This window comes from Streptomyces sp. NPDC031474 (genome assembly GCF_055581185.1).
On sequence record NZ_JBVIJX010000003.1, the window covers coordinates 1 to 230,686 of the forward strand.

The window sequence follows — 230,686 nt, forward strand, 5'->3', positions numbered from 1 at the left end:
TAACTTCGCCCGAGCACGGTTCACTTCATGTGCGTCCACACCTTCAACATGCCCCCAGACAGGACTCACAGGCAGACGTAACGGAGTCCTACTAGTCACCCGCCTCACCGACGCGGGCCTGCTGGAACGGCACCAGGACGACACCGACAAGCGCGTCGCGCACCTGCGTGTCACCGCCAAGGCGCGTCAACGCATCCGCCAGGCCGAGGACGTCGCGGCGCGACAGCTCGTGGCCGCGCTGCGGACCCTCACGGACGGCGACCGCGACGCCCTCGGCTCGGCGCTCGGCGCCCTCGAGGCTCTCACCCGGCGCCTGCGCGACCACTCCGCCGCCTGACCGTCCGGTCCGGCCGCCGTACACATCCTGCCCCTGCCGCTGCCCGGCAGGAGCGGGTGTGTCGGCCTCTGCGCAGCCCCCACTCACAGCTCGCCCCCCATGTCCACGCGCCCCAGCAGCGCGCCGCACGTCCCGAGGACGGCTCACACATGTCTGTCACCGCTGTTTCCACAGCGCCCACACCCGTGTCCGACCCCCACCCCCGCGGTCTTCGCGCCAATCCCTGGCTGACGCTGATCGCCGTCGCGTTCGGCCTGTTCATGGTCGGCCTCGACGGTTCCGTCGTCTCGATCGCCAACGCCGAGATCGCCCGCGACCTCCATGCCACCACCGCCGAACTGCAGTGGGTCACCAACTCCTACCTGCTCGCCCTCGCCGCCGCCCTCATCCTCGGCGGCAAGCTCGGCGACCGCTTCGGGCGCCGCACGGTCTACCTCGTCGGCGTCGTCGGATTCACCCTCGCGTCCGTCGCGATCGGCCTCGCCGGCTCGGTCGAGGGTGTCATCTCCTTCCGGGCCCTGCAGGGCCTCTTCGGCGCGATGCTCATGCCCAACACCCTGGCGTTGCTGCGTGCTGTGTTCCCGCCGAAGAAGTTCGGCATGGCGGTCGGCATCTGGGCGATGATCTCGTCCGTCGCCACCGCGCTCGGCCCGATCGTCGGCGGACTGCTCGTCCAGCACGTCAACTGGGAATCCGTCTTCTACATCAACGCCCCCATCGGGGTGATCGCCCTCGTCTTCGGCCTCGTGGTGCTGCCGCAGTCCAGGAACGAGGCGGCGGCGAGCGAGAAGTTCGACGTGCCCGGCGTCGTGCTGCTCGCGCTCGGACTGATCGCCGTCGTCTTCGGCGTCGTCAAGGGCGAGACGTGGGGCTGGACTTCGGCCGGCACGCTCGGCGCGATCGTCGGCGGTGTCGTCGTCCTGGTCCTCTTCGGCTGGTACGAGACCCGCGTCGCGCACCCCCTCCTGCCGATGCGGCTGTTCCGCAACCCGGCCCTGACCATCGGTGTGTTGGTCACCGCGCTGAACTTCTTCGTCCTGCTCGGCGCGATCTTCTTCGTGATGCTGTACCTGCAGAACGTGCACGGCTTCACGCCCGTCGAGTCCGGTGTGCGCACCCTGCCGCTGAGTCTCGCCTCCATGGTGGCCTCGCCGCTCGGCGCGAAGCTCACCGAGAAGTTCGGCCCGCGCCTGACCATGCCGCTCGGGATGGTGCTCCAGGCCGGCGCCGCGTTCACGATGCTCGCGTGGAGCGCCGACTCCTCGTACGCCGCCATGTGGCCGCCGTTCGTCGCGCTCGGTCTCGGCGTCGGCATCGTGATGGCCGCGTCCTCGGACGCGATCGTCGGCAACGCCCCCGTCAAGGACGGCGGCATCGCGGGGGGCCTGCAGGCCACCTCGCTCCAGGTCGGCGGCGCGCTCGGCACCTCGGTACTCGTCTCCCTCATCAGCAGCCGCGTCGGCTCCACGCTCACCGACTCGCTGACCGGCGCCGGCGTGCCCCACTCGACGGCCGCTCGCTTCGAGGAGGCGAAAGATGCGGTCGCCATGGGCGTCGCCCCGGTCTCCGACGCGATGCCCGCACAGCTCAGGGCGGCCGTCGTGGAGGGCAGCCACACCGCCTTCATGAACGGCGTCCACGCCGCCGTCCTGGTCACCGGCGTCCTCGCCCTGATGGGCGCCGCCCTCGCGGCGTTCGGCCTCCGCGGCCGGAAGGACGGGACCCAGGAGAACACCGAGCACACCGAGCACGAGGCGAAGGTGGCCAGCCCGGCCGCGGCCGCCGTCCGGTCCTCCGCCGGTGTCCCGGTCAGCGGACACGTCGTCGGCGCGGAGTCGGCACCCGTGCGGCGGGCGGTCATCACCCTGATCTCGCTCGACGGGCAGCAGGTGGGCCGCATGGTGGCCCACTCGGACGGTGCCTACACGGTGGACGCGCCGGGCGCGGGAAGCTACGTGCTGATCGCCTCCGCCGAGGGCTACCAGCCGCAGGCGTCCACGGTCGTGGTCGGCGGCGAGCCGGTCTCGTACGACATCCTGCTCTCCGGCACCAGCGGCCTGGTCGGCACGGTCAGGTCGGCCGGCCTCGGGAAGCCGGTCGCCGGCGCCATGGTGGTCGCGGCCGACGTGCGCGGCGATGTGCTCGCCGCCGAGCTCTCCGACACGGACGGCACCTTCGGCTTCACCGAGCTGGTGCCCGGCCGGTTGACCCTCGCGGTGACCGCGACCGGCTACCGGCCGATCGCCCTGCCCGTCGAGATCGCCGCGCAGGGCGTCACCAGGACCGAGCTCGAACTCTCCCCCGGCCTGCACGTGCGGGGCACGGTCCAAGCCGCGGGCGGACCGCTGCACGACGCGCGGGTCACGCTCATCGACACGGCCGGCAATGTGGTGGCCACCGCGACCACCGGCGAGGACGGTGGCTATGCCTTCACCGATCTGGACGGCGGCGCGTACACGGTCACGGCGGCCGGTTACCCGCCGAAGGCCACCCAGGTGACCGTGCACGGCTCGGGTGCGGAAAACCACGACATCGAGCTCGCCCACCCGGGCGAGTGACACTCGCCGGGCCGGACTCGCCCTTCGGTTCGGGCGTGTCCGGCCCGGCGGCAAGCTCGCAAGCGCGGTGCCAAAGGTGGCCCGCACCTGGACGCCGCCGCCTACGTCGCCCCTCCCCCCTCTCAGTCCTCGGCGACCCGAATGATCGTGCGGCCGGGGACACGCTGGCCCGAGGTGAAGGCGGCCGGCGCGTCGGCGAGCGACCGCACCGCACCGCACCGACGCACACCCGCATCCGGCCGTCCCTCAGACGCCGGGCGAGGTCGGCGAGGCGTACGCGGTCTGGTTCCACGACGAAGAACACGGCCTGCCCGCCGTCGGGGCGCACGGGGGGGCTGCTGGACGATGCTGACGAGCGTGCCGCCGGGGCGCACGAGGGCGGCCGAGCGGTCGAGGATGTCGCCACCGATCACGTCGAACACGACATCGACCTGGCCGGTGCCTTCCCACCGGTCGGCCTCCAGGTCGAGGAACGCGTGCGCGCCCAGGTCGAGGACGGTGTCCCGGTCGGCGGAGCGGCCCGTGCCGACCACGCGGGCTCCGGCTTCGTGAGCGAGCTGGACGGCGACCGAGCCGACGCCGCCGGCGGCTCCATGGACCAGGACGGTCTGGCCGGTGGTGAGACGGGCGTGGTCGAACAGGCCCTGCCAGGCGGTCAGTTCGGAGATCGGCAGTGCGGCGGCCGCCGTGTGGTCGACGTCGGCGGGGAGCGGGGCGAGGTTGCGGGCTTCCACTGCGACGAACTCGGCGAGCGAACCGTTGCGGGTCCAGTCGGCCAGTCCGAAGACTCGCTGGCCGACGGTGAGGCCGGTGGTTCCGTACCCGAGTTCCGTCACCACTCCCGAGACCTCGTGGCCGGGCACGCTCGGCGTACGGTCGCGGCCGGCACGGTCGGTCCAGGTGGCGGGCCAGTCGAGCTCGCCCCGGGTGAAGCCGGCGGCGTGCACCCGGACGATGACATCGTTCTCGTCGGCATGGGGGTGGGGAAGATCCTCCAGGGTCAGCCCCTGGATCCCGGCCTCGCGATCCCGGACAGTGATGGCGGCAGTGGACGGCCGCTCACTGGTGATGAGTGCCGCCTTCGCGCCCCTGAGTGACTCCGGCCGGGCGGACATGGTGGTCCGCCGCATCGCCGAAGCGGTCACCATCGGGCTGATGACGGACGGGGAGCAGCTCCCCGGCGAAAGCGACCTCGCCTGTCAGCTGGGGGTCGCCAACGGCACGGTTCGAGAGGCTCTCGCCATCCTGCGCGAGCAGGGGCTGGCGGAGACCCGGCGCGGACGCAACGGCGGCAGCTTCATCCGCGACCCGGAGGAGGGCCTGACCAGGATCCACCAGGCCCGCCTGAGGGAACTGGGCATCTCGGAGCTGCGCGATCTCGGCGACGAGCAGTTCGCCGTCTCCGGCAGTGCGGCCCGCTTCGCCGCCGAACGCGCCCCCTCGGATCTGGCGAGGAGTCTCGACCGCCTGGTCATGGCCCTGCGCAAGGCGGAATCCCCGGCCGAACGACGCAAGGCCGACGCCCGCTTCCACATCGAGGTGGCAGTCGCCGCGCAGTCCGTCCGTCTGACGCGACTGGAGGTCCGGTTGCAGGCGGAGCTCGGTCCGCTCTTGTGGCTGCCGGGGGGCGACGGGCCCGACGCGTCGGCCTTCGCCGACCAGCATCACGAGATCCTGGTGGCGATCATGGCCGGAGACGCCGCGGAGGCGCGCCGCCTCGCCGAGGCACACACGATCGCCGGGGCTCGCCATCTGGTACGTACACATCTACGGTTGACCGATGCCTGACCCGGTGGCGTACTCCCGCGCCGCCCTCCTTGACGGAGCACAGTGATGACCAGCACCCCAGCCACCGGCATCGTCCAGTGCAGTGAGTCCATCCGGGAAGCGGTGGAATCCGTCTTCTCGGCGCTGGCCGTCCTGGAGAGCGAAGCGAGCGAACGCCTGAACGCGATCGGCCGGAAGGGCAGGCGTCCCGGGACGAGTGACCTCGCCGCCCTGCAGCCGACGATCCAGGCCCTGCTGAGCGAGCAGGGCGACAGATTCAACGGCACGGGTGTCGTCATGGCACCCGACGTACTCGCCGACGCCGCCTGCCACCTCGAGTGGTGGCAGCGAACCGGAGGTCAGAGACCTCGTCCCCTGCGGCTGAACCTGGATCCGCAGAGCGAGAGTTTCTACGACTACACCCTCAAGCCCTGGTTCGTGACTCCCCGCGACGAGGGTCACGGCACGGTCATGGGGCCGTACGTCGATCTGCACTGCGCCGGCCTGTACATCCTGACGTTCACCCGGCCGTTGACGGCGAACGGTGAATTCGTCGGCGTCGTCGGGGCCGATGTCCCGGTGGCCGCCTTCGAGCAGCTCGTCGCCCCCTCGCTCAAGCATCTGGGTGGCGAAGCCGTGGTGATCACCAGTGAGGCACAGGTCCTGGCCGCGAACACACCCACGTGGGCCGTCGGGGAAAGGGCTCGCGAACTGCTGGACGCCGAGGCCGGAGTGGAGAGGGAAGCGGTGCGGGCACCCGAGGTCCACTGGAGCGTGATCCGCGTGGAGTCCTCCGCTGTCGGCTGAGAGTGAGTGGATCGAGCGGCGGGCGGTGCTCATACGTCTCCGGGCGGCCCACGGCGTCGATGACCACGCCCGCGCCGAAGGCGCCGGTCAGCTCGGGTATCGCCTCCACCGGGCGCGTCTCCCGTGAGTTGACGGTGTGCGTGGGGCCGAGCGGCACGGCGGTCACGAGTTCACGGTCGTCGGTGTCCCCCGCGATGATCTTCGCCGCGCCGACCAGCCGGGCGCCGCCGCGTCACCCACGCCACCGCAGCCGATGACGCCCAGGCAGTCACCGCGGCCGACGCTGTCGGTGTTAATCACCGCTCCGAGGCCCGCCATCACGTCACAACCCAGCAGGCCCACGGCGGCCCGTGACAGCTCGGCGCCGTCGGTGAGGGTCATCTTCTGGTGACCCGAACCCGTGTCCGGTGACCCGCCTTGCAGACGACGCCGGTCGACCACAGGTCAACGACGGGCTCGGCCGCCTGGCCCGGTGTCACCGCGCGCACCCTCACGATGCCGTCGGCCACATCAGGCGCGTCAGCGCACGCCTGCCGTACCGAGGAGGGTCGTCACCGTGGGTGCGATGAGCCCAGTCAGGTTGTCGGCCTGGATTCCCGCGGGGGGCGCTGTCACCTTGTCGGGTGCCCTTGTGGGAGCGGAGCTGGACGGAAGGCACGACCTCGCCGTGAGCGGCGCCGTAGGAGCGCAGCTTGTCCGTGACGATCACCCGCGGCACCGCGTCAGCCGTCTTGGGGAGTCGGCGGAAGAATCGCTTCGCCGCGGCATTGTCCCGTCGGTTCTGCACCAGGATGTCCAGCACCATGCCGTCCTGGTCGACAGCCCGCCAGCGGCACTTCTGCTCACCGTTGATCTTGATGAATACCTCGTCCGGGTGCCACTTGTCACCAGGCCGGGGCTGGCGGCGGCGCGGCGAATTGGCGTAGGTCTGCCCGAACTTCATGCACCAGCGGCGCACGGTCTCGTAGGAGACGATCACGCCGCGCTCAAGCATCAGCTCCTCGACCTCACGCAAGCTGAGCGGGAACCGGAAGTGCAGCTTCCTGTTCTGACGCCGACCGCTGGCAGCCGGTGCGTGAGCCGAGCGCTCTGTCCGTTGGCGGTCGTGGCCAAGAATCCCCGCCCGCGCCGTCGGCGCCTGCCGCGCACGACGGCCGACCGAACCCGTGCCCTCGCCTCGGACCGCGGTCGACCCGACCAGGTCGGCGTCGAGGTCACGCCCGGGTGCGGTCTCCGACCTCGCGCGAGCCGCGTCATGCGTCTGATGCATCGCAGACCCGAACTTCTGGTGAAGTCCCTGGTCTTTACGCCGCTCGAAGCGGATCCGCATGCTGGCTGTCATCACCCCGTTACGTCGGTCATGACATTCATCGACCCACGTCGCTCTCTGGGAAAGGCACCATGACAATGACGTCCAGCGCCGCAGTGTCGGATCTCGAAGCCTCTGACGCCGAGCTGGTGGGCCGCGCCACCGGCCTGGTCCCGCTGATCCGTGAATACGCCATGCAAGGTTCCGAGGCGCGTCGAGTGGCCCCCGAGGTGGTCAAGGCGCTGGAGGACGCGGACATCTTCCGTCTGCTCGTGCCCAAGCGGTACGGCGGCCACGGGGCGACGTTGCGCACCGCCGTCGACGCCGTGGCGGAAGTGGCCCGCGGCGATGGCTCGACCGGGTGGATCGCCGCCCTGATGACCGTAGGTACGGGGTTCGCCTCGACTTCCTCCGCCCAGGCACAGGAGGACGTCTTCGGTGCGAACGCGAAGGCCAAGGTATGTGGCGTCTTCTCCCCGGGCAGCAAGTCGGAGCGGGTCGACGGCGGTTACCTCGTCAGTGGGCGCTGGCCGTACGCCTCGGGCTCCTTCGCCGCTGACTGGGGGTCTCTGGGCATCCCCGTCGAGGGCGGCGAGCTGGCGCTGGCGCTGATCCCGGCGGAGGCCTGGACGATCGAACCGACCTGGTTCGTCGCCGGAATGCAGGGCACGGGCAGCGACACCATCGTGGTCGAAGACCACTTCGTGCCCGATCACCGGGTCCAGCCGGTCAAGGACATGTTCGAGGGACGCTATCTCACGCCGTACACCGACGAACGGATGGCGTCGATGGCCTTCAACGCGGTCGCCGCCGCCATTCTCGTCGCACCGCAGATCGGTCTGGGCCGGCACGCGCTGGAGATCACCCGGGCCAAGCTGCCCCTCAAGCCGGTGGCCTACACCAGCTACCAGGAGGCGCGCCTCTCCCCCACCCACCAGCTCGGCGTCGCCGGTGCGGCCACCAAGCTGCACCTGGCCGAGCTGACGGTGGAACGGATGTGCCTCGACATCGACCGGGCCGCCGCCGATCACCGACAGCTCGACCTGGAGACCCGTGCCCGGATCCGCAATGACACCGGCGTGGTCGCCGAACTGGTCACGGGCGCGATCGACGCGCTGCTGACCGCCAACGGCGCCGGTTCCTTCGCCGAGGTCAACGTGCTGAACCGCATCTGGCGGGACTCCGAGACCGCCGCCCGGCATGCCCTCGTCACCCCCGAGATCGGCAAGGAAGCCTACGGCCGACTGCTGCTGGGCAACGAAGAACCGACGATCGCGCTGTGAGGACAACGACCATGCAGACCCCACCTGCCCACACCGCGCAGCAGGGCGGCCCTGCCACCACCGACGACCCCGTCGACTACCGGCGCGCCCTCGGGCACGTCCCCACCAGTGTGGCGGTGGTCACCGCGAGCGTCAGGTCCGGGCCCGTCGGGATGACTGTCGGCTCCTTCACCTCCGTGTCCCTGGACCCGCCCCTCATCACGTTCTTCGTCGACCGGTCCTCCAAGACCTGGCCGCGCCTCTACGAGGCGAGCCGCTTCGGCGTCAACATCCTCGGCCACGGTCACAGCGAGCTGTGCAAGGCGTTCTCCCGGCGCAGCGAGGACCGCTTCCTCGACGTGGACTGGCACATGTCGGCACGCGGCCTGCCCCTCCTGGACGAGGCGATCGTCACCCTGGAATGCACGAGGTTCAAGGTCGACCTGATCGGCGATCACTACCAGGTGGTCGGCCGCGTCGAGTCACTGGAACTGCGCGCCACCGATCCCCCGCTGATCTTCCTGCGCGGCGGCTTTCTGGACCTGAGTGCCCCGGGCACGGCGTCCGGACGCGACGAAGGTGACCAATGATCTACGAGCACGCCGAACTGCGTGTCCACCCGGGGGCGGGCGTCCGGCTCGAAGCGGACTTCGCAACGGCCCGGCATCTGCTGCTGGAGACTCCCGGGTGCCGATCCGCCGAACTGCTACGCAGCGTCGACCACCCCGACACCTTCCTGCTGCTCGTCGGTTGGGAACGACTCGAGGACCACACCGAGGTCTTCCCCGGAACACCGCGGGCGAAAGCCTTCGCCGAGGCAGTCGCACCACACTGTGTCGCCAGGCCCCGGGTCGTCCACTACGCGGCCCACGAGGACAGCACGACCGCTGGTGACAGCCCGCGGACCGAAGGCATCCAGGGGCCGTAGGCCTGCCTTGCCTTCCCAGGAGCGGTGCGCGCCACGGGCGGCCGAACGCGCCGCTCGGCCGCTGCATCCCATGGCCGGCGTCTCTTCCAGGGCCCCTGGGCATGAATGAAGGCCCTCGCACCACAAGACCAGCTCCGTCAGCGCGCTGACGTGCCCTGCAGACGTTTCAAGAAAGACGAACAGGAGACACACCATGGGTCGCATTGTCATCAGCGGAGCCTCGGGAGACTTGGGGCACCGTGTCACTGACCTGCTTCTGGCCGCGGATCCAGATGCCGAACTGACGCTTGTGACGCGCACCCCGGAAAAGCTGCGCCAGGGTGAGACACAGCGGCACCGCGTCTGCAGAGGGGACTACCGGGACGCCGCCTCCCTGGACGCCGCTTACAGCGGCGGGGAGATACTCTTCCTCATCAGCGGACTGAACCTCGGACGAAGGGTTTCCGAGCACCGGAATGCGATCTCCGCGGCACAACGGGCCGGTATCCGGCATATCGTGTATACCTCGGTGGGAGGCGTACAGCCGAACAATCCGGCACTGTCGTCCAGGGACCACTGTCAGACCGAGCTTGATCTGCGTGCATCTGGTCTGACGTACACGATCCTCAGGAACTCCCTCTACTCCGAAATCGTCAGCAACGTTCTAGTGGCGCCCGGGGTGGAAAGCGGACTGCTCACCCAGGCGACGGGCGATGGCTTCATCGCTCCGGTCGCGAAGAGCGATGTCGCCGGCAGCGCTGCCACGTGCCTGCTGCAGAACGAGCGGCACGCCGGCGCTGTCTACGAGATCACCGGCAGCGAGTTGCTGAATTTCCACGACATCGCGGCGATCGGTACCGAAGTCCACGGCGTCCCCGTCAAGTACGCGCCGGTCTCGGTCGAAGAGCGCCTCGCATTCTTCGATTCCGTGGGGATTCCCCGGACGTATGACCCTGACATGCCGCCGAGCGCCGACGGGCACATGTGGGCAAGCGACGAGTTGATATCCGCAGAAATGGCGATCTCTGAAGGCTACCAAGCCATCATGTCGCACCATGTGAAGCACATCACGGGCCAAGAACCTGCTTCACTGCGATCTGTGATGGAGCGTTGCAAGTCATTGCGCTACGACGAGATAGGCGCGCATGTTTCATAAGCGCGCTCCTCGCCTCGGTGGGCTCGCTCACCGAGGCGGAACGGACTGCTCTGCCCCGGATCGCGCCCCGAACCGACCAGTCCCATACATTTTATGTATGGATGAGGCAATTTTTTGATATTTGCCAGATGGCATTGCCTGGCTCAGTGTTGAGGAACAGCTGGAGCCCGCCCTCGTGGCGCGACACCCCACCACTGGGAGGGCTTCGCGAGAAAGGAGTTCCGCGAGATGGTCGAGGTCAAAGTGGATTTCGTCCGGTGCGACGCCAACGGCACCTGTGCGGCACTGATGCCGGACGTGTTCCATATCGGTGAGAACGGCCTGCTGGAGCAGTTGACGACCGAAGTCGAGGACGGTCGCGCGGACGAGCTGGAGGAAGTCATCCTCTGCTGCCCGCTGGGGGCGATCTCACGCTCATGAACACGACCCTTCCGCACTTCGAACCGTTCTCCCCGGATGCCCTCGCGCACCCGGGCGGCGCCCTGGCCGAGGGCCCTCTCGCGCTCGGCTCGGCCGGCTACACCGTCCTGGGCTACGAACTCGCGACCACCGTGCTGCGGGACAAGCGATTCCAGAACGCCGCACTCAAGCTGATGGAGGACTTCGGGATCACCGACGGTCCCGTGCACGACTTCCGCGCGCACAGCCTGCTCATGGCTGACGGCCCGCGTCACCTCCGGCTGCGCACGCCGCTGGCCCGTTTCATGGGACCGGCGACCGTCGAGAACATCCGCGGCGCCCTACGGCAGATCATCCAGGACCTCGCCGCCGGCCTCGACCCGTCCGCGCCGGTCGACTTCCACGGTGCCGTCGACCGGCGTCTGCCCGCGCGGGTGTACTGCCACCTCGCCGGCGCACCGGTCGAGGACGCCCCCAAGGTCGCGAGCCTCTCGGAGCGGACGCTGTCGCTGCTGAACCGCGACCCGAGCCTCACACCGGTGATCGTCGGTGCGTACGACGAGTTGTTCGCCTACCTGGAGGAACTCGTCGCACGCAAGCGCACGCAGGGCCTGGGCGAGGACATGCTGTCGTTCCTGATCGCACAGCACGACGTCGGCAAGCTCTCCGAGAAGGAGCTCTTCAACGAAGCGGCCGCCATGCTCGAGGCTAGCTCCGTCAACACCACCCACCAGACAGGTCTGGTGGTGTGGACGCTGTTGCGCGACCGGGAGGTCTGGCAGCGGCTGGTCGAGGATCCGGCGCTGATCCCGGCGGCGGTCGTCGAGGTGCTGCGGCTGTACCCGCGCCCCGGGGTCATCAGCAGGATCGCGACCGAGGACGTCGAGCTGAACGGGACCGTCGTCCCCGCCGGTTCGGACGTGCACGTGGCGGTGTGGTCGGCCAACCGCGACCCGGCGCGCTTCGAGAATCCGGCGGACTTCGTGCTCGGACGTGAGCGCAACCAGCCGCTGACCTTCAGCACGGGCAGCCACAACTGCCTCGGACAGGGGCTCGCGAAGGTCGAGATGGAGGAGGTCGTCAGCTACCTGGTCGAGCACTGTCCGAACGCCGTCGTGGTCGAGGAGGACACCGAGATCGGTCAGGCCGGCGGCCGGTGGCTCGTGAAGTCGCTCACCGTTGACCTCAAGTCGTAGGCGGGGCGTGATGGCGGACACCGAAGGGTCGCTGACCGAACGTCTGGCCGCGCACTGGGCCGGCCTGTCGTTCGACGAGATCCCGGCCGAGGTCGTCGGCCGGGTCAAGGACAACATCCTGGACACGCTGGCGGTGGCGCTCGCCGGGGTGAACACCGACGAGGCGCAGCGGGTCAGGGACGCCCTGACGAGCACCCAGCAGTCCGAGTCGGGCAGCCTCGTCTGGGGGACACCGCTCATGCTCCCCCCGTCGCACACCGCGCTCGCGAACGGGACGTCGGCTCACGCACGCGACTTCGACGACGGAGGCGGACCGGGGCACGCGGGTTCCACCGTGCTGCCGGCGGCCCTCGCCGTCGCCGAGGCGACCGGGGCCGACGGGCGGGCGCTGATCGCCGCGACGATCGCCGGGTACGACATCGGCTACCGGACCCTGCAGGCGCTCGGCGGCTTCGCCGCGCACACCGACCGGGGCTGGCACTCCAGCGGCACCATGGGGAGCCTCGCCGCTGCCGCCGCCGGCGCGAAGGCCCTGAACCTGGACGCGGAGCGCTTCGCCGACGCGCTGGGCATCGCCGGTTCCTTCACGGGCGGCGTCTGGGCGTTCATCGACGACGGGGCGTGGACCAAGCGGATCCATCCCGGCAAAGCCGGGGAGACCGGTGTCGACGCGGCGCTGCTCGCGCGCGCCGGCATCACCGGCCCGCGGCGGATCTTCGAGGCCGATTGGGGCGGCCTGTTCTCCCTCTACAACGGCGGACAGGGGCACGCGGCCAAGGCGCTGCATGACCTCGGCGTCGACTTCAACGTCGCGACCGCGTACATCAAGCCCTACGCCTGCTGCCGCGGAAGCCACTCCACGATCGACACGGTGCTCGCTCTCATCCAGGAGCGGGACCTCAAGCCCGAGGATGTGCGGCACATCTCGATCACGGCCGGTGAGACAGCGGTGAACATGCTGTCGGTCGACCCCATCGAGACGGTGTTCGACGCACAGTTCAGCCTCCCGTACGCCGTGACGATCGCCCTGCACCACAGGAGCGTCGGACTTGACCAGTTCGACCCGCCCCGCATCGACGAGCCCGGCATCCGGGCGACGTTCCAGAAGATCTCGATGCACGTCGACAGCGGCATCCAGCTGGAGGACGGACCGCGACTGGCGGTGGAGTTCGTGGACGGCGAGACGGTGACGCTCCCCGCCGGCAACCCCACCACCGCCAAGGGGTCGGCGCAGAACCCGCTTTCGCACGCGGAGGTCGTGAGCAAGGCAGAGGCGGTGCTCGCGCCCTACGGGTACGAGGTCGCGCGCGACCTGGTGCGTGCTGTCGAGACCCTGGACGACGCTCCGGACCTGTCGGAGCTGCTGCGCGCTCTACGCGCGGGAAGACAAGGAGAGTGACATGGTCACGAGCGAGGTGACGCGAACGGTCGAGCGGACCGAGGTCATCGCGTCCGAGCCGACTCAGTCCCTGGCGGCCGCGCTGGACATCGAGATCCCGCACGCGGCGGGAGACCCGGTGCCCCCACTGTGGCACTGGACCTACCTGCTGGAGCGCGGCCCGGAACACGAGCTGGGCGAGGACGGCCACCCGGTCACGGGAATCCCCGCACCTCCCGGCCCGGGACTCCGCCGGATGTTCGGCGGTGGCCGGGTGACGACGCTGGGCCGCCTCGTGATCGGGGAGTCCGCGACCAAGGTGACCTCGATCAAGAGTTCCGTCGACAAGGTGGGCCGGAGCGGTCCGCTGACGCTGACGACCGTCCTGCAGGAAATCTTCCAGGGCGGCGAACTGGTGATCCGGGAGGAGCAGGACATCGTCTACCGCGCTCCCGGTTCCGGGGCGCTGCCGCCCCCGCCCGCGGCGACAACGGCCCCGGCCGGGCCGACGCTGGACCTCGCGGTCGACGAGCGGCTGCTGTTCCGGTTCTCGGCGCTGACGTACAACGCGCACCGCATCCACTACGACCTGGACTGGTGCCGGCGGGAGGGGTACGACGGTCTCGTCGTCCACGGGCCCCTGCTGGCGCTCGTGACGGGCGAGCACCTGCGCCGCCAGGGCATCGATCTGCGGGGCAGGACCTTCGGTTACCGCTTCGTCTCCCCGCTGACCAAGCCGCAGACCATCACGGTCGTCCCCGGCTCGGACGGGCTGCAGCACGGTGCCGAGGCACGCGGCGCCGACGGAACCGTCGCCGCCGTGAGCACCGTCACGGAGGCCTGAGACCGTGACCGCATCCACCACCGATGTCGCCGTCGTCGGCGGGTCGACCGCCGGCCTGCGGGCCGCGGAAGCCGTCGCACGCCACGCCCCGGAGCTGAAGGTCACGGTCATCAGCGACGAGCCGCACCTGCCGTACGAGCTGCCTCCGCTGTCCAAGGTCGCCCTGCACGAACGGCTCGACGTGGACACGCTCGTCTATCCCTTCGCCACGGGCCTGCGCGACCAAGGGGTCGACTTCAGACTCAACACCCGTGCTCAGGCGCTCGACACGAAGGCGAACACCGTCCTTCTGCCCGACGGAGCACTGACATATCGTGCGCTCGTCGTCGCGACCGGGTGCGAGCCGGTGATCCCGCCGCTGTTCGCCGGCCTGGCCGGTGTTCACGCGCTGCGCCGCTTCGAGGACGCGACCGCCCTACGGGCGGCGGTCGCCGATCCGGCGGTCTCCGTCGCGATCGTCGGAGCCGGCTTCATCGGGGGCGAGTTCGCCTCGACGCTCGTGAAGGCGGGGCGGACCGTTTCCGTCATCGACCTGGCGGCGAAGCCGCTGGGGCGGTTCGGCGAGCCGGTCGCCGACGCCTACGTGGCACTTCACCGGGAGGCGGGCGTCGGCCTGTTCCTGGGCAGTGGCGTCGTCGACGTCGCCGAGAAGGAAGGGCACCGCTCGCTGGTGCTCGACGACGGCACGCGGGTTCCCGCCGACGTGATCGTCGTCGGCGTCGGCGTGCGCCCGTCGACCGACTGGCTCCAGGACTCCGGGCTGACCTTCGACAACGGGATCCTGGCCGATGCCACTCTCCGGGCGGCTGACAACGTGTTCGTCGCCGGCGACATCGTCCGCTGGCCCAACGCGCGGTTCGACACCGTGATGCGGATCGAGCACTGGACCAGCGCTGCCGAGCAAGGACGCGCCGCGGGGATCAACGCCGTGAGGCTCCTCCGCGGCAGCGAGGGCGAAGGCTTCACGAACGTGCCGTACTTCTGGTCGGACCAGCACGGCGTCCGCATCCAGTTCGCGGGCCATCTGACCGGCGACGAGGAGATCGTGGAGAACCGCGCCGCGGACGGCTCGCTCTTCCTCTACCGCCGCGGCGAGGCGGTGACGGGCGTGCTGGCCTTCGAGCGGCGCGCCGAGTTCGTCACGCTGCGGGCGCGCCTGCGACGGGAACTGAGCTGGCAGGCCGTCGGCGAGTTCGTGCTCTGAACAAACATCAACGAGGAGTAACAGTGACGGGTGACGTGGCGAACCGGCGGAAAGCGGTCATCACAGGGGCGGCCCAGGGACTGGGCGCGGAGATAGCGTTCCGCCTTGCCGGTGAGGGATTCGCGATCGCCCTTCTGGACCTGTGGAAAGAGGGACTGGAACAGACGAGGGAGAAAATAGAGAGCCGGTTCGCGGACACCACGGTCAAGACGATCCCGGTGGATCTTTCCAGCGAGGAACTCGTCGCCGACGCGTTCGCGGAGATCGACGCCGTTCTCGGGCGCGTCGACGCGCTCGTGAACACCGCGGGCGGCAGCGGGACCGAGCAGGTGCGCGACATCGCCGACCTGTCGTCGCGGACCTGGCACACCGTGCTGGACAACAACGTCACGAGCGCGTTCCTGTGCTGCAGGTACGCCGTCCCGATCATGCGCCGGAACGGCTACGGCCGCATCGTCAACTTCTCGTCCGCGGTGTCACGTGGCCTCTCCGGCCCGTCCGGGACCGTCAGCGCGCGGCTCGCTTACGCCACGTCCAAGGCGGCGGTCAACGGCTTCACCAGGCAGCTCGCCAAAGACCTCGCCCGCAGCGGGATCACCGTGAACGCGGTCTCCCCCGGGCTCATCCTGCCCGAGGAGGGCCGGGTGAGGAGAGTGTTCGAGGCGCTCCCCGACACGGACCAGGCCGCCATCCGGGCGGCGATCCCGGCCGGCCGAACCGGTACGGCCCAGGAGATCGCCTCTGCCGTCGCCTATCTGGTCTCGGAGGACGCCGGCTTCACCTCCGGCACCGTCCTGAGCGTGGACGGCGCGGCCTCCTGACGCCTTTCGGGGCGCCTGCTCCCCGCCCTCGGTCCACAACCGCCACGTATCAGAGCGACAAGAAAGGGGCCGACCGTGCTCCAGTTTCCGTTGGTCCTCGTGCCCGCGCTGGGCTGCGACGCCCGGCTGTGGCAGCCGGTCGTCGACCGGGTCCGCGACCGCGTGGAATGCGTGGTCGTCCAAGGCAGCGGGGACTCGATCGAGTCCATGGCGGACGATGTGCTCGCCCAGGCACCGGCCCGGTTCTACCTGGCCGGGATCTCGATGGGGGGCTACGTCTCCTTGGACCTGGTACTCAGAGCGACCGGGCGCGTCGCGGGCCTGGCGCTGCTGAACACGTCCGCGATCGCGGCACCGCCCGACCGCAGGCAGAACTCGATCAGCGTCATCGAACTGGCCGAGTCCGGCCTGTTCGACGAGGCGGTGGACCGGGTCAGTGGGGCCGTCGCACGGGGGCGCCCGGATGTGACCGCCCTCGCGGCCGAGATGGCGCGTGACCTCGGTGCCGACGTCTTCACGGCTCAGCAACTGGCGGTGCTGGACCGGCGCGATCGCACACCGGAGATCGCGAAGATCGCGGTGCCGACATTGATCGTCGCAGGTGACGCCGATGCGATCACCCCACCGCGGCTGAGCGAGGAGATGGCGAGCTCGATCCCGGGTGCGGAGCTGCAGGTGCTCGAAGGGATCGGCCACCTCTCGCCCCTCGAAGACCCGGCCGCCGTCGCCGCACGCCTCGGCGACTGGCTCGTGCGCATCGACGGCCGAGCACAGAGGACAACGCCGTGACGCTCTCACCGCGGAGCGGGCGGCATCCTTCCAGCAAGACGAGGACGAGCAGGAGCGTGCGCCTTCACCAAACAACTCCACTGGGAACAAAGGACTTTGACGCCATCCTGAGCCGGGGTCCCGTGCGTTACATTAAACTTCAAGCGTTTGGTGATCAACAGACGAAAGGGCGTCGCATCCACATGACCACTGCCCCAGGAATCGCCAAGAAGCGTCTCGCCGTGCGGGTCACCGCCGCACTGGCCACAGCCGCCGCGACCTTCGGGATCATCGCGTTCGGCTTCACCGGCGGCTCCGCCAACACGCAGGCCGCCGATCCGGGATCGTTGGACTGCAGCCACTACAAATGCCACAACTACTGATCCGGCTCACGGTTTCGGGGCGGCTTTGACCGTCGACCTGGCCGGCAGCTGACGGGTGTGGGGAGCGCGGTCTCCCCGCACCCTTCGCTTTGACGGCCGGGACTGCGGGGAACTCCGGGGTGCGGTGGGCGTCCACCTCCACAGGGAGACGCGCGGAACGCGTGTGGACGTACGCCGCTGACGCCGCCGAGCGCATCGCCGTGGCCCTCGGCCACTGCCGCACTGGCGGGAGCCCGGCTTCAAGGAGGAGTCCGTCCCCGAGGCGGGCGGCATCATCCTCCGGGCCATCCCGCCATCGAACCCCCGCCCGGTGACCCGAGCCGCCCTCGATGCGCTGCTGCGCTCGGCCTGGGCGGGTGCCCCTGTCCGCCGAGCAGACTGCGCACTAGCGGTGGACGGCGGAGAGACCGCGGTGCCTCCTACTGCACCCGCTCAGTTCCAGGTCACGGGAAGCGCGGTGAGTCCGCGGAAGAACCAGCCGCGCCATGCCTCTTGGCGACCCGGGTCGGTGCGTAGTCCGGGAAGTTCCGTGTACAGCAGTGGTACCGCGATCTCTCCGATGCCGATGCGCGCGGCCCAGTGACCGGCGCACAGGTGCACGCCGCTGCCGAAAGCGAGGTGCGGCTGTCGGGGGCGGGTGATGTCGAACTCATCGGCGCGTGCGAACTCGGCGGGGTCACGATTGGCCGCGCCGACGACAACGCCGATCGGTGCGTGCGCCGGAAGCGTCACATCCCCTAGCACAACCTCACGCGTCGTCACCCGGCGGTACATGCCGATCGGGGACAGCCATCGTACGGTCTCGTCGAACACCGCCGGCCACAGGGCCGGATCGGCGAGCGCCCGCTCGCGTTGGCCTGGATGGCGGCTCAAAGCCCACACCGAGCTCGTGATCGCGTGCTGCGGTTCGTTCATGCCTCCGGAAATGATCAGGTCGATGTTCGCGATGACCTGCGTCAGCGGGAGCTCTGCGTTGGCGAACGCGGACACGATCGTGTCGTCCGGGTGGGACCGGTAGTAAGGGATGAGTTCGTCGAGCAGGGCATCGACCTCCTCGCGGGCCTCGTCGTTGCGCCGCCAGATCTCCGGATCGTCGAAGAGGTTGCCGATGCCCGCGACGAAGGCGTTCGACCAACGCCGCATGTCCTCGATGCCGACGTCTTTGAATCCCAGCAGGTCGATCAGGTTCTGCGAGGCGACGGGGGCGGCGTAGTCGCGGTTGAGCTCGGCCCTATCGGGACCCTGCTCGCGCAGGACGGCGAGGTGAGTGCGAGCGTTGTGTTCGAACACCGGGGCCCAGCGGGCGCGCAGGTTCTTGGGCCGCAGGGTGGGGTTGATCACTCGCCGCTCGGTCGCGTGGTCGGGGTCGTCCTTGCTGAGCATCGGCCGGGCGCCCACCGCCCTGGCCATGGTGCCGCCGTCCCCAGTGGGCTTCGCGCTGTAGGTCTGCTGGTCCCCTTCGATGGCCCGGCACGCCCGGGACGAGGTCACCAGATACAGGTTCAGCGCGGGGACCCACGCCACCGGAGATTCGTCGAGCAAACGGCGGTAGGTGGGGTAGGGATCGGCGGACATCACCACGGGGTCCACCCAGTTCGCGCTGGGCACAGGAGAAGGCGACGTCATTGTCATGGGAGCTCCTCGGAGGAGGTGCGGATACTCAGCGGGCCGCCACTGTCTCCCGGGCGAACTCCTTGAGGCTGAACCCCGGATCGCGCAGTTGTCCGGGTTCTGGTGAGCGGCCGGCCGTCAGCACGCGCCGCGCCGCCACATGGTCAGCGGGACGATTGAGCGATTCGACAGCGACGAGGCGGCCCCGCCGGTAGCAGCAGACCGAGAAACGGCCGGCGTCGGGATCACCGGTCACGACACTCTCGTCATCGGGTCGGCGCACGCCGGCGATCTGCAGCTTCAGCTCACCCTGGTGGCTCCAGAACCAGGGCAGGTCCGCATAGGCATCAGTGCCACCGAGGATCGTCGAGGCGACGTGGAGAGCCTGGTCGGTGGCGTTCTGTACCGACTCCACCCGCATGCGGACACCGGCGTGCACGTTGGGGTGGTTGGCGCAGTCGCCGACGGCGTAGACCGCGGAATCGGCGGTGCGCAGATACTCGTCGACGACGATCCCGTCCGCGACCGGAAGGCCGGCCTGGACGGCGAGTTCGACCCGCGGCACGACGCCGATACCGACGACTACGAGATCAGCCTGGTACCGCACACCCGTGGTGCTGATGGCACCGTTCACGCGACCGCCGTCTCCGGTGAACCGTGCGACCGCCTCACCGAGCCGTAGATCGGTGCCGGCCATCCGGTGTGCGGCCGTGAGGTGGGCCGCCATTTCCGCGGACAGCGCTCGGCCCAGGGGGCGGTCCGCTGCCTCCAGGACGGTGGTCCGAAGCCCCTGCTTGCGGGCCGCCGCGGCGAACTCCAGGCCGATGAACCCGGCGCCGACGACGAGCACTGCCCGGCTCTGGGACAGCGCCGAACGCAGGGTGTCGGCGTCGCCGAGGGTACGCAGCGTGTGGATGCCCGCCAGGTCGGATCCTGGGACGGCGAGCGTGCGGTTGGCCGCCCCAGTGGCCAGCACCAGGACGTCGTAGGGCAACTCGCGGCCGTCGGAAAGCCGGACCGTGCGTGATGGCCGCCCCAGACCGGTGGCGGTGACACCGGTGTGCAGGTCGATCCGGTGGTCGGCGAAGTACTGTCGCGCCCGCAAGTGGGGCGTGGCCGGTGTCCGGGTGGGTGACAGGTACTCCTTGGACAGCGGTGGACGCTGGTAGGGCAGGACGGGCTCGTCGCCGACGAGGGCCACGGGACCGACATGGCCGCCCGCGCGCAACCCATCCGCCACCTGGACGCCGGCATGTCCGGCACCGATGACGACCACGCGGTGGACGGCGGGGTCAGACCTGGGATTCGGGCACATCGACCTCGACCTCCTGTAGATCTGCGCCCAGCGTCAGCTGACACCCCAGGCGGCTGCGTAGCCCGTCGCGCGGGGTGGCCGTGCACTCGAGCATCTCTTCCTCGTCATCACCGATGGGCGGCAACTCGCTCAAGTAGGAGTCGCGAACGAGGACATGGCAGGTCGCACACATCGCCTGCCCCCCGCACTCACCGACGATGCCGGCCACGCCGTTCTCCACTGCCGCGCGCATCAGGCTGACACCAGCGTCCACCTCGACGATGTCCGTCCCGCCTCCGGCATGGTGGAATATGATCTTGGGCAACAGGACCTCTCTCGTGGTGCGTCATGAGCGACGGACGGCACGGCGCCGTCCGTCAGCCGAGCGGTCCCCAGAAGGTCTCGCCGCCGTAGGTGTCGGAGAGCGGTGTCAGCGTCTGTGGCCATACGCCGGCCTGGACCTTCCGGCGCTCGTCCTGCGGTCGCACGCGGCCGTCCCAGCCGACCTGCTCCATGTAGTAGTACAGCTGCATCACGTGCCCGTCCGGGGCGACCGCGTGGATCACGTAGTCGATCCCCGCGTGGATCTCCTGCGGGAGGTCGATGAGCTTGACGCCCTTCTCCTCCAGGAACTCCTTCGCCGCCCGGAGTTGCTCGTAGGAACCGACCTGTACGCCGAAGGCGAGCAAGGTGTTGTCCTCCCGCGCGCCGAGCACGCTGCGCAGTTCCAGTGGGAGGAGCGTCAGGCTGTGATGCTCGGTGTTCGCCCGCAGGAAGAGGACGCGGTGGCCGGCGATCGAGGACTCCTCGCTCTTTTCCAGGCCGAGGCTCTCGGTGTAGAAACGCTCCGCCGCGTCGAGGTCCTCGACGAAGATGCTCACCGGTCCGATCCGCACCGGCTTGAACGGCCGCGCGAGCAGGACGCCACCGACGTCGTACGTCTTGGGCAGCTCATCCACCCAGCGGTGGCCCGACGTCAGATCGATGCCCTCGGTGCGGGCTTCGGTGAGTTCCGTCGACTCCGCTTTGTACGGCAGTTCGGGGTGCTCGTTGAGCCACGGCCACATCACCTCGGGCTTGCTCAGACCGTCCCAGCCGACCTGCTCGATGCCGTACTCGAGCTCGTTGGTGTGGCCCGTCGGGTCCGGGAAGTACGTGTGCCAGTTGGACCCGGGGTCGCGGCCGTAGCGCCCGATCTTCTGCCCGAGCTCGGCGAGCCAGAGCCGCGCCTCGACCACCTCGCGGAGGCTGCCGACCTGCCAGGTGATCTGGTTGACCGTGATGTCGGAACGGGCCGGCGGCTCCCGGTGCTCGACCCACGGGCGCGGCATGAGCACGAAGGTGTGGTGGTCGCTGTTGTGCCGCAGGAAGTAGACGTGCTTGTCGGGGACCGAGTCGAGCCAGGGGCCCGGGTCGTACTTCTGGAGATCGAGCTTGTCGGACTCCGCGAACCCGAGCACGTCCCGGTAGAACCTCGCCGACTCGCCGGTGTCGTCGACGCTGATGCCGAAGTGGTTGAGCCGGCGGATCCTGAAGGGGCGGTCGTACAGGACGCCGCCGACCTCGAACTTCTCCGTGGTCATGGTCGTCTCCTCAGTCCGTCGGCTTGACGACTTCGTTGCGGATGGCCCCGATCAGGGCGGAGGAGACTTCCACGACGTCACCGGACTTGAGGAACAGCGTGTCCGGGAACGACCCGTCGGGCCCCTGCCGGCTGGAGTCGACGGCGGTGCCCTTGGGCGTGCCACTGGCGATCAGGTCGCCGGGCAACAGGGTCGTGTCCCTGGACAGATGCTCGGCGAGCGCGGCGAAGGAGTGGACCATGGAACGCGTGTTGCCGCTCTGGCGCACCTCGCCGTTGACCCGGCATTCGATGGGAATGTCCTGCGGATCGATACCCTCGTCGACGACGATCCAGGGTCCGATCGTCGCGGAGCCGTCGAAGTTCTTCGAGTACATGAAATCGGGGCCGAAGGAGACGTTGTCCCGCACCGACCAGTCGTTGAACAGGGTGTAGCCCCACACATGGGAAGCGAGGTCCTCGCCCTTGACGTCGCGGCCGCCCCTGCCGATCACCACGGCCACCTCCGCCTCGTAGTCCAGCCGCTGGGTGCGTGCCGGATAGCGCAGGGGATCGCCGCTCGCGGAGACGGCGCGGTGGTCCTTCACGAAGAACTTGGGTCCTCCGGCCAGGAGACGGCTGATGGTTTCCTCGGTGTCCGCACCGTGGGAGTTCTCGGCCGCGCTCTGCATGTGGTCGGCGAAGTTGGCAAGAGCGCACAGGACGCGGGACTGTCCCTCTATCGGGGCGTGCAGCCGCACCTCGTCGAGTGCGAACCAGAGCTGCTCGCCTGTCACCCCAGCCACGTCCTGCGCCTGGTCCAGCAGGTACTCCAGTGCGGTCCGCGCACCGTCGAGGGCCCGCGCCCCCTCCTCGATGAACGCGTTGAGCCGAGCGGGGACGGCTACGGCTGCCTCAGCGAGCGGCCGGGCGGCGGGCGAGGTCTCGGCCAGGTACTTCGCGTACGCGGCGTTGATGTCGACGACGGAACCTTCGTGCACCACACCGACCCGCCGGGCGGGGCCGAATACTGCGACCTTCATGGTTCTCCTTGCGAACTGGTGGGGAAAAACGCCCAGTACGGCGGGGCGTCAGGTCACGCCGCGTCGGGGTCGACGCCGACCTTGTCGAAGAGACGTCCGTCGGCGGGGGTGAGGCTGTAAATGGCGAGGCGCTCGATCTTCCCGTCGCGGATGGTGAAGAAGTCGGCGAGTGCCACGGCACTCCCGTTCGCGGTCAGGTCGATCTCCACGGCGACGGTCTCGCCATCGACGACGAACCGTCTGGGGTTCGGCTTCATCGCACCGGGCGCGAGGCCGTTCTCGTACATCCGCCTGATCGCATCGGCACCGGTGAGTGTGCCGGCGGCGTTCTGAAGGACGGCATCCGCGGCGAAGAGTTCGGCGACGGCCTGTGGATCGGCTGCGGTGACTGAGGCGAAGTAGGCGTTGACGACCTCGACAGGGTCCGTCATGACGGCGCGTCCTCTCTCGTGGTTACTGGTGTCCGGCTCATGCCGGGAGGTACTTCGCCGAGGCGTAGACGGACTTGTACTCGAGGTAGGCGTTGATCCCCTCGGGACCGAGTTCGCGGCCGATGCCCGAGTCCTTGTATCCGCCGAACGGCGCGCCGAGGTCGAGGGTGTAGTAGTTGAGCCCGATCGTGCCGGTACGGACGCGGCGTGCCACGGCCAGCGCGCGGTCCTCGTCGGCGCTCCACACGGAGCCGCCCAGACCGTAGTTGCTGTCGTTGGCGATCCGGACCGCGTCATCGTCGTCGTCGAACGGGATGAGCGCCATGACGGGGCCGAACACCTCCTCGCGTGCGAGCCGGTCGCCGTTGTCCACGTCAGCGAAGACAGTGGGTTGCACGAACCATCCCCGGTCCAGGTGATCGGGCCTGCCACCGCCGGTGACGAGTCGGGCGTCCGAGTTCTTGGCGATCTCTATGTGGCCGAGGACTCGCTGCAGGTGTGCGCGGGTGGCCATCGGGCCCATCGTCACCGAGGGGTCGAGGGGGTCTCCGAGCTGGTACGCGTCCGCGAAAGCCGCGACGGCGTCGACGACTTCGTCGTAGCGGGAACGTGCGACGAGGATCCGCGACTGTGTCGTGCAGGTCTGGCTGTTGTTGAGGAAGGACGCGTTGTCGAGGCCCGCGAGCAGTGTCTCGACGTTCCCGTCCTCGAGGAAGATCGCGGCCGACTTGCCGCCCAGTTCGAGGGTGACCCGGCGGATCAGGCGTCCGCACTCCTGGCCGATGGCCCGGCCGGCCGCGGTGGACCCGGTGAAGGCGATCTTGTCGACCAGCGGGTGGGACACGAGCGCGGCGCCGGCGTCACGGTCACCGAGAACGATGTTCAGCACGCCCGCGGGCAGGCCGGCCTCCTGGGCGGCGTCGGCGAAGACGTAGGAGTCGAGCGCAGTCTCCGGCGAGGGCTTCAGGATTACCGTGCAGCCGGCGGCGAGCGCCGGTGCGATCTTGAACATGGCGAGCGCCTGCGGGAAGTTCCACGGTGTGATCGCACCGACCACGCCGACCGGTTCGCGGCGGACGATCGTCGAGCCTGCCAGGCTCGGGCGCGTCTCCTCCAACGGAAGGTTCTCGACGACGTCGGCGTAGATCCGCAGGAGCGCGGCGGGTGCCCCGCCGTTCAGCATCTGCGACGTCCCGATCGGCATTCCGTTCTCGCGGCTCACCAGGGTCGAGGTGTCCCCGGCGCGCTTTTCGAGCGCGTCCGCGAACCCGCGAAGCACCTCGGCTCGTTCGGCCGCGCTGGTGCGTCCCCAGGGGCCCTCGTCCAGTGCGCGCCGGGCGGCGCGGACGGCGGCGTCGATGTCCGCCTCCGCGCCCAGCGCGGCCACGCCGATGCGCTCACCCGTGGCGGCCTCGATCTGCTCCTGCAGGCGGTCGCCGCTCGGGTCGACCCATGCTCCGTCGATGAAGAAGCGCTTGCGGTCGAGGTCGCTGGGGCGCTGGGTGGTGAGGGACATGGCTTCTCCTGCCTGACACAAGACGGACATCGCTTGTAAACAAAGGATGTTGGCCGTAGCCGGAGTTGACGAGGCCGGGAATGTTCGACCGGCGATTCATCTGATGCATGAAGGTGCCCGCGCCGACCCGCGGGCACGGGAAACGGCTCGCGCCGGTACGCGGGTGCGGGTGTCAGCCGGCTCGCTGCAGGATGGCCCTCGCCCGCGCGAGGACCGGGGCGTCCACCATGTGTCCGTCCACACGGGCGACACTGCTCCCGGTGGTGGCTGCGACGACCCTGCGGGCCCACCGGACCGCCTCCTCGTCCGGCCGGAAAGCGGCGTGGGTGACCGCGACCTGCTTGGGGTGTACGAGAAGCTTCGCCGTGAAGCCGATCTCCTTGGCCCGTCTGAGGTCCCCGTCGAGGACGTCGGCGTCGTCCAGCATCGTGGTGACACCGTCGACGGGGCCCGGCAGCGCAGCCGCCCTCGATGCGAGCACCAGTGACGAGCGGGCGTGCAGCATCGCGCTCCACCCGGCGTCGGCGCCCAGGTCGAGTGCGTAGTCGAGGTTCCCGAAGGCCAGACGGGCGACTGCAGGGGTGCGGGCGATGTCATGGACCCGGACCATGCCGACCGCCGACTCGATCAGAGCGATCAGCGGTACGCCGGCCCTCTCGGCGGCAGCCGTCGACGACTTGGGCGAGTCGGCTTTCGGAAGCATGACGGCGATCAGACCGGGGACGCCGGCAAGGGCGTCCAGGTCAGTGCCGTACAGCGAGCTCGACGTGTCGTTGATCCGCACGCATGCACGCCCACCGCGCGAGAGCCACTCGACCGCTGATGCGCGTGCGCTGTCCTTACGGTCTCCCGCGACCGCGTCCTCGAGGTCGATCACCACCAGGTCGGCGCCGGAGTCGACCGCCTTGTCGAAGCGCGCCGGTTGATCGCCGGGCACGAAGAGAAACGACCTCGCCGCCTGTACGGCGTTGTCCCGATGCGTGTGCGGCATGCTGATCACCCGCGCCTAACGGCGGCTGTCCGTGAGCTGCGCCGACGGCAGGGCTCCGAACTCGGCCAGCACGGCATCGGTGTGTTCGCCGACTTCGGGAACCCGGCCCATGACCGGCTTGGCGCCCACGAAAGTCGCCGGCGGAATGAGCGCCCGTAGCGTCCCGGCCGGTGAGTCGTACTCCAGCCAGCGTCCTCGGGCCTTGAGCTGCGGATGATTCGCCAGGCCCGCCATGTCCCTCAGCAGGGCGTTCGCGATGCCCGCGGCCTCGAGCCGCTGCGCGACCTCCTCGGCAGTGCTGTCCCGGAAGGCCCGCTCGATCTCGACCCGCAGCTGTGTGATGTGCTCCACTCGCGAGGAGTTCCGGATGAATCTCGGGTCGGCTGCGAGTGCCGGCTCGCCGAGGATCCGCTCGCAGAAGGTGGCCCATTCGCGCTCGTTCTGGAGTCCCAGGAAGACCTGCTCGCCGTCCCCGCAACAAAACGGCCCGTACGGGGCGATCGCCGCGTGTCGCGCCCCGGTCCGCTCGGGTGGCGTGCCGCCGTACATGGCGTAGTTGAGCGGGTATCCCATCCACTCGGCGAGGGCCTCCAGCATCGAGATCTCGATCGTGACGCCCTCATCGGTCCGCCCCCGCTGGATGAGTGCGGAGAGGATGCCGGTGTACGCGTACATGCCCGAGGCGATGTCCGCGATGGAGATGCCGACCTTGGACGGCTCGTCCTGGGTGCCGGTGACGGAGACCAGGCCCGCCTCGCACTGGACGAGCAGGTCGTACGCCTTCTTGTCGGCATAGGGTCCGTCGCCGCCGTAGCCGGAGATCGAGACGTGGATGAGGCGGGGGTTGACGGCTCGGAGTGCTTCGGCGCCGAGGCCGAGCCGCTCGGCCGCGCCGGGGGCGAGATTCTGGACGAAGACGTCCGCCCGGCTCACCAGGGCGGCAACGGCCGACCTGCCGTGGCCGCTCTTCAGATCGAGCGCCACGGACTCCTTCGACCGGTTGAGCCAGACGAAGTGGCTCGCCAGTCCGCGGACGGTTTCGTCGTAGCCGCGGGCGAAGTCGCCGGCACCGGGTCGCTCGATCTTGATCACTCGGGCTCCGAGATCGGCCAGCTGACGCGTCGCGAACGGCGCGGCGACGGCCTGCTCCAGGGAGACGACGAGGAGTCCGTCGAGGGGGTTCATACGGAATTCCTTCGTTTGTCGTCGGACACGTCAGACTCGGGACTGGGCGGCGAGCAGTGACGGAGTCTCCAACGTCTTCGTGAAATACAGGCGTTCCGCGGCGAACTCGGGGTCGCGGGACATCCGCCGGAACACTTCGAGGTCGTGGTCGAGCTTGACCGGATCGGAGGAGTGGAAAAGCAGTCGCTTGTTCGCGGCGGCCCGCGGGCTCGCCTTCTCCAGGAAGGCGCGGCGACGCAGGTCGGCGTAGACGTCGAGGACTCCCTCGACGGTGCGTTGCTGGAGCACGGCGCCGAGTGCCTCGTTCAAGACGTAGGAGTCGAACAGGCCCATCGTCAGTCCGAGGCCGCCCGTCGGATTGGTGGCGTGCGCCGCGTCGCCGGCCAGCAGTACCCGGCCGGCTCGGTAGGAGGACGCGCTGCGCTGATGCATCCGGTAGGGCGAGAGCGCGACGAGTTCCGTGGCTTGTGCGATGTCGTCCCCGAACACGCCGGCGAGATATGTCGGGAGACGCTCGGCCGCGGACTCCGCGGGCAGTTCGTCGTCCTCCATGTACGTGTAACGCCAGAGTCCGTGGTCACCCGACTCGTCGATCTTGGCGATGATCGCGCCGTAGACGTCGTCGACGTAGAACGTCGACTGCGCCCAGCCCGGCCGGTCGTCGGGGAAGCGCACGTTCGTCGCGACGAACCGCTCGGCCCATGTCATGCCGTCGAAACCGAGCCCGGCCTCGCCGCGGACCCGGGAGCCGGCGCCGTCGGCTCCGACGAGCCACGGGGCGCGCAGAGTCCTGTCGCCGCTCCTGGTGCGAACGGTGACGTCGACGCCGTCGCGGTCCTGGGTGACCGCGGTGACCTCATGGTCCCAGAGCACGCGGGCGTTCTCGAATGTCTCCAGGTGCCGCAGGATCACTTGGGCCAGCGCCCCCTGTCCCAAGTGCAGGTTGTAGGGATGCTGCACCCTGCCCTCGAGCGCGTGCAGCCCGTACCCGATGATCTCGCCGGTCCGGCGCACCCGGTAGGCGTAGTCCTGCTTCAGGAAACCGGCCCGGAGGGCGTCGTCGAGGACACCAAGACGGGCCAGCCCGTCAAGGGTCGCCCAGTGGTAGACCATCGCCCGTGGCGCGTCCTGCAGGGCCGACGCTCGTTCGACCACGGTGACGACGACGCCCCGCTGCGCCAGGCCCAGTGCGGTCAGGAGCCCGGTCGGCCCGGCCCCTGCCACGATCACCTGTTGTTCTTCTCCCACCTGTCCTCCAGCTCTGGAAGCCATCGGCCGATGCGGACCGTGACGGCGTCGGCCGACGCGGACGGCGACGGCCATCGGCCGATGCGAACCGCGACCCTCACGTCACCTTGCTGGAGCGGACGTCATAGGTCCAATGTTGGTGATTCGGTGCCTCGATACACTCCGCGCATGGATCTCCGGAGCATCAGGTACTTCCTCGCCGTGGCCGACGCCGGATCCATCACCGAGGCGGCGAGGGCACTGCACCTCTCACAGCCGCCGCTCAGCACCGCCATGGCGAAGCTCGAGTCGGAACTCGGCGTGACCTTGCTGGACCGGTTGCCGCGCGGCGTCACCCTGACACCGGCCGGTCGTTACCTGCAGGCCGCGGGCCGGCGACTCATCGCCGAGGAGCAGCGGCTGTCCGCGACATTGCGAGCGATGGGTGAAGGGCTCGAAGGGGAACTGAGGGTCGGAGCCGAGCCCATGGGGCTGTGGCGGATCGTGAGCACCCGCGTCGCATCGTTCCTCTCGGCGCACCCTCGGGTGTCGCTCGAACTGATGGACGCACCACCGCGGGTTCAGCTCGAGAATCTCGCCAACGGCTACCTGGACCTCGCCGTGTTTCCCGTACTGCCCCAGGAACCACTGCAGCCCGTCGGCGACGTCACTTTCACTGTCGACGTCGTCGCGACACTTCCCCTGACGCTGATCACGCCGCAGAGTTGGAATCTCGGCGTCTCGGAGCCCCTCCCCCTCGCTTCCTTGAGGGACAAGACGTGGGTTCTGCCGAGAAGGCTGCCGGGTGCCCGAAGCCTCTCGCGGCTCATCGACGACCGCTTCACCTCCGTGGGCGGGAGTCCCACGAAGGTCATCCCCGTCCCGACGGTGCAGACCGCGGTGGCACTGGTCGCGGCCGGTCTCGGCGTCTCGGTGATGAGCGACGAGATGGCCGAGCACCACCCCGGCGTGGACCGGGTCCCCGTCGCCGGGGGCTGGCCCGAGCTGCCACTGGGCCTTGTGCGACGGCAGGACGGGATCGTGACACCCGTCGCCGAGAGGTTCGCCGGGCTGTTCGGAACGGACGAGACCGGCGAGTGGGCCGGCTGAGCCGCCCGTGCGCCTCGACGACGCCGCGCCGGGCAGGCGGGCCAAGGGGCGCACAGAGACCGCAGGCGAGCGGTCGGCTCACGGTGAGAGATCCACTCTGATCGCCGAGGATCTGCTGGTGAGTGATCCTCCCTGCGCCGATGGAAAACGGGCTCCGCGGGTCAGGAGAACCGGCTCTGCGGCTCCTCGCTCGACGCCTCGGCCTACCGCGTTGCCGCCGCCGACTCCGTACCAGGCTCAGCATCCCTCTCCGAGGCGGAAGCACCCGAGGCGTCACCCCTCGCCCCCGAGCGCCTGAGCGCCTGAGCCGCCCATACGCCTGCTTCGGTGCGCGAGCGGAAGCCGAGTTTGCGCAGGATGTGTTCGACGTGGACCTCGACGGTTCTCGGGGAGAGCACGAGCCTTGTGGCAATGGCACGATTGCTGAGGCCCTCCGCGAGCAGTGACGCGACCTCCCTCTCCCTTCGGGTGAGCAGCTCGGACTCCGCCCCCGCGCCCGCCTGGTCCTCGGGTGCCGTGTCCGCGCTGCCCAGTGCCAGGCTCATGCGTCGGCTCGGTTCCAGGCGACGCCCGCTCTCGTGGATGCGCTGGAACACTCCGTCGCCGAGCCGGTCTCGTACGGCGCGCTCGATGGCTTCGTAACGCGAGGCCAGCACGGGCCCGAATGCCTTGAGCCCGGTGTCGAGCAGGGTCCACAACGCCGCGACGACGCCCAGCAGTTCTGCCGCCCGCTTGGGGTCGCGGTTGTCCAGGGCTATGCCGGCCATCAGGTTGATGACGAGCGCTGTGCCGAGGTCGTCCCGGAAGCCGCGTTTGAGCTCCAGACTCTGCTTGGCCAACTCACTCGCCGCTTCCAAGGACTGACGCGTCCAGGCGTCGAACGCCAGCACCCACAGAGCGTAGGAGCGCACCCACGTCTCGCCCAGGCTCTCACTGAGAGTGACGACTTCACGGCAGGCGTCCGACGCCCCCTGATGGTCTCCCCGCGCACTCTTGACCATACCGAGCAGGAACAGGGATATCAGCTGCCCCTCCGCGTCCGACAGGTCGGCGTGACCTCTGCATGCCGTCTCCAGGGCTTCCTGGGCCGCCTCGAGATCCCCTGCGGTCAGCGCTGTCTGTCCTCTCCATGTGGCCGTGTGCGCGGCCAGTCGCGGGTCCTTGGTCGAGCGCGCGATCTCGTCGGCCTCTCTCAGGAACCCTTGGGCCCTGGGCAGTTCCCCGTGCATCGCCATGACCGCCGCCGCTATCCAGAGCGCGTTGCCGCGTTCGACGGACGCGGCCGTGTCCACGGCAAGTGCCCTCTCCAGCCAACGCCGCCCTTCCCGGAGATGGCCGGTGATCCAGTAGAAGCGAAGGCTTGACGCGAGCTCCAACACCTCACGGGAGCGGCCGGGGTCTTGGAAGAGACCGTTGAAAGCCAGCTCGAGGTTACTGAAATCGGATTCCAACCGCTGTCCGGAATCGGCCTGGCCGGGGCCGAAGAAGCCTGTAGCGGTGTGCGTAGCCCACGCCCGGTAGTACTCCACGTGCGCACGTCGAGCGTGGCCGAAGTCCTCACTCCCCCGGGCGCGCTCCAGGGCGAAATCTCGCAGCGTCTCAAGGAGCCGGTAGCGCATGTCGCCCCGTGTCAGCTCCGGGAGGAGGATCGACTTGGAGACCAGGCCGTCGAGCACGTCGAGGAGCCTGGCGCCTTCCAGGGGCGCAAACCCGCCCACAGCTCGGATGGCCGCGATGTCGGGGCTGCCGCTGAAAGCGGCCAGCCTTGCCCAGAGCAGCTGCTCGTCCCGGGAGCAGAGGTCGTAGCTCCACCGCACCAGCGCGTCCAGCGAGTGGTGGTGCGGTGTCGCGGTGGGGTCGCCCCGGTTGAGGAGCGCGAACCGGTCGTTGATGTGGTCCAGCAGCTCCTTGACCGGCAGGGACCGCAGTCGCGCGGCGGCGAGCTCGATGGCCAGCGGCATCCCGTCCAGGCGAGCGACCAGTTTCGCGACCGCCGACGTCTCGTGCTCGGTGATCTCGAACTGATCGTTGACAGCCTTGGCGCGTGCTTCGAGCATGGCCACGGCCGGATAGTCGCGCAGCTCGCCCACGGTGACGTCCCGCTCCTGCGGGGGAACCGGCAGCGGGCGTACGACGATCACACGCTCACCCGTGAGCCTCAGCGGCTCTCTGCTGGTGGTCAACACCCGCAGCTCACCACAGGCGCCGAGGAGTGCGGACACCAGTCGTCGGCATCCGGGGAGGACGTGCTCACAGTTGTCCAGGACCAGGAGCATGGAGCGGCCCGCCACATGACGGCGGAGTTGTTCCTCGGCGTCCATGGTCGGTGCGGCACTCAGCCCGAGGTTCACGGCCACCGTTTCGGCGATGGTGTCCGGGTTCCGTTGAGCACCCAGCTCGACGAACCACGTCCCCTCCGTGAAAGCCCGTTCGAGGGTGGTCGCCATCGCGGCGGCCAAGGACGTCTTGCCCACCCCGCCGGGCCCGGTGAGCGTCACGAGGCGGTGCGAGGAAACCAGCTCACGGGCAGCCGCGAGCTCGCGCTCACGTCCGAACAGATCGGCCGAAGAGGATGCCGACGGTCGATAGGTGGCTGCGTGCCTGCTCATGAGGGTCATTCTGTGCCGCCGTCGCGCACGGGCCAACCCGTCTGCACGCACCGACGGCTGTCTGCCCCTCTGCCGGGCGGGCGGGACGCGAGTGTGGCGGCGGCCACTCACGCCTGCGGCAGTGTCCGCCCGGCCGGTCCGGTCAGGAGGCCCTGGCTGCCGTAAGGGCTCGCCCCACGGTTTCCTCGACTGCCGATCGTCCTGACTGCGACGGAGGCGTCGAACCCCTGGCAACGAACTTCAGAAAGCGCCTCGCGGCCAAGCCGCTCGGCCCGCACCGCCGGGTGACCACGCCGTAGTGCCGGAAGGCCGTCGGGTCACTGAACGGGATGCAGCGGATCACGGGCCCCGTGGCCTGACCCAGCCTTGGTACGGGCACGACAGCCACGCCCATTCCCGCGGCCACCAGAGCGTGGAGGGTGGAGAGCTCGGTCACCTCGATCTCGACACGAGGACTGAACCCCGCTTCACGGCACAGGCGGTCCGTGACGTGACGCAGACCGAACCCGGCCCTGAGTGCGAGCATCGGCTCGTGTGCCAGGTCGGCGATCGCCACATGCTCGCGGCCCTCGAACACGTGGCCCGGCGGAACGGCGAGGCACAGCGGCTCGCGCCCCAGCGGGATCCACTCCAGATCTTCCGCGACCGGTTCTGGGGCCACGAAGCCGATGTCGACGCTCCCCCGGCGTACGTCGTCGATCACGGCGTCACAGGCACCACCGCGCAGCTCGAACGATGTGCTGGGGGCGAGCTTGCGATAGCGGTTCAAGAGGTCGGGCACCAGCCATCCACCGAGCGAATGCAGGAATCCGAGGGAGACCGAGCCTCGCTCCGGATCGACCAGGGTGACGATCCGCTCCTCGCCCTTGTCGATCTCGCTCATGGCCCGCAGGGCGTGGTCCAGGAAGATCTCCCCGTACTTGTTGAGCCGCAGCCCGCTGTGATGACGGTCGAAGAGCTTCACGCCCAGCTTGCGCTCAAGCCGGGCCAGGGCTCTGGAGAGAGTGGGCTGGCTGACGTTCAGACGCAGCGAGGCCTCCGTCATGTGCTCGGTCTCGGCCAGGGTCGTGAACCACTCGAGCTCGCGCAGTTCCATGGTCACCCTCCGCCACCGGCACGTCGGGCTGCCCGCGGCAGTCCCGCGGGTGACGTCCGGCGAAGGACACGTCGATGGCGAAGCGCACCCGGTTTCCCACGGCGTTCGGAGTCCCAACCGATCACTCGGGTCACCTCTTTTCCGCATGAGGGCTGGTAGATGGTGGGTCCACCCTCCGCCTTCCGTCCGCATCCCCACATTCGGAGGAACACGTATCCGCTACGTAGTTCGGAGTGCTACGTGGTCCGCGGCGGTGCCTACGTGTACTGCGGCGGTGCGGCCCGTCGGCCGGGCAGGATGCGAGGCATCCGCCGGACCGTGCCTTCCAGTCCCCTGCAGCTTGTTGCGCCCAGCGATGCATCGCTGGTATCGACCGACCGACGACGGCGTCTCGTCAGGGACGACGCCCACGCAGCTTCCAGGGCGGACGGCGCCGCGATCATCCAGTGGCTCTGCCACGGCGATACGATCACCGCGTCGTAAGGGGCGCCGCTCGTCCGGGACCGGCGGGCCGCGCCTCGGCCGTCATCCCTTCCTCGGCCGGATCGCCGGCCATGGTCCGGCGATCTGCGCGGTCGATCCGTTCGTCGTTCCGTACACGACCAGCACCCGGGTGGGCACCGCCGTGCGGCACTTGTCGCACGGGCTGCGCATGGGAGTCGTCCCATCGGTGGGTGAGCTGGTCCACGACGGCTACGACGCCGTCGATCCGGCGGGTCATCGAGACGGCGACCTCGTGTCGCTCTTGCGCTCCAGCCGGCCGGCCAGGGTGACGACGCTCTCTGTCACACCGACGTCGACGCCGCGCGGGGTCAGCCACAGCGTGCGTTCCAGCACCTCCTCGACCACCTCGTCGCGCCTGCCCCTCACCCCGATACCGGCTCGGCTCCGCGGCTCCGCCGGGGGGTGTTCGGCAGCGACAACCACCGCACGAGTATCGGGACGGGGACCGTCGTCCAGCAGGGACGACATGCCGTGCAGCCGACAGGTGTGCCGGGTGTACGCATCCGCTGCCTCGAACTCGTCGCCAGGCGACCGCCCGCGGTCACCAGCGGTTCTCCCGCCGCTGAGGCGACGGCACCGCCGGAGCTCCCGCCCGCGCCTCGCGTCAGGCCGTGGAAGCGGGACCGGGCGGCAGGTGGACCGTCATGATCAGGCTGCAGGTTTCGGTGCCGGCACCTCGGTAGGTGTGGGGAGCGGCGCCATCGAATGTGGCGGTCTGGCCGGCTCCGACGGGATGCTCCGCGCCGTCGACGATCAGCGTCATCCGGCCCGCGGTGACGCTGACGGTTTCCACGACTCCGGCCTGGTGGGGTGGCTGGGGTATTCCTCGTCCGGTTGCAGTTGCCAGCGCCAGACCTCGACAGGCGGGGCCTGGGGTCGTCAGCATGAGCCGGGCCTCGCTCCCCCGTTCTCCGGTCCACAGGGGGGCCACGGTGTCGGCGGCAACGACGCGGACGCGGTCTTCGAGCGGCCCCTGCATCAGGGCGGACACGGAGATACAGAAGGTGTCGGCGAGTCTCACCAGGGTGGCCAGGTTGGGGTTGCCCTGGGCTTTCTCCAGTGCCACCAGGGCTCCCTTGCTGACCTGGGAGCGTCTGCTGAGCTCCTCCAGGGACAGACCCGCCCGGGTATGGGCCGCACGGACGTTGTGTGCGACCGTCCGCAGGGCCGCGGCTGGCTCGGCCATCTGATCTCCATCCTCAGTTCACCTGCCGCGCCCATGTCGTCGACGACCCCGAGGCCAAGGCAGAGCTGCTGCGCCGCCAGCTCGCCCACTTCCAGCCCGACGGCGACCACCCCCCCACCGCCGTCGACCAGCCGCCCTACGGCCGGATGCTGCCCGGCATCCGCGGCCTGCGCCTGGAGGTCACCGACGTCCAGGCCAAGTTCAAGTACGACGACCACAAGCCCGTCGAGTACCGCACCGCCGTCGCCGATCGCCTCACCGAGCGCCGCCAGGGCCTGGACGTTCCCACCGCGCGCCAGCAGCTCCGCCGCCTGGACCGCATCGGCCCATGGAAGCCCTGACGTCCGCCCCCACCGCCCCCGTACGCACGCAGGAAACGGAAAACCCGCCCATGCCCGCCTTCCGCATCGCCCCCGCCGTCGCAGCGGCCTTCCCCGACACCCTCATCGCCCTGGTCACCGCCACCGGCCTGCGCGGCCGTGGGCCCTGGCCGGCCACCACCACCGCCCTGGAGAACCTGGAGCGGCAGCTCGCCAATGGCACCTGGCAGCCCGCCGACGAGACCGACCCCCGCATCGAGGCCTGGCACACCGCCTACCGTTCCTTCGGCACCAACCCCCGCCGCATCCGACCCAGCGTCGACGCGCTCGGCCGCCGCCTTGCCAAGAAGGGAACGCTGCCGCGCATCAACCCGACCGTCGACTCCTACAACGCCGTCTCCGTCCGGCACGGCCTTCCCTCCGGCGCCTTCGACCTGGACCACGTCACCGGCGACGTCGACATCCGGCGGCGTCCTGACCCGCCACTGGAACCACCGCCCACCGCACCCGCGTCACCGAGAACTCCACCCGCGACGGCGACCTCCTCAAGGTCGCGGCGGAGGAACTGCAGGGCCTGCTTGCCCCGCACACCGCACAGATGGCCGTGTACTACCTCAGCCCGGCGCAACCCCAGGCCACCACCTGAGCCGCCCCCTTGCCCTCATCACCGACGCCACGAGCGGAGCCCACAGCACGGCGGGGGAAACAGGCTGACCGCTCCTGCTCCCCGTGGTCACGGGTCCGGTCGAGCACGACCGGCGCGGTGCGTGAGCGGCACTTCGCGGGCCGGCCTGATCGGCGGAACACCGCCGGCCCGCGCCTTCGGCGGGTACTCGGGCACCTTGCCGTGTGTCGGGCCCTCGCCGCTTACCCGGTCGGCCGCCGCGGGTGGCACGACGACCGTGACGCCGGGCCCCGGCCGATCGGCGACAAGCCTTCCGCCTGCCGTCACCGACCCCACGAAGCACTGGCGGATGTCATTGCGGTGGGGCGAGCAATAATGGAGACACGGGGGTGGACGGCACAGGCGCGGTGCGGTGCCGGCCAAGCGGGAGTGCCCGAGCCCCCGGCAGAAACGAGACAGCGATGGAACAGCGACGGACCCCCATCGCCGAGCGCACGGGCCTGCCCGGCGACGTTGTCGACGACGGTGGCTCGGCGTGGGCTGTCGTGGATCGGTGGGGCACCGTGACGGGATGGAGCGAGGGCGCCCGGAAGTTGCTGGGCTACCTGCCGGACGAGATCGTCGGCACGCCCGCCGCCCGCCTGCTCGATGAACAACTCCCCTCTGAGGCGCTGCGCAGGATCCAGGCCCCGTGGAGATGGAGCGGCCGGCTGCGGCTGCGGCACCGGGACGGGCACCGGGTGGAGGCCGGTGTGCTCACCCACCGTCGGACGGTGACGGATACGAGCCCGGACTGGCTTGTGATCTGTTCCCTCGCCGGGGCCGCGACCCCGCAGGACAAGCCACTCATGGGGTGGATGCTCGAGCAGTCGCCCAGCTGGGGGACGCTTGTGTTCGACAGGCGTCTGCGGCTGCGCCGGGCCAACAGCTACGCGGAGAACGCGCTGGGTCTCACCGAGGCCGAGATGCGCGGGCTGCGGTTCTCGGAGTTCGACCAGCACCCGGTAGCCGCACAGTTGGAGCGAGCCGTGCGCCGGGCGCTGCAAAGCGATGAGCCGCAGCACCTGGAGACCTACGCGAAGACGCCCGGCGAAACCCGGGAGCATGCCTGGTCGCACGTCGCGTACCCGGTGCTGGACGACGGCGGCGCCGTGTGCGGCGTGGCGCTGGCGACCGACGACATCACCGAGGAGTACTGGGCGCGCAAGCGGTTGCAACTGCTCAACGACGCCACCGCCCGGATCAGCAGCAGCCTCGACGTGGCGCGCACCGCCCATGAGCTGGCTGGAGTGGCCGTGCCGGAGTTCGCCGACTTCGCCATCGTCGATCTGCTCCCCGATTCCGCCCCCGGCCCGGTGCCCGGATCCGAACGACCGGGCGCTGTCCGCCTGCGCCGTGTGGCCCACCAGTCCGTATTCCCGGGCACTCCTGAGGCGGTCGTCCCCCTAGGCGAGGTGGACGTCTACGCCGCCGATTCCCCGACTGCCCAGTGCCTAGCCACCGGCCGGGCCGTGCTCCACAAGAAGTACGACCCGTCGAACGCCGACTGGTCGGTGGGGCACCCGGGACGGGAAGCCGCGATCCGCGCGTTCGGAATGCACTCCGTCATGGCCGTCCCTCTGCGTGCTCGCGGCACCTACTTCGGCATCGCCGTCTTCATCCGCCACCAACGGCAGGAGGCCTTCAGCGAGGGCGATCTGCTGCTGGCCGAAGAGATCACCGGCCGGGCCGCCGTGTTCATCGACAACGCCCGCCGGTACACCCACGAGCGCGACACCGCGACAGCGCTGCAGAAGACCCTGCTGCCGCAGCAGCTGCCGCGGCAGCAAGCCGTGGAGGTCGCCTCCCGGTACCTGCCGGCCAGCGCGCTCGCCGGAGTGGGCGGCGACTGGTTCGACGTCATCCCGCTGTCCAGCGCACGGGTCGCCTTGGTCGTCGGCGACGTGGTCGGGCACGGCATCCAGGCGGCGGCCGCCATGGGGCGGCTGCGCACCGCGGTGCGCACCCTGGCCGACGTCGACCTGTCACCTGACGAACTGCTCACCCACCTCGACGATCTGGTCGTCCGGCTGGCGGCGGACGCAGCCACCGGCGGCACGTCGCCGGCCGACCAGGCCGCCGAGACCGCCGGGGGGTTCGGCGCCACCTGCCTGTACGCCGTCTACGACCCGGTCTCCCAGACATGCACACTGGCCAGCGCCGGTCACCCCATGCCCGCCCTGGTCACCCCCGAGGGCACCGTGCGTTTCCTCGACGCGCCCGTCGGCCCTCCGCTGGGCCTCGGCGGCCTGCCGTTCGAGGCCACGAAGGCCGCACTGCCCGAGGGGAGCATCCTCGCCCTCTACACCGACGGCCTGATCGAGTCCCGCCACCTGGACATCGACCAGGGGCTGGAACGGCTTCGCACAGCACTCGCCCATCCCGCCGCCGACCTGGACGTCCTCTGCGACACAGTGATCGGCACGTTGCCACCCGAGGAGCGCACCGACGACATCGCCCTGCTCGTCGCCCGCACCCACACGCTCGACGCCCGGCACGTCGCCTCCTGGGACCTGCCCGCCGATCCGGCCGTCGTGGCCCGGGCCCGCAAGCTCGTCACAGCCCAGCTCGAGGCCTGGGACCTGGCGGAGGCATCTTTCGTCACCGAACTGGTGATCAGCGAACTGGTCACCAACGCCATCCGCCACGCCGCGCCACCCATCCAGCTACGGCTGATTCACGACCGTCACCTCATCTGCGAGGTCTCCGACGCCAGCAACACCGCCCCCCATCTGCGCCGGGCCCACACCTACGATGAGGGCGGCCGCGGCCTGCTGCTGGTGGCCCAGCTGACCCTCGGCTGGGGCACCCGCCACTCCGACACCGGCAAAACCATCTGGGCGGAACAGGCCCTCGACGGACTCGAGCCCGGCATCTGAGGCTTTGCCCCACGCATCGCCCAGGGAGATTCGGCCCGCACGTTCCATGCCAGGGTCGCCGCGCCCGGGTGCGCTGCACACGGTGAGGCGCCGTCACGCGCCGAGGCCGGCAGGGGCCTCGGCGCCGGACCCGGCATTCGCGCATGCGGTCCCGTCGTCCGCGGCACACGTTGTGCCGGGGCCGGCGGCCATACGGCGGTTCGCCTCGCCGAGGCCGTCGGCGAGCGCCGTACCTGGTCGGGCGTGAGCACGTCGATGAACAGTTCCCTGACGGTCTCCACATGGCCGGGCGCCGCCCGCTCCAGCAGAGCCATGCCCTCCTCGGTGAGTACGGCGAAGACCGCACGATCGTCAGAGGGACAGGAGCGCCGGCGCACCAGCCCGGCCTTCTCCATCTGCTCGATCTGATAGGTCAGCCCGCTCTTGGAGTTGACCAGGACGCCGGCCAGTTCAGCCATCCGCATCTCCCGGCCGGCGGCCCCACTGAGCCGGGCGAGGATCTCGTACTGCAGGCCGGACAGGCCGAAATCACGCTTGAGCTGCTGCTCCAGCCGTCGGTACAGCAACGCGTGAGCGGTGGTGAAGGCCGTCCAGGCACGCTTCTCCTCGTCATTCAGCCAACGCGTATGGCCCATGCCACACCCCTCCAGGTTGTTCAAATTAGAACTCCATCCTATCGTGAGTGCTGCGTTCAAATTTGAACCATGTGACGTCAAGGGAGAGGCCATGACCACCAGCACCGCCGCAGCCACCGTCCGCGGTGAGGCATTCGGAGTGCAGACGCACCAGCGAGGTGGCAGCGGTGGCGGGGTCGCCCAGGACCAGGGCGACATGCTCGGCGCCGTCGGCCAGGCCGTGGAACGTGATCACCTCGGCGGTCACCTGGTAGCCGTCCGGGAAACTCAGCGGGACGCTGACCCGGCTGGGCCCCCAGCTGCGCGAAGCCACCGAACGCATCGCCGCCACCGGCGGCGTCCTGCTCTACCTCCGCCAGGAAGGCCGCGGCATCGGGCTCTACAACAAGCTCGACGCCTACGCCCTGCAGGACCGCGGGCCTGGACACCTACGAGGCCAACAGCGCCCTCGGCCTCCCCGAGGACGCGCGCGACTACACGGCCGCCGCCCAGATACTCACGGCCCTGGGCGTCACCGAGCTGAACCTGCTCACCAACAACCCCGACAAGGCGCGCCAGTTGCGCGACCTCGGCGTCTCGGTCACCCGAGCGGTCCCCACCGGCGTGCACACCACGCCCAGCAACCTGCGTTACCTGCAAGCCAAGGTCCAGCACACCCACCACACCATCGCCCTCGCCCCGATGGCGATGGCGAGCCTGGTCGGCTGATGTCCGCAACGGTTCACCCAGCAGCCAGAAAGGCATGGACATGAAAGCCGTCGTCGTCACCGATTTCGCAGCCCTGCCCGAGATCGTCGACCTGCCCACCCCCGAGCCCGGCGCCGGTGAAGTGCTGGTGCGCATCCACGCCGCCGGAGTGAACCCCTTCGACTGGAAGGTGACGGACGGCGCCCTCAAGGGCTCTGTGGTACACGAATTTCCGCTGGTCATGGGCTCGGACGGCGCGGGCGTCGTCGAAAGGACGGGCCCGGGCGTCACTCGCTTCCGCCCCGGTGACCGCGTCTACGGACAGTTCATGCGCGTGTCCCAGGGCCAAGGCTCCTACGCCGAGTACACCCTCGCCGAGCAGGACGCCAAGATCGCGTTCATGCCGGAGGCCCTCTCCTTCAGACTCGCGGCCGCCCTTCCCACCGCGACTGTGACCGCCTACCAGGCCGTCCAGGCCGCACGCATCGCCGACGGGCACACCCTTCTGATCAACGGCGGCGGCGGCGGCGTGGGCCAGTCGGCCATCCAGTTCGCGGCCCGCGCCGGAGCCCGCGTCCTGGCGACCGGAACCGCCGGCCTGGCCGACCACCTGCGCGATCTCGGCGCCCACACCGTCATCGACTACACCCGGGCCCCCACCCATGAGCAGGTGGCCGCCACGTACCCCGAGGGCATCGACGCCGTCCTCGACCTCGTCACCCCGGCCGGCGGCGACATCAGCCCCATGACCGGTCTGCTCCGCCCCGGCTCCATCCTGGTCAGCACCAACTACGCCACGGATCCCGACGCCCTGGCCGCCCGCGGCATCCTCGGCGTCAACCTCGGCAGCCGTCCCTCCGCCGAGACGCTGACGATACTCGCCGAACTCGCCGCCACCGGGGAACTGCGCATCCGTATCGACGCGGAAGTCCAGCTCGCCGACGCCCCGGCCGTCATCGCCAGGGTTCGCGCTGGCCACGTCACCGGAAAGACCGTCATCGTTCCTTGATCACACCCCGCCCCACACGCTGCGGAGAAGTCATGAACCGAACAACGCAAGCAGTACGTTTCGAGCAGTACGGCGATCGCGACGTCCTGCGCGTCACCGACGTCCCGACGCCCGAGCCAGGGCCCGGGGAAGTCGTCGTCGCTGTGCGTGCCGCCGCCATCAACCCCTTCGACGCGATGATCCGCTCCGGGGTCATCCGGGACCTGTTCCCGGTGGACTTCCCCTCCGGCCAGGGCAGCGATCTCGCCGGGATCGTCACGGCCGTCGGCGCCGAGGTCGACGGCATCGCCGTCGGCGACGAGGTACTGGGCTGGACGCCGACGCCGGGCGCGCACGCGACGCACCTGGCCGTACCGGCAGACGGGCTGGTGTCCAAGCCGCCCCAGCTGAGCTGGGAGGTGGCGGGCTCCCTGCACATGGTCGGCGCCACCGCCTACGCGGCAGCCCGCGCCGTCGGCGCCCAGCCCGGGGAGACGGTCGTCGTGTCCGCCGCCGTCGGCGGGGTCGGCTCGTTCCTCGTGCAACTGCTCACCGGACGGGGTGTGCGCGTGCTCGGCATCGCCTCGCCGGCCAGGGCCGAGTGGCTGGAGAAGCACGGCGTGGTCCCGGTTCCGTACGGGGACGGCCTGCGCGAGCGGCTCGAGCAGGCGGCGGGCGCGGACGGCATCGACGCGTTCATCGACCTCTACGGGCCCGAGTACCTCGACCTCGCGGTCGCTCTCGGCATCCCACCGGAGCGCATCCAGACGACCGTCGCCATGGGACGCGCCGCGGAGATCGGCGCCAGGGCCGACGGCCGCCACAACGCCACCGCACGCGAGATCCTGGTGGAGTTGGCCGATCTGGTCGCCTCGGGTGCCGTCGACATCCCGATCGCCGCCACGTACCCGCTCGACCGCGTCGCCGACGCCTCCGCGGAGCTGGAGCAACAGCACACCCACGGCAAGATCGTCCTGATCCCCTGACCGGGGCCGGGGGCGGACCCGCCACCGCAGTCGCCCCCGTCACACCCACTCTTCCCTCCGCCTGTGATGCCCGGCGCCCTGGAGGCGGACGCGGTTGGTCGCATCGCGCGGGGTGGAGTCCCTCCGGCAGCCGTCCCTGCCGTTCCCGCCGGCTCGGCAGGTCGCGCACCCGCGCCCCCGGGCGGCTCACTCACAGCCGAACAGGTACCGCACCGCTGTCTGGGTGAGGTGCCGCAGGAAGGCGTCGGTGCCGGCGGCGGGAGCGGCGAAGTCCGGGCCGTAGCCGACCCGCATCATGAGAGCGGCGAAGACCGTGCTGAAGCAGAGGCGTACGGCCCTTTCGGGATCGGGGTGTGTGATCTCGTGCGCGGCGCCGAGGACCACAGCGGTGAACCGGTCCGCCATCTGCGCGGTGTAGGCACGGGCCCGGCGGTAGACCTCCGAGTGCGCGCCGCTGAGCAGCACCATCAGTTTGAGGAATGCCGCGTGGCGCTCGAAGAGCCCGGCGAATTCGGCGGCGGCCTCGACCACCAGCGTGCGCGCGTCGAGGCCGGTCCAGCGCTCCTCGCGGTCGAAGGCCTCCTCGTCGGCACGGATGCGGCTGAATCCGTGCTCGTAGACGGCGAGGAAGAGGGCCTCCTTGCTGGCCGTACGGTCGTAGATGGCCCGTGGGGCGACCTTGGCGCGCTCGCAGACGGAACGCTCCTCCTGACGCGTCCGCCTGCGCCGGATCACCACCAACGTGTTCCTGATCCGTGAAAGAAGCTGATCACGGCTCCAGCCCCTCGTCTCCATTCGTCGAAGTCCAGCGCCGTCGCCGCCCAGGTGGTGATCCGTAGCTCGACGGCGCGAACACTCGTCCTGCAGGCGACCGGGTTTCGGTCGAAGTCCGGCTTTCAGACCTCCTCGTCGGCGAAGTGGATCACTTGAGGGGCCTCGGCGAAGCAGGTCGCGATGAGGTCCGCGAGCCGGGTGGCCTGTGGGGTGGCGGGGAAGACCTCGAGGTGGTCCTCGATCCTGTCCCACGAGACGCGCAGGAGGTAGGAGCCCAGCCGGTCGACGCTGCGGAGCGCGGAGACGGCTCGGCACCCGGGCGCCTCGAGGAGCGTGGCGCGTGCCTCCGCGACGGCCTTCTCGAACTTCTCGACGTCGTCCGGCGCGATGGTGAGCAGTGCGTGTTCGTGGATCATCGTGTTCCTGACTGTGGGACGGCGCTCATGCCGCGCCGAACGGGAGGAAGTCACCGCGGTAGAAGACCAGGGGCGGTCCCGCGTCGCGCAGCCGCATCGCGTCGACCCTGCCGACGACCTGGATGTGGTCGCCCAGGACGTCGACCTTGTAGCGGCTGCAGTCCAGGGCGACCATGGCGTCCTCCAGCATCGGGTTGCCGACGTCCGACGGCCCCCAGCCGACGCCCTCGAAGCGGTCCACGCCGCGCCGGGAAAAAGCCCGGCACAGATGGGCGTGGTCCGCCCCGAGAACGTTGACGGTGAAGGTGCTCGACTCGTTCAGCCGGGGCCACGTCCGGGAGGAGCGGTCGATGAAGAACGTGACGAGCGGCGGGTCGAGCGAGACCGAGCTGAAGGAGCCGACGGTGACACCGACCGGCCGTCCGCGGGACATGGCGGTCACGATGGCGACACTGGTCGGCACGTGGCCGAGGACATGGCGGAACTGCGCGACGTCGTACGGGCTGTGGATCATCTGGGAGGTCATCAAAGGTCCATCGTCAGGTCGTGGTCGCCGAGCAGGACCTTGCCGTAGACCTCCTTGCCGACCTCCGGGCTCACATAGGCATGGCGTCCGGCGATCCCGGCGTCCTGCCAGATCCGGCTGAGGACGTTGGCGTCGGCGAAGGAGCCGGCGCCGTTCGCGGTCATGAGCAGGTCGATGCCGTCCTTGACGAGTTCGGCGATCACGCCGGTGTCGTTGCGGACCCGTGCCCGGACCTCCATGGACGGCAGGGCGTGAGCGGCTGCGCATGCGTCGATGTCGAAGCACGCCTGCCGCATCATGAGTTCTGCCTGGTGGAACTTGGTGGCGGCCGAGGCGACACCGTACTGGTGCGTCGGCGACGTACGCGCCTGGTGGTAGGCCGTGTAGGCGACCGGCTTCTCCGGCAGCCGCTGCCGGGTCCGCTCCAGAGCGTGTCGGGCCAGGCCGAGCTGTGGTGCGACCAGGATCAGCGCGGCGACCGGTATGAACGCCAGGTGGGAGTTCTGCTCGTCGGTGTGGGGTGTGAGGTATCGCGCCTCACGCATGTCGAGGAAGCGCTGGATGCGGTGGTCCGGCACGAAATGGTTCTCCACCACGATCGTGTCGCTGCCGGACCCCTTCATACCCGCGACGAACCAGGTCGGGTCGATCGTCCACGCCTCGGCCGGGATGAGCGCGAGAGCCCGCGGGTCATCGCCCTCGGGCACATCGAGGGCGATGCCGAGAGTGGCCCAGTCGGCAGCGAAGGAACCCGAGGAGTAGGGCCAGCGGCCACTGACCAGGTAGCCGCCGTCCACACGTTCGGCCTTGCTGCCCGGTGTGAAGATGCCGCACACCTTCGCGTCCGGGTGGGCGCCGAACACATCGTCCTGGGCCTGCTGGCAGAAGGTGGTGGCGAACCACGTGCACACGTTCAGCAGGGCCACGGCCCAGGCCGTCGAACCGTCCCCCCTGGCCAGTTCGGCGATCGTCTGGGTCGCCGTGGCCATGTTCGACGCGTGTCCGCCGTAGCGCTTCGGCACGAACAGCTTGAACAGTTCGGCGTCCTCGAGTGCCTTGACGGCCTCCGGGACGACCCGGCGCGCCTGGGAGGTCCGCTCGGCGTGCTCCCGGACGAGCGGGACCAGCTGAGCGGCACGGCGCACCAGGTCCTCGTCAACCGCGACCGACAGGTCGGTGGTGGGGCGGGTGGCTGCGCGCGAGTCGAGTACTTGGGTCACGACAAGCTCCTTTGCTTCAGGCGCGGCGGGAAGGTGACAGAACCGTAGGAGCGTTGCGGCGCCAGGCAGAGACACTTCGCGCAGCGTCGAGGACGATCGGTGCAGAGTGAGCGGCCCGGCGGACCTCGACGATCCCGCCCGCGGTCCGACCCGATGCCGACGGACATGTTCTGCATGCCGCCCACCGGAAGGCCGTCTGCGGCCTCACCAGCTCAGGCGCCTGCTCGCTGTGCCCACTGCGTCGCCGATCCGCCTCAGGCCCCCCACCCGCCGGCCGAGCCCGCGTACGGCTACTACCGCCACGTGTATGCGCGTCTACGCTTTGGCGAACCCCGACCGCCGGGTCGCCCACGCGGCCTGGCCCCGGCACCCGCGGAGTCGGGTCCCCGATCCGCGGCGCAAGCCCGTCCCGCCGCGGCGACCAGCACCTCGAACGGGTCCTCTTCCTCACCGCGTTCGCGGCCGTGGCCTGACACGTGGGGTCTCTGCCATGCGTCCAGAGGGGCGGGCTCCGCGCCCCGTCCCCCCGTCCGACAACGTCTCGGACGGGAACACGCCGAAACGGCCGCGGTAGGCGCGCGCGAGACGACCGAGGTTCGTGAAACCCCAGTTGTATGCGATGTCGGATACGCTCCCGTTCCCGTCGAGCAGATCCTCGTGTATCCGGTCGAGACGCACCTGCTGCACGTACTGACTGGGAGTGGTCCCCAGGTGGCCCCGGAAGGCGTACTGCAGTCCGCGCGCGCTGAGGCCGGCCAGGTCGGCCAGTTCCGTCAGGGTGTGGGGACGCTCGGGGGCGGCCTCGATCGCCGCCACCACCCTGCGGAGCGAGCGCGGCAGCGCGCTGCCTGGCGTGTCCTGCATCAGCGCGTCGCTGTAGGAATGGGCGTGGGCAAGCAGCAGGCCGGAGATCAGGCTGCGCTGAAGCAACTCCTGGTGCATGGCCGCCGCCGCGCTCCCGTTGCCGCCCTCCTCCAGGTAACCGATCAGGATGGACAACTGGGAGAGCCAGCGCCGGCCGGGCGCGGTGTCGAGAGGCATAGCGAGCCGGAAGTCGATGGGGCGACTGACCGGGCGCCCCGTCATGGCCGCCAGCTCACGTTCCACCTGAAGACGGTCGAACTTGACGCACAGCTGTGCCGCGTCCTGCCCCCAGTACGGCAGAAACGTGTGCCGGTGCGGCGAGAAGACGGCGGCGGTCCTCGGCGTGGCCAGAACTTCCTCGTCGCCGCATTGCGAGATCACCTCGCCGCGCAGGGGAACATTGACGTGGTACCCGTTGATGTCACCCGGATCGACGCTGGCGGGGGTCCCGAAGCGGACGTAGCCGATGGTCATGTGCTTGAGGCGGACGGCTGACAGCCGCGGTCGGCGCATGAACGGCGAGCGGTCCAACGGCTCGACCCGGGCCGGATAGTAATGCCGGTTGAGAACATCACGGAACAGGTCGAAGTCCGGCGCGGCGATCTCGTTCGGGAGAGCGCCAAGAGCGTCGGAGGCGAAAGACTGTGCCAGTGGGCCGGGCCGCTGCGGCGACGAGTAGTGGGTGTACTCCGAGTCCCAGTCCATCCGCTGTCTCCTTCGTCACCGCGGTCCGGCTCCCGTGCGCACACAAGGAAACCGGACTCGTCGCGTCGCTCCATCCTCCCCACCGACGTGACGAGGGGCAATCCTGGGGACGCGGTCAGTGTTGTCTCGCCTCCGGGAGTCAGCCGTACGCCGCCGGAAACGGTCGAGGCGACCGTCAGGCAAGGCTCATGCTCACGCAGGGGTGTGGCGCTCACTCCCGGCACCGGAGGGTGCGTCCGCCGCAGACAGCTCACGGCGGGAGGCACGGCAGCTTCGGACGGCTCAGGCCGGGTTGCGGCCGATGAAGAACTCGCGGAACGGGTCCATGCTCGGTTCGAGACCGGCGTCGACGAGGCCCTTGCGCAGGGCGTTCATCTGGGCGTCGTGGATGCGCTGGGTGGGCATGCGCAGGGGGCCGCCGTTGTAGCCCTGGAGCCAGCCCTGGAACTTCCACGCCTGGCGGTTGATGAACGCGCCGCCGTGCAGGGCCGGGGCGAGACCCCCCTTGATCTTGCGGGCCGGGTGGAGCTGCCAGTAGATGTCGGCGGCGTCGTCGTACTTGCCCTCCCGCAGGAGCTGGAAGACGCGTGGGATCATCGGGCCGTAGTACTCGTGGTCGCTGGTGGCGGAGAACTGGAGCGGCATGATCTGCGAAAGCGGGATCAGCTCCCCCTCGATGGGCATCGAGATGACGACCTCGTCACCGAAGTGACGGTGGCACTCGATGACGCTCTGGATGCTGGGGAAGCCGCCCTCGGCCTTGATGGCGACGATGTTGGGGCAGTCGTCGAGCAGGCGCCGGATCAGGCGTACGGGGATGTCGGAGGGGTGGATGCGCGGGCTGAAGCCCCACAGGTACATGGGGAAGAGCATGACGCCGAGGTTCGTCGCGTCGCAGACGGCCTTGGTGTAGTCGTAGATCTCCTGCTCGGACTCGGGGTAGAAGTTCGGCGGGTACGACAGCAGCACCAGTTCGGCGCCCGCCTCCTCCGCGCCCTTCACGGCCTCGATGTTCTGTTCCAGGTTGTTCCAGCTGGCGTGGTGGGTGAGCAGCAGCCGGTCGCCGGCCTCGTCCTTGATGACGCGCAGGAAGTCCAGGTACTCGGGGAGCTGGATGGAGACTTCCGAGACGCCGAGGGTGCCCATGAAGCCGTGCTCGATGGCGAGGCGGGTGTCGTGGCGGATCGCCTTCTCGTTGATCGCCGTCAGGTCGGCCGTGAAGGACGGGATCGTGCAGTTGACGACGCCGACGAGGTTCTCGCGCGCCCAGTCGCGGGCTTCGGCGCGGGTGTAGCGGGCCATGGCGGTGTGCTCCTTCGGGTGTGATCAGTTGGGTTCGTGGGCGGGGGCGGGGGTCTTCGCGCCTTCCCAGGCGAGGTACTTGAGCTCCAGGAACTCGTCGAGGCCGTAGACCGAGCCCTCACGGCCGATGCCGGACTGCTTGACCCCGCCGAAGGGGGCGGTCTCGTTGGAGATCAGGCCGGTGTTGATGCCGACCATGCCCGCCTCCAGGGCGGCGGCGACGCGCCAGACGCGCTCGGCGTCCATGGCGAACAGGTAGGCGGCGAGGCCGAATTCGGTGTCGTTGGCCATGCGGACCGCGTCGCTCTCGTCGGTGAACCGCAGCAACGGCGTCACCGGGCCGAAGGTCTCCTCGCGGGTGACGGCCATCTCGGCGGTGACGCCGGTCAGCACGGTCGGCTCGTAGAAGAGGCCGCCCCGTGCGTGGCGCTTGCCGCCGTGCAGGACCACGGCCCCGTGGGCGACGGCGTCGGCGACGTGGGACTCCACCTTCGCCACCGCGTCCTCGTCGATGAGCGGGCCCTGCTGGACGCCGTCGTCGAAGCCGTCGCCGACGGCGAGGGCGCCGACCCGTTCGGCGAGTCTCTTGGCGAACGCGTCGTGGATCCCGTCCTGTACGTAGACGCGGTTGGCGCTGATGCACGCCTGGCCGGTGTTGCGGTACTTGGTGGCGATCAGGCCCTCGACCGCCTCGTCGAGGTCGGCGTCGTCGAAGACGAGGACGGGCGCGTTGCCGCCCAGCTCCATCGACGTCTTCTTCACGGTCTGCGCCGCCTGGGCCAGCAGCAGCCGGCCGACCTCGGTGGAGCCCGTGAAGGTGATCTTGCGGACCAGTGGGTTTCCCGTCAGCTCGGGGCCGATCTCGCGCGGGTCACCGGTGACCACGTTGAACACGCCCGCCGGGATGCCCGCCCGGTCGGCGAGCTCGGCGAGCGCCAGGGCGGTCAGCGGGGTCTGCTCGGCGGGCTTGAGGACCATCGTGCAGCCCGCGGCCAGCGCGGGCCCCGCCTTGCGGGTGATCATCGCGGCGGGGAAGTTCCACGGGGTGATCGCCGCGCACACACCGACCGGCTCCTTCAGGACGACGATCCTGCGCGAGGCTTCCGGCGCCTCCATGACGTCACCGCGGATGCGCTTGGCCTCCTCGGCGAACCACTCCAGGAACGACGCCGCGTACGCGACCTCGCCGACGGCCTCCGGGTACGGCTTGCCCTCCTCGAGCACGATCAGCCGGGCGAGATCTTCCGCGTGCTCGGTGACCAGGTCGAACCAGCGCCGCAGGAGCCGGGACCGCTCCTTGGCCGGACGTGCTCGCCAGGCCGGCAGCGCGCGGTGCGCCGCGTCGATCGCCGCGGTGGTCCACGCCCGGTCGAGGAGCGGCACTTCGGCCAGCAGGTCGCCGGTGGACGGGTTGTGTACGGCGAGGGTGGCGTCTGTGGTGATCCAGGTGCCGTCGACGTACGCGGCGCTCTTCAGCAGCGACGGGTCGTCGAGTTCTCTGCGCACGGCGTTGCTCACAGGGTTGCTCATGGGGTCGCTCACTTCGAGACCGGGGAGATGGTGACGGGCAGTTCGGTGCCCAGGGACAGTTGGGCGGCCCGCCGGACGCACATCGCGGCGACGGCGAGGTCCTGCGCCGCCGAGCCGACGGACTTGTAGATCACGACCGCGCCAGGGTCGTCCGCCGGTCGGCCGGACGCCCGACCGGAGACGACGTCGGCGAGCGGGACCACCTTCCCGGCGAGGTCGACGCCCGCCTTCCTCGCTGCGATCAGGTCTCCTGTGTCCTCGGTGACCTCGTCGACCATGTCGGCGACGATCACCTCGGCGCGGGCGATCACCTCGGTCGCCAGTTCGCGCTGCTCGGGAAGGGTGGACCCGATCGACACGACGGTGATGCCGGCCGGAGCCTCCCGCAGGGTCGGCTGCTCGTCCCGGGAACGGGCCGCGCAGATCACCAGGTCGGCACCGGCGACGGCCGCCTCGGGGCTCTCCGCGGTGGCGAGCGGCAGCCCGAGGTCGGCGAGTTCCCCGGTGAAACGGGTGCGGCTGGCCGGGTTGGGGCTGAACACCGTGACGGACGACAGCGTCCGGGTCGCCGCCAGGGCACGGACGTGGTTCTGCGCCTCGAAGCCGGACCCGATCACAGCTACCCGCAGGGGGCCGGTGGGGGCGAGCAGGTCGGCGGCGAGCGCCGAGGTGGCGGCGGTACGGAAACCGGTGATGGAGTGGCCGTCCAGGAGCGCCGTCAACTCCATGCTCTCCTGGTCGAACAACGGGATCAGATACGAGGCGCGCCGGTGCCGGGGTGAGGCGGCGATCAGCTTGGCCCCCATGGGGCCGCCGTCGCCGGGCACGCCGCTGAGTGTGCGCAGCCACAGGCCGTCTCCGCGAGCCATCGTGCGCGACGGAAAGCGGGACTCGTCGGGCGGTGCGGCGTAGGTGCTGCGCAGTGCCGCGATGGCGTCGGCCCAGTCGAAGGCGGCTCTGACGTCGGCGTCGGTGAGAAAGACGGTCATCTCGGGGCTCCGTGCGGGATGAGGGGACGGGGGATCAGCAGGCGGCCGTGACGGCGTCGGTGTGCAGCGGCGCGCCGGGGGCGGGCGCGGATGTCCTCGACGGTGACCCCGGGTGCCGTCTCGACGAGCGCGGGGCCGGCCGGCACGACAGGTGCGGAGGTCCTTTCAAGTGACGGCAGGGCCGAAGGAGAGAAGGTGGCGGGCGATGTGCCGCATGGGGTGGTCGTTGCGAGTACATCGCCGTGGGAGCCCTCGGTATCGGTCATGGCGTCTCCGGTCGCAGGGCGTCCGAGACGGACTTGACTCCGCCGTGCGCGGTGAGGCCGCCGTCGACAGGGATCTCCGCGCCGGTGATGAACGACGACTCGTCCGACAGCAGGAAGACGATCAGCGGGGCGACCTCGCCGACGGTGCCGGTGCGGCCGAGCGGGGTCTCGCGGATGTTGGCCTCGCGGAAGACGGGGGCGGCGGAGGCGGTCATCTCGGTCTCGATGTAGCCGGGGTGGATCGTGTTGACGCGGATTCCGCGCGGTCCGAGTTCCAGCGCGGCCGTCCTGGACAGCCCGCGCAGGCCCCACTTGCTGGCGGTGTACGCCACTGGGTAGTGGCCGGTGAGCGCGGCGGAGGAGCCGACGTTGACGATCGAGGCGCCGGGCGGCATCAGGGGGGCAAGGTGCTGGATGCCGAGCAGCGGGCCGGTGACGTTGACGGCGTGGACGCGGTCGAAGTCCTCGGGGCGTACGTCGCCGAGACGGGACCGCCAGGTGATGCCCGCGTTGTTGACCAGGCCGTGGACCCGTCCGTACGCCTCCTTCAGCTCGGCGGCGAGATCGGCCCAGTCCTGCTCGCTGGTGACGTCGAGACGGCGGCAGCCGGGTGCCTCGGTCACATCGGTGGCGATCACCCGGGCGCCCTCGCGGGTCAGTGCCTCGGCTTCAGCGGCACCCTGACCGCGAGCCGCGCCGGTGATCACGACCACCTTGCCCAGCAGCCTCTTGGGGTACAGGTCCGTCATGGCCGCTCCCGGCTGCGGCGCCGGCCGGCCGGCAGGGATACGGGATCGACGCCGGGAACGACGGTGTTGGTGAGCGTGCCGATGCCCTCGACGGTGAGCGTGACGGTGTCGCCGGGACCCAGCGGCGGCGGAGTCCGCTCGCCCCGCAGCCCCCACAGCTCGGCGAGGCAGCCGCCGTTCCCGCACGTGCCCGAGCCCAGGACGTCACCCGGCACGACCCGGGTGCCGCGCGAGGCGTAGGCGACCATCTCCTCGAAGGTCCAGCTCATGTTGGACAGCAGGTCCTTGCCGACCACCTGCCCGTTGACCTCGGCGGTCAGGGCCAGCCGCAGAAAGCCCTCGGCGTCCCGGTACGGCGCCAGTTCGTCGGCCGTGACCAGGTACGGACCGAGGGTGGTGGCGGTGTCCTTGCCCTTGCAGGGGCCGAGGCCGACCTTCATCTCGGCGGACTGGAGGTCGCGCGCGGACCAGTCGTTGAAGACCGTGTAGCCGACGATGTGCTCACGTGCCTGCTCGGGAGTGAGGTCACGGCCCTCGCGGCCGATGACGGCGGCGACTTCGAGTTCGAAGTCCAGTACCTGGGACCCCGGGGGCATGGGAATGTCGTCGTACGGCCCGAACACGGCGTGAGGGTTGGTGAAGTAGAAGGTCGGCGCGGTGTACCAGGCGTCCGGCACGCCACTCGCACCGTCGACCGAGCGTCGTACGCCCTCGACATGCTCCTCGAAGGTGACGAAGTCCCGTATGGAGGCCGGTCGCAGCGGCGGCAGTAGTCGCACCTGGGAGACGTGCGGTCCGGCCGGGGCGTCGAGGGCCGCGGCCCCCGCTTCGGAGAGGGCGCCCTCTGTGATCAGTTCGGTGAGTGTGCGCTCGCCGGGGACCGGATGGAGGCGGCCGTTCTCACCGACGACGGCGACCTGGCGCTGGTGTCGGTGCTCGTACGCGGCGAAACGCATGTGCGGCTCCAGGCTCTGTTGCTACGGGGTTCTCGGGGACGGGAAGTTCCGGGGGCGCGGCGGGCAGTCAGGGCAGGACAGGCCGTGCCGCGCCCCCGGACCCGAAGGGGGTCAGACCGGCGGGGCGACGAACACGCCGCGGTCGACGTCGTTGAACGACTCCTTGGCGACGAGTTCGTTCATCGGGTTGGCCGTGCCCCACTGGTCGGCGACCTCGGGCTGGGAGAAGTCGTAGACGTGGGGGTGCCAGGTGTCCTCGTCGACGACCTCCAGCTCGGTCGTGTACTCGACGGTGTTGCCGTGCGGGTCGAGGAAGTAGGTGAAGGTGTTGTCTCCCGCCGTGTGCCGGCCGGGACCCCAGACCTTGTGGACTCCGGCCCGCAGCAGGCGTCCGGTGCCGCGCAGGTACTCGTCGACGCCGCGCATCTCGAAGGAGACGTGGTGCACGGAGGTGTGCGGGCCCTGCGCGACGGCCATCGAGTGGTGCTGGTTGGAGATCCGCATGAAGTGCATGACCTCGCCCATGTGCGGCGAGCTGAGGGTGTCGGTCAGGCGGAAGCCGAGGTGGCGCTCGTACCACTCCCGGGTCCTGTTCAGATCAGGGGAGTTGAGGACGACGTGGGACAGCCTGACCGGGATCGACTCCTTCGCCTCGATCCTGCGGTGCTGCCGGGCCTCGACATCCGCGGAGACCTCGATGGTGCGGCCGTCGACGTCGAAGAAGCGGAAGCCGTAGCCGCCTCCGGGGGTGTCGACCTTGCCCGGCTGGGAGATCAACTGCACACCGCCCGCGAGGAGTTGCTCGGCGATGGTGTCCACGTCGGCCGGGTTCGCGGCGCCGTAGGAGACGAGGTCGAGGCGCTTCTCCTCGGCCTTGCGCAGCCGGACGACGTACTGCTCCGGGCTGCCCTCGGCGGCGAGGAAGGAAATGCCGGAGTCCTCGGCGACCTTGGTCAGGCCCCAGACGCCGGCATAGAAGTCGAGCTGTTTGTCGTAGTCGGGTACGGCGAGGTCGACGTGGCGGAGGTGGGTCAGCAGACGTGCACTCATGATGGGTTTCCTCCTGTGTGGGGGTCAGGCGAGCCGCAGCAGCGCTGCCGCGTTGCCGCCGCGTACGGCGTGGAAGTCGGCTTCGGGCAGGTGGGCGGCGCGCAGTGCCCCGACGGGGTCCTCGGTGCCCATGTCGAAGGGGAAGTCGGAGCCGAGCAGGACCCGGTCCGCGCCCGCGGCGGCGATGAGCGCGCGCAGGACCTGGGGGTCGTGGACGAGGGAGTCGAAGTGGAGCCGCTTGAGGTAGCTGCTGGGCAGGTGGACGCAGTCCGCGCCCGCGTCCGAGCGGACGGACCAGGCGTGGTCGGCGCGGCCGATGTGGGTGGGGAGGTAGCCGCCGCCGTGCGCCGCGATCAGTTTCAGTCCCGGATGGCGGTCCAGGACCCCGGAGAAGATGAGGTGGGACAGCGCGACCGCGTTCTCGGTGGGCTGGCCGACGCTGTTGGACAGGTACCACTGGTCGAGCCGCTCGTCGAGGGTGCAGCCGAACGGGTGCAGGAAGAGCACCGCGCCGGTTTCCTCGGCCCGCCGCCAGAAGGGCTCGTAGGCCGGGTCGGACAGCTCGCGGCCCGGCGCGTGGCTGGAGATCTCCACGCCCAACAGACCAAGGCCCAGGGCGTGTTCGAGTGCCGGGACGGTCAGTTCGGGGTGATGCAACGGGACCAGGCCGAGCCCTTTCAACCGGTCCGGCGCGGCCGAGCAGTGCGCAGCCGTGCCCTCGTTGGCCAGTCGGCACACCTTGTCGGCGGTCGTCTCGTCCGTCCAGTGGTGGTAGTGCGACGGGGACGGGCTCACCAGCTGCACATCGACGCCCTGGGCGTCCATCGCGGCCAGCCGCACACCGGCGTCGGTGAGCCGGGGGATCCGCTCGCGCACCATGGGCCCGTTGACGGCGAGCGCGGCGGGTCCGTTGCGGCGGGCGTCGAGCGCTCTCGCCTCGGCGAGGCCCGGCAAGCCGTCCACCAGCGCCTCGATCGCGGGCAGCAGGACGTGGGCGTGCACATCGACCGTTGCCCACGGGGACGGGTCAGTGCTCGCCGGGGGCTGGTGGCCGGGTGGCGGGTGGGAGGTCACGGCAGGTCCCTGAGCATGGTCGACATACGGTTGACCAGGCCGGGCACATCGGCGTCGTGGACCCTGTCGAGCTGCCACTGCCCGATCTGCACGGAGGCGTCCACCACCGGGCGCACCCGCGAGATACGGCGCTCGTAGTACGTCTGGAACAGCTGGTCGTCCCAGTCGTCGGTGCCGGTGAGCAGCTCGGCGAGGACCAGCGCGTCCTCCAGGGACATCGCGGCGCCCTGAGCCAGGGTGGGCGGGCAACTGTGGGCCGCGTCACCGATCAGCACGACCCGTCCGCGGTGCCAGGAGCCCTCCACCAGCAGCCGGTGGTACCAGGTGTAGTTGACCTTCGCCGGATCGTCGATGTGCTTGACGATCTCGGTCCAGTGGCCGCCGTAGGCCTGCACGAGGCTGCGCATCTCGTCGGCGTAGCTCTCGGGAGGTATGGACGCGCGATCGCGGTTGTCCTCGACCGCGTAGGCGTAGATGGTGTCCCGGCTGGTGGGGCAGTAGCCGGCGATGTAGGCGGAGCCACCGTAGGCGAGGTCGGTGCGTTCCAGGCCCTCGGGACGGGGAGCGGCGATGCGCCAGATGGCCATGCCGGTCGGCACGGGACGGTCGGCGATGCCGATCGCGGCGCGTGTGCTCGATCCCATGCCGTCCGCGGCGATCACCAGGTCGTAGCGGCCCTCGCTGCCGTCGCTGAAACGCACCCGCACGCCGTCGGCGTCCTGGTCGAAGCTCTCGGCGCGGGTGCCGAGGCGCACCGAGGCGCCGCTCGCCCGGACGGCGTCGATGAGGATGCACTGCAACTGCGGGCGCTGCATGCCGACGGTGGCGGGCAGGTCGTCACCGCCGGTGCGGATGTCCTCGACGACGTGCAGGACGGTGCCGTCCGGGCCGGTGATGCCGAGCGATCCGAAGCCGAACCCTGAGGCCCGCACCTGCTCCCACACGCCCAGTTCGCGCAGGACCCGCAGGGCGTTGCCCTGGACGGTGATGCCGGAACCCGCGGTGGCGTTCCAGTCCTCGCTGGCCTCGATGAGGTCGACGGTCAGTCCGGCCCGGCGGAGCAGGATGGTGACGGCGTTGCCGGCCGATCCGCCGCCGACGACCAGGACGGTGCGGGGTGTTCTCATGGGGGAAGTCCTTTGTTCCTCAGGTTGCTCTGGGAGAGGGCTACTTGACGGCGATCGGGTTGACGGGAGAGCCGACGGCGCCGGTGATCGGGAGGGGGGCGGCGGTGAGCCAGAACTCGTACACGCCGTCGGCCGCGCAGTCCGCGGCGAGCGTGTCGAGGTCCCACATCTCGCCGATCAGCAGGCCCATGTTGGGGATGACGACCTGGTGCAGGGGCTGGAAGGCGTGCTCGAACTCGTTGGGCCGGACCTCGAAACCCCAGGTGTCGGTGGCGATCGCGGCGATCTCCGTGCGGTGCAGCCAGCCGGCCGTGGTGAACGACAGGCCGGGCGCCGCGCCGCCCGCGTAGTCGCCCCAGCCGTCGCGGCGGACCCGGCTGAGCTGTCCGGTGCGTACGACGACGATGTCCCCGCGGCCGACCCGCACCCCGTGGGCGGCGGCGGTCCGGGTGAGGTGCTCCTCGGTGACGGCGAACCCGTCGGGCAGCTCCCCGTCGTCGCCGATCACGCGGCCGACGTCCAGCAGCACACCGCGCCCGGCGACGTGCGGCGCCATGTGCTCGATGCCGGTGACCAGGTCGCCGTCGGAGGTGACGACCTTCTCGGCCGCCCGGCCGTTCCACGCCTTGCCGTGGTCGAAGATGTGCCCCAGGCCGTCCCACTGGGTGGAGCACTGGAGCGGCATCGCGATCACGTCGTCGGCGCCGCCGATACCGTGCGGGAAGCCCTGGTTGCCGAGGGCGGCGTCGGTGCCGGTGTCGAGCATGGTGTGCACCGGGTTGGTGCGGCGCCGCCAGCCCTTCTGCGGGCCGTCCATGTCGAACCGCTGCGACAGCGAGAAACTCATGCCCCGCCGGACGAGCGCGGCGCCCTCGCGGCGCTTGCCCTCGGCGAGGAAGTTGAGGGTGCCGAGCACGTCGTCCTCGCCCCAGCGGCCCCAGTTGGAGTACTTCCTGGCGGCCTCGGCGATCGCGCGCTCGGGGTCGTTCCGGTTCATGAACCCGTCTCCTCGGACACGCATCGGGTGCGCTGCACGCCGAGACCGGTGATGGACCCCTCCATGACGTCGCCGTGGCGCAGCAGCCGCCCCCAGTGGATGCCGTTGCCCGCCGGGCTGCCGGTCAGCACGAGGTCGCCGGGCAGGAGTCGGGAAGTTTGCGAGATGTACGACACCACCCTGGCGACTGAGAAGAGCATGTCCTTGGTGGACTCGTCCTGCATGGTGTCGCCGTTGAGTTTGAGCGTGACCCGCAGGTCGCCGGGGTCGGCGATCGACTCGGCGGGCACGATCCACGGGCCGAGCGGGGTGAAACCGGGGGCGTTCTTGCTGCGCAGCCAGTCGGTGCCGATGGCGGGCATGTCCCGGCGGAAGACGGTGGCCCGGTCGGTGAGGTCGTTGGCGATGGTGTAGCCGGCGACGTACTCCAGCGCCTCGTCCGTGGACAGCCGGTAGCCGGGCTTACCGATGACGGCCGCCAACTCCAGTTCCCAGTCCGGCTTTTCGGCCCAGTCAGGAAGGTGTACATCGTCGTACGGCCCGGTGATCGCGCCGGGCAGGCCGATGAACACGTACGGCAGGTCCTCGGCCGCCCGCCGGTCCATGAGAGCGGCGATCTCCTCCCGGGCCTCCTCGACGGTGCGGGGGTCGTCGGGGGCGCGGTGGGCGACCTCCAGGTCGATCACGTGCTGCCGGTAGTTCGCACCCGACTGGAAGACCTGCCGGGGCTCCACCGGAGCGTGCGCCCGCAGGTCCCCGAGAGGCTGCCAGGCAGCCTTGTCGTCCCTGGCGAGGGCATGCAGGCGGGGTGTGGCCTCGGCCCAGCTCTCCAGGAGCGTGCGGGTGGTCAGCTCCCGCTCACCGAGGGCGGCGCGCAGGTCGAGGGCACGGCCGTCCGGCGTGACGAGAGCGGGGAACGGCATCCCGTCAGGGGCGGAGAGAGTACCGAGGGCGAAGGGTCCGGCGAAAGGGACGGACGTGGCTGCGGGTTTCACGAACGTGTCCTCCTGATTGCGATGGGACTAATCTGGCCGCAGCCTTTGGGATAAGGGAAATCGATTATCCGGATGACAGCCATCCGTCGGACTTATCCTTCCGACGCCATCGCACGCTGGAGTGCCGCCGTGAACCTGGCAAGCCTTGATCTCAATCTGGTCGTCGCCCTGCGCGCCCTGCTGGAGGAGCGCAACGTCACCCAGGCCGGCCGGCGCGTCGGTCTGAGCCAGCCCGCGATGAGCGGCGCGCTCGCCCGGCTGCGCCGGCACTTCGACGACGACCTGCTCGCCCGCGTGGGAGGCCACTACGAACTGACGGCCCTCGGCCAAGTGCTGCTCGACCGCACCTCCAACGTCTGCGACCAGCTGGAACGCCTCTTCACCAGCCAGGCCGACTTCGATCCGGCGACGGAGTCCCGCGAATTCACCCTCGGCGTCAGCGACTACTCGGTGGCTGTCTTCGGCTCCGAGCTCACCCGGATCCTCGACCGTGAGGCGCCCGGCATCCGGGTGCGCTTCGTCCAGATCCCGCCCCGCATCACCGAGGTGGCCTCTGCCGTGCTGAGCACCCTGGACGGCATGGTCATGCCGCACGGCATCATCAGCGACTTCCCCGTGACCGACCTGTACGAGGACGACTGGGTGTTCCTCGTCGCCGAGGACAACCCCGAGGTGGGCGACCGACTCTCCCGCGACGACCTGGCGCGCCTGCCCTGGGTGACATACCTGCGCGCCTACGACACCCCGGCGGTCCAACAGCTCGGCATGCTCGGCATCGAACCGCGGGTGAGCGTCTCCGTCGACAGCTTCACGGTGCTGCCCTTCCTGGTCGCCGGCACCCACCGGATCGCCCTCGTCCCGGCGCTCCTCGCCGAACGCCTGCGCGGCACAGCACCGGTACGGATCATGACGCCGCCGTACGAGGCCGTCCCGCTGCGGGAGGCGCTGTGGTGGCACCCCGTCCACACCCACGACGCCGCGCACATCTGGCTGCGGGAGACCGCCGCCCGCGTGGCGTCGGCGGTGCGGGCAGGCCCCATCCACGGCACGGATGACGAGGATCCGGCAGTGCGATCACGTGAGGGGTAGTCGCCGGGAACGGCCTGGCTCATAGTCGGGGCAGTCCCCGACGCCCGCTGTCCCGGGCGCGTCCCCTCTGGTGCGCCGGTGCCCCGCTGTGTGTCCCAGCCGCAGCGGTTCTGCGCCGCACCCCTGCCACCACCCGTGGAGTTCGGCATGTCCAGACCCCTTTCCCCGCCCGCGCCCGCCCCCGCCGACAGCCTCCGCCCGGATACCGAGAGCGCGGGGCCGCTGCGCGCCGTGTTCCTGATGGCGGGCAGCTGTCTGCCGGTGCTGGGCGCCGTCCTCCTCGCGCCGGTCCTGCCGAAGATGCAGGAACACTTCGCGACCGTGCCCGGAGTGAAGACCCTCGTCCCGGTCGTCCTGACCATCCCCGCGCTCGCGCTCGCCCTGCTCGCCCCCTTCGCGGGCGTCATCGTGGACCGCCTCGGCCGGGTACGGCTGCTGGTCGCGGCGACGCTTGTGTACGCGCTGCTCGGTACCGCCCCGCTGTGGCTGGACTCGCTCGGCGCCATCGTGATCAGCCGGGTGCTGGTCGGCATCGCCGAGGCGGCCATCATGACCTGCTGCACCACGTTGATCGGCGACTACTACAGCGGTCGGACGCGGGAACGCTACCTGGCTCTGCAGACCATGTGCGCCTCCATCTCCGCCACCGCGTTCTTCGTCATCGGCGGCGCCCTCGGCTCGGCGGGCTGGCGCGCTCCCTTCTGGATCTACGCCGTGGGCCTGCTGCTGGCCCCCGCGATGGCGCTCACCCTGTCCAGGCCCAGGCCGGCCGGCGCCGCGGAAGCCGAAGAACCCGCGGGCGAGAAGAGGCCGTTCCCCGTGCGCCTGCTGGCGGGCATCTGCGCACTCACCGTGTTCGGCGCCATGGTCTTCTACACCGTGCCCGTCGAGATGTCCTACCTGCTCGACGACCTGGGCGTGAAGTCCACCGGCGTCATCGGCCTGGCCACCGCGGTCGCCAGCGCCGCCACCGTGGTCGGTTCCATCGCCTTCACCAGACTGTCCGGCAGCCCGGACCGTAGGCTGCCCCTGGTGTTCGCCCTGTGCGCGGCCGGTTTCGTGGTGATCGCTCTGGCGAACAGCCCGGTGATCGTGATCGTCGGTGCGGTGCTCAACTGCCTCGGCACCGGCATGCTGTTGCCCTCGCTGCTGACCATCGCGATGTCCAGGCTCAGCTACGCCGACCGGGGCCGCGGCACCGGTCTGTGGACGGCCGCCTTCTTCGCGGGCGAGTTCATCTGCCCGCTCGTCCTGATCGGCCTGGAATCGGCCACCGGCAGCATGGCCCACGCCGTCGGCGTCCTCGGTCTCGCCTCGGCCCTGACGGCCGGCGGGCTGCTGCTCGGCCGTCGCCGGTAACCGTTGTTCGGTCTCCGAGGGGGAGCCGACGGGCCCACGCTGCCCGGCCGTCGCCGATCCGCGGAAGGATCATGGCAGCCGAGCACAGCAGCGAGGTACGCGCGGCACTGCTCAGGGCAGGGGGACGCCCTGGCCTGAGCTGTGGCCGCCGCGCAGGAACAGCACGCTGATCGCGGCGGCCACCGGGCAGGCGAGGGCGGTGACCAGGAACCCGAGGTCGTAGCCATGTGTCAACGCCTCCGTCACCAGCGCGCCTACCCGCGGCCCCACGGGCGCCGGGGCCACGGCGAGCGGGCCTCCCTCGGCGGCAACGGCCTGCACCGCGTGCTGCTGCGCGGCCGCCGGACCGGCGTGGGGCAAGGCCTGGGCCGGCGCGTTCCCGGCCGAGGTCAGCGCCACGGTGCCGATGACGGCCGGTCCCAGAGCCTGGCCGAAGCCCCGCAGCAACGTCGTGACGGCGCTTGCCGTCCCGCTGAGCTCGATCGGCACGGGGTTCACCGCTACGGCGGGCAGCGCCCCGATCAGCAGGCCGAAGCCCATGCCGCTGAGGACGAGCGGAGCGTTCCACGGCGCGATGCCGACGACCACACCCACGGGCCGGCGCACCGCCGTGGCCCGCAGCCCCGGGACGCCGGAAAGCAGCACCTCGCCGACCAGGCGGTAGGCCTGCACGGCTGCCTCACCCATGATGCCGACGGCGACGTGGACGTCGAAGCGGGCCCAGGACGCCGCGGCGCCGTTCTCCTCGGTCATGGTGACGGCAATCGAGGGAGCACGATGCTCCAGCAGGTCTGCCGCGCGGGACAAGATCGCTCGCCGTTCGACGGAAGATGTGTGCGACCGGTGTCGAACGCCGCGCGGCCCGCCTCCACCGCTGCGGCGGCATCGGCCCGCGACGCCGCCGCGATGGGTGGCAAGGGCTCCTCGGTGGCAAGGGCTCCTCAGCAACCGTGGGTGCCGTCATCCGGCTCCGACGGGATCACGGCCGGGGTGACGGCTTGGGGTTGAGAGGAGTCGATGGTATCCATCGGCAGGTGCGGGATGCCTTATCGCCGAGAACGCGTGCCCGCCGTCCTCCCGGGTGGGAACGCGGCCCCGCAGGTCGCGCTCGAAGCGTCCTGGTCCGGGGACCGCGTAGAGACAGTCGTCGCCGTTCTGCGAATCAGCCGGCCTGGACGAGGTGCTCGGGTACCCAGGCCCCGTGGATGCCACTGCGCAGGCGAAGGGGGAGATGCAGGGTGGCCACAGGACCGGCGGCCAGATCGGCGGTGTCGAGGATGTACAGGTCGTTCAGCATCGTGGTCCAGTTGTTGGCCAGGGCCAGGAGATAACCGTCGCCTTCGGGCGCGTCGTCGCCGCGGGGCACGAAGACCGGCTCCTGGAAGGTGAAGTGTTCGGGCAGGACGTACTGGCCGGTCGCCTGCTGCTTGTCAAAGTCGTAGCGGATGATCGAGTTGAGGAACTCTATGCCGTTGGCGCTCTTGTGCTCGTCACCGATGACACGCGCCCCCGTGAACCCGATGCGGTGCCGACCCGTCTCCACCCGGTCGTCGATGAGCGGGAATTCGGCGAACTCCGGCTGAAGTACCTGCTCTTCGAAGCCCTTGCCGTCGTCGGCCGCGTAGTCGGCCGTCCAGCGGGTGATCCTGGACACGGCCTTGGTGACGTCATATTCGATCGTGTCGGGGTACAGGAACGGGGCCGGCTGAGCCTCTGCGACACAGCCGTCGATGTGGATCGTGGTGCCTTCGTTGTAGGCGTTGAAGAAGTGGTAGGTGAACCGGGCCGGGCCGCGGTACCAGCGGATCTGGTCGGCGGTGCCGTAGCGGGGCATCACTCCGAGGCAGGTTTCCTTGGACGGGTCCCACTGCCAGTGCGGTCCGCCCGCCTTGAGCCGGTCGAGGTCGGTGGTGGTGGGCATCACCGGGAAGATCACATAGTCCTGGGTGACGACGAAGTCATGGATCATGCTGGTGTACGGGGCCTCCAACCACACCTCGTGCACGACCTTGCCGTGGGCGTCGAGGACGTAGTACGCGATGTCCCGGCTGGCCAGGCCCTTCGCCTCGTATCCGAAGGCGAACATCTCACCTGTCACGGGGTCGACGCGGGGATGGGCGGTGAAGGTCGGGCTGCTGACCCCACCGTCGAAGTCCCATTCCCCGTAGGTCTCCAGGGAGTCGGTGTCGATCCGCGTGGCGCGGGCGTCCTCCTTCAGGACCAGGAGCTTCCCGGCGTGGAAGACGACGCTGGTGTTCGCGGCCCCCCGGCTCTTGCCCGCCACGGTGACATGGTCGGTGTAGGGGTTGCGGTAGGCGCCGAACAGCGAGCGGCGGGCGGCGCGTTCCAGCTTCAGCTTCTCGGTCTGCACATAGCGGCTGCGGTAGTCGACGTGACCGTCGGCGAAGGTGAACATGCGCAGCATGCCGTCGCCGTTGAAGGGGAGGTCGTCGCCGGTGCGGTTGGGAAAGGCCGGATCGGGAGCGATCTGGTAGTAGCGGCCGCGCAGGTCGCGGGGGATCTCCCCGTCTGCCTCGATCTCGAAGATGTCGGCCTCGATGCGCGAGGGGGTCGACCAGCCCGCGTACACCGGATGGTCGGGGAACCGCATGCCCGTGCGGCTGAGGGAGGGCGTGGACGGCGCTGTCATGGATGACCTCCGAGAGATTGCTAGACTTCTAGCGACTTGAGGTGCAGTAGAAGGCGCATGAAACCGATATGTCAAGACACTGGAGGGCAGAAGATGAATCCTGAGTCTCTTGTGAGGGCGCTGGTGACGAAGGCAGAGTGGTGCCTGTGACACAAGATCCGGCCGCTCGGCGCCACGGCGAACGCCTGGCCGCCGCCTCCGGCTTCGACCTGCCCGACATCGACCCGCACCTGGCGTCCACGTCGGTGGGCTTCAACCTGGTCCGGGTCGCCAAGAAGATCGAACGCGACATCGAGACCAACTTCGCCCGCCCCGCCGGGCTGACCTTCGCCGGCTTCCGGCTGATGACCACGCTCAAGTACGAGGGTCCGCTGTCCCCGCGCAGACTCGCCGACCTGCTGAGCATCTCCACCGCGAGCGTCACATCGGCACTGCACACCCTGGAACGGGCCGGCCTCCTCACCCGGACGCCCCAACCCGACGACGGACGCATGCTCGTCGTCACCCTCACCGAGCAGGGCGAGACCGTCATCGACGAGTTCTTGCACTGGTGGACCGCGCATCGCCAGAAGAACTGGCTGGAGCACCTGACTCCCGACGAGGAACTCACCCTCGCGCGTCTGCTCGCCAAGGTCTCCCGGCATCAGCCCCAACCGCTCCCCGAACCCCAGCGACGGCTGATTCCGCCGCACTGACACCCGCGGCGGGGGGCGCCAGGTCCGCGGGGGAGGTGCCTCGCTCGGCGGCGGAGCCGGACACCGCACGTCAGCGGGCCACCGCACCACTCCCCCGCTCCCGGTCCGCCTGCCGATCTCGGCCGCGAACTCGTCGATGCTCCACGCCTCCGTCGCCGCCCAGCTCGTACGTCATCTGTGGGCTACGCCCACGCCGTGGCCCCCTTCGGCGGCCGGTCGGCCACGCCGCAGTCCCCTTCAGCACCGGCCCGCTGCCATTACCGGACGACGGCGGCTCCACGCCGACGCGGCCGGCCACCGTTTTCAATCAACGAAAGGGACTGTTCCTCTGTGCGCCGCGGTCACGCAGCATTACGCCCGGATCGGCCTGCCGCAGCCGCTCCGCGTGCCGCCGCACGGACAGGGAGGACGCCATGTCCAAGACAAGACGCCCGGGACGAGGTCTGAGGGGTCCTTGCACCATGCCGCACAGGTCGCGTGGTCTGGCCCCTCGCCGCATTGCCCAAAAGCCCTTGGGAGAGACGCCCACCTGACCCGTTCGGCTGTCCTTGGTCACCTCCGCCGGTGCGCCCCGGATGCCTGTGCGTCGGCTGGACCGGGCGCCGCCGGCGGGTCTGCCTCCGGCAATGGACATCGCATCACCGGACGGCCTATCGTCATTTCAAAAGCTACTTTCGCTGTACGAAAGTTAAGGAGTGTGCCGTGACATGGTTGGGCTTGGAGGGCAGCCGGGCGCTCGTCATAGGGGCCGGCGGCCTGGGTGCCGCCTGCGCCCGGGGACTCGCGGACGCCGACGCGCACCTGGCCGTCGTGGACGTGGACGAGGCGAAGCTCAAGGCTCTGCGGGACGATCCAGCACTCGCGGACGTCGATGTGCACGTGATTCCGGCCGATGTCACGACTTCGACCGCCTGCGACGAAGCCGTCCGGGCGGCGGCCGACGCGCTCGGTGGGCTGGACGTGCTGGTGCACGCGGTGGGAACCAACGACCGCCGGGCCGTGGTCGACACACCGGACGAGACCTGGGAACGGATCCTTGCGCTGAACCTGTCGAGCGCCTTCTATACCGGGCGGGCGGCGGGACGCCTGATGCGCCGGGCCGGGCGCGGGAGCATGGTGTTCTTCTCCTCCGTCTCCTCCCGGCTCGCCCACCCGCACCATGCCCCCTACGCCGCGACCAAGGGCGGACTGGACCAGCTGGCGAAGGTGATGGCCCGGGAGTGGGCCGCCGACGGCGTGACCGTCAACGCGGTCGCCCCCGGCTACACGGAGACCGAACTGACTCGCGAGTACCTGGCCAGGCCGGGGATGCGCGAGGAGATGCTCGGCCTGGTCCCGGCCGGGCGTCTGGGCACCCCGCAGGACGTGGTCGGCGCCGTGCTGTTCCTCGCCTCGGCGCGGGCGTCATTCATCACGGGGCAGGTGCTTTATGTGGACGGTGGCCGCACACTCGTCTGAGCCAGGAGCCGACCGGGCAGGACGGCACCGCAGACCGCCTCGTCCCTCACCTTCCGCCGAGCAGCCGCGTGATCTCCTGACAGGTGGTCAGCAGGCGCGGGCGCAGCTCGTCGAGCAGTCGGGTGACGGGAAATCCCATCGCGGGTACCGCAACATTGGCCGCGGCCACCACCGAACCGGAGGCGTCACACAGGGGTGCGGCCACCGAGCGCAGGCCGTAGGCGAGTTCCTCGTCCTGTACCGCCCAACCCCGCTCGCGAACATCGGCCAGCACCGGGCCCAGCTCCGCCAGGGACCGGATCGCGTTGGGGCCGGTCGCGCCGGTGAAGGACTCCTCGGTGAGGCGCTTGTGCAGCTCGGCGTCGCCCAGACCGCTCAACAGGACCTTTCCGATGGAGGTGTTGACGGCAGGAAGCCGCGAGCCCACCTGGATGTTCGCGGTCACCAGATCGTTGTTGCGCAGCCGGATCAGGTACAGCACCCGGTCACCGGACAGGGTGCCCAGGTTGACCGTCTGCCCCGTCGTGGCGGCGAGCCGGCGCAGCGGCCCGTCGGCGAGTTCCACCACGTCCATGCCGCGCAACGCCGCGAAGCCCAGCGTGAGGACTTTGGGGGCCGGACGATAGGCGCCGTCCGGCAACTGCTCCAGGAAGCCCTCGGTCACCAGGGTGGCGGCCATCCGGAAGGCGGTCGGCAACGGCACTCCGGCCTCGGCGGCCATGTCTGTCAGCTTCATCGACGACCGCTGTTCGGAGAACTGCCCGAGCAGCCGCAGTCCCTTGGCCAGTGCCTCGACGTGGTAGCTGCGTCTGGACGCCGCGGAGCCGTTGGCGGGCAGGGAGTCGGTCGGCTTTTCACGCGGCGGCACGAAAGGTCTCGCTTTCTGTCTGCTGGGCACAGTGGGCGCCAGGAGGAGCCCGGTCCACTTTCATTGTATGGAAGTCAGCATCAGATTCACCCGCCATGGGGCAACCAGGAGGACGGACATGGAAGTGCGACTGGGCGGGCTGTCGACCGGTGAACTGGACGAGGAGCAGGCCGAGGTCTACCGGGCCATCCACTGGACGAATCGGAGATGGCCGCACTGCGGGCCGGCCGGATGCCGGAACTCACCCGAGCCGGCCGAGCGCGGTGCCCTTGGGGCGACGAGGGCACTGCTGCGGCACGGCACATTGAACGACGACGAGTACGCCGACGCCGTGGCCGCGACCGGAGAGCGGGGCGTGTTCGAGCTGACGACGCTGGTCGGCTGCTACTCCATGCCCGGTCTCCAGCTGCGGGTTTTCCTGGGCGAGGGCAGCGCATCCGGTTCGGATGACCGCGGGCCTCAGCCACTGGCGACGCCTTGACAGTCCACGGTGACCCTTCAATACTCGCATCAAGTTCACACAGTGAATATAGCTTTCACTCTACGAAAGAAAGCAGAGAACCGTGAAGCTGATCACCTTCGACGACGGACGGGTCGGCAGGCTGGAACTCGAGGAACGGCTCGTGCTGCCCCTCGAAGTCCGCAGCACCCGGGAGTACTTCGAGCGCGACGGCACGGTCCTGGAGACGGGTGAGCGACTGCGGTTGGACGACGTGACACTGCGCGCCCCCATCGTGCCGAAGAAGTTCTTCCACACCTCCGGCAACTTCCGTGAGCACGAGGACGAGTCGAAGAACGTCGACTGGTCCCACCCCATGCACAAGGGCATCGTCTTCTTCCAGAACGTCGACGCGATCGTCGGGCACGACGAACCGGTGATCTACCCGGAGCACCTGACCAGCGAACTGGACTACGAGCTGGAGATCGCCGTCGTCATCGGCAAGCCCGGCAAGTTCTTCGGCGTGGACGACGCGCCCGACCACATCGCCGGATACGTCGTCTTCAACGACATCACCGCCCGGGACATCCAGCGCCGCGAGATGGAGTCAGGCGTCTTCTCCTTCTGCAAGGCCATCGACACCTTCTGCCCCGTCGGCCCTTACATCGTCACCGCCGACGAGATCCCCGACCCGCAGAACCTCGACATGGAACTGCGGGTCAACGGCGTGGTCCGGCAGAAGTCCAACACCAGCCGCATGTCGGTCTCCATCCCGCACCTGGTCGCCTACCACTCCCCGCAGGGCTACAGCGCCGGCGACCTCATCACGACCGGAACCGTTCAGGGCGTGGCCGGCTTCAGCGGCGACCCCGACATGTACCTCAAGCCCGGCGACGTCGTCGAGGCCGAGGTCGAGCGCCTCGGCGTTCTGCGCACCCCCATCGTCAGCTGGCAGGAGGGGCATGGGACCCCCGTACCCGAGAAGGTGGACTGGTGAGGCTCGGCGTCCTGGACGGCCACACCGTCGTGGTCAGCGGCGACCGGGCCGCGAACGTCCGCTGGTCCTCACAGGGCAAACTGCCCACCGACCCGATGGCACTGCTGGAGGACTGGCCACGACTACGCGACTGGGCGGCCGGGCTGCCCGATGAGGCGTACGACATCCCGGTCGACCCCAACGCACTCGGCGCGCCGGTGCCCCGCCCCCGCCAGGTGTTCGCCGTCGCCCTCAACTACCCACCACACGCCGCGGAAGCGGGCTTCACTCCGCCCGAGGAACCGCTCGTCTTCACCAAGTTCCCGGCCTGCGTCACCGGCCCGCACACCAGCGTCGCCCTCCCCCCGGGCAAGGTCGACTGGGAAGTCGAACTCGTCGCCGTGGTCGGCCGAGAGACGTACCGGGTGAGCGAGGACCGCGCCTGGGAGGCGGTGGCCGCCCTGGCCGTGGGTCAGGACCTCTCCGAACGTGTCACCCAACTCCAGGGAAAACCGGCCCAGTTCAGCTTGGGCAAGTCCTTCCCCGGCTTCGGCCCCATCGGCCCCGTCCTGGTCACCCCGGACGAACTCGACGACCCCGACGACCTTGAGATCACCGGACTGCTGAACGGCGAGGTCGTCCAGCAGGACCGCACCAAGTCCATGATCTTCCCGGTGCCGGAGCTCATCGCCCGGCTCTCGGCCGTGCTGCCGCTCTTCCCCGGAGACCTGGTCTTCACCGGCACCCCGGCGGGCGTCGGCAACCGCATGAACCCGCCGCGTTACCTCACCGCCGGCGACGAACTCGTCAGCCGAGTCGAGGGCATCGGCGAGATCCGCCAGCAATTCACCGGCCCCGCCCAGCCGCGGTCCGGGAGCTGAGCGCCCCGACAGCCCGCCGGCTGTCTGCGCCGCACCGCCCCGCAACCCGCGTCCGACCATCGCAGACAAGGACCCTCATGTCCGACCACACCCCGCCCCCCATCCCCATCCCCCGCCGTTTCGAGGGACGCACGGTCCTGGTCACCGGCGCCGGCACCGGCTACGGCGCCGAGATCGCCGTCCGCGCCGCCCAGGAGGGCGCCCGTGTCGCCGTCCACTACCGCAGCTCCGCCGCCGGAGCCGAGAAGACCGTCGCCCGCGTCAGGGAGGTGGGCGGCGAGGCGTTCACCGTCCAGGCCGACATCGCCGTCCACACCGACGTCATCCGCATGGCCGAGGAGGTCTTCGTCCAGTTCGGCGGCCTCGACGTGCTGGTCAACAACGTAGGTGACGTGGCGGGCGACCAGATGTCCTGGCGGGACCTCACCGAGGAGTCCATCGACCACGTCCTCGCCGTCGACATCAAGGGAACCATGCTCTGCACGCACGAGTTCGGCTCCCGGATGCTGGACCAGGGCCACGGCGCGATCGTCAACATCGGCTCCACCGTGATCGTGCGCGGCAGCGCGCGGGCACCTCAGTACGCTGCCGCCAAGTACGGCATCCTCGGCATCACCAAGTCCTACGCCCAGGCTTTCGCGCCGGTCGTACGGGTCAACACCTTCGCACCCGGCTTCATCGAGACCGAGACGCTGCTGGGGCGGGCGGACTGGAAGTCCGGCCGCCGCGAGGACATGATCGCCAAGACCCCGATGGGCCGTATCCCCGGCCCGGCCGAACTCGCGGGCACCGCCCTGTTCCTCGCCACCGACGACGCCTCCCACATGACCGGTGTCTACCTCAACGCCGACGGCGGCTTCAACATGATCGGCGCCTGAGGCAGGCACGCCGCTTCCCTGTCGACAGATGCGTCACAGCGCAGTCGGGCCAGACCCAGGCTCTGCACACCCTCCCTGCCCATCCAGGCCTGCCACGCCCGGGGCGCCACCGGCCTGTGGGCGGGCGGGTCGAACGAAGCCGCAAACACGAGCGAATGCAGTTCACTGCGATGAATGATGGGGAGTCAACGATGACTACGGCCGCTACTCCGGTGTCCGACGTGGACATCTTCGCCGACGATGTCCTGACCGATCCCTACCCCGCCTACGCGGTGTTGCGGGAGACGGGCGCCGCCGTGTATCTGGAGCGCTACGACTGCTGGGCGCTGCCTCGGTACGAACAGGTGCGGGCCGCGCTGCGCGATCACGAGCGGTTCTCCTCCGTGGACAGCGTGGGCTATGAGCCGTCGCTGAACGAAGCACGCCGGGGTGGTGTGCTGGCGACGGACCCGCCGGAACACGACGTGCTGCGCTCGGTGCTGTCGGAGAGCCTGGCCCCGCGCGCGTTGGCGGGCCTGAAGGACGACATCGGTCGGCGCGCGACCGAACTGGTCGAGTCCGTGGTGGCCCGCGGTTCCTTCGACGTCGTGAGTGATCTGGCGCGCGTGTTCCCGCTGACGGTGGTGGCGGATCTGATCGGGATGCCCCTGCGCGCCCGGGACGAGGTACTCGTGTTCGCCGACGCGTTCTTCAACACCTTCGGCCCCCTCAACGAGCGGACGACGGCGTCGGTCCAGGTCTCCGAACGGCTGCTCGACGAACTCATCTCGATGATGAACCGCGAGGACCTGGCCCCGGGCGGCTGGGGCGAGGCGCTGTATCAGGCGGCAGACCGGGGCGTGATCGAGGAGCACCAGGTGGGGCGGCTGTTGCGCGCCTACCTGGTGGCGAGCATGGACACGACGATCAACGCGATCAGCAGCGCGCTGTGGCTGTTCGCCGAGCACCCGACCGCCTGGACGGCCCTGCGCGCCGACCGGACGTTGCTCCGTTCCGCTTTCGAGGAGGTCGTGCGTTTCGAGTCACCGGTGCAGACGTTCTTCCGTCGCACGACGCGGGCGGTCGAGATCGACGGCGTCACGATTCCTCCGCGGGCTCAGGTGGCGATGTTGTTCGGCTCGGCCAACAGGGATCCGCGCAAGTGGACGGAGCCCGAGAGGTTCGACGTGGGCAGAGCGCCGATGGATCACGTCGGGTTCGGCTCCGGCGTGCACGCCTGTGCCGGCCAGGGACTGGCACGGGTGGAGGGCGCCGCGATCCTGTCGGCGCTGCTGGATCGCGTCGAGGCGATCCACCTGGCCGGCCCGCCACGACGGCACCTCAACAACGTCATCCGGGGCCTGGGAAGTCTCCCCGTCTCCGTGACGCCGGAAGCGTTCCGATAGCCGACGCCTGGCCGACCGCGCGCTGTCCCGGCCAGGAGTTGTACGGGGTGCTCATCCCGCACCCCGACATGTTCCACCGGCCGACGACGAACGAGCCCCCTTCCGCGGATCCGCGGAAGGGGGCTTGTTCAGGTGATCCTTGCCGAGGGCACCGGCAAGACGTGGGAACGGGTCCGCTCAGACAAGGGTGGTGGCGCGGATGAACGCGATGACCTGGGGCCAGGACAGAGCGGTGGCCGCCTTGTTGACCGGGTCGCCGTGCAGTGCGCGGGCTGTGAAGCCGTGCCCGGCTCCGGGATAGACATGCGCGATGCTCGGCCCGGTGGCCCGCGAGTTCAGGGCGTCCTTCAGCCGATGAAAGCTCTCCACCGGCACCACTTCGTCCGCGCCCGGATAGAGAATCATGGCAGGTCCGGCGATCCGGGCAGTGAACTCGGTGGCATCCAAGGTGTGGTTCGGTGCCGGAGAGCCCGGCACAGTGGGGTGATAGGCGACGACGTTCGCCAACCGGCTGTCCGCTCCACCGAGCAGCAGCGCGAACCGGCCGCCCACGCACCAGCCGATCACACCGACCTGTCGGCAACCCAGCTCGTCAAACATGTGGTCGAGCAGCCGGCCCATTTCGGACAGGCTGGACTCGTCATCCAGCTCCGACGCCCACTGCAACTGGGTCTCCAGCTCTGACACGTCATCACTGCCGGGCCGACCCCGCCAGAGGTCCCACGACAGCGCGTTGACGCCGGCGGCGGCCAGGCCGTCGGCGAACTCACGCAGCTGCGGCGAGATCCCGTTGACCGACGGCAACAGCAGCATGCCTCCTGTGGAGGCCTCGCGCGGGCGGGACAGATACGCGTTCAGCCCGGCCACGGTGATGTCCTCGCCGGCACACGGCACGTCGGCTGCGCTGGGGGCGGTGGGGGCACTGATCTCGTTGGCCATGTTCTCACTACTCTCTACCGGGCTTGACAAGAAATCTTCAGTCAGTGGGAATCTCTGAGGACTCGAAGGAGGCCGTCCACCAGACCGGTCAGGGCCGGGCGGTGACGCGGCGGACCGACCGGCGGATGAGCGAGGCGGTCGCGTCGGCCGGCCCAGGGTGCGGCCGATCGGACGGGACGAGCGGGAGCGCAGTGGCAACATGGGCGGCACTCCGGGAGAGACCGCAAGTCCGGCTCGCTCGCCGTCCTCACGCGTACGGCGCTCCCGCCAGTGGTCAGGGGAAGCGGATCGAAACGTGTTCCGGGCGTAGTTCGGTGACGCTGTTGACCCCGAGCAGTGCCATGGTCTGGACGACCTCACGCGACAGGATCTCCACGGCCCGAGCGACGCCGCGCTGACCGCCGGCCATCAGGCCGTAGAGGAAGGCACGACCCACCAGCGCGGCGTCGGCGCCCAGCGCCAGGGCGGCCACGATGTCGGCCCCGGTCGTCATACCGCTGTCGACCAGGATTTCGGCCCGCCCGTCCAGCCGCTCACGAACCGCCGGGACCAACTCGACGGGTACGGGGGCGCGGTCCAGCTGTCGGCCGCCGTGGCTGGAGAGCACGACACCGTCCGCGCCGGCGTCGACGACCCGCTGGGCATCGGACACCGACTGGATGCCCTTGACCACGAGGCTGCCCTGCCAGTGGCCGCGGAGCCACTCGAGGTCGGCCACCGTGATGGCGGGATCGAAGACACGGTCGATCTGGTCGGCAACCGTGCCCTCGGAGGCAGCCACGTTGGCGAAGGTGAGTGGCTCGGTGGTCAGCAGGTCGAACCAGTAGCGGGGATGAAGGGCTCCGTTGACGAAGGTGCGCAACGTGAGCTGCTGCGGCACGGTGAGCCCGTTGCGCACGTCCCTGAGCCGAGTCCCGGCGACCGGGGTGTCCACGGTGAGGATCAACGTGTCGAACCCGGCGGCGGCCGCACGGTCGACCAGTTCCTTGACCCGACCCCGATCACGCCACAGAAACAGCTGGAACCACTTCCGCGCCTGAGGGCCGGCCGCCGCGGTGTCCTCGATCGAGGTGCTGCCCATCATGGAGAGGGCGTAGGGGATTCCGGCCTGCTCGGCGACGGCGACGACGGCTCGTTCCCCTCCGGTGTGCACCATGCGCGTCAGACCGGTGGGAGCGAACGCGAACGGCTGGGTGGACGGCTTGCCGAGGATCATCGTCTCCGCGCTCACATGGGAGACGTCCCGGAGCGCCGAAGGATGGAACTCGATGCGCCGGAACGTGTCATGAGCTCGACGCAGTGCGAGTTCACCCACGCCGGCCCCTCCGTCGGCGAAATCGAAGACCGCCCTGGGCGCCCGTCGTCGCGCGAGAGCGCGAAGGTCGGCGATGGAGGCCGCTCGTGCCAGCCCCCGCTCCGTCCCGTTGAGCCGGATCGGAGCGGGGCGCAACAGCTCACGAAGCTCGGCTGGGCGTGGCAACCGACGATGCACCTTGGCGGTCAATGCGATTCAATCCCTTCCGTCACCATGTCCAGGGCGCATCACGTGCGATGCGTCGGCCCCGAGTCCTGATCACTCTCTGCCGCGCTTGTGGTCATCCCTCAAGCGAGCAGGTGGGCAATGCTCTTCAGCCCCTCGCTCACGATGCGGGCGTCGACGTCCCCATGGGCTCCGCCCACTCCGATGCCGCCGATGACTTCGCCGTCGTCCGTGACGATCGGGAATCCCCCCGGCACCGGATGCAGTTGGCTGTCCACCAGATGGGGCGGGCACGCCTGCAGTACCGGCTCGGCGGCGAACTTGGCGAAGTCTGCGGTCGATACGCCCATCACCGCGGACGTGTAGGCCTTGAGCCGAGAGGTCTCGACCGCGATCTTTCCGGCGCCGTCGTCGGCGAGTATGACCTTCGTGATTCCGCTGCGGTTGGTCACGGAGACGCAGGCTCGGGCTCCCTCGGCACGCGCCGCGGCAAGGACCGCCTCGGCTGCCTGGTGCGCGATCTCGTAGCTCAGCGGTTCCCTCATGTCGTTACCTTTCCAAGGATGTCGCCGGATTCACGTCCGGCCTTCTGTTAACTGACGGGCCGTCAGGCCACATACGCTCGGCGCCGACGGTGATGGTGGCGTTGTCGTGATGCTGCCGGAGGCCTGCCGGGACATTGATGCACCGGCCGACCTCCTGGCGACACGGTCAGGCCCGGAAACGGCCGGTCCCGCGTCAGCGCAAGACAAGTCGCTGAAGCATCGATCAGTACGTGGTTGGGTTCGCGCTCACGGCGAGAGTCCGCGGGCGGCACGCTTTCCGAGGACGACGCACAGTGGGCTCGGCACGGTCAGGCAGGGCCTGATCGCCCACCCCGCCTCTGCGTCACCAACAACGTAACACCGCGAGTCGCCTCGATGAGCAGCTCTGACAAAATTTTGTCAGAACTCTGGGCGACTGTCGGTGGTGACGTCGGGGGCCGGGCCGAGCCGGACGGCCGGTGACCCGAAGTGCGGGCGGCCGTGGCTGCTGCCCTCCGGCGCCTGAGCGCCGCCCCTTCGATCTCGCGAGCAACCGACGCCGTGTAATCGCTCTGACAAACTTTTGTCACGGGTATTAATCCAAGCGACATCTCGGTGCTACGTTGCCGATCCAGCAGAGAAGGGCGACTGCCGAGGAGCACCCGACAGCCTCTGCGGGGACACCATCCTCCTCTCCTGTGTCCGACATCAATCGAACCGCGTCTGCAGCTCGCACGGCGGGCGGCACCGCGTCCGAGGCCGTCATGCCTCGAACCAGCCCGGTGGTGTGACCGCCACCGTTTCGCTTCCCGTCGTAGACATGGAAGGACAGTGAGATGACCCGGATCGTGGTCGATTTCGAGCGCTGCGAGGGCCACGGGCTGTGTGAGCAGACCGCGCCCGAGGTGTTTCGGCTCGACGACGACGGCGAGTTGCACCTGACGCGTGACGAGGTGGACGCGGAGCACGAAAGTCTCGTCGCGGCCGCCGTTCGGGTGTGTCCCGTCGCGGCGTTGACGGTGCAGCCGTGAAACGGATCGTCGTGGTCGGTGGGTCCATCGCCGCGGTCACGGCGGCGCAGAGTCTGCGGGCCGAGGGCTACGACGGCCAGGTGACCGTACTCTCCGAGGAGCCTCATCCGCCCTACTCGCGCGTCCCACTCTCAAAAGGCGTACTGGCAGGCCGGGAGTCCGTAGAGTCGGCTCTGCTGCCGCTCCCGAGCGAGGACATCGAGTTGCGTACCGGAGCACGGGCCGTGCGGCTCGACACGCACGGCCGTCTGGTGACGACAGCGGACGGCACCGACATACCGTACGACGGGCTGGTGATCGCCACCGGTGCCCGGGCACGCCGCCTCCACAGTGACAGCGACCTGGTGGTGCGCACCCTGGACGACGCCTCGGCCCTCGTCGCCCGGCTGGCCGCGTCCCACAGCGCGATCGTGCTGGGCGGTGGCTTCCTCGGTATGGAGGTCGCCGGGACCTGCCGCGCCCTCGGCCTGGAGGTCACGGTCGTCGACCTCGTAACGCCGCTGCTCAGGCTGCTCGGGCCGTGGCTGGCCGATCTCGCCGTCGCAGCCGCCCGTGACCACGGCATACGGGTCCGGGTCGCGCCGGACGGCGTCGAAGTGCTCGACGAACACCGCGTGCGCTGCGGGGAGTCGGTCCTGACGGCCGACGTGATCGTCTGTGCGGCCGGTGATGTGCCCAACACCGGCTGGTTGGAGGAGTCCGGCCTGGCCCTCGACCCGGGCGGCGGCCTCGTCGCCGACGCGTGCTGCCGCGTCGCCCCCGGCATCGTCGCCGCCGGAGACGTCGTATCTCGCCACGGCAGTCGAACTCCCCACTGGACCAACGCCGTTGAGCAAGGTCGTATGGCCGCGGCAAGCCTGCTGCACGGCGAGTCGGCGCGCCCGTACCGGCCGGACCCCTACTTCTGGACCGAGCAGTCGGGACTCACCATCAAGATCAGCGGTGAACTCCCGCTCACCGGAACCCCCGAAGTCCTCGCGGGATCGGTGGACGACCGCAGTGCGCTGCTGAGATGGCGCCATGACGGGGGTACGGCAACCGCCGTGGCCGTCAACCACCGACTCCCTGTCATCAAGCTCAAGCGCCTCGGAGCCGGAGCGGCGCCGATCCCCGTACGCGTCCGTACGACAGCTCAGACGTAAGGGCATGACCGTGACTCTTCCGCACCCAGCCCCCTACGATCCGCTCGACCCCGCCCACAATGCCGATCCCGCGTCCGCTGATCGTGGCCTCCACTCCGGCCGCCCGGTCAAACCCGGCGACCGCCTCGCCGCCCCGCTCGGCTCGACGTCGTGCCCTGAGACTCGCCGCGGCGCCTCGGTGGTCGCGCCCCGGCTCTGCTCCTGACGGACCGCGTTGCCGAACCTCTTCGAAGAGTGTCCTGCGCGTGCCGGCAGGCAACACCGATCACCTCGACGTGAGGGGGAACCCGTGGCCTTCGATCTTCACAGCAGGCGGTCCCGGGCGGACGAGAACTTCACGACCCGGTGCGGCCGGCCCGAGCACCCCTCATGGCTCGATGAGAGCCTCGCCGGGAAGGCGACGTACATCGGGCGCCGGTTTTTCCTCCAGTCCGGGCATGGCGACCGCGCCGATGAGGCGGGGGAGGTCATCCATGAGGGCATCCTCACGAAGCGCGCGGACGACGACTTCGTACTGCACGGCCGCGGCGGCTTCCGGCGGGCCCGCCAACTCGAGCGCGGCGACCATGAGGCGAGCGTGGCGTTCGTGCCACCGATATCGATCGCCGGCCGCACCGTCCGGGCGTTCCGGGAGGGCATGTCGGGCGAGATCGGCTTTGAGCTCCCAGAGACTCGAAAGAGCACGGCCGAGGGCCACGCCGCGATCCCCGGGCACGGGTTGATGGGACGAGAGGCGGTCCTGGCCGACAAGCCCGGCCCTCGCGGGGCGGACCGGGGAGAGGCCGACGGCCGGCTCATGGGCGTCACGACGTCGCGCAAGTACCGCTACTGCTTCCTGCGGATGCCCGCGCTGCGCCCGATCGACGTCCAGCAGGCCGGACCCGCCACCGAGGTCATCGTCGGCCGGGGCAACCCCGGCGGTGCTGAGAGGCGTATCCGCGTCACCGTCGCGCCCGCGCCCTGCAGGGCCGGCCACCGGCGCCGCGGCTTTGGATCGGCAATCTGAGAGGGCGTCGGCGGAATCATGCCAATTGCAAATGAACCGGGCCGCAGCAGCACGAGCCGCATCTTCGCGATTCTGCACGCCTGCCGGCGCAGCGCCACCCCGCTGACGCTCACGGAACTCGCGCGCCGGTCGGGGATCCCGGCGGCGACCGCCTACCGGCTGACCCGCGAGTTGATGGCCGAGGGCGCCCTGGAGCGGAACGAGGACGGCAGCCTCCAGATCGGGATCGGGCTGTGGGAACTCGGCTCCGCCGCACCGCGACAGCGTGACCTGCGCCATGCTGCGCGCCCGGTCATGCAGTCGCTCGCGGGCCATACCCGCACAGTCGTCCAACTGGCCGTCGCCGGCCACCACGAGGCCGTGTGCGTCGAGAAGATCATCGGGTCACGGGCGATCGTGAATGTGGCGGAGGTGGCCGGCGGCCTCCCCCTTCATGCCACCGGCGTGGGGAAGGTGATCCTGGCCTACTCCGATGATCCGGACGTCCGCGCCGTCCTGCGGGCCGTGTCGCTGCACCGGTACACCGCCCGGACGATCGCCGGTACCGGTCGGCTGGCAGCCGAGGTGGCCGGGGTGCGGGTCTCGCAGGTCGGTTACTCGCGGGGCGAACTGACGGTCGGAACGACATCGGTGGCCGCACCCGTCTTTGACGCCGAGGGCCGGTTCGTCGCGGCCCTTGGCCTGCTGGCACCGGAAGCGGAGCAGGTCGACCGGCTGGCACCCGAGGTCCGCAGGGCCGCCGATGCCATCTCACGGCGTCTTCCGGCCAACGCCTGACGTTCTTCGAAGTCTGGATTTCGATGATCGGAAGGCTCGCTGGCGGCAGGCTGGGAGCCCGGTCGAAAATCGCGGGGTGACAACGATTACGCCATTTCCCGTGGCGCCGGCCCGGTGAAAAGCACCTGGACCACCAGCCAGATGCCCGACCTGGCCGGCCGCACCGCGGTCGTCACCGGCGCGAACAGCGGTCTGGGGCTCCCCACGGCACAGGCGCTGGGCAGGGCCGGCGCGCACGTGGTGCTCGCCGTGCGCGACCTCGACAAGGGCAGGAAGGCCGCGACCGCGGTCCCCGGTAGCCATGAGGTCCGCCACGTCGACCTCGCCGACCTCTCATCGGTGCGTCAGTTCGCCGCGTCCTGGGACGGCGATCTCGACCTGCTGATCAACAACGCGGGCGTGATGATGGCGCCGGAGGGGCGCACCAAGGACGGTTTCGAGACGCATTTCGGCACCAACCATCTCGGCCACTTCGCGCTCACCAATCTGCTGCTGCCGCACATCACCGGCCGCGTCGTGACGGTCTCCGCCGCTGCGCACCGGTGGGTGAACGGAATCAACTTCGACAACCTGGACCTCAGCGGCGCGTACACCGCCCGGCGGGCATACGGCCAGTCCAAGCTGGCAAACCTGCTCTTCACGCTGGAGTTGCAGCGGCGGCTCAGCGAGACGGGATCAGCGGTGCGCGCGCTCTCCGCGCATCCCGGCCTCGCGGCGACAGAATTGCAGCGCACCCCGAATCTGGCGCTCCGCTTGTTCATGCGGGTGGTGGCGCAGGACCCCGAGGCCGGTGCCCTGCCGACGCTCTTCGCCGCGACCCAGGATCTCCCCGGTGCGAGTTACGTGGGGCCGGACGGCATCTCCGGGCTGCGCGGCGGCCCGACCCTGGTCAGCCCGGCCGCGGCCGCGAGCGACCCGGCGGCGGCTCGGCGGCTCTGGACGCTGTCCGAAGAACTGACCGGCACCAGCTTCGCCGTGAGTGCTGAGCCTCGATCCACCGACGGATAAGATCATGTCCGGCTTCCACGAGTGAGGGCCTGGGTGGCAGTCGGCGTCGGCGGACACAGTGCGAGAACCGGGTCGTCGCTCTGCGGTCGGCCAGGACCACGGCTCCGACAAGGTCGTGACGTGACGACTCCCCGCTCCTGTACGTCCAACGCTCCATGGAACTCCTGCACACCCCCCCGACTGACCTGTGACGGCCAGACCCGCAACCGCTGAAGGCCGCGCGTGCGTGCCCGGGCCGTCACGTGCTTCCTCCCCACTCATCCAACTCTGGAGCCCTTCGTGAGTGACTTGACCCCGGCCGTGGAGGCGGAGACCTCCTCCGGCACACCCAGACGCTTCGGCCTCATATTCTCCGCCCTCATTGCCGCGATGCTGCTCGGGTCCCTGGACCAGACGATCGTCAGCACCGCGCTGCCGACCATCGTCGGCGAGCTGCACGGCGTGAACCACATGGCGTGGGTGACCACCGCGTACATCCTCGCGGCCACCATCGCCATGCCCGTCTACGGCCGCCTCGGCGACCTTCTCGGCCACAAGGCGCTGTTCCTCAGCGGCATCTCCCTCTTCCTCGCCGGCTCCGTGGTCGCGGGCGCGGCGCAGGACATGACCATGCTGATCATCGGCCGCGCCGTACAGGGTCTGGGCGGCGGCGGACTGATGATCACCTCGCAGGCGGTCATCGCCGACCTCGTACCGCCGCGGCAGCGCGCGAAATACATGGCCCCGATCGGTGCCGTCTTCGGCCTCTCCTCCGTCGTCGGACCGCTGCTCGGAGGCTGGTTCACCGACGGCATCGGCTGGCGCTGGTGCTTCTGGATCAATCTGCCGGTCGGCGCCGTCGCCCTCGTCATCGGCGCGTTCGCCCTACGCCTGCCACGCCGGGCCGCCAAGGTCACCTTCGACTACATCGGCTTCGCCCTCATGGCAGCCGCAGTGACCTGCACGGTGCTCGTGACCACGTGGGGCGGCACGGAGTACGCCTGGTCCGACCCGCTGATCATCGGCATGGCCGCCGGCGGCCTGCTGACCTGGGTCCTGTTCTTCCTCTCCCAGCGCCGTGCCGCGGAGCCGATCATCCCGCTCTGGCTGTTCCGCAGCCGGATCTTCAACATCGCCACCCTGATCGGGCTCCTGGTCGTCGGCATCGGCATGTTCGCCATCCTCGGCTACCTGCCCACCTACCTGCAGATGGTCTACGGCGTCAGCGCGACCGAGTCCGGGCTGCTGCTCATCCCCATGGTCGTCGGCATGCTGGCCGCCTCCATCCCGTCCGGGCGGCTGATGAGCAGCACCGGGCGCTACAAAATCTTCCCGATCGTCGGCACGGTCCTCGTGTGCGTCGCCACGCTGCTGATGTCGACCCTGGACACCGAGACCTCGCTCGTGCTGGTCGGCGTCTACGTATTCCTGCTGGGGGCCGGTATCGGCCTGACGATGCAGCCTCTGACGCTGGCCGTGCAGAACGACTTTCCCGCCTCCGCCGTGGGCACCGCGACCTCCGCCAACAACTTCTTCCGGGAAATCGGCTCCACCCTCGGCACCGCGTCCGTCGGCTCACTGTTCGCCCATCGTCTCGCCAACCAGCTCAGCGACCGCCTCCCCGCCGACGCAACGAAGACCGTCGGCGACACCCACTCGCTCACCCCGGCCCTGGTCCACGCGCTCCCGAGCAAGATCGAGGACGCGGTTGTCCTTGCCTACCAGCACGCCCTGACACCGGTATTCCGTTACCTGGTCCCAGTGTTCGCCCTCGGCCTCGTGCTCGCCTTCGTCCTCCCGGAGAAGAAGCTCGCCGACGACAAGGACCCCGGCGGGACGCCGGCCGCCCAGGCCGGTGACACCGGACCTGAAAAAGCTGAGGCGCCGGCCCCGACAGGGCACTGATGCGCATGCGTCAGCCAGAGAACGACCCGTGAGGGGCGGCTGTCGAAGGCTCCCCTCACGGGAGAAGGTGGTGAAAGCCGGTCCACCGGGCCCGCCCTCACCACCTTGCGGGGCAGGCCGAAGACTGCCCGGGGTCCGCGACGCTCGTCCCGGCAAGGCTGCTCTCTTCTGCCTCAGCATCGCCACGCTTGGCTTGCTGACGCGCACCATCGGAGAACATGCCGTCAACGGCGCGTGAGTCCTCCGTCGACGGCCAGGATCTGGCCGGTGATGAACGCGGCTTCGTCGGTGGCGAGGAAGGCCACGGTGTTGGCGACGTCCGCAGGCGTCTGCCGCCGCTTCAGGTTCTGCATCTGTACGGTCATGTCGAAGAAGTCCTCGCCGGCGCTCTCCAGTGCCTTGGCGGTCGGGACCAGGCTGGGGGCGACCGCGTTGACCGTGACATCGTGTTTCGCCAGGTTCGCCGCCAGCACGTAGGTGAGCCCGTTGAGGGCGCCCTTCGAAGAGACGTACGCGACGAACGGCGGCGGGCTCACCCAGTAACTCCCGGACGTTATGTTGATCACCCGGCCGGCGGGAGACTGCCTGAGGTCCTCGAGGAACGCCTTGACCATCAGGAAGGCCCCGTTCACGTTGACCGCGAAGGTCTGGCTCCACTGCTCGAACGTCACGTCGTCGATGTCGGCGAAGGGCACGATGCCCGCGTTGTTCACGACGATGTCGACCCGGCCCAGCGCATACCGGACCTCGGCGGCGAAGGCATTCACCTGCCCCTCGTCGGAGACGTCGACCTTCGTGCTGAAGAACCGGCGGCCGTTCCCCTCGACAAGCCTTTGCGTATCGTTCGCGGCATCCACATCGGCGACCGCTATCTCGGCGCCTTCGGACGACAGCGTCCGGGCGATCTCCTGACCGATCCCGGCACTGCCGCCGGTCACCACGGCAACTCTTCCCGCCAGACGTCCCGCCATGACACAACTCCTTTTCCTCGGGCCGGAGATGCCCGTGAGCGTTGCCCGCTCAGCACCCCGACCCTTCGACCGGTGCTCCCGCCCCGGCTTCAACTGCGGGAAAGACCGAGCGCCGCCCACATGGCGAACGACGCACCTGCCCCCCACGGCCGGTCCGCGGCGCAGTCCCTTGACCGGCCATGCTGCACGTCTCCCACTCGCGGCGATACGGGACATTCCGTTCAACGAAAAAGCGTTCCGGCACGCCTCGTTCGGGTGGCGTGGCGTGGACGGAGGCGGTGGTCGAACACGGCGCCTTCGCCACCGGCTTGTCCCCAGCGCTCTCCCCCACCCCGGACCTGAACCCGTGCACGGGTTGCCCCGCGTTCCCGCCCGCAGCCACGGCCTCCGGACCGGATGCGACGGGCCGCCTGCTGCACCTGAAACGCGTCGTCGTGCACGCAGGGGTGGGGCGCATGGACACGCGGAAGCCCAGCCGGCCCATGTACAGCCCGCCCATGTACAGCCGGGGCACCGTCAGCTACGGGGCTGATCCCCGTCCTGCGCCTCATCGATGCTCCGAGGGGGATCATCCGCCCCGGTCCCGCCTCCCGGGGCTTCGGCGAGCGCGTAGATCACCCGTGCCAGCTGCTCGGCGTAGCGGTCGAGGAACTCGGGGGAGGCCGGATCCGTGCCGGTGACGGTGGCGGCCAGCTGCGGCAACACTTCCGGCGCGATCGCCGCGGCGAAGAACGCGAGCGTCAACGCGCCGACATCGAGATCGGCGCGGATCTCGCCCCTGTCCTGCCTTTTCCGGGTTTCTGCCACGACGTCGAGCAGACGGTTCGCCCATGCGTCGGGAGGAGCGGGTTTGCCGTCGAGTTCAGCGCGGACCAGCGTGCGGATGATCGGCATCTTGTCGTCGTGTTCCCAGCGCACGTAGTCCCGGACGATCTCGGCGAACGGCTCCGCGCCGCCCATCATGGTCGCGCCCTTGGTGATCCAGCGCTCGGTGAGGGCATCGTAGAGGCCCTTCTTGCTGCCGAAGTGATAGGTGATCAGCGAATGGTTCACTCCGGCCGCGGCTGCGATCCGCTCGACACGTGCCCCCTTGAAGCCGTGTTTGCCGAACTCCTCGTTCGCCGCGTCCATGATGCTCTGGCGGGTGCGTTCCGGATCGTGCCGTCGGCGAGGATCAGCCGAGCGCCGATGGCGCTTCCGCTGCCCTTCGGGGCCAGAGGTGTGCTCGTCCTTGTCGATCACCTTCTGAATATAGCCTTCCGTGCTGCTCCGCCCGCCCGAGCGGAACGTCGGCTGTACGTGCTGGCGCAGTGCGGTGTGCAGGTCGTCCAGGAACGGCAGGGCGGCGGTGCGCAGCGGGACGCTCAACGGCGCGAGTGTGCCCGACTGCCACAGCCGGATGCCCACGGTGAAGGACCCGTCGGGCGCCCGGTCCGGCGCACGCGACCGAGCTGAAGCACATCGAGGAGGCTCGAAGGTGTGACCAGGACGCAGTTCAGCGGACGCGGGGGCGGCCTTCGTCTGATCCTGTGCACCGTCGCAGAGTGGATCGGTGGGAAGGCCCTGGTCGTGGGTTTGGTGCTGCGCTGGGTGGCGATCCGGGGATGCCGGTCGCCGCGCGAGCAGCCGGGGCCGCCCGTGCAGTGGTCCCGCCCTGCGCACAGCTCGGGAACGCCATCGCTGGCGGGCGCCCGCCGCTCAGCGCAGTCCGGCACGTCGACGTTCCGTGAACCGGCCGGGACCCGCCGTCAGAGTCTCCCCGTCCGGGAAGACGATCCGGGCGGTGGAGGCGGCCGGGACGTCGACGGTGACCTTCAGGTCGTCGCCCTCGGTCCGCCAGTCGACCGTGATGGTTCCGCGCGGGCTGTCGAAGGTACCGCGCGCCCAGTCGACCGACGCGTGGGGCACGGGGGCGACGACGAACCGTTCCCAGGCCACGGAACCCTCAGCCTGGCGCAGCCCAAGGGTGTGGGTGTGCAGGAACTGGATGACGGCGCCCTTGCTGTAGTGGTTGAGGGAAGCGTTCGCGTTGCCGTCCTGGTCGACGCCGTCCCACTCCTCCCAGACCGTGGTGGCACCGCGGTCGAGCATGCCGAGCCAGGAGGGCGAGGTGCGTTGGAGGAGCACCCGGTAGGCGAGGTCGGCGTGACCGGTGTCGGCCAGGACGGGCAGCAGGTCGGCGGTGGAGAGGAATCCCGTGCCCAGGTGCGTGCCGGCCGCCTCGATGAGCGCGATCAGCCGCGCGGCGACGGCGTCGCGCAGCTTCTCGGGCGCCAGTCCGTAGGCGAGGGCGCGGACGTAACTCGCCTGGGTGTCCACGGTCGTACGGCCCGTGTCATCGAGGAACTCCGTCCGCCACGCCTCCTTGATCCGCTCCCCCAGCCCCGTGTAGCGGGCGGCATCGGCCTCGCGGCCCAGGACGCGGGCGATCCTGGCGAGCGTGGCGCTCGAGCGGTACAGGAACGCGGTGCCGACCTCGCCCTTGTCGGTCTTCATCCAGGCTTCGGGGTCGCCCTGGGCCGGTTCGGCGAGCGAGCCGTCCTCGGCGCGGGGTTTCGGCTCGGCCCACTCGCCCCAGTGGAAGGAGCCGTCCCAGATGAACTCCTCGTGCGGCAGGGGCTCGGCGGAGCGGGCCACCCGGGAGGGGTGGCGGGCGGTGCGGGCGGTGGCGAGGGCCCATTCGACCCAGCGGACCATCGCGTCCCAGTTCTCGGCGAGTACCTGGCGGTCGCCGTAGGTCTGGTACAGCTCCCACGTCACCAGCACGATGGCGTCGCCCCAGCCGGCGGAGCCCGTCATCATGTCCAGCCGCTTGTCACCGCCGAGCTTGATGCGGCGCCCGTCCGGGGAGAAGTTGGCGATGCGCCCGTCGTCGAGCTGGTCGTCGCGGACCGAGCGCAGCCACTTGCGGCTGAAGCCGGAGACGTCGTAGAGACGTGTGGCGCTGGGGAGGAAGACCTGGTAGTCGCCGGTCCAGCCGATGCGCTCGCGGGTGGGGCAGTCGGTGGGCACATCGACGGCGTTGCCACGGAAGCTCCAACGGGCCACCTCGTGCAGCTGGTTGAGGTCCCGGTGGGAGCAGGCGAAGGTGCCGGTGGGCCGCAGGTCGGTGTGGACCACTCGCATGGTCAGGCTGGAGGCGTCCAGCGGGACCTCGCCGCGCTGAAGGCGGGCGTAGCGGAATCCGTGCACGGTGTGGCGGGGTTCGAAGATCTCGCCGGTGGTGCCGGAGGAGACGACCTCGTCGTGCTGAAGGAAGACGGTCACCGGGTCGCCCGGGCGCTGGATGTCGAGGTGGGTGGTGGTGAGGTCGCCGGTGGTGGGGTCGAGGTGCTCGCCGTGGTCGATCACGGTGCGGGTGCCGGCCGGGCCGAGGCCGGTGAGAGCGAGCCAGCCGGAGGCGTTCTGCCCGAAGTCGGCGATCCAGGCGCCGTTCGGCAGGCGGTTGAGCGAGGCGACGGGGCGGTCCTCGACGCGGCGCACGGGCGGGGCCGGTGACCAGTCGATCGGGGGCGCGGTGACGGCGTCGACGAGGACGGGCCGTTCGGGGCCGCGGGGAGCCAGGAAGTCGGTGATCTGGCCGTCCATCAGCTCGGCCCGGGTGATGGGGCTCGGGGCCGAGGTCCAGTGCTCGTCGGTGCGTACGACCTGACGCGTGCCGTTGGCGAGTTCCAGGTGCAACTCCAGGCGGACGGCGAGGAGTTCGCCCCATCCTGCGGGTTTGCGGAAGGCGCCGACCTGTCCGCGGTACCAGCCGTCGGACAGCACGATCTCGGCGGTGTTGACACCGAGGAGCAGGGACGAGGTGATGTCGGCGGCCTGGGCGTACAAGGTGCGGTCGTACGAGGTCGAGCCCGGAGCCAGTTCGACGGTGCCCGCGCGCTCGCCGTTCAGGAACACCTCGTACAGGCCCAGGGCCGTGGAGTACAGGCGGGCGCGGACCACTTCGGCCGCGGTGAAGGTGCCGCGCAGGACGCACGCGGGGCGGGTGCCGGAGGGCAGGAGTGCGTTCTGCGGGTCGTCGGCCGGTGTGATCCAGTGTGCCGTCCAGTCCTCGTCGAGGAGGCCGGCCTCGAATTCGTGCCAGGCGCTCCATGGGGAGATCTGCGCCTCGCCGCGGGAGCGGACGCGCCAGCGGACGCGCTCGCCGCTGTGCAGGGGCGGGGCCGGCCAGTCGACGTACAGGTGGTCGTGGGCGGAGGACGTCAGCGGCGGTCGCTCCTCGACGCGGATCTCGAGTTCGTGGGCGGCGTGGGCCGGTATCCCGGTGGGGGGCTTCCAGGACAGGCGGGGTCGGCTGCCGGAGACCGGGAAGAGGTCGCCGCCGAAGTCGATCGCGAGGTCGTACGGAGCAGGCGTGGCCATCGATGCCGTCGCCTCCCTTTCCATGTGGGTGGCCGGTCGGTTCAGGGCGTGGCGTCGCTCGGGGCCGGCAGCGCCCGGGTCGAGTCACGGACCACCAGGCGGGTGGCCAACTCGACGTGATGGGAGTCGATGTCCTCGGCGGCGGCCAGGCGCAGGGCGGTACGCAAGGCCACGGTCCCCATCTCCGGGACGGGGCCGTGGATGGTGGTCAGCGGGGGTGAGATCACCTGGGCCAGCGGGGTGTTGTCGAAGCCGACCACACTGAGGTCGTCCGGTACGCGCAGACCGCGCAGCCGGGCGGCTTCGATGACACCGGCGGCCAGTTCGTCGGAAGCGGCGAACACCGCGGTCGGCGCGGGGTCCACAGCCAGCAGCCGTCCGCCGTGCTCGACGCCCTCGGCGGCGTGGAACGTACCGGCGTGGCGGATCAGTTCGCCCGCCACCGGCGCGCCGGCCGCCTCCATCGCGCTGCGGAACCCGTGCAGCCGGGCCTGGTTGGACCATGCGTGCTCGGTGCCGCCGAGGAAGGCGATCCGGCGGTGGCCGAGGGAGAGCAGATGGGTGACGGCGGCGTGCCCGCCGGCGAAGTTGGTCGCGCCGACGCTGACGATCGAGCCGTCGGGCAGCGACTCGGGGTCGAGCAGCACCACCGGCAGCCGGACCCGGTTGAGGGCCTCGAGGATCGGGCCCGACAGGGTGTTCGCCGTGACCGTGATGACCGCCCGCCGGCCGGCGGCGGCCAGGCCGCGGGCCCAGGCGGCGGGGTCGGCCGCCGGATCGTGGTCGAGGCGTCGGCTGACCACCACGGCGACGCCCTCGCGGGCCCCGGCGTCCACCACGCTCTGGATGATCTCGGTGTGGTAGATGCTCAGCCGCTCGAAGCCGAAGAACAACTCCACGGTGGGGTGCGCGCGCAGGTCGTCGCGGTTGCCCCCGTAGTTGTACTGGCGCATCAGGTCCAGCACCAGGTCGCGGGTCTGCTGGGCCACGTCGGGGCGTCCGTTGATGACCTTGGACACGGTGGCCACCGAGACGCCGGCGTGCTCGGCGATCTGCGCCAGTGTCACGCGGCTGGAAGCGGCTGCCATGGATCCCCCTTTGACGAACGTGCCGGTCAGATTACTTCCTCACGGGGAGCACGGTAACACCGAAACATTTTTCGGTCAGCTATCGAGCCAATGGTCGGAGTTTTACTGCCAAAACAAACACTGCCCAAAGGGTTGACGAGGATCTCGGCCATACCTAGCGTGCACCTTCAGCAAATCGTAGGGAAATCTCTTTCGCTCACTTACGTCGTGAAGTTTCGACACACCCACTGACTCATGGAGGAGGCTCGCGATGAGGCGAGACCACACCACGGAGGCGGCTTCGCCGGCCACCGCCCCATTCCTGTCCCGCCGCGGTTTCCTCGGCGCCGTCGGCGGCGGACTGGCCGCCACGACGCTGGCCGCCTGCGGGTCGGGCGGCAGCAGCTCGTCCGGCGGCGGCTCCGAGGTCGTCTTCATGAATCAGTCCCGGGGACAGGCCGCGACGCTGAAGGCGCTGGCCAAGCAGTACACCAAGCAGAGCGGCGTGAAGATCAGGATCGACGACGTCGGCCCGACGGACTTCCTGACCAAGCTCCAGTCGAGCTCGCAGTCCCGCGACATGCCGGACATGTACTCGGCGATCGACGGCCACTCCATGGCCCCCTACTACAAGGCCGGCTGGGCCATGAACCTGGCCGACGAGATGAAGGGCGGCTGGGGTGACAGCTTCCGGCCCGCCACGCTCAAGACCACGACGTTCGTGGCGGACAACCCGCAGCATGTGAAGCCGGGCATCTACAGCGCCCACTGGGAGACCCCGGCCCTGGGGATCTTCGTCAACGCCGCGATGTACAAGGCCGCGGGGCTCGATCCGGACCAGGCGCCCGCCTCCATGAGCGAGTTCATCGATCAGCTGCGGAAGATCAAGAAGTCGGGGAAAGGCCCCTTCTGGTTCGCGACCAGCCTCTCGAACCAGGTGATCCAGTCGTACGCGTCCAACTACATGTCGGACGAGGAGCTCAACGCCACCTTCGTGGGCGAGAACAGCTGGAAGAGCGAGGGCTGGCGCAAGACCCTGCAGCTCGTGGTCGACCTGCGGGACGCCGGCGTGATCGCCACCGGCTCGCTGCCGAGCGGCGCCACCGACAACCCCAACGTGGAGAAGGCCTTCTTCAACACCCAGGGCGTGGCGGCCATCTTCGACGGCACTTCGGCCGTCGGCGTGGCGCGTGCGACGGCCCCGGACTTCACGGACTTCCGCTCCTTCCCGCTGCCCAAGGCCGATGACGGCACCCAGACCCCGCGTCTGGTCGGCGGCGCTGCCAAGGGCGCGGCGGTCAACCCCCGCAGCAAGAACGCGGTCAAGGCACTGAAGTTCCTCCAGTGGCTGACCGCCGCCAAGCAGCAGGAGGCCTGGGCCAAGGGGGTCCCGCTGATCCCCTCCGCGCGCGCCGTGTCCGACACGCAGATCCCGCCGCAGCTGGCGGGTATCGCCGCGAAGATCTCCGACTACCAGCTCGTCCCGAACCAGATCCTGGAACAGGTCAACACCGCCCTGCAGAAGGGCACTCAGGCGCTCGTCCTCAAGGAGCGCACCGTCGACCAGGTTCTCGGCGACCTCGACGCGGCGCAGAAGAGCGCGTAGTGAGGCGCCGCAGTCGCGTGCTGGCGGCCTGGCTCTTCCTGGCGCCGGCGCTGGCCATGATCGCCCTGTTCACGGTGGTCCCGTTCGTGCAGGGCATCCTGCTGAGTTTCCAGTCCTGGGACGGGGTGAGCCTGGACACGCCGTTCGTCGGGCTCGACAACTACCGTTACGTGCTGCACGACACCCAGTTCTGGGGCTCGATGAAGAACGCCGTTGTCTACGGCGTGGTCGGCCTGGTCGTCGCCAACGCGGTGTCGATGGTCATGGCCCTTGCCGTGCACCGCGCCCGCCGCGGGTCCGCGTTCTTCCGCACCGTGTACTACCTGCCCGGGGTGTTCTCCACCGTGGTGGTGGGCGTGATGTTCTCGTGGTTCCTCGACCCGAACATCGGGGTCGTCAACCAGACGCTGAAGGCCGTCGGCCTCGACGGTCTTCAGCACAACTGGCTGGGTGACCCCAAGACCGCCGTGATCGCGGTCGCCGCCGTGTTCGTCTGGTACCACTGGGGATTCGGCTTCATCCTCTTCCTGGCAGGCCGGCAGGACGTACCCCAGGAGCTGTACGAGGCCTCGTCACTGGACGGGGCCCGCGGACTGGCCCAGTTCCGCTACGTCACCTGGCCCGGCATGTCCCACGTCACCGGCATCGTCAGCGTGCTGACCCTGCTCAGCGGCCTGCAGATCTTCGGCACGGTCCAGGTGCTGACCAACGGCGGCCCCGCCGGTCATACCGAGGTCCCCACCCTGCACATCTACCAACAGGCCTTCCAGTACACCGAGTACGGCCGCGCGGCCGCGATGTCCGTCATCTTCGGGCTGTGCCTGATCGCCCTGGCCTGTGTCCAGCTGTGGGTCTCCCGCAGGCTCGGCGGAAGCACCGGCTCCCGGACGGAGAAGGGACGTTGACAGTGAAGACGCTTGTCGACCGGGCACGGGAGCCCGAGACGGCGAGGCCGCTGCCGACGCCGAACCCGCGACGCCGCGGTAGGCGCCTGAGCGGACCCCGCATGGCCCTGTACGCCCTGCTGATCGCGGGCGCGCTCGAGGCTCTGGTGCCGGTGTTGTGGGTGCTGAGCGGATCCCTGCAGAGCGCCAAGCAGCTGTACAAGGGAACCGACCCCATCCCTCACCCCTTCGAATGGGGCAATTTCGCCACCGCCTGGAACGAGGGCGGGTTCAGCCAGTACCTGCCCAACAGCCTCCTCTACACCGCGGCCGCGGTCCTCGGGATCCTGATCATCGCGAGCCTGGCCGGGTACGCCCTCGCGCGCATCGAGTTTCCGGGCCGAGGCGCCGTCGTGGCCGCCATCCTCGTCATCATGATCATCCCGATGCCGGCCTCGTTCATCGCCCAGTACAAACTGCTGATCACGCTCGGGCTCGCCAACACCCGGATCGGCTACATCCTCGTGCTGATCGCCGGCGGGCTGCCGATCTCCATCCTGATCATGCGCGGGTTCTTCGCCAGCCAGCCCAAGGAACTGGAGGAGGCCGCCGCCATCGACGGCGCCTCCCTGCTCGGCACCTTCTGGCGGATCATCCTCCCGCTGGCCAAGCCGGGCCTGGTCGCGGTGGCCGTCATCCAGGCCATGGCGGTCTGGAACGAATACCTCATGGGCCTCGTGCTGTTCAACGACAGCTCGCTCATGCCCGTACAGCGCGGACTCACCAACTTCGTCTCGGCGGATTCCCCGCAACAGCAGATCCTGCTCGCCGCCTCGCTCATCGCCGTACTGCCGATCGTCATCTTCTACGCGCTCGCGCAGCGGCACATCATCAGCGGGCTGTCGGCGGGAGCGCTCAAGTGAGAAGGGCAAGCACCCAGGTCCAGGCCGCCCACGCGTCGCCCGCGACGAGTCAGCCGCGGGTCGACATCAAAGAACTGCCGATGGCGCCGACCGTCCCGCCGGACGGGGTGTGCACCCACCCCACCGGCTGTGTCTGGCTCGTCGACCCCAGGACCGGCCGTGGCTTCCGGATCAACGCGGGATCCGACCCGAACGGGAACATCGCCGCCGACCCGGCGTGGCTCGCCGACAGCACGGCCGGCGTCTACACCGAGAACCTGGCCTGCGGCGCCAACCCCAGTCCACACCGCTGCGCCGACTCGACGGAACCCGGAGTCCGCAGCAGCCGACTGATGATCACCCGCTTCCCCGGCCTCAAGCCCAGCAAGCCCGTGTCTCCCGCGCCGGTCTCCGACAAGACCTGGGGCGTGCCGTCCACGCCGGGCGAGAACCCGCCGAAGGCCACACCGGTGCCGACCGGCACGTACACCCTGCGCGGAAAGGACCGCGGCTCGGCCACCGTACGGATCACCGACGACAGCACCGGTGACCAGACCCTCGGCATCGGCGTCGCCTACCACGACTACAGCGACGACGGCACGAACATCATCAACGGCACCGAGAAGGTGGAGCGCATCTCCAACACCGCGCTCGGCTGCACGCCGGGTACCGCCTCCGCCCTGGCCTGCGTCACCTGGACCGAGGACCTGACGCTGTCCGGCCGGCACACCGGCACCCAGCGCACCGGCCCCGACGGCTTCACCCTCGGCCCGTCCGTGATGCTCGGCAACGACTTCCAGCCAGCCGGAACGCCCACCACGACCATCGACGGGACCACCTACACCCAGCCGGCCAACGGCAGCTGATCCAAGGGGGCGGCGGAACCTCCCCTCCGCCGCCCCCTCCACCAACTCTGCCTCCAGGAGGCCCCCTTCATGGCGGACCTGCCCGCCCACGTCCTTTTCGGCGCCGCGTACTACCACGAGTACCGGCCCCCCTACGGCACCGACCGCGCCGAGGAACAGCTCAACAACGACCTCGACCTCATGGGCGCGGCCCGCTTCACCGTCATCCGGGTCGGCGAGTCGGTGTGGTCGACCTGGGAGCCGGAGAACGACGTCTTCGACCTCGACTGGCTGCAGCCGGTCCTCGACGGCGCCCACGAGCGCGGCATCTCCGTCGTCCTGGGCACGCCGACCTACGCGGTCCCGCCGTGGCTGGCACGCCAGTACCCGGAGATCGCGGGCGAGCGGCGCACCGGCGTGCGCATCGGCTGGGGCGCCCGCCAGGAGGTCGACTACACCCACCCCGCCTTCCTCTTCCACGCCGAGCGGGTGATCCGCCGTATCCTCGCCCGCTACGCCCGGCATCCCGCGGTGATCGGCTTCCAGGTGGACAACGAGCCCGGCCTGGAGCTCTTCCACAACCACGGCGTCTTCCAGCGCTTCACCGACCATCTTCGTCAGAAGTACGGCGATGTGGAGACCCTCAACCGCGAGTGGGGCCTGGTCTACTGGTCGCACCGGCTGACCACCTGGGCCGACCTGTGGCGGCCGGACGGCAACACGCAGCCGCAGTACGACGTCGCCTGGCGGGAGTTCCAGGCCCGGCAGACCATCGAGTTCGTCGCCTGGCAGGCCGGTGTCGTCCGCGAGTTCTCGGCCCCCGAGCAGTTCGTGACGACCTGCGTCTCCTACCCCCGCCCGGGAATAGAGGACCACCAACTCAACGAGGCCCTGGACATCGCCGCGGGCAACCCCTACTACGGCATGCAGGACGCCCTGTCGTACAGCGAACGCGCCTGGTCCGTCTCCCAGATCGGGGACTGGATGTACTCCTCCCGCCAGGCACCGTTCCTGGTCACCGAGACCAACGCCGGCACCATCGGCCCGCCCTGGGACAACCGCCCCGCCTACGACGGCCAGTGGCGCCAGGCCGCCTGGGCACTGGTCGCCCGCGGGGCGCGGATGATCGAGTACTGGCACTGGCACACCCTGCACTTCGGGGCCGAGACCTATGTGGGCGGCATCCTCCCGCACAGCGGCAGACCCGGCCGCGCCTACGCCGAACTGGCCCGCCTGGGCACCGAGTTCGAGACCGCCGGTGCCCTGGCCGCCGGGCTGGAACCGGACGCGGACCTCACGCTGGTCTACTCGACGCCGAGCAAGTGGCTGATGCAGAAGTACCCGCCGCTGGCCGACCCCGACGGTGGCCCCGACGGCAACGCTTACCACGGGATCTTCGACCCGTTCTACCGCGGCGCCTTCGACGCGGGCCGCCAGGTCCGGATCGTGCACGCCCGCCAGCTGCACGACCCGAGCGGCGGACGCCCGGGCCTCAGCCCCGAGGAGGCGGTGGGTGACCATCCCGTCCTCGTCGTTCCGGCGCTGTACCTGGCCGCCGACTCGACCCTGGACTGGCTCGCCGCCTACGCACACGCCGGCGGCCACCTGGTGCTCGGCCCACGCACGGGCTATGCCGACCACGAGGCCAGGGCACGCCAGGAACCGGCACCGGGACGGCTTGTCGATGCCGCCGGGGCCAGTTACGAGGAGTTCAGCAACCTGACGGCCGACATCCCGCTGCGCGCGACACCCGACAGCCCGCTGGAGCTATCGGAACAGGCCACGGCAACGCGCTGGATCGAGGGCCTGACCGCCCTGGACGCGGAGGTCCTGGCCGCATACGACCACCCGCACTTCGGCCGCTGGGCCGCCGTCACCACACGCCGCCACGGCGCGGGCCGGGTCACCTGCGTCGGCACCGTCCCGGGACGCGAACTCGCCCGCGCACTGGCCGAGTGGCTCGCGCCTACTCCGCGCAGTGGCTGGCGGAACCTGCCGCCATCGGTCACGGCCGCCACGGGCACCTCACCCGACGGGCGCCGCGTCCACGTCGTCCACAACTGGAGCTGGGACCCCGCCCACGTCACCGCGCCGGAGGCGCTGACCGACGTACTGGACGGCACCACCGCGCCCGCCGGCACAGCACAGCGCCTGGGGCCCTGGGACGTACGGGTCTTCGTCACCGTCGACCAATCCGCGCAGGCCTGACAGCGCGACGCCACCGAGCCTCACCCGCAACCACAACACAAGGGACTTCACTGCTTTGGCCACCACACATTCCTCCGCCCCCAACCCACGGCTGAGGGTCTCCGGCACCCGGCTGGAGACATCCGACGGCACCCCCGTCCGGCTCCGGGGCGCCGGCCTCGGCGGCTGGTTGAACATGGAGAACTTCATCACCGGCTATCCCGGCAACGAGGCCGCGATGCGCTCCGCGGTACGAGAGGTGCTCGGCGAGCGCCGCTACGAGCTGTTCTTCCACCGGTTCCTGACCGCCTTCTTCGGCGAGGCCGACGCCGCGCTGCTCGCCGCCAAGGGCGTCAACTGCCTGCGCCTGCCGGTCAACTACCGCCACTTCGAGGACGACGCCCGCCCCTTCGAGATCCGCGAGGAGGGCTTCGCCCAGCTGGACCGTGTGGTGAACCTGTGCGCGCGGCACGGCATCTACACCATCATCGACCTGCACTCCCTGCCCGGCGGCCAGAACCACCAGTGGCACTCCGACAATCCCACGCACCTCCCGTTCTTCTGGGACCACCCGCACTTCCAGGACCGGGTGGTACGGCTGTGGGAGGTCATCGCCGACCGCTACAAGGACAATCCGTGGGTGGCGGGCTACAACCCGATCAACGAACCCGCCGACGAATCCGGTCAGGTGCTGCCCGCCCTCTACGACCGCCTCGCCACAGCGATCCGCGGCGTCGACCCCCACCACATCCTCTTCCTCGACGGCAACCACTACTCCACCGACTTCGACATCTTCGGCGACCCCATCGACAACGCCGTCTACACCTGCCACGACTACGCACGCGCCGGCTTCGCCCGCAGCGGCGGCTACCCCGGCGAGACGGACGGCACCTGGATCGACAAAGAACAGGTCGAGGAGGCCTTCCTGCGCCGCACCGCTTACATGCGAAAGACCAACACCCCGGTCTGGGTCGGCGAGTTCGGACCGGTCTACACCGGCGACCCGGCGCGCGACGAACAGTGCACCCAACTGCTCGCCGACCAACTGGACATCTACCGGCGGCACGAGGCGAGCTGGTCCATCTGGACCTACAAGGACGTCGGCCTGCAAGGACTCGTCCACATCGCGCCGGACAGCGCCTACCAACGGCACTTCGCCGAGTTCATGGCGAAGAAGCACCGCCTGGGCGCTGAGGCCTGGGGTTCCCCGGAGGGCGAGATCCGCGAACTGGCCAAGCCGCTCGAACAACTCATCGCCACCGAGTTCCCGGATTTCGTCGCCCAGCCCTTCAGCACCCGTCAGTGGATGGACGTTCTCCTGCGGCACATCCTGCTGGGCCAGCCACTGGTCCAGGAGTACGCCGAACTCTTCCGCCACCTCGGCGACGACGACGTCATCGCCCTGGCCGACTCCTTCGCACTCGACCACTGCCTACGGCGCGACCGGCTGTTGGACGCTCTCGCCAACGGATGACAGGCGACCTTTCACACTCCCCATAAATCCAAACTGCGGCCGCGGACCGATTGAGGACAGATCCTGGACCGGCCGCAGCGGCACAAGCGCGTACGCGGCTTCCTGACCGCGGTCAACGGTGCGCTGGCAGCGGGCGACTGCCGATGATCGAGTTCCCGGCCGAGCGCATCATCACCACTGTGCAGGTCATGCAGGTCATGCAGGTCACGCTGGGCGCCCTCGTCACGGTCGCTCAACGGAGCCCTATGAAGACGGTCTGCGCCGTCGGCGGGATCCACGTCGCCGTGCTGCGTGGTGCACCCCCGGTGGCCTGGCTGCTCGTCGCGTACTACGGCTTCGCCAGCCGTGAACCGGCGTCGGCGCAGGCCCGCAGCAGCCCCATGACGAACCGGTCGGCGGGTTCGCGTCAGCTGATCGTGGAACCGGATGACGGGTATTCCGGGCCGAGGGCCACCACTCCGTAGAGCGAGGCGACGAAGTTGGCGTACAGGCACGGTTCGGGGAAGCCGAGGTCGCCTCCGTACAGTGCGGCCAGCGTCCGTGGCAGGCTCAAGCGGGGCGCCGCCGGATCCTCGTAGAGTCGCAGCAGCGGCTCGGCGTGGGGCACGGGAGCCGTGGGGGCGGTGTCAGGTCCAGCCACGGCCGGTGTTCTGGGGGCCGCACAGGTCGAAGAACTCCATTCTCAGCTGGTCCTCGGTGTCGTAGGTGCCGCGCCAGTAGGTGGTGCGGGTGCTGGACTCGATTTCGCGGACGCCGCGCGGCTCAAGGATGCGTACCAGCGCGTCGGCGAGTTGCCGGCCGACACGCTCCTGTGGACGTCTGTTCGCCGCAGCCGCCTGCACCCGGGCCGGCTCCTCGCGGTCGGTCTCGAACCAGCCGTCCATGCACCGGCTGCGCCCTTCGACGTCTTGAGCATGCAGTCACCACGGTGATGGTGCACGCCGGGGCGGCCCCGCCGTGGGTGTGCGTGTGACCGGTGTCTGACCGGCCGCAGGCCGACCTGCGGCCGTGCGCGTGCTGGGTGAGTCTTGAACCGAGGAGTCTTTCCCGGTCCGTGACGCCCGTGCCGGGCAGAGGAGGCATACGGTGACCGACACGCTCGCTCAGCTGTCCGAGTCCGGGGTTTCGGTCTGGCTGGACGATCTGAGCCGGCAGCGGCTCGTCGACGGCAGCCTGGCGAGGCTGGTCGCGGAACGGCACGTCGTCGGCGTGACCACCAATCCGACGATCTTCGCCAGGGCCATCGAGCACAGCGACTGCTACGACGAGCAGATCACGGATCTGTCGTTGCGCGGGGTCGGTGCAGAGGAGGCGCTGCGCGCTCTGACCACGTTCGACGTGCGCTGGGCCTGCGACGTGCTGCGGCCGGCGTACGACGCCAGCGGAGGTGTGGACGGGCGGGTCTCGATCGAGGTCGACCCGCGGCTCGCACACGACACCGCGCGCACGGTCGCCGAGGCCCGGGCGCTGTGGTGGCTGGTGGACCGGCCGAACCTGTTCGTGAAGATCCCCGCGGCCAAGCAGGGCTTGCAGGCGATCAGCGCCTGTCTGGCCGAGGGCATCAGCATCAACCTCACGCTGCTGTTCTCGCTGGAGCGCTACGACGCGGTGACGGAGGCGTTTTTGACCGGGATGGAACGCGCCCGGGACGCCGGGCACGACCTGGCCGGTATCGCGTCGGTGGCGTCGTTCTTCGTCTCCAGGGTGGATACAGAGATCGACCGGCGGCTCGACCGGACGGGCGGCGAGAAGGCGGCCGCGCTGCGTGGGCGCGCCGCCATCGCCAACGCCCGGATCGCCTACGAGCACTACCAGCGCATGCTCGCCACCGACCGGTGGCAGCGGCTGGAAGGGGCCGGTGCCCGGCCGCAGCGGCTGCTGTGGGCGTCCACGGGCGTGAAGGACCCCGCGTACGAGGACACCCGGTACGTCGTCGACCTGGTCGCACCGGACGTGGTCAGCACCATGCCGGAGGCCACCCTCAGTGCGTTCGCCGACCACGGCGTGCTGCCGCCCGGTCACATCCGCGACACCTACGGCTGGGCGCACCAGGTGCTGGAGGACCTCGCCGACGCCGGTGTCGACTACGGCGATGTCGTCCAGGTGCTGGAGGACCAGGGCGTCGAGACGTTCGACGCCAGCTGGGACGACCTGGCCGGGAAACTCACGGCCCGCCTGCACGCCTCCACCAGCGCGCGGCCGGGGCGCACCGACGACAGCGCGGAGCACGCGTGATGGCGCCACGTACGTTCGTGACCGTCGGAGCGAGCGCGCCGAATGCCTCAGCATGCCGTAATGTTCATCGGCACGCAGCCCTCTCACACCCGGCCATACCGGTCGCCCGCTGTTCGAGGAATGGGTAACCGCTCCCAGTTTCGGCCCGGAGCCGGGTGGGTCATGCGGTGGGGCCGACGAGTTTCCAGCCGCTCTGCCATGACCAGCCGTTGCGGGCGTTGAGGCTGATGTTCAGAAAGCCCAGCTCTTCCAGCGAGCGGGCCATGCGAAGTCCTCCCGCGTCGATCGGCCGGAAGCCCAGCGAACTCAGCAGCTGCGCAACTGCGGTCTTGGCGCCCTCGTCGTCACCCGCGTAAAAGCCGTCCAGCTGCTGACCGTCCTCGCTGGGGTTGGCCAGCCGCGAGGCGAAGATGGTGTTGAACGCCTTGACCAGTTTCGCCTGAGGTGCGGCGACGGCCAGCTGCTCGGCGTTACTCACGCCGGAGGTGGTCAGGTCGCTGTAGGTGTCGTTGAGCGGGTTGGTGACGTCCACGACCACCGGGCCGACGACAGCATCACCCAGCTGACTCAACACCTCGGAGGCAGCTCCGGCCGGCACGGCCAGCACCACCACGTCCGCGCTGCGGGCAGCCTCCGCCGGGGTGGCCGCGACTGTGGCACCGGTCTGCTCGGCGACTTTCGCCGCGTGGTCTGGGCGTGCGGCGGTAATGATGACTTCGTGCCCCGCGGGGACGGCGGCCGCTGCCAGGCCACCGCCGACGTTGCCGGCACCGATGATCGCAATACGCATGATGGACTCCTTGCAGGTCCGCAATCGTGCACAGCACACGCATCTGGCCATGGCTCGTCATGGGCGGGATGCTCACCGTGCTGTCCTTAGCCGACGCCCCACGCCGAGGGGAATGATCACATGGCCCCAGCCCGAACGGCGGGCCAGAGACGAGTACCGTGATCCACCCCGGACAAACGACAGGCAGGTGTGGGCATCCGGCTACCGATCAGCGAGCCGGACAGGGCTACGTCAGCCCCATCAAGCGGCATGTCAGCGCAACGCACCGGAACCGTGGACTTTGGGAACTCCTGCCTGATGGTGACGGTATACGCGAAGCCGTCGACAGCGACGTCCACTCCGCCCACACAGCCGCCAGACCCTGCAACAGCAGAAGCGATCTACGGCGCAGTTGTGCGGGGACAGGACAGCGATCCGGACGCGCCCCTCGGCGACGAGCCCCTCGCTATAGGGCGACTGAGGCGTGGCAGGCTCCGCCGACTCATCGTCGTCGGCGACCGCGGAAACGGCGCCGATCAGCCGAAAGGGCGCCGTCAGCCCTGGGAGTCCTCTGGGACTTTCCGGGGACTTCCGGGCCCATCAACCGGCACGAGCGTGAAACAACCGAAAGTCCATTAGCGCGGCTCAGCGGGCACCACGCGCCCATCGCGGCAGGTCACAGCGCTAGCTGGTCTCTTCCGGGACAACTGATCATGGCGGAGCCAGTCGTGGGGGCGCGGCGTCGCGACACCGCGAAGCATCGGAGCGGGCTCCCGGTGTGCCGAGGGGGCACCGGGAGCCCGCTGTGTCAGCGGAAAGCGTGGAGGCGGGTGACGATGTGGGACGCGGCGCCCTCCATCAGGGTGTCGGCCACCGCCTCGACGGTTCGCGCCTGCCAGGGGTGCAGGCTCGTGCCGGCGACCACCTGGTTGAAGGCGCCCATCGCCGGTCCGCAGTGGACCAGGTAGTCGACCTGGGAGCGGGAGTCACCGGTCACGGCGAGACGGAAGCCTCGGTCGAAGTAGCCGCGCAGGACGGCCGTCAGCCGGGCCTTCGCGTCGATGTCGGCCGCCGTCGCCGCGGCCGGCGTCTCTCCGCCGAGGAAGCGGTCCAGGATCTGGCCCCTGGTCGCCTCGTCGAGCTCGTCGAGTGAGGCGTGCCGACGCCACAGTTCGTGCAGGCGGGCCGCCCGGGCGGGGAAGAACAGCCCGCGCTTGAGGTAGCGCGCCCGTACGCCCAGCTCGAACATCTCCCCCCAGGGTGCGCTGTCCACGTCGTACTCGCGCGCCCTGACCAGCAGTTCTTTCACTTCAGCACTGGTGGCCGCCTCCACCGTGCACTGGTTCACCGAACCCGTGAGCACGAACTCGGCGCCGAGGAGGAACGCCGCCGCGGCCGCCTCAGGAGTGCCGACGCCGCCGGCGCAGCCGACGTGCACCCGCGGGCCGGGCAGCGCATGCGCGTCCCGCAGCCGCAGTACCGCCGGAAGGAGGGCCAGCAGGTCCGCGTTGCCGCTCAGCCAGCCTCCCTCCGCCTCCACGCACAGGTCGTCCGCCATCGGCCGGGAGGCCGCCGCCGCAGCCTCCTCCTCGCTGACCCTGCCCTCCGCGAGCAGGCGCGCCACCATACGGGGCGGCGGCGGGGCGAGGAACTCGGCGGCCACATCGGTCCGGGACACCTTCGCGAGGATCCGGCCGCCCTTCAACCTGAACCGCACGAGAGCGGGCGTGACCAGCGGGAAGCCCGACGCTTCCACGAGGTCCACGCCGTACCGCATGAGTACGTCGACCAGGGCGTCCTCCTGGTCCGGGGCGCCGTGCCGATAGAGGAGGTTGACGCCGAAGCCGCCGCCCGGGCCGAGGTCCCGCAGCATGGTCTCCACCTCGGCGAGGGGCAGGCCACCGGTCCCGAGGAAACCCAGCAGCCCTGCTTTGTGCGCCGCGCGCAGCATCTGCGGGCCGGAGATCCCGCCGTACAGCGAGCCCAGCAGGTAGGCCCGGCTCAGCCCGTAGCGCTCGCGGAAGCTCCGGGCGCCGAGATCGCCGGCCTCGACGGTGGGCCGTGTCGAGGTGGGGCCGGCCGGATCGGGCGCGGGGAACGCGGGCGGCTCGGGCACGGAGACAGCCGAAGCGGTACGCGGACGCGCCGTGGCCTCCCGGCGGGCCGTGTCTCGCAGGGAGGCGGCCGGCAGCGGGTCCGCGTGGTCCCGGATGCGGGTGACCAGCTTGGTCAGCACCTGGCCGGGGCCCAGTTCCACGAACTCGAAGTCGCCCTGCCCCATCAGCCGACGCACGGTGTCGGTCCAGCGCACCGGCGAGGCGATCTGCGCCGTGAGGGTCTCTTTGACGGCTTCGGGACGGTACGGCTGCGCGTCCACGTTGGCCAGCACCGGCACGGTAGGGGCACGCAACATGAACCCGTCGAGGAAACGGGAGAACTCCTCGGCCGCGCCGCGCATGTAGCGGGAGTGGAAGGGGGCGCTGACGTTGAGCCGTACCGCGCGGGAACCGGCGGCCTCGAAGGCGGCGCAGGCCGCGTCGATCGAGGCGGTGGGCCCGGAGAGCACCAGCTGGTCCGGGGCGTTGTCGTTGGCCACGTCCACGTCGTCGAGTCCGGAGTCGGCGAGGACGCGGGTGACGGTCGCCTCGCCGATGCCGACGACGGCGGCCATGGTGCCGCCGGTGGCCTCGGCCATCAGCTCGCCCCTGCGCCGCACGATCCGCAGCCCCGTCTCGAAGTCGAAGACGCCCGCGGCGAACAGCGCGACGTACTCGCCGAGGCTGTGGCCCACCAGGAAGTCCGCCGGCGCCGGGTCCCGCTCCAGCCGGTCGAGGTAGGTCAGGGCGCTCACCACGTAGAGCGCGGGCTGGGTGAAGTCGGTGCGGCCCAGGCGGCGTTGCGGGTCGGTGGCGCACAGGTCGGCGATGGAGTAGCCGAGCACCCGGTCTGCTGTGGCGGTGTGCTCGGGGAACTTCTCGAACAGACCCTGGCCCATCCCTCGCCGCTGCGACCCCTGTCCGGGGAATCCGTAGACCTTCATGGCGGGTGCCCTCCTCGGGGCGATGGGGGTGGGGGTGGGGGTGGCGGTCGGCCGTGGGGCCGCCGGAGCGGCCAGCTCCCGCGCCCTGGCCAGTGCGTCCGGGTCGTGTCCGAACGGGTTGAGCAGCGGCAGTGAGCGCGAACGCGTGCCCGGGGGAAGGCTGTTGCGGACGAAGTTGTGGAGGGTGCCGGAGGGGCCGAGGTCGAGGTAGAGGAAGTCTCCCCGGGCGCGGAGCGCCGCCATGGCCCGTTCGAAGTCGATCGGTCTGCGGACGACCCGCCAGAAGTGGTCCGGATCGGGCCGCTCGACCGGTCCCCCGTCGACACAGGACAGCCAGGGCAGGCGCGGCGGTGCCATCCGCACTCCGTCGAAGACGGCGGCGGCCGCGTCCTGGATGTGGTCCATGAGGCGGGAGTGAAAGCCGTACTCGACCGGTACGCGTTGGTGCGGCACATTGGCGGCGAGCAGTTCGGTCTCGGCCCTGGCCAGGTCGGCCTCGGTGCCGGCGACCACGAAGTGGCCGGGATAGTTGCGGGCGGCGATGTCGCAGGACCGCAGGGCGGGCGCCCGGTCCAGTGCCTCGGGGCCGGCGATCACGGCGAGCATGCCGCCGCGCGGCCCGCGCCGCAGGGCCTCGGCCTGCCGTACCAGCAGCCGCAGGCAGTCGGCGGCGTCGAGACTGCCCGCCTCGACGGCCGCCGCGTACTCGCCCAGACTGCACCCAAGGAGGTGGACCGGCTCGATGCCGCAGGACCGCAGGGTCCTGGCCAACGCCAGCTCCGTCATGACGATCGCCGGGTTGGTGAAGCGGGTGTCGGTGAAGGGTTCGCTGCGAGCCCGCGCCGGGTCGAAGACGCGGTCCAGCACGGACTCGCCGAGTTCCTCCGCGACGGCCGCGTCGTAGCCGCGCAGGGTCTCGCGGAACACCTCGTTGCCGTCGTAGAGTTCGCGGCCCATCTGGTGGTACTGCGATCCCTGCCCGGAGAACATGAAGACGGCGGGAAGGCCCTCGGCGGGCGCGGGAGTCATCTGCTCCTCCTCGGTATCGTCATGTCGGTGGCCTTCGTCATCGGTGGGCGTCCCAGAACAGGCCCGTACCGGAGGGCGTGGTGTCGGGACCGGGCGTACGGCGTCCCTCCCAGAAGAGGGCCCGGCCGGCTCCGCCCGCCTCGCCCCGGACCACGAGCCTGCGGTGCAGCGCGGGCTGCGGCAGCGGGGCACGGCCGCTCTCGCCGTCGGCGGGGGCGGGTGCGAGCAGCAGGTGGGCGTTGGTGCCGCCGTCCGCGAAGCAGTTCAGCGCGGCCAGCGGGGACGAAGTCGGCCAGGGGGCGGTCTGTCGGGGGAAGTAGAGCGGTGAGGCATTCAGGTCGAAGTGGACGGGCGGCTCCTGACCCGACAGGAACGGCACCTGCTCGCCGTGGTGCAGCATCAGGACCACCTTGATGAACGCCGCGATGCCCTCCGCCGCGAGCGGGTGGCCGATGTTCGGCTTGACCGAGCCGAGCGCGACCCTGCGCCCCGGGTCCGTGCCGTAGACCGCCTCCACCGCCTTCAGCTCCAGCAGGTCGGTGACGACCGAGCCCGAGCCGTTCGCCTCCACCCAGCCGACGTCCTTCGGGTCGTGGCCGCTGCGCCGAAGCGCCTGGGTCATGACCGCCCGGTGTGCCTGGGGGTTGGGTGTGGCCGGGCCCGCCGTGCGGCCGTCGTTGTTGACCGCGAGGCCCTTGAGGACCGCAAGCACCCGGTCGCCGTCGGCACGCGCCGCGGCGAGCGGCTTGAGTACGACGACGCCGATGCCCTCGCCGAGTACCACGCCGGCCGCCCTGCGGTCGAACACGTGGAACCGCTCGCCCGGGTTCAGCAGGCCCCGTTGCCCGAAGACCCGGTGCGCCCGGTCGTCCGCGAGCAGACTCACCCCGGCGACGACCGCCGCCTCGATGTCGCCCGACCGCAGCGCCTGCACGGCCGTGTCCATGGCCACCAGAGCCGAGGAACAGGCGGTGTCGACGACCAGGCTCGGACCTCGGAGGTCGAAGAACTGCGAGACGTTGGCGGCGAGGTAGTTCTGGCCCGCGGCCACCACCGGGTTGGCCGCGGCCCGCAGTCGCTCGGCATCCGGAACCCGAGTGGTGCGCCCGCCGACGTACACCCCGATCGGGTGCCCCTTCAGCTCGTCGGGCCGGTAGCCCGCGTGGTGCAGCGCGCTGTTCACCTCCTCCAGGAGCAGCAGCGCCTGCGGGTCCATGGCCGCGGCGTCCGCCTCCGACAGCAGGAAGGTGTCCGGATCGACGCGCAGAACGTCCGGGAGCAGCCCGGCGTGGTGTCCGCCGGTACCGGCGACCGACTCCGGAGCGGGCCGCAGCGCGCAACCGCCCTCCCGCAGCAGTTCCCAGTAGGCGTCCGCCGACTCCGCGCCGGGGAATCGGCACGACAGGCCGACAACCGCGATGTCCCCGGCGCCGCGGGCGGCCGGTCCGGCGGCGGGCGTCGGGACGGCGGGGCGGGCGACCACAGTGTCCGCACAGGACGCCGTGCTCCGGGAGTCCCGGTCGCCGGGGTCCGGAGCGAAGGCGGCCAGCAGCGCATCGGGATGGGACTGCGCCAGGTACTGGGTGAACGCGTCGGCCGTCGGGTGTTCCAGCAGGGCCGAGGGGTCCAGCGAGACGTCCAGCCGCTTCGCGGTCTCCTGGACGAGCTGGGCCACGACGATCGAGTCGACGCCGTAGTCCTGTACCGGCACATCGCCGGTCAGCCTGGAACGGTCGAACCGCAGTTCCGCCGCGAGCCGGCCCAGCAGCCAGTCCGCGGCCGCGTCGCTCACGGCCCGCAGCACCGTGGCCCCGGGCCCGGGTTCCGGCAGACCGGCCGCAGTCTCCTCGGAAGCCAAGGAAGCCAAGGAAGCCACGGAAGCCACGGAAGCCTTCCCGCCCGGGTCCAGGTGGCGGTCCGTCAGCCGATCCGGCTGCCATACCGCGTCGGGCCGTGCCACGGCGGGCAGGACCACGCGGGCGCCGCTGCCCAGGGCCCGCTCCAGCAACGCGAGGCCCTGTTCATCGGAGAGCGCGGCCAGGCCGGAGGCCCGGTAGGCGGCCGTGCACACCTCGCCCATGCCGGTGTCCTTCCAGCTCGGCCACTGGATGCTCTGTATCGGCAGCCCGTGCGGCCGGGCCTCGGCGACCGCGTCCATATAGGCGTTGGCCATCGCGTAGTCGCTCTGTCCGACGGCCAGGGCGGGCACGGCGGCGGCGACCGATGAGTACACGACGAACAGGCTCAGCGGCTCGTCGCGAAAACACTCCACGAGCGCGTCCAGACCGAACACCTTCGGGCCGACGACCCGGTCGACGACGGCCTGCGGCTTGCGGACGAACGCGGGGTTGCGGGCATCGTTGAAGCCCGCGCAGTGGATCACCCCGCCGGTCGGGCCCAGCCGTAGCCTGATGTCGGCGAGCGTCTTGGCCAGGGCCTCCTTCTCCTCCAGCCGGACGGCCAGAACCTCCAGCTCCACGCCCTGTTCCGCCAGTTCTGCGAGCGGGCGCAGCCGCTGTCCGAGCGGCCCGCCCTCGGCGATGTGCGCGCCCCACTCCGCCCGGGGCGGCAGCTCCTCACGTCCGGTCAGGACGACCTTGCGCACGCCGTGCCGGGCGACGAAGTGCCGGGCCGTCAGCAGTCCGAGCCCACGGGTACCGCCGGTCACCCACAGCACATGGCCCTCGGGGAAGCTCAGCGGCGCGCGCGGGCCGTCCAGCAGGGGGCGGAGCACGGCGCGGTGGCGTACGCCGTCGTGGTAGGCGATCTCGGCCGGGTCTTCGTCGCCCGCCAGTGCGCCGAGTTCGCCCACCGTCCACCGGGACAGCTGCTCGTCGGTGCAGATACCCGCGTCCAGGTGCCTGGAGCGGACATGCCCGTACTCGCTTTGCAGCATCCGGTACAGACCGGCCCGGGCCGCACCGCCCAGCAGGTTGGGGCCCCGCGAGACCAGCAGCGTACGGAGCTCCGGTCCGCCCCGGTCGACGAGGTGCTGCAGCCAGCGCAGCCAGACCGGCAGCGTGCCGTGCGCCGGGGGCAGCGCGGGATCGCCGCAGCCGGACAGGTCGGCCACGGCGTCATAGCGCTCCCAGCGGGTGCCGGGGTCGGCGAGGTCGGCCGCGAGGCGCTCCGGGGTCAGCACCTCGCCCCCCGGGAGGGCGGCGCTCAGCCGGGCGGCCACCGCCTCGGTGCCGGGCACCGTCAGGATCGCGGTCAGGCGGGGCAGTGCGGTGCCTCGTGCGGGCGGGGCCGGGATCCACTGCCGGGTCAGCAGCACTCCGGCGGCCGGGTCGGCGGGGGTGGTGTTGGGGGCCCCGAGTTCGGCGTCGATCGCGGCGTGGCGGATGCGGTCGCCGGCGAAGGGATAGCCGGGCAGGGCCACCCTGCACGGCAGGCCCGCCGGATACAGTGCCGGCCAGTCGACCGGCCGGCCCGCCGTCCAGGCCTCGGCGTACCCGGCCGGGTCGGCGGCCGGGGTGGCGGCCTCGACGGAGCGGCGCAGGTCCGCCACTGCGCTGTGGCCGCCGGCCGGAGTGCCGCCTGCCGCGAACTCCTCCAGGCGGTCCGCCAGTTGAGGCAGGTCGTCGAAGAGCACCGCGAACCGGTGCTCCATCGCCTCACGGCCCCATTGCAGGGTCCAGGCGACTTCCTGCGGAGCCGCCTGCGCGCCCTCGCCGCGCAGGTGTGCGGCCAGGCGGCGGGCCTGCGCCGCCAGGCGGTCGCCGTCGCGGGCGGAGAGTACGGCGAGATACGGGCCGGACCCGGCCCCCGGGACCGGTGCTCCCCCGTCACCGGACACGTCGAGGTGTTCCTGGAGGACGACGTGGGCGTTCGTGCCTCCGGCGCCGAAGGAGCTCACCCCGGCGGTCCGGGGACGCTGTGTGCCGTCGGCGAGGACGCGGCGCGGCCAGGGAGCCGCCTCGCTCTGCACGTGCAGCGGCGTGGCCGCGAAGTCGATGTTCGGGTTGAGCCGGTCCGCGTGCAGCGACGGGGCGAACTCGCCGTGCCGCATCTGCAACAGCACCTTGGTCACGGCAGCGATGCCGGCGGCCGACTCGGCGTGCCCGATGTTCGACTTGACCGAGCCGATCGGCAGCCGTTCGGGCAGGTCGCCGCCGAAGGCGCTCAGCACTCCGGCGACCTCGATCGGATCGCCGAGGGCGGTTCCGGTGCCGTGCGCCTCCAGGTAGTCGAGGTCCGCGGGACGCAATCCGGACCGTTCCAGCGCGGTGCGCAGCAGCTCGCCCTGTGCCTTGGGGCTGGGCACGCTGAACCCCTTGGCCGTACCGCCGTGGTTGACGGCCGAACCCCTGATCACCGCGAGGATCCGGTCGCCGTCCGCCACCGCCCGGTCCAGCCGCTTGAGCAGGACCGCGCCCGATCCCTCGGCCGGCACGTATCCGGTGCCGCCCTCGCCGAAGCTGCGGCAGCGTCCGTCTTCTGCGAGGAAGCCGCGGTGGGCGAGCTGGAGGTATTTCACCGGGTGGGTGGAGACGTTGACGCCGCCCGCGACGGCCGCGTCACAGTCGCCGTTGCGGATCGCCAGCCACGCCTGGTGCAGTGCGACGAGGGACGACGAGCACATCGTGTCCAGGGCGATGCTCGGTCCGGTGAAGCCGAAGAAGTACGACACGCGGTTGGCCACCGAGGCGTGTGACGAGGAGGCGGCCAGGCCGGTGCCGCGCAGCGCGTCCCGCACGCCGTACAGCTGGTAGTGGCCGTAGGTCACGCCGACGAACACACCGGTGCGGGTGGCACGCAGCCGCTCCCGCGTGCAGCCGGCGTCCTCCAGGAGATGCCAGACGGTCTCGAGGAAGACACGCTCCTGGGGGTCGACGTGCTCGGCCTCCAGCTGGGACATCCGGAAGAACAGCGGGTCGAAGCGGTCGGCGCCGCGCAGGAAGCCGCCCCAACGGCCGTACGTCCTGCCGACGGCCGACTTGTCCGGGTCGTAGAACCTGGCGTGGTCCCAGCGGTCGGCCGGGACCTCCTCGACGCAGTCCCGGCCCTCCCGCAGGTTCCGCCAGAACTCGTCGATGTCGTCGGCCTGCGGGTAGCGGCCGGCCACACCGATGATCGCGACATCGGCCGGGGCCGTGGCATCGACCACGGGAGCGGGCGTCGGCGTCCGCACGCCGACCGGCTCCGCCGGTTCCCCCGGTTCCTCCTGCTCGGCGAACGCGTCCGGGCGGGCCGCCGCCAGATGGTCGGCCACCTCACGGGCCGTCACGTACTCGAACAGCAGGGTCTTCGGCAGCGGGCCGACGTGTTCCTCGAGCCGTCGGACGAGGCTCATCGTGATGAGGGAGTCGACCCCGTAGTGGTCGAAGGGCTCATTGACGGCGATCTCCCGCTCCGGGAGCCTCAGTTCGGCGGCGAGCAACCGCAGGACCAGCCGCTCCGCCCGGAGGCGGAGCTCCGCCCCCGGTGCGGGCGCCTCAGACCGCGGCCCCGGGGAACGGTCGTCGAGCGCTGCCAGGATGCGTGCCGGGTCGCCCGGGGCGAGCAGCAGCCGGGGCGCGGTCCCCGCCAGCGCCCGCTCCAGCGCCACGAGACCGGCCGACGTGCGCACCGGCCTCATGCCGAGTTCGCGCGCCATGTCCTGCTCGGCGGCTGCGGTGATCCGCATTCCGCCGTCGGCCCAGACGGGCCAGGCGGCGGCGAGGGTACGGCCCCGTCGTGCCCCCTGGAGGCGCAGTTGTTCCCGCTGCTCGGCGAAGTGGTCGAGGAAGGCGTTGGCGAAGGCGTAGTCGGTCTGGCCGAGATTGCCGAAGGCGGCGGCCGCGGAGGAGAACGCCACGAAGTAGTCCAGCGGTTCGTCCCGGGTGGCCTCGTCGAGCAGGACCGTGCCGTACACCTTGGCGGCGAGCACGGCCTCCGCGTCGGCGCGTGCCTTGCTGCGCAGCAGACCGTCCCGCAGCACTCCGGCCGCGTGGAGGACACCGCTGACCGAGCCGTACGTCGCACGGGCGTCGGCGACGAGCGCTCGTACCGCGCCGGGGTCGGCGACGTCGGCCAGGACCACGCGGGCTCCGGCCGCCTCGATGCGGGCGCGGGCCTCGGGGCCGGGCGCGGAACGGGCGACGAGCATGATCCCGGCGGCCGGCAGCCCGGCGGCCCGGCGGCCGGCGGCGATGTGTTCCGCCAGCAGCAGGCCGAGGGCACCGGTGCCGCCGGTGATGATGTGCGCGCCGTCGCCCGCGAACGCCGTCCCGGACGCGCCGGGCAGCGCCGTGTGCCGCCAGGCGCGTCGCGTACGGCCGTCCTCGCCGACGCGGACCTCCGGGGCGCCGTCGGCTCCGAGTTCGGCGGTCACGGCGTCGGCAACCTGGCCGGCGGCGACGGCCAGGACCCGTACGTCGGCCGAGGGATGCTCGCGGCGCACCGAGCGGACGAAGCCCGCCATGGCGGGCTGGGCCGGCCCCGAGGCCGGGTCGCGGTGGACGTAGAGCAGATGGGGGGTGCTGCCCCGGCGGTGCCGCTGCCAGGCCCGCAACAGGTCCGAAGCGGCGTGGAACCCGTGCTCCACGGCGGCGGCCGTGCCGGTGTCCTCGCCCGCCAGCAGCACGACGTGAAGCGGGCCCGGCGGCACGGCGTCGAGCACGGCCCCCGGCTCGAAACCCGCGTTCAACGACACTCGCCGTACGACGGCCCCGACAGCGGTGAGCGCGGCGGCCACCTCCGCACCGTGCACACCGGTGTCGAGAACCAGAACCGTGCCGGTGACGGCGTCGGCGGGGGTGGTACGCGGGTCGGGCTCCCAGACCGGGGCGAAGGCAGCCACCTCGTCGGCAGGTGCCCCTGCGCCGACGAGCGATCCCGCGCCGACGGCCGACCCTGTCGAGGCAGATGGCCCGGCGGGAACGGACGCCCCGGAGGGGGCGAGCGCTCCCCCGCCGGCGGCTGCCCCTGCCGGGGCAAGTGACTCGGAGACGGCCGGTGATCCGGCGTCGGCGAATGCCCCGGCGCCGGAGGCCCCGGCGGGCTCGGCGGGCTCGGTGGGCTCGGTGGGCGGTGGGGTGGCCGGGGTCACCCAGTGGCGGGTCCGGGCGAACGGGTAGGTGGGCAGGTGTACCCGGCGTCGGCCCTCGCGTGGGGGCGTCCAGTCGACCTCGGCCCCGGTGAGCCATGCGGACGCGACCACGTGCGGCTCCGCCGTTGCGGCCACGGTCGGTGTCCGGCCGCCCGGCTGGACCAGGCCCGTGCGGACGGCCGATGGGCGGCCATCCAGGTGGGCGGTGAGTTCGGCGCGCAGGACGTCCGTGGTGGAAGCGACGACGGCGAGGCGGTGGGTCATCGCCTCGCGGCCCGTCTGCAGGGTGTGGGCGAGGTCGCCCGCCGGGATGTCGTGGTGGGACAGGTGATCGACGAGCCGTCGCGCGGAGCGGCCCAGTGCCTCGGGGTCGCGGGCGGAGAGCACGAACACCTGCTCGTGCTCGGGTTCCTCGCAAGGCTCTGGCACGGTGGGCTCCTCCAGCACGATGTGCGCGCCGGCGCCGCCGAAGCCGAAGGAGCTGACGCCGCCGTTGCGGGGCAGTTCACGGCCGTCGGCGGCGCGCGGACGCGGCCAGGGACGAGTGGTGCGGGCGATCTCGAACGGGCCGCCGTCCAGCTCCAGATGGGGGTTCGGCTGTGCGAAGTGCAGGCTGGCGGGGATGGTGCCGTTCCGCAGCGCGAGCACCGTCTTCAGCAGCCCGGCGATCCCGGCGGCCGCCTCCAGGTGGCCGATGTTGGTCTTCACCGAGCCGATCGCGACAGCCGGTCGCCCGTCGGACTCGGCCTCGCCGCGGTCCGCGCGCAGCCGGCGGAAGGCGGAGCTCAGGCCGATCGTCTCGATGGGGTCGCCGAGCGCGGTGCCGGTGCCGTGAGCCTCGATGAGGCCGACCGTCCGCGGCTGCACCCCGGCCCGGTGGTATGCCTCGACGAGCAGGTCCGCCTGGGCGTCCGGGTTGGGGGCGGTGAGCGAGGTTGTGCGGCCACCGTGGTGAATGGCCACGGCCTTGATCACGGCGTGGACGGCGTCGCCGTCGCGGCGGGCCCGCTCGTCCGGCTTGAGCAGGACCAGACCGGCGCCCTCGCCTCGGACATAGCCGTCGGCACGGCGGTCGAAGGCCTTGCAGCGGCCGTCGGGGCTGAGCATCTCGCCCCGGCTCAGCGCCTCGTACACGGTCGGCGCGAGCATGAGGCTGACGCCGCCCGCGAGCGCCAGGTCGCAGGTGCCGTCCCGCAGTGCCGCGACGGCCTGGTGGACGGCGGTGAGGGAACCGGAGCAGGCGGTGTCCACGGCGATGCTGGGGCCGCGCAGGTCCAGCAGGTAGGAGATGCGGTTGGGGATGACCGACAGCGCCGCGCCGGTCAGGGTGTGGCCCTCGATGCCCCGCCCGGCGGTGCGCTGGACCTCCAGGTAGTCGGAGTTGGTGGCGGCCACGAACACCCCGACGCGCTTGCCCGCGAGGTCGGAGGGCCGGTATCCGGCGTCCTCGATCGCCGACCATGCCGTCTCCAGCATGAGGCGCTGCTGGGGGTCCATCAGTTCCGCCTCGCGCGGCGAGATCCCGAAGAACGCGGCGTCGAAGCGGTCCACGTCCGGGACGAAGCCGCCCCAGCGGGAGCGGGAACCCGACTGGGCACGCCAGTCCCAGCGGTCGGCGGGGATCTCCGTCACCAGGTCGTCGCCGGCCACCAGGTGGTCCCAGAACTCGTCCAGGTCCATGGATCCGGGGAGCCGGCCGGCCATGCCGATGATCGCGACGTCCCCGCCACGCCGCTCCTCCCCCGCGGGCTCGGCCGCGGCCACGGTGGGACGGGGCGCGGCGGCCGGACCGAAGCGAGCGCCCAGCGTGTCGGCGTGGTGTTCCCACAGGTGCTCGGCGAGCGCTGCCAGGGTGCTGCGGCGGTAGAAGAGGGTCGGCGGGACGTCGATGCCGTACGCGGTGCGCAGCTCCACGCTGAGCGTGGTGAAGGTCACCGACGTCATGCCGGCCTCGCCCAGCGGGGTGTGGGCGCCGATGTCGCGGGGGTTGGTCCCGGCCAGGCGGGCGACCGTGCCGGTGAGTTCGGCGAGGAGCGCCTCGACGCGGTCGCCGGTCTCCCCGGCCTCGGCGGGGGGCGCGGGAGGCGTGTGCGGTTCGGCGGTGGTCGTACCGAAGCGGGCCCGCAGTTCGGGCAGCGGCAGTGTGGCCAGGGCGGTGCGGTCGACCTTCCCATTGAGGGTGCGGGGGAATCCGCTCACCCGGAGCAACACGTCCGGAACCATGTGGGTCGGCAGCCAGGCCGCGAGCCGCTCACGCGTCGGCTCAGCGGCGCCCTCTTCGGAGACGAAGCAGGCGAGCAGCGTACGGTCGCCGCCGCTGCCGCGCGCCACGGCCACAGCCTCGCGCACCCCGTCGAGCCGCCGCAGCGTCGCCTCGATCTCCTCCAGTTCCACCCGGAAGCCGCGCACCTTCACCTGCGAGTCGATCCGGCCCAGGTAGACGAGGCGCCCGTCGGCGAGGCGGCGCACGAGGTCGCCGGTGCGGTACATACGCCCGCCGGGCAGCGGGGCGAACGGGTCGGGCAGGAAGCGCTCTGCGGTCAGATCCGGACGGCCGAGGTAGCCGTCGGCCACGCCGTGGCCCGCGATGTACAGCTCCCCGGCCACCCCGGTCGGCACCGGTCGGCGCGAGCCGTCGAGCACGTACAGGGCGGTGTTGGCGATCGGGGCGCCGAGGGTCACGGGCTCATTCGGGACGAGTCGGCTCGCCGCCGACCAGATGGTCGTCTCGGTGGGCCCGTAGAGGTTCCAGACCTCGCCGTTGCCGGCGAGGAGCGCCTCGGCGGTCTCGGCGGGCAGCGCCTCCCCGCCGGACAGCACCTTCAGATCGGGGTGCCCGCACCAGCCCGCTGCCAGCAGCATCGTCCAGGTCGCCGGGGTCGCCTGGACGATCGTGGGCGCGATGCGCTCGACCGCCTCCCGCAGCCGCAGTCCGTCGCGGGCACTGTCGGCCGGCAGCACCTCGACCGTGCCGCCGGTGACGAGCGGCAGGTAGAGCTCCAGACCCGAGATGTCGAAGCAGACGGTGGTCACGGCGAGGAGCGTGTCACCCGGCCCGCATCCCGGTTCGCGGGCCATCGACCAGAGGAAGTTGGTGAGCGCGCGGTGGGGGACGCTCACCCCCTTGGGCCGGCCCGTGGAGCCGGAGGTGTAGATCACGTAGGCGGGGTCGTCGGGCCCGGCGGGTCCGGGTGAGGGGGCTGCGGGCGGTTCTTCGGCGCCGTCGACGCCGTCGGCGAGGAGACTGGGCGCGCTGCCGTAGGTGCCGGGCACGGTGGAGTGGGTGAGCATGAGGTGCAGCCCGGCGTCCTCGGCCATGTAGGCGAGCCGTTCGGCCGGGTAGGCCGGGTCGAGCGGGACGTAGGCGCCGCCCGCGGCCTGGACGGCGAGCAGGGCCACCGGCAGCCCCGCGTCGCGCGGCAGGAGGACACCGACGGTACGGCCCCGGCCGACGCCGGCCGCGGTGAGCCGGGCCGCGAGTGAGCCGACCCGCTCCTGGAGTTGACGGTACGTCAGTTCGGTGCCGTCGCACCGCACGGCGACCGCGTCCGGGCGGGCCTCGGCCTGGCGGCGCACCAGCTCCCAGACCAGCGTGTCCGACGGGTAGTCGGCGGCGGGCCGGGCCAGCGCCTCGTACTCCTCGGCGGTCAGCGGGTCGAGGCCGCCGACCGCCGTGCCGGGCGCGGCCACGGCGCCGGCCAGGAGTGTGGTGAAGTGGGCGCCGAAGCGCTCGGCCGTGGCCTCGTCGAACAGGTCCGGGTCGTACTTGATCGAGTAGCGGCAGCCCTCCGCCGCTTCGACCACCTCCAGGGTCAGGTCGAACTCGCCCTCCTGGTGGACTCCGTCGACCGGGGCCAGCACCAGGCCGCTCTCCCCGAGTCCGCCGCGTGCCCAGTTCTGGAAGTAGAACGCCACGTTGAACGGCGCGGCCGGGGCCGCCGGGTCCGCTCGCTTCAGTTCCTCCGCGAGCGTGATCAGCGGGTACTCGCCGTGCTCCAGCGCTTCCAGGACCGTACGGTGGACGCGGCGGGTCAGGGCGCGGAAGGGCTCCTGCGGGTCGATCCGCTCGGCCAGCACCACCATGTTCATGAAGTAGCCGAGCACGTCCTCGAAGCCGTCGGCCGGACGGCCCGCGGTCGGGGTGCCGACAGCCAGGTCGTCCTGGTCGGTGTAGCGGTGCAGCACCGCGAAGAAGGCCGCGAGCAGGACGCCGAACAGGGAGGTCTGCTCCGCCGTGGCGAGCGCGCGGGCGCGCTCGGCCACGTCCCGGGGAATGTGTCCGTCCACGCTCGCGCCCCGGAATCCTGGCACGGGCGGACGCGGCCGGTCCAGCGGCAGCGCCACCGCGGTCTGCCGGCCGCGCAGCCGTTCCAACCAGTAGGCGCGCAGGCGCTCGCCTTGGGCGCCGGCCAGTACCTCCCGCTGGCGAGCCGTGAAATCGGCGTACGTCCGCGCCGGCCGGTCCGGCGGAAGGGGGCGGCCCTCGGTGACCGTGCGGTAGCCGCGCTCCAGTTCCTTCAGCAGCGCGGCGATGGACACCCCGTCGAACACCACGTGGTGGAAGGTCAGCAGCAGCGCCTGGCGGCCGTCGCCCAGGGTGTAGAGCGTGGCCCGCACCAGTGGTCCCCGGGCCAGGTCGAAGGGGGCGCGCAGGTCGGTGCGCATCCGGTCGCGCAGGGCCTCGTCCGCGACGGCCGTCAGGAACACCTGTTGGAAGGGCAGCTCGGGCTCGGCGGCGATCGACACGAGGGGTCCGTCGGTGCTCGTGCGGACCGTGGCACGCAGTTCCGCGTGCCGGTCGACCAGGTCCTGCAACACCACGCGCAGGGCGAGCAGGTCGGTGCCGGGGTCGAGCCACAGGGCGAGCGGCAGGTTGTACGCGTACGTGCCGGGCGCGATCTGTTCGATGACCCACAGCGCCCGCTGTCCCTCCGACAGGGGGTGCGTGGCGGCGACGGCGACGGAGCGGGGGCGCAGCACGGCTTCGGCCGCGACGGCGGCGGTCGGCGACGTGACGGCCCCCGCCGCGTCCTGGCTCTCCGGTACGGCGGTCGGCGCGACGTCGGCGAGCCAGGTGGCGGTCAGATGGGCGGACAGCTCGCGCAGCGTGGGGCGCTCGAAGAAGTCGCCGAGCGGAACGGTGACGCCGAAGGCCTCGTCGACGGCGGACACGATCTTCATGCCGCTGAGCGAGTCGAAACCGTAGTCGGCCAGCGGACGGTCGGGGTCGATGCGCTCCTCCAGCTTCAGCACGCCCTCGACGAGCCCGCGCAGTCGCTCCGCCGCCTCGTCGGCGGCGGCGGTGCCCGGAGCTGGGGGTGGCGTGGGTGCCGGAGCCGTGGCCGGGGCCGGGGGCTGGGACGTTGGCGGGGTCGCGGCGAGCACCAGGCCGTCGCTCTCGGCGACCAGCACACTCTGGCCCAGGGCGGTGTCGTCCGAGCCGAGCGCTCCGACCGGCGCGTAGCCCTCCTCGTGCAGCAGTCGGATCCAGGACTCGGGCGAGGCCAGCGGCGAGTCGGGCAGGCGCAGTTCGCCGTCCTCGAAGGCCCACCAGCCCTCCAGCGGGCCGCCGCCGATGGTCAGCAGCGGCCTGACTCCGGTGAGTTCGTTGAGGACGAGCCAGCCGCCGGGCCGCAGCAGGGCCTTCGCCCTGCGCAGGGTGGCGCGCAGGTTGCGGGTGGCGTGTACGACGTTGGTGGCCACGACCAGGTCCGCCGAGGCGGGGATGAAGTCCTGTTCCAGCAGGCCCCGTTCGAGGTTGAGCACCTGGAAACGGGCGAACGGGTAGCGGGCGGCGAAGCGTTCACGGCCGTGTTCCAGGAAGCGGGGCGAGATGTCGGTGAAGGTGTAGCCGACGCGGTCCGCATGCTCGGCCAGGACCGGCAGCACCCGCTCGCTGGTGGCACCGGTGCCGGCACCCAGCTCGACCACATCGACCGTGGCGCCGGCCGGCAGTTGTGGCAGGCGCAGGTCCAGGAAGCGGCGGACGGTCTCGCCCACGAGCACGTTGAAGGAGTCGGTGAGCGGGTTGCCCTTGTAGAAGTTCTGCACGAGCTTCATCGACGAACCGGGGAACATGATCTCGGTGGCGCCGACCTCGCCGCGCAGGATCCTCGGGTACTCCTCCAGGAAAAGCCGGTTGAGGGTGACGGTCGGCTCGATATCGGGGTAGGCCGCGCAGATCCGGCCGAACTCCGCCTCCCGGTCCCCCGGGGTCTTCTGCTCCACCGCGTCCACCGCGGCGGCTGTGACGACATGCTCGCCGTCACGGGTGAGGTACCCGGCGTCGGTCAGGATGTTCAGCAGCGCCTCGTGCAGGCGCCGGTACTTGTCCTGGATGCGCAGCCGACCGTGCAGCTCCGCGCGGTGGTGGCGCTCGCCGGAGCGCCCGAAGACGCCCATGCGCCGGTAGACGTCGAGGAGCGCGGGCGCGGAGACGGTCTCCAGTTCCTGGTAGCCGGCGACGACGCGGGCGGCGGCCGGATCGACACCGGTCTGCGAGCGCAGACCGGCGAACGCCTCGGCCAGGGCGGGCGCGTGGCCGCCGGCCATCACCTCGCCGTCGTACGCCGGATCATGGCCCATGGCCTCCAGCGCGCGATGGCCCGCGCGGATCGGCATGACCTGCGCCAGGCCACTGTGCAGGACCCGGCGCAGCGCGGCGATCCCCTCGGCCGGGGTGAAGGAGCCGATACCCAGGCCGGCGAAGATCTCGGCGAGCCCGGACCGGGTGCCGGAGCCGACCTGGCCCCAGTAGCCCTGGTTGACGACGGAGACCGGGAACGGCAGCCGGTCACGCAGGAAGTGGGCGTAAGCGTCCTCGGTGGCGGACGCACAGGCGTAGGCACCGTTGCCGGCGAAACCGCCGAAGGAGCCGGCGGAGGAGAAGTAGGTGAGGAAGTCCAGCCGTTCGCCCGCGACGGCGGCGGCCAGCGCCGCGGCACCGACGCTCTTCACGGCGGTCACCGCGGTGAACGTCGGGTCGTCGAGGTCGGCCAGGGCATGGTTGTCGAAGACCATCGCGGCGTGTACGACGCCGTGCACGGCGCCGAAGCGGGAGTGCGTCTCGGCCACGGCCGCAGCCAGGTCGGTGGCGGAGCAGGCGTCACCCCGGACATGCGCGACCTCACCTCCGTACGCCCGGATCCGCGCGATGTCCGCCTCGAGTGCGGGCGTGAGCGCGCCGCGACTGAACCAGACCAGCCGGGCCCGGTGCCGTTCGGCGAGGTGCAGGCTCAGCTCGCGAGCGATGCCGCCGGTGCCGCCGACCAGCAGGTAGACGCCGCCGTCCCGGAACACCGGCCCCGCCTCGGGCAGTTCGACCCTGCCGAGTCGGCGCGTGTAGCGCACCCCGGCGCGCAGTGCCACGGTGCGGCCGGTGCCGTCGAGCGGTTCGGCGAGGAGGGCGTCGACCAGCGCTTCCGGGTCCCGTTCGGCGTCGGCCCAGGCGAAGTCGAGGCCGACCGCGCGGAGCCCTGGGCGTTCCTTGGGCGCGACCTGGAGCATGCCGTGCAGGCCGGCCGCGAAGGGGTTGCGCACCGTGCTGCCCGCGACGCCGTACGCGTCGCTGGTGACCACGACCTGCCGCCGCGCGCCACCGTCCCGCAGCAGCCGCAGCAATGCGAGCGGGCCCGAGCGCATCTGCCGCGCGGCCTGTTCCTCGCCGAGCCCTTCCCCCGGTCCGGGGTGCACTCCGCCGAGGTGGTAGACGAGGTCGGCGCCGGTCGTGCGGGCCGTCCAGTGGTCGCCTGCCGGTCCGTCCAGCCTCACGCACTCCACCCGGCCGGCGGGCAGGCGCGCGGCGAGCGCCTCGCCCAGCCAGGACGAGTCCTCGGTCGTCAGGACGACGACCCGCCGGGGCGGTAGCGGGACCGGCTTGGCCGGCGTGTCGGCGCGCACCCATACGGGGCGGTAGAAGTCCGGTGGTTCCAGGGCCGATCGCGCGGGCGCCTGCGCCTCGGGATGCAGTGCCGGCGGGGCCGGGATCCAGCACCGGCGACGGGCGAAGGGGTAGGTCGGCAGGGCGATCCGGCGGGCGCCGGGCGGGGTGAGGCGCGACCAGTCGGGCTCGGCGCCCACCACCCAGTGCGCGGCCACGGCCGTCAGGTCGCGGACGGTCAGCGCGCGGTCCAGGTCGGCCGTGTCGGCGGCGGAGCGCGACGTGCGGGTGGCCTCGGCCCGGCCGGTGACGAGCCGCGTGTCGGTGCGTCCCGCCGCGTACGTCTCCAGCAGGGCGGCGGCCTCGGCAGGCGAGGCGGTCGTCAGGGCCAGGCGGAACTCGTGGGCCGTCCGGCCCGACCGCAGGGTGTGCCCGATGTCCGCGAGGCATGGGCCGTCGTCGGTCGCGGGTGCGCCGGGGTGGAGCACGGCGACCGCCCGGGCCACGGCCTCGACGGTGTCCGCCGTGGCGGCGGCCGGGGGCAGCCCGGCCCCGAACTCGGCGGCGAGCAGGGCGTGGTAGCGGGCACGCTCGGTCACGCCGAACCCGTACTCGGCGAGGTCGGCGGCGGGGCTGATCAACCGCGGCTCCACACCGACCGTTTCGGCCGCGAGGCGCAGGCAGACGGAGCGGACCTCCGCCGTTGCGTCCGGGTCCGGTTCCGTGGCCGGGCCGCGCGCGGCGCTGCGGCGCAGCCAGGCCGCCAGGTCGGCCGCGTAGGCGCGCAGGCGCTCCTCGGTCTTCGCGGACAGCACCAGAAGGTGTTCTCCGTCGTCCGCCGCCGGGGCCATGGGTTCCGCCGGCAGGTACTCCTCGACGAGCACGCAGGCGTTGGCGCCGCCGCCGCCGAACGAGCTGACGAGCGCGCGCCTCGGCAGCTCTGGCGCGCCGTCGGTTCCGTCCGGTCCGGGCAGGCGCGGCCACTCCGCGAGACTCTGCTGCACGTGGAAGGGCGTGGTGGTGAAGTCGATCGCCGGGTTGGGGCGCTGCGAGTGCAGCGACGGGGCCAGCTTGCCGTGCCCGAGTTGCAGCAGCACCTTGGTCAGGCCGGCGATACCGGCGGCCGACTCCAGGTGTCCGATGTTGGTCTTCACCGATCCCACGGCGACGGTGGGGCGTTCGGCACGCCGTCGCGGATCGATCCGCCCGCCGAAGGCCTCGACCAGGCCTGTGATCTCGATGGGGTCTCCGAGCGGGGTGCCCGTGCCGTGAGCCTCGACATAGCCGATCGTGTCGGCCGTGACGCCGGCGCGGCGCAGCGCGGCGCCGATCACCCGGGACTGGGCCGCCGAGCTGGGCACGGTGTAACCGCCCGTCTTTCCATTGGCGTTGACGGCCGAACCCCGGATCACACCGAGGATCCGGTCCCCGTCCGCGACCGCCGCCCGCAACGGCTTCAGCAGGACGGCGCCGACGCCCTCTCCGTCGACGAAGCCGTCGGCGTCCGCGCCGAAGGCCTTGAGCCGGTCGCCGCGCGAGATCATGCCGTGCTCTGCCAGCGAGCCCAGGTGTCCCTGATGCAGGATGAGGTTCACGCCGCCCGCGACCGCCGCGACGCAGTCCCCGCTGCGGATGCTCTCGCAGGCCAGGTGGACGGCGGTGAGCGAGGCGGAGCAGGCGGTGTCCACGGCCAGGCTCGGCCCGGTGAAGTCGAGGACGTAGGAGACCCGGTTGGCCACCGAGTAGTGCGCGGAGCGGGCGCTGTTGGCAGCGCCCAGGGCGGTCGCCTCGCCGCCGAGCCATTCGTAGTCGTTGTTCATGACGCCGACGAACACACCGACCGGGCCCCGGGCGGCGAGGGTGGCCGCAGGGATGCCGGCGTCCTCCAGGGCGGCGGACGCGGTCTGCAGGAACAGCCGCTCCTGCGGGTCCATCGCCTCGGCCTCCGCGGGCGAGATGCGGAAGAACAGGGGGTCGAACATGTCGGCCTCGTCGATGAAGCCGGCCCACCTGCTGTCACCGCCGCGCGTCCCGCCGGGGCCGTGGTGCGCGTCGGCGTTCCAGCGGTCGGCGGGCACCTCGCGTATGCAGTGGCGGCCGTCGGCCAGGTTGTCCCACAGTTCGGTGACCGTGCCGGCCAGCGGATAGCGGCCGGCGACTCCGACGATCGCCACTCCCTCGCCCGCCGGGGCCGGGGCGGTGGCCTTCAAGAGGCTCAGCAGCAGCTTGCGCTTGTCGTCCACAGTTGCTCTCTCTCACAAACCTGGCGGGCGAGTTTCTTGTTCACTTCGGCTTGCTCAGTTCGCAGAGCGCAGCCGTGAAAGTTCGGATTCCGGATGCGCCACGATGTCCCGCAGCAGCCGTTCGTAGGACCGCGCCATCTCCCCCGCCGTGCTTCGGGCGAACAGGTCGGTGCTGTACTCCAGTTGTCCGAGCAGCCCGTCGGCGGTTTCCCGGACGACGAGGTTGAGGTCGAACCTCGCGGTGCCGGCGGTGGCCGGCAGGGGGACGATGCCGAGCTCCGCCGCGCCGCTCTCATCGCCGCCCGCTGTCGGGAGCAGGTTGAACATCACCTGGAACAGCGGGGGGTACGCCGCGTCCGGTTCCGGCACCAGGGCGCGGACCAGGTCGGCGAAGGGCAGGTCCTTGTGCTCGTGGGCCTCTGCGGTGACGCGGCGGGCCTCGGCCAGCAGGTCGGTGAAGGCGCGGTGCGGGGTCACGTCCAGCCGGAGCGCCAGCAGGTTGACGAAGTAGCCCACGACCTGGTCCAGGTCGGTCCGCGGCCGGTTGGTCACGGCGGCCCCGATGGCGATGTCCTCGTCCTGGGTGCGGCCGCCGAGCAGGACGGCGAAGGCCGACAGCAGGGTCGTGTAGAGGCTGACGCCCCGCTCCTTGCTCAACCGCTGGATCCGGGAGAGGAGTTCGGCGGGTACCCGGAGCTCCACCGAGGAGCCCTGGTGGGTGCGCACCGGGCAGCGTGGGAAGTCGGTGCGCAGGGACAGACACGCCGGCAGCCCGTCCAGCCGGTCACGCCAGTAGGTCTCCTGCCGGGCGAGTTCCGCGCTGTCGACGGTTCGTCGCTGCCAGCGGGCGAATTCGGCGTACTCCCATGCCGGCGCGGGCAGTTGCGGATCCTCCCCCCGGCTCAGCGTGCCGTACAGCAGTTGGAGTTCGGCGAGCAGGACGTTCACCGACCAGCCGTCGTACACGCCCCAGGGCCGGGTGAGCACGGCGATGTGCTCGTCGTCCGAGAGGGCCAGCAGATGGGCCCTGAGCATGTGCCGCCCGTCCGGGTCGAACGGGCGCAGCCGTTCGGCCCGGAGCCATTCGGAGATGTCCTCCTCGCCGGTGTGCAGCACGGTCACCTCGAAGCCGGATGCGTCGTGGACGCGCTGGACCACGCTGTCCCCGCGCCGGAGGTAGCCGGTTCGCAGCACCGCGTGGCGTTCCACCAGGGTCCGGACGCTGCGGACGTAGGCGTCGCGGTCCAGGCGGCCGCTCATGCGGAAGGCCTGCTGCACGTTGTCGTGGGCGGCGCCCAGGTGCGCGGGACGGTGGAGGAACCACAGGTCGCTCTGTTGCAGGGAGATCGGCGCTGCCTCGGCTGTCGCTTCGCGACCCTCCTCGGGCGCCTGTGCGGCCACCGGCTCGCCTTCGAGGAGAACGGCCAGTTCCGCCACGGTGGCCCCGCCGAAGACACGATGCAGGGGCAGTTCGGTGCCCGTCTCCTTGCGGACCCGGAGGGTGAGACGGGTGGCCAGCAGGGAGTGGCCGCCCAGGTCGAAGAAGGTGTCCTGGAGGCCCACCTCGGTGAGCCCGAGCACCTCCCCCATGATCCGGCACAAAGTGCGCTCCGCGTCCGTGCGCGGCGCGACGTAGGCCTCCTTGGCGATGTCGTCCTCGTCGGGTTCGGGAAGCGCCCGCTTGTCGATCTTTCCGTTGATCGTGACCGGGAGTTCCTCCAGGAGCACGAAGACGCCAGGGACCATGTAGTGGGGCAGCAGTCGCGCCAGGTGGTCCTTCAGGTCCCGGGCCGTGGCCGGGCCCAGCGCTCCGATCTGCGGGGAGTTGGCGAGCCGTGTCGCGCGGTAGGGGGCGCGGGCGCGGGCCCGCGGCGCTTCGCCGCGGGCGAACACGAGGTCCAGGCCGTCCAGGCGGTCCTGCGACCAGGTGGCGGCGACCCGGTGGCCGAGGGTCTCGGCGTGCCGCAGGACGGCCGCGAGTTCCCGGCTCTGCGCGACGGCCCGGTGTGCGTCCGGGAGAGGTTCGGCCTCGTGGGCGGGCGACCGGCGCCGCAGGTCCTCCCAGGCCCGCACGTCGTCCGTGACGCGGGGATCGGTCAGCCCGCTCACGCCGAACTCGTCGGGGGCGCCGGCGTCCAGAAGGGCCCGCAGCCGGGCAGGGGTGGTGGCCTCCAGCCAGGTCAGGGGGGCGGCCTGGGGCACGGGTCCCTTGGTCAGGACGACGTCGTAGTGGTGAGCGGGCGTGTCCTCGTCGGCCGCAGTGCGTTCGAGTACCAGGTCGACGGCGCCGAGTTCCGGGAACCGTTCGGTCAGCGCGGCGAAGTACGTGGGGCTGACGAGGAGTGCGGTCTCCCGGCGACGGCGGCGCGCCGCGCGGGCGGCCAGGTCCCCGGCCGTGACACGGCCCTGCGCCTCGGCGCGTTCCGCCGCGTAGGCGTGGGCTGATGACAGGTCCAGGTTCTCCACGCCGCCGATGAGGAGACGCCCGCCGTCCCCGAGGAGCGGCAGCAGACGGGCGAGGGTCTCCTCCAGGTACGGGAGGTTGGGGAAGTACCGCACCACCGAGTCGAGCACGATCGTGTCGTACGTCTCCCCCGCGAGGTCCGTCACGGACAGCGCGTCGCCCCGGCTCAGGGTGACGTGGGTCCAGCCGCGCCGGTCCACCTCCCGGCGGACGGTGTCGAGGGCCGTGGCCGAGAGGTCGAGGGCGTGCACCGAGACGCAGTCGCCCGCGTACCGCGAGAGCAGCCGGCCGCTGCCGCAGCCGATCTCCAGCACCCGCTGGGGACGCAGTCGCTCCATGAGGCGCGCCATGCCGCCGGTCGGCCCCACCGCTTCGGCGTCCGTTCCCGCGTACTCCTCGTCGAAATGCCGCCGCCAGCGGTCGAGGTGGTCGTCGGCCGTCTCGCGGGCAGCGGTGTCGAGCCACTGCCGGGTCGGGCTGACGTAGGCGGCCAGGGAGCGGGCGGCGCCGCTGCCGCGCGGCAGGACCACGGCCCGGTGGACGGCCGGGTGGGCGAGCAACGTGCTCGCGACCTCGCCCGGCTCGACGCGAAAGCCCCGTACCTTGACCTGGTCGTCGGCGCGGCCGAGGTAGTCGAGGACGCCGTCGGGGCGCCACTTGGCCAGGTCTCCCGTGCGGTACATCCGGGTGCCCGGTTCGAACGGGTTGGCGACGAAGCGTTCGTCGGTCAGCTCAGGCCGGTCGAGGTAGCCGTGGGCGAGGCCGTCGCCGGCGGCGTACAGCTCACCCGGCACGCCCGGCGGCACCGGGCGCAGCGACGTGTCCAGGACGTACGCGCGGATGTTCTGGACCGGCCTGCCGATGGGCACGCTCGCCGCGTCGCTCTCGGGCCGGTACCGCCACGCGGTGGTCGCTCCGACCTCGGTGGGCCCGTACAGGTTGTGCAGTTCGGCGCCGGGCAGCAGGCGGGTGAAACGGTCGGCGAGGTCGACGGGGAGTGCCTCGCCCGCGGCCTCCACGCGGCGCAGTGCGGTGCACTCGGCGGCAGCCGGTTCCGAGAGGAACTCGGCGAGCATGGACGGCACGAAGTGGACGTCGGTGACGTGTTCGTCGCGGATCAGCCGAGCCAGGTACTCGGGGTCGCGGTGGCCGTCGGGTCGGGCGATCACGAGGCTCGCGCCGACCTGGAGCGGCCAGAACAGCTCGGGCACCGACACGTCGAAGCCGATCGAGGTCTTCAGCAGCATGCGGTCGCCCTCGGCCATGCCGTAGCAATGCTGTTTCCAGGCGGTCCAGTTCAGTCCGGCGCGGTGCGGGATGACGACGCCCTTGGGGCCGCCGGTCGACCCGGAGGTGTAGAGGATGTAGGCGGGGTCGTCCTTCGTCGCTTTCGCCGGCGGGTCGGTGTCCGGGTGCGTGGAGGTGTCCGGCAGTTCCTCCAGGACGAGCAGGGGCTTGCTGTCGGCGAGCATCTGCTCGACGCGCTCTGCGGGCAGGTCGGTCTCGATCGGCAGGTAGGCGGCGCCGGTCTTGAGCGTGGCGTAGACGGCGGTCACCAGGTCGAAGGAGCGGGGCATCCGGATGCCCACGCGGGTGCCGGGGCCCGCGCCCCGCTCGGCCAGCCAGTGGGCGAGCCGGTTGGCACGCGCGTTGAGGGCGCCGTAGGTGAGGGTCTTGCCCTCGTGGACCAGGGCGGTGCGGTCCGGGTGGCCTGCCGCCCGGTCCGCGAAGGCCTCGGTGAGGGTTTGCGTGCCCACCTCCACGGCGGTGCCGTTCCACTCGGTCAGCAGGCGCCGGCGCTCGGCGGCGGACAGGACGTCCACGTCGAGGGCCGCCGTGCCGGTGCCGTCGTTCTCGGCGAGCGACTGGACGACGCCCGCGAGCGCGCTCTCGACGAGGTCCGCGACCGTCTCGCCGGGGATGCTGTCGTCGGCCAGTACTTCCAGCGAGAGTTCGGTGCCGAAGTCGTCGAGCGACACGGTCAGCGGATAGTTGATGGCGTCGGCGGCGGTCAGGAAGCGGACCCCGCCGTCCTCGATACGGCAGGCGGCCGCCTCGTCGAGGCCGGGTTCGAAGTGCCGGTAGTTGACCACGGCGCTGAACAGCGGCACGTCGCCGTCGAGACCGCTGCAACGCTGGGCGAGGCTCAGCGGGCTCTGTTCGCGCAGGACCAGCTCCCGCAGCCGGGTGTCGACCTCGTCGACCAGTTCCCGGACCGTGCGGTCGTCGAGCCGGGTACGCAGGGGCAGCGTGTTGATGAAGTTGCCCAGCATCCGCTCGACGCCCGGGACGCCCTGCAGCCGGCCGGAGAGGACGGCGCCGAACACCACGTCGGAGCGGCCGCTGGTGGCGGACACGACACAGGCCCAGGCGGCGTGGAAGAGGCAGGCGGGGCTGAGCCGCAGCCGGCCGGCCTGGGCGCGCAGGTCGCGGGTGAGCCCTTCGGGCAAGGTGCGGCGCATCCGGCCCACGCCACGGCCGTCGCCGCGTACGTCGGTGAGCCCGAACGGGGTCGTCGGCTCGGCGACGTCGCCGAGTACCTCCCGGAAGTACGTCTCGACGTCGTCGTCCGCCTGACGGCGCAGGGTGTGGGCGACGAAGTCGCGGTACGGCGGAGCGGGCGCCAGCAGGTCGGTGCGCCCGGCCATGTGGACGCCGAGTTCGCCGAGCATCAGCCGCAGGGAGGTGGCGTCCTCGATCAGGTGGTGGGCGTTCAGCAGCAGATACCGGCGGCCGGTCACGGTGTCCTCGGCCACGAGCAGCCTGAGCAGCGGGGCCCGGTCGAGCGGCATCCGCCCGAATCCGTCCGCCAGCGCCCACACCTGTGTCTCGGCGTCGGTGTCCGGGTCCAGGCGGGTGCGCTGCACCGGTGGTTCGGCGGTGCGGTGGACGACCTGGACGGGCTCGGGGAGCCCGGCGGTGAGGACGGCGGTGCGCATGACGTCGTGCCGGTCGACGACGGCCCGCAGCGCCCGGACGAACGCGGTGACCGCGGCCTCGTCGTCGGCGAGGTACAGCGTGGTGACGAAGTAGGGGTCGTGGTCGGGGTCCATCAGGTGGTGGAAGAGGATGCCCTCCTGGGTGGCGACCAGCGGGTACACGTCCTGAACGTTGGGCGCACCACCGGGAACGGTCGCCACCACCGAGTCGATCCGCTCCTGGTCCAGGTCGACGAGCGGAAGCATCGAGGGGGTGATGCGCTCGCAGCCGAGGGGGATCAACGGGGCCGGGATGTCGGGGCCGGCGTCCCGCTCCGCCGTGTCGATCAGGGCGGCCAGGGCGGCCAGCGTGGGTGCGCCGAACACGTCGCGTACGGTGACCGTGCGGCCGGAGGCGTTCAGCCGGGCCACCAGGACGGGGATGAGCAGGGAGTGGCCGCCCAGGGCGAAGAAGTTGTCGTCGGCGCCCACCCGGTCCTCGCCGAACCCGAGCAGTTCGGCGCACAGGGACGCCAGGAACCGTTCGGTCGGCGTGCGGGGAGCGGTGTGGCCGCGCGGGGCGAAGGCCTCGATGCCGGGGGCCGGCAGGGCCTTGCGGTCGAGTTTCCCGTTGGCGGTCACGGGCAGGGCGTCGAGGGCGACGACGGCGCCGGGCACCATGTACTCGGGCAGTGCGGCGGCGAGATGGGCGGTGAGTTCGCCGCGGAGGTCGGCGGGCCCGTCGCCGTGCGTCGGCACGACGTACGCCACCAACTGCGGGTTGCCCGGCTGCTCCTCGCGGACGACGACCGCGTTCGCCCGGACCGCCGGGTGTTCGGCCAGCCGGTGCTCGATCTCGCCGAGTTCGATGCGGAAGCCGCGCAGCTTGACCTGGTCGTCGATTCGCCCCAGGTACTCCAGGGTACCGTCGGAGCGCCAGCGGGCCAGGTCGCCGGTCCGGTACAGGCGGCCGCCGGGCTCGGTGCCGAAGGGGTCGGGCACGAACCGTTCCCGGGTCAGCTCCGGCTGGTGGAGGTAGCCGCGGGCCAGGCCGGTTCCCGCGATGTGGAGGTGGCCGGGGGTGCCGATGCCCTGGGGGCGCAGGGCGTCGTCGAGGACGTAGAGCCGGAGGTTCTGGATCGGCCTGCCGATGGGGACGGTGCGTACCGGCTGTCCGGCGGGGACGGTCCAGTGGCTGACGTCGACGGCGGCCTCGGTGGGGCCGTAGAGGTTGTGCAGGGGCGCCGGATGCCGTTCCTGGTGGCGGGCGCACAGGTCCGCGGGCAGGGCCTCGCCACTGCAGAACACCTGCCGTACGGACGTGCAGTGCGGCCAGCCGGGCTCGGCGACGACGGCCCGGAGCATGGACGGCACGAAGTGCAGGGTGGTGACCCCGAACCGTCGGATCGCGGAGAGCAGGTACTCGGGGTCCTTGTGTCCCTCGGGCTCGGCGACGGCCAGCCGGGCGCCGTACAGCAGGGGCCAGAAGAACTCCCACACCGAAACGTCGAAGCTGAACGGGGTCTTCTGCAGGACGACATCGTGCTCGGTGAGCCGGTACTCGTTCTGCATCCACTCGATGCGGTTGACGGCCGCCCGGTGCTCGATCATGACGCCCTTGGGACGACCCGTGGAGCCGGAGGTGTGGATCACGTACGCGAGGTGGCCGGCGGTGACGTCCGGATGCGCGAGTGCGGGACCGTCCTGTTCCCCGGGGTCGCGGCCGTCGCGGTCCGAGATCCGCCCGTCGTGGTGGAGGGCCAGCAGGTGCGGCACGGCGTCCAGCGGGCCGGTGGCGAGGTGCGGCTGGGTGAGCACCACCTCGGCGCGGGAGCCTTCCAGGAGGTCGGCGACGCGGGCGGCCGGGTAGGACGGCTCGACCGGCATGTAGGCGCCGCCCGCCTTGAGGATGCCCAGGATGCCGGCCACCATCTCGGCGGAGCGCTCGGTGTGCAGCCCGACCGGGGTGTCCGGGCCCACCCCGCACCGGCGCAGCGCACGGGCGACGCGGTCGGCCCGGGCGTCGAGTTCCGCGTAGCTCCACGAGTTCTCGGCGTCGACCAGGGCGACCCGGTCCGGGTGGCGGCGCACCGCGTCCTCGAACAGATGGTGCAGACACCGGTCGTCCGTGAAGGCGCGGGCCGTGTCGTTCCACACGTCGAGGACCTGGTGGCGCTCCTGGGCGTCGAGCATGCCGAGCCCTGCCAGCGACGCACCGGGGTCGGCTGCGACGGAGGCCAGCAGCCGCGTGTAGTGGCCGATGAAGCGCCGTACGGTGTCCCGGTCGTAGAGGTCGGTGTCGTACTCGACGGCTCCGGTGAGGCCGTCGGGGGTCTCCCGCAGTTCCAGCGTCAGGTCGAACTTGGTGGACGCGACCTCGATGTCGACGCCGGTGACCTCAAGGTCGCCCGCCCGGTAGGAGCGCTCCGTGCGGGCCTCCTGGAGGACGAACATGGTCTGGAAGACGGGTGAGTGGCTGAGGCTGCGCTCCAGGTCGAGGGCGTCCACCACGGCTTCGAAGGGCACGTCCTGGTGGGCGTAGGCGTCGAGCGCCGTCTTCTTCACCCGGGCCAGCAGCTCGTGGAAGGGCGGGTCGCCCGACAGGTCGGTGCGCAGCACGAGGGTGTTGGCGAAGAAGCCGATGAGCTCCTCCACCTGGGGCCGGTTGCGGCCGGCGACGACCGTGCCGACGGCGATGTCGGTCTGCCCGGTGCAGCGGTGCAGGACCACCTGGTAGGCCGCGAGCAGCGTCATGTAGAGGGTGGCTTCGTACCGGGTGGCGACGGCGCGCAGGCCGTCGAGGAGGTCGGCCGGGCAGTGGAACTCCTCACGGGCTCCCCGGTAGGCCTTCACGGGTGGACGTTCCCGGTCGGTGGGGAGGGTCAGCCGCGCGTCGGTTCCGGCGAGCTGCCGGGTCCAGTAGGCGAGTTGACGCTGTTGCACTCCGTCGCCGAGCCACTGGCGCTGCCAGTGCGCGTAGTCGGCGTACTGGACGGTCAGCGGGGGCAGGGGGTCGGGGCCTCCGGCGTGGAACGCTTCGTAGAGCGCGGCGACGTCGCGGACGAAGAGGCCCACCGACCAGCCGTCGGAGACGCTGTGGTGCATGGTCACCAGCAGGACGTGCTCCCGCTCGCCCAGCCGCAGCAGCCGCATCCGCAGCAGGGGGTCGCGGGACAGGTCGAAGGGCTCGGCCGCCTCCAGGGCGCAGACGGCGGGCAGTCGGTCCGGGTCGGTGAGTTCCTCCTCGCGCACGGTGACGTCCCGGCCGTCACCGACGTGCTGGTAGGGGACGCCGCCCTGGTCCACGAACCGGGTCCGCAGCACTTCGTGCCGCTGGACGACCGCGTCGAGCGCACGCAGCAGCGCCGGGCGGTCCAGGGGTCCGCGCAGCCGGATCGCCATGGGGATGTTGTAGGCCGCGTCGGTGTCGTCGAGTTGGGCCAGGAACCACAGGCGCTGCTGGGTGAAGGACAGCCGCACCGGCCCGTCGTCCGGACGGGCCATCTCCGGGTCGCCGGTGAGGAGCGTGGACAGGTCGACACCCTGCTGCTTCAGCAGCGCGGTCAGCGCGTGCCTGCGCCGGGCGGGCAGGGCGCGGATCCTGCGGACCAGCTCCTGCGTGCTGAGGTCACTGCCGGTGATGTCACTGGTGGAGCTCATGGGAGTTCCTCTTCCGCCTAGTTCTCGCTCGTCAGGGCGTCCAGATCGGCGTCGCTCAGGGTCTCGACCAGGCCGAGGCTCCTGAGGATCCGGTCCGTGTCGAGGGCGGCTGCGTCCGCGACGGCCGGGGCGATGCGGCGGAGTTCGCCGGCCATGTCGACGAGCTTCGGATGGTCGAAGACGGCCTGGACGGGCAGATCCACGCCGAAGTCCTGCCGGATCAGGTTGGTCAGGCGGGTCGCGAGGAGCGAGTTGCCTCCGAGTGAGAAGAAGTCGCTGCGGGCGTTGAGCCGTTCGACGTCGATCTGCAACAAGGCCGCCCAGGTGTGCGCGAGTTCGTGTTCCGCGTCGGTGCGAGTGCCGTCGTGCGGACCGGAAGTGACGGTGGCCGCGGGCGCCCGGCTGGGCTCGCCGGCCGGTCGGGCGCGGTCGCGGACGAGCCAGTGACTGTCCGGTGCGAAGGCGGTCGGCGGCAGGGGGACGATGCGGCGCGGGCCGGGGTGCAGTTCCCGCCACGGTACGTGGGTCCCTCGCACCCACAGCCCGGCGAGGCGTTCCAGGTCCCCGTCCTCGACCAGACCCGACAGGAACTGGGCGCCCCGGGTGCCGGAGAGCATCGCGTCCAGGGGACCGGCGTCGTCCTCGGCGTTGCCGCGCAGGACGACCGGGGGCGGGGTGCCCTGGTCGGCCTCCGGCTCGCCGCCGAGGCAGTCGGCGAGGGCGGCCCTCAGTTCCTCGTGGGAGGCGGCCACCACCGCCAGCCGCTCGGGGAGTTCCTCGCGGCCCAGCTGGGTGGTGTACGCGAGGTCCGCGAGGCCGGGCGCGTTCCCGTCCGTCAGGAAGTCGTGCAGTCGCTGTACGGCGGTGTGCAGCCGCTCCGCGTCACCGGCCGAGACCACGACCACCTGAGGTCCGGTGTCCTCGGTCGGCGGCTCGGCCGCCACGGCAGGCGGCGGTGCCTCGACGACGAGGGCGACATGACTGCCCCCGGCCGCCACGGAGTTGACGAGCGCGCGGCGGGGCAGCGGCCGGCCGTCGGCGTCGGTCGTGGCCCGGGGCTCCCAGGCGGCGAGGCCGGTGCACAGCCGGAGCGGGCCGTCGCCGGGGTCCAGCCGGGGATTGGGGTCGCCCGCCTCGACCAGCGGCGGCAGCTGCCCGTGCCGCAGTTGCAGGATGACCTTGGTGAGCTGGGCGATGCCGGAGGCCGCCTCGGGATGGCCCAGGGCCGACTTCACGGTGCCGACGGCCACGGGCTCGTCGATGTCTCGGAACACCTCGCCGAGGGCGCGCAGTTCGACCTCGTCGGTGATGGTGGTGCCGTTGGCGGCCGCCTCGACGTACCCGATGGACTCGGGTGCCGCGCCGGCCCGTTCCAGCGCGCGCCGCATGACGCTCACCTGGGTGCGGAGACTGGGCGTCATGAAACCGTTGGCCCGGCCGCCGTGGGCGGTGGCGCTGGCCTTGATCACGGCGTGCACGGTGTCGCCGTCGCGCAGTGCGGCGTCCAGCGGTTTCAGCAGGACGGCTCCCACGGCCTCGGCGGGCAGATAGCCGTCCCCGTCCCGGAAGCTGCGGCTGCCCGGGTGGCTGCCGAGGAGCTGCATCTCGGACAGCGCCACGTACTTGGCCGGGTCGACGGTGAGGTTGACCCCGCCGGCCACGGCCAGTTCGGCCTCACCGCGCTGCAGGTCGGCGCAGGCGAGGTGGATGGCCGTGGCCGACGACGTGCACATGTTGTCCACGGCCAGGCTCGGGCCTTCCAGGCCGAAGAAGTAGGAGACACGGTTGGCGATCAGGTTGTACGAGGTGGTGGCGGTGAGTGCCGCGAGGACGGGGTCCGAGTCGTCCGCGCGGTACATCTGGTAGGCCGCCCCGACATAGACGCCGACGCGGCGGCCGTAGCGGTGCTCCAGTGCGTCCTGGGTGACGCCGCTTTGTTCCAGGAGGTGCCAGACGGTCTGCAGGAACAGCCGCTGCTGCGGGTCCATCGCGGCGGCCTCACGGGGCGAGATGCCGAAGAGCAGCGGGTCGAAGCGGTCGATGCCGTCGAGGAACGCGCCCCAGGTGCCGCGCGTCGGACCGGCCTCGTCCGGGCTCGTGCCGTAGAGACGCTCCCAGCGGTCCTCGGGGATGCGCGTCACGCAGTCCTTGCCGGACCGAAGGTTGTCCCAGAAGGCGTCGAGGTCGTCGGCCTGGGGGTAGAGGCCGCTGACGCCGATGACGGCGATGTCGGTGGCGGGCCGCTGCGGCGCGGATACGGCGGGAGGCTGCTGGGCGGCGGGCTGCTGGGCGGCGGCCGCCACGGCGTCGGGAGCCTGCGCGGCGGGGGAAGTGGCGAGCGTCGGTTGGGGGGCGGCGGGCTCGCCGAGCAGTGCGCGCAGGGCGTCGGGGTGTTCGGCCATGACGTACCGGGCCAGTTCACGGACCGTCTGCGCCTCGAAGAGCAGGGTGCGCGGGAGCGGGCCGAACTCCTCCTCCAGGCGGGAGGTGAGGGTCACGGCGATGACGGAGTCCATGCCGTACCGCTCCAGCGGGGTGTCGGCTCCCAGACGCTCGGGGCCGAGTTTGAGGGCCCCGGCGATCACGCGCCGCAGGTGGGCGGCGGCCCGCTCCTCCAGGACGCCGTCCGCCACCGGCTCCGATGTCACTGCGCTCTCCTCGCGGTCGGGGGTGCCGGTCACCGCCGGCCGGGTCACCGTGTCGGGGGCGGCGGGGCCGAGGAGGCCGGGTGGCAGCACCTCCCGTCGGCCCAGGAGGACGAGCAGCCTGCCCTCCCCCAGCCCGTTGTCGTCGGCGGCCTGTGCGCACCGCAGTGCCTCGAGCCCCCGGGCGGTGTCCAGCGGCGCGAATCCGAGGTCGCGCAGCCGGGCCCGGAGCGTGGGGTCGGCGCCCATGCCGCCCTCGTCCCACAGGGGCCAGCCGATGGACACGGTCCTGCCGCTGCGCAGCCCGGCGTCGACGAGGCGGTTGCGGTGCGCCGCGTAGGCGTCCAGGAAGGCGTTGGCCGCCGCGTAGTCGGCCTGGCCCACGTTGCCGAAGGCCCCGCTGGTGGAGGAGAAGCACAGGAACGTCTCCAGCGGCTGGTCGCGGGTCAGCTCGTCGAGGTGGACGACACCGGCGACCTTGGGTGCCAGGACCCGTTCGAACTGCTCGGGGGTCTTCCTGATCAGCAGGCCGTCGTCGAGGACGCCGGCGCTGTGCACGACGCCGGTCAACGGGCCGTGGCGGTCGGCCACGTGGGCGAGAAGCCCGGCGACGGAGTCCCGGTCGGACACGTCCGCGCGCCGGTGGTCGACCGTCAGGCCGTGCTCGCGCAGTGCGTCCAGAGCGGCGCGCTGGGCCCCGGTCAGCGGGGAGCGTCCCGTCAGGATCACCGTCGCGCGGTTCGTCGTGGCGGCGATGTCCCGCGCCACGATCAGCCCGAGGCCTCCGGTTCCGCCGGTGATCAGATAGACGCCGCCCTCCTTCCACTGGCGGGTCACCGGCCGGGGGCCGGTCAGCTCGTCCATCCGTACGACGTGGCGTCGCCCGGCGCGGTAGCGCACCTCGGGCTCGGCGCCGTTCTCGGCGACGAGCCGGGCCGCGACGGTGGCGGGAGCCGCTCCGTCGAGGCATTCCACGTACTGCGCGTGCAGCCGGGGGTCCTCCAGACGGGCCGTTCTGAGCAGGCCGGCCAGGCCGCCGAAGCAGGCCAGTCGGTCCCGTTCGGCGTCCGTGCCGGGATCGCCGGTCAGCACGACCTGGAGCAGTACGGGACGCCGTGCGCCGCCGGAGAGGATCTCGCGCGTGAGGGTGAACGCCTCGCGCGCCACGTCGGTGTAGCGGCGGTCCAGCGCGCCCTCGTCGAGGGGCAGGAACCGGCAGACGGTGCCGGCGGGCAGGGCGGCCCGCAACGCGTCGCCGTCCCGCTCGCCGAGCCGGCCGAGCACCACGACGTGGCGTGCGGAGAACTCCTCCCCCGGCACGGCGGGCGCACCCTCGCGTTCGGTCCAGACGGGGCGCAGAAGCATCAACTCCTCGCCGTTCGCCGCCGGCGGGGTGGGGCCGGAGGGCTCGGAAGCGGAGGCGGGGACGGGGGGCGCGGCGTCGTCGAGGTCCAGCCAGCACCGCTCCCGGGCGAAGGGATATCCGGGCAGGCTGACGCGCCGTGCCGGGCGGGCCGGTGGGCGCAGTGCCGCCCAGTCGATCGCAGCGCCCTCGGTCCACAGGCGGAGCAGCCTGTCGTGCGTCCCGTGCGCGGACCATGCGGCGAGGGCCTCGCCCAGTTCCGTCCGGGTCTGTTCGGGGGTCGGTGCCTCGGGGCCGGTGCGGACGGTGCCCCGGATCCATGGGCCGGGGCGGGACGGTCCGGCGGCGAACTCCGAGAGCCGTTCCCTGGCCTGGCGGACGGACCCGGCGGCGAGGGCGAACCGCTCCTCCAGGGGCATCCGGCCGGTCTGGAGAGTCCAGGCGACGTCGGGCAGGTCGTCGTCGCTCAGTTCGCCCAGCCGGACCGCCAACCGCCGTGCCTGCTCTGCCAGTTGCTCCTCGCTGCGGGCGGACAGCACGAGCAGCGAGGGCCGGCCTGAGGCGTCCGGTCCCGGTGCGGGACGCCGGTCGAGTTCGGGCTCGAGGTCGGGCTCGGGGACGTACTCGGTGACGACGAGGTGGGCGTTGGAGCCGCCGGCGCCGAAGCTGGAGACGCCTGCGGTCCGGGGATGGGTGCGGCGCTCGCCGTCGAGCTCCAGTACGGGCCGTGGCCAGGGCTCCAGGCGCTGCTGCACGCGCAGCGGTGTGCGGTCGAAGTCGATGTGCGGGTTGAGGGACGCGGAGTGCAGGCTGGGCACGAGTTCGCCGTGCCGCATCTGGAGCAGCACCTTGGTGAGGCCGGCGATGCCGGAGGCGCTCTCGCCGTGCCCGATGTTCGACTTCACCGAGCCGATGGCGCAGCGTTCCGGCAGACCGCCCGCGCGCTGGAGCCCCTTGGTCAGGCCGGCGATCTCGATGGGGTCGCCGAGGGCCGTGCCGGTGCCGTGGGCCTCCAGATAGCCAAGGGTGCGCGCGTCGACGCCGGCAGCGACGAGCGCGTCGGCGATGACCTCGCCCTGGGCGACCGGGCTGGGCACGGAGTATCCGGGGGTACGTCCACCGTGGTTGACGGCGGTTCCCTTGATGACGCCGTGGATGTGGTCGCCGTCGGCCACGGCCTGTTCGAGCGGTTTGAGCAGGACGGCTCCGACGCCCTCGCCGGGCACGTAGCCGTCGCCGCCCTCGCCGAAGCTGCGGCACCGTCCGTCGCTGGAGAGGAAGTTGCGCATGCCCAGCAGGAGGTACTTGTTCGGGTGGGAGCTGAGGTTCACGCCGCCCGCGAGAGCGGCTCCGCACTGGCCGGAGCGGATGGCCTCACAGGCCAGGTGGATGGCGGTCAGCGAGCCCGAACACATGGTGTCGAGGGCCATGCTCGGGCCCGTGAAGCCGTAGAAGTACGACACCCGGTTGGCGATCGTGGCGGCGCTCCCGGACAGGGCGACCCGGTGGCCGCGCTCCTGTGCCTGGGCACCGAACAGCTGGTACTCCTGGTACATCACGCCGACGAAGACGCCCACCTTGCCGGGTGCCCCGCCGCCGGGCCCGGCAGCGGCCCGGGACAGCGCCTCCCCCGTGTAGCCGGCGTCCTCCAGGGCGTGGTGGGCGGATTGGAGGAAGAGCCGTTCCTGGGGGTCGAGGTAGTCGGCCTCCAGCAGCGAGATCTGGAAGAACAGGGGGTCGAAGCGGTCGATGCCGTCCAGGAAGCCGCCCCATCGGGCCGGTGTCCCGGCACCGGCGGCGGCGGGGTCCGCGTACCGGCGAGGGTCCCAGCGCTCGGACGGGATCTCGCGCACGCAGTCGCGGCCGGCACGGAGGTTGGCCCAGAACGCGTCGAGGTCCTCCGCCTCCGGGTAGCGCCCGCTCAGGCCGACGATCGCGATGTCGGCGGGTGTCCGCCTGGAGGGCGCGGCGGGTACGAGGGGTGCTTCGACGTGCGGGGCCGTGTGCTGCGGTCGCAGGGTCCGGGTGCTCAGGCCGGTCAGCTCCACGCACACCCGGCCTTGGTCATCGAACACCGTGATGTCCAGCGGGGCCGACGCCGTGCGGGGCGAGCGGTGCGGCTGCGGCCGGATCCACGCGTACGCGCGTGCCGGTGTGGCGGCGACGGTCTCCAGATGGCGCAGGGCGAAGGGCAGGGCAGGCTGTGCGGGTCCGTCGCCGACGGGTCCGGCGGCCATCCGCAGGCCGACCGTGGCCTGGAGGGCGCCGTCGAGGATGCTCGGGTGCAGCAGGCAGCCGTCCAGTGGTTCGGCGGCGACGGGCAGGCGCAGTTCGGCGAGCGCCTGGGGGCGGCCCGTGTCGTCGGTGCCGGTGTGGAGGCGGACCAGGGCGCGCTGGGAGGGGCCGTAGTCCAGCCCCGCACCGGAGTACAGAGCGTAGACGTCGTCGGCGGTGAAGGTGGCGCCGGTGCACACGGCCCTCGCCTCGGCGAGTCCCGGCCGTCCGGCGCCGGCCGGTTCCGGACGGCTCGCGCGGCCCTGGCCGCACAGGACCGGCTCGTCGTCGGGTGCGACGGCGTGGATCTCGTACTCGGCGCTGTCTTCAGTCAACCTGCTCACGGTGACGCGCAGTTCGAGCCCGGCGGGACCCGAGACCGCCGGCCGTAGCCATACGACGTCGTCCAGCCGCAGGCCGGCCGCCCGCTCCTGGCCCAGCGCGTCCGCGACCGCCGCCCGGGCCATCTCCAGGTGGACGACGCCCGGCAGCACGCGTCCGCCGCGCACGACGTGATCCCGCAGGTAGGGCTCGGTGCCGTCGAAGCGTGCCGTGTAGAGCGTGCCGGGACCGTCTGCGTCGGCCCGCTCCAGCATCGGGTGGGGCTGTGCCGGGCCGCCTGGTGCGACCGGGGCGGCCGCGAGGTGCGCCGCGACCGCGCGTACCGTGCGGTGTTCCAGGAAGACGGTGGGGGCGAGGGCCCGCCCGTGGCGCTCGCCCAGCCGGTCGGCCAGTTGGGCGAGGCCTGTCCAGTCAAGGCCGAGGTCCTCCAGCGCGCCGTCGGGGGCTACCTCCTCGGGGGGTACGCAGAGCAGTTCGGCCACGGTGGCGCGGACCGCGGACAGCGGTCCCTCCGAAATGTCCCCGGCGACCCGCGGTTCCAGCCAGGCCGCGAGTTCGGCGACGGTCCGGTGCTCGAACATGACCGTCGGCGAGAGGTCGAGGGAGAGCCGGTCGCCCAGCCGGGTGACGACGGACAGCAGGTCGGCCGAGGCGAGCCCCATGTCGTAGTAGCCGGCGTGGACGTCGACCCGCTCGGGCGTCACGTCGAGGCGCTCCGCGACCAGTTGGCGTACGACGCCCAGCACGCCGGCATCAGGGAGGAGCGTGGGCGCGGTCGGCGGGGTCGGCGGGGTCGCCTCCGGGGAAGCCGCGGTGGGCGTACGCACCCTTTTGCCGACGTACTGGCCGACCTCGGCGAACTTCACTCCGGCCGGGTCGTAGAACTCCATGGCCAGCCGCACGAGTTCGTCGTCGCGGGAGACCGAGGCGGCGGGGATGCGCACATAGCAGTGGGAGCCGGGGGACGCGGTCGCCCGGAAGGACTCGATGACCAGGGGGAGGTAGAGCTCGAACCGGCTCGGCAGGAACGGTGTCCGGCCGTCGGGGGTGCCGTCGTCGTGGGGCAGACCGCTGGCCACTCCACCGCTCAGCAGCGCTGCCTCGAACAGGGCCGGATGGAAGACGAAGGCATCCGCGCTGTCACGGTGTTCCGGAGCCAGTTCCAGTGCGGCGATCCAGTCGCCGCCGCACCGGTGGAGCGTCCCTGCGGCCTTCATCAGGTCCGAGTGGACCAGGCCGTGCTCCCGGCACCAGGCGAAGATGTCCGCGAGAGGTGCGCTCCGGTCCGACGTGGCCAGGGGCAGGGGCAACCGGTCCGGGAAATCCTGGGCGGTCGTCGGATGGGCGGTGACCACGGCATGGGTGGTCTCGGTGCTGTCCTCCGCGTGCCGGCCACGTACCTCGACGCGGGTGCCGCCGCCGGAGGCGCCACGGCCTTCGACGGTGACGAGGACCTGCTCGCCGGGGGCGACGGTGAGCGGCGCGAGCACGGTGAGGTTGCGCAGGACGACGTCGGGGAGTGCCTGTCCGTGCCGGGCGAGGACCTGCAGAACCAGGTCCACACAGCCGACGGCGGGCAGGAGCCGGCGACCGTCGACGACGTGACCACGCAGCAAGGGGTTGTCTGCGGTGACGGTGAAGGTCTCGGTGAACCTGGGTGAGTCGGTCATCTGTCCATTCCAGAACGGCGTCGAACGGGCGGCGACGGGCATGGTGAAGGCCACCGTGGGCGGTGCCGGCGCGAAGGAACCGGGAGAGCGGCGGGCCGGCCATCGGCCTGCCGGAGGGGAGCGGGGTGCGCTCAGGCGCGCGCGGTCACCACCGCACGGTGTCCGTCGGGGGCGCGCCTTGGTAGAGCCGGGCGAGTTCCACTCGGGAACCGATGCCGAACTTGCGGTAGACGTTGCGGAGATGGAAATTGACAGTGTTGGGTGACAGGTCGAGCTGTTCCGCGACCTGCCGGTTGGTCATTCCCTGGACCACGAGTTCGGCCACCGCCCGTTCGGAACCTGACAGCAGGGGCTGGTTCCCGGTGGCGCGCGGCTCGGGTGTCTGCGCGGACAGCGGACCCAGCCCGGCGAGGGTGCGGCGGGTGCGTTCGGCGCCGGACAGGTCGCCCGCCTTCTCGTACTGGTGACGGGCCCTGGCCAGTCCCAGTTCGACGGCGAGACGGTTCGGTGCGTCCACGCTCGCCAGCAGGCCGATGAGATCCTCGACCGCCGAGGCGGCGGCCCAGGGGTCGCGGTGTTCCCGGTCGGCGCGCCCGAGCAGCTCCGGGTCCCGCCGCCACAGCCCCTCGGCATGGAGGGCCGAGGCGGCGACGGGCGCGAAGTCGGAGTTGGCGTCGGCGAGCCGGCGCACCTCGGACGCCACGTCCCGGGCCAGCCTGGCGGCGCCGGCCGCGAGCGCGGTGCGCACCATCCAGGGCGCGGCTCCGGGCTCCTCGATGAACAGCGCCGGGGTGGAGATGAGGTGGGCGTAGCGGCCGAGCAGCAGCTCGGTCCCGTACACCGGTCCCTGCCGCTGCGTCGCCACCTGCAGGGCGACCCAGTCGGGCAGAGGGGTGCCGGACATGGCGCCCGTCGACTCGTTCCACTTGTAGCGCGCCACCAGCCGCTCCGCGCCGGCCGCCTGTCCGGAGCGTAGCGCGGCCTGGGCCTGGACGGCCCAGCACAGGGGCAGTGCCTCCCTGAGTCCCGCGGCGTTGACCGCGTCGGTGATGTCCTCGGCGGCCTGGGCGGCCAGGGAGGCCTCCCCCCACCGGAGCAGGAGCCTGGTGCGGGCGAGACCCGAGAAGAGGTCCGCCGTCGGTTCCTTGGCGTCCGAGTGGGAGGGCAGAGGGTAGTCGGCGGATTCCAGGAGCCACCGGGGTATCTCGGTCTCGCCGAGCAGGGACAGTTCCAGGGCGGCGAGGGGTGCCAGGCGGGCGAACGCGCCGCGGTCCCGCATGGCCAGGGCGAGTGACGCGGCCTCACGGCCACGCCGCAGGGACACGGAGGGCTGCCCGCCGAGCCGTGCGCAGGCGGCGAGGACCAGCAGGGCCAGGACCCGGGCGGCGGTGTCTCCGAACGGGCGGCTGGCGCCGAGGAGGGAAATGGCGAGGTCGTGGGCCTCGTCCATCCGGCCCTCCAGTAAGCACAGCTGGATACGGCGGGGCAGGGCGACCGTCGGGTCCGCGTCGGCGGTGTGCTCGGGGCCGGCGGAACGCTCCGCGAGGGGTGCGGCCGTGCGGGGCCCGACCCGCTGCGGGGGCCGGTCGAGGCCGCCGCGCAACGCCGACGCGGCCTCCTCGAACACCTTCTGCCGTACGGGGGGCGGGGTCGTCTCGGCGATGACCCAGCGGACCAACTCGTAGCAGAAACCGAGTTCGTCGCCCCGGCGTTCGATGATTTTGGCGTCGATGGCCTGCTGAACGCTGGCGGCGAGCCGGGCGGCGGACCCGGTGAACACGGCGACGAGGCTGTCGACGCTGCAAGCGGGGCCGAGGGCGGCGGCGGTCCGCACCAACTGCTGTGTGTCGTGGTCGAGTTCGTTGAGCATGCAGGTCACCGTGGTGCGCAGCCGGCTTGGCACGGCGGTGTGGTCGTACACCGCCAGGCCCCCTCTGATCGTCACCTGGCCGTCCTCCAGCAGCCCCTGCGCCAGGGACACCGCGAGCAGCGGGTTGCCGGCCGCGTCGTCGGCGAGCTTGAGCAGGCCGGCGTCCGGCGGTGCGCCGAGAATGTCCGTGATGACGTCCCGGATCGCGTCGCGGCCGAGTCCCTGGAGTTCGATGCGGGTGCACCCGGCCTCTTCCAGACCGGAGACGAACCGGTGGCCTTCGAGGCCGTAGGTGCCGCTGCACAGGGTGATCAGGCTGAACCAGGGCCGGCCCTGGCGCCGCGCCAGCGTCGCCCGCATCCGGGCGAACACCTCCGGATCCGCACTCAGCAGGGTGTCGTCCAGGACGGCCAGGACCGGCCGGTCGGGGAGGTCCGGCTCGTCCCCGAAGTCCTCCGAGCCGAAGGACACGACGACGAACCCGTTCTCCTCGGCGGTCCGGCCGACCTCCTGCACGAGGCGGGTCTTGCCGTACCCGCGCGGGCCGAGGACCAGCGCTGTGCCGCCCTGCCCTGCGGCCGCCTCGGACAGTGCCGTCCGCAGGACTTCGGCCTCCCTGTGTCTGCCTCGCAGCGGCCGACTACCCTGCATGGCGTCGCGGAGTTCGTCCGGGGACGAGGCCATTTCGCCGAAGTGCGGGGAAATGAACGTCTCGCATGGCGTCGCGGGCTCCACTGGTAAGGGAGTAAGTGGCGAAGTTACCTTAATCTTAAATGAGTTACCGGTGGTAGCTGTGCATTCTCCGAGAGTCGCCGGTTCCTCGAACCCCCCGGAGATCTGCCCCACTCCGGACACCGCCCCGATCCGCGTTCCTGCTTCTTGTGCACTCATTCGGTGACCGCCGTTCCGTTCGCCGCCGCGTGGTGCGGCGCCGCACCCCGGTCGGTGGGCTTGAGCGCCCGCAGCAGTTCCTCGACCTGACCGTCGGACAGGGCGTCGATCATGTGCTCCAGGTCTGCGGCCACCGGCTCCTGTGGCGGCATCGGCACCCGAACCCCCGGTTCGGGCTTCGTGTCACCCACGGCGTCCGGTCGCTCGGCGAGGAGCCAGCGGGCGAGCCGGCCGATGGTGATCTGCTCGAACAGCAGCGTCGTCGGCACCCGGCCCACGTGCTCCTCCAGCGCGGTGTTCAGCTGCAGCACCACCAGGGAGTCGATGCCATACGTTTCGAAGGTCGCGTCCGGATCGAGCTGGTCCGGCGCCATCTCCAACACGCGGGCGAAGACCCCTCGTACCAGCTCTTCGGCGGCCGCGTACCGGTCGGAGGCGGGGGCCGCCGTGTCGCTCGGGGTGCGACGGCCCGGCGGCGCCGGGGCGGCGGTGTCCGCCCGCCCGTTCGCGGGAGCCGTGTCCCGGTGGACGACGAGGCCGTCGCTGACGGCCGCGACCAGGCTCTGGACGGCGGGACCCTCCTGCGGCAGACCGTGGGTGACGGCGTGCCGGAAGCCGCAGTCGGTCATCACGTCGCGCCAGGCCGCAGCGCTCAGCAGCGGGGTGCCGGGGATCCGGTGCTCCGGGTCCTCGAAGGCCCACCAGCCGTCGGTCAGCCCGAAGACGAGCGTCATCGCGTGATCGGCCCGGGTCCCCTCGCTGGCGAGGAACAGCCCGTTCGGCCGCAGCAGGGACTTCACGTGCTCGACGGTGCGGTGGATGCGCCGGGTGGCGTGGAAGACGTTGGTGCCCAGCACGATGTCGAACGCGCCCGGCGCGAAGCCCTGTGTCTCGGGGCCGGTCTCGATGTCGAGGACCCGGAAGTCCGTGAACGGGTGGCTGTCCGCGAACAGTTGCGAGCCGTGCCGGACGAACCCTGCGGAGACGTCGGTGTAGGTGTACTCCACCCGTCCGGCGTAGGGCGCGAGCGCGGCCAGCACGTCGCGCGTGGTGCCGCCGGTGCCGGCCCCGACCTCCAGTACCCGGATCCGCGCGCCCGGATCGGCGGCCAGCCGCTCGGCGGCGTACCGGCCCACCACGGCCGCCAGGTGGGCGCCGATCCCGTCGATGACGGCGTTGCCGCGGTAGACGGCGCCCACGGCGTCGAGCGATCCGCCGGGGAAGAGCACTTCGGTGGCGTCGGTACGGCCGGCCAGGACGTCCGGCAGTTCCCGCGTGCAGCGCAGCAGCAGGTCGGCCACGGCGGCGGTCCAGGGCCGGCCGGACGGCAGCCGCCCGCGCACGGCGCCGGGGTCGGCCAGGGCGAGTCGCGCTTCCTCTTCCTCCACCACGGGCAGGGCGACGATCCCGTCCCCGTCGCGGCGGACGAACCCGGCCGAGACAAGCAGTTCCAGCAGCACGCCGTACAGGCGCTCGTGGCGGTCCACCACGCCCAGCGCGCCGCGCAACTCGGCGACGGTACGGCGTTCCCCGGCGTGACACAGGACGCCCGCTCGCTGCCACGCGGCCAGCAGCAGGACCCGGCCGAGCCGGTCCAGCGCCCGCGAGTCCTCGAGCTGCTCCCCGACCGTCCGCCGCCCGCTCTCGTCGATTCGCGGCGGCTCGACGGCGGCGGTCACGGGGAGCGGTGAGGTGGGCAGCGAACGGACGCGTACGGCCGGGTCGGCGCCGAGGGCGCGAAGGATCGGCTCGGTGGCCCTGGTGGCCAGGATCTGCGGCAGTCCGGAGGCGAGGAAACGCTCCAGTGTGTCCATGCCCTCGCGGGCGCCGATCGGCCGGATCCCGGCGGCCACCAGCCGACGCAGGATCTCCTCCCTCTCAGGGTCCCCGCCGGCGTGCCAGTAGCCCCAGTTCAGGATGCGCACCGGATGGCGGGCCGTGCGGGAGAGGTGGCGGGCGAGGGAGTCCGCGAAGGCACAGCCCGCCGCGTATCCCGCCTGGCCGTTGTTGCCGGCGAAGGAGACGCCGGACGAGTACAGGAGCAGGAAGTCCAATGGCTCGTCCCGCACCGCCCGGGCGAGGTTCCACGTCGTGTCGGTCTTGCCGGCCAGGGCGGTGTCCAGGGCGTGCTCGTCGAGGTCTCGCACGGGCGTGGCGCCGAGGACCATCGCGGAGTGGATGACACCGTGCAGCACGCCGAACCGCTCCTTGGCACGGACGACGGCCTCGCGCAGGGCCACCGGGTCGGTCGCGTCGCACACCAGGTGCAGCACCTCCCCGCCGGCGCGCTCGATCTCGGCGATCCGCGCCGCTTGCCGCGCGTTGGGAGCGGTGCGGCCGAGGAGGACGAGCCGCGCCCGGCGGGTGCGGGCCAGGTGGTGCGCGGTGTCGAGGCCGATGGCGCCCAGCCCGCCGAGGATCAGATACACGCCTTGGTCGCGGAAGCGGATGCCGCTCTCGGCCGGCGCGGGCAGGTCGACGGGTTCGAGGTGCAGGGTGCGGCGCACTCCGCCGCGCAGCGACACCGCGCGGACGCGGGCGGCGAACGGTTCCGCGACGACCTGCGCGGCGAGGTCGGCGGCCTCGTCGCCCCGCAGGTCGACATACGCGGTCCGCAGCGCGGGGTACTCCTTGTCCAGTACGGAGCAGTAGCCCCACAGCCCGGCCGACCAGGGCCGCGACGGCTCGTCCTCGCACAGCGGCAGGGCACCCACGGTGACGACCTTCAGGCGGGACTCCGCGCCCCGTGGCGGCAGGCCCCGGACGAGGCGGTGGAGGGCCACGACCTCGGCGCGGGCCTCAGCGGCCGGCGCCGTGCCGTGTTCGGTGATCTCTTCGGTACCGGCGAGGAAGTACACCAGGTCCGGGACGGGCTGCCCGGTGGCCGCGGGTGTGTCCGTGTCGTCGGCCGACCGCCACAGATGGCGGACCTCGTCGCCCAGGTCTTGGTGCACCCGGCCGAGCGTGAGGGCCAGGTCCCGCGCCGACTCGGGAGCACTGAGGAGAACGGTCCGGCCGCCGGTGGGGGTGCGGCCGGGCAGCGGGGCGGGCAGTGGGGCGGGCACCCAGCGCGGCCGGTACGCGAACGAGTCATGCGCCGCGTCCGTCTCCTCGCCGCGCTCCACGGGGACCGGGCGGCAGGCCACGTCGCGGAAGCGCACACAGACCTGGCCGGTGTCGTCCAGGAGCGCGACGTCGTATCGGTGTCCGCCCAGCGCGGTCACATGCGCCCAGCCGTCGGCCGGCACCTGCCGCAGCAGGTGTACCTCGTCGGCGGAGAAGGGCATCAGAACACCGTCGTCGGGTCCGAGCAGACCGGCGATGGTGTGCAGCGCGGCGTCCGCCATGCCCGGGTGCAGGGCGTGCCGTCCGCCGGGAGCGCGGTGGGCCGACGGCAGACTGAGCCGGGCCAGCGCCTCTCCGTCGCCCGTCCACAGCCGCTCGACGATCCGGAAGTAGGGGCCGTAGCCCAGCCCGCGTCCCGCGAGATCGGCGTACAGCTCGTCGCCGGTTCGGGCAGCCCGGCAGCGTTCCCGAACGGCCTCGACGGACACACTCGCGCCGTCCGACGTGTCCGGCTCGGTCAGGACGCCCTCGGAGTGCAGGACATCGCCGCCGCCGTGGATCTCGTAGCGTACGGCCTCGCCGTCCTGCCGGGTGCTCAGGACCAGTTCGGCCGCGGTGCCGTCGACGACGACGGGCGTGCGCCAGCGCACGTCGCGCAGTGCGCGGGGCGGGCCGGGCAGCTCGGAGAACACCAGGTCGAGGTGGGCGACTCCGGGCAGGATGCTCCGGCCGCGCACCAGGTGGTCGCGCAGGACCGGGTCGGCGGGGTCCAGGGTGCGTCGGCGCACACCCGGTTCACCGGGGGAACGCGCGAGGCCCACCGCCGGACGCACCCTTTCCCCGGTTTCCCCGGCGGATCCCGCCGGTTCGTCCCGGCGAGGGGTGAGCCAGTGCCGTCGGCGCTCGAACGGGTAGGTCGGCAGGGTGATCCTGTGTGCGGTGCGGCCCCGTCCCCGCTGGAGCACGGCCGCGTCCAGGGACATCCCCGACACCCACAGTCGGCCGAGCCGGTCGAGGTCGCCCGAGGCCGCCAGGGCGTACGCCAGGTCACGCCCCTCCGCGATCCCCGTGAGCAGGTCGCTGACGGCCGCGTCGGCCCCGGCTCCGCCCCGGACGACCCGGTCTCCGGCCTCGTCGCGGGCGAACGCCTCCAGGACGTCCACCGCCTCGTCGAGGCCGTACACGGTGACCGCCAGCCTTTCGGCCATGGCCTCCCGGCCCGCGAGCAGGGTGTGGGCCACGTCGGCGAGCGCGGGGGGCCGGTGGGCATCGCGTTCCCGGCGCAGGAAGGCGGCCAGCCGGGCCGCTTGGGCGCGCAGCCGGTCCTCCGTCCGGGCGGACAGTGTCAGCAGTTCGGGGCGGCCGGCGTCCGGGTCGGCGGGGCGGTCCTCGGCCCCGGCGGCGACGTACTCCTCGACGACCACGTGGGCGTTGGCGCCGCCCGCGCCGAAGGAGCTGACGGCGGCCCGGCGGGGACCGTCGGCGGGCGCCCGCCAGTCGGCGAGTTCGCGCTGCACCCGGAACGGGGAGGCGGTGAAGTCGATGACCGGGTTCAAGTCCCGTGCGTGCAGCGACGGGACGAGCTGACCGTGCCGCAACTGCAGGACCGCCTTGGTGAGTCCGGCGATGCCCGCCGCGCCCTCGAGGTGGCCGATCACCGACTTGACCGAGCCGAGGGCGCAGAAGCCTTGATCCTCGGTGTGGGTGCGGAACGCCCGCTCCAGCCCTGTGTGTTCGATGGGGTCGCCGAGCGCGGTGCCGGTGCCGTGCGCCTCGACGCAGCCGATCGTGCGGGCGTCGACGCCGGCCCGATGCAGGGCCTCCTCGATCAGCGCCTGCTGGGCACGCGGGTTGGGCACGGTGAGTCCGCTGGTGCGCCCGCCGTGGTTGACGACGGTCGAGCGGATCACGGCGTGGATGCGGTCGCCGTCCGCCTCGGCCTGCGACAGCCGCTTGAGCAACACCGCGCCCACGCCCTCGCCGGGTACGTAGCCGCTGCCGCCGTCGCCGAACGACCGGCATCGGCCGTCCTTGGCGAGCATGGTCATCCGGCTGAGGTGCACGTACTTGTCCGGGTGCACCGCCACGTTCACCCCGCCCGCGATCGCCAGGCCGCACTCGCCCCGGCGGATGCTCTCGCAGGCCAGGTGCAGAGCGACCAGGGAGGAGGAGCACGCGGTGTCCACCACGAGGCTGGGGCCCCGGAAGTCCCCGAAGTACGACACGTGGTTGGCGATCGAGGAACGGTTGGCGAGGACGGTGACGGGGTTGCCCCGGAAGGACTCCTCGGCGGCGAGCACCGCGTAGTCGCCCCACATCACCCCGACGAACACGCCGACGTCACGGCCCTCGGCGCCGAAACGCGGCCGGGGCAGGGCGTCGAGCGGATACCCCGCGTCCTCCAGGGCGGACCAGGCGGTCTCCAGGAAGAGCCGCTCCTGCGGGTCCATGACCTTGGCCTGGGCCGGGGAGAGCCGGAAGAAGAGCGAGTCGAAGGCGTCGACGTCGTCGAGGAACCCGCCCCAGCGACTGTAGCTGCGGCCCGCTGCCCTGGGGTCCGGGTCGAACAGGGCGTCGGAGTCCCAACGGTCGGTCGGCACCTCGGTGACGCAGTCGCGCCCGGCGCGGAGGTTCTCCCAGAACTCGTCCAGGTCCCGGGCCTTGGGATAGCGCCCGCTCATCCCGATGATCGCGATGGGCTCGTCGGCGGTGGGGCGGAGGCCGTGACCGGCCGGGGACGGAGTGACACGGGCGGTGACGGAGGCGCGCCGCGGGGCGGGGGACACGGCCGGAACCGGGGCGGGGGGCTGACCGGGTCCGGTCACCACCGGTCCTTCGGCCTCCCGTGGCTCGTGTTCGCCGAAGCGCCGGGCCACCGTCCCGGAGTGCTCGCGTATCAGGAAGTCGGCGACCTCCTCTACGGTGCGGTACTCGAAGAACAGAGTGCCGGGCAGTCCGGGGAAGTCCCGACCCAGCAGGGTGTTGGCCTCCATGACCATCACCGAGTCCAGCCCGTAGGAGTCGAGTTCGGTCCGCCCGTCCAGCCTGGCTGGGGCGAGCCGCAGCACACCGGCGAGGCGGGAGCGGACGTGCTCCACCACCCGGGAGCGCAGGGCACCCACGACGGGGGCGGGTTCCCCGGCCGGCCGCGGATCCGGTTCCGGTACGGCGGACTCGCGGGCGCCGGTGTCATCGATTCCGAGCGCCCGGTCGGCAGCGGCCGCGTCGGCGACGGCCGGCAGCAGCAGCGGTGCCTCGTGGGTCCAGGCCTGCTCGAACAGTTCGATGCCTTCGTCGGCGGTGAGCGGGCGCATCCCGGTGGCGGCCCGGTAGCGCTCGACCTCACCGGGATCCAGCGCGGAGTCGACTCCGCCGACCGCCCACAGCGGCCAGGCGAGCGACAGGGTGCGGCCGTGCCGCCGCCCCTCGCGCACCCACTGCGCGCGGGTGCCGGCGTAGGCGTCGAGGAAACGGTTGGCGGCGGCGTAGCTGCCGGCGCCGAAGTCGCCGAGCGCGCCGGAGACGGACGAGAAGAGCACGAAGAGGTCGAGAGGTTCGTCCCTGGTGAGGACGTCCAGATGGACGGTGCCATGGGTCTTGGCCGCGAGGACCGTTTCGAAGCGGGTCCGGTCGGCACCGTGCACCGGAGTCGGGTCGAAGGTTCCGGCGGCGTGGAAGACCCCGTCGAGCCGTCCGAACCGCTGCCGGGTCTCGGCCAGGGCCCGCCGCACGTCATCGGCGTCCGCGACGTCACCGCGCACCGTCAGGACGTCGGCACCCAGCGCGATGAGCCGGTCGACCTCGGCGCGGGCGGCGTCGGCGAGGGGGCGGCGGTTCATCAGCACCAGCCGGGCCCGGTACCGCTCGGCGAGGTGGCGGGCGAAGACCAGGCCGATGCCTCCGCCTCCGCCGGTGATGAGGTAGACCCCGCGCTCCCGCAGAGGGACGGCGCCGGCCCCGGTCGCCGGCACTGACGCCGCCCGGCGCGCCACGCGCTCCAGGCGTCGGCCGTCGGCGTCACGGCGGAGTTCGGCCGTCCGCCGCGCGGGGCCGGCCGCGAACTCGGCCGCCACCGTGCGGGCGAGTTCCCCGGCCGACGGGACTGGAGCGTCGTGGCGTACCGCGCGGAACCACAGCCGCGGCCGTCCGCCCTCGGCGGCCCGGGCCAGGCCGATGAGGGTCTCCTGTTCGGGGCGCCCGGTGTGCGCGTACAGGACGCGCAGGGTGTCGTGGCCGCCGTCGCGGGCCGCGTGGAGCAGGTACAGCAGCGGAAACAGTCCGGTGGTGAACGCGGCGTCCGGCAGGGCGTATTCATCGGTGGGACCGGGGGCGGCCAGGTCCCACAGGTGGACGACGTCCGGGGCGGGGCGGGCGCCGTGACCGGTGACGTCGGCCAGCAGGCGCCGGAAGTGGTCGGGGGCGGCGGGGTCCAGGACGTACGCGTCCGCGCCGTCGGTGCCGTAGCGGTCGCCGGAGGACACCTGGACCACCCGGGACCAGCCTCCGGTGCGGGCGAGCTGCCGGACCTGCTCGGGATCGGGGGTGAGGGCGAGCAAAGTGTCCGCCGCACGCCCGTCCGGGCCGGTGGCTGTCGGCGGCAGGGCCCGGGGCTCCCATCCGAACTCGTAGAACAGCGGTTCGCCGGCCGGGGACGCGGAGGTCGCCGGGGTGGTGCCAAGGACGCGTCCGGCGAAGTCGCGGATGCGGACGGCCTCCGTCCCGTTCTCGTCGGTGATCACCACGTCGAACCGCTGTACGGCCGTAGCCCGTGCCCCGCCGCCGGCCGCAGGCACGGCGTGGGCGAGGCAGACCGGCGGGAGCGGTCTGAGGATGTCGATCTCGCCGAGGGAGAAGGGCACGACCAGGTCGTCGGCGCTCGGCGCGGTGTGCCGGTTCATCCAGTGCACGGACCGGAGCAGGCCGTCGAGCAGGGTGGGCGGCAGCACGAAGTCGCCCTGGGACAGCTCCTGTTCGGACAGCTGCGCCTCGACCAGCACCTCGTCGGTGCCGATCCGTACCTCCCGCGTCACCTGGAAGGAGGGGCCGTAGTGGAAACCGGCCCGCCGGTAGTCGTCGTAGGTCTCGGCGGCGCTGCGGGTGACACCGCAGCGACGGCGCGTCCCCTCGATGTCCCGTGGCGGTCCGGCGGGGGCGGGGGCCGTGGTGACGGCGGTGCCGCGTACGTGGGTGACGCGTCCGCCGTCGTCCGTCCGGCTGTACACCTCGAACGCCACGGCGGCACCGGAGTCGGTGGTGTCCGCGCCACCCTCGGCGCGGAGCGCGACGTAGACGTCGAGGGTGGCGGCCACGACCTCGACCGGCCGTCCCCACACCACGTCACGCAGCCGTCCGGGAGCCCGGCCGGCGGCGCGTTCGACGGCGGCGCGGGTCATCTCCAGGAGCGCGGTTCCGGCCAGCAGCCGGCGGCCGGCCACTTCGTGGTCGGCGAGCAGGGCGTCGTCGCGGCGCAGGGTCGTGCGGAACCTGGTCTCCGTGAGGGTGGACTCGTTGGCGTGCAGCAGCGGGTGGAGGAACGCCGCGCCGGGTGCGGTGGCCGGGCGGGCGGTCAGGGCGTCGCCCAGCCAGTACCGCTCTTCGGCGAACGGGTACCCGGGGAGCGGGACCCGGCGCGGCGTGCGGGCGCCGGCGGGCGGGGCGACGGGGGACCCTTCGGGGTCCGCTCCGGCGACCCACCGGCCGGCCTGTGTGAGGGGATCGGTGTCCGGTGCGAAGGTCCCCTGCCGTGCGCCGGCGCGACCGTGCCACAAGCCGGCCGGGACGGCGGCGCCCTCGGCGAAGGCGGTCAGGGCGGCGGCGAGGGCGGCACCTTCGTCGGTGACCACGGCCAGTCGCTCGGCCATCGGCTCGCGGCCCCACAACAGCGTGTGCGCCACATCGCCGAGGTCGACATGGGCGGTGTGCAGGAAGCGGGCGAGGCGGCCGGCGTGGACGCGCAGCCGCTCCTCGTCCCGGGCGGACAGCACGTACAGCAGTGGACGCGCGGTGCGCTGTGCGACAGCGGCCCGGTCGGCCGCGGGGGTCGTCGCCGGTGCCTCGGAGACGACGACGTGGGCGTTGGAACCGCCCGCGCCGAAGGAGCTCAGCGCGGCCCGGCGAGGCGCGTCGGCGGGGGCCGGCCAGTCGGCCCCCGCGCGCTGCACCCGGAACGGGGAGCGGGCGAAGTCGATGTTCGGGTTGGGGTGTTCGGAGTGCAGGGAGGGCACCAGCCGGCCGTGCCGCATCTGGAGCAGCACCTTGGTGAGCCCTGCGATGCCCGCGGCGGCCTCCAGATGACCGATGTTCGACTTCAGCGAGCCGATCGGGCAGTACTGCGTGTCCGGGCCGTCGCCCTTTCGGTGGGCGGCGTCCCGCTCGACCGCCTCGAAGGCCTTGCGCAGCCCGGTGATCTCGATCGGGTCGCCGAGCGAGGTGCCGGTGCCGTGCGCCTCGACGCAGCCCAGGTCGCGGGGGGAGACACCGGCCTGGCGCAGGGCCTGTTCGACGACGCGCTGCTGGGCGTTGGGGTTCGGGACGGTGTAGCCGTTCGTACGGCCGCCGTGGTTGACGGCGTGGCCGACGATCACACCGTGGATGTGGTCGCCGTCGGCCAGGGCACGGCGCAGCGGCTTGAGGAGCACCGCGCCGACGCCCTCGCCCGGCACGTACCCGGTGCCGCCGTCGCCGAAGGACCGGCACCGGCCGTCGGACGAGGCGAACCGGCCCTGGCTGAGGTAGACGTACTTGTGCGGGTGGAGGGAGAGGTTGACGCCACCGGCCAGGGCCAGTTCGCTCTCGCCGTCGCCGAGGCTCCGGCAGGCCAGGTGGAGCGCGGTCAGGGAGGAGGAGCACATCGTGTCGACGGCCATGCTGGGGCCGGTGAGGTTCAGTACGTACGACACCCGGTTGGCGATGGAGGCGTGCAGCGAGGCGGGCACCGGTCCCTCACCGCGCAGGACGCGCTCGGCGCCGTAGAGCTGGTACTCGGCGTACATCGCGCCGACGAAGACGGCGACGGGGCGTCCGGCGAGGTCGGCGGGCCGGTAGCCGGCGTCCTCCACCGCGTGCCACGCGGTCTGCAGGAACAGCCGCTCCTGCGGGTCCATCAGCTCGGCCTCGCGCGGCGCGATGCCGAAGAACAGCGGGTCGAACCGGTCCACGCCGTCGAGGAACGCGCCCCATTTCGTGTACGCACGGCCGGGTGCGGGCTCGCCCTCCTGGAAGTAGCGGCCGTGCTCCCAGCGCTCCGCCGGCACCTCGGTCACGCAGTCACGGCCCTCGACCAGGTTCTGCCAGAAGGCGTCCAGGTCGGCGGCCTGGGGGTAACGGCCGCTCAGGCCGATGATGGCGACTGCGTCCTCGGGGCAGGTGTCGTGGGCGAGCCGGCCGTCACGGAGAAGGGACACCTGCGGTTGCGCGGGCGCGGCGTCGGCCTCGGTCACGGGTGCGGGCACGGCGCCGGTCACGGCGCCGGTCACGGGTGCGGGTGCGGGTGCGGGTGCGGGTGCGGGTGCGGGTGCGGGTGCGGGTGCGGGTGCGGGTGCGGGTTGCGCGGCCGGGGCGAGTTCACGCAGACGGTCCGCCTGCTCCGCGACGAAGTGGTCGGCGAGTTCGTCGAGGGTCGTGTACTCGAAGAAGAGGGTCTTGGAGAGTTCCCCGAAGCTCTCCTCCAGAGCGGAGTTGAGCTTGACGATCAGCAGCGAGTCGATGCCGTAGCTGTCCAGTGGCGTGTCGGCGTCGATGCCCGCGGGGTCCAGCTTCGTCTGTGCGGCGAGCAGCGCGCGCAGCAGGTCCCTGGCGACGGCGCGCAGGTCGGGCTCCGCGGTGGACGGCGTGGCGGGCTCGGTCACGACGTGGGCCTCCACGGCCTCGGGTGCGGGTGCGGGTGCGGGTGCGGGTGCGGGTGTCGTCGGCGCGGTCCCGGAGTCGGTGTGCGCGACGCGTACCGCGCCACCGCGCAGGGTGAGGGCGGTCTCGAAGGCGGCGAGTCCGACCGGGGTGGGCAGGGCCGCGGATCCCAGCGTCTTCTCCAGCAGGGCCGCCGAGGTGTCGTCCGGTCGCATGCCGCCGGCCTGCCACAGCGGCCAGCCGATCGACAGCGACCGGCCGCTGCGCCGTCCGTCCGCCACCAGGCGTTCGCGCACTGTCATGGCGTGGTCGAGGAAGGCATTGGCGTAGGCGTAGTCGGCCTGGCCGACGTTGCCCGAGGACGCGACGGCCGACGAGAACGTCACGAAGAAGTCCAGGGGATGACCGGCGGTCAGCCGGTCGAGGTGGACCGTGCCGTGGACCTTGGGAGCGAGTACGGTCTCCAGCTCCTGTGCCGTCTTGCCGACCAGGAAGGAGTCCCGCAGGACCCCTGCCGCGTGGATCACGCCGTGCAGCGTGCCGTGCTCGGCGGTCACCGCCGACACGATCCCCCGGACGTCCTCCTCGCGGCCGACGTCGGCCCGCAGGTGACGGACCGTCGCACCGGAGGCGGTCAGCGCCTCGATCCGCTCGCGCGCGGACCCGTCGGGGGCGCTGCGGCTCACCAGGACGAGACGGGCCCGCACCCGGGCGGCGAGGTGCTCGGCGAGCAGCAGCCCGAGCCCTCCGGTGCCGCCGGTGATCAGGTACACACCGCGCTCGCGCAGGGGTGATTCGGCCGGTCCGGCGCCGGCCGGTGTCGCGACGGCCCGGTCGCGGCGGGCCAGGCGGATGCCCGCCACGTACCGGATCTCGGGCTCCCGCCCGGTGCCGGCTCCGAACTCTCGTACAAGGAGCGGCAGTTGGGTGGCGAGGGCGTCGGCTGCCACGCCGGCCGCCCGGTAGGCGAGGGCGGGGTTCTCCAGCCGGGCGGTGCGGGCGAAGGCGGCGACCGCGGCGTAGGCAGGCACGGCTTCGCCGCCGGCGTCCAGCGGGTGGAGGTAGAGCAGCCGTACCGGCCGGACGGGGCGCCGGGCCAGCAGGGCTTTGGTGAGGTGGAACAGGGAACCGATGCCGGTGTCGAGCCGGCCTGCGCCGAAGGCGTCCGACGCATCTGCCGTGAGGCTCCAGGCGTGCAGGATCCGGCCCGGGGCGATCCCGTCGGCGTCCAGAGCCGTCAGGAGGTCGGCGAGGGAGGAGGGTCGGGCGGCGTCCACTTCGTACGTGTGACGGTCGACGCGGCGGAATCCGGTGCCCGGCAGCGCCAGTACGACCGGGGTGTCCCGGTCACCGCGGTCCCGCAGCTCCCGGCCCAGGGCCTCGCGGCAGGCATCCGCCTCCGCGAGGAGCAGGACGGGACCGGTGCCGATGTCGTCGGCGTCGACGGGGAGGAGCGCGGGAGTCCAATGGGCGCGCAGGAAGGCGGTCGCCGGCTCCGGTTGTGGGGGTGGCGGCGACGCGGCGGGTACGCGGCGCAGCACGAGGTCCGTCACCCGGACGGCGACCGTGCCGTCCTCCTTGACCAACTCCAGGTCCAGATGGGCGACTTGGTCGCGCCGGGCGCCGCGCTCCGAGCGGGTCACCCGCACGGCGCACCGCCGGCCGGGGTCGGCCAGGAGCCGCAGCTCGCCGATCCCCATCGGCAGATATCCGCTCCCGTCCGCCTCGTCCGAGGCCGCGAGCAGACACACCGCTGCCTGGAGCGCCCCGTCCAGCAGGGCCGGGTGGAGCAGCAGTGTGCCGGGGCCGGCGAAACCGCCGGCGGCCAGCGAGGTCTCGGCGGACGCGGGCACCTCGATCTCGGCGACGGCCTCCTCCCCCGCGCGGTGGGCCAGGCCCCGGAGCGCGCGCAGGCTCGGGCCGTGGAGCAGCCCGCGCCGCCGAAGCAACGCGTAGCAGGCGTCGGGGGCGAGCCGGGTCGGGCAGCGTTCGCCGGCCTCGTCGAGGTCGACGCGCTCCGGGCTGGGCGGGGTGCCGTCCGGGACGAACTCGCCGGTCGCGTAGGCCGGTTCGCCAGGTTCGGCCGCCGACCCGCCGTCGGCGGTCACGGTGAAGCGCAGGACGGCCGTGTCCCGGGGCTCGAGCGTGATCCGTACGGTACGAGGGTCGCCGCGGAAGGAGAGCTTGCGGTTGAAGCCGACGTTCCGGAGCGAGCCGGTCCGTGCTCCCGTCGCCGACTCTCCCGCCGCGCGGGCCAGTTCGAGGTGGACGGCCGCGGGCAGCACGTGAACGCCGTGCACGACGTGGTCGGCGAGGTACGTCTCGTCCCCGCTCAGGACGATCTCCTGGCGAGCCGGGACCGGCACCGGCACCGGCACCGGAGCGGGCTCCGGCTGCACCTCCGGCGCGCTCGGCGCGGCCGACGCGACTGGCTCCAGCCAGTAGCGCCGCCCCTCGAACGGGTACGTCGGCAGGGGCACCCGGTGCCGCCGCTCCCCACGGTAGAACGCCGTCCAGTCGACCTCCGCACCGGCCAGCCAGGCCTCCCGCAGGGCGGCCTGCGGAGAGGTACGCCCGTCCGCCGTGAGGACGACCCCGGCGTGGGCGGTGCCGAGATCGCCGTACGGCAGGACGCGCGGACCCGGTTCGGAGCGGGTCCCCCGCTCCAGCGCGGCGAGGGCCTGCCCGAGGGAATGCCTGCCGGTGAGGCAACCGGCGACGAGTTCCCCGACGCCCTCGGCGTAGTAGGTCTCGGGGAGCAGACCCCAGTCCTGCCAGAGGCCGGCCAGGGCGTACTGGAGGGCGAAAGCCCGCCCCGGCGCCCCGAGCCGCAGGGCTCCGGCGGCGGTGCAGGCCTCGTATGCCTCGGCGAACGCCCTCTCCTCGGCCCATCGCACAGCCGTGGTCGCGAGTGCGTCGGGGTCCGTCGTATCGATCCCCGGGAGGGCGAGGACGACGGCGGGCGGAGTGAGTCCGGCGCGCCGCGTGTGCTCACCGTGTCCGGAGGTGTCCTCCAGCAGGCGTACGGCGTCGTCGGTGTCCCGGCACAGCAGTGCCCGCCGGTGGCGGTGGGCGGTGCGGCCGACGGCGAGCGTGTGGGCGACGTCCGCGAGCGGTACGTCGGGGTCCAGGCGCAGGTGCGCGGCAAGGCGGGCGGTGACGTGGTCGAGGGCGAACGGTGTGGCGGCCGACAGCAGCAGCAGTTGCTCGGGACGCGACGGGCCGGACGGCTCGCGTTCGGGTGCCTGCTCCAGGACCGCGTGGGCGTTGGTCCCTCCGACACCGAAGGAACTGATGCCGGCCCGCAGCGGCCCCTCCTCCACTGTCCACGACCGCAGCCGCGTGGCGACACGGAACGGCGATTCCCCGAACTCGATGGCGGGGTTGGGGCGTTCGTAGTTGATGCTGGGCACGATGGTCCGGTGGCGCAGCATCAGCGCCACCTTGATGAGACCGGCAACACCCGCCGCGGCGTCCAGGTGACCGATGTTGGGCTTCACCGTGCCGATGGCGCAGTAGCCGGTGGCGTCGGTGGTGCGGCGGAAGGCGCGGGTGAGGGCGTCGACCTCGACGGGGTCGCCGAGCCTGGTGCCCGTGCCGTGCGCCTCCACGTAGCTGATGGCTCTGGCGCCGACGCCGGCGGCGGCCTGGGCACGGGCGATCACCTCGGCTTGGCCGTGGCCCGAGGGCGCGGCGTAACTCACCTTCTGCGCACCGTCGTTGTTGGTGGCCGTGCCGAGGACCACGGCGTGCACGGTGTCGCCATCCCGTACGGCGTCGGACAGCCGTTTCAGGACGACCACGCCGGCGCCGTTACCGAAGACCGTGCCGCTCGCGTCGGCGTCGAAGGCGCGGATGTGCCCGTCGGCCGACAGGATCGTGCCCTGCTCGTACAGGTGGCCCTGTGCCTGGGGCGCGCGCAGCGCCACACCGCCGGCGAGCACGAGATCCAGTTCACCGCCGCGCAGCGCCTGGCAGGCCAGGTGGACGGCGACCAGTGAGGTGGAGCAGGCGGTCTGGACGGTGTAGCTGGCGCCGGTCAGGTTCAGCTTGTAGGCGACGCGGGTGGCCAGGTAGTCCTTGTCGTTGGCGAACGTGACGCTGAAGGACTGGGAGGTGGACGTCCGGTCCGTGGCGCCGAGGACGTTGTTGTGGAAATAGGTGTTGGGGGCGGCGCCGCCGAAGACGCCCACGGCTCCGGGCGGACGGGCGGCGTCATACCCGGCGTGCTCCAGCGCGGCGTGGCAGGTCTGCAGGAACAACCGGTGCTGCGGATCGGTCAGTTCGGCCTCGGCTGGGGTCATGCCGAAGAAGGGGGCGTCGAACAGCTCTCCCCCGGACAGCGCGCCGTACGCCTTCACATAGCGCGGGTCGTGGATGAGGGACGCGTGGACGTTGGCGGCGGCGAGCTCCTCGTCGCTGAGGCGCGCTATCGCCTCCCGGCCGCCGGTGAGCAGATTCCAGTACTCGTCGAGGTCGCCGGCGCCGGGGAGGTGGGCGGCCATGCCGATGACGGCGAAGGCATCGCGGTCTGTTCCTGTGCCGGCGTCGGTGTTCGTTCCCGTGCCGGAGGTCTCTGCCGCCCTCTCCGGTACGGGGGCCTCGCCTGCCCGGCGGCGCTGTTCGTCCGCGAGGTGGCGGGAGAGGCCGCGCGGTTCCGGGTGGTCGAAGACCAGGGTGCGAGGCAGCCGCAGGCCCGTGTCCCGCGCCAGTCGGTCCCTGAGTTCCACCGCGAGCGCGGAGGTGAATCCGAGGGCACCCAGCGAGCGGGCCGCCCAGTCAGGGTCCACCGTCTCCGGTGCGTCCGCGCCGAGGAGCGCGGCGACATGGGCGCCGACCAGCTCAAGGAGTTCGCGCTCGGTCGCGGCGGATGAACCGTCGGCGGCCGCCGCGCGCCGGGGAGCGGCGGCCTCGACCTCGTCCTCGGGCGCGGCGTCACCGTCGGAGTCGACGGTGTCCGCGGTGCCGGCCCGCCGGCTCCGACCGAACGGCTCGGCCCCCTCCACCGCCGCACCGCGCACGTACAGTTCGGAGAGCATGGCCAGCAGTGTGCGCCGGCTCCGCTGTCCGCGTCGCAGGGAGCCGACGGCGACCGCCTCGGCGTCGACTCCGGCCGCCTCCAGGACGCCGTTCACCCCCATCACCAGGACGGGGTGGGGGCTGACCTCGACGAAAACCCGGTAACCGTCCTCGACCTGGGCGCGGACGGCGCTCTCGAACTCCACGCGGTCCCGCAGGCTTCGGCACCAGTGGGCGGCGCCGAGCTCGGTGCCCCGCAGCAGTGCACCGGTGACGGAGGAACGCAACGGGATGGTCGTCGGCCCCGCCGCGACGCAGGCCAGTTCGTGCATCATGCGGTCGGTGATGCGGTCGACGTGCGCCGAGTGCGCGGCCAGCGGCACCCCGGCCACGCGGGCCGAGGCGCCGTCGGACTGGACGTCCTCGACGAACCTCAGCACCTCGTCCCGGTCACCGGAGACGAGCACCCAGTCCGGGCCGTTGACCGCGGCCAGCTCCACCCGGCCCCCGTAGGCGGCGAGACGCTCCCGTACTGCCTCGGCCGGCAGCTCCACCGAGGCCATGGCGCCCATGCCGGCGATGGTCTGCTGGATCCTGCTCGCCCGCGCGGACACCAGGGCGGCGTCCTGGAGCGACAACGCGCCGCTGACGTATCCGGCGACCATGTCGCCGATGCTGTGCCCGATCACAGCGTCCGGGTGCACGCCCCAGGAGCGCCACAACGCCGTGAGTGACGCCATGACCGTGAAGAGGGCCGGTTGGGCCACGTCCACCCGGTCCAGCGAGGCCGCGCCCGGCCGGTCGCGCAGCACGTCCGTCAGGGACCAGTCGAGGTGCGGTGCGAAGGCCTCGGCGCACCGCTCCGCCTCCTCCCGGAACGCGGGGCTGGAATCGAAGAGGTCCGCGGCCATGCCCTGCCACTGGGAGCCGTGCCCCGGGTACACGAACACGACCCGCCCGTCGGTCACCGACGTGGTGCCACGCACGACGCCGGCGTCGGGGCGGCCGGACGCGACGGCGGTGAGTCCGCGCAGGAAGTCCTGCGGCCGGCGGCCCAGCACCACGGCGCGGTGCGGATGCCCGGGCTGGGCGGCGGTCCGGACGGCGTCCGGCAGCCCGGACGGGCCCTGGGAGAACCACGCGGGAGCGCGCTCGACCAGATCCGCCAGCTCGGTGGCCTGCTGGGCGAGTGCCGCCGCGGTCGGAGCCGACAGCGGCCAGGGCCACTCCGGCTCGTCGGCGACGGCCGTCGCGGTCGTCTCGGTGGCATCGGCCTGCCGACCGGACTCCACAGCCCCGGGCGCCCGGTTGAGCGCCGGCAGCCTGACGCGCCGCCGCCGCTCGCCCTCGTACACCGCCGTCCAGTCGACCTCCGCGCCCGCGAGCCACGCCTTCCGCAGCGCTTCGAGGGGGGTGCCGGTATCGGGCCGCAGGACGAGGGGGTCGTCGGGGAAGTCCATTTCGCTTTCCAGGGGCTCCACCGTGAAGCGTGCCCTGCGTCGGCGGCCCTCGCCTGAGTCCGGCACACCGTGCGGGGAGTCGAGCAGGGCGACAGCCCGGCCCAGGGTGAGGGACTCCGCGGCCGCCTCGGCGGCGAGTCGACCCATTCCGGTCGCGTACACGGTTCGAGGAGACAGTCCCCATCTCATCCAGAGGCGGACCGTGGCATACGCGAAAGCGAAGACAGCTCCGGCATGACCGTGGTCCAGGGCACCCGCGCGACGGCAGGCCGCGTGGTGGCGTGCGAAGCCCGGGTGGACCCGCGCCGCCTCGGCAGCCAGCCGCTCGGCGTCCGGGATGTCGGCGGGCAGGACGAACACGAGCGGCTGCCCCGTGCTGGGGGCGCCGTCGCATCCGGCCCCGGCCGACAACTGCTCCAGCGCTTGTGCGGCCTGCTGCGCGTCCCGGCTCACGACCGCGACTCGGTACGGGCGAGCCTTCCTCGCCACGGCCAGGGTGTAGGCGGCGTCGGGGAAACTCTCCGTCTGCAGCCGCCGCAGCCGGGCCGCGGTCTCGGCCGTCGCCCTGTCCAGTGCCACGGCGGAGCCTGCGGACACGACAAGGAGGTATTCGCGGCCTCCGGCCGCAGCGACGGTCGTGGACACAGCCCAGCTCTCCCCACGTCATGGACGGTCCGGCACCGTTGCCGGACCCCAATGTTTTCGCTTTCAAGATTCATCGCGAATGCGGTGGCCGTCACCACCCAACCGAGTAGCTCACGGGACGTTTTCTCAAGTCAGGAGCTACTCATCCGGGTAGTCGCACAAGGCGTGCCGCCAGCCCCGGCCCCGCACAGCCTTGTGGGCGTCTCCGCGGCGCCTCCATGGCCCACCCGGCCGGTGCCCTGCACGCGATGCCGCGCGGTGGACCGTGGGCAGGGGTCGTGGAGGTCGTCGAGCGGTTTTCGGCCGTGTCCGAGGTCCGCCGGCCGGGCTGACCCGCTCGGTGGCCGCGGCTGACCCTGACAATTGTCAGGGACCGTATGGTTCCGGGTCTCCCTACAGTTCTGAACGTCGGCAAGCAGCCCGTCTCGGGGCACTGCCGACCCGGAACAGGACCGCTTCCGGCCACACCATCCTCACCTTCGTCCTTCGGGGGACAGACACATGAAGCGACTGATCAGCCGTACCGCCATGGGCCTCGCGGTGACCGCCCTCGCCGTCGGCGGCCTCGCCACCACGGCCCAGGCGGCCCCGGCCGCCGCAGCCAACAGCGGCGACCCGACCCTCACCGACGTCTACATCTGGGCCACCGACGTCAACCTGCGCCAGCAGCCGACCACTGACTCGCCGCGGCTCGCGGTCCGTTCGCAGTGGTGGGCGGACGCCCTGTGCCAGAAGCAGGGCCAGACCGTGCACGACCCGGCCGTAGGCACCAACAACTGGTGGACGGCCGTCATGGAGTTCTCGGGCAGCGACCTCGCCTGGGTGAACAACCTGTACATCCGGGGCGGCGAGAAGATCGCCGGAGTCCCGGACTGCTGACGCACCGTTCCCTCCACACGCCTGCGGCGGGCCATCGGGAAACCGGTGGCCCGCCGCAGGCGTGTGCACGCCGAAGGGGCGGACCGGAGTACCGGCCGCCCCCGTGTGGCATGTGGTGCGGCTCAGTACCAGCCGGTGTTCACCAGATCGTGGCCGTCGCACGCGAGCAGGGCGCGCGAGACGCGGCCGTTGAGGTTGTTGCCCATCATCGTGTAGGCGTAGTTGATGCCGGAGTCGACGGTCTCGGAGACCCAGCCGTCGACCCGGCCCGCGCCGTTGTCGGAACGCTGCAGTACGGCCGCACAGCCCGCCCGGGAGTTCTCGATCCGGGCGAACGAGCCGCACTTGTCGGAATAGAAGTACTTCAGGGCCATGCCCTCGGCGAACTGGGTGGGCCCGATCTGCCGGAACGAGCCCGTGCAGAACGAGGTGGTGGGGTACTGCCCCTCCTGCCCGTAGGCCCCGTAGTCGCCGCCCGAGAACGGCTGGGCCTGGGCGGAGGCCGGAAGGAGCGCCATCACCGCGGCGGCGCCCCCCGCGGCCAGCAGTGTCCTGAGTGATCGGCGGCTCATGAGCCCTCTTTCGTGGGTCGGCGGTTGATCCGGTCGTGTGCGGCAACCGGCCCCCGGCCGGCCGTCGCTCGCTGGTCGTGACCGTACGGGGAGTCACCGCACCGCCGACACCTGACACTTGTCAGGGTCGAGTCCGCAGGTCGCCCCCGCTCTGCCGGAACCCTGACGTTCGTCAGGACCGCCGTCCCGCCCGGACTCCTATCGTGACGCCGCGGGCCAAGGCCCCGTAGGACAACCCCGGCGACCCAGGAACGGCAACCATGCGCATGTTCCTGCGCGGCGCCGCCACACTCGCGGCCGTCGTCACGGTTGCGTCACTCACACGTGGTGCGACGACACAACCCCGGACGGGCAAGGCGGCCGAGACCGCCGGGACCGTCCAGGCCTCCGCGGCCGTCCAGATCCCGCCCGGCGTCACTGCCGACGTGGCCGTCTTCGACCGCCAGACCGGCACGTTCACCGAACAGGTCAACGAGAGCGCGCGGTTCCGGTCCGCCTCTGTCGTCAAGCTCCTGCTGACCCTGGACTTCCTGTGGGACCACGGGCCGGACTGCACCATCCCCCGGCCGACCGCGCCCGGCTGGAGCCGATGCTGCGCGGCAGCGACGACGACGCCGCGAACCACTACTGGTCGACGTACGGCGGCCCGGCGATCATCAACCGGATGATCGCCCGGCCCGCGCTCGGTCTGCTCGACACGGCGCCGCAGCCCGCCGTGTACGCGTACTTCTGGGGCTACATCGCTGTTTCGGCCCGGGGGTGTGAGACGGGCACCTGCACGTTGCCAGGGGTGGCGACCCGTTGGGATAGGTGTCCGTGGACGGCCAGGCGCTGCGGCTGCGCGGGCCCCGGAACGCGTCACCGAGGTCGCCGCCGACGCGATCAAGCTGGCTGGAGCGTAAGCCCAAGGTCGTCATCCTCGACGAGCCCGGTCGGGCATGGCCCTCGTGGTGGTCAGCTCCGACCCCGACGAGGTCCTGGGACTGTCCCACCGCGTGCTGGCCCTCAGCCGAGGCCGGCAACAGGGCGTCCTGTCGGCGCAGGAGGCGACGAACTCCGCCGTCAGACACCTCGCCACGGCCTGACGACTGTGCCGGACGTGCCGTACCGACCCCGCTAGAAGGCCTGGTGGGAGGCGATGAGGGGGCCGGGTGCGCCGCGACTGAGCGCCGCGCCCGGCCCCCTTCCCGCGAAGGCGTCGGGCCGCTTAGTGTCCCGTCCCATGGATCATGAGGAGCAGCAGTCCATACGCCACTTCGACCACTGCCCCTGGCTTTTCGCCGAGGAGGCGACCGCGGAACAGCGGGCCGCCCAGCGGGAGCGGCAGCAGGCGCTCGGCGGGGACAGTGAAGTCGGTGAGCGGTGCTATGTGGCTGAGTCCGCCGCCGTGTTCGCGGACCGGCTGCGGCTCGGAGACGAGTCCTACATCGCCGCTCACGCCTATGTCACAGGGGAGTTGGCCACCGGCTCGGACTGCTCGCTGAACCCGTTCGCCACGGTGCGGGGCAGCGTCACCCTGGGCGACGGCGTGCGCATCGGCGCGCACACCTCGCTGCTCGGCTTCAACCACTCCATGGCGCCGGACCGGCCGGTCTTCCAACAGCCGCTCACCAGCGAGGGGATCACCGTCGGGGACGATGTGTGGATCGGCTCGCACGTGGTCGTCGTGGACGGGGTGACCATCGGCGATCACTGCGTGATCGGGGCCGGGGCGGTGGTCACCAGGGATCTCCCCGCCTGGACGGTGGCCGCCGGCAACCCGGCACGGCCACTGCGCAGTCGACTGGACGGCAAGGCGATCGCCGCGGCCCGCCCGGACCCCGGCGAAGGCCGCCTGATCCGGTTCGCCGACACCGCCCGCGCCCAGGTCGCCGCTCTCCTCGCCCGGTGCTGGAACGGCGACCGGTACGTCGACCGCCCCGGAGCGGCGCCCACGGTGCGCGCGCACTGCGATGCCGTGGAGATCGCCGGCCTGTTGCTGGGCACCGCCCCGGAGCAACTGACCGCCGACGAGCACGTCGAGCGGCTGGCTGCCCTGCAGGACCCGCGCACCGGGCTGGTACCGGAGTTCGGCCAACCACTGCCTGCCGTCGACGCCGACGGCTTCATCGGCGAAGGGGCCGACCTCTATCACGTCCTGTCCGTCGGCTACGCCCTCGACCTGCTGGGCGCATCCTTTCCCCATCCGGTGCACGGCGTACGGAAGATGACGCCCAGGCAGCTCGTCGCGCGGCTGGAAAACCTGCCGTGGCAGGACGGTGCATGGGGTGCCGGCGCCTGGATCGACTCATGGGCCACGGCCGCGCACTGGAACCTCCGGCAAGCGGACGACGCAGTCACGCCCGGGACGGTGGAAGCCCTGTTCGGCTGGCTGCTGACCCGTGCCGACCCGTGGACCGGCATGTGGGGCGCACCCTCACCGTCGGCCGGTCGGCTTCAGGTGGTCAACGGCTACTACCGGCTCACGCGCGGCTCGTTCGCCCAGTTCGGGGTGCCGGTGCCGCACCCGGAGCGGGTCGTGGACGCGGTCCTGGACCATGCCCGGGACGCTCGCTATTTCGGCGCCGGGCAGGAGAACGCCTGCAACGTGCTGGACGTGGCCCACCCTCTGTGGCTGTGCACCCGGCAGCTCGGAACCGGTGCGAACGGCGAGGGCTACCGGTCTGCCGAGATACGCGCCTGGGCCGAACGCCAACTGGCCGCGGCCCTTTCGCGCTGGCAGGAGGGCCAGGGGTTCGGCTTCGGCCCGGGCGTCACCGGCCCCGGCCCGGAACCCGGACTCCAGGGCACCGAGATGTGGCTGGCCATCGTCTGGCTCCTCACCGACCTGCTGGGCTGCTCCGACGCCCTCGGCTACCGGCCCCGCGGCGTCCACCGCCCGGAGCCGGGGGACCGGCGTGATCCTGCGACGTGAGCTTGAGGGTGTCGACGTGTCTGGCCTGACCTGGGTGAGGCCGCAGCCGAGGTTGTCCAGGGCGACCGGCTCGAAGCCGCACCGAGCCAACGGGGCGCCCAGGATCAGGGTCATCTGGCGGCCGTTGGCGCCCACGCCGTGGTGCAGGACGACCTACGCCTGCGCATCCGGGTTGCGGTAGCGGTCGAGGTGGACGCGGTAGCAGGCATGGTGCGATCTGCAGCACCCTCAAGCTTCACCATGAGCACACCGGGCACCTTGTCCTCGGGCGTGCCCGCAGCGGCTGCCGCGTCTTCGGCCGCCGGGGATGCCCGCTCCAGCAGCGCCTGGACGGCCTTGGCGAACGCCTCGTCCTTGGTGCCGGCGTACTTGCGGACGGTCGGGCGCGACAGCTGCGACTCCTCGACGATGTCGGAGTTCGTCGTGCGGCGGACGCCGGTGCGGCAGAAGCAGCGACAGGCGCCCACCAGGAGCTGACCAGAGCGGACGCGTCTCGCGGCAGACACGGCGGCCGGGAACTCATGGATCCCGCGGCTGATGCCGATCGCGTCGAGGCCCAGGCCCGGCCCGCCGGACAGAGCAACGCGTCGTCCGGGAGGGCCGGGCAGGCCTCGGCGCGCTCAGAGATAGAGCCGTTCGTTGATCTTCAGGCCGTTGTCCCGGCAGTAGCTCTCGTAGTGGTCGATGAACCAGAACACGTCGACCGTCTCCATGACCCGGTCCTCCTCGTCGAGGAACTCCAGCGGGCCGTTGAGCCAGAACATCGTCTTCATCCCGTGCTCGGAGTAGAGGGTGTGGCTGCGCCCCGGGCTCTCCCGGACGAAGTCACCCGGCCTGCCGACCCAGTCGTACTCCAGGTAGCGCCAGCTGCCCTCGAGGACGTAGCCGGAGACCGGCCCGCGGTGGCGGTGACGGCCGAGCGTGCCGCCCTCCTGCACCCACAGCACGTTGGCGGCGCTGCTGCCGCGGACGTCGAAGGTGAGGTGCTTGATGAACACGTTGGGGACGAACGGCACCCAAGGGGTGCTGTCCTCGCCGATGTACCCCTCCTCCAGGGCGTACTTGTCCCGCATGCGGTCCACGCGTGCCTCGGTCGCCACGTACTGCGCCATGATCTCTTCGGATGTAGTCATGTCACCTTGCCTCACTCGCCTGGGTGCTGTGTGGGTGCGACCGTACGGTCCGGCCTGCGGCGAGGGCTTGACTGAGGCCGCACGGTTACTTGAACCTGAGCGCACCCGCAGCAGGGTCTTCTCCAGGGTGCAAAGGCGAGGTGGCACCGGCATGACGCTCAACTTCTCCACGGCGCCGCTCGACAGCCGAGCCCAGCTGGACTACTGGCGCGAGGTCGTCTGCACCACGTTCGTCGAGTACGAGATGGACGTCCCGCGCCATCCCTCCGCCGGCTTCCTGGGCCAGGTCACAGCCCAGACAGTCGGCGACGTGGGAGTCGCACGGGTGGTCTCCGACCCTCACACGGTGTTCCGCTCGCCCGCGCTGATCCGCAGGTCCAGCGAGGACGACCTCCTGGTGAACCTGGCCGTCCAGGGGCGCGTCACCGTGGTCCAGCAGGGACGCGAGGCGCTGTTGCGCCCCGGTGACCTCACCGTCTACGACAGCGCGCTGCCCTGCCGGATCGCCTGCCTCGACCCGTTCGAGCTGCTGGTGCTGAAAGTCCCCCGGCCGCTGTTCGACGCGCACTGCCCGCTGGCACAGGACACGATGGCGACCCCGGTGCCGGGCGACCGGGGGGTGGGCGCGCTCATCGCGCCCTTCGTCCAGTCGCTGACCGTCCACGCCCGCGCTCTGGCTCCCGACACGAGCGCCCGGATCGGTGCCACGCTGCTGGAGCTGCTGGCCACGGCCCTGTCCGACCGGACCGCCGTGGGCGGCCGGCTCAAAGCTCCCGGAGCGGTCCACATGGGCCGCGCCCGCCGCTACATCATCGACCACATCGCCGATCCCGACCTGTCGCCCGCCGTGATCGCCCAGGCGCTGGGCGTCTCCGTCCGCTACCTCCACGCGGTCTTCCGGGCCGAGGACGCCTCACCGTCCCGCTGGATCCTGCGACAGCGCATCCACATGGCCGCCAGACTGCTCGCCGACCCGGGCCGGACCGACCAAAGCGTCACGGACATCGCCTACGCGGTCGGCTTCAAGGACGCCTCGCACTTCACCCGCGCCTTCAAGAGCCGCCACGGCGTCAGCCCGCGCGAGTACCGCAAAGACCACTCGGCCGCCCCGCAGGGGCCTGCCGCATAGACCTTGCGAGGGCCGGCGAGACCGCAGAAAGGCGTCCGTACCGATGTCTCGTCGTCAGATCTCGTCGTCCTCAGATCTCGTCGTCGTCAGGCCCGAGCTGTCGCGGGACGGCCGCCGAAGCCCGCTCCTCGATCCGGTGAACCGCGGCCTGCCGGTCGTCCAGGTGGCGCCGCGCCACTTCCTGCGCGGACATGACCGTCTTGCGCACGGTCATGCCCGCCGGCTCACCGATGTCGCCCCAGCGCACCGCCTGGTTCTACGCCAACGTCAAGGCGGACCTGTGGACCGCCACGGGAAGCGGGGCACGGACTGCTGCACCGGCTTCGTCGGCGGAGCTGGTGATCAAGGAGCCGCTGCCGTCCATGCCGGTCACGTTCTGAGGCCGGGACGGGGACGATCGATATCGCCGTACGTACTTCGAGGACTTCCCAGGAGTCTGACGGCCGTCCCGCGTCGCCGTCGTGTCCGTCGCGGGTGTCGTCGGCGGTGACCTGGTAGTTGGACCGGAGTCGCACGACGTAGCCCAGGCCCTGTTCTCGGCAGGCGGTACGCAGCTCCCACCCGCCGTACACCTCATCCCCAGGGAGAACGAGGCTGCCATGCCCTGCCGTCCGGCAGGGCGAAGCGTGCCCGCCCAGAACCTTGAGATTCGCGCGCTGAGCTGAATGGTGTGAGGTGTTCCGAGGTCACAGGCTGTGGGCGGTGGGGTGGAGTGGTTCGTACAGCGGGAGCTCGGCGCCGCTGGGGAGCCGGATCGCCGTCAGTTTGCCCCAGCGCTGTTCGCTGACCGGACGGGTGATCTCTACGCCCTGCGCGCGGAACTCGCTGAGCTGGGATTCAAGGTCATCGCACATCAAGAAGAACTCGTGCTGGGGCGGGCCGTCGGCCGGGTGCACGGCCACCTCGGCCGGGGGCAGCTGGAAGATGAGCCAGCCGCCGCCCGCGTCGACGGCGGGAAAGTCGAGGACGTCTCGGATGAAGGCACGGTCCGCCTCGGCGTCCTGGCTGTAGAGGACGACATGTGCACCGCTGATCATGGCTGGCTCCTGCCCGTCGAGGTACTGGCGGTCGTATCCCCAGGCATCCTGGCACGCTGAGATGCGAGATTGCCTTCGACTGCGGGCTCGCCCGTGTCGCCGGACTCGGTGATGGCTTTGATGTTCATGCTGGCGGGCCGAGCCCCGCCGGGGCGGGCGTGGGCGCCTCGCCCCGGCGCAGGGCCGTCAGTGGCAGGTTCCGCAGCAGCCGCCCGAGGACTGTGGCGGGGTTGCGGTCACCTCGTAGCCCGCCTCCTCGACCGCGGCGGCCACCGCGGCGTCGTCGAGCGGGCCCTGGGAGCTGACGGACACCGTCCCGGCGGCCAGATCGACCTCGACGCCCGTGACACCGGGCACCTGGGTGATCTCCTCGGTGACCGCGCTGACGCAGTGTGCGCAGGTCATACCCGTAACGGTGTAGACGGACGGCGGGTTGGACGTGCTCGTTGCCATGACGGAAGCCTCCTGGTGTGGACGTGTCAGCCGAACGGACCGATGACCTGGCCGACCGCCCCCAATAGATACCCCCATGGGGTATCCAGTCAAGTCCGTCGAGCGTCACTCCGAGGCCGCAGGCGCCAGGAGTGCACCAGCCGCGCGGTCGCATCACCGGTTCCTGCCCAGGTCCCGCGGACGCAGAGCCCGCCCTTGCCCGGGCGGCCCCCTTTCGACCGAGTTCCCCGCCGATCAGCCGCAGGGTCAGGGAGCGGCAGGCGTCGGCCGGTCGCGACGCAGACCGCCCGCCCAGTGGGGGGTGCGCCTCGGGCCCAGCTCGCACAGTCGATACCCTGCCGGGGTATGGTCGTACGGCGAGACTGGACGAAAAGGAAGGGACTTGGCCGTGGACAGCGCACAGGCAGGCACGCGGGGCGTCGCCCGGCTGCTGGCGGTGTGCGCGGTGCTGTTCGGGCTTTTCCTCATGCACGGAGCCCCGGCCACGGCCGCGTACGGCTGCCACGGCGCCATGACCGCGGCCTCGTCGATGACCAGTGGCCACGACACCGCTGCCCTGCCCGCGGCCCACGCGCCGGCCGGGCACACTCCCGGCTCCGCCGCCCGGGCCGCCGACGTCTCCGGAATGCCCGGAGCGCTGTGCGTGTCGACGCCCGCCCACGAGCGCACCCCCCTGCCGGTGCCCGGCCTGCTCGCCGTGGCAGGCGCCGCCGTGCTCGCCCTGTGGACGCTGACCCGACTGCGGGCAGCGACCGGCGGGAGGGGGCGGCGCGGACCACCGGACGGCGGACGAGATCTGCTGCTTCAGGTGTGCATCGCGCGGACGTGACAGGTGCGCGTCGGACCCGGCCCCAGGCCGGAAACCGGCACCGTTTCCTGCTCGTTTCCGCGCACCACCGGTGTGGTGCGCCCACCCCGAAAGACTCCATTTCGATGGTCACCTCGCACCGTTTCACCGCACGCCGCCGCAGCCTCGCAGCGACCGGCGCCGCAGCCGCTCTCGCGCTGACGCTGGCCGCCTGCGGCTCCTCCAGCGACTCCTCGTCCATGCCCGGCATGGACCACGGCGGCAAGTCCTCCGCGTCCGCCTCGCCCAGCACGTCGCAGGCGATGGGCGACATGCCCGGTATGGGCGACATGGCCTCCGGCAACGGCCTGGCCGACGCCCAGGACGGCTACCGCCTCACCTCCAAGGACGCGGCCCTGCCGTCCGGCAAGCAGACGGCCTATCGGTTCACGGTCACAGGCCCGGACGGCAAGCCGGTCACCGGCTTCGCCCTCGACCAGACCAAGCGGATGCACTTCTACGCCATCCGCTCCGACCTGACCGGCTTCCAGCACATCCACCCCACCATGGCCGCCGACGGCACCTGGACCGCCGGCCTGGCCTCCCTCGCACCGGGCTCCTGGCGCCTGTTCGCCTCCTTCACCCCCGATGCCGGGCCCGGCAAGGCCAAGGACCTCGTGCTCTCGCGCACCGTCACCGTGCCCGGAAACGCCGCCAAGACCCCGCTGCCCGCCCCAGCCACCAGCACGCAGGCCGACGGGTACACCGTCACCGTCAAGGGCGAGCCCATGGCCGGCATGGCGCACCCGCTGACCGTCTCGATCGCGAAGGACGGAAAGCCCGTCACCGACCTCGAGCCCTACCTGGACACCTACGCCCACCTGACCGCCTTCCACGAAGGCGACGCCGCGTTCGCCCACCTCCACCCCACCACCAAGGTGACCGGCGACAACGGCGGCCCGGACCTGTCCTTCCACGCCGAGCTGCCCACCTCCGGCAACTGGCGGCTGTTCCTGCAGTTCCAGACCGGTGGCAAGCTCCACACCGCCGCCCTGACCCTGCGCGTCGGCTGAACCCCGGCGGGGCGCCGCCCACGCGGCGGCGCCCCGCACCCCCGGCCCGACGGACGCCCCCCAAGAGAGAGCGTGTCCTTGGGCGGCATGCCGCACCCTGACGGAGGAAGACTTCACAGATGCACGCCATACTGCACGCACTGTCGATTGCCGGGTCGATGACCTGGGAGATCACCTGGGCCCTGATCCTCGGCTTCGCCCTGTCCGCTGTCGTCCAGGCCGTGGTCCGCAAGTCCACCGTGATCTCGCTCCTGGGCGATGACAGGCCCCGGACCCTCGCCGTCGCCGCCGGCCTGGGCGCGGCGTCATCATCCTGCTCGTACGCGGCGGTCGCGCTGGCCCGCTCGCTGTTCCGCAAGGGCGCGAACTTCACCGCCGCGATGGCCTTCGAGATCGCCTCCACCAACCTGGTCGTCGAGCTCGGCGTGATCCTGGCTCTGCTGATGGGCTGGCAGTTCACCGCCGCAGAGTTCGTCGGCGGACCCATCATGATCGTTGTACTGGCTGTCCTGTTCCGCCTGTTCCTGCGCGAACGGCTTCTGCGTCAGGCTCGCGAGCAGACGGAAAAGGGGCTGGCCGGGTCGATGGAGGGCCATGCGGCGATGGACATGTCGGTATCGCGCGACGGCTCTTTCACCGGTCGGCTCTTCAGCCGGGAGGGCTTCACCGCCACCAGCCACGTCTTCGTCATGGAGTGGGCGGCGATCCTGCGCGACCTGGTCGTCGGTCTGCTCATCGCCGGCGCCATCGCCGCCTGGGTTCCCGATTCCTTCTGGCGTGCCTTCTTCTTCGACGGCCACCCCCTCGCCGCCAAGCTGTGGGGCCCCATCGTCGGCCCGCTGGTGGCGATCGCCTCGTTCGTGTGCTCCATCGGCAACGTGCCGCTGGCGGTGGTGCTGTGGAAGGGCGGCATCAGCTTCGGCGGCGTGGTGGCGTTCATCTTCGCCGACCTGCTGATCCTGCCGATCCTCAACATCTACCGGAAGTACTACGGCGCCAGGACGGCGGCCTTCCTGCTCGGCACGTTCTATCTCGCGATGGTCATCGCCGGGTACATCGTCGAACTCGCCTTCGGGGGGCTCGGCCTGATCCCCGACCAGGCCGACGCGAAGATCCCGATGGAGGGCGTGAGCTGGAACTACACCACCTGGCTCAACATCGCCTTCCTGCTCCTGGCGGCGGTGCTCCTGGTGCGCTTCTTCCGCACCGGCGGGCTGTCCATGCTCCGCATGATGGGCGGCTCACCCGACACCGGCCACGATCACACCGACCACCCGCAGCACGGGCGCCCAGCAGGGAAAACGCACGACGGGCACCACCACTGAAGCGTTGCCCTCCACTCGTGGGCGGAGTGCCGGTCCCGCCCACGGCCCGGTCCGTGAACCGCCGTCGACGTGCTGGAGTAGATCTGTGACTGCCAGGCGGCGGCCAGCACGCGTACGTCGTTGACGCCGTCGCCGACCACCAGCACCTTCCGCACGATCTCGGACTACTGAACGCGGCGTTCGGCATCTGCGCACTCACGGGGCGCTGGTCCATGGGGCGGTGGTCTATGGGGCGGTGGGCAACACCGACACCTTCGCGCCGCCGGCCGTGATCATGGCGATCGAAGGAGGCGGAGCAGAGTGTCCTTGCCGATGGGTCAGGTCCGGAATCTGCTCGGCGAATGTCCGGCGTCCGCAGCTGCCGTTGCCGCATACGCGCAAGCGGCCGGGGTGGAGTAAGGTCTTCGCTTCGCCGGGTCGACAGGGCCCCGGCGGTTCCCATGGAGGTCGTCACGAGTGGTGGACACCCCCGGTGGGGACGTCCCTCACATCATGTCGGACCACACCGCATCGAGGATCAGCCTTTGACTCCGCATTCCCTGGCGTTCTATGTGGACGTCGTCACCACCGGCGCCGTGCTCGGCGTGGGCCCTGCGGATGCTCCCGACCATGTCACCACGGTCCTTGGGCCGGCCTTCGCCGAGGACACCTTCGGCGAACACAGCATGTGCCGTGACTACGGCCTCGCCGAGTTCTACTGGGACCGGGCTTCCGTCGACCACCCCTGGTCGGGCCACCACTTCACCCTGCAGGTGCACCGGCTCGCGTACCGGGACCGCACCCTCGTCAACGACGCACTTCGTGCCCGGTACGGGCGGTTCACTCCCAGGCTTCGGTTCGAAAAACTGCAACGTCTACTGGTGCGGCGCGGCGTCCCCTTGATGGAGATCCCGGAAATCCCGGCGCACGCCCCGTATTTCCGCACTTTCTGGCAGCCCGATTCCCATGTGGCCGTCTCCGTCATCGGCACCTACGGCGAGTACAGCACGCCGGACAATCTGCGGGTCGGCGACGTGTACAGCGTCCATGCCCCGATGACTGCCGAGGAAGTGGAGTGGCGCAGGGCACAGGTCGGGTAGCACGGAGACGGGTCCGGGGTCGCGGTCATGGTCATGGTCATGGTCGACGCATGCAGCCAAGCTGTGCATGCTCGGGATCTTCAAGCCCGGTCGGTCACCCGGTGCCGCTCGGCGACGCCACCGCCGACGGGCCGAGTACGCGGTGCAGGCCCGGCTCGATGTCCGGGGCGTCGATCGAGCCGTAGCCGAAAACGAAGCCGGGGCGCGCCGAGCGGTTCGCGGCGACCTCCGCCAAGGTGTAGACCGCCACGCCGGATGCACGGGCCCGTCCGGCCCGGTCCGCGAGGGCGTCGGGGTCGGCGAGGCGGCCTTGGGTGAAGGTGGTCACGTGCAGGCCCGCCGTGGACGGCACCAGCTCGGCGAGGTCCGCGAAGCGGTCGGTGAGCGCACGGGTGAGGGCTTGGTGCCGGATCGCGTACGTGTGCTGCATCCGGCGGATGTGCCGGGCGAGCAGTCCGTCGTCGACGAAGCGGGCGAGTGCCGCCTGTGTGGGGACCGCCGTGTGCCAGTCGGCGGTGTACTTGGCGGTGCGCAGTGCTGTGCGCAGAGGAGCGGGCGCCACCAGGAAGCCGACGCGCAGGGAGGGCAGCATCACCTTGGAGAACGACCCCACGTAGATGACATGTCCGTCTCGGTCCAGACTCTGCAGGGTCTCGACCGGCCGCCCGCCGAACCGGAATTCGCTGTCGTAGTCGTCCTCGATCACCGCCGCGCCGTGCCGCCGCGCCCACCGCAGCAGCGCTGTTCTGCGCCGCAGGGACATCGGCATGCCGAGCGGGAACTGGTGGGCCGGGGTGACGTACACGGCGCGGGTGTCCGGCGGGATCGCGTCCACCAGCAGGCCCTCGGCGTCCACCGGTACGCCCGTGACCTCGGCGCCGTGCGCCAGGAACGGCAGCCGGGCCGGTGGGTAGCCGGGCTCTTCGACGGCCACCCGGTCGCCCGGTTCGAGCAGCACCCGCCCGATGAGGTCCAGGGCCTGCTGCGTGCCGGTGGTCACCAGCAGGTCGTCAGGACCGGTCCGCACGCCGCGGGAGAGGCCGATGTGCCGGGCGAGTGCGGCCCGCAGCCCGGCGTGCCCGGCCGGATCGCCGTATCCGACCGTCCCGGCCGCAGAGAGCCGCAGTTCCCGGGCGATCAGAGGACGCCAGGCGTCGTACGGGAAGAGCCGGGCGTCCGGCAGGCCGACCCGGAAGTCGTGGGCCGCTGTGGTCGGTCCCGAGGTCTCCGGGGCTGCCCAGGGGGACAAGCCGGCCCACATGGCGCGCGGGCGCAGGCCCGAGCCCGTGGTCTCGGTGGCGGTCGCGGCCTCGCGCGTGGGCAGGCCCGTCGTACGCACATAGGTCCCGGAGCCGACTCTGCTGTCCGCATAGCCCTCGGCGACGAGCCGTTCGTAGGCGACGCCGACGGTGTTGCGGGCCACCGCGAGTCGGCGGCTCAACTCACGGGTCGGGGGCAGCGGATCGCCGGGCCGTAGCAGCCCGTCGTGGATCGCGGTGCGCAACTGGCGGTAGATCTGGCCGGACAGGTCGCGCCGCCCGTCGAGCCTGACGTGCACGTCCAATCTCGGTGTTCCGTTCTCGGCTCGGCTTTTCTCGGGCTTCTCAACCCCCGCTGGCAGCCTGGCAATTGGCTCAATCACTTGGCAGCCTATTGGCTCTGGAGCTGAACCGCTGTGCGATTTTACGCTCTCGCCATGGACATACGACGACTGGACCGCCAGGCGCTGTCGCTGACCGGGGAGGTGGTCTCCCAAGTGAAGTCCGACCACTTGAGGTTGGCGACGCCGTGCGCGGACTGGACCCTGTACGGACTGCTCCGCCATCTGGTCAGCCAGAACGAAGGGTTCGCCGCCTCCGCCCGCGGCGTGGGCGAGCCGTGGGCGGTATGGCGCGACGGCGACCTCGGCGACGACCCGGCCGAAGCGTACGAGGCCTCGGTGGACGAGGTCACAGCGGCGTTCGCGGACGACGAGGTACTGGAGCGGCGGTTCGCACTGCCGGAGGTGGCCGCGGGCTTCGCCGTCCCCGGGCGGACAGCGATCGGCTTCCACATGCTCGACTACGTGACACACGCCTGGGACGTCGCGGTGACGATCGGCGCCCCGTGGGAGCCGCCGGCCGAACTCACCGCCGCCGCGCTGCGCGTCGCCGCTCTGGTCCCGGACGAGGGTCGCGGGGCGGGTGCCGCTTTCCGCCGGCGGACCGTAGTCCCCGACGACGCCCCGCCGGGCGACCGGTTGCTCGCCCTGCTCGGCCGTGACCCGTCCTGGACGGCGGGGCCATGCTGAGGAGCCGCTGGTGCCAGGGCCCGGCCGGGGATCCCCTTGGCGACCGCGCCGTGGCGGACGCCGTCGACAGCGGCATGCGTGATCGCCGCAGCGGCCCGCTGATCGTCAGCGTCACCGACTTCACCGGCGACGCGTACCGCGACCTGCCCGGCATCGTGCGTCGCGGCTTCACCCTGCGGCGCCGCTGGCCATATCTCGACGGAGCGGTCGGCATGTGGCTGTGGGTCGCGCCCTTGGGCCGGCGCTGCGGATCGGTTTCGGTGTGGACCGGGCGGCGGGCCCTGGCGGATTTCGTACGCCTGCCGGAACATGTCGCGATCATGGACGAGTACCGCGAGCGAGGCACGATCAGGTCGGTGATCCGCGAGTACGAGAGCTTCGACGCGGCGCGGATCCGGCAGGACGCGGAGGCATGGCTGCTGTCGGACGACCGCCTCCGCGTCGCGCGAGGAGCGCCACGGCAGAGCGGCTGACGACGACTTCTCACCTCAAGGGCCAGGACCATGACACAGCATCAGACCGGCCCACGAGTGAGACAGACCGGCGGCCCCGGCCTGGGGAACCGATGAAGGCCGGAAGAAACGAGAACCTACAGCGCTCCCGACACCATCCGCCTGTACCAGCACGTCGTGGCGGCCGGGACGCTCTACACCCTCACGACGACGACGGAGGTGTGTGAGGAGCTGGGGCTGGCGACCGTGCCCCGGGAGGTGACGCCGGGCCTACGCCCGGTGATGCGGATAGCCGGAGTCGACCAGCAGTTGTTCGACCGGTCCTCCACCCGCGGTCGGCAGATCGAGACGGCGTTGGAGGGAAGCATCGACGCATACATCCGCAACCACGGCGGCTGCCCGGCCGGCACGCCCGTCATCGACTGGCGGGGCAGGCGGGGCAGGCGGGGCAGGCGGGGCAGGACACTCGCCCGGAGGAGAGGACCGCTCGCTGTCTGGGGCAGCTGCTCGCGTGGTGCGTGCGTCCGCGATCCTCCGCTTCGGACAGCAGCCGGTCGACGGGTTGCTGGAGCGGTGCCGTGCGGCCGGTGCGGCGATCCGGGCCCGGGGGCGCCCGCTGGTGGACACCGCCCTCGCCGCCGCGGCCGTCGCCGCCACAGTCGCCGTCGTCGTGGTCGTGGTCGTCTTCACCATGCGTGGCACGTTCGCCCGCCTCCACGTCCTGGCCGAAGCCCGCCGGCACCTTGGCGAGACCTTGCGTCGCCGGGTGTTCACGCCCGGCACGGACGCGAGCTCACCGCGCCCCCGGTAGGCCGCCGGACCCCGGGCCGGTTTAGCTCACGTACACCGCTGACTTACTCTGACCCGCGCGCTGGTGGATCGCCGACACCGACGGCAGCCACTTCGCGCGGCGACCCGACGAGCAGGCCGCGGACGCCGGCCTGCCAGTGCCGTGTCAGAGAACGTTGCCCTGACACTTTGTCAGGTGGGTCCAGCTCCAGGGCGCATGGCGGCGCGGCAAGGAAGAGGTTTCCTGACGCGGCGCTACCGTCTTGAGGGTGACAGGAATCAATGCCGACCGGCGATGGTCCGAATCCATGCCGGTGGCCTATGAGCAGTACCTCGTGCCGGTGGTCTTCCGGCCCTTCGCCGAGGACCTGACTGCCCGGGCGGCGGCACTCCACCCTCGGCGAATCCTCGAACTCGCTGCGGGAACTGGCGTGTTGACAGCGGAGCTGCTCGCAGCGGCACCCTCGGCCGAGGTGACGGCCACCGACCTGAACGAGGCGATGCTCGCTTTCGGGTCGACCCGGGCCCCTGGCGCGGTGTGGCGGCAGGCCGACGCGCAGCGGCTGCCGTTCCCGGACGGAGGCTTCGACCTGGTGGTCTGCCAGTTCGGCGTGATGTTCTTTCCCGACCGCATCGAGGCCTTCTCCGAGGTCCGCCGGGTGCTGGCGCCGGGCGGCCGGTTCCTGTTCAACACCTGGGGCCCGCTCGGGACGCACGCCTTCGAAGTCGCGCTGCAGGCCGGGCTGGAGCGGGCCTTCCCGGTCGATCCGCCACGGTTCTTCCAGACGGTTCCGCACGGCTATGCCGACCCCGCTGTCGTGGCCGCTGATCTGGCGGCCGTCGGGTTCGCCGTCGAGGAGGAGCAGGAGCTGACGCTTCAGGGCCGGGCCGCATCGACCGCCGACCTTGCCACCGGGTACCTCACCGGGACACCGGTGCGCGCGGCCGTTGAGGAACGCGGCGACGGACCGGCCGTCCGGGCCACCGTCATCGAAGAGATGACGGCCCGTCTGGGCCCGGGGCCGGTCACCGCCCCGATGACGGCGTACGTCTTCCGTGCCGCGGCCTGAACACAGGACGCGCCCGCGCAGCGGATGGGCGTGAGTCGACCTCGACGGGGGCGGTCACCCGGATGCCTGGTGCTCATCAGGCAACGTTCGCCCTGGTGACGAGCTTGCGTAGCCGTTCGTCGACAGCGTGCTTGATTGCAGCGACCCGCTGACAGCCCTGTGCCAGGGCAGATCGCTTGGCATGAGCTCAGGGGGCCTCCCCCTGAGTGGCGGACACGCTGATACTCGAGACCTTCCAGAGTGGGAAGGGGCTGGCCGGGCTCGACACCAGGTCCGCCGCTATCCCTCATGGGCCCGCTGGGCCACCCTTGCGATGCTCGCCCACGCCTTCCTCGCCACCGTCCGCGCCGAGGAACACGCCTGCCAACCCGCCCCCGATGGGCTACTGCCGCTGTCCTGCAACGAGATCCAGCGCCTGTTCATCGCACTCATCGTCCGCCCCGTCCACGATGCGGCCCACCGACTCGACCGGTCCGACTGGCGGCGCCGCCATCAAGCCCGAGCCCGCGCCGGCCATTGCCCCGTCGGCAAGAGACCGGTGGCTGAGCACAGGCTGGCACCGTTGTCGGCCACTGTGCGATTGCCGTGCCGGATGGCTGCTACCTGGGGGACATGACTTCGTAGAGGTTCCCCGCGTCATCGGTGAAGTACAGGCCCCGAGGGCACAACGGGTGGTCGATCCGACCGTTGCCGGGCTCGCTGGGATCGTTGCCATAGGGCACCCCGGCGGTTCGGAGCCGGCCGAGGATCGCGTCGAAGGACGACGGGTCCACGTCGAAGGCCAGGTGATGGCCGACCGGATTCTCGACGGACATGAAGTCCAGCGTCAGGGAATCGTTGACCTGCACTGGCGCGAAATGCCGATCTGCACCTCGATAGTCCAGCCCCATGACGGAGGCGAAGAAGCGTGCTGCCGCCTCGTTGTCGACGGCGGGGACGATGGTGTGGTTCAGCGTGATGGACATGCTCTGCCTCTCAGTTCTCCACCGGCTGGGACAGGACGCCGTGCAGGAAGACATCGACGAGGTCGTGCACTTCCAACTGCGTCGACGGATCCGCTGACTCGCCTCCTGCCGGCGGCCTGCCATTCCCAACAAACAGCAGACCCATGAAGATCAGTGCTGCCTGCTCGGGAGGCAACCGCAGCGACTCCCGCTCAGGTCCGAAGAGTTCGGCCAGCGCCTCTCGCACGGGCAGGGAACCAGCCGCACGATCAGGCGGCGCCTGTGAGCTGCCGGGACGGCCACTTCGTCCCCGCCCTCCCGTCGCATGAAGCGCCCCGACCACCGCGCCGACCCGGTCCAAGTGGGCATGCAGCGCCGAGGCAGCCTCGGTCAGCCGGGCAACGAGCGGCTGCTCCATGGACACCAAAGCGAGTTCATCGAGGGCATGGGCCGGGCTGAGAGCCTCCGTCACGCATGCGTCCAGGAGCTCCTCCTTGTCCGCGAAGACGCGGAAGATCGTGCCCTCCCCGATGCCTGCGGCCTGGGCGATCTGGCGCGTCGTCACCGCACTGCCGTGCTCGATCACGAGGGGAAGCGCAGCACGAACGATCATTTCCCGGCGGCTGTCGGGGTCCATTGCCGGCGCTCTTCGCCGACTTGGTGTTGTGGCCATGGCCCCAACTATCGGAGTGAGCACTCACTCCGGTCAAGGGGCCGCCGACTCAGAGGGCGAGCCGCCCACCCGGCCGCCCTGCCCGACGCCTCAAGCACGATCTACGACTGGAGTAGTGATCTTGCTGGTCAGGGCCGATGCGGAGACGGCTGCGGCCACCGTTGATCATCGTGAGTTGTGTCCACAAATGAAGATCACGCGTGCCGAACCGGACGTCGTGCAGGCACGCGGTGAAGATAGACCTCCGCCTGAGCCACCGGGGAGTTCACTCGCCACCGACGCCTTGGTGCCAACCCTGTCCCGCCCCCGATGCCGGTTCGGACACGGCCGCGCCAAGGCGGGACGCCAGGTTGGCAACCGCATCCCGAAGCTCCGTCCCGCCCACGACATGGAAGGCGAAAGGGACCGCCGCCAGCCACTCCTGCGCGTACATCGCCGGGTTGCGGGTACTGCCGACGAGCACGCAGTGCTCTCCCGCCGCCCCGACAGGTTCGAGCCGTCCCATCGACGGCCCGACCCACGGGACGACCCGCTCCACCGGTGCGTCGAAGAGCACCCGCGTGGGATAGGCCCATCCGGTGCCGAGGTTCTCCTCCAGCACGGTGACCGGGTCGAGGTCCTCCGGCATCCGAAACCCGACCGCACTCTCCTCGGCCGCCAGTACCCGATCGACCCGGTAGGTGCGCACGGCGTCCACGCGATGGGAATGGCAGAGCAGGTACCAGCGCGCCCGGCGTACGACGACCGCCCACGGGTCCACCTCCGCCTGCCACTGGTTGCCGGCCTCGCTCCGGTAGGTGATCACCACACGCCGCCTGGACGCGATCGCGTCCACCAGGGCGCTCGTGACGGCGGGATCGGCGTAGGCCGCACGCGGATCGGGCGCGGCAGCGGCATGCTCGCGCAGCGCGGCCGCCTGACGCCCGATCCCCTCGGGCAGCGCGTGGATGACCTTGCCGAGGGCGGAGCCGACGAGGTCCCCGGGGTCGCTGGCGGCGGGCCTGCCGTCGAGCACCGCCATGACCAGGCTGAGCGCTTCGCTCTGGGTGAAGCTCACCGGCGGCAGCTTGGTCCCGCGCCGCAACTGGTAGCCGCCGTGCGGGCCGCGCACGGAATCCACGGGGATACCAGCCTCCCGGAGGATCGCGACGTAGCGACGTGCGGCGCGATCGGTCACCCCGAGCCGCTCCGCGAGCTGCTCGGCCGTCGTGCCGGGGCGGGTCCGCAGGATCTCAAGGGTGCGCAGCGCGCGGGCGGTGGGGCTCGTTCCGGTCTCCACCTCGGACAGCGTAGGCGGCTTCCTGACAATCAGGAAGCGGATCGTCCTGAACCCCTCCTAGCATGCAAAGCCCGGTCGGGCAGGCCGCGTCCACTCGACGCTTTCGGCCGCTGTCTCTGCTCCAACCTCGACGGAAAGTTGATCTCACTATGGAAATCCTGCTCATCGGTGGTCTGTGGCTGGACGGCACCGCATGGGACGCGGTGACACCGACCCTTGAGACGCTCGGGCATCGCCCGCGGCCGGTGACCCTTCCGGGCCAGGGCGACGGACGCTCGTCCGCCACGCTCGACGAGCAGCTGGCGACGGTCCTCGCCGCCGTCGATGCAACGGTGGAAAAGCCCCTGCTCGTGGCGCACTCGGCCGCCTGCACCCTCGCCTGGCTGGCCGCTGACGCGCGCCCGGAGCGGGTGGCCAAGCTGGCGCTGATCGGCGGCTTCCCCAACGAGGACGGCCAGCCGTACGCCGACTTCTTCGAGATGCGCGACGGCGTCATGCCCTTCCCCGGCTGGGGCCCGTTCGAGGGTGCGGACAGCGCCGACCTCGACGAGGAACTGCGGCAGCGCTTCGAAGCCGATGCCATCCCCGTCCCCGAGCAGGTGGCCAGGGGCGTGGTCCGGCTGTCGGACGAGCGCCGCTATGAGGTTCCGGTCGTGGTGGTCTGCCCGGAGTTCACCCCGGAGCAGGCCCGCGAATGGATCGCTGCCGGCGAGGCGCCGGAGCTCACCAGGGCCAAGCAGGTCGAGTTCGTCGACATCGACTCCGGCCACTGGCCGATGTTCACCAAGCCGGCCGAGCTCGCCCGCCTCCTCGGGGCAGTGGCAGCCGGGCACTGACTGAACGGGGCCTTGACCGTGGGTTACACCGTCCGCCAGCTGAACGCCTCGACCTGGGAGGCGTTCGCCGAACTCGACGAGCGCAACAACGGCATCTGCGGAGGCTGTTGGTGCATCGGCTACCACCCCGAGTGCGGTCGGCCGGGAATCGACCACCGCACCGTCAAGGAGCGGCGCGTCCACACGGACCAGGCCCACGCAGCCCTGGAGGGTGCCCTCGACCAGATTGCCCAGGCCGGCGGCGGCTTGGTCGAGGCCATCAACGAAGTCACCCTCGGCCGCCAGGCCCATGGCCGCTTCCTCTTCAGCGGGAGAGCTGGGGCGCGTGTCGAGTCGTGATCACCTTGCGAGTCTCGGTGGGCGGCGGAGATGAGTCGGCAGATCCCGACCCAGCCGTCCGCGCTGCGGGTCAGTCGCTTCAGCTTCGGCCGCCCAGAGGGAGAGCGGTGTCAGACCCCACCGATACGGTCGTTCCATGAGAGCTACAGGAACGTTCACTGTCAAAGCGTTCGTCCCGACTGAGCTGAAACCGGACCCGGCTGTGTCCACTGGGCTTCCAGTCGGCGTCGCAACGATGGAGAAACACTTCGAGGGCGAGGTTGCCGGTCGCTCGGCGACCCTGTTTACCGCGGCGTTCGACCAGGCGACCGGCGTGGGCACCTATGTGGCCATGGAGTCGTTCGAAGGCTCGCTGTGCGGACGGGCCGGCGCCTTCAACTTCGTGCACTCGGCGACGACGTCCGGCAGCGATCGCACAGCGGAGTTCTTCACCATCGTGCCGGCGAGCGGTACGGGAGAGCTGGCCGGGATCTCCGGTGCTGGAGGAATGGCCGTCGACGCTGATGGAACGCATCGGATCTGGTTCGACTTCGAGTTGGAAGCGGGTCGATGACAGACGAAGTGCACGAAGCAAGGGCTGTCGGCCTGCGCATGTACGAGGCCTTCAATGGCCGGAACCTGGCTGCGCTGGAGACGATCCTCGCACCGGACTTCGTGAGCCACCCACTGAGAACGGCCGGTGTCGAGGCCGTCGCCGATGCCTGGTCCAAGATGTTCGCAGCCCATCCCGACATACATGTCTCCATCGAGGACATGCTCGTGGACCACGACCGGGTCGCCGTCCGCTCCGTGATGCACGGGCTTTCGAACTCCGTGCCGACTGGCGCGGAGCCTGCACCCACCATGATGGAGATCTTCCGAGTTCAGCACGGCCTGATCGCCGAGCTATGGGGCCTGTCCAGTCTCGGCCGACGGGCCGGCTAAGGCGCGCATCGAGTCACAGTCAATCTGCGGGAAGCGCCCTCATGGCAGGGCCTGGGCCGGTAGATCGTCCTGCATGACGCGCATGCAACTGACGGACGATGGTGGGAGTTCATCGGGCCGTACCTGCCCATCGGCAGGTACGGCCCGTACCCGAAGCGGTTGCGCCGGCACAGTTCGCGGGTGTGATCTGGCGGTTCAGGATGCATCCTCGCTCCGACCGGATCTCGTGATTGCGCGCAAGGGCCCCGCTGGATCTTTCAAAGGCCGAAGATGTAGGGACGCGCGCCAGTCGCCGCCGTGATGAGAAACGAGGTCATGGACTGGGTTTGCTCCTGTCCATTGTCCGATGTCGGGGGCTCTCCCATGTGGAAGCCCCTCTGGGATCAGTTCCGTTTGCCCTGGGCGCACCTCACGCCGTTGCACAGCACGGCCACGCCAACAGCACCGGCAGAGCGCGGAGTTCGCTGCGGGAGCTGAGCGTTATGCGCCTGTCGTCGAGCCGGGGCGGACGATCATCAGGACCACCACGATCAGCCAGGCGAGGGCGAACAGGCCGGTGATCATCGACAGGCGGGGCAGCTGGGCGATCAGCGACTCCGTGGCGGTCGGCGTCGGGTCGGGCCTGTCGAGCTGGGTGATCACGTTGTCCTGGGTGCCGAGCACCGCGATGCCCAGCAGGACGGCAGCCACCGCTGTCAGAGCCATGGAAGCGATGAGCCAGGCGTTGCCCATCACGCCCATCACCTGGGCGGTGCCGACGCCGAAGGCCGGGACGGAGATGCCGGCCACGGCGTAGACCCGGCAGATCCGGTGCAGGAGCCGTACCGCACCGTTGGCCGACTGCTGCTGGGGTCCGTCGGCCAGTGCCTGGCGCGCGAAACGCGGGAACAAGCTCGCCGCGATGGTGACCGGTCCGATGAGCAGGATCGCCCCCAACACGTGGACACTGAGCAGGAATTTGGCCATGCTGATGTCTCTCTTTCACGCCTTCGCGGGCACGCTGACGCGGGGCGCCAAGCGCGCGGTTTCAGTCTGGCTTGGACCGGGCCGACAGCTGATCACGACATCGTCCGGAGGTCCGGGGACTGTGAACCTTCTGGCGGACGAACAGGGCCGCGGGCACGGCCACGGCGATCAGTACGACTCCGCCGATGAGGTTTCCCAGGTGCACGGCGTCGGTGAACGCCCTGGGCGCCGCCGTTCCCACCACGCGGGCGAGGGAAGCGGGGAGGTCCGCTCCGACACCCCCGTGTGACACACCCTCCACGATCTTGTCCGCCTGCGGCGAGGGGATGTTCGCCTCGACGAGACGGTCGTGCAGGTTACGGGGGAAGCGGCTGGTGACGATCGTTCCGAGCACGCTGGGGCCGAGCACCGTGCCCAGCTGGCGAGCCATGTTGACCGCTGCCGCCGCCATGCCCTCCTGCTGTGGCGGGACACTGTTGACCGCGGCAGCCGTCGAAGGTGCCGTCAGCAGGCCCGCGCCGACGCCCGCGATGAGCATTCCCGGCCACATCGCCCCATAGCCTCCCGAGGCGTCGGTCGCGCGCAGTGCGAGGGACCCGGCGCCGATCAGGACCAAACCCGCGGTGATCAAAGAGGTCAGGCCGACCCGGCGTACCAGCACCCGGGCGGCCACCACGGTGACCAGGAGGAACGTTCCGAACAGCGGCAGCAGGCGCACCCCGACGTCGAGAGGGCTGGTCTGTCCCACGCGTTCCATGTAGAGCACGCTGAGCAGGGCGACACCGACCAGTCCGAAGACGCTGACAGCGGCCACGCCCATCACAGCCGAGAAGGAGGCGCTCCGGAAGAGCCTCAGGTCCAACATGGGGTCGGGGTTGCGGAGTTCCACGCGTACGAACAGGAACAGGGACAGGGCGAAGACCACGTACATGGTGATGATCGGTGCCTCGGTGTATCCCGTGGAGCCACCCTGGATGATCGCGTAGGTGGCCGAGGCCGTCATCACTGTGCCCAAAACCAGGCCCGCGAGATCGAGTTTGCGCGTGGGGTGCCTGGACTCGGCCACGAAGACCGGGGCCAGGAGCAGGGCCGCGCCGGCGATGACGATGTTGGCGATGTAGACGGAGTGCCAGGAGAAATGTTCGAGCAGGGCTCCGGCGAGGATCGGGCCGACGGCGAGGCCGACTCCGGAGCACGCGGCCCAGATGCCGATCGCGGCGGTGCGCTCGTGCGGGTCGGTGAACGTGGCGCTGACGATCGCCAGGCTTGTCGGCAGTACGGCCGCCCCGCCGAGACCCGCGATCGCCTGTGCAGCGATGAGCATGCCGGCGCTGTCGGCGAAGACGGCGAGCACGCTGCCGGCCAGGAAGACGACCGCACCCAGGCTGAACACTCGCCGTCGCCCCACGAGGTCGCCGAAGGTACCTGCGGACATCACGAAACTCACGACAGCGAGGCTGTACGCGCTGGTGATCCATACCAGGGTGCTCGCGGTGACGTGCAGGTCGGTCTGTATGTCGCCCAGGGCCGAGATGGTGGAGGTGACGTCGACGAAGGCCATCATGACGCCGAGGCAGACCACCAGGAGGCCAAGCCAGCGGGACCGCCCGCTGCCGGGGCCCGCGGCGCAGGCGGTCCGAGCGGGAACGGACGCCGTCATCGGACCGCCACCGCCCGCTTCTGAGACACGCCCAGTGACACCACGCCTGCGACGGCCATGAGGGCCATCGCGACCAGCCATGCATGCCGGTACGTGTCCAGGGAGGCGCCACCGGAGGCGGTGCCGAGCATGGCGACCAGGATGCTGATGCCGACGACCGAGCCGATCTGCGTCGACATGGTCACGATGGCGCTGCCGGTGGCGGCCTCCTCGGGGCGCAGTCCGACCGTCGCGGACGAGACGACGGTCGGGAGCGCCAGGCCGGCGCCGAACCCGAAGAGCAGCCAGCACGGGAGGGCTCCGGAAAGGTAGTTCGGATCGTCGTGCAGCAGGAAGACGAAGAGCAGGATGCCGACGGAGGCGATCGCGCTGCCGACCGCCGCGACGACACCGGCCGGGATCCGGAACCGGCGCTGGAGGGTCTCACTGATGGTGGCGGCCACCGCGAAGCCGATCGGGCCGGGAAGGCTGGCGCATCCGGTCTTGATGGCGGAGTAGTGCCAGTGGTTCTGCATCCAGAGGATCGACGACAGCAGGAGGCTGCCGAACGAAGCCACTTGCAGCATGCCGGCCAGGTTCGCCGAGGCGAAGATCCGGTCACGGAAGAGCGAAAGGTCGACCACGGGCACCCGGTGCCGTGACGAGCGGAACAGGAACGCCGCCAACCCGACCACTGCCACGGCCAGGGACGTGACGACCAGGGTGTCCGACCAGCCCCAGTCGGGCGCCTTCACCACGCCGAGAGCGAGGGCGCCGACCACGACGATCAGCAGGACGCCGCCGAGCAGGTCGGGGATGCGGGCGTCCTGTTCATGCCGGGCGTTGGTGATGAGCCGGGCGGCCAGCGCGATGGCGAGCAGTCCGAACGGAATGTTCACCAGGAACAGCCACCGCCAGGATGCCTGGACCAGCAGCCCGCCGAAGATCGGTCCGCATACCCCGGACAGCGAGCCCGCGGTGAACCAGATCTTGACGTACCGCTCCACCTTGTCGGCGGGGGCGCTGGTCAGGACCAGGCCGAGGCTGGCGGGGGTCAACAGGGCGGCGCCCACCGCCTGGAGGGCACGGAAGACGACCAGCACCCATACGTCGCCGGACAGTGCCGCGCCGAGGCTCGCCGCGACGAAGACGGCCATGCCGAGAAGGAAGCCGTTCTTGCGTCCGAAGCGGTCGGCGAGCCGGCCGGCAGGGACGAGAAGGGCGGCGAAGACGATCGCGTAGCCGTTGAGTACCCAGCTCAGGTCCGACAAAGAGGTCGAGCCGACGCCCTGTCCGATGTTCGGCAGGCCGACGTTGGTGATCCATACGTCGAGCTGGCCGAGGAAACTCGCCATGGCCAGCACAGCGAGGATGAGAGCCGGACGGGTGTTCGCGGAGCCTTCACCTCCCCTCTGTGCCAGTGGAGGGGCCATCTGATCTTGCGAAGACATGCGTCTTGTCCGTTCCGTGGGCTTTGAGGGGTGCCGAGAGTGGCTGGCGGCATGGTTCTGTACTGCCTTGTCAAAAACCCTACGGAGTTCTGGAACGACATGTCAAGAATGCTTGGACGTACCGCACACCGGGCGTGCTGTCAGGGGTGCGTCACCTCCGCCTTGTGACGGAACACCGCCCGGTACTCCTGGGGAGACGTTCCGAGATGCCGGTGGAAGGCGGCCCGCAGAGACGCCGGAGCACCGAAGCCGGAAAGACGGCCGACCTGCTCGAAGGGCACGGCGCTCGCCTCCAGCAACTCCCGCGCCCGGTCGATACGTGCGTCGGTCAGCCAGGCCATCGGCGTGGTGCCGGTCTCCTCGCGGAAGCGGCGGATCAAGGTCCGCCGGGACATGTGGGCGCGCTCCGCGAGGCCGTCGACAGTCAGGGGGTCCGCGAGGTTGTCGAGCATCCACTCCCTCAGCGGGGCGAGTTCGTCCCCGCCGGCTTCGGGGCGGAACTGTTCGATGAACTGGGCCTGGCCTCCCCGTCGCCGTGGTGGCGCGACGAGGTCCCGCGCGCGGGTGTTCGCCGCCGCCGCGCCCAGGTCGGTGCGGATCAGATGCAGGCACAGATCGATCCCCGCCGTCACGCCGGCGGACGTGAGGATGTCGCCGTCGTCGATGTAGAGCTGGTTCGGCAGGACGTCGACGCGCGGGTAACGCCGGCGCAGTTGCTCGGCGTGCCGCCAGTGCGTGGTGGCGGGGCGCCCGTCGAGCAGTCCGGCCGCGGCGAGGGCGAAGACTCCGGTACAGATGGAGACGAGCCGGGCGCCCCGGGCGTGAGCCGCCCGCAGTGTGGCCAGGAGCTCCGGCGGATGGGGCATGTCGATGTCGTCGTAGCCCGGGACGATCACGGTGTCGGCGTCCTCCAGTGCTTCGAGGCCGGCCGCGACGGTGATCGCGAAGCCGGACACGGGCACGGTTCCGGGCCCGTCCTCGGCGCACACGGTCAGCTCGTAGTGCGGGTCCGTCGAAAAGATCTGCGTCGCGGCGCCGAATTCGAGCGCAAGCACACCGGGCAGTAAGAGCACGGCGACATGGTGTCTGTTCGTCATAGTGGCACGACAGTAGCGATGGTTGGCATCAGTGCCACTTCTCGCGCGACATCCGCTTTCGTAGCGTCACATCATGACCAACACTCCCCCTGCCCTCTCGGAGAGGCTGCACGACGGCGTACTCGCTCTTCCTTCAGACCGCTGGTCGAGGCGAGCTTCGCCGCCAACGTGCTGCACGACCTGGGCACCGGGCCGGACGCACCGGGCCTGCTCCGGTTCGAGATCGAGAGCGCCGATCTCGCCGCCGCTCTGCTGAACGGCCGAATCGGCTGCCTCATCAAGGATCTGCTCCACGGTGAACTCACCAGTGTTTGCCAGCTCCTGGGCCCGTCTGACGGCCTGTGCCGGGGAGTCCACCAGGTCGGCGAGGAAGTCGGCGCCAACGTCCGTCTGCGCCGGGACCGCTTCCTTCTCGGTCGAGGCGCATCGTGCGGAGTCCCGAGCACGTGCCGCCTCCACCCGGGTACCGGCGGACCGGCAGAGGCCGAAGCGGCCCGACGTTCACAGCAACGTCGGGCCGTTTCGGCGGGGCCTCGGCGACCGGCCGGTACACCTCACCCGCGGCTCGTGCGCAGTCGCCGATCAGTTCGGTGAGGGTGGCGAGCAGCCAGGCGTGCCGATGGCGGCGGGCGAGCGGCTCCGCGCGGCTCGGTGCGGCCATCAGCGGAACCTCAGCGCCTTCATGACCCGCAGGCTCAGGCCGATGAAAGCCGCGTACTGCTGATCGTCCATGCCCATCGACGGAGCCAGCGGAAGGATCCGCTGCGTGGCGACGGTCTGCGGCTCTGTGTAGCCGAGGATGCCTTCGAGGCCGTGTCGGCGGCCGAGTCCGGAGTCCTTCATGCCGCCCATCGGGGACCGGACGCTGCCATGAGCCGATGTGTAGCCCTCGTTGATGTTCACGGTGCCGGTCTGCAGGCGGGTCGCGATGCGTTCGCCGCGCCGTGTGTCCTTCGTCCACACACTGGAATTGAGGCCGTACGGCGTGGAGTTCACCCGCTCGATCACCTCGTCCTCGTCGGTGAAACGGTACACCGACACGACCGGTCCGAACGTCTCCTCAGCATGGACGGCCATCGGGGGCTCCACGCCGTCCAGGACGGTGGGCTCGTAGAAGAAGGGGCCGATGTCAGGACGCTGCTTGCCGCCGGTGAGGACGGTGGCCCCCTCGGCGACGGCCTGGTCGACATGCCGGGACACCGTCTCCAGCTGGCGCCGGCCCGCCAGCGAACCCATGCCGACCCCGTAGTTCAGCGATGTGCCGAGGGTGAGCGCTTTTGTACGTTGGACGAATCGCTCCAGGAACGCGGGCGCGACCGACGAGTGGACGAAGATCCGCTCGGTCGACAGACACAACTGGCCGGCCGAGGAGAAACTCGTGCGCACCGCGCCCTCGGCCGCCTTGTCGAGGTCCGCGTCGGCCAGCACGAGCAGGGCGTTCTTGCCGCCCAGTTCGAGTGAGGCGCCGACCAGACGGGCCGCCGCGCGGGCCGCGACTTCGCGGCCGGTGCGGACAGAGCCGGTGAACGCGACGTAGTCGGCCCGGTCCACGACGGCGGGCCCGACGACCCGGCCGTCGCCGATGACGATCTGCCAGACGTCGGCCGGCAGCCCGGCCTGGATGAGCTGCCTGCGCGCCCACAACGGCGTCAGGGCGCTCTGTGTGTCCGGTTTCGTCACCACGGCGTTGCCTGCGACGAGAGCGGGCAGCGCGTCCGCCAGGGAGAGTTCAAGGGGGTAGTTCCAGGGGACGATCTGCCCGACCACGCCTCGCGGGTGGTGCCGCTCGGTGACTTTCGTGAGCACCGGAAACGCGCCGAGGTGTCGCCGCGGCCGGAGGTACGCGGGAGCCTTGCGCCCGTAGTGCCGGGCCACCACGGCGACTCCCTGCACCTCCTCATGTGCGTGCAGGCGAGCCTTTCCTGTCTCCACCTGGATCAGGTCCATCGCCTCGGCCTGCTTGTCCAGGAGGATGTCGTGAAAATTGAGCAGCACCGCCGCACGTCTGCGCACCGAGAGCGAGGCCCATGCGCGCTGGGCCTCCCGGGCCCTGCGGAACGCCACCTCCACATCGTGGGGCGTCGCCTCGGGCAGCTCCGCGATGATCTCGCCCGTCATGGGGGTGCAACTCACGGTACGGCCGCTGCCCTCCACCCCTCGCGTGAGTCGGAACACCAGGTCAGCGGTGACCACGTCGGTCGCCGTCCGGCCGCTTTGTGCGACAACGGGGTTGTCGTCACCGGTAGCGAGGTAGTTGATTCCGCCGTGCGAGGACATGTGTCTCATCCGTTCTGCGGGACTCTCGGGATGCCGTGAGCAACGGCCGCCAGGATTCTGGACCGCCCTGTCAGGAACCGTAGGAACTTGTGGAACGGAATGTCAAGAATGGCCATGCGACCTGTAAGCTGGCCGCCATGGGACGCCCACCAGGATTCGACAAGGACAAGGTCGTACAGGCCGTCGAGCGACAGTTCCGCCGTACCGGATACGCCGGTACCAGCGTCGACGACATCGCAAAGGTCGGCGGGCTGGGCCGCGGCAGTCTCTACGCCGCCTTCGGCGACAAGAGCAAGCTGTACCTGCGGACGCTGGAGGCGTACTGCGACCGGACCGAGGCAGCCTGGGCTGCGGTGCTCGAAGGCCCCGACGGCACTGCGCTGGAACGGCTGCACGCCTACCTTGTGACGTCGGCACGCATTGTGTACGACGACCCCGACGGGCTCGGTTGCATGGTGACCGGCTTCGTCGTCGAGGGCGTCGACCATGACCCGCAGGCCGGTGCTCGCGTCAGGCAGGCCCTCGGGAGGATCGAGGGTTCGCTGACCGGCTGCGTGCAGGCCGCGCAGCGCCATGGCGACCTCGATCCCGAGGCGGACCCCCGGGAGATCAGCCACCTGCTGATGGCGCTCAACCGGGGCATGGAAGTGCTGGCCAGGGCCGGATTCGACGCGGTCGCGCTGGAGCGCGTCGCTGATCAGGCATTCGAAGGACTCCCGCTGACGGCACAGGCGCGGTCCCGGTCCCAGCAGGCGCCCCGCCCGGCCGTCTCCCAAGCCTCCTGAGCGCTCCCCGCCCGGAGGTCCGCAGTCCGCTCAGCGTTCTGCGGCGAACGACTCGACGTACGCCAGGGCCCCGTACAGCGCGTCACGCAGCGGCGTGGAGTCACCGGCCGCCTGGTCCAGCAGTGCTCCGCCCTGGAACGCGGCGGTGAGCAAGTGGGCGAGTGCGGCCGGGTCGGCCTCCGGCCGCAACTCGCCGCGCTCGCGCATCTTGCTCAGCCCACGCCTGAACAGTTCCTGCCACCGCTCGAAGCCGTCGGCCACCGCGTCCCGGTGGGCGGGCTCGGCCTTGACGACCTCGGCGGCCAGAGAGCCGAACGTGCACCCGCCGCGCACCATGTCCTGCGAGGCGATGTAGGAGTCGGCCCACCGGCGCAGGGCGGCGAAACTGTCCAGCCCGCCCAGCTCGGGCACCTGCTGGCGGGCGACGATGCTGTCGGCCTGCCAGGCCAACACCGCGCGCACCAGGGACTCCTTGGTGGGGAAGTGGCGTGTCAGCTGTGAGCCGCTGACCCCGGCCGCCTCGCGGATCTGCTCGTTGTTGGTGTTCTGCGCGCCGTGCTCGTAGATCAGCTCGGCGGCCGCCCGGACGATGCGTTCGCGTGTGGCCAGGCCCTTGGCGGCAGGGCGACCTGCTCCAGAAGATCGACGAGGCGCTCGACCGCCTCTACCCGGGGCATACCGAACTCACCACCGACGACCTCCATGGCGTGGGCGAGTTCCACACCGGCGGCCATGCCGCGACGCGAGAACTGACCGAGCACCTGGAGCTGAGTGCGGGCCTGCGTGTCCTTGACGTGGGAAGCGGCCAGATGGCGGCCCGGCCCGCCATCTGGCCCGGCGCGCACGCGCCGATGTCACCGGCGTGGACCTGACCGAGGAGTATGTAGACGTCGCGCACCGGCTCACCGATCGTGAGGGCCTCGCCGACCGGGCCCGCTCTTCCAGCAAGGGGACGTGACCGCGCTGCCCTTTCCCCAGGCGAGCTTCGACCGGGGCCGGGCCTGGCCTGGATGCTGCATGTGGGCGTGCCACTCCCCCACCTAAAGGCGGGGGTTTCTCGGCTCGCGCCGGGAAGCTTCCTGCTTCATGACCTGATGAACCAGCGCTGGATGGCCGCCCGCAGGTCGGCCGGCTCAGCCGGATCGGGGCGGGGTGAACCGCAGGCCCAGGCCACGTAGCCGTCAGGGCGGATCAGCAGGCCGGTGAGGCCGGCCGGGCCGCCCCGCGCGATGACGAGGTCGACGGCGTCCTGCCCCTCCGTCAGTGCTGTCGCCAGTGACTGATCCTCGGTCAGGTCGAGAAGCAACGGCCGGGCTGTCCGGGCGAGTTCGGCGAGCCGAACCTTCTCCGTCCCGGTGATCAGCTCCAGCTCCGGTGCGAAGTAGCCGACTGCGGGGTGGGGGTTGGCGATGCTCATGTCGTAGCGCACGTCGGTGCCTGCAGTGAGGTCGGCGAGGTGCTGGACGACGTGCTTTTGGGTGAGCAGCTCGGTGAAGAGTTCGCGTAGGGCGGTGGTGTCGCTCCCCGGCGCGGTGAGCGCGGACTGCGCCTCGGCGTTGAGGACCATGCGGCGGGCGGCCTGACGGCGCTCGGTGTCGTAGGTGTCGAGCAGGCCCGGCGGGGCGGTGTCGCGCAGCGTCGCGGCGAGCTTCCAGCCGAGGTTGACGGCGTCCTGCATGCCGAGGTTCAGCCCGGGGCCGCCGCCGGAGGTGTAGACGTGGGCGGCGTCTCCGACCAGAAAGACCCGGCGGTCGCGGAACCGGTCGGCGACCCGGGTGTTGCCGCCGGTCAGCCGTCGCAGCACATGCGGGCCCGCTCCGTCCGGCGGGTTGAGCGGCAGGTCGACGCCGAGGACTCGCTGAATACTTGACTGCATTTCGGCCAGGGTCATCGGCTCGTCCGTGGTGGGCTGGTCCCACTCGGTGGTGCTGATGAGCGGCGGCTGGCCGGGGAACGGCGCGTAGGAGAAGCCGCCCTGGTCGGTGCGGTGGGGCAGGAAGGGCAGGACCGGCCCATGGCCGGGAACGGTGAGGGCGCCGTTGACCGGGTCCACCCAGTCGGCCGGGACGGTGGCGTGGGCGGTGCGGTTGGTGCGGCGGTCGTAGCTGACGCCGGGGAAAGCGATCCCGGAGAGCTTGCGGATCACGCTGTGTGCGCCGTCTGCGCCGATCACGTAGCGGGCGCGGAGCTGCTGGTCGCCGTCGGGGCCGGTGACGTCGAGGGTGACGGCGTCCTTGTCCTGGGCGGCGGCGCTGACCCGGTGTCCGCGCCGTAAATCGACGCCGAGGGTATGGGCGCGCTCCTCCAGGACTTGGACGATGCGGTGCTGTGGAGCGGCCAGGCCGAAGACCGGGCTGGCGTCCAGCAGGCCGAGGTCGAGGCCCATGGCGGCGAACATGAAGTAGGCGGAGTTCGGCTGCGGGGGCTCCGGACTGCCGCTGAGCGGCTCGTACAGACCGCGGTGGTCGGCCAGGCGCACTACTTGGCCGAGCAGGCCGTTGGCCTTGGGTTCGGTGCTGGGGTGGAGGAGTTGCTCCAGCACGATCGGGCGGATACCGGCCAGACTCAGTTCGCAGGCCAGCATCAGCCCGTTCGGGCCGCCTCCCACGATGATCACGTCGGCTGTCACGGTCGGGTCTCCTTGGTGGGAACGGGTGAGGGGGCGCCGGAAGCGAGTTGGTCGCGGCCATTCGCTACGGGACGGGCAGGCCGGCGGCGAGCTGCTCGAAGACCTGGGACAGGACCGCGCCGAGCGGCGCGGTTTCGTCTGCCCGCAGGCTGTGCTCGACGGCCACCGCGCTGCCTGCAGCGACCACGGCCGCGACCAGCTTCGGGTAGACGTCGCGTTCGGCGTCGGTGCCGGTGCACTGTGCGACGGCCTTGGCCAACTCCTGCTGGGCGGCGGCGTTGGCCTTGACAATCTCACCGGCCAGCGCGGGTTCGGCCAGCATCAGCCGCACCCCCTCACGCCAACGCTCGTTCTGCGGCGCGGAGTTGTCCCGCGGAACGAACTGGCCCAGGACGGCCTGGAGCAACGAGTCCCAGAGCGGCTCGCCGACTGGACGGGCGAGCAGGTCGTCAGCGATGCGGAGCATCCGCTCCAGGTGGCTGGCGGCGATCGCCTCGGCCTTGCCGACGAAGTAGTTGCGGAAGGTGCGGACGGAGACGTTGGCCTCGGCGGCGATCTGCTCGATGGTCACATCGGCCCAGCCGTTCAGGACGCAGAGCCGGATCGCCGCCTGACTCAGCGCGACCCTGGTCTGCCGCTTCTTGCGCTCGCGGAGTCCAAGCTGCCCGGTCGTGCGGGCCTCGTCTGCAGGTGCCATGCGAGCAGGGTAGGGAAAATCTTGCCCAGAAGGCAAGATTGCCGAAAAGGAAAGTTTTTACGTGTGTCCGGTATCCTCCTGGGCGCGTCTCGTTCATGACTTACGAGGAGTGACATGCGCTACGGCTACATCGGTTCGATGAAGGTCAAACCCGGTCACCGCGCGGAGGTGGTCGCCGTACTGCTCGCCGGCACTGACGGTCTGCGCAAAGCGGGATGCCATCTCTACGTCGTGACCGAATCAGCCACCGACGAAGACACCGTGTGGGTGAGCGAGGTGTGGGAGAGCAAAGGGCATCACGACGCGTCGTTGCAGTTGCCCGAGGCGAAGGCTTCCATCACCAAGGTCATGCCGCTACTGACAGGTGAGTTCACTCGCCAGGAGACGCACGTCGCGGGCGGTCTCGGTGTCTAACCGCGACTGCGTGCCGCCAAGTCATCCCGACCGACGCGCCGGAGATCGGGTGCGGGCAGGCAGCGGTCCATCGTGATCCGCTTCTCCGGATCGGCCTGCCTGCCTTGCCCGTTGCCGCTGCCCGCCCGATAGTCCTGCGCGCCGCCGAGCGTGAGCGGCTGAAGAGGATGGCCTACGGCCACAAGACCGAGCATCGGCCGCGGATGCGCGCGAAGGTGGTGCCGCCCGCCGCACGCGGGCGCTCCAACGCGCGCATCACCCGCGAGACCGGCCTGCACCTGGACACGGTCCGCTGCCGGCCCGGCCGGTTCGCCGCGCACGGGCTCGGCGCTCCGAGTGGCCGCGAGCGGTCGGGGCGGCCGCCCGCGCTCACCGCTCTCCAGGTTGCCGAGGTCAAGGCGCCGGCCTGCCGGCTGCCCGCCGAGACCGGCACGCCGCTGTCCCGCGGATCCTGCCCGGAACTGGCGCGCGAGGCCATGGACCGGGGCATCGCCACGTTCGTGTCGGTCCTACGCGATGAGGGATCCCTCCGAAGGGAACCGCCCGAACGTTCCCCTCGGCGCAGCGGCCATCGTGCATTCCGAAGCCGATGGCGACCAGGTGTTGAGCCTGCTCGACAACTGCCCGGCGCGTCCTCTCGCCGGGCGCAGTGAACACAACCTTCCACAACGTTTCGTGAACTCTACGCAGAATCGGGACCGCAACTACCCCCCGGGCATGCGTTTCGCCATGGACAAGGCCTGAACCGATGCCCCGCCTGAGGTACTGCTACCGGCTGTTCATGAACTTGTTGGTTCAATTCCGGACGCGCCGACCCACTTCATGCGGCAGCAGGTTCGGCTGGGCGGAACACGATTCGCGGACCGACGCACACCGGAACGTGCCCCGACTGCGGGGCCCGATATGGCGGCCGGCCCCACCCCGCGACGGTCGCACCGTCCCCGTTCGCCGTTACGACTGAGCCCCACGGCGGCTTCAACCGGGCGCATCGGCAGTGGCGCGTGCCGGTCGCGTGATGGACGGCATGGTCGATCGCCACTACGTGCCCACGTCGCCACCTTCTGCACCTATGGACGGGCATGAGTTCGTCGGGTGTCACTGACTTATGCACCAGCACTGCAACCGGTAAGCGGATCACTGTCCGGCACGGAAGGTCTTCGAGGGCAACCAGCCCAAGACCGCCGCCGCCCCGCTGGTCGCGATCCTGTCCGCGGACAACGAGTTCCACGAGGAGCTGCCGCAGCTGCACCCGCACTTCCCGCAGGCCAAGGACCTCGTCTGGGGCGAGCGCGCGTTCCGTGAGAAGCACGCTCCCATGAAGACCCGGCGTACGAGGAGATGAAAGAGCGGTACATCGAACTGCACCGGCGCCGCGGCAACGACCTCACCATCGGCACCCGCCTCGCCGACCTGCTCACCGCGGCCGGCCTGGAGGTCCTCGCCTTCGAAGGACACACCGACATCACCGAGCCTCGTTCCGGCATGCGAGGCCCGGCCTGGGCCGCCCGCGACGCCATGGTCTCCGAGGGCCTGGCCACCCACGACGACATCACCCGCTGGAACGAGGCCTTCCTCAAGGGCGAGCGAGAAGGCACCGGACGGCGAGTAACGACCACCTACTTCACCGCCTACGCCCGCCACCCCTGACACCTCACAGCATCGCCCTCGAGGGAAGGCGGCGCCTGCCGCGTCCCCCGTCGCCTCGCGCGGGCCCGCCTCGGTGACGAGCAGTCCGTCGACCACCGAGCGGCCGGTACGGGGTGCGTCCGTGGCCCAGGCGTTCCTCGGTTCGCACACCGATGAGTTTCGTTGTGCCGGAAGGTCCTTTCCGGCACAACGAAACGAATGGAGAGCCCGATGCGCAAGGCGCACTCGCATCCGATGACCGACATCGCCCGCCGCATGTTCGAGCTCCTGGAGCCGATCTGCCTGGTCACCTACTTCGCCGACGAGTGCAACGAGGAATTGGCCGCACTCGGCCACCGCACCTACTGGGACGGCTACTTCGCCAGCCGGGCCGCACCACTGGGGCGGGTACCGGCCCCAGTCGTGCACGCGGCCTTCTACAACTTCGCCGACGGGGAAGCCGCCCGGCACATCCCCAGCGCGTGGGAGACGATCCCGCCCGAGGCCTCTGTCGCCGCGCGGGAGCGGGGCAGCGCGGCCTCATTACGGCGCATCCTCGGCGAGGAACTCGCCGGCTCCCCGGGCCTGGTGCGCGCCGCCGACCTGACCACCAAGGCCGCGACGCACGCGCCCACCGAAGGCCGGGTCATGTACGCCGGGATGCGCACCCTGCCCGTGCCGAGCGACCCGGTCGCCAGGCTGTGGCATTCCGCGACCATGCTGCGCGAGCACCGTGGTGACGGGCACATCGCCGCCCTCGTCGGCGCGCGCATCGGCGGCACGGAGGCCCACATCCTCTCCGCGCTGGAGCAGGGCGTCCACCCCCCGGAGTCGTTCGGGCGTGTGCATCACCTGCCGAAGGAGCGGCTGGCCGCGGTCATGGAGGGCTTGCGCGAACGCGGGCTCGTCGACGGCGAGGGCCGGTTCACGGACACCGGCCGGGAGACCAAGCAACGCATCGAAGCCCTGACCGACGAGCTCGCCGCCCCGCCCTACGAGGCCCTTTCTCCCGCCGAGCTCGACGAACTGGTGGCCGCGCTCGAACCCATCACCGCGACGCTGGTGGCCGCGGGGTCGCAGTGACACGCAGTCCCTGATGGGCCGAGCAGCCAGCCGTCCGGCACGGCGAGTTCTCGGCCCGGTATGGGTGGCCAGAGGCGTTCGCCAAGCCGACGGCACGGATCCGGTTGCGCCCAGGCCTCTTTCGATGAAGCTTTCGTTAAAGCTTTACAGATAGCAGAGGCGCAGCGTCGTGCCGACTGAGCCGCTTTGCGTTCCCCATGGTCCAACCGCTGCCGGTCCCGTCACAGCATGTCCGGTAACCCAGCGGCCCCACCCTGCATGAGGAGTTCGTCTTGAGGAAGCAGATCCTTGTGACCAGCGGCACGGCGTGGGGCAGCCCGACGCCGCGGTCATCGCCCAGCAGCGCGCCGACCTCAAGAAGCACAGGGACGACTACACCAAGGAGGAGTACCTGGCACGGCTCGCCAGGATCCCCAGCCACATCGACATCGAGGTCGAGGCGTATCCGGGCCACACCGTCGGTATGAGACAGATCCGCGTCGGGCGGCGGACCACGGCCGTCGCCGTGCTCGCGCCCGGACACACCATCGGGCAGATGTGCGTGATCGTGCCGGTGGCGCATCAGGGGAAGACCCACAAGCTCGTCGTGTGGAGCGGCAACGACAACATCGAGGCCGCTGCCCAGTACGCGGTCTCCGCCGACTTCGTCCAGGGGATCGCCGGTCAGGAGGGGGCGGACGCCTTCATCAACACCCACGCCTACCAGGGCGCCGTTTACAGCCACCTCCGCGCCCTCAAGGCGGACCCGGCGGCGCCCAACCCCCTGCTGATGGGCACAGCGGGAGTGCAGCGCCACATCGAGATCTTCGGCAACGCCCACCGCGCCCTCGCCCAACGCCTCATCGACGGGACATGGAAGGCGATGTAGCGGAAGAACGAGAGCCCCGGCCGGGGCGGTGAGGGGTCACGTGCCCGGGAGGCCTGGGAACAGCGGCCGGGCGCGGTCGACACCGGTGACCTGGGGTTCATAGGCGGGTTCATGGCGGAAGACGTGCTCCAGGTGCTGTCTCGGGACAGGAAGTCGGGGACGCGGAACGGGGCCCCGTCGGACCGGGCCCCGCGCCACGAGGGACCGATGGTCCCGGTTCCTCACTTCTCCAGTACGAAGATCGGCTTGTGGCCGGCGTGCCCCGAGGTCAGCACGTCGGGGATCTCGTTCCAGTCGTGGATGCCGCTGGTGATCAGCTCGGGGTGGAGCGTGCCGGCGGCCACCGCCTCCAGGGTCGGTGTCATGTTCGGCCGCGCGTGGCCCTTGCCGTTGTGGAATTGGACTCCGCGCTGGTACAGGGCGAGCAGCGGGAGCTGGACGTCGTCGAAGTAGATGCCGACGCTGTTGACGTGGCCCTCGGGCATGACCGACAGCAGCGCCTTGCGCAGGCGTGCGGGGTTGCAGCCGGCGTCCACGGCGAGGTGGAAGTCCTTCTCGCGCTTGCCGTTGACGTCGTGGACCTCGGCCCCGAGCTGTTCGGCGACCTTCATCCGGACCGGGTCGTCGTCGTAGTAGACCGTGCGGGCGCCCGCGCAGTGGACCGCGACGTCGACGCAGTACAGGCCGATCGAACCGGTGCCGCCGAAGACGGCGATCTTCGGGGCGGTGATCCCGGCGACGGTCGGCATCACCGTCTCCCAGCCGAGGGCGAGGTTGTCGCCGATCGACGCCAGGTGCACGGGGTCGACGCCGGCGGGCAGCTTGGCGAGGTTGAAGTCCGCGTAGGGGACGCGGATGAGTTCGTCGAAGCAGCCGCCCCAGGCCCCGTTCACCGGAAGGCCGTACTGGGCGTCGCCGTGGCGGAGACAGCGGGCGGTGTGTCCGAGCTTGCACTGTGCGCAGGTGCCGCACGCGATGTGCCAGGCGACGCCGACGACGTCGCCGACCGCGACGTCCGTGCAGTCGGGGCCGACCTCGACGACCGTTCCCACGCACTCGTGGCCGAGCGGGAACGGGCCGAATCCGGAGAACGGCGTCTTGTCGTCGATGACATGGTGGTCGAGGTCGCACGTCGTCGCCGCGAGCGGGCGCACCAGCGCGTCCGTGCCCTCGACGATGGTGGGGGCGTCGACCTCGTCGAAGCGCAGTTGTCCGGGCGCGACGAACATCAGGCTCTTCATGGGAAAGCTCCTCGGTTGCGTGGGGGTGTCGGGTCGAGCGGCAGGCCCGTCGGCCCGGTGCCCGCGTTCGGTCAGATGGCGCCGGAGTCCGGGGCGCCGACGGGAAGCGCCTCCAGGAAGAGCGCGTCCGGAGGACCGGCGAGTGCCTGCGCCAGGGCGGTGCCGATCTCCCGCATCGTGGCGCCCTTCATGTGCGCGCCCAGTGCCTCCTGCGAGGCCCACTTCTCGATCATCACGAACTCGCCGGTGGTGCCCGCCTTGCGGTGCAGCGCGTACAGCAGGCACCCCGGTTCGGCGTGCACCGCCGGTATCGCCGCCTTGAACGTCTTCTCGACCAGTTCTTCCTGGCCCGGCTTCGCGACGATCGTCGCCACCATCAGTACGGGCTCGGCCATGGAGTGCACCTCTCTCGCTATAACAGTCGTCATAATCATGGCAGAAGTCTACGGAACCGCTGGTCACAGCGGACGGCTTGATCTCAGTTCCTTGCGCAGGATCTTGCCCGCCGACGACTTGGGGATCGCGGCGACGAACTCGACGGCCCGTACCTTCTTGTACGGCGCGACCCGCGCGGCGACGAACTCCATCACGCTCTCGGCGCTCAACGCGGGGTCCCCGGTCACGACGAAGGCCTTCGGTATCTCCTCGCCCTCGGCGTCGGTCACGCCGATCACCGCGGCGTCGGCGATGTCCGGATGGGTCAGGAGCAGCGCCTCCAGTTCGGCCGGCGCCACCTGGTAGCCCTTGTATTTGATCAGCTCCTTGATGCGGTCGACGATGTACACGCATCCGGTGGAGTCGACCCTCGCCAGGTCGCCGGTGTGCAGGAACCCGTCGTCGTCGAGTGTCTCGGCGGTGGCTTGCGGGTTGCCCAGGTAGCCCGCCATCACATTGGGCCCACGCACCCACAGTTCCCCGGGCTCGCTCAGCCCCACGTCGGGTATGCCGATCTCGGCGCCTGTCGCGGGATCGACGAGCTTGTTGACCGTGTTGGGCAACGGCCAGCCGATGGCCGCGACCGGCGCGCGACGGCCCGCGATCCCCACCCCTGCGTCGGCCACCGGCACGAGGTGGCTGACCGGGCTGAGCTCGGTCATGCCGAACCCCTGGACGACCGGCACCGACAGCCGATGGGCCACCGCTGCGCCCAGTTCCTCGTCCAGCGGGGCCGCGCCGCTGACGATCGCCCGGACCGACGTGAGGTCGTAGGAGTCGACCAGCGGGTGCTTGGCCAGGGCCACCGCGATCGGCGGCGCGATGAAAAGGTAGGTGACCCGGTGGCGCTGGACGGCCTCCAGGAACGCGGCCAGGTCGAACCGGGCCATGGTGACGACGCGCCCGCGTACGGCCAGGGTCGAGTTCAGCAGTACCGACATGCCGTAGATGTGGAAGAACGGCAGGACCGCCAGCACCACGTCGTCGGACCGCAGGTCCAGGACCGGGGTGAGCTGGGCGATGTTGGCCACCAGGTTGCGATGGGTCAGCATCACTCCCTTGGGGACACCCGTGGTGCCGGAGCTGTAGGGCAGCACCGCCACTCGCTCGGCCGGGTCGAAACGGTCGAGGGCGGGCGCCGGGACCGACGCGGGCGGACGCTCGACGTCCAGCAGCAGGACCGCGCCCGCGTCGAGTCCGGCCGCGTCGACCGCTTTCCCGGCGGTCGCGGACAGGTCGGTCACCGTCACGAGCGTCCGCGCCCCGGACGCGGTCAGCTGTTTGGCGATCTCCGACGCGGTCGACAGCACGTTGACCGTGGTCACCGTGGCGCCTGCCCTCAGGATCCCGTGGAAGGCGACCGCGAACGCCGGCACGTTCGGACACAGCAAAGCCACCGTGTCGCCGGGGACGATGCCACGCGCCGCCAGTTCGGCGGCGAACCCGTCGACGCCCTCCCGCAGAAGCCCGTATGTCAGCGCCTCACCGGACTCCGCGGAGACCAGGGCGAACCGGTCCAGGTCGGCGGGGCCCAGACCCGCGAACAGGAAGGCGTGCAGCCCCGATCCGGGCAGCACCACGTCGGCGTGGGGACTGGCGAAACTCATCGGAACACCCTCAATCCAGGGCCGCGAAAGCGGACTTGACGTACTGGGCGGTGCGGGAGCTGCCGAGGATCCCGGTGCCCATGCTGTTCATGACGTACGAGATCACCGCCCGGCGTTCGGCGTCGATCACGACCACCGATCCGCCCCATCCGGTCCAGAAGCAGATCCGTCCCGACGGGAGATACGGCACGGCAGGGGACGGCAGTCCGAACCCGACGCCGAACCGCAGATGCGCCCCGAGCACCAGGTCCGGCCCGTCGGTCTGCTCACTGAAGATCAGGTCGATGGTCCGCGGTGACAGCAACTGTATGCCGTCGAGCGTGCCGCCGCAGGCGATGACGGAGTGGATCCGGGCCAACGACCGAGCGTTTCCATGCCCGTTGGCGGCACCGATCTCCGCGCGACGCCACTCCGGGCGCCACGACTGGTCGGCACCGCCCAGGGGACCGGTGAAGGTTTTGATCGCCACACTGTTCGGATCGGCGCCGGTGAGATCGCTCGACCGGAACGGCGGCGGTACGACATCGGCGACCCTGGCGAACTCGGAGTCCGGAAGACCGATGTGGAAGTCGGCGCCGAGCGGACCGGTGATCTCCTCGGCGACGAACCGTCCCAGCGTGCGCCCGTCGATCCGCCGGACCAACTCGCCCACCAGATGCCCGTAGTTGAGCAGGTGGTAGCCGGACGACATGCCCGGGGGCCACCACGGCGCCTGCGCAGCCAGCCGCGCCGTCGACGCCGGCACGTCGAGGACGTCGGCGACGGTCACCGGCCGGTCCCATCCCGAGACGCCCGAGGTGTGCGACAGCAGGTGCCGGACCAGCACGCCCTCCTTGCCCCGTGCGGCGAACTCCGGCCAGTACCGGGCCACCGGGGCGTCGACGTCGAGCAGCCCCCGCTCCACCAGCAGCAGCGCCGCCAGGGACGTGACCGTCTTCGTGCACGACCAGACGTTCGTGATCGTGTCGCGCCGCCACGGCGCCGTACGGGCCTGGTCGGCCCATCCGCCCCACAGGTCGACCACCGGCTCGCCGTCGACCAGGACCGCGATCGAGGCGCCGAGTTCGTCGCCCGTGTCGAGGTTCTCGGACAGCCGGGCCGCCACCTCGGCGAAGCGCTCGTCGCACACTCCGTGCAGATCCGCCATGGTCAGCCTCCCGTCCGGACGGTGGCGCCGGCCGACCGCACCGACGAGTGGGGCACACCGCGCAGTTCGCGACGGAGCCTGGCGCGCGCGATGTCGGCGGTGTCCAGGAGATAGGTCTGGCGCATCCGCCACGGCGCGCGATGGCCCTGCCGGGGGAAGCTCTCCACACCCCGCTGGACGTAGCCGGACGCCAGCTCGATCATGGGCTGTTCCCGCACGCCGGACTCCGCGGGCGGGGTGACGGCAGCGAGGTCCGCGCGGCGCATGTGGTTGAGGACGCGGCACACCAGCCGGGCGGTGAGGTCCGCCCGCATCGTCCAGGACAGGTTGACGTAGCCGAAGCAGAGCGCGAAGTTCGGCACGTCGCTGAGCATGGCGCCCCGCCACAGCAGGTGACGTGCAGGCTCGACCGGCTCGCCGTCGACACTCACCGCTACGTGGCCGAACGCCAGCATGCGCAGCCCGGTCGCCGTCACCACGATGTCGGCCGGCAGTACCCGGCCCGACCGCAGCCGCACGCCTTCGGCGACGAAGCGGTCGACGTGATCGGTGACCACCTCCACCTCCTCGCGCCTGATCGCCTTGAACAGGTCGGCGTCGGCCGTGATGCACACCCTCTGGTCCCACGGCGCGTACGACGGGGTGAAATGCTCGCGCACCGCCTCTTCGCCGATGCGCCGTTCGGCGGCCCTGGTCAGCAGCGCCCGCGCGCGGTCCGGGAAGCGTCGGCAGTAGTGGTAAAAGGCGTTGGAGTAGGCGGCGTTGCGCGCCCTGACGACCCGGTGCGCGAGTCCGGCGGGCAGCCGCCGCCGGACCCTGGCCGCGAACCGGTCCTTGCGCGGCAGTGCGCTGATCCAGGTCGGCGTGCGCTGCAGCATGGTCACCTTCGCCGCCTCGCGGGCCATCGCGGGGACCACGGTGATCGCGGTCGCGCCGCTGCCGATCACGACGACCCGCTTGCCCGCGTAGTCGAGTCCCTCGGGCCAGAACTGCGGGTGCACCACCGTGCCGTCAAAGGACTCGGTCCCCGGGAACTGCGGGTCGTGCCCGCGTTCGTAGTCGTAGTAGCCGGTACACAGGTAGAGGAAGGTGCAGGTCATGGTGGACCGTTGCGGTTCGTCGGCGCCGTCGCTCCGCTCGACGGTCACCGTCCAACGGGCTTCCTCACTCGACCAGTCGGCCGCGACCATCTTCGTGGAACAGTGGATGTGGCGGTCGATGCCGAACTCCTCCACCGTGCGCCGCAGATAGTCGAGGATCTCGTCCCCGTCGGCCATCGAGTTCTCGCCGGTCCAGGGCTGGAAGGGAAAACTGAGCGTGTAGATGTCGGAGTCCGCCCGGACCCCGGGATACCGGAACAGGTCCCACGTGCCGCCCAGGGACGCTCGGGCCTCCAGCACGGCGTACGACCGGTCGGGGCACTTCGACTGCACCCGGTACGCGGCGTCGATGCCGGAGATCCCCGCGCCGACGATCAGCACATCGACATGGGCGGGCAGCGAGGGAAGCGGGGAACTGGTCATGGCACTTGAGTATCGAAGCGTCCGAGGCTCTCCGCTTAACTCTGGACGACAACTATTTAACCCTGCGCGACACCCGGTGACGGACGACCGCGCTTGGCCTCACGACGGACCTGCGACGGCGTCTTGCCGAACCACCGGCGCGCGGCCCGGGTCAGGGCCGCCTGTCCGGCCAGCTCCACCAGCGACGCCACCTGCGACAACGGCATGTCGGTTCCGGTCAGGAGCCGGTGCGCGGCGGTCTTGCGTACGTCGTCGAGGATCGCCTGGAACGAAGTGCCCTCCTGCGCCAGCCGCCGCTGCAATGTGCGCGGATGAAGGTGAAGCCACCCCGCGACCAGGTCGATCCGGGCCGGGACCGTGCCCAGGGCGCGGCTGACCGCCGACCGCACGCCGGCCGCGACGCCCTCGCGGGGATCGGTGTAGTGCGCCTCCAGGTACTCGACGACCATGCGCCGCAGTTCGGGGTTGACCGGGGTCGACATCGGCTGGGCGAAGAGCTTCGTGGGCACCCGCAGCAGGGCGCGACCGGTGTCGAAATGGACCGGCGCATCGAAGAACTCGGTGTACACGGACTCGTCGGTGAGCGGCGGATGGGGCAGGTAGACGCCGAGCAGCTCGTACCCACCGCTCATGGTGATGAGATTGCGGTGCAGCAGGCCGAGCCCCGCGTCGATCGTCTGCGGCTCGTAGGGAACATCCGGATGCAGCATCCGGTACTCGACGGCCCCGACCCCCGCATAGCGCTCGGGATCGTCCGCCAGAGACAGGCGAATGCCCTGGTTGTGCACGAACAGGAACCGTGACGCGCAGTCCAGGCCCTCTCCGACGGTGTCGCAGTTGCCGACCGCCAGGGCCAGCGGGCCGAGCATCGACATGTCCTGGTACGCCGCCAGGCGCAGCCCGAGATCCGGACAGTTGAGTGTCTTCGTGGCGCGGCGCAGGATCCGTCCGGCGGTCACCGTCGGCAACAGCCCGTGATCGGAATCGAGGTCATCGGGCGAGACGCCGAACTCGGCCAGCAGTCCCGCCCCGTCCCCGCCGAGGTTGTCGACGAGGCGATCGATGCCGCGTATCGCGGCGGCCCGGATCTCCATCTGCATCCGTAAACGGTATCGCCGACGTGACCTACGAAACCGGCGCCGGGTCAGGCGTTGTCAGCGCTGGTGACCCAGTCGGGCTCGGTGACCAGCAGGCTGAGTTCCTCCTCCCCGGGGTCTACGTCGACGGCGTACCGAAACCCTGCTGACTCGGCGACCTCGACACCGGCCGGCGCGCCCGCGGGGACGGCGACGACGACGCGCCGACAGCGTGAATCGGCTTCCTGGACGGCGTCCGACAGGGCCCGCAGCAGGGCGGGACGCATCGGTTCCGGGCACCCTGCGCCGATCCGCACCTCCACGTCATGGGCGCCGACGGGGTAGGTGTCGCGCAGACGTCCCGAGACGCAGCGTTCCAGACGTACCTCCACGGTCACCCCGTTCCGGCGAAGCCGGAGGTCGACGGCGGTACGGCTGTGGGATGCCCGGACCGCCTCCCATCCCGGGACCTCGAGCGCCGTGATCATGTCTGCTCTCCCTCGGCCACCAGGCGGCGGATTACCGCTTTGTCCAGCTTGCCCGCCGCGTTGCGCGGCACGGCACGGACCACCTTCAGGCGCCGGGGCAGCTTGTACCGGGCCAGCCGGCGTGCGGCGTAGTCGCGCAGGCCATCCAGCGTGATCTCCGCGTGGTCGGCCACCGTGACCACGGCGGCCACCGCCTCCCCCACTGTTCATCGGGCACACCGACGACCGCGACGTCGACCACGCCCGGCATGGCCGCGAGGACACGCTCGACCTCGGCGGGGTAGACGTTCTCACCGCCGCTGATGATCATGTCCGTGAGGCGGTCGACAATGAAGAGGAAACCGTCCTCGTCGAGGTGGCCGACGTCCCCCGAGTGGAACCAGCCGTCGTCGAAGGCCGCGGAAGTGGCCGCCGGGTTGTTGTACGGCATCGGGATGCCGGCTGATCCGACCTTGTCCAGGGTGTGTTCGGCCGGCAGATGCGTGGCGAACGAGGCGGTCTCGGCCAGGCCCCACGCCTGCTGCAGCAGAAGTCCCTGGCGGGCGTAGAGCTCGACGAGGGACGGGGGGACCGGCGCGCCCGCGATCACGACCGTCCGCAGCGAGGTCAGGTCCCGCTCGAAGGCTCCGGGAACCCGGGCCAGTGCCGCGAACATCTGCGGAACACCGAACATCGAGTTGACCCGATGGGTCACGAGATCGTCGAGACACGTCCGCGGCTCGAAGGAGCGGCGCACCACGACGGTGCCGCCGCGGACGAGCGTGCGCAGGACGAAGCTGTCCAGGGCTCCGATGTGGAAGAGCGGTGCGGCCACGTACGTCACGTCGCCGCGCCGGGTGTCCAGTTCTCGCTGGAGGCGGCCACGCTGCGGCCGCGGGTGGGCACGAGGGTGCCGTCGACGATGTAGACAGTGTCCTTGCGCGGCCGACGGGCCGGCGAGATGGCCAGCAAGGGCGCCAGGTGATCGAGGACGCGGTCGGCCGCAGACTTCGCAGCACACGGAGTGGCCTCCGCCCACCGGAGCATTCCAGGTCCTTCCCGCGTACGTCCGACGCCGGAGGGCTCCTACTCGGACTCGAACGCCCCGACACCGGGGAGTTCTGCCGCGGATGTGCGGCATGTCTCTCGAACGAGTGGACCCGGGGGCAAAGTCACGGGCTTCCGGGCCCTGTTGGCGTCGTATTGAAACCGTTCAATCGGCAGCCCCGCCGCTCCCCCTCCCGCCGACGCCCAGCGCTGTCGCGAACTACCCACGTGAGAAAAACCGTTCACGACGATTGACCCTCGCCTCACCCGGCTCTAGGTTTTCCACACCTCTCCGTTCTGAATCGATTCATTCCTTTGCCTGTGTGTAAGGAGTCGTGGTGATCAGCAGGAGGAACATTCTCGCGACCGCCGCCGCAGCGGTCGTCGCGGCGGCGGTCGACAGTGGGCCGGCCGTGGCCGTGCCGGGGTCCGGACCGGCGAAGGGCGCCGGCCCGCGCATCACCGGGCCCAGCGTCGAGTACGTCCGACACCCCCTGGGCATCGACACCCCGCGCCCCCGTCTCAGTTGGCCGCTGGCCGCCGACGGGACGGGTGTGCGGCAGAGCGCCTACCAGGTCCGGGTCGCCACCAGCGCCTCGGGGCTGGCCCGCCCGGACGTCTGGGACAGCGGGAAGGTCAGCTCCGCCGAGTCCGTGCTCGTGCCGTACGCGGGGCCGGCCCTCAAGCCCCGCACCCGCTACCACTGGTCCGTGCGGGTCTGGGACGGCGACGGCCGGGTCTCCTCCTGGAGCGAGCCCTCGTGGTGGGAGACCGGGCTCATGGACACCGGGCAGTGGACCGCCGACTGGATCTCCGCCCCGGCGAGCCTCACCGACGCGCCGTCCTTCGAGGGCGGTTCGTGGATCTGGTTCCCCGAGGGCGACCCGACGAGCAGCGTTCCGGCCGCCACCCGCTGGTTCCGCGGCAGAGCCGACCTGCCGGACGACATCACGGCAGCCACGCTCGCCATCACCGCGGACAACGTCTACGCCGCCTCCGTGAACGGTGTCGAGGTCGCCCACACCGACCTCGACACCGACAACGAGGACTGGCGCCGCCCGGCCGTCGTCGACGTACTGGAACAGGTGCGTACAGGGGACAACGTTGTCGCCGTCTCGGCCACCAACGCGACCGTTGGCCCGGCGGGGCTGCTCGCCGTCCTCGTGGTCCGCACGGCCTCCGGTGAGCAGAAGGTGTTCACGGACGCCTCCTGGAAGGCCACTGATCAGCAACCGGCCGACGGCTGGCAGGAGTTGGGCTTCGACGACGGCGGCTGGCAGCAGGCCAGGGTGGCGGCGGCCTGGGGCTCGGGCCCCTGGGGGCGGGTCGTCCCGGTGTCGTACGCCGTCACCCAGCTGCGCCACAGCTTCCGGCTCCCGCGCAAGAAGGTCTCCCGCGCACGTCTGTACGCCACGGCGCTCGGCCTGTACGAGGCCCACCTCAACGGCGACCGGGTGGGCACCGACCAACTCGCCCCCGGCTGGACCGACTACCGCACGCGGGTGCAGTACCAGACGTACGACGTCACCGAGTTGCTGAGACCGGGCGCCAACGCCATCGGCGCCTACCTCGCCCCCGGCTGGTACGCGGGCAACGTGGGCATGTTCGGGCCCGGCCAGTACGGCCCGCATCCGGCGTTCCTCGCCCAGTTGGAGGTCGAGTACGCGGACGGGACCAGTGAGCGCGTCACCTCCGGCACCGACTGGCGGGCCGCCGCCGGGCCGATCGTCGCCGCCGACCTGCTCAGCGGCGAGACGTACGACGCGCGCAAGGAGACCCCTGGCTGGACGTCGCCCCGCTTCGACGACGGGAGCTGGCTCCCGGTCCGCGGCGAGGGCGACATCGGACCGGGTCTGATCGTCGCCCAGGTGGACGGACCGGTGCGGGTGGAACGCGAGTTGACGCCCAAGGCGGTGACCCAGCCCAAGCCCGGCGTCTACGTGTTCGACCTCGGGCAGAACATGGTCGGCTCGGTTCGGCTGCGGGTCTCCGGCACCGCGGGGACGACCGTCCGGCTACGGCACGCCGAGGTGCTCAACCCTGACGGCACCGTCTACACCGCCAACCTGCGCAGCGCGGCGGCGACGGACACGTACACCCTCAACGGCCGGGGCGAGGAGGCCTACGAACCCCGCTTCACCTCCCACGGGTTCCGGTACGTGGAGGTGACCGGGTTCCCCGGTACCCCCACCGCGAAGGCGGTCACCGGGCGGGTCATGCACACGGACGCCCCCTTCACCCTCGACTTCGAGACCGACGTCCCGATGCTGAACCAGCTGCACCGCAACATCACCTGGGGGCAGCGCGGCAATTTCCTCTCCGTGCCCACCGACACGCCCGCGCGCGACGAGCGGCTGGGCTGGACCGGCGACATCAACGTCTTCTCGCCGACCGCCGCCTACACGATGGAGTCGGCTCGGTTCCTGTCCAAGTGGCTCGTCGACCTGCGGGACTCGCGGACCTCGGAGGGTGCCTTCCCGGACGTGGCACCCGCGGTCGGCACGCTCGGCAGCGGTACGGCGGGCTGGGGTGACGCCGGTGTCACCGTCCCCTGGGCCCTGTACCAGGCCTACGGCGACCGGCCGGTCCTCGCCGACGCCTGGCCGTCCGTCCGGGCCTGGCTCACGTACCTGGAGCAGCACAGCAGCGGGCTGCTGCGCCCGGCCGAGGGTTACGGCGACTGGCTGAACATCGACGACGACACCCCCAAGGAGGTGATCGCCACCGCGTACTTCGCCCACAGCGCAGACCTCGCGGCGCGGATGGCCGCCGAGCTCGGTGAGGACTCCGCGCCCTACCGCGACCTCTTCGGGCGGGTACGAACGGCCTTCCAGAACGCCTACGTCGCCTCGGACGGCCGGGTGCGCGGCGACACACAGACGGCCTACGTCCTCGCCCTCTCGATGGATCTGCTGCCGGACGCGTCCCGCAAGGCGGCGGCCGACCGGCTGGTGGCACTGATCGAGGGCCGGGACTGGCACCTGTCCACCGGGTTCCTCGGCACGCCCCGGCTGCTGCCCGTCCTCACCGACACAGGGCACACGGACGTCGCCTACCGCCTGCTGCAGCAGCGCTCGTACCCCGGCTGGGGCTACCAGATCGACCGGGGCGCCACCACGATGTGGGAGCGCTGGGACTCCCTCCGGCCCGACGGCAGCTTCCAGGACGCGGGCATGAACTCCTTCAACCACTATGCCTACGGCTCGGTGGGTGAGTGGATGTACACGAACATCGCCGGCATCGCGGCGGGCCGGCCCGGCTACCGGGAGATCGTCCTCCGCCCGCGTCCGGGAGGTGCGGTCACCTCCGCCCGCGCCACGTTCACCTCGGTCTACGGGCCTGTCTCCACCCGGTGGCGGTTGCGGTCCGGCCGCTTCACCCTGACCTGCGAGGTGCCGCCGAACACGAGCGCCGAGGTCTGGATCCCGGCGTCCGATCCGGGGGCGGTCACCCACACCCACGGCACGTTCCTGCGCCGGGAGGACGGCTGCGCGGTCTACCGGGTGGGCTCCGGCACCCACAAGTTCACCACCTGAACGTCCCTCCCCCGTACGGGGATTGGGCCCGACGGTTCCGTCGGCGGCGCACATGCCAGTAGGCCGCCGACGGAACCCGGCATTGACCCGATGTATCTACGCCACGGTCATTGACCTCTCACCGCCCTACCCCTACCTTTCCTGCATGTTTTTAACAAGAGAACAGACACACGCCGCGAGACCCGCCAGACCACTCCTCTTATTCATCGGGTCTTACCGAGTCCTTGCGGCCTTCTTCTGCGCACTCCTGCCCTTCGGAGCGCTCGCTTCACCCGCGCACGCCGCGACCGCGGTCACCTACTTCGTCTCGCCCAGCGGCAACGACAGCAACCCGGGCACCAGCGCCGACGCCCCCTTCCGTACCCTCACCAAGGCGCAGACCGCGGTCCGTTCGATCGACAAGTCGACGTCCGGTCCGATCACCGTGACCTTGGCCGGAGGTGTCTACCGGCCGGCCAAGACGCTCACTTTCAGCTCCGCGGACTCGGGTGGCGGCACGGCCGGTACCGTCTGGTGGAAGGCGGCATCCGGACAGACCCCGGTCATCAGCGGCGGCGTCCAGGTCACCGGCTGGACGCGGACCAGCACCGACAGCAGCATCTGGTCCGCCCCGGCCCCCAGCAGCCTGGACACCCGCCAGCTGTACGTGAACGGCCTGCGCGCCCAGCGCGCCACGGGTTCGCTGCCCGTGTCCGTGACCCAGACGGCGACCGGATACACCACGGCGTCCGGCGACCCGATGGCCGGCTGGCGCAACCGGTCGGCCATCGAGTTCGTCTACCGGGGCGGGCTCGGACTGTGGACCGAGCCGCGTTGTCCGGTCGCCTCGGTCACCAGCACCGCCATCACCATGGCCCAGCCCTGCTGGAACAACTCCACCCAGCGGATCATGCGGACCGACGACTCGGGCCGCACCTACAACCTGGTCGGCCGCAAATCGATCACCGAGGCGCCGACGGCGGTGGAGAACGCCTACGAACTCCTCGACAAGCCGGGTGAGTTCTACCTCGACAAGACCGAGCACCGGTTCTACTACATCCCGCGCTCCGGGGAGAACCTGACCACCGCGGACGTCGAGGCGCCCTCGCTGGACACTCTGGTGGCGACCTCCGGAAAGGCCTCGGACGAACCCAGCCACATCGGCTTCCAGGGCATCCAGTTCAGCTACGCGAACTACACGACCTCCAACACCGGCACGGGCTTCTCCGAAATCCAGGCGACGTACCAGGTCACCGGTACCACGGGCTATGCCACCCAGGGACTGTGCACGTTCGTGTCAGGCGGCACCTGCCCGTACGGCAACTGGACGAAGATGCCCGGCGCGGTGCGGTTCACCTACGACAAGAGCATCCACTTCGACCACGACTACTTCGTCCATCTCGGCGCGGCCGGACTGGACCTCGGCAACGGCTCGCAGAACGACACCGTCACCGCCTGCGTGTTCACCGACATCTCCGGCAACGGTCTCGACCTGGGCGGCGTGGACATCCCCCAGCCCAGCAGTTCGGCACAGCACACCAGCGGGATCACCGTCAAAGACAGCCACTTCTACGACACAGCCGCCGAATACCACGGCGGGGTCGCGATAGACGCCGGATACATCGAGACATCGACGATCACCCACAACCAGATCGATCACGTGCCCTACACGGCCATCTCCATCGGCTGGGGCGGCTGGCCCGACAAGGTGAGCCTGCCCGCACAGCCCAACTACTCGAACAGCAACACGATCTCGTACAACCTGATCCACAACCACATGTCGCTGCTCGGTGACGGGGGTGCCGTCTACACGAACGGGATCACGGGCACCTCGATGACGAACGGTGAGAAGGTCGTCGGCAACGTCGTCCACGACCAGCTCAACACCTCGGGCGGCCACGTCCTGTACACGGACAACGGCGCCACGTACGTCTCGATCCTCGGTAACGCGGTGTGGAACATCAACGTCTCGCCGTGGGGCAGCAAGCACGTGAACTACATGGCAGGCGACGGAACGTACGACCCCACGGACATCGAGGGCAACTACTGGCCGAACGGTCCGTCCGACTACGACAACAAGAAGGTTCTGATCAAGGACAATCACGCCATCACCGGGGCGGCCCAGGTTCCGTCGAGCATCATCGAGGCGGGCGGCATCGAGTCGCCGTACCGGGCGGTCCTCTCCTGGCAGCCGGCCTGACACGGAGGAGAACACTTCGGGGCCCCCGCCCTGGAAAGCGCAGGGCGGGGCAGGAGGCCCAAGTCGAACAAGGCCGGACTCAGGTCGCCGCGGCTACCCTGGCTGAGCGAGTATCGTCCGCACATGGACACCACGGCTGAGCCCCGCGTCCTCGTCATCGGGCTCGATCCCTACCCGGTGCCGGGGCCGTGGGATCCCGAACCGGTCGCCAAGGCGATCGAGGCGGGACTGGCCAAGTTCGCCGAACACGGCGTGGGCGTGGAGACCACGGATGGGCCCGCAGCATCGGTGGTGGCCTCCGGCACTCGGACGATCAGGCCGAACTCCTGGAGCAGGTGGTCAACCTGGTGCGGCGGCACGCACCCGACGCGGCCATCGCCTTCAACAGCACTCCAGCCACCACCTACGAGGCCGCTGCCCGTTGGATCTAGTAGGGCCGGGGACTGGCGCGGTGGCTGATGCTCCGTTTCCAGTCCCCGCCGCTTCAAACCGTGCATGCAGTTCTCCCGCACACGGCTTTCCGACATCATTCACCGGCTGGCATGCGCCGTCGCCCTGTGCACGTTTCCGGTAAGACGGTAGACACCGAGCCGGGTGATCCACCCATAAGTAAATCGAGTGGTCCAGTTCCTGCCCGCTAGTCTGTGATTTATCGGGGTCGCACCCTGACACAACCCCTCAGGTGAGGTCGGGCGGCAGTGCCACCATCGCCGCGCTCTCGCGCCGCGGACCAGTGACCAGTAGATCCGGCCCGGCGCAGGGGTGACGACCCCCTCGGCCAGCTCTGCCAGGGCCTCGCCCGCACGCTCGGCGGTGCCGAGAAGGAACCGATCGAGTGCGGCGGCGATCGAGCCGATCGCGAACGCGTACGAGGCGCGCTCGCGCACCTTGTGGTAGCGGGAGTGGGCGGCGACCGGGGCAGGCGGCAGGGTGACACCCGTGATCAGCGCGCCCGGCGGCAGCGCCGTCTCCCGGTGCGGAGTGTCGCGCACCGGCAGATAGAAGTCGGCCAGCGGCAACTCGCCCGAACCGTCGGCCGTTTCGTAGGTGACGACGGCGTTGAAGGCGGTCAGCGCCACGCCCATGTCCGAGGGGTGGGTGGCCACACAGTGCTGGGTGGCGCCCAGGACCGCGTGGTTGTGGTGCTCCCCCTCGACGGCGGGACAGCCGCTGCCGGGCGCCCGCTTGTTGCAGGCTTTGGTCACATCGGTGAAGAAGGAACGTAGCTCCCTGTGCGAGTCCTGCGGCGGTGCCGGACATCGGGATGTCGTGGTCGACATGCGGGAACAGCAGGCCGGTGTTGACCCTGTCCAGATAGGCACCGAGCCCGGGTTCACCGCGGTGCGGGCAAGCAGGACGACGACGGGTAGGCCGGGAGGACACGTTCATGACGACGCTGCCGCGCTGCAGCTCAGCTGTTCGCCCCTGCGGAGCCACGGGCTTCGATATCCGAACACGAGTTGAAACGCGGCGTCTCATCGAAGCAGGCAACAAGCCCTCACCACTGGCACGGCGAGGACCGTGGACGACGCGGATGTCCGGGCGTCCGGGCCGCTTCGGGGCTGCGACGTCGGCGAGACGGCGTCAGTCGGTGATCACGGGGCTGCGGTGGATCCATTCATCACCGTGCGCCGCCCCGAGCATGAACGCGGCGACATCCGCGCGACTGATCGCCGGGTTGCCCTTCATCGGCAACCGGTCGTCCGCAAGGTACGTGCCCTTCGCGGGGCCGTGGGTCAGCCGGGTGGGAAGCACCACGGTCCAGTCCAGACCGCTGTTGCGGATCCGCTCGTCCGCGATCTCCTTGTCGGCGTAGATCGCCCGTGTGATCGTTCGGTAGATCACTTTCTGAGCGGGACTCGCCCAGGCATAGGTGTGGCCGACGCCGAACGACGACAGCCACACCAGCCGCGAGACACCCGATACGCGGGCCGCACCGATCACCGCCGCCGAGGAAGCGGTGAACAGGCCGTCGGCTGTCACCGAATTGCCCCGGCCCAGGGCCGAGAGGATCGCGTCGTGCCCGCCCGCCACCGCCGTGATGTCCCGCTGCGAGGTGGCGTCACCGATGACCGGCGTCACCCTCTCGGCCAGGTCGCCGAGGGCATCCGGGTTGCGCACGAAGGCCGTGACCGAGTCACCCGAGCGTACGGCCAGATCGGCGAGATGACGTCCCGTGGGACCGGTCGCGCCAAGAATGAGCAGCTTCATGACAGCGAGTCCTTCCGTGAGAGGATAAGAGAAACGGACACCTGTCCGGACTCACTCGAAAGGTAGCGGACACCTGTCCGCTTCGCAAGCGTGACCACCGGCGGGTCCGACGTCAGACCCGCCCGGGAGCTCTCGCACACAGACCCGCCATGACCAGATCCAGCAGACGGCCGGCCTGGGCGCGCAGTCCCCGTCGACCTCGATCCGCCAGATGCCCGCAACGGCCCAAACGACGTCCTCGCCGCGCACGTCCGCACGGATGACTCCAGGCGCGCGATTGGGCTCCAGCAACATCTCGACCGCGTCGAGGACCAGCGGATACCCCGGCCCCTGCGGGCCGTGTGCGGCATCGAGGGCCTGCCGCAGCGCACCCGCCAGTCCCGCCTTGGCCACGGCGAAGCGGGCCGGCCTGTCCATCCACTCCCGCAGCACCGGCTCCGGACTCCTGGCGCCCAGCAGCACCGTCCTGACGGGTGCTTCGGCGGTGACCGGCGTGACCAGGACGTCGATGATCCCGCCGCAGGTGAGGCCCACGGCGAAGGCGTCCTCGTCGCTGCAGCCGAAACGCTCGACGACCGACCTGCCTTCGTCGAGAGCCTGCGTGCAGAGGTCGTAGACGGCCCCTTCCACGCAGCCTCCGGAGACCGAGCCGATGGCGGCGCCGTCGCGGTCGACAGCGAGGGCAGCCCCGGGGCCGCGTGGCGCGCTGCCGCCGACGCCGACCACCGTGGCCACGGCGAAATCCCGGCCCTCCTCGAGCCATCGAGTCAACTCTTGTGCGATGTCGAGCACTTGATGCCTACGCTTACAGAACGCGATGGTGCCGTCCGGACAGCTCGTGGGCTGCGCTCCTGCCGCATGTCGGACGACATGGGCCGATAGCAATCGACCACCCATAGGCTTCAATGGTGGGAACGCCACAGCGGGCCGCTGGCCTTGGCTGTATCCGGCTACGTTACCGTCAAACGGACTACTGTCCGCTAGTGAAAGTATCGGACAACGGTCCGCTGAGCGAGTGACTCAAGGGATCCAGGGTGTGAGCCCAGGAGGAGAGGGAGTGGAGTCTTGAGGAACGACGGGCCTCAGCGATCGGACGCGCAGCGCAACCGGGAGCGCATTCTGGAGGTGGCACTGGTCGAGCTGTCGCATTCGGCGGACGTGCCGCTGAGTTTGATCGCCAAGAAGGCGGGGGTGGGACAGGGCACGTTCTACCGCAACTTCCCCAACCGCGAGTCGCTCGTCCTGGAGGCACACCGGCACGAGGTGCAGCAGCTCACCGAGGGTGCGAGTGAGCTGCTCAAGACAAAGGCGCCCGACCAGGCCCTGCGCGAGTGGATGGACAGGCTGGCCCGCTTCGCCGTCGCCAAGGTGGGCCTCGCCGAGGCCATGCGCCAGACCATCGGCACATCGACCGCCTCGGCGCAGCCGGGGTACGCGCTGGTGGTCGCGGCGATCGAAGCGCTGCTCCAGGCCAACCACGAGGCCGGCACCATCCGTCCCGGCGTGACCGCCGACGACTTCATCCTGGCCATCGCCGGCATCTGGCAGATCGACGTCCACGGCGACTGGCACGCCCAGGCCGCCCGGCTCCTGGACCTGGTCATGGACGGTCTGCGCGCGGGAGCCCCTGGGCGGAGCTGATGAGCGAGGGGCTGTGTAGGGATACGGGGGGTGACCTCACCGGCCGACCAGGTCAGAAGCACCGTCGCCGCAGCCCGCGGGGGCAACGGTCAGCCGAAGAAGCTGAGCGCGAGGAGGGCGATGTTGAGGCCGACGATGGCCACGCACACAGTGCTCGCCGCCAGCACGGTCAGGGAGTGGTTGCGGTCGACGCCCATCACCCTCTCTCGGGACGTCAGGACCACCAGCGGTATCAGCGCGAAGGGGATGCCGATGGAGAGCACGACCTGGGAGAGCATCAGGGCGCCGGTCGGGTCGACACCGAGCGCCAGAACGAACAGGGCCGGGGTGGCGGTGACCAGACGGCGGGCGAAGACCGGCACCTGGCGCCTGAGCAGGTCGGCCATGACGACGGACCCGGCGTACGAGCCGACCGCGGTGGAGGCGAACCCGGAGAAGAGCAGGCCGATGGCGAACAGCAGGGCGACGCCCCCCGCCGAGGTTGCTGCCGATCGCCGCATGAACGCCCTGGATGCTGCCGGTCCTCGGCTCACCGTCGAGGGCCGTGGCACCGAGCAGGAGCAGACACAGATTCACCGGACCGGCCAGGAACAGGGCTATGGCGACGTCCGCACGGGTGGCCGCAAGCAGCCGGATAGTCGAGGTCCGCACACAACTGAGCGATCGCCGCTCGGGGACCCACCGCTCCCGTAAGCCGGCCGTCGGGCCTGCTGACCATGGCGAGCACCAGATCGGCCACCTGGTCGGCCACTTCGGCGGGCGTCTGCTTCCCGAGCGGCTGCGGCCACCAGGCGATCCAGTCGCACATCCCGAGCACCGCCGGCGCGGTCGTCCTCGGATCGACCGGACGAAACAGTCCTTCCTCGATGCCCTCCTCGATGAGCCCGACCAGTTCCCGCAGCGTGGTCTGGTGCGCGGCACGCTGGGAATCGGCGAGTTCCGCGGGCAGTTCCGCCTCCGAGCGCACCAGCAAGCGGTACTGGTTCGGATCGCTTGCGCGACGCAGCGCCATCACTCGGGCGACTCCGCGCAGGCGAGCGGCCGGGTCGGCGTCCGCGTGCCTGGCGAGACGCTTGATCTCCGCCGCCGGAGCCTCGGTGGTCTCCGTCAGCAGACGGGCCAGCAACTCATCCTTGTTCTTGACGTAGTAGTAGAGAGCCGGCCGGGTCATGCCCATCGCGTCGGCGATGTCCTACAGGTTCGTGCCGGCGAACCCGCGCTCGGCGAAGAGGCGTGCGGCTTCGGCGAAGATCTTGTCCTCGACCAGCCCCTTGCGTGACGTCATCCGCGCGAGTTGCCTCCGGTGCTCTTCGGACGCGCCCGTCGTGCAGTTCGGCCGCGGTGATCCTCAGGCCCGGCCCTGGACTCGGGCCGCCTTGACCGCGGCGTCGCGGGGCAGCAGGGCCGGACAGGAGGTGATGAGATCCCGAAGCGCGACGGTCGCCGCCTCGATGATCTCCGCCGGCACTCGCTCGAAGAGGGCCTCATGCTCGGTCGAGTTGGCGAGGACCGCTCGCTCGGCGAGTGCGACGCCGTCCGGTGTCAGCTTGAGCCAGGTGCTACGGGCGTCGGACGGGTCGGCCTCCCGCTCGACGACGCCGCGGGCCACCAGGCGGTGGGTGACGTTGGTGGTACCGCCGGTGGAGAGCATCAGGGAGCGCGCCAGCTGATTCGGCTTCAGTCGATACGGCTCACCGGCCCTGCGCAAGGCCACGAGCACGTCGAACTCGGCCACGGTGAGCCCGAGCTCGTCCAGTTCGCGCCGTGTACCGCGGTCCAGGGCCGTGGCGAGAAACATGATCCGCTTGCTCAGCTCGGAGGAGGCGAAAATGACCTCGGGCAGTTCCGCACGCCAGGTCTGCAGTACTGCGTCCACGGGATCTGAGGTAGCTGTCACGCCATACACTATAGGTCACTAGATGGATAGCTTCACGGAAAGCTTTATTTCGTTCGGCTCGCTCCTGGGCCGGCTCGTGCGTCAGCTGCTTGGCGCGGCGCAGGACGGGCGACGTCTCCACCTGGGCCACCCCGGGCAGGACGCTGAACCGGTCGGCCAGATACAGGAACAGCTCGTGAGAGTCGTGTGTGGCCACGACGGCGCCCAGATCGCAGGGGCCGACGGCTATCGCACCGACGTACGAGACCTCGGGATGACGCGCGAGAGCCTCACCCACATCCCGCAGGGCGGAGGGTACGGCCGTGATCCACAGGAACGCCCTGGTGGCGAACCCGAATCGCTCCGGTGCGTATTCCACGTCGAGGTACATCGCTCCCGACGCGAGGAGCTGGGAGAGCAGGGCGGCCTCCTGCGGCGTCAGTGCGGGTGTCTTGTTCGGCCAGCCGGAGGGTCCGCCGAAGAACCTGTGCAGGAACTGGTACGCGTGGATCCCGACGACGAAGTCCGCCGACGGTCGGCGCGTCGACTGGGCCGGAACGGCGGCTTTCGCGCTGTTCGCCGGCGCGACCACCTTCGCGGTGGTCCGGGCCGGGGAGGTCGGCTGGGGGTCGTCGCCCACCATGGTCTCCTTCGCGCTGGCCGTCGTCGGCCTGATCGGCTTCGTGTTCCTCGAGCGCCGGGTGACATCGCCCCTCATCGACCTGAGGCTCTTCCGCAGGCCCGAAGGTGCTGGGCGGGCTCTTCGGCCGGCCCAGCACCTTAGTGCGTGGCGGTTCGGGTGTTCGCCAGGGCTTCCACGGCCGCCGCGACCTGACGAGGGCTGGAGATCATGGTGAGGTGGCGGGCCCCGGGGATCAGGGTGGGCGGGGGTGCGCCGATGCGTCGGGCGGTCTGCTGCGGGGTCTGCTTGCTGAACACGTCGTCCTGGGCGCCGAAGACGACGGACTTGGGGATGTGGACCGCGGCGAGGCGGGCCACCTGGCCGGCGGGCAGGCCGGGCACGCCCTGGGCGAGCATGTCCCACAGCGCGGCCTCCGCGCCCGGCACCCGCAGCGGCCGGCGCCACTGGTCCACTCCGGCGGCGTCCAGACGCGGGCAGGCCGGCCCGCACTGGGCGTCGTAGAAGGAGCGGATCAGCCAGTCGACGCCGAGGCCGAGGCGCAGCAGGCTGGTGCGGTAGGGGTCGATCAGCACGTACTTCAGCGCCGACGGCGGGCCGGCGCCGGTGTCCAGGGCGTCCCCGTCGAGCAGCATCACGCCAGCGATCCGCCCCGGGGCGCGCAGGGCCGCCTCCGTGACGACCGCGGCCCCGCTGGAGTGGCCCACCAGCAGGGGGCGTTCGCCCGGCCCGCCCAGGTGCAGGGCGCCCAGGAAGCCCAACAGCTGGCGGGTGAAGTGGTCGACGGTGTAGGGGCCACGGCGCTGGCTGTAGCCGTCCCCGGTCAGATCCAGCGCGTAGACACGGTGCTCGCGGGCCAGGAGCGGGGCGAGGCGTGACCAGGTGTCCGCCTGCTCGAACGCACCGTGGACGAGGACGACCGGCGAGCCGGTCGTGCCCCAGGTCCGGTACCGGGTGCGGACATCCGCCGCCTGCACATACCGCAGCCCTTCGGGAGGCGCGGCCCGCCCCGCCGTGAACGCGTTGAAGACCAAGGAGGCCGTGGTGACGACGGCCAGCGCAACGGTGCAGACGAACACCGCGCGCCGCACCCACCGCCCCAGCCACGGCCGACGCCACGACGGTGTGCTCCCCGCGGCGTCGGCATCCGCCGGCCTGAGTTCGGCCGGCCCGACCTGAAAGTCGGCATCCACGTCGATGTCCTGTTCGTCCTCGTCGGCGATCCGACGACTCTCACGGTCACGGATGAAACGGCTGCGGCGGCAAACGCGACCGTGTTCCCGAGCAGCCGACGACAGCCCCGCCGGGCTCCCACCCGTGGGGCACACCGCCTTCGACGACAGCTTCGGCGCCGGGCGGCGCCCCGGCTCAGAACCCGGGGAAGACGCGTCGCAGGTCGTCCAGCGTCAGTGGACCCCCGGTGAGCGCCACGCTCGTCGGCGTGTATGTGGGCGCGTGACGGCCTGTCGTGAGGCGCAGCCACCACTCGGCGGGCGCGCTCAGTACCGCGTCGGGCTGGGCCGGCTCGTCGCCGAGCGCGACCGCCTCGCCGAGGACGAGTCCGAAGGACCTCTCGGGCGCTGTGGTACGAATCGCGAGCTGGACCGGACGGCCGTCCACGGCGTCGGCCCTGCCGAGGCGGCCGATGAGCAGACCGGCCTGGTCGAGCAGCAGCCCGGTCGCGTCCGACGCAAGGGTGGCCGCCGGATCGAAGGCGACCTCGACGTCCCAGGTGTGGAAGGTGAACTCGCTGAGCCGCAGGCCCGCCACGGTGGGCACGTCCACGGGCATCGGCAGGAAGCCGAGGTCGATCCGCAGTTCCTCGCGCGTCCGCGCCTCAAGGCCTTCGTAGCGGGAGACCAACGCCTCGTTGGCGGCCACGAAGCCCTCGGCCCGCTCCTCCGGGGACATGGCGTCCCAGCGCGCCCACACGGACTTGTTGAAGTCCCCGTCCTTGGGGCCGGTGCCGTCCAGAGCGCCTTCGAGAACGGCCAGGCCGATCTCCGCACCGCTGCCCAGGTGGCTGAGCACCTGCGACACGTCCCAATCCGTCGCCCCGGACTGCCGGGAGAGGTCGGCGGCGCCCAGGCCGCGCACCAGCGAGGTGAGGTGGTCGTGTCCGCTGCGCAGGGCAGCGATGATCCGGTCGGCGCGTTCACTCATGAGCGTCTCCAAAGTGGTAGGCCAGCAACCCGGCGGCGATGACGCTTCCAGCACATCACCCAGCAGGCAGCTTTTTGTAAAGCTATACGGAAAGTGGTTTGGGTGCAATCAGAGATGGACGGTGACTGCCGGCTCAGGTGCCCGGCCCGGCGAATCGGGACTGATATGCGATCACGACGAGTTGGGCGCGGTCCCGGGCGCCGAGCTTGGCCATGATGCGGTTCACATGGGTCTTTGCGGTCAAGGGCGAGACATGGAGCCGTTCCCCTATGCCGACGTTTGACAGGCCGTCAGCCACGAGGCCCAGTACCTGGCTCTCGCGTTCGGTCAGGGATTTCAGATCCGGTGCCGCATCACTCGCGGGGTCCGGCACGGCGAGGTAACGGGCGATCAGGGCCTTGGTGGCCGTGGGTGACAACAGTGCCTCTCCCTGGGCGATGACCCGGATGGCGTCCAGGAGGCCGGCCGGCTCCACGCCCTTGCCGAGGAACCCGCTGGCCCCCGCGCGCAGCGCGTGGAAGACGTACTCGTCGGTCTCGAAAGTGGTCAGGATCAACACCCGTACGCCCGCGAGGTCTTCGTCACCCGTGATGGCGCGGGAGACGGCGAGGCCGTCCATGTCGGGCATCCGGATGTCCATCAGGACGACGTCGGCGCGAGTGCTGCGGACCAGGGCGACCGCCTCACCGCCCGTCGCGGCCTCCCCGACGACCTCCATGTCCGTCTCCGCCTGGAGGATCAAGCGGAAACTGGACCGGACGAGGGCTTGGTCGTCGGCGAGCAGAACGCGGATGGTCATCCCTGCCTCTTCTGTGCGTCCGTCGCCCATGGCGCGTCCGCCCCTGCTTCGGATTCGGGTTCGGGCATGGGCAGCCGAACATCCACGCGGAAAAGACCCTGGGTATCCGCTTCGGCATGGAAACTGCCGCCCGTGGCGAGAGCCCGCTCGCGCATACCTGCCAGGCCGTGCCCGGTCCCCGCGGCGGCCTGCGCCGCCGGCGAACCGACGCGTACCGGGTTGGAGATCTGGATGCGCAGGTCATCGGGCCGTTACTCGACGAGCAGCTCGGCGCCGGCGTGAGCACCGTGCTTGTGGGCGTTGGTGAGCCCTTCCTGGATGATGCGGTAGGCGGCCAGGTCGACCGCGGTCGGCAGGGGACGAGCGTGTCCGGCCTGCCGGTGGCGCACGCTCAGTCCGGCGGCGGTCACCGCTTCGACGAGCCGGCCGAGGCAGGACAGGCCAAGAGCGGGTCCGGTCGGTGGCCCGTCAGTGGGCACCCCACTCGTCGCCCAGCCGGCCGACTGGGCGCCACCGTCGAGGGCGGCGAGGACGCGTCCGATGGTCACCGCCGACGGCGCGCGGCGCCAGCCCAGCAGATGCCGGCGCACGTCTACAGCCGGTGCCACCGCCCGCGCCGTGATCGCGGATCCGGAACCGCCCCGAGGTGAACGCTCAGGTCAGCGAACCGGCCCTCGTCCAGCGGACCCAGGCTCTCCGGCGCGCCAGGGATAGGGGAGGATGCAACAGCAGGCACGGGACACTCTCATGATCATCTGGCTTGGACGCCGGCCCAATATCCTGCTCGAAGTACGGACTGGAGTTTCCGGTCGGCGGCGGAGGCCCAACACTAATGATCACCGGAGTCACCAGGGAGCCCGCAGCATGACCGGCACCACGGAGGCCCTTGGCGGGTCTGCTGCAGTCGACAATGCAGCACGAAGTGTCACGCGCCCGTTCTACGTATACGCCGTGCTCACCAACACGCTGTTCCAGCGCGGCGTATTCGTCCTCTTCCTTCAGCAGCGAGGCTTCTCCGCCGGGCAAGTGGCCCTACTGCAGACACTGCTCTACCTGGTCAGCGGAGTTGCGGAGTTGCCGACGGGAGTCATCGCCGACCGAATCGGCAGGCGTGCCAGCATCGTGATCGGCCAGGTGCTGACAGCTGGATGTCTGCTCGGTCAGGTGGCGTCCTCCAACTACTGGGTGTTCCTGGCGCTGTTCATCGGGCAGGGCGTGGGCATGGCCTGTGTTTCAGGTTCGGACACCGCCCTGCTGTACGACCTGCTCGTGCGTCGTGGTGCAACGGCCGGCTACGTCAAGATCAAGTCCCGGTTCACCATGCTCGGGACGGTCACCTCGGGAGCCGCCATCGTCCTCGGCGGCCAACTGCAGCAGATTTCCTGGGGAGTCGTCTACATCGGTTCGGCGGCGTGCCTCGCCCTGGCCGTGGTGGTGCTGGTGTCACGGGTGCCCGAGATCCGCGGCGCGGACGCGGTGGACGAGCAGGACGGAGCCGAGGAGGAGCACGGCGACGCCACAGCATGGCGGGCGGTGCTTCGGGTCGCCACGCCGACGCTCGTGACGCTTGTCGTGGTGTCCGGATTGATGCATGCGACTTTGACGCCGTACATCATTTTCACGCAGAAGACCCTCTCCGATCAGGGAGCGGGCACCGCATTGGTCAGCGTGGTCATATCGGCGGGATTCTTCGCCGGCGGGCTCACTCCGCTGCTGTCGGACCGCGCGGACCGGCGCATCGGGTATCGGGTCATAGTCCCGGTGTCTCTCCTGACGCTCGCCGCGGCAGTTGGCCTGAGCGGCCTGGGCCTTGTCTGGGTCACCATCGTCGCGTTCCTGGCCCTGGTCGGGATTCCCGAGATCACCGCCGTGATCGTGGACAACGTGTTCAACGAGGCCGTGCCGTCGCGCCACCGGGCGAGCCTGCTGTCGATGATCGCATTCGTGGAGTCGGCGCTCATCGGCATCGGCTATCTCGTCCTCGGCACGCTCATGGACGGGCTGGGCTCCAGTGTGGGCATGGCCACCTACGCCGCGGTCCCCCTGCTGGCATGTCTCCTGTGGCTCCCGGTGCTCTTCCGAGGGGCACGGGTGCCCACCGAGATCGAGAAGCCCGCCGGCCAAAAGGCATCCTGAAACAATCGCGTCACCGTGGCAGCCGTTCAGCCTGGATCCACCGCGCCTGTCTCCGCCTGGGGCAGACTCCAGGTTCGGCACCCGAACCCCCGGCGTGGTGACCGGCGTGGTGATCGGGTCAGTGCCGGTGCTGCGGTCGGTGACCGCCTCCACCATCGAATTCCTTCGGCCGATCCCGTCGGTGGCCCTGATCCCGGTGGCGGTGCTGCTGTACGGCACCGACCTGGAGTCGACGCTGCTGCTGGTCGTGTACGCCTCCTTCTGGCAGGTGCTCGTCCAGGTGCTGGCCGGCACACAGGATGTCGACCCGGTCGCCCATGACACCACCCTCAGCTACCAGCGCTGCCGTATGTGATGACCGGCGTGCGGCTGGCCGCGACCGTGGCACTGGTCCTTGCGATCACCGCCGAACTCGTCATCGGCGCGCCCGGCCTCGGCAACCAGCTCGCCGTCGCGCAGACCTCCGGCGCCGTGCCGCGGGTCTACTCCCTGGTCCTGGTCACCGGACTCCTCGGCGTCGCGGTCAACCTGCTGGCCCGAGCGGTCGAGCGGCGGGCATTGCACTGGCACCAATCGATGCGCAGGGAGGGACAGTGACCACCGTCCTCATACTGGCCCGGCGGACAGGGCTGGCCCTGGGCCTACCCTCGGTCCTGTTCGCTGTGTGGTGTTTCGCCACCGCGGGCAGCACCGACTTCTACGTCCCCCCGCTGTCCACCATCCTGGACAGGTTCGGCCAGATGTGGACGGGCGAGCGGCTGCGATCGGACGTCGTACCCAGTCTGATACGGCTGCTCGCCGGCTATCTCCTCGCCACCGCCGTCGGGGTCGGACTCGGCCTGGCGGTCGGCTTGCACCGCGGCGTGCGCGACGTCCTGGAGCCGGTCCTGGAACTCTTCCGGGCCATCCCGCCCCCCCGTACTCGTGCCCGTCATCATGCTGTTCGCAGGCATCGGCGACACCATGAAGGTGCTCGTCATCGTCAGTGGCTGCATGTGGCCGATCCTGATCAACACCGCAGAAGGCGTCCGCGCCGTCGACGAGGTTCTCAGCGACACCTGCCGTTCCTACCGCATCACCGAACCGTCCCGGCTGAGGCACCTGGTGCTGCGCTCGGCCAGCCCGCAGATCGTCACCGGCATGCGGCAGTCCCTGTCCATCGCGATCATCCTCATGGTCATCAGCGAGATGTTCGCCGCCAGCAACGGGATCGGCTTCACCATCGTCCAGTTCCAGCGCTCCTTCGCCATCCCCGAGATGTGGAGCGGGAGGCACGGGCCGGGGCCCGCGCCGGGCAGGCCCTGGCCTGACCTCGCCCACCGCATCGCCGAGACATGGTCACGGCCCGTAGCCGCGCGCCGAGCTCTGGCAGCAAGGCCCAGGCCGAAGCAGGGGCATTGACGGCAGTGAGCAGCAGGTCGCCCTCGTAGAAGTAGGCGTCGAACAACGGCTCCTCGATCAGCAGGCGCACGGCGAGTGGAAGGACGTAGGGCAGTGCCACCTGCTGTGAAAGGAGGGTGCGCAGATCAGCTGCGCTGAGTGCACCCAGGGGAACGCGCCGCAACTCATGCACTGTGCGCACCAAGTGGGTCGCGTCGGCGGCAGGAGGCGCCCACCGGGGTGGGTCCAGTTCCTCGAGCGTGCGGTCGAGATACAGCAGGCGGTCCATAGGGCCCATGTTCACCGAAACAGGCAGGGCTCTCAGTATCGGTCACCACCACTTCGCGGAATGTGCGCGCACCGGACGGCGCCCTTTGCGTCTCCGTGCTCACGTAAGCATCACTGACCGCCTACGCCGGCCGCGACGGCGTCCTCGCCGCCGTCCGCGGACGTCTGTGGACCCGACGGACGCTCGCACCGCACGTACACGCTGCCGGGTTCGAGGTCATCGAACTGCTCGCCCCTCGCGCCTGACCCGCTGCCGAACTGATCGGCATGTTCCGCCCGTTGGCCGCCCCGGTCGCCTACGAACGCCTCGGACGTGGCTCGTGGACTGCTTCCTCACCTGGCCCGAAGGGTCCCACAGCCGTCCCCCTGAACGCTTCCGAAACACTTCCTTCATCCCGGAAGCATTTAGGGGTAACGACTGCCTCCTAGCGTCCCCCGTCATGGACATGAAGGTCTGTACGCCCCCGCCCCACAGCCGGATCCACGGCAACTGCCGCACCTCACGCTGGTCTACCTGACATCACCTGAGGAGTTCTGAAGCGACCGGATCGCCCGCCCCACGGACCACCCCGGGTGTCCCGCCTCCGCTCCCTGCTCCCCACCTCCATTCCCGCTCAGCCAACGTTGTCACACGGGCCCCGCGCCCTCGCCCATCCCCGATGTGAGGCACCCCCACAGCAGTCCCCGACCCGCAGCAAGGAGGCGCGGTATGAGCACCGAGCCACGACTGGCAGAAGTCACCGACAAGGAACCGGCACGCAAGGCAGCGCCCGGTACCGACCAGGCCGTCAGGGAGACCCTGGAGGACTACACCCTCCGCTTCGCGCCCCGCAGTTACCGCGGCTGGACCCCAATGGTCGTGGCGACCACCGCGCTCGGCGGCATCGCGTACATGGCCGACTTCTCCATCGGCGCCGGCATCGGTCTGGCCCACGGCACCGGCAACGCGCTCGTGGCGATCGCCGTCGCCGCCGTGGTCATCTTCGTCACCGGCTTCCCGCTCGCCTACTACGGCGCCCGCTACAACATCGACCTCGACCTGATCACCCGCGGCTCGGGCTTCGGCTACTACGGCTCGGTCCTCACCAGCGTCATCTTCGCCAGCTTCACGTTCATCTTCTTCGCCCTCGAAGGCTCGATCATGGCCCAGGGCCTCAAGCTCGGCCTCGGACTGCCGCTCTGGCTGGGCTACGCGATCTCCACGCTGATGGTGATCCCGCTGGTGATCTACGGCATGAAGGCGCTCAGCAAACTCCAGGTGTGGACGACGCCGGTCTGGCTGGTGCTGATGGTCGCCCCGCTGGTCTATCTGATCGCCACGGACCCGGGCACCGTGGACCGCTTCCTCTCCTACGCCGGCACCGACGGCGAAGGCGGCGTCAACACCGCGTCCGTGCTGCTCGGCGCAGGCGTCTGCCTCTCTCTGATAGCCCAGATCGGCGAGCAGATCGACTACCTGCGCTTCATGCCGCCCAAGACCGAGGCCAACAAGCGCACTTGGTGGACCGCCGTCATCATGGCCGGCCCCGGCTGGGTCGTCCTCGGCGCGCTCAAGCAGGCCATCGGTGTCTTCCTCGCCGTCTACATCCTCGCCAGGGTCGGCGCGGACGCCGCGCCCGAGCCGATCCAGCAGTTCCGCGGCGCCTTCGACGCGATGATGCCCTCCTGGCTGGTCATCCCGCTGGCCGTCGCTCTCGTCGTGATCAGCCAGATCAAGATCAACGTCACGAACGCGTACTCCGGTTCGCTGGCATGGACCAACTCCTTCACCCGGGTCACCAAGCACTACCCCGGCCGCATGGTCTTCGTCCTGGTCAACCTCGGTTTCGCGCTCGCCCTGATGGAAGCCGACATGTTCAGCTTCCTCAACGACATCCTCGGCTTCTACTCGAACTGCGCGATCGCCTGGGTGGTCACCGTCGCCACCGACATCGGCATCAACAAGTACCTGCTGAAGCTGTCCCCGCTCCAGCCCGAGTTCCGCCGCGGCATGCTGTACGCCGTCAACCCGGTCGGGGTGGTGGCCTTCGTCGCGGCCTCCGGACTGTCGATCGCCATGTACTTCCACGCGCTCGGCGACACCCTCCAGCCATACTCCCCCGTCGCCGCCGCCCTCATCGCCTTCGTCCTCACCCCGCTCATCGCGGTCGTCACCAAGGGCAGGTACTACCTGCGCCGCACCGACGACGGCATCGACGAGCCGCTCCTGGACGGGGACGGCAACCCCAGCGCCGTGACGTACCAGTGCCACGTGTGCCGACAGGATTTCGAGCGACCCGACGTGGCCGCCTGCGTCACGCACGGCGCCGTCGTCTGCTCGCTGTGCCTGAGCACCGACAACGTCGGCGACCACGTGCTGTCGGCGGCGCCCACTGCCTGACGCCTCATTACGTCGAGGAGAAAGCGAAGGGCTCCCGCAGGTCACGTCCTTGCGGGAGCCCTTCGTTGTGCCGCCTGCAGGTGAAGGTTGAGAAGACGACCACAAGCAGGACATCTGTGCGGAATGCAGCCGATGCGCGGTCGCGGCTACGCCGTCAGGGCACGAGCAGCAGGCTGTCACCTCACCCTTGGCGGTTCAGGGCCCGGCACCTGGCTCAAGGCCGCAGGCGTCGGCCGTAGAGCGCCAGGGGTCTTCCTGGGTCGCAGAGAAGGCCGCGGGGTTGACGGCGGATGCCACGCTCCACCAGGAGTACTGGTGCCGGGTCGCATGATCGTGCTTACGAGCTCGAAGGAAGGTGTATTTCGCGCCTCTCTTGCTGCCGAATGTAACCAACAGTGCGGTTTCGCCTTCTTTATGGGTGACCGACCTACAGGGGGAACGATGAACTGGTCCAGGGCCGTGGCCGTCACAGCGGCCGGTCTCATGCTGTGCGGCTGCGCCACCGCGGCGAGCACGGCCGGAGCGGCGCCGAGCACGGGCGCCTCCGCCCACAAGATCGCATCCACCACCGCCGGCAGTCCCGGGACCACGCACGGCAAGCCCGATCTGATCCTCAACGGCCAGACCGATGCCCGCCCCGGGCAACTCGTCCACATGATGCTCTACGGCGTCAGCCACGCGCAGGGCGGCGACGCGGTGACCGCCCAGTCACCCGCGTTGAGCGGACCGGTACGGCTGCGATGGGAGGGCGACCACTACTGGGCGCTGGCGACCCTCAAGATGACGGACAAGCCCGGCTGGTATCCGCTGACGGTCGCAGTGCACGGCCGCACCGTGGCCCACGACAGGATCCAGGTCGTACGATCCCAGCGGCCCTCCTTCACCCTGCCGGCCTCGCGTGACGTGACCCGCCCCGGGGAGCCGGTGTGGATGGGTTTCGACGACCTGTACCCCGGTGAGCGGGGCACCGACTTCACCGTGCGGTCCGCGGCCCTGCCCGGGCCCGTGCGTCTCGTCCACGACCCGACCATGGACTTCTACAACCCGCGGGCCTTCTCGGCGCGGCCGGAGCTCAAGAGGGTCCTGGCGGACGGCACGTACACCTTCGAGCTGTACGGCCCGCACGGCCGCCGCATCGCCGAGAAGCGCCTGAAGGTCCGCGCGTCCCGGCCCGGCGACGGTGACTACCTGGGCAAGGCGTACGGCCCCGAGTTCTACGACCCGGGCCAGGGCTACTCGGGCGACACGCACGAGTTCCGGGTCGGCGTCGGGCGCCAGGTCGCGGTCATGTGGCATGACGAGTACCCGGATCCGGGCGAGGAGACGCGGCTGACCGCCACCTCCCCGGCGTTCACCGGGACGCTCCACCTCCGCCAGGACGACAGCAAGGGCGCCGACGGCGACGACCCGCGCTTCTTCGGCACGGCCACCGTCCGCTCCGACCTCAAGCCCGGCCGCTACCCCGTGACGATCGTCGCCCATCACGGCCGGGTGAAGAAGACGGAGTACGTGACGGTGACGGCTCGGTAGCCCTCGCCGCCAAAGGGCCCATGGTCGGCCTCTGGAGATCGCCCCGTGCCAGCGAGGTGAGTGGAAGTCGGTAGAGGGCCTGTGGCCTGCTCTGTTACGGTCCAGTGGCCGGCCGCGGGACTCCGAGGACGACCTGGTCCGGCAGCTTTGGCTGGGTCCACCCCGGTGTGGCGAGGTCGGTCAGGGCTCCGGTGAGGGTGTGGAAGCGGCCGCCTCGCCGAGGAACCGGCGGGTCGCGGCCCGGCAGGCATCCGTGGCGAGGTCGAAGTCGATGCGCCCATGGACACAGCCGGCACCGAAGTGCCCGTACATCTGCTCGCGGTTGCCCAGGGCGGACAGCCGCTCCCGCAGCGCCGGGTCGGCTACGACCAGGACGGCCTTGAGCTGGTTGGCTGCAACGGTGAGCGGTGGAAGGGTGCGAGGCGACGCGTCCAGGAGGTGGATGCCGAACCTGGGAAAGCCTTCGGGAGGCCAGGTCCGCTGGGCTCAGCCGACAAGGCGGGGGCGGCCGACGGGGGCGGGAGCCACTCCGAGGTGTTCGAGCAATAGCCCTTCCCGGGTGGACCAGGGGCAGATCTCGACGCGCTTGGCCCCGCAGGCTTCCATGAGAGCCTGTGCGATCAAGGCTCCGGCCAGGGACTGCTCGGCGCGGTGCCGGGAGATGCCCGGCAGCTTGGCACGGTGGGACGGTGCCGCATCGGCCAGCAGGGAGACTGCCGTGCGCAGTTGGGACAGCGTCAGCCAGCGCCTCGCGCGCGGTGTCCTGCTCTGGGCGGCGGCGAGCCGGGCGAGCTGTTCGAAGGTCTTGGAGCAGGCCAGCACCCGCCCTCCCAGCTCGGCCTGCGGCAGGCCGGGGACGGCTTCCAGAGATCCGCCGAGGTGCTGCAGGACCTCGGCGAGGCGGCGTCGGGACGGCGCGGTGCCGCCGGGAAGCCAGTCCCGGGTGATCCTCCGGGCGCCCAGCGGCAGCGACTTGACGACGCGGGGCTGGTCTCCGGTGCCGGAGGCGATCTCCACGGTGCCGCCGCCGATGTCCAGGACCAGCAACTGCCCGGCCGTCGGGCCGGCCCACTGGCGGGCGGCCACGTAGGCCAGGCGCGCCTCCTCCTCGCCGGTCAGCACGCGCAGGCGGGTGCCGGTGGTGCGTGCCACTCGCGCGATGATCTCATCGCGGTTGGGCGCGTCCCGGATGACGGAGGTCGCGAACGCGAACACCTCCGGTCCACGCAGACGCGGGTCCGCGGCGACGGCTTCGGCCACTGCCCGCTCGACGCTCTTCATGCCGGCCTTCTCCAGCCGCCCCTTGCGGTCGAGGGTCTCGTGCAGGCTCAGCCGCACCTTGCGGGAGAACACCGGCTCCAGCACCGAACCCGGACGCCGCCGCACCACCGTCAGCAGAGCACTGTGGCACCCGACATCGAGCACACCTGCCTGCCGCATTCCATCGCCTCCCCCTGACCCGCGCTCGACCGGACCGGCTCCTTGTCCCCTCCTCCGAACCCCTCGACGACAGCACGACGGGGATTCCGGGCCGGCATGTAAGCATATCGTCACCACTGGTGCACCCTCCGCCCGGGTCCACAGTGGTGGAGCGGGATACGTGCGCTCCGGTATGAAGAACAGGGGCGCACCGCCGTCATCGGGGAGGCGCTGTCCCGTGACTGCGGAGGCTTCCCACGACCGCTACGCAGAAAGCACCCGCAGTGTCGACCACGCGGAACGGCGACTGGGCCGACTCATCGACACGACCCCCGCCACGGCACCGACCTCCTGACGACCATGCGCCGGTACCTGGACGTGGCCGGCAACAAGACCATCGCCGCTGGCTCAGGCGGTCTGTCCGGGAGACCGCCTGCCAACGCCTGCGCACGATCGAGCGGATACTCGGCTGCGACCTCGAATCCACCCGTGACCCACCCGGACAGCCCGACAACGGTCGGCCGCTCAGCGCGACCACGACCGGGTGCCGTCAACGCGCCGGTCCCGTCCTCGCGGCCTGTCACGGTCCCGGGTCAGGCACGAACTGAGCAGTCGTCAGAGCCAGCCCTTGACTTTCTCCACGAGGCGGGCGGGATCAGGGTCGACCACCCGGACGTTCAACTGGGTGACACCGGCGGCGCGGAACGCCTCGATGCGCTCGCGTACGTAACCCTCGGGGCCGCACAACGACACAAGTTCGGTCAGCTCGGGCCGGGCCGAGCGCCGCGATGTGGATCGGTATCTTGCTGCGGACCGGGGGTGAGGAACTCTCGCCCGGCGTCGCCGACTCACACGCCTCCTTTCCCGGCCCTGTTCATGGCGTCCCTCTGTGAGCGTTGCTGAGGGCCTCCTCGCGTTGGGCGACGGTGGCCGGAAGGAGAGAGCTGGTGCAATGCGGGAACCATCCCGGCCGTATTGACGTGCAGGTATGGGGAGTGCCTGGGATGCCGTCCCGTATCGGGACATGACTGCGCAGGCCGACGGATGGATGCGAGTACGGACCGCATGGATGCAATCCACGACGACATAGCGGAGTTCGCGTTGCTGCTGACGCGTCTGAAGGCGCGCACAGACCGCAGCTACTCGGCGCTCGCTCACCGTTTGGGCATGAATGCCTCCACGCTGCACCGCTACTGCGCGGGAGAGTCGGTTCCCCTGGACTTCACCAGGATTGAGCGGTTCGCCGCCCTCTGCGGAGCATCCCCCGAGGAACGCGTGGAGTTGCACCGCCGGTGGATCCTGGCAGTCGCGGAACGGCAACGACCGCGCCCATCCGATGCTCGGCGGGCACCGGCGCCCCACGACGCCACGAGCACCGCCGCATCGGCCGCGTCCACGGGTCACGGCAGCCCGGTGGACGAGGCACCGGAGCCGGTTTCGCCGGCCGGCCGGCGGCCCCACGCCGAGCGCCCCGGAAGCCGGCCCGTGCGATCGATGGCACTGGCGGCATTGCTCGCCGTCGCGCTCGCCGGCCTCACCACATCCTCTGCCGGACCCCTCTCCGGTGGCGGTGAGTCGTCGGCTTCCGCCCGCACCACACCGAATGCCCCGGCGCCGGCCGCGCACAGCGGTGGCAGCCCCTTTGTCGCACCCCCCGCCGATGGCGGTGAGTCGTCGCCCTCCGCCCGCACGACACCGAAACCCTCAGCACCGGCCGCGCGCAGCGGCGACACCCCGCGGAAGAGCGGAGCGAGCGCCGACACGGTCCCAGCGTCGGCCCCGCTCACCTGGACGGCCAACTCCCATCTCTGGCAACTCGAATGCGACCATGACTACGTCATCGCCAAGCCGCCTCAGGAGGTCCCGCCGCCGCCGACCCCGGCGGACGCCGAGGCGTGGGCCACGTCCCAGCAGGCGGTGCACGGGCGCACCACCAATCTGCGGATCTCGGTACAGGGACGCGGCTCCGCCGCCGTCGTCCTGGAGGCGCTGCATGTGCGCGTGGTCACCCGCACCACCCCCGCCGTCCGCCGGGGCATCGCCTACTCCATGTACGAAGGCTGCGGCGCCGTCCTCATCCCCCGCTACTTCGCCGTGGACCTCGACGCGCACCGACCCCTGGCCCGGTCGATGCCCGGCAACGACCCGGGCAGACCGATCACCGCGGTCGACTTCCCCTACCAGGTGTCCTTGCGGGAGCCGGAGGTCCTGCTGCTCTCCGCGCGCACCGAGTCCTGCACCTGCGACTGGTACCTCGACCTCGACTGGTCCTCACAGGGCCGGACCGGCACGGTGCGCATCGACGACCACGGCCGCCCGTTCCGCACCACCGGCATCAAGGGGCTACCGCACTACTGGTACCGCAACCCCCGTGGCTGGATCCCCATGACCACCACCTACGACAAGGCGGAAACCGGCGGCTGACGAAGCAACAGGCCGCCTGGACCTCGACGTGAGCGTTCTGGACGGCCGTTGGGCAGCGGTCCCGGGCGAGGTCCTTACTTCGACATGATGAAATCCAGGGCGTACCCGGGAGCGGTCGTCCAGTAGGTGACACGCTGAAAGTCGTTCGCGTACAACGTCTCGACGGGCATGGGGACATCGATCAGCTTGCCCGCGCTGCTGCCGGGCTTGCGACCCTGGAGGCCGAGGGTGATGCTCTTCGCCTCGTACTCGTCCATGGGGCCGTTGACGAGCAGAGCGGCATACGCCTCCTCACCTGGAGCGAGGGTGACGGGCACCCCGGGGTTCGGGTCGCTCTCCTTGATCACGGGGGCCGTGGTCCGACCGGCCCCGAGCCGCACGAGCGGGTAGCGGTAGAGGTTGCACTTCTTGTCGCCGGCGTTCTGGACGGTGAGGAGGAGGTGCCTGGCGTCCTCGCTGTCCGCGGGCTCCTTCGCGGCGGACACCCCGAGGACCTCCTGGGAGCAGGCGGCGACGGTGCTCTTGGCGCCACTGGCGCCCAAGCGGTGCGTCACCGGGTGCTTGGCCTTCCCACTGGTCGTCCGCGGCCCGGTGGCGGATGCCTGTGCCGACACACCACACCCGAGAGCCAGGACGAGGCCCGCGGACACGGCCACACGGCGGCTCACAAGGGACTTCATGTTCATCTGCGTGTTCCTTTTCTGATCGGTACGAGGTCACACGCGCCCTCGGCCCAACCCTGCGGATCAAGGTGTGTGCCGGGCGGTCGGCCGCTTCAGCCGGTGCGACAGCCACAGCATTGGATGCCTCGTGGGCCAGGGACAACAGCCACCGCACCACCTGCAACGATGGGACATCCCACCCCCGATGACCTGCACAAACACGGAATCCTGGGATGTCGATGTGGGATGCTGCCGGTGCCGGACCCTTCGGGGAGAAAGCGCTGCTTCGTCCTCGACGCACAATTCCGGGCCGCCCTTGTTCGGCGACGCTGGTGGGTCGATTCAGCGGGCCGCCGAGGGAGGCGGCAGGCGCATCCGGGCGAGGTCGGGCGGGATCGGGGTGTCGGGGCGGAAGAACGGTGCGGCTTCTCCGTCGGTCGCATTGGCGGGCGCGTCCGTGAGCCGGAAACGGTCCCGCAGCCGACCGTAGAAGTCGCTGGGGTGCAGACGGATGAGGCGTACCCGCTGCGGGGCGAGCGGGTGGACAGGGGGATCGAGGCGGGGCAGGGCAGCAACGAGGCTCCCGGCAGCGCGTCTTTCTTGGTCGACTGACCTGCGCCATCAGGTTGGAAATGGCTCACTGATCCAGGGACGGGCCTCGTGCTGCTGGTGCTGGCGGTCCGGCGCGTCTGGCCGGGCCTGGGGGTTGGTGGACCTGCTCCCCGGTCTGCTGCCTGCCGGGCTGGGCCAGGGTTCCCAGCTCCCGGTGCTGCTGCGGATCATGCTCCCGACGTACCGGCGGACCGGGCGGGAGTGGGCAGCGGGGTGACGGTGACCGCTCAGCAGTCCTCGCCGGCCATGGGGGTGGCGACGCCCGGCACGCTCTTCCCGGCGGTGTCGCCCGGGCTGGGGACCGGCCGCACCCGCTACGGCAGCAGGGCCCGGACCACGCGTCGCGGTCCGGGCCCTTCCCCGTGCGGTGCCGCCCTGCGGCGGCGGTGCGTCAGCTCTGTGCGGTGTCGTCGCCCGTCTGCCCGGCGCCCTCGGCTGCGCCTGCCCTCTCGCGCATCTTGCGCACCAG

At 70.7% G+C, this 230,686-nt stretch carries 164 protein-coding genes and 19 pseudogenes (1 of these 183 cut by a window edge); 86 read left to right on the forward strand and 97 right to left on the reverse strand.

Features of this window, described 5'->3' with window-relative positions:
- The 3 genes and pseudogenes from ACZ5SK_RS05625 to ACZ5SK_RS05635 all read left to right on the forward strand — a co-directional run.
- The coding region (locus tag ACZ5SK_RS05625; RefSeq protein WP_361710335.1) for a MarR family winged helix-turn-helix transcriptional regulator at positions 1 to 337 on the forward strand (337 nt) is incomplete at its 5' end.
- Positions 338 to 486: 149 nt separating this feature from the next.
- A pseudogene (locus ACZ5SK_RS05630) lies at positions 487 to 2,043 on the forward strand (MFS transporter); the annotation flags it as partial.
- Positions 2,044 to 2,181: 138 nt separating this feature from the next.
- Positions 2,182 to 2,895 carry an MSCRAMM family protein gene (locus ACZ5SK_RS05635; protein WP_468419145.1) on the forward strand — a complete coding sequence of 238 codons (714 nt, stop codon included), beginning with the start codon at positions 2,182 to 2,184 and terminating at the stop codon, positions 2,893 to 2,895.
- A gap of 122 nt (positions 2,896 to 3,017) precedes the next feature.
- On the opposite strand, the gene ACZ5SK_RS05640 is transcribed toward ACZ5SK_RS05635, so the two are convergent.
- Complete coding sequence (locus ACZ5SK_RS05640; RefSeq protein WP_334581761.1) at positions 3,018 to 4,043, reverse strand: NADP-dependent oxidoreductase; 1,026 nt, start codon at positions 4,041 to 4,043, stop codon at positions 3,018 to 3,020.
- A gap of 7 nt (positions 4,044 to 4,050) precedes the next feature.
- Here ACZ5SK_RS05640 and ACZ5SK_RS05645 point away from each other — a divergent pair, with 7 nt between their 5' ends.
- Complete coding sequence (locus tag ACZ5SK_RS05645) at positions 4,051 to 4,683, forward strand: FadR/GntR family transcriptional regulator (RefSeq protein ID WP_334581762.1); 633 nt, start codon at positions 4,051 to 4,053, stop codon at positions 4,681 to 4,683.
- A 45-nt stretch (positions 4,684 to 4,728) separates the two neighbouring features.
- Positions 4,729 to 5,469, forward strand: coding sequence for a cache domain-containing protein (locus tag ACZ5SK_RS05650; protein ID WP_468158967.1), 741 nt, complete (start codon positions 4,729 to 4,731; stop codon positions 5,467 to 5,469).
- A 28-nt stretch (positions 5,470 to 5,497) separates the two neighbouring features.
- Here ACZ5SK_RS05650 and ACZ5SK_RS05655 read toward each other — a convergent pair.
- The 3 genes and pseudogenes from ACZ5SK_RS05655 to ACZ5SK_RS05665 form a co-directional block, all read right to left on the reverse strand.
- Positions 5,498 to 5,874, reverse strand: a pseudogene (locus ACZ5SK_RS05655) (zinc-binding dehydrogenase); the annotation flags it as partial.
- The gene (locus tag ACZ5SK_RS05660; protein WP_361710343.1) at positions 5,847 to 5,978 is read right to left on the reverse strand and encodes a CocE/NonD family hydrolase C-terminal non-catalytic domain-containing protein; all 132 of its coding nucleotides are present in this window, start codon (positions 5,976 to 5,978) and stop codon (positions 5,847 to 5,849) included. The gene ACZ5SK_RS05660 and the pseudogene ACZ5SK_RS05655, both read right to left, overlap by 28 nt.
- A gap of 116 nt (positions 5,979 to 6,094) precedes the next feature.
- Positions 6,095 to 6,508 (reverse strand): annotated as a pseudogene (locus ACZ5SK_RS05665) (IS6 family transposase); the annotation flags it as partial.
- A 362-nt stretch (positions 6,509 to 6,870) separates the two neighbouring features.
- On the opposite strand from ACZ5SK_RS05665, the gene ACZ5SK_RS05670 reads away from it, so the two are divergent.
- The 12 genes from ACZ5SK_RS05670 to ACZ5SK_RS05725 all read left to right on the forward strand — a co-directional run bounded on the left by ACZ5SK_RS05670 (position 6,871) and on the right by ACZ5SK_RS05725 (position 17,096).
- Entirely contained in the window at positions 6,871 to 8,061 is a 1,191-nt protein-coding gene (locus ACZ5SK_RS05670) for an acyl-CoA dehydrogenase family protein (RefSeq protein ID WP_334581764.1), read from the forward strand.
- Between the two features lie 11 nt (positions 8,062 to 8,072).
- Positions 8,073 to 8,630, forward strand: coding sequence for a flavin reductase family protein (locus tag ACZ5SK_RS05675; RefSeq protein WP_334581765.1), 558 nt, complete (start codon positions 8,073 to 8,075; stop codon positions 8,628 to 8,630).
- A complete protein-coding gene (locus tag ACZ5SK_RS05680; RefSeq protein ID WP_457495902.1) occupies positions 8,627 to 8,968 on the forward strand; it encodes an antibiotic biosynthesis monooxygenase family protein in 342 nt (113 codons plus the stop codon). Before ACZ5SK_RS05675 ends, ACZ5SK_RS05680 begins: the two co-directional genes overlap by 4 nt.
- A gap of 193 nt (positions 8,969 to 9,161) precedes the next feature.
- Complete coding sequence (locus ACZ5SK_RS05685) at positions 9,162 to 10,103, forward strand: SDR family oxidoreductase (protein WP_334581767.1); 942 nt, start codon at positions 9,162 to 9,164, stop codon at positions 10,101 to 10,103.
- A 228-nt stretch (positions 10,104 to 10,331) separates the two neighbouring features.
- Entirely contained in the window at positions 10,332 to 10,523 is a 192-nt protein-coding gene (locus tag ACZ5SK_RS05690; protein ID WP_334581768.1) for a ferredoxin, read from the forward strand.
- Complete coding sequence (locus ACZ5SK_RS05695; RefSeq protein ID WP_334581769.1) at positions 10,520 to 11,698, forward strand: cytochrome P450; 1,179 nt, start codon at positions 10,520 to 10,522, stop codon at positions 11,696 to 11,698. The genes ACZ5SK_RS05690 and ACZ5SK_RS05695 overlap by 4 nt, the downstream gene beginning before the upstream one ends.
- Positions 11,699 to 11,708: 10 nt before the next feature.
- The gene (locus ACZ5SK_RS05700) at positions 11,709 to 13,097 is read left to right on the forward strand and encodes an MmgE/PrpD family protein (protein WP_468158960.1); all 1,389 of its coding nucleotides are present in this window, start codon (positions 11,709 to 11,711) and stop codon (positions 13,095 to 13,097) included.
- A 1-nt stretch (position 13,098) separates the two neighbouring features.
- Positions 13,099 to 13,920 (forward strand): HTD2 family dehydratase, encoded by an 822-nt coding sequence (locus ACZ5SK_RS05705; RefSeq protein WP_334581772.1) that lies wholly within the window; start codon positions 13,099 to 13,101, stop codon positions 13,918 to 13,920.
- 4 nt (positions 13,921 to 13,924) lie between these two features.
- On the forward strand, positions 13,925 to 15,124 hold the full coding sequence (locus ACZ5SK_RS05710) for an NAD(P)/FAD-dependent oxidoreductase (protein ID WP_334581773.1): 1,200 nt from the start codon (positions 13,925 to 13,927) through the stop codon (positions 15,122 to 15,124).
- Between the two features lie 23 nt (positions 15,125 to 15,147).
- Entirely contained in the window at positions 15,148 to 15,945 is a 798-nt protein-coding gene (locus tag ACZ5SK_RS05715; RefSeq protein ID WP_334581775.1) for an SDR family NAD(P)-dependent oxidoreductase, read from the forward strand.
- Between the two features lie 75 nt (positions 15,946 to 16,020).
- On the forward strand, positions 16,021 to 16,734 hold the full coding sequence (locus ACZ5SK_RS05720; protein WP_334581776.1) for an alpha/beta fold hydrolase: 714 nt from the start codon (positions 16,021 to 16,023) through the stop codon (positions 16,732 to 16,734).
- A gap of 182 nt (positions 16,735 to 16,916) precedes the next feature.
- A complete protein-coding gene (locus tag ACZ5SK_RS05725; protein WP_334581777.1) occupies positions 16,917 to 17,096 on the forward strand; it encodes a hypothetical protein in 180 nt (59 codons plus the stop codon).
- Positions 17,097 to 17,528: 432 nt separating this feature from the next.
- Here ACZ5SK_RS05725 and ACZ5SK_RS05730 read toward each other — a convergent pair whose 3' ends face one another.
- From ACZ5SK_RS05730 to ACZ5SK_RS05775, 10 genes are all read right to left on the reverse strand, one after another.
- A complete protein-coding gene (locus ACZ5SK_RS05730) occupies positions 17,529 to 18,728 on the reverse strand; it encodes a cytochrome P450 (protein ID WP_361710352.1) in 1,200 nt (399 codons plus the stop codon).
- Between the two features lie 28 nt (positions 18,729 to 18,756).
- On the reverse strand, positions 18,757 to 19,983 hold the full coding sequence (locus ACZ5SK_RS05735; RefSeq protein ID WP_334581781.1) for an NAD(P)/FAD-dependent oxidoreductase: 1,227 nt from the start codon (positions 19,981 to 19,983) through the stop codon (positions 18,757 to 18,759).
- Positions 19,984 to 19,999: 16 nt separating this feature from the next.
- Complete coding sequence (locus ACZ5SK_RS05740; protein WP_334581783.1) at positions 20,000 to 20,326, reverse strand: 2Fe-2S iron-sulfur cluster-binding protein; 327 nt, start codon at positions 20,324 to 20,326, stop codon at positions 20,000 to 20,002.
- A gap of 52 nt (positions 20,327 to 20,378) precedes the next feature.
- Positions 20,379 to 21,584, reverse strand: a complete 1,206-nt coding sequence (locus tag ACZ5SK_RS05745; protein WP_334581784.1) for a VOC family protein — start codon at positions 21,582 to 21,584, stop codon at positions 20,379 to 20,381.
- Positions 21,585 to 21,594: 10 nt separating this feature from the next.
- Complete coding sequence (locus ACZ5SK_RS05750; protein ID WP_361710356.1) at positions 21,595 to 22,605, reverse strand: fumarylacetoacetate hydrolase family protein; 1,011 nt, start codon at positions 22,603 to 22,605, stop codon at positions 21,595 to 21,597.
- A gap of 53 nt (positions 22,606 to 22,658) precedes the next feature.
- On the reverse strand, positions 22,659 to 23,036 hold the full coding sequence (locus tag ACZ5SK_RS05755; protein WP_334581786.1) for a nuclear transport factor 2 family protein: 378 nt from the start codon (positions 23,034 to 23,036) through the stop codon (positions 22,659 to 22,661).
- 37 nt (positions 23,037 to 23,073) lie between these two features.
- Complete coding sequence (locus ACZ5SK_RS05760; protein ID WP_334581787.1) at positions 23,074 to 24,552, reverse strand: aldehyde dehydrogenase; 1,479 nt, start codon at positions 24,550 to 24,552, stop codon at positions 23,074 to 23,076.
- A gap of 172 nt (positions 24,553 to 24,724) precedes the next feature.
- Complete coding sequence (locus tag ACZ5SK_RS05765; RefSeq protein WP_361710360.1) at positions 24,725 to 25,543, reverse strand: HpcH/HpaI aldolase/citrate lyase family protein; 819 nt, start codon at positions 25,541 to 25,543, stop codon at positions 24,725 to 24,727.
- A 15-nt stretch (positions 25,544 to 25,558) separates the two neighbouring features.
- Positions 25,559 to 26,728, reverse strand: a complete 1,170-nt coding sequence (locus ACZ5SK_RS05770; protein ID WP_334581789.1) for a CaiB/BaiF CoA transferase family protein — start codon at positions 26,726 to 26,728, stop codon at positions 25,559 to 25,561.
- 30 nt (positions 26,729 to 26,758) lie between these two features.
- Positions 26,759 to 27,976, reverse strand: coding sequence for an FAD-dependent oxidoreductase (locus ACZ5SK_RS05775; protein WP_334581790.1), 1,218 nt, complete (start codon positions 27,974 to 27,976; stop codon positions 26,759 to 26,761).
- Between the two features lie 168 nt (positions 27,977 to 28,144).
- On the opposite strand from ACZ5SK_RS05775, the gene ACZ5SK_RS05780 reads away from it, so the two are divergent.
- The gene (locus tag ACZ5SK_RS05780; protein ID WP_334581791.1) at positions 28,145 to 29,065 is read left to right on the forward strand and encodes a LysR family transcriptional regulator; all 921 of its coding nucleotides are present in this window, start codon (positions 28,145 to 28,147) and stop codon (positions 29,063 to 29,065) included.
- Positions 29,066 to 29,268: 203 nt separating this feature from the next.
- Here ACZ5SK_RS05780 and ACZ5SK_RS05785 read toward each other — a convergent pair whose 3' ends face one another.
- From ACZ5SK_RS05785 to ACZ5SK_RS05800, 4 genes are all read right to left on the reverse strand, one after another.
- Entirely contained in the window at positions 29,269 to 31,674 is a 2,406-nt protein-coding gene (locus tag ACZ5SK_RS05785) for an ATP-binding protein (protein ID WP_334581792.1), read from the reverse strand.
- A 142-nt stretch (positions 31,675 to 31,816) separates the two neighbouring features.
- Positions 31,817 to 32,770, reverse strand: a complete 954-nt coding sequence (locus ACZ5SK_RS05790; RefSeq protein WP_334581794.1) for a LysR family transcriptional regulator — start codon at positions 32,768 to 32,770, stop codon at positions 31,817 to 31,819.
- Between the two features lie 717 nt (positions 32,771 to 33,487).
- On the reverse strand, positions 33,488 to 33,640 hold the full coding sequence (locus ACZ5SK_RS05795; RefSeq protein ID WP_334581795.1) for a hypothetical protein: 153 nt from the start codon (positions 33,638 to 33,640) through the stop codon (positions 33,488 to 33,490).
- 238 nt (positions 33,641 to 33,878) lie between these two features.
- Positions 33,879 to 34,460: a helix-turn-helix domain-containing protein gene (locus ACZ5SK_RS05800; RefSeq protein WP_334581796.1), complete on the reverse strand. Its 582-nt coding sequence runs from the start codon at positions 34,458 to 34,460 to the stop codon at positions 33,879 to 33,881.
- Here ACZ5SK_RS05800 and ACZ5SK_RS05805 point away from each other — a divergent pair.
- From ACZ5SK_RS05805 to ACZ5SK_RS05815, 3 genes and pseudogenes are all read left to right on the forward strand, one after another.
- Entirely contained in the window at positions 34,424 to 34,801 is a 378-nt protein-coding gene (locus ACZ5SK_RS05805; RefSeq protein WP_443041360.1) for an FMN-binding negative transcriptional regulator, read from the forward strand. The two genes, ACZ5SK_RS05800 and ACZ5SK_RS05805, sit on opposite strands and share 37 nt — an antisense overlap.
- Positions 34,802 to 34,851: 50 nt before the next feature.
- A pseudogene (locus tag ACZ5SK_RS05810) lies at positions 34,852 to 35,426 on the forward strand (B3/B4 domain-containing protein).
- Positions 35,427 to 35,866: 440 nt separating this feature from the next.
- Entirely contained in the window at positions 35,867 to 38,323 is a 2,457-nt protein-coding gene (locus ACZ5SK_RS05815) for a SpoIIE family protein phosphatase (protein ID WP_468417131.1), read from the forward strand.
- Positions 38,324 to 38,697: 374 nt separating this feature from the next.
- Here the strand turns inward: ACZ5SK_RS05815 and ACZ5SK_RS05820 are convergent.
- Together ACZ5SK_RS05820 and ACZ5SK_RS05825 are read right to left on the reverse strand one after the other, a co-directional pair.
- Positions 38,698 to 39,156 (reverse strand): annotated as a pseudogene (locus ACZ5SK_RS05820) (MarR family winged helix-turn-helix transcriptional regulator); the annotation flags it as partial.
- Positions 39,077 to 39,280: pseudogene (locus ACZ5SK_RS05825) on the reverse strand (hypothetical protein); the annotation flags it as partial. The pseudogenes ACZ5SK_RS05825 and ACZ5SK_RS05820, both read right to left, overlap by 80 nt.
- On the opposite strand from ACZ5SK_RS05825, the pseudogene ribA reads away from it, so the two are divergent.
- The 3 genes and pseudogenes from ribA to ACZ5SK_RS05840 form a co-directional block, all read left to right on the forward strand.
- A pseudogene (gene ribA / locus ACZ5SK_RS05830) lies at positions 39,249 to 39,666 on the forward strand (GTP cyclohydrolase II RibA); the annotation flags it as partial. The pseudogenes ACZ5SK_RS05825 and ribA sit on opposite strands and share 32 nt — an antisense overlap.
- Before the next feature lie 34 nt (positions 39,667 to 39,700).
- Entirely contained in the window at positions 39,701 to 40,654 is a 954-nt protein-coding gene (locus ACZ5SK_RS05835) for an NADP-dependent oxidoreductase (protein WP_361707880.1), read from the forward strand.
- Between the two features lie 32 nt (positions 40,655 to 40,686).
- Positions 40,687 to 41,619, forward strand: coding sequence for an NADP-dependent oxidoreductase (locus ACZ5SK_RS05840; RefSeq protein ID WP_334581799.1), 933 nt, complete (start codon positions 40,687 to 40,689; stop codon positions 41,617 to 41,619).
- 186 nt (positions 41,620 to 41,805) lie between these two features.
- Here the strand turns inward: ACZ5SK_RS05840 and ACZ5SK_RS05845 are convergent, their stop codons facing one another.
- The 15 genes from ACZ5SK_RS05845 to ACZ5SK_RS05915 all read right to left on the reverse strand — a co-directional run bounded on the left by ACZ5SK_RS05845 (position 41,806) and on the right by ACZ5SK_RS05915 (position 57,159).
- Positions 41,806 to 42,354, reverse strand: coding sequence for a TetR/AcrR family transcriptional regulator (locus ACZ5SK_RS05845; RefSeq protein WP_334581800.1), 549 nt, complete (start codon positions 42,352 to 42,354; stop codon positions 41,806 to 41,808).
- A gap of 161 nt (positions 42,355 to 42,515) precedes the next feature.
- Positions 42,516 to 42,809, reverse strand: coding sequence for an antibiotic biosynthesis monooxygenase family protein (locus ACZ5SK_RS05850; RefSeq protein WP_334581802.1), 294 nt, complete (start codon positions 42,807 to 42,809; stop codon positions 42,516 to 42,518).
- 25 nt (positions 42,810 to 42,834) lie between these two features.
- On the reverse strand, positions 42,835 to 43,335 hold the full coding sequence (locus ACZ5SK_RS05855) for a flavin reductase family protein (RefSeq protein ID WP_334581803.1): 501 nt from the start codon (positions 43,333 to 43,335) through the stop codon (positions 42,835 to 42,837).
- Positions 43,335 to 44,555: an acyl-CoA dehydrogenase family protein gene (locus tag ACZ5SK_RS05860; RefSeq protein ID WP_334581804.1), complete on the reverse strand. Its 1,221-nt coding sequence runs from the start codon at positions 44,553 to 44,555 to the stop codon at positions 43,335 to 43,337. Before ACZ5SK_RS05860 ends, ACZ5SK_RS05855 begins: the two co-directional genes overlap by 1 nt.
- A gap of 447 nt (positions 44,556 to 45,002) precedes the next feature.
- Entirely contained in the window at positions 45,003 to 46,124 is a 1,122-nt protein-coding gene (locus ACZ5SK_RS05865) for an AraC family transcriptional regulator (protein ID WP_334581805.1), read from the reverse strand.
- Positions 46,125 to 46,406: 282 nt separating this feature from the next.
- On the reverse strand, positions 46,407 to 47,426 hold the full coding sequence (locus tag ACZ5SK_RS05870) for a dihydrodipicolinate synthase family protein (RefSeq protein ID WP_334581807.1): 1,020 nt from the start codon (positions 47,424 to 47,426) through the stop codon (positions 46,407 to 46,409).
- A 24-nt stretch (positions 47,427 to 47,450) separates the two neighbouring features.
- Entirely contained in the window at positions 47,451 to 48,956 is a 1,506-nt protein-coding gene (locus ACZ5SK_RS05875; protein ID WP_468575411.1) for an NAD-dependent succinate-semialdehyde dehydrogenase, read from the reverse strand.
- Between the two features lie 8 nt (positions 48,957 to 48,964).
- Positions 48,965 to 49,945, reverse strand: coding sequence for an ornithine cyclodeaminase family protein (locus ACZ5SK_RS05880; RefSeq protein WP_361707887.1), 981 nt, complete (start codon positions 49,943 to 49,945; stop codon positions 48,965 to 48,967).
- A gap of 262 nt (positions 49,946 to 50,207) precedes the next feature.
- Entirely contained in the window at positions 50,208 to 50,960 is a 753-nt protein-coding gene (locus ACZ5SK_RS05885) for an SDR family NAD(P)-dependent oxidoreductase (RefSeq protein WP_468575413.1), read from the reverse strand.
- Positions 50,957 to 51,916, reverse strand: a complete 960-nt coding sequence (locus ACZ5SK_RS05890) for a fumarylacetoacetate hydrolase family protein (protein ID WP_361707893.1) — start codon at positions 51,914 to 51,916, stop codon at positions 50,957 to 50,959. The genes ACZ5SK_RS05885 and ACZ5SK_RS05890 overlap by 4 nt, the downstream gene beginning before the upstream one ends.
- A gap of 111 nt (positions 51,917 to 52,027) precedes the next feature.
- Positions 52,028 to 52,966 (reverse strand): VOC family protein, encoded by a 939-nt coding sequence (locus ACZ5SK_RS05895; RefSeq protein WP_334581814.1) that lies wholly within the window; start codon positions 52,964 to 52,966, stop codon positions 52,028 to 52,030.
- A gap of 24 nt (positions 52,967 to 52,990) precedes the next feature.
- Positions 52,991 to 53,968 (reverse strand): amidohydrolase family protein, encoded by a 978-nt coding sequence (locus ACZ5SK_RS05900; RefSeq protein WP_361708005.1) that lies wholly within the window; start codon positions 53,966 to 53,968, stop codon positions 52,991 to 52,993.
- 68 nt (positions 53,969 to 54,036) lie between these two features.
- The gene (locus tag ACZ5SK_RS05905) at positions 54,037 to 55,167 is read right to left on the reverse strand and encodes an FAD-dependent oxidoreductase (protein ID WP_334581815.1); all 1,131 of its coding nucleotides are present in this window, start codon (positions 55,165 to 55,167) and stop codon (positions 54,037 to 54,039) included.
- Positions 55,168 to 55,207: 40 nt separating this feature from the next.
- Positions 55,208 to 56,164, reverse strand: a complete 957-nt coding sequence (locus ACZ5SK_RS05910; RefSeq protein WP_468575414.1) for a cyclase family protein — start codon at positions 56,162 to 56,164, stop codon at positions 55,208 to 55,210.
- Positions 56,161 to 57,159, reverse strand: a complete 999-nt coding sequence (locus tag ACZ5SK_RS05915; RefSeq protein WP_468575415.1) for a fumarylacetoacetate hydrolase family protein — start codon at positions 57,157 to 57,159, stop codon at positions 56,161 to 56,163. The genes ACZ5SK_RS05910 and ACZ5SK_RS05915 overlap by 4 nt, the downstream gene beginning before the upstream one ends.
- 129 nt (positions 57,160 to 57,288) lie before the next feature.
- Between ACZ5SK_RS05915 and ACZ5SK_RS05920 the strand changes: the two genes are divergently transcribed.
- Positions 57,289 to 58,248 carry a LysR family transcriptional regulator gene (locus ACZ5SK_RS05920; protein WP_334581818.1) on the forward strand — a complete coding sequence of 320 codons (960 nt, stop codon included), beginning with the start codon at positions 57,289 to 57,291 and terminating at the stop codon, positions 58,246 to 58,248.
- 147 nt (positions 58,249 to 58,395) lie between these two features.
- Entirely contained in the window at positions 58,396 to 59,607 is a 1,212-nt protein-coding gene (locus ACZ5SK_RS05925) for an MFS transporter (RefSeq protein WP_361707902.1), read from the forward strand.
- A gap of 111 nt (positions 59,608 to 59,718) precedes the next feature.
- Here ACZ5SK_RS05925 and ACZ5SK_RS05930 read toward each other — a convergent pair whose 3' ends face one another.
- Together ACZ5SK_RS05930 and ACZ5SK_RS05935 are read right to left on the reverse strand one after the other, a co-directional pair.
- Positions 59,719 to 60,555 (reverse strand): aldehyde dehydrogenase family protein, encoded by an 837-nt coding sequence (locus ACZ5SK_RS05930; RefSeq protein WP_361707905.1) that lies wholly within the window; start codon positions 60,553 to 60,555, stop codon positions 59,719 to 59,721.
- A 214-nt stretch (positions 60,556 to 60,769) separates the two neighbouring features.
- Positions 60,770 to 62,257, reverse strand: a complete 1,488-nt coding sequence (locus tag ACZ5SK_RS05935; RefSeq protein ID WP_334581823.1) for a carotenoid oxygenase family protein — start codon at positions 62,255 to 62,257, stop codon at positions 60,770 to 60,772.
- 146 nt (positions 62,258 to 62,403) lie between these two features.
- On the opposite strand from ACZ5SK_RS05935, the gene ACZ5SK_RS05940 reads away from it, so the two are divergent.
- Positions 62,404 to 62,952 (forward strand): MarR family winged helix-turn-helix transcriptional regulator, encoded by a 549-nt coding sequence (locus tag ACZ5SK_RS05940; RefSeq protein WP_334581824.1) that lies wholly within the window; start codon positions 62,404 to 62,406, stop codon positions 62,950 to 62,952.
- 702 nt (positions 62,953 to 63,654) lie between these two features.
- Positions 63,655 to 64,410, forward strand: a complete 756-nt coding sequence (locus tag ACZ5SK_RS05945; protein ID WP_334581825.1) for an SDR family NAD(P)-dependent oxidoreductase — start codon at positions 63,655 to 63,657, stop codon at positions 64,408 to 64,410.
- Positions 64,411 to 64,456: 46 nt separating this feature from the next.
- Here the strand turns inward: ACZ5SK_RS05945 and ACZ5SK_RS05950 are convergent, their stop codons facing one another.
- The gene (locus ACZ5SK_RS05950) at positions 64,457 to 65,278 is read right to left on the reverse strand and encodes an IclR family transcriptional regulator (RefSeq protein WP_468575418.1); all 822 of its coding nucleotides are present in this window, start codon (positions 65,276 to 65,278) and stop codon (positions 64,457 to 64,459) included.
- A gap of 118 nt (positions 65,279 to 65,396) precedes the next feature.
- Between ACZ5SK_RS05950 and ACZ5SK_RS05955 the strand changes: the two genes are divergently transcribed.
- From ACZ5SK_RS05955 to ACZ5SK_RS05975, 5 genes are all read left to right on the forward strand, one after another.
- Positions 65,397 to 65,759, forward strand: a complete 363-nt coding sequence (locus ACZ5SK_RS05955) for a carboxymuconolactone decarboxylase family protein (RefSeq protein WP_334581828.1) — start codon at positions 65,397 to 65,399, stop codon at positions 65,757 to 65,759.
- A gap of 82 nt (positions 65,760 to 65,841) precedes the next feature.
- Entirely contained in the window at positions 65,842 to 66,714 is an 873-nt protein-coding gene (locus ACZ5SK_RS05960; protein WP_361707913.1) for a fumarylacetoacetate hydrolase family protein, read from the forward strand.
- Positions 66,711 to 67,574 (forward strand): fumarylacetoacetate hydrolase family protein, encoded by an 864-nt coding sequence (locus ACZ5SK_RS05965; protein WP_334581830.1) that lies wholly within the window; start codon positions 66,711 to 66,713, stop codon positions 67,572 to 67,574. Before ACZ5SK_RS05960 ends, ACZ5SK_RS05965 begins: the two co-directional genes overlap by 4 nt.
- Before the next feature lie 77 nt (positions 67,575 to 67,651).
- Complete coding sequence (locus ACZ5SK_RS05970) at positions 67,652 to 68,452, forward strand: SDR family NAD(P)-dependent oxidoreductase (RefSeq protein WP_334581831.1); 801 nt, start codon at positions 67,652 to 67,654, stop codon at positions 68,450 to 68,452.
- Between the two features lie 191 nt (positions 68,453 to 68,643).
- Entirely contained in the window at positions 68,644 to 69,837 is a 1,194-nt protein-coding gene (locus tag ACZ5SK_RS05975; protein ID WP_334581832.1) for a cytochrome P450, read from the forward strand.
- Between the two features lie 177 nt (positions 69,838 to 70,014).
- On the opposite strand, the gene ACZ5SK_RS05980 is transcribed toward ACZ5SK_RS05975, so the two are convergent.
- The 3 genes from ACZ5SK_RS05980 to ACZ5SK_RS05990 form a co-directional block, all read right to left on the reverse strand.
- Positions 70,015 to 70,776, reverse strand: coding sequence for a dienelactone hydrolase family protein (locus tag ACZ5SK_RS05980; RefSeq protein ID WP_334581833.1), 762 nt, complete (start codon positions 70,774 to 70,776; stop codon positions 70,015 to 70,017).
- Between the two features lie 274 nt (positions 70,777 to 71,050).
- Positions 71,051 to 72,268, reverse strand: a complete 1,218-nt coding sequence (locus tag ACZ5SK_RS05985) for an alpha-hydroxy acid oxidase (protein WP_334583757.1) — start codon at positions 72,266 to 72,268, stop codon at positions 71,051 to 71,053.
- A gap of 110 nt (positions 72,269 to 72,378) precedes the next feature.
- Complete coding sequence (locus ACZ5SK_RS05990) at positions 72,379 to 72,801, reverse strand: heme-binding protein (protein WP_334581834.1); 423 nt, start codon at positions 72,799 to 72,801, stop codon at positions 72,379 to 72,381.
- Between the two features lie 815 nt (positions 72,802 to 73,616).
- Between ACZ5SK_RS05990 and ACZ5SK_RS05995 the strand changes: the two genes are divergently transcribed.
- From ACZ5SK_RS05995 to ACZ5SK_RS06020, 6 genes are all read left to right on the forward strand, one after another.
- Complete coding sequence (locus ACZ5SK_RS05995; RefSeq protein WP_334581836.1) at positions 73,617 to 73,811, forward strand: ferredoxin; 195 nt, start codon at positions 73,617 to 73,619, stop codon at positions 73,809 to 73,811.
- Complete coding sequence (locus ACZ5SK_RS06000) at positions 73,808 to 74,953, forward strand: NAD(P)/FAD-dependent oxidoreductase (protein ID WP_334581837.1); 1,146 nt, start codon at positions 73,808 to 73,810, stop codon at positions 74,951 to 74,953. Before ACZ5SK_RS05995 ends, ACZ5SK_RS06000 begins: the two co-directional genes overlap by 4 nt.
- A gap of 289 nt (positions 74,954 to 75,242) precedes the next feature.
- A complete protein-coding gene (locus tag ACZ5SK_RS06005) occupies positions 75,243 to 75,959 on the forward strand; it encodes a hypothetical protein (protein WP_334581838.1) in 717 nt (238 codons plus the stop codon).
- An 18-nt stretch (positions 75,960 to 75,977) separates the two neighbouring features.
- On the forward strand, positions 75,978 to 76,736 hold the full coding sequence (locus tag ACZ5SK_RS06010; RefSeq protein ID WP_334581840.1) for an IclR family transcriptional regulator: 759 nt from the start codon (positions 75,978 to 75,980) through the stop codon (positions 76,734 to 76,736).
- 114 nt (positions 76,737 to 76,850) lie between these two features.
- On the forward strand, positions 76,851 to 77,744 hold the full coding sequence (locus tag ACZ5SK_RS06015; RefSeq protein WP_334581841.1) for an oxidoreductase: 894 nt from the start codon (positions 76,851 to 76,853) through the stop codon (positions 77,742 to 77,744).
- A 279-nt stretch (positions 77,745 to 78,023) separates the two neighbouring features.
- Entirely contained in the window at positions 78,024 to 79,628 is a 1,605-nt protein-coding gene (locus tag ACZ5SK_RS06020) for an MDR family MFS transporter (protein ID WP_468575423.1), read from the forward strand.
- A 224-nt stretch (positions 79,629 to 79,852) separates the two neighbouring features.
- Here the strand turns inward: ACZ5SK_RS06020 and ACZ5SK_RS06025 are convergent, their stop codons facing one another.
- The 4 genes from ACZ5SK_RS06025 to ACZ5SK_RS06040 all read right to left on the reverse strand — a co-directional run bounded on the left by ACZ5SK_RS06025 (position 79,853) and on the right by ACZ5SK_RS06040 (position 86,052).
- Positions 79,853 to 80,599, reverse strand: a complete 747-nt coding sequence (locus ACZ5SK_RS06025) for an SDR family NAD(P)-dependent oxidoreductase (protein ID WP_361707922.1) — start codon at positions 80,597 to 80,599, stop codon at positions 79,853 to 79,855.
- Between the two features lie 516 nt (positions 80,600 to 81,115).
- On the reverse strand, positions 81,116 to 81,967 hold the full coding sequence (locus ACZ5SK_RS06030; RefSeq protein ID WP_468575425.1) for a TetR/AcrR family transcriptional regulator: 852 nt from the start codon (positions 81,965 to 81,967) through the stop codon (positions 81,116 to 81,118).
- Between the two features lie 330 nt (positions 81,968 to 82,297).
- Entirely contained in the window at positions 82,298 to 84,964 is a 2,667-nt protein-coding gene (locus tag ACZ5SK_RS06035; protein WP_468575426.1) for a family 78 glycoside hydrolase catalytic domain, read from the reverse strand.
- A gap of 41 nt (positions 84,965 to 85,005) precedes the next feature.
- The gene (locus ACZ5SK_RS06040) at positions 85,006 to 86,052 is read right to left on the reverse strand and encodes a LacI family DNA-binding transcriptional regulator (protein WP_334581846.1); all 1,047 of its coding nucleotides are present in this window, start codon (positions 86,050 to 86,052) and stop codon (positions 85,006 to 85,008) included.
- A 250-nt stretch (positions 86,053 to 86,302) separates the two neighbouring features.
- On the opposite strand from ACZ5SK_RS06040, the gene ACZ5SK_RS06045 reads away from it, so the two are divergent.
- The 7 genes from ACZ5SK_RS06045 to ACZ5SK_RS06075 all read left to right on the forward strand — a co-directional run bounded on the left by ACZ5SK_RS06045 (position 86,303) and on the right by ACZ5SK_RS06075 (position 94,393).
- Positions 86,303 to 87,637 carry an ABC transporter substrate-binding protein gene (locus ACZ5SK_RS06045; RefSeq protein ID WP_334581847.1) on the forward strand — a complete coding sequence of 445 codons (1,335 nt, stop codon included), beginning with the start codon at positions 86,303 to 86,305 and terminating at the stop codon, positions 87,635 to 87,637.
- Entirely contained in the window at positions 87,637 to 88,542 is a 906-nt protein-coding gene (locus ACZ5SK_RS06050; RefSeq protein ID WP_334581848.1) for a carbohydrate ABC transporter permease, read from the forward strand. Before ACZ5SK_RS06045 ends, ACZ5SK_RS06050 begins: the two co-directional genes overlap by 1 nt.
- A gap of 101 nt (positions 88,543 to 88,643) precedes the next feature.
- Positions 88,644 to 89,444 (forward strand): carbohydrate ABC transporter permease, encoded by an 801-nt coding sequence (locus ACZ5SK_RS06055; RefSeq protein WP_334581850.1) that lies wholly within the window; start codon positions 88,644 to 88,646, stop codon positions 89,442 to 89,444.
- Positions 89,441 to 90,289: a hypothetical protein gene (locus tag ACZ5SK_RS06060; RefSeq protein WP_334581851.1), complete on the forward strand. Its 849-nt coding sequence runs from the start codon at positions 89,441 to 89,443 to the stop codon at positions 90,287 to 90,289. The genes ACZ5SK_RS06055 and ACZ5SK_RS06060 overlap by 4 nt, the downstream gene beginning before the upstream one ends.
- Before the next feature lie 69 nt (positions 90,290 to 90,358).
- Entirely contained in the window at positions 90,359 to 92,476 is a 2,118-nt protein-coding gene (locus tag ACZ5SK_RS06065) for a beta-galactosidase (protein WP_334581852.1), read from the forward strand.
- A gap of 55 nt (positions 92,477 to 92,531) precedes the next feature.
- Positions 92,532 to 93,929, forward strand: coding sequence for a glycoside hydrolase family 5 protein (locus ACZ5SK_RS06070; RefSeq protein ID WP_457495247.1), 1,398 nt, complete (start codon positions 92,532 to 92,534; stop codon positions 93,927 to 93,929).
- Positions 93,930 to 94,072: 143 nt separating this feature from the next.
- Positions 94,073 to 94,393 (forward strand): hypothetical protein, encoded by a 321-nt coding sequence (locus tag ACZ5SK_RS06075; protein ID WP_361707944.1) that lies wholly within the window; start codon positions 94,073 to 94,075, stop codon positions 94,391 to 94,393.
- Between the two features lie 162 nt (positions 94,394 to 94,555).
- Here ACZ5SK_RS06075 and ACZ5SK_RS06080 read toward each other — a convergent pair whose 3' ends face one another.
- Positions 94,556 to 94,813 (reverse strand): hypothetical protein, encoded by a 258-nt coding sequence (locus ACZ5SK_RS06080; protein WP_334581856.1) that lies wholly within the window; start codon positions 94,811 to 94,813, stop codon positions 94,556 to 94,558.
- A 202-nt stretch (positions 94,814 to 95,015) separates the two neighbouring features.
- On the opposite strand from ACZ5SK_RS06080, the gene tal reads away from it, so the two are divergent.
- The gene (gene tal / locus ACZ5SK_RS06085) at positions 95,016 to 96,164 is read left to right on the forward strand and encodes a transaldolase (protein ID WP_468575428.1); all 1,149 of its coding nucleotides are present in this window, start codon (positions 95,016 to 95,018) and stop codon (positions 96,162 to 96,164) included.
- 160 nt (positions 96,165 to 96,324) lie between these two features.
- Here the strand turns inward: tal and ACZ5SK_RS06090 are convergent, their stop codons facing one another.
- The 7 genes from ACZ5SK_RS06090 to ACZ5SK_RS06120 form a co-directional block, all read right to left on the reverse strand.
- Positions 96,325 to 96,954, reverse strand: a complete 630-nt coding sequence (locus ACZ5SK_RS06090; RefSeq protein ID WP_334581858.1) for an NADPH-dependent F420 reductase — start codon at positions 96,952 to 96,954, stop codon at positions 96,325 to 96,327.
- Between the two features lie 787 nt (positions 96,955 to 97,741).
- Positions 97,742 to 101,002: an ACP S-malonyltransferase gene (gene fabD / locus ACZ5SK_RS06095; RefSeq protein ID WP_457495248.1), complete on the reverse strand. Its 3,261-nt coding sequence runs from the start codon at positions 101,000 to 101,002 to the stop codon at positions 97,742 to 97,744.
- Between the two features lie 37 nt (positions 101,003 to 101,039).
- On the reverse strand, positions 101,040 to 118,157 hold the full coding sequence (locus tag ACZ5SK_RS06100; RefSeq protein ID WP_468575430.1) for an amino acid adenylation domain-containing protein: 17,118 nt from the start codon (positions 118,155 to 118,157) through the stop codon (positions 101,040 to 101,042).
- 54 nt (positions 118,158 to 118,211) lie between these two features.
- The gene (locus ACZ5SK_RS06105) at positions 118,212 to 127,199 is read right to left on the reverse strand and encodes an amino acid adenylation domain-containing protein (RefSeq protein ID WP_468575432.1); all 8,988 of its coding nucleotides are present in this window, start codon (positions 127,197 to 127,199) and stop codon (positions 118,212 to 118,214) included.
- Positions 127,200 to 127,216: 17 nt separating this feature from the next.
- Entirely contained in the window at positions 127,217 to 135,493 is an 8,277-nt protein-coding gene (locus ACZ5SK_RS06110; RefSeq protein ID WP_468575434.1) for an SDR family NAD(P)-dependent oxidoreductase, read from the reverse strand.
- A gap of 145 nt (positions 135,494 to 135,638) precedes the next feature.
- Positions 135,639 to 138,047 (reverse strand): LuxR C-terminal-related transcriptional regulator, encoded by a 2,409-nt coding sequence (locus ACZ5SK_RS06115; protein WP_334581864.1) that lies wholly within the window; start codon positions 138,045 to 138,047, stop codon positions 135,639 to 135,641.
- A gap of 203 nt (positions 138,048 to 138,250) precedes the next feature.
- The gene (locus tag ACZ5SK_RS06120; protein WP_468575435.1) at positions 138,251 to 156,289 is read right to left on the reverse strand and encodes an SDR family NAD(P)-dependent oxidoreductase; all 18,039 of its coding nucleotides are present in this window, start codon (positions 156,287 to 156,289) and stop codon (positions 138,251 to 138,253) included.
- Between the two features lie 501 nt (positions 156,290 to 156,790).
- On the opposite strand from ACZ5SK_RS06120, the gene ACZ5SK_RS06125 reads away from it, so the two are divergent.
- The gene (locus ACZ5SK_RS06125) at positions 156,791 to 157,168 is read left to right on the forward strand and encodes a peptidase M23 (RefSeq protein WP_334581866.1); all 378 of its coding nucleotides are present in this window, start codon (positions 156,791 to 156,793) and stop codon (positions 157,166 to 157,168) included.
- 122 nt (positions 157,169 to 157,290) lie between these two features.
- Here the strand turns inward: ACZ5SK_RS06125 and ACZ5SK_RS06130 are convergent, their stop codons facing one another.
- On the reverse strand, positions 157,291 to 157,740 hold the full coding sequence (locus ACZ5SK_RS06130) for a hypothetical protein (protein ID WP_334581867.1): 450 nt from the start codon (positions 157,738 to 157,740) through the stop codon (positions 157,291 to 157,293).
- A 260-nt stretch (positions 157,741 to 158,000) separates the two neighbouring features.
- Here ACZ5SK_RS06130 and ACZ5SK_RS06135 point away from each other — a divergent pair, with 260 nt between their 5' ends.
- The 3 genes from ACZ5SK_RS06135 (at position 158,001) to ACZ5SK_RS06145 (ending at position 160,654) form a co-directional block, all read left to right on the forward strand.
- Complete coding sequence (locus tag ACZ5SK_RS06135) at positions 158,001 to 158,408, forward strand: hypothetical protein (RefSeq protein WP_361707969.1); 408 nt, start codon at positions 158,001 to 158,003, stop codon at positions 158,406 to 158,408.
- A gap of 270 nt (positions 158,409 to 158,678) precedes the next feature.
- Positions 158,679 to 158,825, forward strand: coding sequence for a hypothetical protein (locus tag ACZ5SK_RS06140; protein WP_361707972.1), 147 nt, complete (start codon positions 158,679 to 158,681; stop codon positions 158,823 to 158,825).
- 137 nt (positions 158,826 to 158,962) lie between these two features.
- The gene (locus tag ACZ5SK_RS06145) at positions 158,963 to 160,654 is read left to right on the forward strand and encodes an acyltransferase (RefSeq protein ID WP_468575438.1); all 1,692 of its coding nucleotides are present in this window, start codon (positions 158,963 to 158,965) and stop codon (positions 160,652 to 160,654) included.
- Positions 160,655 to 160,764: 110 nt separating this feature from the next.
- On the opposite strand, the gene ACZ5SK_RS06150 is transcribed toward ACZ5SK_RS06145, so the two are convergent.
- Positions 160,765 to 161,160, reverse strand: coding sequence for a TetR/AcrR family transcriptional regulator (locus ACZ5SK_RS06150; protein ID WP_361707977.1), 396 nt, complete (start codon positions 161,158 to 161,160; stop codon positions 160,765 to 160,767).
- 114 nt (positions 161,161 to 161,274) lie between these two features.
- Entirely contained in the window at positions 161,275 to 161,787 is a 513-nt protein-coding gene (locus ACZ5SK_RS06155; RefSeq protein ID WP_361707980.1) for a 2,4'-dihydroxyacetophenone dioxygenase family protein, read from the reverse strand.
- A 151-nt stretch (positions 161,788 to 161,938) separates the two neighbouring features.
- Between ACZ5SK_RS06155 and ACZ5SK_RS06160 the strand changes: the two genes are divergently transcribed.
- Positions 161,939 to 162,916, forward strand: coding sequence for a helix-turn-helix domain-containing protein (locus tag ACZ5SK_RS06160; RefSeq protein WP_361707983.1), 978 nt, complete (start codon positions 161,939 to 161,941; stop codon positions 162,914 to 162,916).
- A gap of 70 nt (positions 162,917 to 162,986) precedes the next feature.
- On the opposite strand, the gene ACZ5SK_RS06165 is transcribed toward ACZ5SK_RS06160, so the two are convergent.
- Positions 162,987 to 163,130: a hypothetical protein gene (locus tag ACZ5SK_RS06165; protein WP_361707986.1), complete on the reverse strand. Its 144-nt coding sequence runs from the start codon at positions 163,128 to 163,130 to the stop codon at positions 162,987 to 162,989.
- Here ACZ5SK_RS06165 and ACZ5SK_RS06170 point away from each other — a divergent pair.
- On the forward strand, positions 163,129 to 163,296 hold the full coding sequence (locus ACZ5SK_RS06170; protein WP_361707989.1) for a hypothetical protein: 168 nt from the start codon (positions 163,129 to 163,131) through the stop codon (positions 163,294 to 163,296). The two genes, ACZ5SK_RS06165 and ACZ5SK_RS06170, sit on opposite strands and share 2 nt — an antisense overlap.
- Before the next feature lie 306 nt (positions 163,297 to 163,602).
- Here ACZ5SK_RS06170 and ACZ5SK_RS06175 read toward each other — a convergent pair whose 3' ends face one another.
- Complete coding sequence (locus ACZ5SK_RS06175; protein WP_334581875.1) at positions 163,603 to 163,953, reverse strand: VOC family protein; 351 nt, start codon at positions 163,951 to 163,953, stop codon at positions 163,603 to 163,605.
- Positions 163,954 to 164,139: 186 nt separating this feature from the next.
- A complete protein-coding gene (locus ACZ5SK_RS06180) occupies positions 164,140 to 164,406 on the reverse strand; it encodes a heavy-metal-associated domain-containing protein (protein ID WP_457495253.1) in 267 nt (88 codons plus the stop codon).
- Between the two features lie 388 nt (positions 164,407 to 164,794).
- Here ACZ5SK_RS06180 and ACZ5SK_RS06185 point away from each other — a divergent pair, with 388 nt between their 5' ends.
- From ACZ5SK_RS06185 to ACZ5SK_RS06200, 4 genes are all read left to right on the forward strand, one after another.
- Positions 164,795 to 165,235, forward strand: a complete 441-nt coding sequence (locus tag ACZ5SK_RS06185; protein ID WP_457495254.1) for a hypothetical protein — start codon at positions 164,795 to 164,797, stop codon at positions 165,233 to 165,235.
- A gap of 104 nt (positions 165,236 to 165,339) precedes the next feature.
- Entirely contained in the window at positions 165,340 to 166,266 is a 927-nt protein-coding gene (locus ACZ5SK_RS06190; RefSeq protein ID WP_457495255.1) for a hypothetical protein, read from the forward strand.
- A gap of 119 nt (positions 166,267 to 166,385) precedes the next feature.
- Positions 166,386 to 167,591 carry a permease gene (locus ACZ5SK_RS06195; protein WP_334581879.1) on the forward strand — a complete coding sequence of 402 codons (1,206 nt, stop codon included), beginning with the start codon at positions 166,386 to 166,388 and terminating at the stop codon, positions 167,589 to 167,591.
- Between the two features lie 524 nt (positions 167,592 to 168,115).
- On the forward strand, positions 168,116 to 168,670 hold the full coding sequence (locus tag ACZ5SK_RS06200; protein WP_457495256.1) for a hypothetical protein: 555 nt from the start codon (positions 168,116 to 168,118) through the stop codon (positions 168,668 to 168,670).
- Positions 168,671 to 168,764: 94 nt separating this feature from the next.
- Here ACZ5SK_RS06200 and pdxR read toward each other — a convergent pair whose 3' ends face one another.
- On the reverse strand, positions 168,765 to 170,228 hold the full coding sequence (gene pdxR, locus ACZ5SK_RS06205; protein ID WP_361708008.1) for a MocR-like pyridoxine biosynthesis transcription factor PdxR: 1,464 nt from the start codon (positions 170,226 to 170,228) through the stop codon (positions 168,765 to 168,767).
- Positions 170,229 to 170,366: 138 nt separating this feature from the next.
- Here pdxR and ACZ5SK_RS06210 point away from each other — a divergent pair, with 138 nt between their 5' ends.
- From ACZ5SK_RS06210 to ACZ5SK_RS06235, 6 genes and pseudogenes are all read left to right on the forward strand, one after another.
- A complete protein-coding gene (locus tag ACZ5SK_RS06210; RefSeq protein ID WP_334581882.1) occupies positions 170,367 to 170,960 on the forward strand; it encodes a TIGR03086 family metal-binding protein in 594 nt (197 codons plus the stop codon).
- On the forward strand, positions 170,954 to 171,433 hold the full coding sequence (locus ACZ5SK_RS06215; protein WP_361708002.1) for a hypothetical protein: 480 nt from the start codon (positions 170,954 to 170,956) through the stop codon (positions 171,431 to 171,433). The genes ACZ5SK_RS06210 and ACZ5SK_RS06215 overlap by 7 nt, the downstream gene beginning before the upstream one ends.
- 156 nt (positions 171,434 to 171,589) lie before the next feature.
- A pseudogene (locus tag ACZ5SK_RS06220) lies at positions 171,590 to 171,730 on the forward strand (hypothetical protein); the annotation flags it as partial.
- 193 nt (positions 171,731 to 171,923) lie between these two features.
- A complete protein-coding gene (locus tag ACZ5SK_RS06225) occupies positions 171,924 to 172,223 on the forward strand; it encodes a hypothetical protein (RefSeq protein WP_361708010.1) in 300 nt (99 codons plus the stop codon).
- A 286-nt stretch (positions 172,224 to 172,509) separates the two neighbouring features.
- Positions 172,510 to 173,271 (forward strand): class I SAM-dependent methyltransferase, encoded by a 762-nt coding sequence (locus tag ACZ5SK_RS06230; protein ID WP_334583759.1) that lies wholly within the window; start codon positions 172,510 to 172,512, stop codon positions 173,269 to 173,271.
- Between the two features lie 227 nt (positions 173,272 to 173,498).
- Positions 173,499 to 173,788, forward strand: a pseudogene (locus ACZ5SK_RS06235) (IS701 family transposase); the annotation flags it as partial.
- An 82-nt stretch (positions 173,789 to 173,870) separates the two neighbouring features.
- On the opposite strand, the gene ACZ5SK_RS06240 reads toward ACZ5SK_RS06235, so the two are convergent.
- The 3 genes from ACZ5SK_RS06240 to ACZ5SK_RS06250 all read right to left on the reverse strand — a co-directional run bounded on the left by ACZ5SK_RS06240 (position 173,871) and on the right by ACZ5SK_RS06250 (position 176,167).
- Positions 173,871 to 174,236: a VOC family protein gene (locus tag ACZ5SK_RS06240; RefSeq protein WP_361702729.1), complete on the reverse strand. Its 366-nt coding sequence runs from the start codon at positions 174,234 to 174,236 to the stop codon at positions 173,871 to 173,873.
- A 10-nt stretch (positions 174,237 to 174,246) separates the two neighbouring features.
- Positions 174,247 to 174,852, reverse strand: coding sequence for a TetR/AcrR family transcriptional regulator (locus ACZ5SK_RS06245; protein ID WP_334581886.1), 606 nt, complete (start codon positions 174,850 to 174,852; stop codon positions 174,247 to 174,249).
- Between the two features lie 301 nt (positions 174,853 to 175,153).
- On the reverse strand, positions 175,154 to 176,167 hold the full coding sequence (locus ACZ5SK_RS06250) for a helix-turn-helix transcriptional regulator (protein WP_457495257.1): 1,014 nt from the start codon (positions 176,165 to 176,167) through the stop codon (positions 175,154 to 175,156).
- A 149-nt stretch (positions 176,168 to 176,316) separates the two neighbouring features.
- Between ACZ5SK_RS06250 and ACZ5SK_RS06255 the strand changes: the two genes are divergently transcribed.
- The 4 genes from ACZ5SK_RS06255 (at position 176,317) to ACZ5SK_RS06270 (ending at position 178,266) form a co-directional block, all read left to right on the forward strand.
- The gene (locus ACZ5SK_RS06255; RefSeq protein WP_334581889.1) at positions 176,317 to 177,003 is read left to right on the forward strand and encodes an alpha/beta fold hydrolase; all 687 of its coding nucleotides are present in this window, start codon (positions 176,317 to 176,319) and stop codon (positions 177,001 to 177,003) included.
- 18 nt (positions 177,004 to 177,021) lie between these two features.
- A complete protein-coding gene (locus tag ACZ5SK_RS06260) occupies positions 177,022 to 177,342 on the forward strand; it encodes a hypothetical protein (protein WP_457495258.1) in 321 nt (106 codons plus the stop codon).
- 136 nt (positions 177,343 to 177,478) lie between these two features.
- A complete protein-coding gene (locus ACZ5SK_RS06265; RefSeq protein ID WP_334581891.1) occupies positions 177,479 to 177,895 on the forward strand; it encodes a DUF3224 domain-containing protein in 417 nt (138 codons plus the stop codon).
- On the forward strand, positions 177,892 to 178,266 hold the full coding sequence (locus ACZ5SK_RS06270; RefSeq protein WP_361702724.1) for an ester cyclase: 375 nt from the start codon (positions 177,892 to 177,894) through the stop codon (positions 178,264 to 178,266). Before ACZ5SK_RS06265 ends, ACZ5SK_RS06270 begins: the two co-directional genes overlap by 4 nt.
- A 480-nt stretch (positions 178,267 to 178,746) precedes the next feature.
- On the opposite strand, the gene ACZ5SK_RS06275 is transcribed toward ACZ5SK_RS06270, so the two are convergent.
- From ACZ5SK_RS06275 to ACZ5SK_RS06295, 5 genes are all read right to left on the reverse strand, one after another.
- Positions 178,747 to 179,232, reverse strand: a complete 486-nt coding sequence (locus ACZ5SK_RS06275; protein ID WP_334581893.1) for a DUF2269 family protein — start codon at positions 179,230 to 179,232, stop codon at positions 178,747 to 178,749.
- Between the two features lie 61 nt (positions 179,233 to 179,293).
- Positions 179,294 to 180,892 carry an MFS transporter gene (locus ACZ5SK_RS06280; RefSeq protein ID WP_468575444.1) on the reverse strand — a complete coding sequence of 533 codons (1,599 nt, stop codon included), beginning with the start codon at positions 180,890 to 180,892 and terminating at the stop codon, positions 179,294 to 179,296.
- Positions 180,889 to 182,226, reverse strand: coding sequence for an MFS transporter (locus tag ACZ5SK_RS06285; RefSeq protein ID WP_457495260.1), 1,338 nt, complete (start codon positions 182,224 to 182,226; stop codon positions 180,889 to 180,891). Before ACZ5SK_RS06285 ends, ACZ5SK_RS06280 begins: the two co-directional genes overlap by 4 nt.
- A gap of 236 nt (positions 182,227 to 182,462) precedes the next feature.
- On the reverse strand, positions 182,463 to 183,419 hold the full coding sequence (locus tag ACZ5SK_RS06290; protein ID WP_334581896.1) for a GlxA family transcriptional regulator: 957 nt from the start codon (positions 183,417 to 183,419) through the stop codon (positions 182,463 to 182,465).
- A gap of 660 nt (positions 183,420 to 184,079) precedes the next feature.
- The gene (locus tag ACZ5SK_RS06295; RefSeq protein WP_468158318.1) at positions 184,080 to 185,696 is read right to left on the reverse strand and encodes a succinic semialdehyde dehydrogenase; all 1,617 of its coding nucleotides are present in this window, start codon (positions 185,694 to 185,696) and stop codon (positions 184,080 to 184,082) included.
- Positions 185,697 to 185,833: 137 nt separating this feature from the next.
- Here ACZ5SK_RS06295 and ACZ5SK_RS06300 point away from each other — a divergent pair, with 137 nt between their 5' ends.
- Complete coding sequence (locus tag ACZ5SK_RS06300; protein WP_334581898.1) at positions 185,834 to 186,481, forward strand: TetR/AcrR family transcriptional regulator; 648 nt, start codon at positions 185,834 to 185,836, stop codon at positions 186,479 to 186,481.
- 30 nt (positions 186,482 to 186,511) lie between these two features.
- Here the strand turns inward: ACZ5SK_RS06300 and ACZ5SK_RS06305 are convergent, their stop codons facing one another.
- Complete coding sequence (locus ACZ5SK_RS06305) at positions 186,512 to 186,943, reverse strand: TetR family transcriptional regulator C-terminal domain-containing protein (RefSeq protein WP_361702717.1); 432 nt, start codon at positions 186,941 to 186,943, stop codon at positions 186,512 to 186,514.
- Positions 186,944 to 187,090: pseudogene (locus tag ACZ5SK_RS06310) on the reverse strand (TetR/AcrR family transcriptional regulator); the annotation flags it as partial.
- On the opposite strand from ACZ5SK_RS06310, the gene ACZ5SK_RS06315 reads away from it, so the two are divergent.
- A complete protein-coding gene (locus ACZ5SK_RS06315; RefSeq protein ID WP_334581900.1) occupies positions 187,081 to 187,353 on the forward strand; it encodes a hypothetical protein in 273 nt (90 codons plus the stop codon). The pseudogene ACZ5SK_RS06310 and the gene ACZ5SK_RS06315 sit on opposite strands and share 10 nt — an antisense overlap.
- A 212-nt stretch (positions 187,354 to 187,565) precedes the next feature.
- On the opposite strand, the gene ACZ5SK_RS06320 is transcribed toward ACZ5SK_RS06315, so the two are convergent.
- Together ACZ5SK_RS06320 and ACZ5SK_RS06325 are read right to left on the reverse strand one after the other, a co-directional pair.
- Positions 187,566 to 189,110 carry an FAD-dependent monooxygenase gene (locus ACZ5SK_RS06320; protein ID WP_334581901.1) on the reverse strand — a complete coding sequence of 515 codons (1,545 nt, stop codon included), beginning with the start codon at positions 189,108 to 189,110 and terminating at the stop codon, positions 187,566 to 187,568.
- Positions 189,111 to 189,174: 64 nt separating this feature from the next.
- Positions 189,175 to 189,807 (reverse strand): TetR/AcrR family transcriptional regulator, encoded by a 633-nt coding sequence (locus ACZ5SK_RS06325; protein WP_334581902.1) that lies wholly within the window; start codon positions 189,805 to 189,807, stop codon positions 189,175 to 189,177.
- Positions 189,808 to 189,921: 114 nt separating this feature from the next.
- Here ACZ5SK_RS06325 and ACZ5SK_RS06330 point away from each other — a divergent pair, with 114 nt between their 5' ends.
- The 6 genes and pseudogenes from ACZ5SK_RS06330 to ACZ5SK_RS06355 all read left to right on the forward strand — a co-directional run bounded on the left by ACZ5SK_RS06330 (position 189,922) and on the right by ACZ5SK_RS06355 (position 193,798).
- The gene (locus ACZ5SK_RS06330) at positions 189,922 to 190,221 is read left to right on the forward strand and encodes a putative quinol monooxygenase (RefSeq protein ID WP_334581903.1); all 300 of its coding nucleotides are present in this window, start codon (positions 189,922 to 189,924) and stop codon (positions 190,219 to 190,221) included.
- 104 nt (positions 190,222 to 190,325) lie between these two features.
- Positions 190,326 to 190,874, forward strand: coding sequence for a COG3415 family protein (locus ACZ5SK_RS06335; RefSeq protein ID WP_334581904.1), 549 nt, complete (start codon positions 190,326 to 190,328; stop codon positions 190,872 to 190,874).
- 506 nt (positions 190,875 to 191,380) lie between these two features.
- Positions 191,381 to 191,524: pseudogene (locus tag ACZ5SK_RS06340) on the forward strand (malonic semialdehyde reductase); the annotation flags it as partial.
- 35 nt (positions 191,525 to 191,559) lie between these two features.
- Complete coding sequence (locus ACZ5SK_RS06345; protein WP_334581905.1) at positions 191,560 to 191,868, forward strand: hypothetical protein; 309 nt, start codon at positions 191,560 to 191,562, stop codon at positions 191,866 to 191,868.
- A gap of 210 nt (positions 191,869 to 192,078) precedes the next feature.
- A complete protein-coding gene (locus ACZ5SK_RS06350) occupies positions 192,079 to 192,930 on the forward strand; it encodes an SCO6745 family protein (protein ID WP_334581906.1) in 852 nt (283 codons plus the stop codon).
- A 307-nt stretch (positions 192,931 to 193,237) separates the two neighbouring features.
- Positions 193,238 to 193,798 (forward strand): MBL fold metallo-hydrolase, encoded by a 561-nt coding sequence (locus tag ACZ5SK_RS06355; RefSeq protein WP_361702712.1) that lies wholly within the window; start codon positions 193,238 to 193,240, stop codon positions 193,796 to 193,798.
- Between the two features lie 221 nt (positions 193,799 to 194,019).
- On the opposite strand, the gene ACZ5SK_RS06360 is transcribed toward ACZ5SK_RS06355, so the two are convergent.
- The 9 genes and pseudogenes from ACZ5SK_RS06360 to ACZ5SK_RS06400 form a co-directional block, all read right to left on the reverse strand.
- Positions 194,020 to 195,039: a zinc-dependent alcohol dehydrogenase gene (locus ACZ5SK_RS06360; protein ID WP_468575450.1), complete on the reverse strand. Its 1,020-nt coding sequence runs from the start codon at positions 195,037 to 195,039 to the stop codon at positions 194,020 to 194,022.
- A 71-nt stretch (positions 195,040 to 195,110) separates the two neighbouring features.
- On the reverse strand, positions 195,111 to 195,434 hold the full coding sequence (locus ACZ5SK_RS06365; RefSeq protein WP_468575451.1) for a putative quinol monooxygenase: 324 nt from the start codon (positions 195,432 to 195,434) through the stop codon (positions 195,111 to 195,113).
- A gap of 63 nt (positions 195,435 to 195,497) precedes the next feature.
- On the reverse strand, positions 195,498 to 197,081 hold the full coding sequence (locus ACZ5SK_RS06370) for an AMP-binding protein (RefSeq protein WP_361702708.1): 1,584 nt from the start codon (positions 197,079 to 197,081) through the stop codon (positions 195,498 to 195,500).
- A gap of 10 nt (positions 197,082 to 197,091) precedes the next feature.
- Positions 197,092 to 198,228 carry a serine hydrolase domain-containing protein gene (locus tag ACZ5SK_RS06375; RefSeq protein WP_334581912.1) on the reverse strand — a complete coding sequence of 379 codons (1,137 nt, stop codon included), beginning with the start codon at positions 198,226 to 198,228 and terminating at the stop codon, positions 197,092 to 197,094.
- 2 nt (positions 198,229 to 198,230) lie between these two features.
- Entirely contained in the window at positions 198,231 to 199,751 is a 1,521-nt protein-coding gene (locus tag ACZ5SK_RS06380) for a flavin-containing monooxygenase (RefSeq protein WP_468575452.1), read from the reverse strand.
- 56 nt (positions 199,752 to 199,807) lie between these two features.
- Positions 199,808 to 200,851 (reverse strand): AraC family transcriptional regulator, encoded by a 1,044-nt coding sequence (locus ACZ5SK_RS06385; RefSeq protein WP_468575453.1) that lies wholly within the window; start codon positions 200,849 to 200,851, stop codon positions 199,808 to 199,810.
- Between the two features lie 44 nt (positions 200,852 to 200,895).
- On the reverse strand, positions 200,896 to 201,315 hold the full coding sequence (locus tag ACZ5SK_RS06390; RefSeq protein WP_468575454.1) for a hypothetical protein: 420 nt from the start codon (positions 201,313 to 201,315) through the stop codon (positions 200,896 to 200,898).
- Positions 201,312 to 202,138: pseudogene (locus ACZ5SK_RS06395) on the reverse strand (AMP-binding protein). The gene ACZ5SK_RS06390 and the pseudogene ACZ5SK_RS06395 overlap by 4 nt, the downstream one beginning before the upstream one ends.
- 17 nt (positions 202,139 to 202,155) lie before the next feature.
- Positions 202,156 to 202,308, reverse strand: a pseudogene (locus tag ACZ5SK_RS06400) (IS5/IS1182 family transposase); the annotation flags it as partial.
- Positions 202,309 to 202,679: 371 nt separating this feature from the next.
- Between ACZ5SK_RS06400 and ACZ5SK_RS06405 the strand changes: the two are divergent.
- From ACZ5SK_RS06405 to ACZ5SK_RS06415, 3 genes are all read left to right on the forward strand, one after another.
- Positions 202,680 to 205,877, forward strand: a complete 3,198-nt coding sequence (locus tag ACZ5SK_RS06405) for an alpha-L-rhamnosidase (RefSeq protein WP_468575455.1) — start codon at positions 202,680 to 202,682, stop codon at positions 205,875 to 205,877.
- Positions 205,878 to 206,022: 145 nt separating this feature from the next.
- Complete coding sequence (locus ACZ5SK_RS06410) at positions 206,023 to 208,056, forward strand: right-handed parallel beta-helix repeat-containing protein (RefSeq protein WP_468158455.1); 2,034 nt, start codon at positions 206,023 to 206,025, stop codon at positions 208,054 to 208,056.
- A gap of 123 nt (positions 208,057 to 208,179) precedes the next feature.
- On the forward strand, positions 208,180 to 208,515 hold the full coding sequence (locus ACZ5SK_RS06415) for a hypothetical protein (protein WP_468575456.1): 336 nt from the start codon (positions 208,180 to 208,182) through the stop codon (positions 208,513 to 208,515).
- A gap of 71 nt (positions 208,516 to 208,586) precedes the next feature.
- Here the strand turns inward: ACZ5SK_RS06415 and ACZ5SK_RS06420 are convergent.
- The 3 genes and pseudogenes from ACZ5SK_RS06420 to ACZ5SK_RS06430 form a co-directional block, all read right to left on the reverse strand.
- Positions 208,587 to 209,273: pseudogene (locus tag ACZ5SK_RS06420) on the reverse strand (FAD binding domain-containing protein); the annotation flags it as partial.
- Positions 209,274 to 209,640: 367 nt separating this feature from the next.
- A complete protein-coding gene (locus ACZ5SK_RS06425) occupies positions 209,641 to 210,267 on the reverse strand; it encodes an NAD(P)-dependent oxidoreductase (protein WP_334581921.1) in 627 nt (208 codons plus the stop codon).
- Positions 210,268 to 210,714: 447 nt separating this feature from the next.
- Positions 210,715 to 211,059: pseudogene (locus ACZ5SK_RS06430) on the reverse strand (XdhC family protein); the annotation flags it as partial.
- Positions 211,060 to 211,332: 273 nt separating this feature from the next.
- On the opposite strand from ACZ5SK_RS06430, the gene ACZ5SK_RS06435 reads away from it, so the two are divergent.
- The gene (locus ACZ5SK_RS06435) at positions 211,333 to 211,908 is read left to right on the forward strand and encodes a TetR/AcrR family transcriptional regulator (RefSeq protein ID WP_334581922.1); all 576 of its coding nucleotides are present in this window, start codon (positions 211,333 to 211,335) and stop codon (positions 211,906 to 211,908) included.
- An 89-nt stretch (positions 211,909 to 211,997) separates the two neighbouring features.
- On the opposite strand, the gene ACZ5SK_RS06440 is transcribed toward ACZ5SK_RS06435, so the two are convergent.
- From ACZ5SK_RS06440 to ACZ5SK_RS06475, 8 genes and pseudogenes are all read right to left on the reverse strand, one after another.
- Positions 211,998 to 212,408, reverse strand: a complete 411-nt coding sequence (locus ACZ5SK_RS06440; RefSeq protein ID WP_361702700.1) for a divalent metal cation transporter — start codon at positions 212,406 to 212,408, stop codon at positions 211,998 to 212,000.
- A 29-nt stretch (positions 212,409 to 212,437) separates the two neighbouring features.
- Positions 212,438 to 213,085 carry a TetR/AcrR family transcriptional regulator C-terminal domain-containing protein gene (locus ACZ5SK_RS06445; RefSeq protein WP_468575459.1) on the reverse strand — a complete coding sequence of 216 codons (648 nt, stop codon included), beginning with the start codon at positions 213,083 to 213,085 and terminating at the stop codon, positions 212,438 to 212,440.
- A gap of 171 nt (positions 213,086 to 213,256) precedes the next feature.
- Positions 213,257 to 213,805 carry a MarR family winged helix-turn-helix transcriptional regulator gene (locus ACZ5SK_RS06450; protein ID WP_361702697.1) on the reverse strand — a complete coding sequence of 183 codons (549 nt, stop codon included), beginning with the start codon at positions 213,803 to 213,805 and terminating at the stop codon, positions 213,257 to 213,259.
- Positions 213,806 to 213,905: 100 nt separating this feature from the next.
- Positions 213,906 to 214,502: pseudogene (locus ACZ5SK_RS06455) on the reverse strand (Lrp/AsnC family transcriptional regulator); the annotation flags it as partial.
- A 62-nt stretch (positions 214,503 to 214,564) separates the two neighbouring features.
- Complete coding sequence (locus ACZ5SK_RS06460) at positions 214,565 to 215,617, reverse strand: alpha/beta fold hydrolase (RefSeq protein ID WP_334581926.1); 1,053 nt, start codon at positions 215,615 to 215,617, stop codon at positions 214,565 to 214,567.
- Between the two features lie 175 nt (positions 215,618 to 215,792).
- On the reverse strand, positions 215,793 to 216,587 hold the full coding sequence (locus ACZ5SK_RS06465) for a maleylpyruvate isomerase family mycothiol-dependent enzyme (RefSeq protein ID WP_334581927.1): 795 nt from the start codon (positions 216,585 to 216,587) through the stop codon (positions 215,793 to 215,795).
- A gap of 133 nt (positions 216,588 to 216,720) precedes the next feature.
- A complete protein-coding gene (locus tag ACZ5SK_RS06470; RefSeq protein WP_334581928.1) occupies positions 216,721 to 217,386 on the reverse strand; it encodes a response regulator transcription factor in 666 nt (221 codons plus the stop codon).
- A gap of 251 nt (positions 217,387 to 217,637) precedes the next feature.
- Complete coding sequence (locus ACZ5SK_RS06475) at positions 217,638 to 217,994, reverse strand: sensor histidine kinase (protein WP_334581929.1); 357 nt, start codon at positions 217,992 to 217,994, stop codon at positions 217,638 to 217,640.
- Positions 217,995 to 218,250: 256 nt separating this feature from the next.
- Here ACZ5SK_RS06475 and ACZ5SK_RS06480 point away from each other — a divergent pair, with 256 nt between their 5' ends.
- The 3 genes and pseudogenes from ACZ5SK_RS06480 to ACZ5SK_RS06490 form a co-directional block, all read left to right on the forward strand.
- On the forward strand, positions 218,251 to 219,522 hold the full coding sequence (locus ACZ5SK_RS06480; RefSeq protein ID WP_468158453.1) for an MFS transporter: 1,272 nt from the start codon (positions 218,251 to 218,253) through the stop codon (positions 219,520 to 219,522).
- Between the two features lie 91 nt (positions 219,523 to 219,613).
- Positions 219,614 to 220,119, forward strand: a pseudogene (locus ACZ5SK_RS06485) (ABC transporter permease); the annotation flags it as partial.
- A pseudogene (locus tag ACZ5SK_RS06490) lies at positions 220,116 to 220,791 on the forward strand (ABC transporter permease); the annotation flags it as partial. The pseudogenes ACZ5SK_RS06485 and ACZ5SK_RS06490, both read left to right, overlap by 4 nt.
- Here the strand turns inward: ACZ5SK_RS06490 and ACZ5SK_RS06495 are convergent.
- The gene (locus tag ACZ5SK_RS06495) at positions 220,739 to 221,200 is read right to left on the reverse strand and encodes a contact-dependent growth inhibition system immunity protein (protein WP_334583760.1); all 462 of its coding nucleotides are present in this window, start codon (positions 221,198 to 221,200) and stop codon (positions 220,739 to 220,741) included. The pseudogene ACZ5SK_RS06490 and the gene ACZ5SK_RS06495 sit on opposite strands and share 53 nt — an antisense overlap.
- Positions 221,201 to 221,899: 699 nt before the next feature.
- On the opposite strand from ACZ5SK_RS06495, the gene ACZ5SK_RS06500 reads away from it, so the two are divergent.
- Together ACZ5SK_RS06500 and ACZ5SK_RS06505 are read left to right on the forward strand one after the other, a co-directional pair.
- A complete protein-coding gene (locus tag ACZ5SK_RS06500; RefSeq protein WP_334581931.1) occupies positions 221,900 to 223,570 on the forward strand; it encodes a purine-cytosine permease family protein in 1,671 nt (556 codons plus the stop codon).
- 441 nt (positions 223,571 to 224,011) lie between these two features.
- The gene (locus tag ACZ5SK_RS06505; protein ID WP_457495831.1) at positions 224,012 to 225,100 is read left to right on the forward strand and encodes a hypothetical protein; all 1,089 of its coding nucleotides are present in this window, start codon (positions 224,012 to 224,014) and stop codon (positions 225,098 to 225,100) included.
- Between the two features lie 486 nt (positions 225,101 to 225,586).
- Here the strand turns inward: ACZ5SK_RS06505 and ACZ5SK_RS06510 are convergent, their stop codons facing one another.
- Together ACZ5SK_RS06510 and ACZ5SK_RS06515 are read right to left on the reverse strand one after the other, a co-directional pair.
- Entirely contained in the window at positions 225,587 to 226,540 is a 954-nt protein-coding gene (locus ACZ5SK_RS06510) for a Ppx/GppA phosphatase family protein (RefSeq protein ID WP_334581934.1), read from the reverse strand.
- A 594-nt stretch (positions 226,541 to 227,134) separates the two neighbouring features.
- Positions 227,135 to 227,266, reverse strand: coding sequence for a hypothetical protein (locus tag ACZ5SK_RS06515; RefSeq protein ID WP_443041361.1), 132 nt, complete (start codon positions 227,264 to 227,266; stop codon positions 227,135 to 227,137).
- A gap of 318 nt (positions 227,267 to 227,584) precedes the next feature.
- Between ACZ5SK_RS06515 and ACZ5SK_RS06520 the strand changes: the two genes are divergently transcribed.
- Entirely contained in the window at positions 227,585 to 228,943 is a 1,359-nt protein-coding gene (locus ACZ5SK_RS06520; protein ID WP_468575463.1) for a helix-turn-helix domain-containing protein, read from the forward strand.
- Positions 228,944 to 229,017: 74 nt separating this feature from the next.
- Here ACZ5SK_RS06520 and ACZ5SK_RS06525 read toward each other — a convergent pair whose 3' ends face one another.
- A complete protein-coding gene (locus ACZ5SK_RS06525) occupies positions 229,018 to 229,629 on the reverse strand; it encodes a DUF4232 domain-containing protein (RefSeq protein WP_468575465.1) in 612 nt (203 codons plus the stop codon).
- A gap of 624 nt (positions 229,630 to 230,253) precedes the next feature.
- On the opposite strand from ACZ5SK_RS06525, the pseudogene ACZ5SK_RS06530 reads away from it, so the two are divergent.
- A pseudogene (locus ACZ5SK_RS06530) lies at positions 230,254 to 230,517 on the forward strand (MFS transporter); the annotation flags it as partial.
- A 91-nt stretch (positions 230,518 to 230,608) separates the two neighbouring features.
- Here ACZ5SK_RS06530 and ACZ5SK_RS06535 read toward each other — a convergent pair.
- On the reverse strand, positions 230,609 to 230,686 hold the final stretch of the coding sequence (locus tag ACZ5SK_RS06535) for a DUF6243 family protein (protein WP_334581938.1). The gene runs 132 nt beyond the window's last position; the window shows 78 of its 210 coding nt (coding positions 133-210); its start codon lies off the right edge, out of view — the gene reads right to left on this strand; the stop codon is at positions 230,609 to 230,611.

Coding starts and splice junctions, on each gene's coding strand:
- ACZ5SK_RS06480 (WP_468158453.1), top strand. CDS start 218,251: ATGACCGGCACCACGGAGGCCCTTGGCGGGTCTGCTGCAGTCGACAAT.
- ACZ5SK_RS05695 (WP_334581769.1), top strand. CDS start 10,520: ATGAACACGACCCTTCCGCACTTCGAACCGTTCTCCCCGGATGCCCTC.
- ACZ5SK_RS05910 (WP_468575414.1), bottom strand. CDS start 56,164: ATGAACCGGAACGACCCCGAGCGCGCGATCGCCGAGGCCGCCAGGAAG.
- ACZ5SK_RS06165 (WP_361707986.1), bottom strand. CDS start 163,130: ATGACCGTGCGCAAGACGGTCATGTCCGCGCAGGAAGTGGCGCGGCGC.
- ACZ5SK_RS06445 (WP_468575459.1), bottom strand. CDS start 213,085: ATGGGCATGACCCGGCCGGCTCTCTACTACTACGTCAAGAACAAGGAT.
- ACZ5SK_RS05700 (WP_468158960.1), top strand. CDS start 11,709: ATGGCGGACACCGAAGGGTCGCTGACCGAACGTCTGGCCGCGCACTGG.
- ACZ5SK_RS06360 (WP_468575450.1), bottom strand. CDS start 195,039: ATGAAGAGCCTGATGTTCGTCGCGCCCGGACAACTGCGCTTCGACGAG.
- ACZ5SK_RS05865 (WP_334581805.1), bottom strand. CDS start 46,124: ATGGACTGGGACTCGGAGTACACCCACTACTCGTCGCCGCAGCGGCCC.
- ACZ5SK_RS06240 (WP_361702729.1), bottom strand. CDS start 174,236: ATGTCCATCACGCTGAACCACACCATCGTCCCCGCCGTCGACAACGAG.
- ACZ5SK_RS06380 (WP_468575452.1), bottom strand. CDS start 199,751: ATGACCAGTTCCCCGCTTCCCTCGCTGCCCGCCCATGTCGATGTGCTG.
- ACZ5SK_RS05745 (WP_334581784.1), bottom strand. CDS start 21,584: ATGACCACGGAGAAGTTCGAGGTCGGCGGCGTCCTGTACGACCGCCCC.
- ACZ5SK_RS05835 (WP_361707880.1), top strand. CDS start 39,701: ATGGACATGAAAGCCGTCGTCGTCACCGATTTCGCAGCCCTGCCCGAG.
- ACZ5SK_RS05875 (WP_468575411.1), bottom strand. CDS start 48,956: ATGAGCAACCCTGTGAGCAACGCCGTGCGCAGAGAACTCGACGACCCG.
- ACZ5SK_RS05730 (WP_361710352.1), bottom strand. CDS start 18,728: ATGACAATGACGTCGCCTTCTCCTGTGCCCAGCGCGAACTGGGTGGAC.
- ACZ5SK_RS06245 (WP_334581886.1), bottom strand. CDS start 174,852: ATGGACCCCGACAGCCGCCGGGAAATGATCGTTCGTGCTGCGCTTCCC.
- ACZ5SK_RS06190 (WP_457495255.1), top strand. CDS start 165,340: ATGGTCACCTCGCACCGTTTCACCGCACGCCGCCGCAGCCTCGCAGCG.
- ACZ5SK_RS06160 (WP_361707983.1), top strand. CDS start 161,939: ATGACGCTCAACTTCTCCACGGCGCCGCTCGACAGCCGAGCCCAGCTG.
- ACZ5SK_RS05995 (WP_334581836.1), top strand. CDS start 73,617: ATGACCCGGATCGTGGTCGATTTCGAGCGCTGCGAGGGCCACGGGCTG.
- ACZ5SK_RS06105 (WP_468575432.1), bottom strand. CDS start 127,199: ATGAGCTCCACCAGTGACATCACCGGCAGTGACCTCAGCACGCAGGAG.
- ACZ5SK_RS06090 (WP_334581858.1), bottom strand. CDS start 96,954: ATGCGTATTGCGATCATCGGTGCCGGCAACGTCGGCGGTGGCCTGGCA.
- ACZ5SK_RS06155 (WP_361707980.1), bottom strand. CDS start 161,787: ATGACTACATCCGAAGAGATCATGGCGCAGTACGTGGCGACCGAGGCA.
- ACZ5SK_RS06440 (WP_361702700.1), bottom strand. CDS start 212,408: ATGCGGCGATCGGCAGCAACCTCGGCGGGGGGCGTCGCCCTGCTGTTC.
- ACZ5SK_RS05990 (WP_334581834.1), bottom strand. CDS start 72,801: ATGAGGGAACCGCTGAGCTACGAGATCGCGCACCAGGCAGCCGAGGCG.
- ACZ5SK_RS06025 (WP_361707922.1), bottom strand. CDS start 80,599: ATGGCGGGACGTCTGGCGGGAAGAGTTGCCGTGGTGACCGGCGGCAGT.
- ACZ5SK_RS06345 (WP_334581905.1), top strand. CDS start 191,560: ATGAAAGAGCGGTACATCGAACTGCACCGGCGCCGCGGCAACGACCTC.
- ACZ5SK_RS05850 (WP_334581802.1), bottom strand. CDS start 42,809: ATGATCCACGAACACGCACTGCTCACCATCGCGCCGGACGACGTCGAG.
- ACZ5SK_RS06010 (WP_334581840.1), top strand. CDS start 75,978: ATGCCAATTGCAAATGAACCGGGCCGCAGCAGCACGAGCCGCATCTTC.
- ACZ5SK_RS05675 (WP_334581765.1), top strand. CDS start 8,073: ATGCAGACCCCACCTGCCCACACCGCGCAGCAGGGCGGCCCTGCCACC.
- ACZ5SK_RS06510 (WP_334581934.1), bottom strand. CDS start 226,540: ATGCGGCAGGCAGGTGTGCTCGATGTCGGGTGCCACAGTGCTCTGCTG.
- ACZ5SK_RS06230 (WP_334583759.1), top strand. CDS start 172,510: ATGCCGGTGGCCTATGAGCAGTACCTCGTGCCGGTGGTCTTCCGGCCC.
- ACZ5SK_RS06140 (WP_361707972.1), top strand. CDS start 158,679: ATGGCCCTCGTGGTGGTCAGCTCCGACCCCGACGAGGTCCTGGGACTG.
- ACZ5SK_RS06465 (WP_334581927.1), bottom strand. CDS start 216,587: ATGAGTGAACGCGCCGACCGGATCATCGCTGCCCTGCGCAGCGGACAC.
- ACZ5SK_RS06265 (WP_334581891.1), top strand. CDS start 177,479: ATGAGAGCTACAGGAACGTTCACTGTCAAAGCGTTCGTCCCGACTGAG.
- ACZ5SK_RS06525 (WP_468575465.1), bottom strand. CDS start 229,629: ATGAACATGAAGTCCCTTGTGAGCCGCCGTGTGGCCGTGTCCGCGGGC.
- ACZ5SK_RS06290 (WP_334581896.1), bottom strand. CDS start 183,419: ATGACGAACAGACACCATGTCGCCGTGCTCTTACTGCCCGGTGTGCTT.
- ACZ5SK_RS06375 (WP_334581912.1), bottom strand. CDS start 198,228: ATGGCGGATCTGCACGGAGTGTGCGACGAGCGCTTCGCCGAGGTGGCG.
- ACZ5SK_RS05890 (WP_361707893.1), bottom strand. CDS start 51,916: ATGCGTTTCGCCGCGTACGAGCACCGACACCAGCGCCAGGTCGCCGTC.
- ACZ5SK_RS06275 (WP_334581893.1), bottom strand. CDS start 179,232: ATGGCCAAATTCCTGCTCAGTGTCCACGTGTTGGGGGCGATCCTGCTC.
- ACZ5SK_RS05815 (WP_468417131.1), top strand. CDS start 35,867: ATGGAACAGCGACGGACCCCCATCGCCGAGCGCACGGGCCTGCCCGGC.
- ACZ5SK_RS05755 (WP_334581786.1), bottom strand. CDS start 23,036: ATGACGGACCCTGTCGAGGTCGTCAACGCCTACTTCGCCTCAGTCACC.
- ACZ5SK_RS05885 (WP_468575413.1), bottom strand. CDS start 50,960: ATGACGGACCTGTACCCCAAGAGGCTGCTGGGCAAGGTGGTCGTGATC.
- ACZ5SK_RS06055 (WP_334581850.1), top strand. CDS start 88,644: ATGGCCCTGTACGCCCTGCTGATCGCGGGCGCGCTCGAGGCTCTGGTG.
- ACZ5SK_RS06415 (WP_468575456.1), top strand. CDS start 208,180: ATGGACACCACGGCTGAGCCCCGCGTCCTCGTCATCGGGCTCGATCCC.
- ACZ5SK_RS06145 (WP_468575438.1), top strand. CDS start 158,963: ATGGATCATGAGGAGCAGCAGTCCATACGCCACTTCGACCACTGCCCC.
- ACZ5SK_RS05800 (WP_334581796.1), bottom strand. CDS start 34,460: ATGGCCGAGCCAGCCGCGGCCCTGCGGACGGTCGCACACAACGTCCGT.
- ACZ5SK_RS06325 (WP_334581902.1), bottom strand. CDS start 189,807: ATGGCACCTGCAGACGAGGCCCGCACGACCGGGCAGCTTGGACTCCGC.
- ACZ5SK_RS06370 (WP_361702708.1), bottom strand. CDS start 197,081: ATGAGTTTCGCCAGTCCCCACGCCGACGTGGTGCTGCCCGGATCGGGG.
- ACZ5SK_RS06390 (WP_468575454.1), bottom strand. CDS start 201,315: ATGATCACGGCGCTCGAGGTCCCGGGATGGGAGGCGGTCCGGGCATCC.
- ACZ5SK_RS06295 (WP_468158318.1), bottom strand. CDS start 185,696: ATGTCCTCGCACGGCGGAATCAACTACCTCGCTACCGGTGACGACAAC.
- ACZ5SK_RS05840 (WP_334581799.1), top strand. CDS start 40,687: ATGAACCGAACAACGCAAGCAGTACGTTTCGAGCAGTACGGCGATCGC.
- ACZ5SK_RS06500 (WP_334581931.1), top strand. CDS start 221,900: ATGAGCACCGAGCCACGACTGGCAGAAGTCACCGACAAGGAACCGGCA.
- ACZ5SK_RS06180 (WP_457495253.1), bottom strand. CDS start 164,406: ATGGCAACGAGCACGTCCAACCCGCCGTCCGTCTACACCGTTACGGGT.
- ACZ5SK_RS06385 (WP_468575453.1), bottom strand. CDS start 200,851: ATGCAGATGGAGATCCGGGCCGCCGCGATACGCGGCATCGATCGCCTC.
- ACZ5SK_RS05870 (WP_334581807.1), bottom strand. CDS start 47,426: ATGGCCCGCTACACCCGCGCCGAAGCCCGCGACTGGGCGCGCGAGAAC.
- ACZ5SK_RS06135 (WP_361707969.1), top strand. CDS start 158,001: ATGCGCATGTTCCTGCGCGGCGCCGCCACACTCGCGGCCGTCGTCACG.
- ACZ5SK_RS06495 (WP_334583760.1), bottom strand. CDS start 221,200: ATGGGCCCTATGGACCGCCTGCTGTATCTCGACCGCACGCTCGAGGAA.
- ACZ5SK_RS06330 (WP_334581903.1), top strand. CDS start 189,922: ATGCGCTACGGCTACATCGGTTCGATGAAGGTCAAACCCGGTCACCGC.
- ACZ5SK_RS05935 (WP_334581823.1), bottom strand. CDS start 62,257: ATGACAGCGCCGTCCACGCCCTCCCTCAGCCGCACGGGCATGCGGTTC.
- ACZ5SK_RS05650 (WP_468158967.1), top strand. CDS start 4,729: ATGACCAGCACCCCAGCCACCGGCATCGTCCAGTGCAGTGAGTCCATC.
- ACZ5SK_RS06075 (WP_361707944.1), top strand. CDS start 94,073: ATGATCGAGTTCCCGGCCGAGCGCATCATCACCACTGTGCAGGTCATG.
- ACZ5SK_RS06130 (WP_334581867.1), bottom strand. CDS start 157,740: ATGAGCCGCCGATCACTCAGGACACTGCTGGCCGCGGGGGGCGCCGCC.
- ACZ5SK_RS05895 (WP_334581814.1), bottom strand. CDS start 52,966: ATGAGTGCACGTCTGCTGACCCACCTCCGCCACGTCGACCTCGCCGTA.
- ACZ5SK_RS06410 (WP_468158455.1), top strand. CDS start 206,023: ATGTTTTTAACAAGAGAACAGACACACGCCGCGAGACCCGCCAGACCA.
- ACZ5SK_RS05705 (WP_334581772.1), top strand. CDS start 13,099: ATGGTCACGAGCGAGGTGACGCGAACGGTCGAGCGGACCGAGGTCATC.
- ACZ5SK_RS05645 (WP_334581762.1), top strand. CDS start 4,051: ATGACGGACGGGGAGCAGCTCCCCGGCGAAAGCGACCTCGCCTGTCAG.
- ACZ5SK_RS05925 (WP_361707902.1), top strand. CDS start 58,396: ATGTCCAGACCCCTTTCCCCGCCCGCGCCCGCCCCCGCCGACAGCCTC.
- ACZ5SK_RS06470 (WP_334581928.1), bottom strand. CDS start 217,386: ATGACCATCCGCGTTCTGCTCGCCGACGACCAAGCCCTCGTCCGGTCC.
- ACZ5SK_RS05790 (WP_334581794.1), bottom strand. CDS start 32,770: ATGGAACTGCGCGAGCTCGAGTGGTTCACGACCCTGGCCGAGACCGAG.
- ACZ5SK_RS06520 (WP_468575463.1), top strand. CDS start 227,585: ATGGATGCAATCCACGACGACATAGCGGAGTTCGCGTTGCTGCTGACG.
- ACZ5SK_RS06045 (WP_334581847.1), top strand. CDS start 86,303: ATGAGGCGAGACCACACCACGGAGGCGGCTTCGCCGGCCACCGCCCCA.
- ACZ5SK_RS05690 (WP_334581768.1), top strand. CDS start 10,332: ATGGTCGAGGTCAAAGTGGATTTCGTCCGGTGCGACGCCAACGGCACC.
- ACZ5SK_RS06210 (WP_334581882.1), top strand. CDS start 170,367: ATGGACATACGACGACTGGACCGCCAGGCGCTGTCGCTGACCGGGGAG.
- ACZ5SK_RS05980 (WP_334581833.1), bottom strand. CDS start 70,776: ATGGCCAACGAGATCAGTGCCCCCACCGCCCCCAGCGCAGCCGACGTG.
- ACZ5SK_RS06040 (WP_334581846.1), bottom strand. CDS start 86,052: ATGGCAGCCGCTTCCAGCCGCGTGACACTGGCGCAGATCGCCGAGCAC.
- ACZ5SK_RS06110 (WP_468575434.1), bottom strand. CDS start 135,493: ATGACCGACTCACCCAGGTTCACCGAGACCTTCACCGTCACCGCAGAC.
- ACZ5SK_RS06270 (WP_361702724.1), top strand. CDS start 177,892: ATGACAGACGAAGTGCACGAAGCAAGGGCTGTCGGCCTGCGCATGTAC.
- ACZ5SK_RS05785 (WP_334581792.1), bottom strand. CDS start 31,674: ATGAGCAGGCACGCAGCCACCTATCGACCGTCGGCATCCTCTTCGGCC.
- ACZ5SK_RS06065 (WP_334581852.1), top strand. CDS start 90,359: ATGGCGGACCTGCCCGCCCACGTCCTTTTCGGCGCCGCGTACTACCAC.
- ACZ5SK_RS05955 (WP_334581828.1), top strand. CDS start 65,397: ATGGAAGTGCGACTGGGCGGGCTGTCGACCGGTGAACTGGACGAGGAG.
- ACZ5SK_RS06170 (WP_361707989.1), top strand. CDS start 163,129: ATGCCCGCCGGCTCACCGATGTCGCCCCAGCGCACCGCCTGGTTCTAC.
- ACZ5SK_RS05855 (WP_334581803.1), bottom strand. CDS start 43,335: ATGACCTCCCAGATGATCCACAGCCCGTACGACGTCGCGCAGTTCCGC.
- ACZ5SK_RS06285 (WP_457495260.1), bottom strand. CDS start 182,226: ATGGCGAGTTTCCTCGGCCAGCTCGACGTATGGATCACCAACGTCGGC.
- ACZ5SK_RS05670 (WP_334581764.1), top strand. CDS start 6,871: ATGACAATGACGTCCAGCGCCGCAGTGTCGGATCTCGAAGCCTCTGAC.
- ACZ5SK_RS06255 (WP_334581889.1), top strand. CDS start 176,317: ATGGAAATCCTGCTCATCGGTGGTCTGTGGCTGGACGGCACCGCATGG.
- ACZ5SK_RS05970 (WP_334581831.1), top strand. CDS start 67,652: ATGTCCGACCACACCCCGCCCCCCATCCCCATCCCCCGCCGTTTCGAG.
- ACZ5SK_RS05780 (WP_334581791.1), top strand. CDS start 28,145: ATGGATCTCCGGAGCATCAGGTACTTCCTCGCCGTGGCCGACGCCGGA.
- ACZ5SK_RS06425 (WP_334581921.1), bottom strand. CDS start 210,267: ATGAAGCTGCTCATTCTTGGCGCGACCGGTCCCACGGGACGTCATCTC.
- fabD (WP_457495248.1), bottom strand. CDS start 101,002: ATGACTCCCGCGCCCGCCGAGGGCCTTCCCGCCGTCTTCATGTTCTCC.
- ACZ5SK_RS05680 (WP_457495902.1), top strand. CDS start 8,627: ATGATCTACGAGCACGCCGAACTGCGTGTCCACCCGGGGGCGGGCGTC.
- ACZ5SK_RS05640 (WP_334581761.1), bottom strand. CDS start 4,043: ATGGTGACCGCTTCGGCGATGCGGCGGACCACCATGTCCGCCCGGCCG.
- ACZ5SK_RS05760 (WP_334581787.1), bottom strand. CDS start 24,552: ATGTCCCTCACCACCCAGCGCCCCAGCGACCTCGACCGCAAGCGCTTC.
- ACZ5SK_RS06195 (WP_334581879.1), top strand. CDS start 166,386: ATGCACGCCATACTGCACGCACTGTCGATTGCCGGGTCGATGACCTGG.
- ACZ5SK_RS05905 (WP_334581815.1), bottom strand. CDS start 55,167: ATGAGAACACCCCGCACCGTCCTGGTCGTCGGCGGCGGATCGGCCGGC.
- ACZ5SK_RS06300 (WP_334581898.1), top strand. CDS start 185,834: ATGGGACGCCCACCAGGATTCGACAAGGACAAGGTCGTACAGGCCGTC.
- ACZ5SK_RS06350 (WP_334581906.1), top strand. CDS start 192,079: ATGCGCAAGGCGCACTCGCATCCGATGACCGACATCGCCCGCCGCATG.
- ACZ5SK_RS06080 (WP_334581856.1), bottom strand. CDS start 94,813: ATGGACGGCTGGTTCGAGACCGACCGCGAGGAGCCGGCCCGGGTGCAG.
- ACZ5SK_RS05685 (WP_334581767.1), top strand. CDS start 9,162: ATGGGTCGCATTGTCATCAGCGGAGCCTCGGGAGACTTGGGGCACCGT.
- ACZ5SK_RS06365 (WP_468575451.1), bottom strand. CDS start 195,434: ATGGCCGAGCCCGTACTGATGGTGGCGACGATCGTCGCGAAGCCGGGC.
- ACZ5SK_RS05770 (WP_334581789.1), bottom strand. CDS start 26,728: ATGAACCCCCTCGACGGACTCCTCGTCGTCTCCCTGGAGCAGGCCGTC.
- ACZ5SK_RS05725 (WP_334581777.1), top strand. CDS start 16,917: ATGACCACTGCCCCAGGAATCGCCAAGAAGCGTCTCGCCGTGCGGGTC.
- ACZ5SK_RS06115 (WP_334581864.1), bottom strand. CDS start 138,047: ATGGCCTCGTCCCCGGACGAACTCCGCGACGCCATGCAGGGTAGTCGG.
- ACZ5SK_RS06175 (WP_334581875.1), bottom strand. CDS start 163,953: ATGATCAGCGGTGCACATGTCGTCCTCTACAGCCAGGACGCCGAGGCG.
- ACZ5SK_RS06125 (WP_334581866.1), top strand. CDS start 156,791: ATGAAGCGACTGATCAGCCGTACCGCCATGGGCCTCGCGGTGACCGCC.
- ACZ5SK_RS06215 (WP_361708002.1), top strand. CDS start 170,954: ATGCTGAGGAGCCGCTGGTGCCAGGGCCCGGCCGGGGATCCCCTTGGC.
- ACZ5SK_RS05750 (WP_361710356.1), bottom strand. CDS start 22,605: ATGAAGGTCGCAGTATTCGGCCCCGCCCGGCGGGTCGGTGTGGTGCAC.
- ACZ5SK_RS05975 (WP_334581832.1), top strand. CDS start 68,644: ATGACTACGGCCGCTACTCCGGTGTCCGACGTGGACATCTTCGCCGAC.
- ACZ5SK_RS05880 (WP_361707887.1), bottom strand. CDS start 49,945: ATGACCGTCTTTCTCACCGACGCCGACGTCAGAGCCGCCTTCGACTGG.
- ACZ5SK_RS06505 (WP_457495831.1), top strand. CDS start 224,012: ATGAACTGGTCCAGGGCCGTGGCCGTCACAGCGGCCGGTCTCATGCTG.
- ACZ5SK_RS06035 (WP_468575426.1), bottom strand. CDS start 84,964: ATGGCCACGCCTGCTCCGTACGACCTCGCGATCGACTTCGGCGGCGAC.
- ACZ5SK_RS06280 (WP_468575444.1), bottom strand. CDS start 180,892: ATGACGGCGTCCGTTCCCGCTCGGACCGCCTGCGCCGCGGGCCCCGGC.
- ACZ5SK_RS05765 (WP_361710360.1), bottom strand. CDS start 25,543: ATGCCGCACACGCATCGGGACAACGCCGTACAGGCGGCGAGGTCGTTT.